208 protein-coding genes, 2 tRNA genes, 3 pseudogenes and 1 riboswitch (1 of these 214 running past the window's edge) are annotated in these 227639 nt (G+C 58.8%); of the genes and pseudogenes, 100 read left to right on the forward strand and 113 right to left on the reverse strand.

Annotated features, from left to right (window positions below; all coding sequences use genetic code 11):
- Positions 1-124, forward strand: a pseudogene (locus tag FDG13_RS12800) (IS1595 family transposase); the annotation flags it as partial.
- Between the two features lie 4 nt (positions 125-128).
- Here the strand turns inward: FDG13_RS12800 and FDG13_RS12805 are convergent.
- From FDG13_RS12805 to FDG13_RS12835, 7 genes and pseudogenes are all read right to left on the reverse strand, one after another.
- Positions 129-542 (reverse strand): annotated as a pseudogene (locus tag FDG13_RS12805) (polysaccharide deacetylase family protein); the annotation flags it as partial.
- Between the two features lie 28 nt (positions 543-570).
- Entirely contained in the window at positions 571-1680 is a 1110-nt protein-coding gene (locus FDG13_RS12810; protein ID WP_180128291.1) for an XrtA/PEP-CTERM system-associated ATPase, read from the reverse strand.
- 3 nt (positions 1681-1683) lie between these two features.
- Positions 1684-3210, reverse strand: coding sequence for a TIGR03016 family PEP-CTERM system-associated outer membrane protein (locus FDG13_RS12815; RefSeq protein WP_180128293.1), 1527 nt, complete (start codon positions 3208-3210; stop codon positions 1684-1686).
- A complete protein-coding gene (locus FDG13_RS12820; protein ID WP_180128295.1) occupies positions 3207-4130 on the reverse strand; it encodes an XrtA-associated tyrosine autokinase in 924 nt (307 codons plus the stop codon). The genes FDG13_RS12815 and FDG13_RS12820 overlap by 4 nt, the downstream gene beginning before the upstream one ends.
- Before the next feature lie 7 nt (positions 4131-4137).
- Complete coding sequence (locus FDG13_RS12825) at positions 4138-5703, reverse strand: XrtA system polysaccharide chain length determinant (RefSeq protein WP_180128297.1); 1566 nt, start codon at positions 5701-5703, stop codon at positions 4138-4140.
- An 81-nt stretch (positions 5704-5784) separates the two neighbouring features.
- Positions 5785-6387 (reverse strand): XrtA/PEP-CTERM system exopolysaccharide export protein, encoded by a 603-nt coding sequence (locus FDG13_RS12830; protein WP_370528231.1) that lies wholly within the window; start codon positions 6385-6387, stop codon positions 5785-5787.
- Positions 6388-6579: 192 nt separating this feature from the next.
- The gene (locus tag FDG13_RS12835; RefSeq protein WP_180128300.1) at positions 6580-7461 is read right to left on the reverse strand and encodes a ThiF family adenylyltransferase; all 882 of its coding nucleotides are present in this window, start codon (positions 7459-7461) and stop codon (positions 6580-6582) included.
- A 93-nt stretch (positions 7462-7554) separates the two neighbouring features.
- Between FDG13_RS12835 and FDG13_RS12840 the strand changes: the two genes are divergently transcribed.
- Positions 7555-8625 carry a nitroreductase family protein gene (locus FDG13_RS12840; RefSeq protein WP_180128302.1) on the forward strand — a complete coding sequence of 357 codons (1071 nt, stop codon included), beginning with the start codon at positions 7555-7557 and terminating at the stop codon, positions 8623-8625.
- Here the strand turns inward: FDG13_RS12840 and FDG13_RS12845 are convergent.
- Positions 8591-9436 carry an EamA family transporter gene (locus tag FDG13_RS12845; protein WP_180128304.1) on the reverse strand — a complete coding sequence of 282 codons (846 nt, stop codon included), beginning with the start codon at positions 9434-9436 and terminating at the stop codon, positions 8591-8593. The two genes, FDG13_RS12840 and FDG13_RS12845, sit on opposite strands and share 35 nt — an antisense overlap.
- Positions 9437-9752: 316 nt before the next feature.
- On the opposite strand from FDG13_RS12845, the gene FDG13_RS12850 reads away from it, so the two are divergent.
- Positions 9753-10736, forward strand: coding sequence for a PEP-CTERM sorting domain-containing protein (locus tag FDG13_RS12850; RefSeq protein ID WP_180128307.1), 984 nt, complete (start codon positions 9753-9755; stop codon positions 10734-10736).
- A gap of 170 nt (positions 10737-10906) precedes the next feature.
- On the opposite strand, the gene FDG13_RS12855 is transcribed toward FDG13_RS12850, so the two are convergent.
- The 6 genes from FDG13_RS12855 to FDG13_RS12880 form a co-directional block, all read right to left on the reverse strand.
- On the reverse strand, positions 10907-11869 hold the full coding sequence (locus FDG13_RS12855; protein ID WP_180128309.1) for a PIG-L deacetylase family protein: 963 nt from the start codon (positions 11867-11869) through the stop codon (positions 10907-10909).
- A complete protein-coding gene (locus FDG13_RS12860; protein ID WP_180128311.1) occupies positions 11862-13007 on the reverse strand; it encodes a glycosyltransferase in 1146 nt (381 codons plus the stop codon). Before FDG13_RS12860 ends, FDG13_RS12855 begins: the two co-directional genes overlap by 8 nt.
- Positions 13000-14400 carry an ABC transporter permease gene (locus tag FDG13_RS12865; RefSeq protein ID WP_180128313.1) on the reverse strand — a complete coding sequence of 467 codons (1401 nt, stop codon included), beginning with the start codon at positions 14398-14400 and terminating at the stop codon, positions 13000-13002. Before FDG13_RS12865 ends, FDG13_RS12860 begins: the two co-directional genes overlap by 8 nt.
- Positions 14397-15134, reverse strand: coding sequence for an ABC transporter ATP-binding protein (locus FDG13_RS12870; RefSeq protein ID WP_180128315.1), 738 nt, complete (start codon positions 15132-15134; stop codon positions 14397-14399). The genes FDG13_RS12865 and FDG13_RS12870 overlap by 4 nt, the downstream gene beginning before the upstream one ends.
- A gap of 109 nt (positions 15135-15243) precedes the next feature.
- On the reverse strand, positions 15244-16752 hold the full coding sequence (locus tag FDG13_RS12875) for a CoA-acylating methylmalonate-semialdehyde dehydrogenase (protein WP_180128316.1): 1509 nt from the start codon (positions 16750-16752) through the stop codon (positions 15244-15246).
- Between the two features lie 78 nt (positions 16753-16830).
- Positions 16831-18180, reverse strand: coding sequence for an aspartate aminotransferase family protein (locus FDG13_RS12880; protein WP_180128318.1), 1350 nt, complete (start codon positions 18178-18180; stop codon positions 16831-16833).
- Between the two features lie 125 nt (positions 18181-18305).
- Between FDG13_RS12880 and FDG13_RS12885 the strand changes: the two genes are divergently transcribed.
- Together FDG13_RS12885 and FDG13_RS12890 are read left to right on the forward strand one after the other, a co-directional pair.
- The gene (locus FDG13_RS12885; protein ID WP_180128320.1) at positions 18306-19259 is read left to right on the forward strand and encodes a LysR family transcriptional regulator; all 954 of its coding nucleotides are present in this window, start codon (positions 18306-18308) and stop codon (positions 19257-19259) included.
- A gap of 91 nt (positions 19260-19350) precedes the next feature.
- A complete protein-coding gene (locus FDG13_RS12890; protein ID WP_180128321.1) occupies positions 19351-20625 on the forward strand; it encodes an anion transporter in 1275 nt (424 codons plus the stop codon).
- 19 nt (positions 20626-20644) lie between these two features.
- Here FDG13_RS12890 and FDG13_RS12895 read toward each other — a convergent pair whose 3' ends face one another.
- Both FDG13_RS12895 and FDG13_RS12900 read right to left on the reverse strand, forming a co-directional pair.
- Entirely contained in the window at positions 20645-21028 is a 384-nt protein-coding gene (locus FDG13_RS12895; protein WP_180128323.1) for a hypothetical protein, read from the reverse strand.
- 78 nt (positions 21029-21106) lie between these two features.
- On the reverse strand, positions 21107-22435 hold the full coding sequence (locus FDG13_RS12900) for a D-amino acid dehydrogenase (RefSeq protein ID WP_180128325.1): 1329 nt from the start codon (positions 22433-22435) through the stop codon (positions 21107-21109).
- 90 nt (positions 22436-22525) lie between these two features.
- Between FDG13_RS12900 and FDG13_RS12905 the strand changes: the two genes are divergently transcribed.
- The gene (locus FDG13_RS12905) at positions 22526-23476 is read left to right on the forward strand and encodes a LysR family transcriptional regulator ArgP (protein WP_180128327.1); all 951 of its coding nucleotides are present in this window, start codon (positions 22526-22528) and stop codon (positions 23474-23476) included.
- A 37-nt stretch (positions 23477-23513) separates the two neighbouring features.
- Positions 23514-24131 (forward strand): TetR/AcrR family transcriptional regulator, encoded by a 618-nt coding sequence (locus FDG13_RS12910; RefSeq protein ID WP_078365156.1) that lies wholly within the window; start codon positions 23514-23516, stop codon positions 24129-24131.
- 48 nt (positions 24132-24179) lie between these two features.
- Here FDG13_RS12910 and FDG13_RS12915 read toward each other — a convergent pair whose 3' ends face one another.
- Complete coding sequence (locus tag FDG13_RS12915; RefSeq protein WP_180128329.1) at positions 24180-25139, reverse strand: YafY family protein; 960 nt, start codon at positions 25137-25139, stop codon at positions 24180-24182.
- A gap of 109 nt (positions 25140-25248) precedes the next feature.
- Between FDG13_RS12915 and FDG13_RS12920 the strand changes: the two genes are divergently transcribed.
- Positions 25249-25902: a LysE family translocator gene (locus tag FDG13_RS12920; RefSeq protein WP_255435244.1), complete on the forward strand. Its 654-nt coding sequence runs from the start codon at positions 25249-25251 to the stop codon at positions 25900-25902.
- 75 nt (positions 25903-25977) lie between these two features.
- Here FDG13_RS12920 and FDG13_RS12925 read toward each other — a convergent pair whose 3' ends face one another.
- Positions 25978-26397, reverse strand: a complete 420-nt coding sequence (locus FDG13_RS12925; protein ID WP_078365157.1) for a universal stress protein — start codon at positions 26395-26397, stop codon at positions 25978-25980.
- A gap of 240 nt (positions 26398-26637) precedes the next feature.
- On the opposite strand from FDG13_RS12925, the gene FDG13_RS12930 reads away from it, so the two are divergent.
- Positions 26638-28863: a PAS domain S-box protein gene (locus FDG13_RS12930; protein WP_180128331.1), complete on the forward strand. Its 2226-nt coding sequence runs from the start codon at positions 26638-26640 to the stop codon at positions 28861-28863.
- A gap of 13 nt (positions 28864-28876) precedes the next feature.
- Here FDG13_RS12930 and FDG13_RS12935 read toward each other — a convergent pair whose 3' ends face one another.
- From FDG13_RS12935 to dbpA, 4 genes are all read right to left on the reverse strand, one after another.
- The gene (locus FDG13_RS12935; RefSeq protein WP_180128333.1) at positions 28877-29743 is read right to left on the reverse strand and encodes a DMT family transporter; all 867 of its coding nucleotides are present in this window, start codon (positions 29741-29743) and stop codon (positions 28877-28879) included.
- Between the two features lie 43 nt (positions 29744-29786).
- On the reverse strand, positions 29787-30821 hold the full coding sequence (mgrA, locus tag FDG13_RS12940) for an L-glyceraldehyde 3-phosphate reductase (protein WP_180128335.1): 1035 nt from the start codon (positions 30819-30821) through the stop codon (positions 29787-29789).
- A 187-nt stretch (positions 30822-31008) separates the two neighbouring features.
- Positions 31009-31245 (reverse strand): hypothetical protein, encoded by a 237-nt coding sequence (locus FDG13_RS12945; RefSeq protein WP_180128337.1) that lies wholly within the window; start codon positions 31243-31245, stop codon positions 31009-31011.
- 581 nt (positions 31246-31826) lie between these two features.
- Positions 31827-33215, reverse strand: a complete 1389-nt coding sequence (gene dbpA, locus FDG13_RS12950; protein WP_180128339.1) for an ATP-dependent RNA helicase DbpA — start codon at positions 33213-33215, stop codon at positions 31827-31829.
- Between the two features lie 449 nt (positions 33216-33664).
- Between dbpA and FDG13_RS12955 the strand changes: the two genes are divergently transcribed.
- A complete protein-coding gene (locus tag FDG13_RS12955; protein WP_180128341.1) occupies positions 33665-35146 on the forward strand; it encodes a M48 family metalloprotease in 1482 nt (493 codons plus the stop codon).
- 71 nt (positions 35147-35217) lie between these two features.
- Here FDG13_RS12955 and FDG13_RS12960 read toward each other — a convergent pair whose 3' ends face one another.
- The gene (locus FDG13_RS12960; RefSeq protein ID WP_180128343.1) at positions 35218-35424 is read right to left on the reverse strand and encodes a putative motility protein; all 207 of its coding nucleotides are present in this window, start codon (positions 35422-35424) and stop codon (positions 35218-35220) included.
- A 127-nt stretch (positions 35425-35551) separates the two neighbouring features.
- Here FDG13_RS12960 and FDG13_RS12965 point away from each other — a divergent pair, with 127 nt between their 5' ends.
- The 3 genes from FDG13_RS12965 to FDG13_RS12975 all read left to right on the forward strand — a co-directional run bounded on the left by FDG13_RS12965 (position 35552) and on the right by FDG13_RS12975 (position 37933).
- Positions 35552-36706, forward strand: coding sequence for a carboxypeptidase family protein (locus FDG13_RS12965; RefSeq protein WP_180128345.1), 1155 nt, complete (start codon positions 35552-35554; stop codon positions 36704-36706).
- A 235-nt stretch (positions 36707-36941) separates the two neighbouring features.
- Positions 36942-37460: an antitoxin Xre/MbcA/ParS toxin-binding domain-containing protein gene (locus tag FDG13_RS12970; protein WP_180128347.1), complete on the forward strand. Its 519-nt coding sequence runs from the start codon at positions 36942-36944 to the stop codon at positions 37458-37460.
- Complete coding sequence (locus FDG13_RS12975; RefSeq protein WP_180128349.1) at positions 37457-37933, forward strand: RES family NAD+ phosphorylase; 477 nt, start codon at positions 37457-37459, stop codon at positions 37931-37933. Before FDG13_RS12970 ends, FDG13_RS12975 begins: the two co-directional genes overlap by 4 nt.
- A 163-nt stretch (positions 37934-38096) precedes the next feature.
- Here the strand turns inward: FDG13_RS12975 and oppF are convergent, their stop codons facing one another.
- From oppF to FDG13_RS13010, 7 genes and pseudogenes are all read right to left on the reverse strand, one after another.
- Positions 38097-39086, reverse strand: coding sequence for a murein tripeptide/oligopeptide ABC transporter ATP binding protein OppF (gene oppF / locus FDG13_RS12980; RefSeq protein ID WP_180128351.1), 990 nt, complete (start codon positions 39084-39086; stop codon positions 38097-38099).
- Complete coding sequence (locus tag FDG13_RS12985) at positions 39079-40071, reverse strand: oligopeptide/dipeptide ABC transporter ATP-binding protein (RefSeq protein ID WP_180128353.1); 993 nt, start codon at positions 40069-40071, stop codon at positions 39079-39081. Before FDG13_RS12985 ends, oppF begins: the two co-directional genes overlap by 8 nt.
- An 11-nt stretch (positions 40072-40082) precedes the next feature.
- A pseudogene (locus FDG13_RS12990) lies at positions 40083-40987 on the reverse strand (ABC transporter permease subunit); the annotation flags it as partial.
- Between the two features lie 22 nt (positions 40988-41009).
- The gene (gene oppB, locus FDG13_RS12995; RefSeq protein ID WP_180128358.1) at positions 41010-41930 is read right to left on the reverse strand and encodes an oligopeptide ABC transporter permease OppB; all 921 of its coding nucleotides are present in this window, start codon (positions 41928-41930) and stop codon (positions 41010-41012) included.
- Positions 41931-42041: 111 nt separating this feature from the next.
- The gene (locus tag FDG13_RS13000) at positions 42042-43655 is read right to left on the reverse strand and encodes a peptide ABC transporter substrate-binding protein (RefSeq protein ID WP_180128360.1); all 1614 of its coding nucleotides are present in this window, start codon (positions 43653-43655) and stop codon (positions 42042-42044) included.
- 49 nt (positions 43656-43704) lie between these two features.
- Positions 43705-45267: a glutamate--cysteine ligase gene (gene gshA / locus FDG13_RS13005; protein WP_180128362.1), complete on the reverse strand. Its 1563-nt coding sequence runs from the start codon at positions 45265-45267 to the stop codon at positions 43705-43707.
- Between the two features lie 275 nt (positions 45268-45542).
- Positions 45543-46139, reverse strand: coding sequence for an acetate uptake transporter (locus FDG13_RS13010; protein ID WP_218942723.1), 597 nt, complete (start codon positions 46137-46139; stop codon positions 45543-45545).
- A gap of 162 nt (positions 46140-46301) precedes the next feature.
- Between FDG13_RS13010 and FDG13_RS13015 the strand changes: the two genes are divergently transcribed.
- The 4 genes from FDG13_RS13015 (at position 46302) to FDG13_RS13030 (ending at position 49892) form a co-directional block, all read left to right on the forward strand.
- On the forward strand, positions 46302-47795 hold the full coding sequence (locus FDG13_RS13015; RefSeq protein ID WP_180128366.1) for an AMP nucleosidase: 1494 nt from the start codon (positions 46302-46304) through the stop codon (positions 47793-47795).
- A gap of 361 nt (positions 47796-48156) precedes the next feature.
- Positions 48157-48831 carry a CsgG/HfaB family protein gene (locus FDG13_RS13020; RefSeq protein ID WP_180128368.1) on the forward strand — a complete coding sequence of 225 codons (675 nt, stop codon included), beginning with the start codon at positions 48157-48159 and terminating at the stop codon, positions 48829-48831.
- A 29-nt stretch (positions 48832-48860) separates the two neighbouring features.
- Positions 48861-49217, forward strand: coding sequence for a DUF4810 domain-containing protein (locus FDG13_RS13025; protein ID WP_180128370.1), 357 nt, complete (start codon positions 48861-48863; stop codon positions 49215-49217).
- A gap of 9 nt (positions 49218-49226) precedes the next feature.
- Entirely contained in the window at positions 49227-49892 is a 666-nt protein-coding gene (locus FDG13_RS13030) for a DUF799 domain-containing protein (RefSeq protein WP_180128372.1), read from the forward strand.
- Between the two features lie 87 nt (positions 49893-49979).
- Here FDG13_RS13030 and purT read toward each other — a convergent pair whose 3' ends face one another.
- Entirely contained in the window at positions 49980-51206 is a 1227-nt protein-coding gene (gene purT / locus FDG13_RS13035) for a formate-dependent phosphoribosylglycinamide formyltransferase (protein WP_180128375.1), read from the reverse strand.
- Positions 51207-51292: 86 nt separating this feature from the next.
- Here purT and FDG13_RS13040 point away from each other — a divergent pair, with 86 nt between their 5' ends.
- Complete coding sequence (locus FDG13_RS13040) at positions 51293-52216, forward strand: ATP-binding cassette domain-containing protein (RefSeq protein WP_180128377.1); 924 nt, start codon at positions 51293-51295, stop codon at positions 52214-52216.
- Between the two features lie 145 nt (positions 52217-52361).
- Positions 52362-53183 (forward strand): ABC transporter permease, encoded by an 822-nt coding sequence (locus tag FDG13_RS13045; RefSeq protein WP_370528223.1) that lies wholly within the window; start codon positions 52362-52364, stop codon positions 53181-53183.
- 81 nt (positions 53184-53264) lie between these two features.
- Here FDG13_RS13045 and FDG13_RS13050 read toward each other — a convergent pair whose 3' ends face one another.
- From FDG13_RS13050 to FDG13_RS13070, 5 genes are all read right to left on the reverse strand, one after another.
- Complete coding sequence (locus FDG13_RS13050) at positions 53265-54242, reverse strand: dipeptidase (protein WP_180128381.1); 978 nt, start codon at positions 54240-54242, stop codon at positions 53265-53267.
- 106 nt (positions 54243-54348) lie between these two features.
- The gene (locus tag FDG13_RS13055) at positions 54349-54759 is read right to left on the reverse strand and encodes a flagellar protein FlaG (protein WP_180128383.1); all 411 of its coding nucleotides are present in this window, start codon (positions 54757-54759) and stop codon (positions 54349-54351) included.
- Positions 54760-54959: 200 nt separating this feature from the next.
- Complete coding sequence (locus FDG13_RS13060; RefSeq protein WP_180128384.1) at positions 54960-56060, reverse strand: phosphoserine transaminase; 1101 nt, start codon at positions 56058-56060, stop codon at positions 54960-54962.
- Complete coding sequence (locus tag FDG13_RS13065; RefSeq protein WP_255435246.1) at positions 56057-57310, reverse strand: RimK family alpha-L-glutamate ligase; 1254 nt, start codon at positions 57308-57310, stop codon at positions 56057-56059. The genes FDG13_RS13060 and FDG13_RS13065 overlap by 4 nt, the downstream gene beginning before the upstream one ends.
- A gap of 17 nt (positions 57311-57327) precedes the next feature.
- The gene (locus FDG13_RS13070) at positions 57328-58923 is read right to left on the reverse strand and encodes a GMC family oxidoreductase (protein WP_180128388.1); all 1596 of its coding nucleotides are present in this window, start codon (positions 58921-58923) and stop codon (positions 57328-57330) included.
- Between the two features lie 166 nt (positions 58924-59089).
- Between FDG13_RS13070 and FDG13_RS13075 the strand changes: the two genes are divergently transcribed.
- Positions 59090-60163, forward strand: coding sequence for a serine/threonine protein kinase (locus FDG13_RS13075; RefSeq protein ID WP_370528224.1), 1074 nt, complete (start codon positions 59090-59092; stop codon positions 60161-60163).
- Between the two features lie 30 nt (positions 60164-60193).
- Here the strand turns inward: FDG13_RS13075 and FDG13_RS13080 are convergent, their stop codons facing one another.
- Together FDG13_RS13080 and FDG13_RS13085 are read right to left on the reverse strand one after the other, a co-directional pair.
- Positions 60194-60625 (reverse strand): Hsp20/alpha crystallin family protein, encoded by a 432-nt coding sequence (locus tag FDG13_RS13080; RefSeq protein WP_180128390.1) that lies wholly within the window; start codon positions 60623-60625, stop codon positions 60194-60196.
- Positions 60626-60821: 196 nt separating this feature from the next.
- Entirely contained in the window at positions 60822-61265 is a 444-nt protein-coding gene (locus FDG13_RS13085) for an FKBP-type peptidyl-prolyl cis-trans isomerase (protein WP_180128392.1), read from the reverse strand.
- A gap of 107 nt (positions 61266-61372) precedes the next feature.
- On the opposite strand from FDG13_RS13085, the gene FDG13_RS13090 reads away from it, so the two are divergent.
- From FDG13_RS13090 to FDG13_RS13160, 15 genes are all read left to right on the forward strand, one after another.
- The gene (locus FDG13_RS13090) at positions 61373-61696 is read left to right on the forward strand and encodes a hypothetical protein (RefSeq protein ID WP_180128394.1); all 324 of its coding nucleotides are present in this window, start codon (positions 61373-61375) and stop codon (positions 61694-61696) included.
- A gap of 9 nt (positions 61697-61705) precedes the next feature.
- Positions 61706-62884, forward strand: coding sequence for a bifunctional aminoglycoside phosphotransferase/ATP-binding protein (locus FDG13_RS13095; RefSeq protein WP_180128396.1), 1179 nt, complete (start codon positions 61706-61708; stop codon positions 62882-62884).
- A gap of 115 nt (positions 62885-62999) precedes the next feature.
- A riboswitch (cobalamin riboswitch) is annotated at positions 63000-63236 on the forward strand.
- A gap of 226 nt (positions 63237-63462) precedes the next feature.
- Complete coding sequence (locus FDG13_RS13100; RefSeq protein ID WP_078365185.1) at positions 63463-64140, forward strand: energy-coupling factor ABC transporter permease; 678 nt, start codon at positions 63463-63465, stop codon at positions 64138-64140.
- 3 nt (positions 64141-64143) lie between these two features.
- Complete coding sequence (gene cobM / locus FDG13_RS13105) at positions 64144-64965, forward strand: precorrin-4 C(11)-methyltransferase (protein WP_180128398.1); 822 nt, start codon at positions 64144-64146, stop codon at positions 64963-64965.
- Positions 64962-65936: a sirohydrochlorin chelatase gene (locus tag FDG13_RS13110; protein ID WP_180128400.1), complete on the forward strand. Its 975-nt coding sequence runs from the start codon at positions 64962-64964 to the stop codon at positions 65934-65936. The genes cobM and FDG13_RS13110 overlap by 4 nt, the downstream gene beginning before the upstream one ends.
- Complete coding sequence (locus FDG13_RS13115) at positions 65933-66625, forward strand: precorrin-8X methylmutase (RefSeq protein WP_180128402.1); 693 nt, start codon at positions 65933-65935, stop codon at positions 66623-66625. The genes FDG13_RS13110 and FDG13_RS13115 overlap by 4 nt, the downstream gene beginning before the upstream one ends.
- Positions 66622-67719 (forward strand): cobalt-precorrin-5B (C(1))-methyltransferase, encoded by a 1098-nt coding sequence (locus tag FDG13_RS13120; RefSeq protein ID WP_180128404.1) that lies wholly within the window; start codon positions 66622-66624, stop codon positions 67717-67719. The genes FDG13_RS13115 and FDG13_RS13120 overlap by 4 nt, the downstream gene beginning before the upstream one ends.
- The gene (cbiE, locus tag FDG13_RS13125; protein ID WP_180128406.1) at positions 67716-69053 is read left to right on the forward strand and encodes a precorrin-6y C5,15-methyltransferase (decarboxylating) subunit CbiE; all 1338 of its coding nucleotides are present in this window, start codon (positions 67716-67718) and stop codon (positions 69051-69053) included. Before FDG13_RS13120 ends, cbiE begins: the two co-directional genes overlap by 4 nt.
- Positions 69046-69837 carry a precorrin-2 C(20)-methyltransferase gene (cobI, locus tag FDG13_RS13130; RefSeq protein ID WP_180128408.1) on the forward strand — a complete coding sequence of 264 codons (792 nt, stop codon included), beginning with the start codon at positions 69046-69048 and terminating at the stop codon, positions 69835-69837. The genes cbiE and cobI overlap by 8 nt, the downstream gene beginning before the upstream one ends.
- Positions 69834-70604, forward strand: coding sequence for a cobalamin biosynthesis central domain-containing protein (locus tag FDG13_RS13135; RefSeq protein ID WP_180128410.1), 771 nt, complete (start codon positions 69834-69836; stop codon positions 70602-70604). The genes cobI and FDG13_RS13135 overlap by 4 nt, the downstream gene beginning before the upstream one ends.
- Positions 70601-71026, forward strand: coding sequence for a cobalamin biosynthesis protein (locus FDG13_RS13140; protein WP_180128412.1), 426 nt, complete (start codon positions 70601-70603; stop codon positions 71024-71026). The genes FDG13_RS13135 and FDG13_RS13140 overlap by 4 nt, the downstream gene beginning before the upstream one ends.
- Positions 71007-72020, forward strand: coding sequence for a precorrin-3B C(17)-methyltransferase (gene cobJ / locus FDG13_RS13145; protein WP_255435247.1), 1014 nt, complete (start codon positions 71007-71009; stop codon positions 72018-72020). The genes FDG13_RS13140 and cobJ overlap by 20 nt, the downstream gene beginning before the upstream one ends.
- Positions 72017-72364 carry a ferredoxin gene (locus tag FDG13_RS13150; protein ID WP_180128415.1) on the forward strand — a complete coding sequence of 116 codons (348 nt, stop codon included), beginning with the start codon at positions 72017-72019 and terminating at the stop codon, positions 72362-72364. The genes cobJ and FDG13_RS13150 overlap by 4 nt, the downstream gene beginning before the upstream one ends.
- Positions 72357-73112 (forward strand): uroporphyrinogen-III C-methyltransferase, encoded by a 756-nt coding sequence (gene cobA / locus FDG13_RS13155; protein WP_180128417.1) that lies wholly within the window; start codon positions 72357-72359, stop codon positions 73110-73112. Before FDG13_RS13150 ends, cobA begins: the two co-directional genes overlap by 8 nt.
- Positions 73113-73210: 98 nt before the next feature.
- Entirely contained in the window at positions 73211-73948 is a 738-nt protein-coding gene (locus FDG13_RS13160; protein WP_180128419.1) for a Crp/Fnr family transcriptional regulator, read from the forward strand.
- A gap of 177 nt (positions 73949-74125) precedes the next feature.
- Here the strand turns inward: FDG13_RS13160 and FDG13_RS13165 are convergent, their stop codons facing one another.
- The 8 genes from FDG13_RS13165 to FDG13_RS13200 form a co-directional block, all read right to left on the reverse strand.
- The gene (locus tag FDG13_RS13165) at positions 74126-74911 is read right to left on the reverse strand and encodes a DUF3750 domain-containing protein (RefSeq protein WP_180128421.1); all 786 of its coding nucleotides are present in this window, start codon (positions 74909-74911) and stop codon (positions 74126-74128) included.
- A gap of 321 nt (positions 74912-75232) precedes the next feature.
- On the reverse strand, positions 75233-75871 hold the full coding sequence (locus tag FDG13_RS13170) for a hypothetical protein (protein WP_218942725.1): 639 nt from the start codon (positions 75869-75871) through the stop codon (positions 75233-75235).
- A 92-nt stretch (positions 75872-75963) separates the two neighbouring features.
- Entirely contained in the window at positions 75964-77121 is a 1158-nt protein-coding gene (locus FDG13_RS13175) for an AAA family ATPase (protein ID WP_180128425.1), read from the reverse strand.
- A gap of 277 nt (positions 77122-77398) precedes the next feature.
- Complete coding sequence (gene htpG / locus FDG13_RS13180) at positions 77399-79381, reverse strand: molecular chaperone HtpG (RefSeq protein ID WP_180128427.1); 1983 nt, start codon at positions 79379-79381, stop codon at positions 77399-77401.
- A 255-nt stretch (positions 79382-79636) separates the two neighbouring features.
- Positions 79637-81838, reverse strand: a complete 2202-nt coding sequence (locus tag FDG13_RS13185) for a TRAP transporter permease (RefSeq protein ID WP_180128429.1) — start codon at positions 81836-81838, stop codon at positions 79637-79639.
- A 76-nt stretch (positions 81839-81914) separates the two neighbouring features.
- The gene (locus FDG13_RS13190) at positions 81915-82868 is read right to left on the reverse strand and encodes a TAXI family TRAP transporter solute-binding subunit (RefSeq protein ID WP_180128431.1); all 954 of its coding nucleotides are present in this window, start codon (positions 82866-82868) and stop codon (positions 81915-81917) included.
- A 133-nt stretch (positions 82869-83001) separates the two neighbouring features.
- Complete coding sequence (locus tag FDG13_RS13195; RefSeq protein ID WP_180128433.1) at positions 83002-83901, reverse strand: D-amino acid aminotransferase; 900 nt, start codon at positions 83899-83901, stop codon at positions 83002-83004.
- 35 nt (positions 83902-83936) lie between these two features.
- Positions 83937-84869: a DMT family transporter gene (locus FDG13_RS13200; RefSeq protein ID WP_180128435.1), complete on the reverse strand. Its 933-nt coding sequence runs from the start codon at positions 84867-84869 to the stop codon at positions 83937-83939.
- A 119-nt stretch (positions 84870-84988) separates the two neighbouring features.
- Here FDG13_RS13200 and FDG13_RS13205 point away from each other — a divergent pair, with 119 nt between their 5' ends.
- From FDG13_RS13205 to FDG13_RS13215, 3 genes are all read left to right on the forward strand, one after another.
- Complete coding sequence (locus tag FDG13_RS13205) at positions 84989-85822, forward strand: helix-turn-helix domain-containing protein (RefSeq protein ID WP_180128437.1); 834 nt, start codon at positions 84989-84991, stop codon at positions 85820-85822.
- A 94-nt stretch (positions 85823-85916) separates the two neighbouring features.
- Positions 85917-86135 carry a glycine zipper 2TM domain-containing protein gene (locus FDG13_RS13210; RefSeq protein WP_078365210.1) on the forward strand — a complete coding sequence of 73 codons (219 nt, stop codon included), beginning with the start codon at positions 85917-85919 and terminating at the stop codon, positions 86133-86135.
- Positions 86136-86222: 87 nt separating this feature from the next.
- Entirely contained in the window at positions 86223-86696 is a 474-nt protein-coding gene (locus FDG13_RS13215; RefSeq protein WP_370528225.1) for a hypothetical protein, read from the forward strand.
- Positions 86697-87139: 443 nt separating this feature from the next.
- Here FDG13_RS13215 and FDG13_RS13220 read toward each other — a convergent pair whose 3' ends face one another.
- From FDG13_RS13220 to FDG13_RS13240, 5 genes are all read right to left on the reverse strand, one after another.
- On the reverse strand, positions 87140-87532 hold the full coding sequence (locus FDG13_RS13220) for a YkvA family protein (RefSeq protein ID WP_180128439.1): 393 nt from the start codon (positions 87530-87532) through the stop codon (positions 87140-87142).
- Between the two features lie 216 nt (positions 87533-87748).
- The gene (locus FDG13_RS13225) at positions 87749-91222 is read right to left on the reverse strand and encodes a DEAD/DEAH box helicase (RefSeq protein ID WP_180128441.1); all 3474 of its coding nucleotides are present in this window, start codon (positions 91220-91222) and stop codon (positions 87749-87751) included.
- Positions 91223-91280: 58 nt separating this feature from the next.
- The gene (lipA, locus tag FDG13_RS13230) at positions 91281-92282 is read right to left on the reverse strand and encodes a lipoyl synthase (RefSeq protein WP_180128443.1); all 1002 of its coding nucleotides are present in this window, start codon (positions 92280-92282) and stop codon (positions 91281-91283) included.
- A 60-nt stretch (positions 92283-92342) separates the two neighbouring features.
- Positions 92343-93029 carry a lipoyl(octanoyl) transferase LipB gene (gene lipB / locus FDG13_RS13235; protein ID WP_180128445.1) on the reverse strand — a complete coding sequence of 229 codons (687 nt, stop codon included), beginning with the start codon at positions 93027-93029 and terminating at the stop codon, positions 92343-92345.
- 2 nt (positions 93030-93031) lie between these two features.
- Positions 93032-93328 (reverse strand): YbeD family protein, encoded by a 297-nt coding sequence (locus FDG13_RS13240; protein ID WP_180128447.1) that lies wholly within the window; start codon positions 93326-93328, stop codon positions 93032-93034.
- Between the two features lie 108 nt (positions 93329-93436).
- On the opposite strand from FDG13_RS13240, the gene FDG13_RS13245 reads away from it, so the two are divergent.
- The 9 genes from FDG13_RS13245 to FDG13_RS13285 all read left to right on the forward strand — a co-directional run bounded on the left by FDG13_RS13245 (position 93437) and on the right by FDG13_RS13285 (position 100637).
- Positions 93437-93946, forward strand: coding sequence for an ATP synthase subunit I (locus FDG13_RS13245; protein ID WP_180128449.1), 510 nt, complete (start codon positions 93437-93439; stop codon positions 93944-93946).
- Between the two features lie 14 nt (positions 93947-93960).
- Entirely contained in the window at positions 93961-94848 is an 888-nt protein-coding gene (gene atpB / locus FDG13_RS13250) for a F0F1 ATP synthase subunit A (protein WP_180128451.1), read from the forward strand.
- A 62-nt stretch (positions 94849-94910) separates the two neighbouring features.
- Complete coding sequence (atpE, locus tag FDG13_RS13255; RefSeq protein WP_180128455.1) at positions 94911-95159, forward strand: F0F1 ATP synthase subunit C; 249 nt, start codon at positions 94911-94913, stop codon at positions 95157-95159.
- A gap of 37 nt (positions 95160-95196) precedes the next feature.
- The gene (locus tag FDG13_RS13260) at positions 95197-95667 is read left to right on the forward strand and encodes a F0F1 ATP synthase subunit B (RefSeq protein ID WP_078365221.1); all 471 of its coding nucleotides are present in this window, start codon (positions 95197-95199) and stop codon (positions 95665-95667) included.
- Between the two features lie 9 nt (positions 95668-95676).
- Entirely contained in the window at positions 95677-96207 is a 531-nt protein-coding gene (locus tag FDG13_RS13265) for a F0F1 ATP synthase subunit delta (RefSeq protein WP_180128468.1), read from the forward strand.
- A 48-nt stretch (positions 96208-96255) separates the two neighbouring features.
- Complete coding sequence (gene atpA, locus FDG13_RS13270; RefSeq protein ID WP_078365223.1) at positions 96256-97809, forward strand: F0F1 ATP synthase subunit alpha; 1554 nt, start codon at positions 96256-96258, stop codon at positions 97807-97809.
- A gap of 31 nt (positions 97810-97840) precedes the next feature.
- Positions 97841-98737: a F0F1 ATP synthase subunit gamma gene (atpG, locus tag FDG13_RS13275; protein ID WP_078365224.1), complete on the forward strand. Its 897-nt coding sequence runs from the start codon at positions 97841-97843 to the stop codon at positions 98735-98737.
- A gap of 43 nt (positions 98738-98780) precedes the next feature.
- On the forward strand, positions 98781-100208 hold the full coding sequence (gene atpD, locus FDG13_RS13280) for a F0F1 ATP synthase subunit beta (RefSeq protein WP_180128570.1): 1428 nt from the start codon (positions 98781-98783) through the stop codon (positions 100206-100208).
- A gap of 12 nt (positions 100209-100220) precedes the next feature.
- Complete coding sequence (locus FDG13_RS13285) at positions 100221-100637, forward strand: F0F1 ATP synthase subunit epsilon (RefSeq protein ID WP_180128578.1); 417 nt, start codon at positions 100221-100223, stop codon at positions 100635-100637.
- A 57-nt stretch (positions 100638-100694) separates the two neighbouring features.
- Here the strand turns inward: FDG13_RS13285 and FDG13_RS13290 are convergent, their stop codons facing one another.
- From FDG13_RS13290 to FDG13_RS13300, 3 genes are read right to left on the reverse strand one after another with little or no spacing between them, the layout of a single operon-like run.
- Positions 100695-101216, reverse strand: a complete 522-nt coding sequence (locus FDG13_RS13290; RefSeq protein WP_180128582.1) for a TPM domain-containing protein — start codon at positions 101214-101216, stop codon at positions 100695-100697.
- Complete coding sequence (locus FDG13_RS13295) at positions 101216-102112, reverse strand: YgcG family protein (RefSeq protein WP_180128590.1); 897 nt, start codon at positions 102110-102112, stop codon at positions 101216-101218. Before FDG13_RS13295 ends, FDG13_RS13290 begins: the two co-directional genes overlap by 1 nt.
- A complete protein-coding gene (locus tag FDG13_RS13300; RefSeq protein WP_370528226.1) occupies positions 102109-102702 on the reverse strand; it encodes a LemA family protein in 594 nt (197 codons plus the stop codon). Before FDG13_RS13300 ends, FDG13_RS13295 begins: the two co-directional genes overlap by 4 nt.
- Before the next feature lie 158 nt (positions 102703-102860).
- Here FDG13_RS13300 and FDG13_RS13305 point away from each other — a divergent pair, with 158 nt between their 5' ends.
- From FDG13_RS13305 to FDG13_RS13320, 4 genes are all read left to right on the forward strand, one after another.
- Positions 102861-103310, forward strand: coding sequence for a nuclear transport factor 2 family protein (locus FDG13_RS13305; RefSeq protein ID WP_180128604.1), 450 nt, complete (start codon positions 102861-102863; stop codon positions 103308-103310).
- A gap of 38 nt (positions 103311-103348) precedes the next feature.
- Positions 103349-104335 (forward strand): YheT family hydrolase, encoded by a 987-nt coding sequence (locus tag FDG13_RS13310; protein ID WP_180128610.1) that lies wholly within the window; start codon positions 103349-103351, stop codon positions 104333-104335.
- Positions 104328-104867, forward strand: a complete 540-nt coding sequence (locus FDG13_RS13315) for a DUF2946 family protein (RefSeq protein WP_180128616.1) — start codon at positions 104328-104330, stop codon at positions 104865-104867. Before FDG13_RS13310 ends, FDG13_RS13315 begins: the two co-directional genes overlap by 8 nt.
- Before the next feature lie 292 nt (positions 104868-105159).
- Positions 105160-105235: transfer RNA gene (locus FDG13_RS13320), tRNA-Arg, on the forward strand.
- A gap of 149 nt (positions 105236-105384) precedes the next feature.
- Here FDG13_RS13320 and FDG13_RS13325 read toward each other — a convergent pair.
- The 4 genes from FDG13_RS13325 to FDG13_RS13340 are packed head-to-tail and all read right to left on the reverse strand — an operon-like array spanning position 105385 to position 111526.
- Complete coding sequence (locus FDG13_RS13325) at positions 105385-105789, reverse strand: hypothetical protein (RefSeq protein ID WP_180128619.1); 405 nt, start codon at positions 105787-105789, stop codon at positions 105385-105387.
- Between the two features lie 36 nt (positions 105790-105825).
- Positions 105826-108936, reverse strand: a complete 3111-nt coding sequence (locus tag FDG13_RS13330) for an efflux RND transporter permease subunit (protein WP_180128625.1) — start codon at positions 108934-108936, stop codon at positions 105826-105828.
- Positions 108933-110078 carry an efflux RND transporter periplasmic adaptor subunit gene (locus FDG13_RS13335; protein ID WP_255435248.1) on the reverse strand — a complete coding sequence of 382 codons (1146 nt, stop codon included), beginning with the start codon at positions 110076-110078 and terminating at the stop codon, positions 108933-108935. The genes FDG13_RS13330 and FDG13_RS13335 overlap by 4 nt, the downstream gene beginning before the upstream one ends.
- Before the next feature lie 14 nt (positions 110079-110092).
- A complete protein-coding gene (locus FDG13_RS13340) occupies positions 110093-111526 on the reverse strand; it encodes an efflux transporter outer membrane subunit (protein WP_180128628.1) in 1434 nt (477 codons plus the stop codon).
- A 307-nt stretch (positions 111527-111833) separates the two neighbouring features.
- Here FDG13_RS13340 and FDG13_RS13345 point away from each other — a divergent pair, with 307 nt between their 5' ends.
- The 6 genes from FDG13_RS13345 (at position 111834) to FDG13_RS13370 (ending at position 120853) form a co-directional block, all read left to right on the forward strand.
- A complete protein-coding gene (locus tag FDG13_RS13345; RefSeq protein ID WP_180128633.1) occupies positions 111834-112652 on the forward strand; it encodes a MipA/OmpV family protein in 819 nt (272 codons plus the stop codon).
- Positions 112649-113335: a response regulator transcription factor gene (locus tag FDG13_RS13350; protein WP_180128639.1), complete on the forward strand. Its 687-nt coding sequence runs from the start codon at positions 112649-112651 to the stop codon at positions 113333-113335. Before FDG13_RS13345 ends, FDG13_RS13350 begins: the two co-directional genes overlap by 4 nt.
- On the forward strand, positions 113304-114743 hold the full coding sequence (locus FDG13_RS13355; protein ID WP_180128643.1) for an ATP-binding protein: 1440 nt from the start codon (positions 113304-113306) through the stop codon (positions 114741-114743). The genes FDG13_RS13350 and FDG13_RS13355 overlap by 32 nt, the downstream gene beginning before the upstream one ends.
- A gap of 371 nt (positions 114744-115114) precedes the next feature.
- A complete protein-coding gene (locus FDG13_RS13360) occupies positions 115115-116320 on the forward strand; it encodes a diguanylate cyclase (protein ID WP_180128646.1) in 1206 nt (401 codons plus the stop codon).
- 994 nt (positions 116321-117314) lie between these two features.
- A complete protein-coding gene (locus FDG13_RS13365; RefSeq protein WP_180128649.1) occupies positions 117315-118652 on the forward strand; it encodes an IS1182 family transposase in 1338 nt (445 codons plus the stop codon).
- Positions 118653-118930: 278 nt separating this feature from the next.
- Complete coding sequence (locus tag FDG13_RS13370) at positions 118931-120853, forward strand: PAS domain S-box protein (RefSeq protein WP_180128653.1); 1923 nt, start codon at positions 118931-118933, stop codon at positions 120851-120853.
- 289 nt (positions 120854-121142) lie between these two features.
- On the opposite strand, the gene FDG13_RS13375 is transcribed toward FDG13_RS13370, so the two are convergent.
- The 12 genes from FDG13_RS13375 to FDG13_RS13430 form a co-directional block, all read right to left on the reverse strand.
- Positions 121143-122849 (reverse strand): methyl-accepting chemotaxis protein, encoded by a 1707-nt coding sequence (locus FDG13_RS13375; protein ID WP_180128657.1) that lies wholly within the window; start codon positions 122847-122849, stop codon positions 121143-121145.
- A gap of 1264 nt (positions 122850-124113) precedes the next feature.
- Positions 124114-124896 carry a carboxymuconolactone decarboxylase family protein gene (locus FDG13_RS13380; protein ID WP_218942728.1) on the reverse strand — a complete coding sequence of 261 codons (783 nt, stop codon included), beginning with the start codon at positions 124894-124896 and terminating at the stop codon, positions 124114-124116.
- Positions 124874-125419, reverse strand: a complete 546-nt coding sequence (locus FDG13_RS13385) for a cupin domain-containing protein (RefSeq protein ID WP_255435249.1) — start codon at positions 125417-125419, stop codon at positions 124874-124876. Before FDG13_RS13385 ends, FDG13_RS13380 begins: the two co-directional genes overlap by 23 nt.
- Positions 125420-125425: 6 nt before the next feature.
- On the reverse strand, positions 125426-126124 hold the full coding sequence (locus FDG13_RS13390; RefSeq protein ID WP_180128666.1) for a DUF4405 domain-containing protein: 699 nt from the start codon (positions 126122-126124) through the stop codon (positions 125426-125428).
- A complete protein-coding gene (locus FDG13_RS13395) occupies positions 126121-126657 on the reverse strand; it encodes a cytochrome P460 family protein (RefSeq protein ID WP_255435250.1) in 537 nt (178 codons plus the stop codon). The genes FDG13_RS13390 and FDG13_RS13395 overlap by 4 nt, the downstream gene beginning before the upstream one ends.
- 18 nt (positions 126658-126675) lie before the next feature.
- Positions 126676-127779: an MBL fold metallo-hydrolase gene (locus FDG13_RS13400; RefSeq protein WP_180128669.1), complete on the reverse strand. Its 1104-nt coding sequence runs from the start codon at positions 127777-127779 to the stop codon at positions 126676-126678.
- Positions 127776-128807, reverse strand: a complete 1032-nt coding sequence (locus FDG13_RS13405; RefSeq protein ID WP_255435251.1) for an alpha/beta hydrolase — start codon at positions 128805-128807, stop codon at positions 127776-127778. The genes FDG13_RS13400 and FDG13_RS13405 overlap by 4 nt, the downstream gene beginning before the upstream one ends.
- 38 nt (positions 128808-128845) lie before the next feature.
- Positions 128846-130066 carry an aldo/keto reductase gene (locus FDG13_RS13410; RefSeq protein ID WP_180128673.1) on the reverse strand — a complete coding sequence of 407 codons (1221 nt, stop codon included), beginning with the start codon at positions 130064-130066 and terminating at the stop codon, positions 128846-128848.
- Positions 130067-130104: 38 nt separating this feature from the next.
- Positions 130105-131505: an MFS transporter gene (locus FDG13_RS13415; RefSeq protein ID WP_180128676.1), complete on the reverse strand. Its 1401-nt coding sequence runs from the start codon at positions 131503-131505 to the stop codon at positions 130105-130107.
- Positions 131506-131512: 7 nt separating this feature from the next.
- Complete coding sequence (locus FDG13_RS13420; protein WP_180128680.1) at positions 131513-132364, reverse strand: aldo/keto reductase; 852 nt, start codon at positions 132362-132364, stop codon at positions 131513-131515.
- Between the two features lie 195 nt (positions 132365-132559).
- Positions 132560-133618, reverse strand: a complete 1059-nt coding sequence (locus FDG13_RS13425) for an alpha/beta fold hydrolase (protein ID WP_180128683.1) — start codon at positions 133616-133618, stop codon at positions 132560-132562.
- Positions 133619-133651: 33 nt separating this feature from the next.
- Positions 133652-134641 carry an alpha/beta hydrolase gene (locus FDG13_RS13430; RefSeq protein ID WP_255435280.1) on the reverse strand — a complete coding sequence of 330 codons (990 nt, stop codon included), beginning with the start codon at positions 134639-134641 and terminating at the stop codon, positions 133652-133654.
- A 241-nt stretch (positions 134642-134882) separates the two neighbouring features.
- On the opposite strand from FDG13_RS13430, the gene FDG13_RS13435 reads away from it, so the two are divergent.
- The gene (locus FDG13_RS13435; RefSeq protein WP_180128690.1) at positions 134883-135869 is read left to right on the forward strand and encodes a LysR family transcriptional regulator; all 987 of its coding nucleotides are present in this window, start codon (positions 134883-134885) and stop codon (positions 135867-135869) included.
- Positions 135870-136333: 464 nt separating this feature from the next.
- Here the strand turns inward: FDG13_RS13435 and FDG13_RS13440 are convergent, their stop codons facing one another.
- The 5 genes from FDG13_RS13440 to FDG13_RS13460 form a co-directional block, all read right to left on the reverse strand.
- A complete protein-coding gene (locus tag FDG13_RS13440; protein ID WP_180128693.1) occupies positions 136334-137530 on the reverse strand; it encodes an IS91 family transposase in 1197 nt (398 codons plus the stop codon).
- 13 nt (positions 137531-137543) lie between these two features.
- Positions 137544-138419, reverse strand: coding sequence for a site-specific integrase (locus tag FDG13_RS13445; protein ID WP_180128695.1), 876 nt, complete (start codon positions 138417-138419; stop codon positions 137544-137546).
- A 671-nt stretch (positions 138420-139090) separates the two neighbouring features.
- On the reverse strand, positions 139091-140407 hold the full coding sequence (locus tag FDG13_RS13450; RefSeq protein ID WP_180128698.1) for a type II toxin-antitoxin system HipA family toxin: 1317 nt from the start codon (positions 140405-140407) through the stop codon (positions 139091-139093).
- 377 nt (positions 140408-140784) lie between these two features.
- Positions 140785-141132 (reverse strand): hypothetical protein, encoded by a 348-nt coding sequence (locus FDG13_RS13455; protein WP_180128701.1) that lies wholly within the window; start codon positions 141130-141132, stop codon positions 140785-140787.
- 75 nt (positions 141133-141207) lie between these two features.
- Positions 141208-141408 carry a YqaE/Pmp3 family membrane protein gene (locus FDG13_RS13460; protein ID WP_180128704.1) on the reverse strand — a complete coding sequence of 67 codons (201 nt, stop codon included), beginning with the start codon at positions 141406-141408 and terminating at the stop codon, positions 141208-141210.
- 132 nt (positions 141409-141540) lie between these two features.
- Between FDG13_RS13460 and FDG13_RS13465 the strand changes: the two genes are divergently transcribed.
- Positions 141541-141747 (forward strand): helix-turn-helix domain-containing protein, encoded by a 207-nt coding sequence (locus FDG13_RS13465; RefSeq protein WP_370528232.1) that lies wholly within the window; start codon positions 141541-141543, stop codon positions 141745-141747.
- A gap of 233 nt (positions 141748-141980) precedes the next feature.
- Here FDG13_RS13465 and FDG13_RS13470 read toward each other — a convergent pair whose 3' ends face one another.
- The 5 genes from FDG13_RS13470 to FDG13_RS13490 form a co-directional block, all read right to left on the reverse strand.
- Entirely contained in the window at positions 141981-142571 is a 591-nt protein-coding gene (locus FDG13_RS13470) for a S1/P1 nuclease (protein WP_180129446.1), read from the reverse strand.
- Positions 142572-142775: 204 nt separating this feature from the next.
- Positions 142776-143777: a hypothetical protein gene (locus FDG13_RS13475; RefSeq protein WP_180128710.1), complete on the reverse strand. Its 1002-nt coding sequence runs from the start codon at positions 143775-143777 to the stop codon at positions 142776-142778.
- Between the two features lie 205 nt (positions 143778-143982).
- Positions 143983-144765 carry a hypothetical protein gene (locus FDG13_RS13480; RefSeq protein WP_180128712.1) on the reverse strand — a complete coding sequence of 261 codons (783 nt, stop codon included), beginning with the start codon at positions 144763-144765 and terminating at the stop codon, positions 143983-143985.
- A complete protein-coding gene (locus FDG13_RS13485; RefSeq protein WP_180128716.1) occupies positions 144762-147506 on the reverse strand; it encodes a tyrosine-type recombinase/integrase in 2745 nt (914 codons plus the stop codon). The genes FDG13_RS13480 and FDG13_RS13485 overlap by 4 nt, the downstream gene beginning before the upstream one ends.
- Positions 147503-149539, reverse strand: a complete 2037-nt coding sequence (locus FDG13_RS13490; protein WP_180128719.1) for a hypothetical protein — start codon at positions 149537-149539, stop codon at positions 147503-147505. The genes FDG13_RS13485 and FDG13_RS13490 overlap by 4 nt, the downstream gene beginning before the upstream one ends.
- Before the next feature lie 989 nt (positions 149540-150528).
- Between FDG13_RS13490 and FDG13_RS13495 the strand changes: the two genes are divergently transcribed.
- The 4 genes from FDG13_RS13495 to FDG13_RS13510 are packed head-to-tail and all read left to right on the forward strand — an operon-like array spanning position 150529 to position 153434.
- The gene (locus tag FDG13_RS13495) at positions 150529-150810 is read left to right on the forward strand and encodes a DnaJ domain-containing protein (RefSeq protein ID WP_180128724.1); all 282 of its coding nucleotides are present in this window, start codon (positions 150529-150531) and stop codon (positions 150808-150810) included.
- 26 nt (positions 150811-150836) lie between these two features.
- Entirely contained in the window at positions 150837-151421 is a 585-nt protein-coding gene (locus FDG13_RS13500; protein ID WP_180128728.1) for a hypothetical protein, read from the forward strand.
- A 1-nt stretch (position 151422) separates the two neighbouring features.
- Positions 151423-152166 carry a hypothetical protein gene (locus tag FDG13_RS13505; RefSeq protein ID WP_180128731.1) on the forward strand — a complete coding sequence of 248 codons (744 nt, stop codon included), beginning with the start codon at positions 151423-151425 and terminating at the stop codon, positions 152164-152166.
- Between the two features lie 35 nt (positions 152167-152201).
- A complete protein-coding gene (locus tag FDG13_RS13510; RefSeq protein ID WP_180128734.1) occupies positions 152202-153434 on the forward strand; it encodes a hypothetical protein in 1233 nt (410 codons plus the stop codon).
- Between the two features lie 24 nt (positions 153435-153458).
- On the opposite strand, the gene FDG13_RS13515 is transcribed toward FDG13_RS13510, so the two are convergent.
- Positions 153459-153842, reverse strand: a complete 384-nt coding sequence (locus FDG13_RS13515; protein ID WP_158081247.1) for a PilZ domain-containing protein — start codon at positions 153840-153842, stop codon at positions 153459-153461.
- Positions 153843-153961: 119 nt separating this feature from the next.
- Here FDG13_RS13515 and FDG13_RS13520 point away from each other — a divergent pair.
- A tRNA-Ser gene (locus tag FDG13_RS13520) sits at positions 153962-154051 on the forward strand.
- Between the two features lie 107 nt (positions 154052-154158).
- Here FDG13_RS13520 and FDG13_RS13525 read toward each other — a convergent pair.
- The 11 genes from FDG13_RS13525 to FDG13_RS13575 form a co-directional block, all read right to left on the reverse strand.
- Positions 154159-155025 (reverse strand): FAD-binding oxidoreductase, encoded by an 867-nt coding sequence (locus tag FDG13_RS13525; protein ID WP_180128737.1) that lies wholly within the window; start codon positions 155023-155025, stop codon positions 154159-154161.
- Between the two features lie 252 nt (positions 155026-155277).
- Entirely contained in the window at positions 155278-155859 is a 582-nt protein-coding gene (locus FDG13_RS13530; protein WP_180128741.1) for an electron transport complex protein RnfA, read from the reverse strand.
- 2 nt (positions 155860-155861) lie between these two features.
- Positions 155862-156521, reverse strand: coding sequence for an electron transport complex subunit RsxE (gene rsxE / locus FDG13_RS13535; RefSeq protein WP_180128745.1), 660 nt, complete (start codon positions 156519-156521; stop codon positions 155862-155864).
- Positions 156518-157219 (reverse strand): FMN-binding protein, encoded by a 702-nt coding sequence (locus FDG13_RS13540; protein ID WP_255435252.1) that lies wholly within the window; start codon positions 157217-157219, stop codon positions 156518-156520. Before FDG13_RS13540 ends, rsxE begins: the two co-directional genes overlap by 4 nt.
- A complete protein-coding gene (locus FDG13_RS13545; protein ID WP_180128748.1) occupies positions 157216-158361 on the reverse strand; it encodes an RnfABCDGE type electron transport complex subunit D in 1146 nt (381 codons plus the stop codon). The genes FDG13_RS13540 and FDG13_RS13545 overlap by 4 nt, the downstream gene beginning before the upstream one ends.
- Entirely contained in the window at positions 158358-159731 is a 1374-nt protein-coding gene (gene rsxC, locus FDG13_RS13550) for an electron transport complex subunit RsxC (RefSeq protein WP_180128751.1), read from the reverse strand. Before rsxC ends, FDG13_RS13545 begins: the two co-directional genes overlap by 4 nt.
- A gap of 20 nt (positions 159732-159751) precedes the next feature.
- Positions 159752-164713: a 2-oxoacid:acceptor oxidoreductase family protein gene (locus FDG13_RS13555; RefSeq protein WP_180128754.1), complete on the reverse strand. Its 4962-nt coding sequence runs from the start codon at positions 164711-164713 to the stop codon at positions 159752-159754.
- Between the two features lie 56 nt (positions 164714-164769).
- Positions 164770-165648, reverse strand: a complete 879-nt coding sequence (locus FDG13_RS13560; protein ID WP_218942729.1) for a (Fe-S)-binding protein — start codon at positions 165646-165648, stop codon at positions 164770-164772.
- 49 nt (positions 165649-165697) lie between these two features.
- Positions 165698-166699 (reverse strand): FAD:protein FMN transferase, encoded by a 1002-nt coding sequence (locus tag FDG13_RS13565; RefSeq protein ID WP_180128758.1) that lies wholly within the window; start codon positions 166697-166699, stop codon positions 165698-165700.
- Between the two features lie 203 nt (positions 166700-166902).
- Positions 166903-167523, reverse strand: a complete 621-nt coding sequence (locus FDG13_RS13570; RefSeq protein ID WP_180128761.1) for a MarC family protein — start codon at positions 167521-167523, stop codon at positions 166903-166905.
- A gap of 33 nt (positions 167524-167556) precedes the next feature.
- Positions 167557-168303, reverse strand: coding sequence for an SDR family oxidoreductase (locus tag FDG13_RS13575; RefSeq protein WP_180128766.1), 747 nt, complete (start codon positions 168301-168303; stop codon positions 167557-167559).
- Positions 168304-168383: 80 nt separating this feature from the next.
- On the opposite strand from FDG13_RS13575, the gene FDG13_RS13580 reads away from it, so the two are divergent.
- The gene (locus FDG13_RS13580; RefSeq protein WP_180128769.1) at positions 168384-169058 is read left to right on the forward strand and encodes a dienelactone hydrolase family protein; all 675 of its coding nucleotides are present in this window, start codon (positions 168384-168386) and stop codon (positions 169056-169058) included.
- Positions 169059-169099: 41 nt separating this feature from the next.
- Here the strand turns inward: FDG13_RS13580 and FDG13_RS13585 are convergent, their stop codons facing one another.
- Complete coding sequence (locus tag FDG13_RS13585) at positions 169100-169414, reverse strand: PsiF family protein (protein ID WP_180128772.1); 315 nt, start codon at positions 169412-169414, stop codon at positions 169100-169102.
- A 141-nt stretch (positions 169415-169555) separates the two neighbouring features.
- Here FDG13_RS13585 and argS point away from each other — a divergent pair, with 141 nt between their 5' ends.
- The 10 genes from argS to FDG13_RS13635 all read left to right on the forward strand — a co-directional run bounded on the left by argS (position 169556) and on the right by FDG13_RS13635 (position 179192).
- Entirely contained in the window at positions 169556-171253 is a 1698-nt protein-coding gene (gene argS, locus FDG13_RS13590; RefSeq protein WP_180128774.1) for an arginine--tRNA ligase, read from the forward strand.
- 33 nt (positions 171254-171286) lie between these two features.
- Positions 171287-171895 (forward strand): SPOR domain-containing protein, encoded by a 609-nt coding sequence (locus FDG13_RS13595; protein WP_180128778.1) that lies wholly within the window; start codon positions 171287-171289, stop codon positions 171893-171895.
- Between the two features lie 55 nt (positions 171896-171950).
- Positions 171951-172601 (forward strand): thiol:disulfide interchange protein DsbA/DsbL, encoded by a 651-nt coding sequence (locus FDG13_RS13600; RefSeq protein WP_180128781.1) that lies wholly within the window; start codon positions 171951-171953, stop codon positions 172599-172601.
- A gap of 104 nt (positions 172602-172705) precedes the next feature.
- Complete coding sequence (gene lptA / locus FDG13_RS13605) at positions 172706-173332, forward strand: lipopolysaccharide transport periplasmic protein LptA (RefSeq protein WP_180128786.1); 627 nt, start codon at positions 172706-172708, stop codon at positions 173330-173332.
- An 11-nt stretch (positions 173333-173343) separates the two neighbouring features.
- Positions 173344-174150, forward strand: coding sequence for an LPS export ABC transporter ATP-binding protein (gene lptB / locus FDG13_RS13610; protein WP_078366841.1), 807 nt, complete (start codon positions 173344-173346; stop codon positions 174148-174150).
- 138 nt (positions 174151-174288) lie between these two features.
- Positions 174289-175887 (forward strand): RNA polymerase factor sigma-54, encoded by a 1599-nt coding sequence (gene rpoN, locus FDG13_RS13615; RefSeq protein WP_180128790.1) that lies wholly within the window; start codon positions 174289-174291, stop codon positions 175885-175887.
- Between the two features lie 84 nt (positions 175888-175971).
- Positions 175972-177348 (forward strand): class I SAM-dependent RNA methyltransferase, encoded by a 1377-nt coding sequence (locus FDG13_RS13620; protein WP_180128797.1) that lies wholly within the window; start codon positions 175972-175974, stop codon positions 177346-177348.
- Complete coding sequence (locus FDG13_RS13625; RefSeq protein WP_180128800.1) at positions 177345-177797, forward strand: putative toxin-antitoxin system toxin component, PIN family; 453 nt, start codon at positions 177345-177347, stop codon at positions 177795-177797. Before FDG13_RS13620 ends, FDG13_RS13625 begins: the two co-directional genes overlap by 4 nt.
- A 277-nt stretch (positions 177798-178074) precedes the next feature.
- Positions 178075-178254, forward strand: coding sequence for a hypothetical protein (locus FDG13_RS13630; RefSeq protein WP_180128802.1), 180 nt, complete (start codon positions 178075-178077; stop codon positions 178252-178254).
- 134 nt (positions 178255-178388) lie between these two features.
- Positions 178389-179192, forward strand: a complete 804-nt coding sequence (locus FDG13_RS13635; RefSeq protein WP_180128806.1) for a YecA family protein — start codon at positions 178389-178391, stop codon at positions 179190-179192.
- Positions 179193-179242: 50 nt separating this feature from the next.
- Here FDG13_RS13635 and FDG13_RS13640 read toward each other — a convergent pair whose 3' ends face one another.
- From FDG13_RS13640 to ptsP, 5 genes are all read right to left on the reverse strand, one after another.
- A complete protein-coding gene (locus FDG13_RS13640; protein WP_180128810.1) occupies positions 179243-179965 on the reverse strand; it encodes an SDR family NAD(P)-dependent oxidoreductase in 723 nt (240 codons plus the stop codon).
- 37 nt (positions 179966-180002) lie between these two features.
- Complete coding sequence (locus FDG13_RS13645) at positions 180003-180491, reverse strand: nuclear transport factor 2 family protein (protein WP_180128814.1); 489 nt, start codon at positions 180489-180491, stop codon at positions 180003-180005.
- 108 nt (positions 180492-180599) lie between these two features.
- A complete protein-coding gene (locus FDG13_RS13650) occupies positions 180600-181379 on the reverse strand; it encodes a GntR family transcriptional regulator (protein WP_180129454.1) in 780 nt (259 codons plus the stop codon).
- Between the two features lie 256 nt (positions 181380-181635).
- Positions 181636-183120 (reverse strand): N-acetylglucosamine-specific PTS transporter subunit IIBC, encoded by a 1485-nt coding sequence (nagE, locus tag FDG13_RS13655; protein ID WP_180128816.1) that lies wholly within the window; start codon positions 183118-183120, stop codon positions 181636-181638.
- A 65-nt stretch (positions 183121-183185) separates the two neighbouring features.
- Complete coding sequence (ptsP, locus tag FDG13_RS13660) at positions 183186-185759, reverse strand: phosphoenolpyruvate--protein phosphotransferase (RefSeq protein WP_255435254.1); 2574 nt, start codon at positions 185757-185759, stop codon at positions 183186-183188.
- 261 nt (positions 185760-186020) lie between these two features.
- Here ptsP and nagA point away from each other — a divergent pair, with 261 nt between their 5' ends.
- Together nagA and nagB are read left to right on the forward strand one after the other, a co-directional pair.
- Positions 186021-187139 carry an N-acetylglucosamine-6-phosphate deacetylase gene (gene nagA / locus FDG13_RS13665; protein WP_180128821.1) on the forward strand — a complete coding sequence of 373 codons (1119 nt, stop codon included), beginning with the start codon at positions 186021-186023 and terminating at the stop codon, positions 187137-187139.
- Between the two features lie 13 nt (positions 187140-187152).
- The gene (gene nagB / locus FDG13_RS13670) at positions 187153-187923 is read left to right on the forward strand and encodes a glucosamine-6-phosphate deaminase (RefSeq protein WP_180128825.1); all 771 of its coding nucleotides are present in this window, start codon (positions 187153-187155) and stop codon (positions 187921-187923) included.
- Positions 187924-187954: 31 nt separating this feature from the next.
- Here nagB and FDG13_RS13675 read toward each other — a convergent pair whose 3' ends face one another.
- Both FDG13_RS13675 and FDG13_RS13680 read right to left on the reverse strand, forming a co-directional pair.
- Positions 187955-188587, reverse strand: coding sequence for a copper homeostasis protein CutC (locus tag FDG13_RS13675; RefSeq protein WP_180128829.1), 633 nt, complete (start codon positions 188585-188587; stop codon positions 187955-187957).
- Between the two features lie 32 nt (positions 188588-188619).
- Positions 188620-189885, reverse strand: a complete 1266-nt coding sequence (locus tag FDG13_RS13680; RefSeq protein WP_180128833.1) for a triacylglycerol lipase — start codon at positions 189883-189885, stop codon at positions 188620-188622.
- A 396-nt stretch (positions 189886-190281) separates the two neighbouring features.
- On the opposite strand from FDG13_RS13680, the gene FDG13_RS13685 reads away from it, so the two are divergent.
- From FDG13_RS13685 to FDG13_RS13695, 3 genes are all read left to right on the forward strand, one after another.
- On the forward strand, positions 190282-191409 hold the full coding sequence (locus FDG13_RS13685) for a type I restriction endonuclease (protein WP_180128836.1): 1128 nt from the start codon (positions 190282-190284) through the stop codon (positions 191407-191409).
- A gap of 160 nt (positions 191410-191569) precedes the next feature.
- Positions 191570-192085, forward strand: coding sequence for a GFA family protein (locus tag FDG13_RS13690; RefSeq protein WP_180128840.1), 516 nt, complete (start codon positions 191570-191572; stop codon positions 192083-192085).
- A gap of 288 nt (positions 192086-192373) precedes the next feature.
- Positions 192374-193585, forward strand: coding sequence for an MFS transporter (locus FDG13_RS13695; RefSeq protein WP_255435255.1), 1212 nt, complete (start codon positions 192374-192376; stop codon positions 193583-193585).
- A gap of 177 nt (positions 193586-193762) precedes the next feature.
- On the opposite strand, the gene FDG13_RS13700 is transcribed toward FDG13_RS13695, so the two are convergent.
- From FDG13_RS13700 to FDG13_RS13730, 7 genes are all read right to left on the reverse strand, one after another.
- Positions 193763-194800, reverse strand: coding sequence for a DctP family TRAP transporter solute-binding subunit (locus tag FDG13_RS13700; RefSeq protein ID WP_180129459.1), 1038 nt, complete (start codon positions 194798-194800; stop codon positions 193763-193765).
- A gap of 50 nt (positions 194801-194850) precedes the next feature.
- The gene (locus FDG13_RS13705) at positions 194851-196149 is read right to left on the reverse strand and encodes a TRAP transporter large permease (protein WP_180128847.1); all 1299 of its coding nucleotides are present in this window, start codon (positions 196147-196149) and stop codon (positions 194851-194853) included.
- Positions 196146-196673, reverse strand: coding sequence for a TRAP transporter small permease (locus FDG13_RS13710; RefSeq protein WP_180128851.1), 528 nt, complete (start codon positions 196671-196673; stop codon positions 196146-196148). Before FDG13_RS13710 ends, FDG13_RS13705 begins: the two co-directional genes overlap by 4 nt.
- Positions 196674-196882: 209 nt before the next feature.
- The gene (locus FDG13_RS13715) at positions 196883-197860 is read right to left on the reverse strand and encodes a pseudouridine synthase (protein WP_180128854.1); all 978 of its coding nucleotides are present in this window, start codon (positions 197858-197860) and stop codon (positions 196883-196885) included.
- A 70-nt stretch (positions 197861-197930) separates the two neighbouring features.
- Positions 197931-198404, reverse strand: a complete 474-nt coding sequence (locus FDG13_RS13720; protein ID WP_180128857.1) for an RES family NAD+ phosphorylase — start codon at positions 198402-198404, stop codon at positions 197931-197933.
- Positions 198404-198850: an antitoxin Xre-like helix-turn-helix domain-containing protein gene (locus tag FDG13_RS13725; RefSeq protein WP_180128861.1), complete on the reverse strand. Its 447-nt coding sequence runs from the start codon at positions 198848-198850 to the stop codon at positions 198404-198406. The genes FDG13_RS13720 and FDG13_RS13725 overlap by 1 nt, the downstream gene beginning before the upstream one ends.
- Before the next feature lie 66 nt (positions 198851-198916).
- The gene (locus FDG13_RS13730) at positions 198917-199624 is read right to left on the reverse strand and encodes a Crp/Fnr family transcriptional regulator (protein WP_180128863.1); all 708 of its coding nucleotides are present in this window, start codon (positions 199622-199624) and stop codon (positions 198917-198919) included.
- Positions 199625-199818: 194 nt separating this feature from the next.
- On the opposite strand from FDG13_RS13730, the gene FDG13_RS13735 reads away from it, so the two are divergent.
- From FDG13_RS13735 to FDG13_RS13765, 7 genes are all read left to right on the forward strand, one after another.
- A complete protein-coding gene (locus FDG13_RS13735; RefSeq protein ID WP_180128868.1) occupies positions 199819-201765 on the forward strand; it encodes a long-chain fatty acid--CoA ligase in 1947 nt (648 codons plus the stop codon).
- 32 nt (positions 201766-201797) lie between these two features.
- Positions 201798-202583, forward strand: a complete 786-nt coding sequence (locus tag FDG13_RS13740; protein WP_180128872.1) for an ABC transporter ATP-binding protein — start codon at positions 201798-201800, stop codon at positions 202581-202583.
- Positions 202584-202745: 162 nt separating this feature from the next.
- The gene (locus FDG13_RS13745; protein WP_180128874.1) at positions 202746-203675 is read left to right on the forward strand and encodes a branched-chain amino acid ABC transporter permease; all 930 of its coding nucleotides are present in this window, start codon (positions 202746-202748) and stop codon (positions 203673-203675) included.
- 76 nt (positions 203676-203751) lie between these two features.
- Complete coding sequence (locus FDG13_RS13750; RefSeq protein ID WP_180128877.1) at positions 203752-204828, forward strand: branched-chain amino acid ABC transporter permease; 1077 nt, start codon at positions 203752-203754, stop codon at positions 204826-204828.
- 84 nt (positions 204829-204912) lie between these two features.
- The gene (locus FDG13_RS13755; protein ID WP_370528233.1) at positions 204913-206223 is read left to right on the forward strand and encodes an ABC transporter substrate-binding protein; all 1311 of its coding nucleotides are present in this window, start codon (positions 204913-204915) and stop codon (positions 206221-206223) included.
- Between the two features lie 199 nt (positions 206224-206422).
- Positions 206423-207232: an ABC transporter ATP-binding protein gene (locus tag FDG13_RS13760; protein ID WP_180128884.1), complete on the forward strand. Its 810-nt coding sequence runs from the start codon at positions 206423-206425 to the stop codon at positions 207230-207232.
- A 142-nt stretch (positions 207233-207374) separates the two neighbouring features.
- Positions 207375-208631, forward strand: a complete 1257-nt coding sequence (locus FDG13_RS13765; protein ID WP_180128886.1) for a phenylacetate--CoA ligase family protein — start codon at positions 207375-207377, stop codon at positions 208629-208631.
- Positions 208632-208647: 16 nt separating this feature from the next.
- On the opposite strand, the gene FDG13_RS13770 is transcribed toward FDG13_RS13765, so the two are convergent.
- Positions 208648-208983, reverse strand: a complete 336-nt coding sequence (locus tag FDG13_RS13770) for a DUF1840 domain-containing protein (RefSeq protein ID WP_180128888.1) — start codon at positions 208981-208983, stop codon at positions 208648-208650.
- A 93-nt stretch (positions 208984-209076) separates the two neighbouring features.
- Between FDG13_RS13770 and FDG13_RS13775 the strand changes: the two genes are divergently transcribed.
- Positions 209077-210177, forward strand: a complete 1101-nt coding sequence (locus tag FDG13_RS13775) for an aminopeptidase (RefSeq protein WP_180128890.1) — start codon at positions 209077-209079, stop codon at positions 210175-210177.
- A 17-nt stretch (positions 210178-210194) separates the two neighbouring features.
- A complete protein-coding gene (locus FDG13_RS13780) occupies positions 210195-210518 on the forward strand; it encodes a polyhydroxyalkanoic acid system family protein (RefSeq protein ID WP_180128893.1) in 324 nt (107 codons plus the stop codon).
- A gap of 62 nt (positions 210519-210580) precedes the next feature.
- Here FDG13_RS13780 and FDG13_RS13785 read toward each other — a convergent pair whose 3' ends face one another.
- Positions 210581-210835: an acyl-CoA-binding protein gene (locus tag FDG13_RS13785; RefSeq protein WP_078364467.1), complete on the reverse strand. Its 255-nt coding sequence runs from the start codon at positions 210833-210835 to the stop codon at positions 210581-210583.
- Positions 210836-210983: 148 nt separating this feature from the next.
- On the opposite strand from FDG13_RS13785, the gene FDG13_RS13790 reads away from it, so the two are divergent.
- Positions 210984-212435: a wax ester/triacylglycerol synthase family O-acyltransferase gene (locus FDG13_RS13790; protein WP_180129463.1), complete on the forward strand. Its 1452-nt coding sequence runs from the start codon at positions 210984-210986 to the stop codon at positions 212433-212435.
- A gap of 75 nt (positions 212436-212510) precedes the next feature.
- Here the strand turns inward: FDG13_RS13790 and FDG13_RS13795 are convergent, their stop codons facing one another.
- Genes FDG13_RS13795 through FDG13_RS13810 form a run of 4 tightly spaced genes read right to left on the reverse strand, consistent with a single transcriptional unit; the run spans position 212511 to position 215856 of the window.
- Positions 212511-213284 (reverse strand): hypothetical protein, encoded by a 774-nt coding sequence (locus tag FDG13_RS13795; protein WP_180128896.1) that lies wholly within the window; start codon positions 213282-213284, stop codon positions 212511-212513.
- Positions 213285-213314: 30 nt separating this feature from the next.
- The gene (locus FDG13_RS13800; RefSeq protein ID WP_180128899.1) at positions 213315-213971 is read right to left on the reverse strand and encodes a TetR/AcrR family transcriptional regulator; all 657 of its coding nucleotides are present in this window, start codon (positions 213969-213971) and stop codon (positions 213315-213317) included.
- The gene (locus FDG13_RS13805) at positions 213965-215215 is read right to left on the reverse strand and encodes a patatin-like phospholipase family protein (protein WP_180128903.1); all 1251 of its coding nucleotides are present in this window, start codon (positions 215213-215215) and stop codon (positions 213965-213967) included. Before FDG13_RS13805 ends, FDG13_RS13800 begins: the two co-directional genes overlap by 7 nt.
- 26 nt (positions 215216-215241) lie before the next feature.
- Positions 215242-215856, reverse strand: a complete 615-nt coding sequence (locus FDG13_RS13810) for a phasin family protein (RefSeq protein WP_180128906.1) — start codon at positions 215854-215856, stop codon at positions 215242-215244.
- A 207-nt stretch (positions 215857-216063) separates the two neighbouring features.
- Here FDG13_RS13810 and FDG13_RS13815 point away from each other — a divergent pair, with 207 nt between their 5' ends.
- The 10 genes from FDG13_RS13815 to FDG13_RS13860 form a co-directional block, all read left to right on the forward strand.
- A complete protein-coding gene (locus tag FDG13_RS13815; RefSeq protein WP_180128909.1) occupies positions 216064-218049 on the forward strand; it encodes an SDR family oxidoreductase in 1986 nt (661 codons plus the stop codon).
- A 288-nt stretch (positions 218050-218337) separates the two neighbouring features.
- A complete protein-coding gene (locus tag FDG13_RS13820; RefSeq protein ID WP_180128912.1) occupies positions 218338-219192 on the forward strand; it encodes an SDR family oxidoreductase in 855 nt (284 codons plus the stop codon).
- A 12-nt stretch (positions 219193-219204) separates the two neighbouring features.
- The gene (locus FDG13_RS13825; protein ID WP_180128915.1) at positions 219205-220215 is read left to right on the forward strand and encodes a polysaccharide biosynthesis protein; all 1011 of its coding nucleotides are present in this window, start codon (positions 219205-219207) and stop codon (positions 220213-220215) included.
- Positions 220208-221332 (forward strand): non-hydrolyzing UDP-N-acetylglucosamine 2-epimerase, encoded by a 1125-nt coding sequence (gene wecB / locus FDG13_RS13830; protein ID WP_180128918.1) that lies wholly within the window; start codon positions 220208-220210, stop codon positions 221330-221332. Before FDG13_RS13825 ends, wecB begins: the two co-directional genes overlap by 8 nt.
- A 33-nt stretch (positions 221333-221365) precedes the next feature.
- Positions 221366-223294 (forward strand): FkbM family methyltransferase, encoded by a 1929-nt coding sequence (locus FDG13_RS13835; RefSeq protein WP_180128920.1) that lies wholly within the window; start codon positions 221366-221368, stop codon positions 223292-223294.
- 16 nt (positions 223295-223310) lie between these two features.
- The gene (locus FDG13_RS13840; RefSeq protein ID WP_180128921.1) at positions 223311-224096 is read left to right on the forward strand and encodes an ABC transporter permease; all 786 of its coding nucleotides are present in this window, start codon (positions 223311-223313) and stop codon (positions 224094-224096) included.
- A gap of 7 nt (positions 224097-224103) precedes the next feature.
- Positions 224104-225423, forward strand: a complete 1320-nt coding sequence (locus tag FDG13_RS13845) for a polysaccharide ABC transporter ATP-binding protein (RefSeq protein WP_180128926.1) — start codon at positions 224104-224106, stop codon at positions 225421-225423.
- 2 nt (positions 225424-225425) lie between these two features.
- Positions 225426-226685, forward strand: coding sequence for a glycosyltransferase family 4 protein (locus FDG13_RS13850; RefSeq protein WP_180128929.1), 1260 nt, complete (start codon positions 225426-225428; stop codon positions 226683-226685).
- On the forward strand, positions 226682-227095 hold the full coding sequence (locus FDG13_RS13855) for a hypothetical protein (protein WP_180128932.1): 414 nt from the start codon (positions 226682-226684) through the stop codon (positions 227093-227095). The genes FDG13_RS13850 and FDG13_RS13855 overlap by 4 nt, the downstream gene beginning before the upstream one ends.
- A gap of 15 nt (positions 227096-227110) precedes the next feature.
- On the forward strand, positions 227111-227639 hold the 5' portion of the coding sequence (locus FDG13_RS13860) for a glycosyltransferase family 2 protein (protein WP_180128935.1). 152 nt of this gene lie beyond the right edge of the window; the window shows 529 of its 681 coding nt (coding positions 1-529); it begins with the start codon at positions 227111-227113; the stop codon falls past the right edge of the window.

Consider the following 227639-nt stretch of genomic DNA (forward strand, 5'->3'; position numbering starts at 1 on the left):
GTACCTGGAAAACTACCTGGGCTGGCGGCGTATGCTTGAGCGCTATCACCAAAGCATCTCTCCTGGCGTTTGTCTGCAGGAAGCGCTGGGACGATATTCATCGCAACAGTTAATTCAGACATAGCCCTGTCATAGGCCCACAAATTGCCCTTGCCGATGGAAAAGCTCGGTGCCCGGTAACCCAGGATGCGCTGGCCCGACAGGTCTTCGAGCAGTTTTTTGGCGCTGTCGATGTCGCTGAGAAACTCCTGTGGTGACTGGTCGCTGGCGCGTTGGTGGCCGTAGCCGTGGCTGGCGAGTTCGTGCCCGTTGTCAACAATCTGCCGCACCAATTGGGGGTAACGCTCGGCGATCCAGCCCAGCGTGAAAAAGGTGGCATGGGTGTGGTGGCGCGCCAGCAACTCCAAGATGGTCAGGATGTTGCGCTCGACGCGGCATTCGCGGCTGTCCCACTCGGTACGGGCGATGTAAGGGGCAAATGCCGAGACCTGAAAATAGTCCTCGACATCAATCGTCATCGCGTTGGTCAAACCTGTTGGCATGCTATGGCCTCCGTGAGGGTGCTCGGGGTCAAGCCTCTTTGTCCGGCGCGCCACTGGCCGCTTTGACCAGCCGTTGCAACATCACCAGAATTTCCAGGTTGATGCGTTCCAGACGCAAGGCGCTGGCTTCCAGGCGACGCAACCGAATGTCGTATTGCTCGGCATTCAGGGTGGCGATCTGGCCCGAGATGGCCTGGCCTAGGCCAGCTGGAAGCTGTAGCTTGGCCAGGTCGGCATCGGAGGCGTTGGCCGAGGACAAATCAGAAATAAAGGAGTCAGTCCAGCCAGGTCCTTCGGGTGAGGAGATGGGCTTGGACATCGAGACCGATTCGTCGTTGATCTCGCTGACCACCTCGTTGACCTCTTCGACGCCAAAGCTCTCTTTGCTGGCCAGGTAGCCCGACAGCAACAGGCGGTCACACACCAGGTTGATGCGCCGTGGGATACCGTTGGTGGCCCTGAAGATGGCCTCGAAGGCCGCCGCATCAAAGGCGGGTCGCTCGGGCTTGGCACCCGCACATTTGAGGCGGTGTTCGATATACCCCTGTGTCTCCGCCAAGTCCAGCGGCCCAATGTGGCAGGTAGCCGTAACCCGCTGGCGCAATTGCTGCATGCCTGGGCTTTGCAGAATGGCGCGAAATTCAGGCTGGCCAATTAAAAAAGTCTGCAGCAGGGCTTGCTGGCCATATTGGAAGTTGGACAACATGCGCAGTTCTTCTACCGCCCGGTGGGTCAGGTTTTGCGCTTCATCCACAATCAGCAGGCAACGTTTGCCCTGGCTGGTGTGGTTGACCAAGAAGGCCTCCAGCGCCATCAATAAATCGGACTTGGAGACATCTTTGACCCGCACACCAAAGGCCGCGCCCACCATGCGCAAGGTGTCTTCGGCATCAAGCTGGGTGGTAACCAGGTTGGCGGCCACCACTTTGTCAGCATCCAGGCCATCGAGCAGGCCGCGCACCACGGTGGTCTTGCCGGCACCAATTTCACCAGTGATGACAATGAACCCCTCATTACGCATGACGCCGTACTCAAGGTAGGCCTTGGCGCGTCTGTGTTGTTTGCTAGCGTAATAGAAGCGTGGATCCGGGTTGATCTGGAAGGGTTCGCTGCTTAATCCGTAATAGGCTGCATACATGGGTTAAAACTGCACATTGAGGTTGCCAGTCACCGCGTTCTCGGTGTAGGGGGTGGTGGCGTTGTCAGACACCACTCGGCGCAGGCCTAGTGAGGCTGCTGTTCTTCTGCCAACTTTTCCGGAGAGATTGACATTGAATGACCGGAGTGTGGTTTCCTCGGCCGTTGTGGTGCCGGAGGTGTTTTGCCGCGATAGCGACAAGCCCAAGGAATAGTCCGGTGTCAAACGGTGGCTGTAGTTGATACTGAAGCCGTTCTGGACGACTGTGGCTCCGCTGGACAAGTTGTCCACGACGCTGGTGATGGTGTCCAGACGGTTGCTCTCGGTGCGCGACAGCAAAAAAGTAATAGTGTCACGGATCCCCAGCAGGGCCAAGGACAGGTTCTGGCTGCGTTGCACCGCTATCGCTGAAGTCAGAAAGCCTCCAATAACAGGGATATTGGCACTGAGACCATACAACTGCAGTAAAGCGTTGACCCTCTGGGCACGCTCTGTGGCTGAGAGTCCGCTGCCTTCCAGCTGGCTGTAAAACAAGTCATAGAGGTTGCCAACGATCCCCACACCATTTTGGTTGGGGGTGGTTGACACATCTTTGCTGTCGGAAAAACGCCAGACGGTGCGAGCACTGCGATGCTCAAAACTCACATTGTGGGTGTTGCCAAATGAACGTTTGCCGGTCAGTGCAGATAGGCTGGTTCTCTCGGACGGGAACCAGTTGATCCCCACGCTGCTGGTGCTGTAGTTTTGTTTGTCCAAGCTGGTGTAATTGTTCGATTCCTGGCCAGCATTGGCGGACAGCTTGACCTGGGGTGTGACCTCGTAGGTCAAACCCAGGCTATAGGTGTCGGCCTGGGTGGTACGTCCGGCGCTGTAACTGGCTTGCTGGCGCGACAGGTCTGCGGTCCAACCCAGGCTGCGAAAAGCCGACGCATTGCTGACCTTGACCACGCTGTTGGTGGTGGCGGTGTCGGAGGCGGCAGCACTGTCGCTGGAACTCACCGAGCGGCTGATACGTGCCTCGTAATTGGCCGCATTACCGAGCCGTCCCTTGACATAGGGCGAGAGGTTGTAGCTGGCCACCTCGGTCCGGTTGGCGTTAATGGCTGTGTTGTTGGTCGACTGGGTGCCAAAAGCAGAAATGGTCTGTTGCGAGATGTTGCCGCTGAAATCCAGGAAAGCCCAGTTGTCAACCGCTTCCCAGGTGCCAAAGGTGTTGAGTGCATTCTGGTTGCGACTGGCGGCCGTACCCTGGGCGTAATCGACGTGTGTCAGCGAGTAGTCAAAATAGGTCTTGAGCCTGGCACCATTGATGTCGACGTGGACGCCGGGGCTGACTTCGGTGATCTGATCAGACTTGGCGGCCGTACTGCTCAGCGCTACATTGTCAGTGACCGTTTCGTTCACTGACACACGTGCAGAGATGGACACCACCTGCGTAGCTGCACCCGGGCCGACGTCTTGAGCCCAGGCCACAGTCCCAGACAACATCAGCAACGTCGCAATAGGGTGCATGACGCGCTCGGTGTTCATGCTGCTTGCTCCCCCTGTTTATCGTGACCATACCCCCCTCCGTACCCATAGCTGTAGCCGTACCCGCTTTTGAACAAGGTACTTGCGCGATTCAACAGCAGCAGCTTGACAGGGCAGGCCTCAATGGTGGCCAACGCCTGTTTGACCTCGGATTGCAAGGTCTTGCCGGCATGCACCACCGTCACAATCTGCCCCATATGGGTGGCCAGCACACGGGCTTCGGTGGTGATCAGCAAAGGGGGAGAGTCAAAAATGATGATGCGGTCTGGGTAACGCGCTGCCATGTCTTCCAGCAGATTGACCATGGCATCACTGGCCAGTAGTTCTGTGGCACGTGGATGGGATGTCCCACTGGGCAAAATGGTCAATTTCTCGACGTTGGTTTTGAGCAAGACGGATGACATGTCCAGCTTGTCATCCAAGACCAGATCAAGCAGGCCCGGCCCATCGGGCAAGCCCAGCATGCGCATGACCGATGGGCGCGCCACATCGGCATCTACCAACATCACCGTGTTGTCCAGTTCCGTGGCGATGCTCATCGCCAGGTTGATTGAGGTGAAGCTTTTTCCTTCACCGGGCAAGGCGCTGGTCACCATGATCAGGTTGCCATTGGTTATGACGGAAGCACCTTTGCCCATCGCGTTTTTGATCAAAGGACGTTTGATCACACGGTATTGGTCTGCAATCTCTGAGCGTGCTGAACTGGGGTTGATAAATCCTGCTTTGGTCAGAGCGTCCAAGTCCAAGTCGACCCGCCGCGATGTGGCTACTGGCTCGGGAGGTTTTTGTGCAGCTGCGGGGGGGGCTGCCTCAGCCAGTGGAGATCTTGGTGTCGCTGCAGTGGATGTGCTTGGCATCTCCACACCCGCTTGCCGCAATTGTTCCAGCCGTCGGGCTGCCTGTTCAATCAAGCTACTCATAGGTCATTCATCCTGCTTGGTTGGACGTCAGGAACAGCGCAGCCATTCCGAGACCGAACACAACTACCAGGCCCCCGGTAGCGGCTAAAAATTTCACCAACTCAGACTTTCGCCGCTGTGCACTGCCATCATCGACCAGCAGGGATACCACCCCTAGCAAGGGCAAGCCCAAGGTTTCACTCATGGCGTTGGCATCGTAGAACACAGCTCGTATCTGGCCCAGCAGGAAGGTCACACCCAAGCCTGCTGCCAAGGCTGCCAGCAAGGCCAACGGCATCAGCAGCAGACGGTTGGGGGCGACGGGTTTGGGCGACGCACGTGGCGGGTCAATCAGTCGGAAATCTGCTACGCCGGTGACGTTGTCCAGATCCCCCGACATGGTGGCAGATTCACGCCGTGACACCAAGTCGTTGTAATTTTTCTTGTTGATCTCGTAGTCGCGGTTGAGTTGGGCAAACTCTGCCTCAATCTGCGGCGCGGTTTTCATGGCTTCGCGCGCCTTGGCATAACGTGCGTCATATTCAGCCACACGTGCCCTCAGAGAGGCAACCTGTACTTCTGAAGTAGCCATCACCCGACTCAGTTCCTGATAAGCCAGCGTATTGTTGGACGGCACAGCAGCGGGGTTCGCCAATGCAGCTTTGCGCAATTCCTGGATCTCCTTGCGTTTCTGCTCCTCCAGCTCCTTGATTAGGCGTTGGGCACTAACTACATCGGGATGTTGTTCTGTGAAGCGCTGCAACAAAGCGTCCAGATTTCGCTTTTGCGCATCAATACGCGAGTCAATTTCCGGCGTGGAAATCGAGGCGGACGCATCCGACATCAGGTTCTTGGAATTGGTAGCGCGTTCTGCATCCAATTGCCTTTTGGCAGCATCCCGAGCGTTTTCGGCTTCGCGTAACTCCAATCTGGCTTGTCGCAACTGCTCTGAAATGGCGCCCAACTGCCCAGCCATATCGCGCCCTTCGGTCGTCTGCAAGTCAATGTTGCGCAATCTGAATTCCTTGAGCCGCGCCTCAGCTTCTTCGAGCTTGGTCACATAGGTCTTGATTTGCTCTTCGATGAATTTTTTGGCGGTGTCTGAGTCCTGGCGCGAGCTGCCCATGCTGGACTCTACAAAGATCGACACCAAAGACTGCACCACTTTTTTTGCCTTTTCAGGATCTGTGTCCCGATAGGCCAAGGTGTAGATGTTGTCACGGCCCACATTCTTGATTTCCAATGTCTTTGACACCCGATCAATCAGCGCGTCCTGCTCGGCTTTGGATGCGTTGCCCAGGTCCAGATCTGCCATGCGGATCAATTTTTCGACATTGGGGCGGGTGATCAATGTGCGACTGAGCATCATCACCTGCTGCTCGACATTGGGTTGCACCGCCAGTCCCGACATCAAAGGCTTCAGAATAGACTGTGTATCCACATAAATGCGTGCACTGGCTTCGTACTTGTCAGGCACAGCCATCACCCCTATGACACCGACAACGGCCACCAACCAAGCTGCGATCAGACCGCGCCAGCGGTGTTTCCACATGCCCCGGGCTATGGCTGTTACCTGACTAATCAACTCATCCATAGGGGAAGTTCTTATAAATCAAAAGGACATGCAAAGCGAGGCCCACCAAGGCTCAAGCAGAGCCAAGGCGGAGAGGCAAAATCAGAACCAACCTTGAGGAATGATCAACACATCACCCGGTTTCATCTCGACATTGGCGGAGATGTCGCCACGTTTGATCAGGTCGTTCAGGCGTACTGAGTAACGCTTGTCACCTTCAGCGGCACGGGTGATGGAGGCGCCGTTGCCATCCGCAAAGTCAGTCAGACCGCCGACAGCAATCATCACGTCAAGCAGCGTCATCTTTTGCTTGTATGGGAGAGCCTGAGGCTTTGCCGCTTCGCCCACCACACGAATCTGCTCGCTGTAAGGGCCGATGAAACCCGTCACGATCACCGTCACCACCGGGTCCCGTACCAATTTGCTCAATGCTTTTTCCACATCGCGGGCGATTTCTGTGGATGTTTTGCCCTGCACCACCAGTTCATCCACCAGTGGCGTGGCCAATTTGCCGTCTGGACGAACTGGCACCGACATGGACAGTTCTGGGTTGCGCCAAACGCTGATGTTCAGGTTGTCCCCTGGGCCCACGATGTAGTTGTAATCCGGTGTGGCCGCTATGGAAGGTGCAGGCGGGTAGTTGCCACCGGTGGCACAGCCAGCCAGCCAGACTGCTGCCAAACCAGCGGCGGCGCAGCGCCCAATACGAGTCAAGATCGATGCGTTGGAAAAAAAGCTTTTCAAGATAAATCCCCTGGGTGAGGCCAATGCAAGACGCGAGAAGCAGTGAAGACCAATATTAAAGCAATATAACGCATTATTGATGCAAGTCCGCGTCAGAAAACATATCAGTTGTTGAGCTGTTTGTTATCTGAGGAACCCTCTCGGAGGAAGGTGTCAGCGCGTTGATTTACTTCCTTTTAGCACTGGTCTTATGAATTTGAGCAGCAACTGTTGCAGCGGATTGGCATTTCCAAACGGGCGCCAAGTGTGTTTGAGCTTTTGGTGGTAGGCGTCAAAATGCATGCCCCATGGGGCCGCCTTGATCTCTCCGCGTTTGAGCAGCACTTTGAGCACCGACACGCCCATCACCCCAGCGCACAGATCGCAGGCCATGATGGTAGAGGGCCCCCGCTTCTCAGAGAAGTTCACTGCTTCGGGCGCTACCAGATAGTCACGGTTCATCATGGCGGGTGACAAACCTGCAATGAAACGGGCGTATTGTTCCTGTTGCTCGTGTCCTTTCACCTTGAAATAGTCTTCAAAACTCATGCCTGTCGGACTGAAGTAAAGAAAAGCGACGCCCATGCCCAGCGGCGCAGCGGTCAAAGCGGGGATGCCTTTTTCTCGACATTTGGCAAACACCATGCGTCGCGCAGGCAGGGCAAAAAAGTCCAATCCGTCGACATACACATCCACATCCTGCAGAAAATCATCAATGTTCTCGGGTGTGACACCTTGTGGAAACAAACGCAAGCTGGTTTCGGGGTTGATGTCTTGGGCCAGCTTGGCCACAGTGTTAATTTTGGGTTGCCCCATGAAGGGCATGAAGGCACCAGCCTGACGATTCATGTTGTGAACATCAAAGTCGTCAAAGTCGGCGATGTTGAAGTTGGCCATGCCAAGTCGACACAACGTGAGAAGATGAGCGCCACCCACACCTCCCAGGCCGGCGATGGCCACTCGGCTTTGACGCAGCTTTTCCTGCTCATCCAGCGTCACCCATCCAATGTTGCGGGAAAAGGCGCGTCCGTATTCAAACTGAAAAGATGTTGGCATATATTTTTTTGTTTACGGTCTGTTGATGTCTCATTTTGCCCAGGTTGCCCCGCCGATCTAAGTACATTGTTCGTTAATTTATAGTTGGTGGCTATGAGCCGTGAGATTCTTACCCGCATTCTCGACTTGGCACGCTGGGCACCCAGCGGAGACAACACCCAACCGTGGCGTTTCGAAATTGTGGGCGACTTGCACATCCGAGTGCATGGCTTTGATACCCGTGACCATGTTTTGTACGACTACGACGGCCACCCCAGCCATATCGCGCATGGCGCATTATTGGAAACACTGCGCATTGCGGCGTCCAACTGGGGGCTGAAAGCCAGATGGTCTGCTTGCAGCACGGGCGATCACCGCACACCTGTCTATGAAGTGCATTTGGACAGTGATCCTGGACTGCAGCGTGACCCATTGTTTGACTGCATAGAAAGGCGGATGGTGCAGCGTCGGCCCATGCAAATCACGCCGTTGACACTGAATCAGCGTCAGGCACTGGCCTTGGCAGTGGGTGAAGGGTTTACCGTGCAATGGTTTGAGTCTGCTGCTCAGCGCCGACAAGTTGCAGCTCTGTTATGGCGCAGCGCCAGAATTCGCCTGATCTGCCCGGAAGCCTACCCGGTGCATAAAAGCATCATCGAATGGGGCTCGCGCTTCAGCAGGGACCGCATTCCTGAAGAGGCTGTTGGTGTTGACCCCCTGACCGCAAGACTAATGCAGTGGGTGATGCAGAGCTGGAGCCGAGTAGACTTTTTCAACCGTTACCTGACGGGGACGATTGCGCCACGGCTACAGCTTGATCTGTTGCCTGGCTTACTCTGTGCGGCACATGTGCTGGTGCGCCCCGTACAGCCCCCGACTCAACTGGAAGACTGGGTATGTCTGGGCATGGCGGTGCAGCGTCTTTGGCTTACTGCCACACAACAGAGCTTGCATTTGCAGCCTCAGATGACGCCGGTTATTTTCAGGTGGTATGCCCGCGCTGGGCGGCGGTTTTCGACTTTACCCAGCTTGTTTGATCAGTCACTCCGCTTGGCTGACGACTTTGAGCGCGTCACAAATTCTACGCAGACAGATTCTTTCGGATTCTTTGCCCGCGTCGGTGTCAGCCAGCCACCGGTCAGCCGTTCCATCAGGCTGGACGTGGCTGACTTGATGAAGGTTTGAACTGCAACAGTGTGGTGCCCACCACAATCAGCACAATGCCCACCCCGCGCAGCAGCGTGATGTGTTCGGCAAACACCACCACACCAGCCAGCACCGTGATGGCATTGGCCATGGCCAGTTGCAAAGGCACCACCACAGATGCCCGACCGCGCTGAAAAGCCGCCTGCAACAACACCAGTCCGGCCACATTGGCCAGCACGACAGCCAGCAGCAGGGGATTCAACAGCACTGCCCAGGTCAGAATCGATTGCTCTGGCCCTGCTGAGGCCACGGTCAGGGCCTTGGTCAGAATCGATCCCGCACCAAAACACAGGCCGACCACCAGCGCCAGCAATATCTCAGGCTGGCTAGAGCGCCGATTGGCCAGCAGCAGTGCGCCAGCCAACACAACCGTCACTCCCAGCAGCAAAGCTAAGCGCATGCCTGCAAAGGCTGTGACTTGGGTACCTTCGGCTTCCAGCGCCAGCGCCACCGCACCCAATACGGTCAACAGCACCCCGGCCCACTCTATCTGTGCCAGGCGTTCCTTGAGAAAAACCACGGCCAGAATCACCAGCAGCAGGTCACCCGCAGACATCAAGGGTTGCACCAGGCTGATGTCGCCCAGTGCCGTCGCTTGCACAAATAGCACCCAACCCAAGCTCGTTGCGACAAAGCCCAACACCCAGCGCCAGTCGGTCAGTAACGCTTTAGCGACGACCAGCGCTGGATCTACGCCAATCTTAGGCTGGCCTTCCGACGACATTTTCCACATGAAGTAGCCCAACTGGATCAGCAGCGTGGCGGCGAGTGTGGTCAGAACAACTAGCATGCAGGGCAATCCGATTCCAATGAAATATCAAAGAAGTGAGCTTCTTAACTATAGGCCAAATGACTTTGGAAGACGTACGCGTTCTTCAATGTGTGCCCTCCAACAACCATTCAATCCGATTTCAATGCGCTCTTTCTGTCGGAACTCTTTACAGCGGCTTCGGGAAAACAGAGTCAAAACCCAATAAATAGTCCTAACTTGTTGATTTGTATGAGGTTGTTGTTTCTGGCATGAACCATGCTTATGAATTGTGGCAAGTGCAAGATTGTCAGCACTGGCAATCAGATCCTCTTCACGAATCTCAGGAGTAATTGAAATGAAAAAATTTGCAAAAATGGCGGTTGCGACCGCAATTGCTGGCCTGGGCGTGGGCTCGGCATTTGCTTTCCCGGTTTTTGTGCCCGGCACAAACAGCATTGAGTTCCAAGCCTATGAAAACCATTATCGGTCCACTGCAGCTTGTGGTATTGGAAATGACTGCTTGCCTGCAGATGCGGCCAATGATCCGACGGGCTACCAAAGGGTTAATCCTGCATTAACCGGTGCATCTAGCGTGATTGCAGGCGATATTTTTGCGGGTACCGTCAAAGTGACAGGTGTGCTGCCCGGCGCTTTCCCGAATAACGTGCCTTCAGCGTCAATGGAGTTCACAGGCTACTTTGCGCAACAAGTTGACACTGTCACTGTGACTGATGCGTTTAACGCCATTATCAAGTTCAAGACGGTTGGTACAGATCCGTTTGGCGTTTTGACCGGTGATGAAATGTTCAAGTTGTACCTTGATACAACGCCTGATTACAACGCTGCAGCGGCAGGTACAACGTTTGCTCACATTTTGGCTGCGACCAATGGTGGATCCGATACAAGCTTTTGGGGCTCGCTGGGCATTGGTAAAGAAGGCTATGCCTACACGCTTGATGATTTGTCAATCGCAGGTAACGACGCAAATTTTGCTTCCAAATCTTATTTGGGTCTTGATCTGATTGGCAAGGGTTCGGCCTATAACGCAGGTGATTTGAAGAAAGTCAACGATGAAAGCGAAAGTTTGGCTGGCGGTGTAACTGGATCAGGTGCGCTGGTGTGTGATGCGGCTGATTTGGCGAATCCAGCTGTATCTTGTGTTGATTTCACTGGCAACGCAGATATTAAGAAAAACACCTACTACTCATTGGGTGCTCCGTTCTATTACAACGTGAATGACCCGTTGTTCCTGAATAAAATCCCAGAGCCAGGTTCTTTGGCCTTGATGGGTTTGGCTTTGGCTGGTTTTGGTGTGGTACGTCGCCGTAAATCTGCCTAATCAGGTCTGATTCGGGATATAAAAAAGGGTGCTTTAGCACCCTTTTTTTGCGTCAAAGTTCGGTAGTCTTGATGATGTGTAAAAAAGCGCCGAAAGCGCCGGTAGCCCTTGTCAGAGAAAGAACAATACATATCTCGGGTGTAGCTGAAATGAGATGCAGGGCATCATCTTCAATGAATTGGTGTGGGTGTCCAGTAACGCTCAAGCGCAGTTTTGGAGTGACTGATGGTTTTTGCATACGCTGACAGCGTATTTACGCCATCTTGTCGCGACGAAAAAAACTCTTTGAACTGGCTGTTATACAAGAGCATGGCATCCACCTTCTGCTGCAAGTAATCGTCAATTGGGATGACACAGGGATGTAGCAGTCGTTTGGGGGCCGTGGCCGCTTTCCGACGGTGGGTTGACATCAGACGCCACAGGTAATAGCTGACCACCGGTAGTGCAGATTTACGCACGATCCATGGTTTCAAGTTCCGCATCAAGGCAGTGTTGGCATATCCCATGGATGTCTGCCACCAGGCTTTGACATTCGGTATAGGGACCAGACTGGAGTCTCCAGGTAGCTGCGGGTATATGGCTATGTCGTTTAATCTGAAGCGAGTGGCATGGGGAATACAACAATAGGGCGTGTCTTCGTAATAAAGGAGCTTGCCGGTTTCAGCCCATGTATCGAACACATGGTGGGTCAGGATGTGGTCCACATGCCAGCCAACGCCAAGAGGGACATAAATCTGCTGAAAATCCAGTTCAGACAAAATCCCGAACAGTTTTTGGCGCAGTTCAGGAAGCCATTGCAAATCCTCTTCGACAGGTGGACGGAAAATGTTGCCAAGCTTTTGGTAGGGATTACGCCGAAATGTCACATCCAGTTCGCCCAGATTTCGGGATTCAAAGCCCAGTAGCTTTGCAGCATCAGCTTCTTCTTCGTACCGGCTTTCATTCAGCACCACGCCGCGTATCTTCACATCAGACAGGTAGCGCGTGAAGATGTTGATCACCAGCACTGGTCCTTGTGAAGATAAGCGCGCAATTTCACCACCACAGGAAAACACGGCGTCGTCCAGATGCGGAGAAACAAAAATAGCCCGGTAGAGGGTCTTTGTGAATGAGGGAGTGGGTGCGTCATCCATGCTGTTTTGATGCCAGGACGTCTTTGTAGGCCTTTTCCAAAGCATCTACCACCAATTCTGGTCGGTAGGCTTCGGATCGTTTTTTGCTTGCTTCGCCTTGCTGTGCACGGGTTGGTGTATCACTGGCCAGGTCGTTGAGACGATGGGTGAGGTCCGAGATGGACGCCGGATCGACAATGAACCCGTTGACCCCATGAACCACCATTTCGTCGGCCGCCACGATGGCACTGGTCACAATCACTGGGCGGCTAAAACACATGGCTTCCATGGCCACCAAAGGCTGTGCCTCTTGAAGTGATGGCAATACAAACACATCACATCCGGCGTAGTAGCGGACAAGTGTGCTGTGATCCAAAAAACCCAGGAACTGGACCTTGTCACTGATGTTCAGCTGTGCACACAAGCCCTCCAGTGTGGGGCCCTCTGGCCCACGACCAGCAATCCACAAGACCGCTGCAGGGTGCGTCTTGAGCAAAGCAGCAAACCCTTTGATCAAATAGCCGATGTTCTTCTCCGGACCCAGGCGCCCCGCATACAAAATGGTGAATCCTGGCGTTCGCTCAACGGGAACCACGTCTGCGTTGTCCGTAAAAACAACTGGGTTGGTGATGTAACGCACTGGCGTATGGACACCCTCGGCGCTGATTTGTTTGGCGAGGTTTTGCGATGGTGCAATGATCAGGTTAAAGCGGTTGTTGAAATTTACCATCATGCGCCGGATGAGTTCTCGAAACGGTCGCATTGGCAACGGCTGTGTCAACACCTCGGCGCTGAAATGGAAGGTGGATACCTGCGGTAGATTCATCGATTCGGCCACCTTACAAACTTGGCGCATCATGAATCCCACGTAATGGTGGTGCACGATGTCTGGCTTGGCGGCTTTGAAGATCTGCCGCAAGGTAGCTTGAGATGGCAGCCCCTGGTAAAAGCCGTAAGCCTTCAGCGTACGCACCCGGTAGATGGTGACACCTTCCCAGTGCTCAACCTCGGCCTCACCTGCTCGACGCGTGGTGATGACGGCCACTTGGTGGCCACGCCGCACCAGTTCGGGAGCGACCAATTTCACATGGGTGCCGACGCCGGTCATGGCCGGCAAGAAGTCGTCAGACACCATGCAGATGGACAAACGCTCAGACATGGCGCAGGGCATCCACGACTTTGAGTTGGGCAGCCCGATAGGCAGGCACCCAAGCCGACAAGATGGCAATACAGATCAAACCCAGCGTGGTGCCAACAATCATTTTGTATTCACCCCACACCGTCAGGGTCAGGGGTAAGGGCACCACACTGCCTGGTGCTGACCAGGTCAAGCCCATCTGGTTGACGATGCCCGACACGCCGAGCGCTAGAAAAACACCCAACAACGCGCCCGTCAGGCCCAGCAAGGCACCTTCGGTCACAAACAGCTGCCGGATACCGGCGCGGCGCAAGCCAATGGCACGTAATGTGCCGATTTCAACGGTGCGTTCAACCACGGCCGTGTTCATGGTGTTGCCAACGGTGAATAACACGATGGCCCCAATCAGCGCAAAAATGAAACCAAAAATGGTGTCGAACATCTGGATGGTCTGGACGAAAAACGGGTTCAAGGTCTTGAAGTCCAGTACCGCCAGGGGCTGAGTTTTTGAATACTTGGCCAGAATCGGCTTGATCCGTTCCAGTGCTTGTGGAATCTCCTCGGAGTGACTCAGTTGCAGGATGATGGAGCTGACTTTGGGGTCGGCATTGCCATAAATGAGCTGCTGCGCCTGGGCCAGGTGCATCATGATGTAAATTTCATCGAGTTCTTTGAATCCCTGCTCTTCGGCGCGTATCACCTTGAGGGATGCCACATTGGGAGCGCCTTTGGCGGTGCCTGCCAGCACTTCAATCCGCCCTGCATCCTGTCGGGTTGTGGTTTTGCTGGCTGATTGAGACTCCAGCGAACCGAGCTGTGCAATATCGTCGGGCAGCTTGTCCCCGTCGGACGGGGTTTCTGCTTCGGGGGTCGGGCAATTGGCAATCTTCAGAGCCTCACACAACAACAGTACACGCGCCACGCCCGTGCCCACAATGGCGGCGTCAGCGGCGGCGCCTTCCAGCGCAAAAGGGGGCGATCCGGTGCGCAAGTTGAAGTCATTCCAGCGCCGCATCTGATTGATGTCTTTGGCCACCAGTCCGTTGCCAACAATGGTGCGGGACACACCGGCCGCGTAATTGCCCGCGATGCCGCCAAACTGCAGGGTGGGTGTGATGACCTGAACCATGTCTTTCAACACCGCGTCGTTCTTGATGTCGGCAATGATTTGGGTGTAGTCCGCAATGGCGTAAGCCGTGGGGTTGCCGCTACCGTACAGGTAAAAGTCACGGTGCTGAATCTGCAGGTGCCCGCCACTTTGCACATATTCGGTGTGCATGGTGTAGTTGATGTTGGCGCTGTAACCCCCAAACAGCAGAATCGACGTCGACCCAATCGCCATCGCCAGCAAGGTGGCCAAAGACCGGCGCCGGTTGCGCAGCAGGTTGCGTACCGCCAATGACAAGGTCATCATGCTGATGCCTCCACGCCTTTGCGTTTGATGCCGCGGATACGACCGTCTTTGAGGAAGATGGTGTCATCGGCGGCGCTGATTACGTCCGAGTCATGTGAAGAAAAAATGAACGAAATCTTGAAGCGGTCCACCATGCGTCGCATCAGGCCCAGGATGGCGGCGCCGGTTTCGCTGTCGAGGTTGGCAGTGGGTTCATCGGCAATCACCAGCTTGGGTTTGCGCACCAGCGCCCGGGCAATGGCCACGCGCTGGCGCTGCCCGCCCGAGAGCTGGCCGGGCAGGTTGTGGGCCTTGTCGGCGAGGCCGACGGCTTCGAGCAGTTTGGGCACCCGGTCGGCGCGGGTCTTGGCCGAAGCACCCGTCAGCAGCAGCGGGTATTCGATGTTTTCGTAGGCACTCAGCACCGGCAGCAGGTTGAAGTTCTGGAAGATGAAACCGATGTTCTTGGCGCGAAAGTCAGAGAGCGCGTCGTCAGACAGTTCGCCCACCTTGCAACCGGCCACCATGACCTCACCCGAATCGGGTTTGTCGATACAACCAAACATGTTGAGCAGGGTGGTTTTTCCGCTACCCGAGGGGCCGAGTAACACGGTAAAGCAAGCGGGCCGCACCAGGATGTCGACACCCTTGATCACCGGCACACTCACCGAGTCCATGTGGTAGGTTTTTTCCACCCGGGTTAGCAAGGCCACCGGCCCCTGATACGGTGTGTTGTCTGGCTCTTTGTCGCTCATGTCTTGCCCTGCATCCTTCGGCTGCGTGAGCCAAGCTGTTGAAAGACCGCACCCGCAGGTGCCTGGCGCCAATTATTACCCTAACCAGCGCCAGTCAGGCAAGCAAGATTTAGCGGCTGCTCGGGAAACTGAACACCGTGCCTTCGCGCACCCCGGCGCTGGGCCAGCGCTGGGTGATGGTCTTGCGTTTGGTATAGAAACGCACGGCGTCAGGACCGTAGGCGTGTAAATCGCCAAACAGGCTGCGCTTCCAGCCGCCAAACGAGTGGTAGGCCACTGGCACCGGCAGCGGCACATTCACCCCCACCATGCCGACCTGGATGTTGTCGGTGAAGTAGCGGGCAGCTTCGCCGTCACGGGTGAAGATGCAGGTGCCGTTGCCGTACTCGTGGGCGTCGATCAGGTCCATGGCTTCTTGCAGGGTTTTTACACGTACCACGCCCAGCACCGGACCAAAAATTTCTTCCTGGTAAATGGTCATGCCGGGTTTGACGTTGTCAAACAAACACGGGCCCATAAAGTACCCGGCTGCATGGCCCGCCACCTGGACGCCACGGCCATCTACCAGCAGCGTCGCACCTTCTTTCACGCCCTGGTCCACATAGGCAGTCACTTTCTCGAAATGGGCCTTGGTGACCAGCGGACCCATGTCGCTGGACGCGTCAGTGCCGGGGCCAACCTTCATCTTGGCGATCTCGGTCTTCAGTCCTGCGATCACCGCCTCAGCCGTATCGTCGCCCACCGCCACCACGAGTGGAATCGCCATACAACGTTCACCACAGGAGCCAAAAGCCGCGCCCATGAGCGCGTTGACCGCATTGCCGATGTCGGCGTCGGGCATCAGCACAGCGTGGTTTTTGGCGCCGCCCAGCGCTTGCACCCGTTTGCCGTGTTTGCAGCCCTCAGAATAGATGTATTCGGCAATCGGGGTGGAACCCACAAAACTCACGGCTTTGACACGTGGGTCTTGCAGCAATGTGTCCACCGCTTCCTTGTCACCGTGAACCACGTTGAGCACACCCGGTGGCAGGCCAGCCTGCAACGCCAGTTCCGCCACGCGCAGGGTCGAGCTGGGGTCGCGCTCCGAGGGTTTGAGCACAAAGGTGTTGCCACAAGCCACCGCCATCGGCCACATCCACAGCGGCACCATGGCCGGAAAGTTGAACGGGGTGATGCCAGCGGTGACACCCAATGCCTGGAATTCGCTCCAGCTGTCGATCGCGGGGCCAACATTCTTGCTGTGTTCACCCTTGAGCAATTCGGGTGCGTAAGACGCGTACTCGACGTTTTCGATGCCGCGCTGCAATTCGCCAAACGCGTCGCTCAGCACCTTGCCGTGCTCAGCGGTGATCAGGGCGCAAAGTTCGTCGGCGTGTTGCTCCAGCAGTTCTTTGAGCTTGCTCATGACGCGAGCGCGTTTGAGTGGCGGTGTGTTGCGCCAGGCCGGAAAAGCCGCCTGCGCGCTGGTGATCGCCTGTTCCACTGTGAGTTTGTCGGCCAGCAACACCTGTTTTTCAACCTGACCGGTGGCGGGGTTGAACACGTCAGCGCTGCGGCTACCGCCTGAAACCAACTGGCCGTTGATCAGGTGTTGGATGGTGGGGAGAGTGGTGGTCATGTTGTGTCAAAAATAAGATAAAAACAGGCTGTAGCCCTTATTTTAAAAGGGATGGCAGCTATCAGAAATATAACGGTATCAAGCGGTGGCGTTGAGGCATTCACCCAGTGCGTTGACCAGGCTGTCGATCTGCTCGGGGGTGCTGATGAAGGGGGGGGCTAGTTGGATGGTGTCGCCACCATAACGCACATAAAAGCCCTTCTTGAGCATCGCCATCGCCACCTCGTAAGGCCGTTTGGCGGGTTCACCGGGCACCGCGCTGATGGTGAAGCCAGCGGCCAGGCCCAGGTTGCGGATGTCGGCCACATGTTTGGCGCTGCGCAGGCTGTGTACCGCGTTCTCAAAATGGGGCGCCAGCGCCTTGACGCGGTCAATCATGTTTTCGCGCACCAGGATGTCGAGTGTGGCCAGGCCCACCGCGCAGGGCACCGGGTGGGCCGAGTAGGTGTAGCCGTGGGCGAATTCGAGCATGTACTCTGGGCCACCCGCTGCCATGAAGGTGTCGTAAATCTCCTTGCTGGCCATCACCACGCCGAGTGGTTGCGCGCCGTTGGTGATCTGTTTGGCGGCGTTCAGGATGTCGGGCGTCACACCAAAATACTCGGCGCCCGTGTAGGCGCCCAGGCGGCCAAAGCCGGTGATCACTTCGTCAAAAATCAGCAAGATGTTGTTGGCGGTGCAGATCTCGCGCAGGCGCTTGAGGTAACCCTTGGGCGGCACCACCACACCGGCTGAGCCTGACATCGGCTCGACGATCACCGCCGCGATGTTAGACGCGTCATGCAGGGTGATCAGCTTGAGCAGGTCGTCGGCCAGATCAGCCCCCTGTTCCGGGCAACCCTTGAAAAACGAGCCAACGGGTGGCTGGGTGTGGGGCAGGTGGTCCGCCGCAATGCCTTGGCCAAAGGTCTTGCGGTTGCCGCCAATGCCGCCCACCGAAATGCCACCAAAGTTGACGCCGTGGTACCCCTTTTCGCGGCCAATCAGCAGGCTCTTGCTGCTCTGGCCCTTGGCGCGCCAGTAAGCGCGTGCCAGTTTCAGGGAGGTGTCAGCTGATTCCGAGCCGGAGCCGGTGAAAAACGCGTAGTCCAACCCGTCGGGTGTGAGCTCCCTGAGTTTGTTGGCCAGCGCAAACGACAGCGGGTGGCCAAACTGGAAGGCGGGTGAGTAGTCCAATGTGGCGAGTTGGTTGCGCGCGGCTTCCACAATCTCGGCGCGGCCATGGCCCAGGCCGGAGCACCACAGGCCCGACAAACCGTCAAAAATCTTGCGGCCGTCGCTGTCAAAGTAATAACAACCTTCGGCGCGGGTGATCATGCGCGGCGCCGCCTTGAAGTTGCGGTTGGCGGTGAACGGCATCCAGTGCGCGTCGAGCCATGCGGCGTCCAGTCGCGGTTGAGCCAGAGCTTTGCTATCGGTCAGGTCCATGGTGATTCCTTGTGGTGGTGCGTGTTTTGGTGCTTGGTGAGGCGTGGCAACAGAAACAAAGCAAGGATTGTGCGCAGTGCCTTACTCTTATGATTGCTTAACTATCACTGCTTGGTTGCAAATCTATGCAAGTAAATACCCGCGCCGCCCTGGGCCAGTTGAGCGACATGGACATCCGCCTGTTGCGGGTGTTCAAGACCGTGGTCGACTGCGGCGGCATGGCGGCGGCCGAGCTGGAGCTCAACATTGGCACCAGCACGGTCAGCCGCCACATCAAAGACCTGGAAACCCGCCTCGGCCTGACCCTGTGCCGCCGTGGCCGCGCCGGTTTTGCGCTGACGCCTGAGGGTGAGCAGATTTATGCCGAGACGCTGCGCCTGCTGGCTGGGGTGGATGCGTTTCGCAGTCGGGTCGATGAAATCCACCAGCGCATGGGCGGTGAGTTGCACCTGGCGGTGTTTGACAAAACCGCCAGCAACCCAGAGGCGTTTATTGGTGAAGCAATTGCGCTGTTTCAGGCCCAGGCACCGGGCGTCAGCCTGCACCTGCATGTGGCGCCGCTCAATGTGATCGAGCGCGGTGTGCTCGACGGCCAGTTCCAGGTGGGGGTGGTGCCGGGCCACCGCACTTCTGGCGCGCTGGTGTATGACGAGTTGTTCAGCGAGACCATGTATTTGTACTGTGGTCGTGCCCACCCGCTGTTTGCTGGCGGCGCGGCGCAACAGCCGGGCGACTGGGCGGCATTACACGCCTATGCATTTGCCGGGTTGGGATACCACTCGCCCAATATGGAGCTCGCGCAGAAGGTGCAGCTCACCCGCCAGGCCACCGGTTACGACCAAGAGTCGATTGCCACGCTGATCCTCTCGGGCCGTTACCTGGGCTTTTTGCCCGACCACTACGCCGAGAGTTTTGTGCGCCAGGGGCGGCTGCGGGCGGTTCAGCCCAGCGTGTTCAGCTACCGCTGCAGCTTTTTTGGCATCGTGCGGACCTCACCGCAGGCGGCGCGGGTCACGCGGGCGTTTCAAGCCTGCCTGCACCAGGCGCATGCGGCGGGTCGTGCTACGCTTGCAGCATGATGTTTTATAAGATTTATGCCTCTAGCCCTTATATAAAAAGGGCGAGTAGCTATCAAAAAAGCGTATTTTTTGCGCCCCAAGAGGCCACATCATGAGCCCGATCTTGCATGACCTGGAGGGCCTCAACAGTGCCATCGTGGCTATTTTTGTCACGGTCTACGTGGGCATGGTGCTCGGCGGCCTGCCACGGCTCAAGCTCAACCGCTCGGGCATTGCCTTGCTGGGGGCGATTGCGGTGATTGGCATCGGTGCCATCAGCACCGAAGAAGCGGCGCGGGTGGTGGACCTGCCGACCATGCTGTTGCTGTTTTCGTTCATGGTGCTGTCGGCGCAGATGCGTCTGGGTGGTTTTTACACCGCCGTGACACGCCGGGTGGCGGCCCTGCCACTCGGGCGCACCGGCTTGTTGGGCGCGATCATTGGCGTGTCGGGCGCGCTGTCGGCGATTTTTTCCAACGACATCATTTGCCTGGCGATGACACCGGTGGTGGTGCAGTTGTGTTTGCAGCGCGGTTTGGCGCCGGTGCCGTTTCTGGTCGGGCTGGCCTGTGCTGCCAACATCGGCTCAGCTGCCACCCTGATTGGCAACCCGCAGAACATGCTGATTGGCTCCCTGATGCACCTGCATTTTGGCGACTACCTGCGCCAGGCACTGCTGCCGGTGGGCCTGAGCCTGGGTGTGTTGTGGGCCTGGCTGGTGTGGGTGCCTGCGGCCAATACCGCGTCACCGGGTGTGGCGCCCAGCCTGGCACCGAGCCGGGTAGAGGTGGACCTGGACGCGGCTGACGTGTTTGCTTTTGACCGCTGGCAGACTGTCAAGGGCCTGCTGGTCGCCAGCGCGCTGATGTTGGTGTTTTTGTTCACCGATTGGCCGCGTGAAGTTGCCGCGCTGGTGGGTGCCGGGGTGTTGCTGATGAGCCGACGTTTCCACTCTTCCCATGTGATGGGTTTTGTGGACTGGGAATTGCTGGTGTTATTTGCTGGTCTGTTTGTGGTCAACCATGCTTTCGCCTCGACCGGATTGGCAACTGACGCGGTGGTCGCACTGGCCGCCCAAGGTGTGCACCTGAGCCACCCGGCGCCTCTGTTTGTGGCCGGGGTGGGATTGTCAAATCTGGTGTCTAACGTGCCCGCGGTGATGCTGCTGCTGCCACATCTGCAAGGCCAGCAGGCCGGGGTGACGCTGGCGCTGGTCAGCACCTTTGCTGGCAACCTGCTGCTGGTGGGCTCGATAGCCAACCTGATTATGGTGGACCTGGCACAAAAAGGCGGGGTAACCATCAACTGGCGCGACCACGCCCGCATTGGCCTGCCGGTGACGCTGCTCACACTGGGGGTGATTGCGCTGACGCTGCCCTTGTCCTGAGTTGGCGGACGGTGCAGGCTCAGTGGGTGGTGTGGGTGCTGCTGTGCTGCACCCGTTTTCCGTGTGGCAACTCATGTAAGCGTGTGAACATGTCGCGGCAATACCCCTGAATCTTCAGGCACTTGTTGATCTCGTCGACCGGCAGCGGGCCCGACACCACCACGATGTCGTTGGCCTTGTCCAGCGCCCCCGAGGCACGCAGTCGCCGACGGGTGTTGTTGGCCCAGGAGTGGATGCGGTTCGGGCTGCCATGTTCACGCAGGGCACCGGTGCTGGCCTCAAACGCAATTGCCACCGTGTCGGATTTCAGGCGCAGGCGGTGTTCCCCTGTGACCCGGCTGGCGGGCGAGCTCAGGTCATACAGGTGGTAGTTGCCTTCTTTGAGTTGGTATTGCAGCGTCATGGAACCTCCGGTCATGACGCGCATTTTGCGCAAGCCTTTGGGTTTCTAAAGCCCAAATAGGCTGGGAAAAACCCGCTATCAAGCAGTTTTTCGCGGAAAACCGTAGCAGTTGAAGGCCATCTCAGGCTGCTGACCGCAGATCAGCTCGGCCAGCGCCTTGCCTGAACCCGCGCCATGGGTCCAGCCCAAGGTGCCGTGACCGGCGTTGACCCACAACTTGCCCACCGGTGTTTTGCCGATGTAGGGGATGTTGGTGGGTGTAGCCGGGCGCAGACCAGCCCAATACGACGGGTCGCCACCTTCCTCGGGGGTACGGGTGTCACACACGCCGGGCATGACCTGCTCGATGCGGTTGGACAACATGCGGCAGCGTGCACGCGCCACCGGGGAGTCCAGCGTCAAGTCGTAGTCACCGACCTCGATGGTGCCGGCCACACGCAACTGGTTGCCCAGGCGGCTCATGGCGATTTTCTTGGCGTCATCAATCATCGAGACCTGGGGCGCCTGTTCCGGGCGCAGCAGCTTGAAGGTGGCGCTGTAACCCTTGCCCGGGTAGATCGGCAAGTCCACCCCCACCGTGCGCAGCAGCGGTGCGCTGTAGGCGCCGCAGGCCACCACCACATGGTCGGCTTTGATCTGGCGCGCTTTTTGTGCGCCTTTGTGACCTTTAGCCCCGGTGGATACTGGTTTGACAGTTACAGAATCAATAGCGCCGCCGGCGCTGTTGAGGGCCACGATGTCGTGGCTGTACAAAAACTCGGCACCCCGCGCCGCACACAGGGAGGCCAAAGCCTGGGTGAAGGTGCAGGCATCCCCCGACTCGTCGCTGGGGGTGTAGGTGCCACCCACAATCTGCTCGGCAAACGGTGTCAAAGCGGGTTCAATGCGCAGCAGCTCGGCGCGGTCCACCACCCGGCGGGCCACACCGTAGCGGGCCATCAGCGCGGCGGCTTCACCGGCGCTGTCAAAGGACTTCTGCTCGGTGTAGTAGTGGGCAATGCCTTTTTCCAGGCGTTGGTACTCGATGCCGGTGGTCTGCACCAGATCCTTGAACGCGGCGTGGCTGTAGGCGCCCAGGGAGACGAGTTGCTGCACATTGCGTTCAAAGGCACGGTCATGGCATTGGCTCAGGAACAGCAGACTCCAGCGCCATTGTTGCCAGCTTAGACGCGGGCGAAACAGCAGCGGCGCTTCCTTGCTGAGCATCCATTTCAGGGCTTTGATCGGGGTGTCCCGATTGGCCCAGGGCTCGCAATAACTGACCGAGATTTGTGCCGCATTGGCAAAACTGGCCTCCATCGAGGCGTCAGGCTGACGGTCGATGACGGTGACTTGGTGACCGCGTTCCAGCAGATGCCAGGCGGTGCTGATGCCGATGATGCCGGCGCCGAGGATAGTGATTTTCATGGGGCGCGAGTTTCTCCCAGTTCCATGGTCGCTTTTGGCAAGATTAAACTTATCCAGAATTCATTAGCAACCCTTATTCACTAATGCCCCATGAGTACTTTTGATCCTGCTGCCCTGGAATGCCTCGCGGCCATTGTGGAAGAGGGTGGTTTTGAGCGTGCGGCCGTGCGTTTGTCGATCACCCAGTCGGCGGTGTCGCAGCGTCTGCGTTCACTCGAGGTGCAGGTCGGCACCGTGCTGATTGTGCGCAGCCGCCCGCTCAAAGCTACCCAGGCCGGTCGTCTGCTGCTCAAACATGCAATGCAGATGCGCCTGCTGCGTGCCGATCTAGAGCGTGACCTCAAAGACCTCTCGCCCGGCGCGGCAGGTGCGGCGGGTGAAGACGAACGCATCTCGATTGCCATCAACGCCGACAGCATTGCCACCTGGACCCTGCCCGCGCTGAGCCCGCTGGCGCATCAGGGCCTGGGCCTGGAGATCATCACCGACGACCAGGATTTCACTTTTGAGTGGTTGCGTGAGGGGCGCGTGTTGGGTTGTGTGACGACCTTGCGTGCGGCCTTGCGCAGCTGCAAGGTGGAGCCACTGGGCTCCATGGCCTATGTGGCGGTGGCCGAGCCCGGTTTTGCCGCAGCCCGTTGCCCGCAGGGCCTGAGCCCCCACAATTTCAGCCGCCTGCCCTTCATCGCCTTCAACCGCAAGGACGACCTGCAGGCCGAGTTTGTCGCCAGCGCCTGTGGTCTGCGCCAGGTGTCGCTGAGTCAGATGTATGTGCCCAGCTCCGAGGGGCAGTTGCGTGCGGTGTTGGCGGGCTGGGGTGTCAGTGTCTTGCCCGAGCTGAAGGTGGCCGAGCACCTCAAAAACGGCAGCCTGGTCGACCTGATGCCCGGCCACCGCCTGCCGGTAGCGCTGTACTGGCATTGCTGGAACCTCAACTCGGCGGTGCTCGATGCGCTAACCCATGCCCTCAAAACCGCTGCTGGTGTGGCCCTGAGCCCACCCAAAGCAGAATCTAAACTCATCAGTAGCAAAAAAGTCTGACAGATCAAGATGTGAATTTGGCGGCTAAAATTCAGCCATGAGCGCCATCGACACCCCCAAAACCTCGTTCAAACAACGCATGCTGCAGGTGCGTGAAGACGCCATCGTGCATGCTGTCAACCGCCTGCTGGCCGAAAAAGGCTTTGACGCGATGACCGTGGACGAGGTGGCGGCCCAGGTCGGCATTGCCAAGGCCAGCCTCTACAAACACTTTCCCAGCAAGGAAGACCTGGCTGCGGCAGCGATGGTGCGGGTGATGCAGCGCGCCCAGGACTTCATCAGCAGCTTGCCACCCGAGGCCGACCCGCTCGAGAATCTGCGCGCGGTGGTGCGCTGGGTGCTGCAGGTCAAGCTGGCTGGTGACATGCCCACGCTGCCCAGCCAGAACTCCAGCCTGCGCGCCACCTTGATGGCCAACAACGATTACATGGACGGCCTGATGGAGGTCAGCGACCGTCTGGGCGCCTGGATCGAAGCAGCGCAAGCGGCGGGTCAGCTCAGCGCCAAGCTGCCAGCGATCGCGATTTTGTACACCTTCTTCGCCCGCGCCTGCGACTCGGTGGTGGAGTTTCTGCAGATGGGCGGGCTGTTCACCGACGAGCAGATCACCGAGCTGGTGCTGAGCACCTGTTTTGAGGGTCTGATTGCCCGTTAGCCCTTATGGATAGAGGGCTATAAGCTATTAATAAAGTAGCAACTTAGTCTAGGCCACTCGGAGTGCCACCTGACCCAGCAAACGCTGCGCGCACGCCTTGATGGCCTCCAGCAGCTCAGGCGGCTCAAGCACCTCAAAGTCAAACGAAACCCGCGCCAGTTGCCGGGCAAACCAGGGCAGGTCATCGGCCTGGCTGTACAGCATGACGGCATCTTCCAGCGGGCGGAACAGGCCAATGGCATCAAACAACTCGGTCTGCGCCGTGGCCAGGCTGGTCTTGAGCCGCACCACAATGGTATGGGTGCGGGGCATGGTGGCCAAGCCCAGCGCCAGGTGTCGAACGGCATCAAAGTCAAACGGGGCCAAAAAGCTGACGGTCAGGGGTGTCACTGACGCAATCCGATCAAGCCGGAACGAGCGCAAATCCCCGCGCAGATGGCAGTGGCCCACAGCGTACCAACGTCCGCTGCGCCAGGCCAGGCCGTAGCAGTCAAACTCCCGCTCGGTCACGTCCTGATTGGCGGCTTGGTAGCGCAGGCGCACCCGGCAACGTTCTTGGGCGGCTGCGCTCATCTCCAACAACGATTCACTGTGCATGCTGGCCACGGGTTGCGACAGCTCCAGCTGTACCACGCCCGACACCGCCCGCAGTTTGCCGCGCAACGCCGGTGGCATCACCCGTTCCAGCTTGGCCTGGGCACTGTGGGCCCCGTCCACCGTGTCAGCCAGTCCCAACTGCCGGGCAAACAGCAGCCCCACCGACACCGCCACCGCTTCCTTGTCAGTCAACATCAAGGGCGGCAGCTTGCTGCCAGGCATCAGCCGGTAAGCGCCATAGCGCCCGCGCACCGACTGCACCGGCACACCCATGTCTTGCAGCTTGACGATGTAGCGGCGCAGCGTGCGGCTGTCCACCCCGAGCTGGTGCGCCAACGCCGCACCGGGGAGTTCGTCGGCATTTTGTAAAAGCTCCAGCAGGGCCAGTACGCGGTTGGTGGGGGTGGACATAGGCATCAGTTTAGAACCTGAGCGCGCCCCATCAGGACACATTCTGTCCGCATGCCTGCCTAAAGTTCATGTCAAGCCGCCGCGTCTGGCGGCCAACAAGGACTGAACCATGGACAACCTGCTTTTGACCCACACCAGCCACCTCTGGCTGTTCAGCTTGATGGTGCTGGGCATCATCGCAGTGCCTGGCATGGACATGGCCTATGTGGTGGCCAGCGCGCTGGCGGGTGGGCGCAAGCTGGGCATGGCCGCGGTGGTGGGCATTGTGGGCGGCGGCATGCTGCATGTCGCCATGGCCACGCTGGGTTTAGGGCTGCTGCTGACGCTGTACCCGCTGGCGTTCACCGTGCTGCTGCTGGCTGGCTCGCTCTACATTGCCTGGATCGGTTGGTGTCTGTGGCGTGGGGCAGCGGCGCTGGGTGGCGTCGGCAGGGTGCCGCGGTTGACCGTGCAGCAAACCATGTGGCGCGGGGTCGTGTCTTGCCTGATGAATCCCAAGGCCTATGTGTTCATGGTGGCGGTGTTCCCGCAGTTTGTGCGGTCCGAATATGGTCCGCTGGGTGTGCAGGCGGTGTTGATGGGCCTGATCATCGCCAGCACGCAAATCCTCATCTACGGAAGCTTTGCCTGGGGTGCGGGCAGCATCGAACCGTGGTTGCGTCGTAACCCAGCAGCGCAAGTGGCCATCGGGCGCGGCGTGGGTGTGTTGCTGATGCTGGCAGCAGGGTGGACGGCATGGCATGGCACCCTGTCTGGGCGGTAAACACATAAAATAGACTTCAAGCCCTTGTCTATCAAGGGCTGAATGCTATGAAAAAAAGAATGCTCTGCGGCGCTCTCAGCGCACGATCAGCACCGGCACTTTGCAGCTCGCCAGCACCTCGGTGGCGACCGAACCCATCACCAGGTTGAGCAGTGCGCCATGGCCGTGCGAGCCCATCACCACCAGGTCAAACTTGCCCTCGGTGGCGGTTTTGGCGATCAGTTCGCTGGGGCGGCCGGTTTTCCAGACGAACTTCGGTGTGATGCCATGGCGTTGCAGGTATTTGGTGACCGGCGCCATCACCCGCAGGCCCTCTTCTTCATAATATTTGTTCACCAGTTCTTTGCCCAGCGCGGAGCGGGCTTGTGACGGCAAAACCACCTGGGCGGTCACGGCGGTGTAGTCGTTTTTGGGGGAAAACAGCTCGTGGGCAGCCAGGTAGGCCAGCATTTTTTTTGTGTAGGGGCTGCCGTCGACAGCCAGCAAAATCTTCATCAAGTGTCTCCTTGAACGGTGAACAACCAGTTTAACCATAGTGTGTGCTTGTTCATCTTGCTGACTATCCCCCAATCGGGGGATAGCCAGAAAACTCAATACCGGGTAAATTCTGCCGATATGTAACAAAACTCAAGTTCAAGGTTCAGCGTGTGATGTTGTCGACTTCTTTCTGCCACCGGGTTGGGTTCCCCGCGCAAGGGGCTCTCCCGGTGAGGGCAAGCCAGGGAAGTAACACGCGTGTTGGTTGATCTGTTCACCCAGTTGCTGGCGCAATTGGGACAGGATGAGCGTGCCGGGAGTGGGCATACACATGCCTTGGTCGCGTCACCTCAGCGCTTTCAGGCGCTTTTTGGACATGTGACGCAGATGGTCTGGCTCAAAGACCCGCAGGGCCGCTACCTGGCATGTAACCCCGCATTTGAGACCTTCTCCGGCTTGCCTGCGGCGCACCTGTGTGGCCGCACAAACGCCGACTTGTTACCCCCCGAAGACGCGCAGCGGTATCACCAGCTGGACCAGACCTGTCTGGCCGCCACACAACCGGTGGTGGCCGAGTGCTGGGCCAGCGCGGCGGGTGGTTCACGGCGCGCGTTGCTGGAGATCACCAAAGTGGTCTTGCGCAGTGCCGACGGTCGGGTCGATGGCATTCTGAGCATGGGCCGGGACATCACGGCGCGCTGGTACCAGACACAGTTTGAGCAATTGCGCAGCCAAATTCTTGAGCTGCTGGCCAATGGTGCTGAATTGCCGCACCTGCTGCAGGCGCTGGCGGACGGGCTGCGTGGCCTGCAGCCTGAGCAGGCCTGTTTGGTGGCGCTGGTGACTCCCGGCCACGGTTGTGGTCAGACCCTGAAGGTGGTGGCGTCAGCCGGTGTGTCTGCCGAGACACTGCGGCTGGTGGATGATCAGGATGTGGGCCCCGGTCAGGGCGCCTGTGCAGCGGCAGCAGCCAGCGGGCAGCGGGTGGTGATCCCCAACCTGGCGCTGCACCGCACGCTGATCCCCCAGGTGGGGCAGCGCATTTGCCAGGGAGCGTGCTGGGCACAACCGTTTTTGGCCTTGTCGGGCCAGGTTCTGGGGGTGCTGTCGGTCATGGTGGCCAAACCAGCGACGCCCAGTGCTGAAGACCTGGATCTGCTGGAGCAACTGGCCCGGCTGGCCGGGCTGGCGGTGGAACGGCATCAGGTGGCGCAACAGTTGCGCACCAACGAGGCCAGCTTTCGGGCGCTGGCTGAACACACGCCCGAGGCGGTGCTGGTGCACCGGGGTGGCACCATTTTGTATGTGAATCCGACCGCGCAGCGTTTGTTTGGCGCCAAGTCCAGCGCCGACTTGTTGGGCACCTCGACCCAAAAACGCATTGCACCAGCCTTTCTGGCACAGCAACTCGCACGCATGCAGGCGATCGAGTCGGCCCAGCCGATCGAACCCATGGTGGAGTCGCGCTTTGTCCGTCTCGATGGCAGTGAGTTTGATGTGGAGGTGCAGGGCACTGCCATGGTCTACGGTGGCGCCCCCGCCATCCATGTCTCGATCCGTGACATCTCCGAGCGCAAACTGGCCGAGGCCCAGTTGCGGGTGGCGGCCAGTGTGTTCAGCCATGCCATCGAGGGCATCATGATCACCGCGCCTGATGGCCGCATCATCGACGTCAATGCCGCTTTCACCCGCATCACCGGCTACAGCCGCGAGGAGGTGCGTGGCCAGACCCCCAGCATGCTCAACTCAGGGCGCAACACGCCGCTGTTTTACCAACAGCTGTGGCAATACCTGGTGCAACACGGCAGCTGGTCGGGCGAGTTGTGGAACCGCCGCAAAGACGGTGACGTCTATGCCCAGATGCTGCACATCAGCGCGGTGCATGACCAGCGTGGCCAGGTGATCCAGTATGTGGCGCTGTTTTCGGACATCACCGAACGCAAGGCCCATGAACGCCGACTCGACCAGTTGGCCCATTTTGATGCGCTCACAGGTCTGCCTAACCGTGCCTTGCACGCTGACCGTTTGCAACACGCCATGGCCCAGGCACAGCGCCGTCAACAAAAACTGGGTGTGGCGTTCATTGATCTGGACGGTTTCAAGGCGGTCAACGACAGCTACGGCCATGATGCCGGTGACCATCTGCTGATCACGCTGGCGCGGCGCATGCGACTGGCGCTGCGTGAGGTCGACACCTTGTCGCGCCTGGGTGGTGACGAGTTTGCCGCCGTGATTGTGGACCTGGCACAAGAGAGCGATTGCGACCCGCTGTTGCAGCGCCTGCTGCAGGCGGCCAACCAGCCAGTGCTGTATGGCACAGCGGTGTTGCAGGTGTCGGCCAGTGTCGGGGTGGCCTTTTACCCGCAGGCCAAGGAGGTGAGCCCGGAGCAGTTGCTGCGCCAGGCCGACATGGCGATGTACCGCGCCAAACAGTCTGGCAAAAACCAGTTTCAGACATCTGGGTTTGTGGATTCCCTGTTTTGAACGCCAGCGCGTTTTAGCGGGCTCGGGTTCCGAGCCAGGCAGCCAGCACAATCATCAGGGCGGCCAGGCCCACGTTCCAGGTCAGTGGCCGTGCGCTGACCACGGTCAGCATGGCGGTCGACAACAGGGGCGTCAGGTAACTCAGCACACCAATGTGGCGCGCATCACCCAGCTTGAGCGCCTTGTCCCACAGAAAAAACGCCGCCCCCATCGGCCCCAGGCCAATCACGGTGATCAGCAGCAGGTCCTGCGTGCTGAGTGCCACCGCAGGTTCCATCAGCGGGTGGCATAACAGCGACAGCAACCCCGACACCAACGCAAAACTGCCAATGGCAACGGTCGGAAAAGCCGCCACCCGTTTGGTCAGCAAGGAGTAGCTGGCCCAGATGAAGGCCGCTGCCAGCGCGGGCAGATAACCCCAGGCCCAGACCGAGCCGCCATCAGCGCTTGCACCCGTTGTGCCCGAGCCACCCAGAATCACCACCGCAGCACCGGCAAAGCCCAACAACGCAGCAAACACATGCATCGGCCGCAGCGCCATGCCCTGCAGCAGCAGCGGCGACAGCACCACCATCAACAACGGCCACAGGTAGTTCACCAGATTGGCCTGTACCGGTGGTGCGTGGCGCAAGGCCAGAAACAGCAGAAAGTGGTAACTGAACAGACCGTAAATGCCCAGCGCCAGGGTCGGCAATGGCACTTTCCAGCGCGCCAGTTTGAAGCCAGACAGAGGCAGTGCAATCAGGCTGCCAATCAGCAGGGACAGCCCGGTCAGCAAAAACGGCGGCACATGGCCCAGCGCCACGCCCAGCGTGGCCAGCGAGCTCCACAAGCCGATGGCGCCCAGTGCCAGCAGGCTGGCGCGTGCCGATGCCGTCATGCGCGCACGCGGGCCATCTGACGCGGCATGCGGAGGTGCCGCATCAGGCCGGTGTTGAGGAGCGTTGCCACAGGTTGATGCCCCCTTCGACCGCCTGCTGGTCGATGGCGGCCAGCTCGTCTGCCGAGAACGACAGGTTTTTCAGCGCACCGACCAGCTCGGTGATCTGCGCCGGTTTGCTGGCGCCGATCAGCGCCGAGGTGACCTTGCCATCGCGCAGCACCCAGGCCGTGGCCATCTGCGCCAGGCTCTGGCCACGCGCTTGAGCGATCTCGTTGAGGGCACGCACGTGTTTGAGGTTTTTTTCACTCAGGAAATCGGGTTTGAACGAGCCACCCCCGGGTCGGTTGATGCGCGCGTCGGTCGGCACACCGTTGAGGTATTTGTCGGTCAACAAGCCTTGAGCCAGCGCACTGAAGGCAATACAACCCATGCCCAGTTCACCCAGGGTGTCGAGCAGGTCTTCCTCGACCCAGCGGTTGAGTAGGCTGTAGGACGGTTGGTGGATCAGCGCGGACACGCCCATGCTTTTCAGAATGGCGTGGGCCTCACGCGTTTTGGCCGCTGAATAACTGCTGACGCCTACGTACAACGCCTTGCCCTGCTGCACCGCCGTGGCCAGTGCCCCCATGGTTTCTTCGAGCGGGGTGTGGGGGTCAAAGCGGTGGCTGTAGAAAATGTCGACATAGTCCAGCCCCATACGCTGCAGGCTCTGGTCCAGGCTGGCCAGCAGGTACTTGCGCGAGCCGCCGATGCCGTAAGGGCCAGGCCACATGTCGTACCCGGCCTTGCTGGAGATGACCAACTCGTCGCGATAGGGTTTGAAGTCGCGGCGCAGGTGGGCGCCAAAGTTGGTTTCGGCGCTGCCGTAGGGCGGGCCATAGTTATTGGCCAGGTCAAAGTGGGTGATGCCCGCATCAAACGCGGTGTGCAACATGTCACGCTGGGTCTGCAGCGGTGTGGCGTCGCCAAAGTTGTGCCACAGCCCCAGGGTGATGGCAGGGAGTTTGAGACCACTGTGACCGCAGCGGTGATAAGCCATGCTGTCATAACGGGTGGACGCGGCAAGGTAGCTCATGGAATGCCTCAAATTGATGAATAAAAAACGATTCTAGCCCTTGTTCAATAAGGGCTAGAAGCTATTAATTAAATAGTATTTGAGGGCGCCGACTATCGACTGACTGCGCGCCAGCGGATGGCATGGGTGGCTGCAGGAAACCTGCTGGGTGGGTCCTTGCGGCGCACCAGATGGCTGGTGTTGGTGCTCAGTTGAGCAGGTAGTCGTCCTGTTCGTCCAGGGCTTGTGCGTCGATCATCGCGTCATAGGCGGCGCGGCTGGCCAGTGCGGCCGAGGTCAAGGGGATCAGCGGTTTGTCCAGCGGGCGCAGCTTGTGGCGACGCAGGGCGCGCAGTTGGGGCGACTGCGCGATGGTCTGCAGCACGCGCTCGGGCTCCATCATCAGGCTGAACGGGTTCAGTGCTTCGGTGGTGGTGGTGGTCATGGGGTGCTCCTGCTTCTGCCAATCACGAATCACGAGATGTGATCCGTTGAAATGGAATGTATCCGTGCCGCTTCAAAACCTAAAGTCGGTATATGGCGCTGCCGAGTGTCAGAAGTTGCCTGACAAGATGTCAGTGACGTGAGGGTCGACGCGGGCGCCAGTGCATGGTTTTTTGATGTCGTGAATTGCCGCATTTTTTGGCAAATATTCACAAAAGATAGCGGTGCGCGCTGCGTATCAGCCGCTTGGGGCACCTGCCTCATACTGGGGTACCAGAAATCGGCGGTCACCCCAAGCGGCTGCTACGCCGACACCGTTGACAGGCGAACGGTGTAGAGAGGAATCCGAATCCGGTTCGAGCCTGGGCGCATGCAGACCAACATCTTTTGATTGGTCGAAGCGCTAGCGAGGCGTGGCCTCTGGGCGGGTGACGATTTGGCTACGCCGAAACTTCGTTTTCTGGTACCCCAGTATGAGGAACCCGCCCAGAGGTCATGCCTCGTGGGTGGGGCCTGATGCGTGGCGACCCGGCTGTCAAGCAAGCAGGCGCGTAGCGGATGAGGCTGCCTCAGGTTGCCAATTCAGAGCAACCGCACCTTCACACTTTTGCCCTTGACCTTGCCCGCATTGAGTTTCTGCATCGCTTCGAGCGCAATATCACGCTGCACCGCCACAAACGTAGTGAACTCGGTGACATTGATCTTGCCGATCTGCTCGCGGCTGTAACCGGCATCTGCGGTGAGGGCGCCCAGCACGTCACCGGGGCGGATTTTTTCCTTGCGCCCACCCAAAATCTGTAGCGTGATCATTGGCGGCAGCAAGGGTCCGCTGCCCTTGGGCGTGAGTTCGTCGAGCTTGTGCCAGACCGAGGGTTGATTCTGGTACTGCTCGATCTTGCCCACCGCCCCCATCTCGTACATGGCGGCCAGGCTCAGTGCCAGGCCGGTCTCACCCGCGCGGCCAGTGCGGCCGATGCGGTGCACATGCACCTCGGGGTCGGGCGTGATGTCGACATTGATCACGGCTTCAAGCTCCTTGATGTCGATGCCGCGCGAGGCCACATCGGTGGCCACCAAGATCGAGGTGCTGCGGTTGGCAAACTGCGCCAGCACCTGGTCGCGCTCACGCTGCTCCAGCTCGCCATACAGTGCCAGCGCGTTAAAACCCTGCTGTTGCAGATAAGTCACCAAATCTTTGCACTGTTGTTTGGTGTTGCAAAACGCCAGCGTGCTCACCGGGCGGAAGTGGTTCAGCAGCTTGGCCACCACCTCAAAGCGGGTCGGGCGCGTCACCTCATAAAAACGCTGTTCGATCAGGCTTTGTGTCTCAGGTGGCGCCACGGTGATGCGCTCGGGCGAACGCATGAACTGTTTGGCCAGTTTGTCGATGCCTTCCGGGTAGGTGGCTGAGAACAGCAAGGTCTGGCGCTCCGGCGGGCACTGTTTGGTGACGGTGGCAATGTCCTCGAAAAAGCCCATGTCCAACATGCGGTCGGCCTCGTCGAGCACCAGGGTGTTGAGCGCTTCCAGGTTCAGGTAACCACGTTCCAGGTGGTCCATCACACGGCCCGGTGTGCCGACGATGATGTGGGCACCGTTTTCCAGGCTGGCGCGTTGGCCGCGCAGCGCCACACCACCACAGAGCGTCACCACCTTGATGTTGTCCATCGCGCGCGCCAGGCGGCGAATTTCCACCGTGACCTGGTCGGCCAGTTCACGCGTCGGGCACAACACCAGCGATTGCACCGCAAAGCGGCGCGGGTTCAGCCGCTCCAGCAGGGCCAGGCCAAAGGCGGCGGTTTTGCCGCTGCCGGTTTGCGCCTGGGCAATCAGGTCCTTGCCCGCCAGTGCGGCAGGCAGGCTGGCCGCCTGGATCGGGGTCATGCTCAGGTAACCCAGCTGCGCCAGGTTTTCCAGTGTGGCCGGGTTCAGGGGCAGGGAATTGAACAGGGTGTTGTCGGATGCGGTCATGGGGGGATTATCGGTTCCGGGTGCCCGATTCATGTTTCTCATGCGATATGTGCTCGCGCTGCGTGGTAGCCGGTGGGGGCATCCCCCTCATACTGGGGTACCAGAAAACGAAGTTTCGGCGCAGCCAAATCGGGGCTACCCCCACCGGCTACCACGCTGAAAGCGTTGACAGACGCATTGTGTTGTTGGGTACCCGAACCCGGTTTTATCCAGATTGGATGGCCAATCAAGTTCACTCGATTCACCAAAATCGCCAGCCGGGCAGGCCCTTGGGGCGGCTGACGATTTCTGGTACCCCAGTATGAGGAAGCCGCCCCAAGGGCCTGCCTGGCGGGTCGTTCCAAAAAACGCTGTCTCCGGATGATGGCTTCACAAACGCATAAAAACACCCGTGATCATCGGGAAACCAGCTTGTGCAAAATACAAACAGTTCATTTCAGAAGGCCTCTATGCGCAACACCCTGATTCCCTTGATGCTCGCAACCGCACTGCTCACCGGCTGCGGCAGTGCGGTGCTCAACCCGGTCACGGGGCAAACCGAGCGCTCAGTGATGAGTGAGCAGGACGAGCTGGCCGAGGGTGCCAAGGCGCACCAGCAGGTGCTGCAGGAGTACGGTGTGGTCAAAGACCCCAAGGTGCAGGCCTATGTCAACAACCTGGGGCAACGCCTGGCCAAGCTGTCGCACCGGGACCAGCTGACCTGGCATTTCACCGTGCTCGACAGCCCCGAGATCAACGCTTTTGCATTGCCAGGTGGTTATGTCTATGTCACACGCGGCATCATGGCTTATTTGCAGACCGAAGCCGAGTTGGCCGGGGTCATGGGCCATGAGATTGGCCACGTCACGGCCCGCCACGGCGCCCAGCGCGCCACGCGCCAGCAGGATGCGGGCCTGGGTGTGTTGGCTGCCACGGTGTTGGGCGCGGTGCTGGAGAGTCAGGGTGTCAATGGTGCCGGGCGGCTGGCCAGCCAGGTGTCGCAAACCGCTGCGGCAGGGTATGTGGCCTCGTATGGGCGCGAGCAGGAATTACAAGCCGACGGCCTGGGCGCCGAGTACCTGGCGCGCAGCGCCTACGATCCGCGCAACATGGTCCGGGTGATTGGTGTGCTCAAAGACCAGGAGCGTTTTGCCGCGGACCAGGCCCGTGCCGCCGGTCGACCGGCACCGACGGGCAACAGCTGGCTGGCTTCGCACCCGAGCAACGACGCCCGGCTGCAACAGATCACCCAGCTGGCGACCCAGTACCAGGGCAGTTACAGCGACGAAGGGCGTGACCGCTATTTACAAGTGCTGCGTGGCCTGCCTTTTGGTGAGAGTGCCGAGCAGGGGCTCACGCGTGGCCCCAACTTCTACCACCCGGTGCTGGGGTTTGCGCTCACCGCCCCGGCGGGTTGGCAGATCCAGAACGAGGCCGAGCAACTGGCCGTGGTCAACGCCACCGGGGATGCCGCCCTGCTGGTCCAGGTGGCGCCGCCCACGGCTGGCAAAACCCACGAGGAGGTGATCCGCAAGCTGCTCCAGCCCAGTCAGGGCAAGGTGGAACGTTTGACCCTCAACGGCCTGCCGGCCACCCATTTTGTTGGCAGCCGCACCACGACCCAGGGCCAGAGCCAGCCGCTGGATGTCACTTTGGTCAGTGGTCCGCAAGACCGGCTGTATCTGTTGCGCCCGGCCGGTCAAAGTGCCGCCTTGCGTGCGGCCCAGGCCGCTTTGGCCCAGGCCCAAGGCAGTTTCCGGCCTTTGAGTTCGGCTGAGCGAACCGCCGCCCGCGCCTGGACGATCAAAAACGTGGCCTACCCGCGTGGTGGTTTTGCCGAACTGGCGCGTGTGTCACCGCTGCCCAGTGCGCAGCAGCAGCTTCGCCTGATCAACGGTTTTTATACCGGTGGTGAGCCCAAGCCGGGGCAGTGGGTCAAAGTGGTGGAGTAAGCAGGTAGCTATCGTAAAAATAGCTATCAGCTCTTTATCTATAAGGGCTAGAGGCCAATTTGATGGATAACTCAGGCAAACGCGTTGACCAGCGTGCCAATGGCGCCTGTGACGGCCAGCACCGGTGCCACAGCGGGCACAGACTGCAGCAGGGTTTGGGCGACCGAGCTGTCGGCGTCCAATGCCTTTTTGAGCACCAGCGCTGCAGCAACACCGGTGCCGACATTTTGGACCGCCTGGCTGGCGGCTTGTACAACGGATGAGCTGGTGATGTTCATGAATGTGTCTCCCACAAGGACAAGGCAAGTGCCTTAACGACTTATCGGCGCAAAACTCCGTCACTTGAGTGTTTCTGCCTCGTGTGGAATGTGTCGACTTCTAAAATCAAGTAATTTGAAGGGCTCTATGCATCCGCTCCACATTTCCACCAGTTTTGACGCTGGTGCCATTGAGGTTGTCAGCCTGGTCGACCCGCAAGATATCCAGCTCAAGATCCGCGCCGACAACGCCAGCGACTTCGCTCAGTGGTTTTATTTCTGCCTGCAAGGCGCCGCCGGTGTGCCGGTGCGGCTGAACTTTGTCAACGCAGGCCAGAGCGCCTACCCCAAAGGCTGGACGGATTACCGCGTGGTCGCTAGTTACGACCACCAGAACTGGTTCCGGCTCGACACCCACTTTGACGGCCAGGTGCTGAGCACCAGCTTCACCCCGGCGGGCAACAGCGTCTACCTGGCCTACTTCGAGCCGTATTCGTATGAACGGCATCTGGACCTGATCGGCTCGGCCGCCAACTCCGAACATGTGACCTTGGAGCGCCTGGGCGCCAGCGTGGATGGCCGCGACATGACCCTGCTGCAGCTCACCAACGCCCAGAGCCCGGTGCCGTTGGCACAACGCAAAAAGATCTGGCTGATCGCCCGCCAGCACCCCGGCGAGAGCATGGCCGAGTGGTTTGTCGAGGGTTTTCTGGAGCGCCTGCTCGACGAGGCCGACCCGGTCTCCCGCGTGCTGCTGGACCAGTGTGTGTTTTACGTTGTGCCCAACATGAACCCGGACGGCGCTGTGCGTGGCAACCTGCGCACCAACGCCGCCGGTGCCAACCTGAACCGTGAGTGGGCCACACCGAGCCTGGAGACTTCCCCCGAGGTGTATTGGGTGCGCCAGAAGATGCTGGGAGTCGGTGTGGACCTGAACCTGGACGCCCATGGTGACGAGGGCCTGCCCTACAACTTTGTGGTCGGCACCGAGGACACCCCCGGTTACAGCCCGCGTATCGCTGCGCTTGAAGAGGCTTTCAAGGCCAGTTGGTTAGCGGCCAGCCCGGACTTCCAGATCAAACACGGCTACCCGCGCGGCCGCCATGGCGAGGCCAATTTGACGCTGGCCACCAACTGGATCGGCCAGCAGTTTGGCTGCCTGGCTTTCACCATCGAGATGCCATTCAAGGACAACGCCAACTTGCCCGACCCGCAGGTCGGCTGGAACGGTGAACGCTCCAAACGCCTGGGCGCCAGTGTGTTGCAGCCGGTGCTGGCGGTGCTGGGTCAGCTGCGGGCCTGATCTGATCGTTCGGTTGTTATTGATTTAATAGCTGTTAGCCCTTGTTATATAAGGGCTACAGCCTGATTTGACCAATAACTCAGGCCAGCAAGCAGGCTACCTGCGTGCCCGCGCCCTCAGGCAGCAGGTGCGAAACACACAGCCTGGGGCGGATACACGGTAAATGCTTGCCACTGATACCCAGCGAATGCCCACATTGGTTGCAAATGCACCGACTGCATGATGTAATTGCATCATGATTACAGGTGAACCCTCATCCCTTCCGTCCGCCAAGGCCCGAAGCAAAGCTCGCTCAACAGTCTGGGGATATGTTGCCAGCGCTGGGTCTGAAAACGCCCCGCTTGCCCCCTTGGTAAGGGGAGACATCAAGTTTGGCAGATTCAGCAGTGAAGTCGCGCACAAAATTGTCAAGCGAGGCATCTCCAGCAAAGCCATTGACCCCTTGAGTGAAGTCCTTCGACTACCCAAAGGTGTGCTTGTTCAGTATCTGGATTTGGATCGGACGACCGCCAATCGCCGCGCGGCAAAAGGGCTACTCCTGCCCACCCATTCTGCGGAAGGCATGCTGCGCCTGCTTGAACTCGATGAAATGGCCGCTGACATCTTTGAGACGGAGGATGAGGCATCTCAATGGCTTCTCAAGCCGCATCCGATGTTGGACGGGGAAACGCCAATGCAAACCGCTGCATCTGCCTACGGCATGCAGCGCGTCAAAGACATCTTGGTGGCCATCAAATACGGCGGTGTTGTTTGACCACAGTCTGGCGAATCGGTTACTGTGAAAACCCTGCTCCGGCAGAGTCCGCGCTGCGTGCCACTTTGGGCTTGGGGGCCACCATGGGCAACGGTCGCTGGCACACCCAGGGCCCTCAGCAAGTTGTCTACGGTGCATCAACCCGCTCCCTGGCGCAACTGGAAAAGCGGGTTCACGTCAATGGCTCAAATCCTAAAAATCAGGCGCTGATGCGGCTTGAGCTACCCAAAGGCGTGACATTGCTCGATGTGAGTAGCCTGGGGCTACCTGCGAGCTGGCGCAGCGATGAAGCAACAACCCAGCGCATTGGGATGAACTGGTTGTCGGGTGTCTCCTGCCTGGGCCTTTGGGTTCCGTCTTTCGTTGAGCCAGAGGAAATGAACCTACTCATCAATCCGCTTCACCCGCAGTATCAAAAAGTCAAAGTGACCATTGAAAGAAATCCGTTCACATTCGACCCCCGCCTTTTCTGAGAACCTGCAGGGCCATCTGTTCCTGGTCCGCACTGGGGGAACCCCCTGCCATTCATGAAAAGGGTAGCAGCTACATCCCATAGGCCGGACAGTTGTTCTGCTACATAGTAAATAGCTTGTAGCCCTTGTAGTATAAAGGCTACAGCCTGATTTGATCGATAACTCAGGCCAGCAGGCAGGCCACCTGCGTGCCCGCGCCGCTGGTGTGCAACTCGGGTACGGTCTCGGCACATTGGGCCTGCGCCTTGGGGCAGCGGGTGCGAAACACACAGCCAGAGGGCGGGTTCATCGGTGAGGGCAAATCACCTTGCAACAGCTGAATTGCCTTGCCGCGCTCGAGCTCCGGGTCGGGGATCGGGATGGCCGAGAGCAGCGCCTGGGTGTAGGGGTGGCGCGGGTCGTTGTAGAGCGCGTTTTTCTCGGCAAACTCCATCGCCCGGCCCAGGTACATCACCATGATGCGGTGGCTGATGTGGCGCACCACCGCCAAATCGTGCGCGATGAAAATCAGCGCCAGCCCCAGCTCTTTTTGCAATTCCTTGAGCAGGTTGATGATCTGCGCCTGGATCGACACGTCCAGCGCCGACACCGGCTCGTCACAGACGATCAACTTGGGCGACAGGATCAGCGCCCGCGCGATGCCGATGCGCTGGCATTGGCCGCCCGAGAACTCGTGCGGGTAGCGGTTGATCTGCTGCGGTGTTAAGCCGACGCGTCCCATCATGGCGCGCACCTTTTCCATCACCTCGTCCTTGCTCATCTGCGGGTAATGAGTGCGCAGCGGCTCGGCAATGGTCTGCGCCACCGTCATGCGGGGGTCCAGGCTGGCCAGCGGGTCCTGGAAAATCATCTGGATGTCTTTGCGCACCGCCATCCAGGCACTTGGTGAGGCACCTTGCATCTCCTGGCCCATCCAGCGGATGCTGCCGGAGTTGGCGGGGTTGAGGTTCAGCAGGGCCCGCGCCAGCGTGGACTTGCCGCAGCCGGACTCACCCACCACGCCCAGGGTCTCCCCGGCATGTAAGTCAAACGAGATGCCGTTGACGGCCTTCAGGCTGCGCGGCGCTGACCACGGCCAGTCTTTCTTATCCTTGAAGTGGAACGCCACCTTGACGTCGCGTACCGACAGGATCGGGGTCTGTTGCTTATCCATGGGCGAGCTCCCGGCTGACGATGGCGCTGTCGCGGTGGCAGGCGCGCAAGTGGTGTGTGGCCGCTGGCATGGGCTGCAGAGTAGCCAGCTGGGTCTGGCACTGGGTGTCTGCCAGGCTGCAGCGTGGGCTGAACGGGCAACCCTTGGGCAGGTGCGCCATGTTGGGCGGCGCGCCGGGAATGGCCAGCAGCGATTCGTCGTCACGGTCCATGCGTGGCACGGCCTTGAGCAGGCCCAGCGTGTAGGGGTGGGTCGCAGTTTTGAAGAGTTCATGCGCGCTGCCTTGTTCCATGACACGCCCGCCATACATCACCACCACCTGGTCACACAGGCCGGCCACCACTCCCAGGTCGTGGGTGATCAGCACAATCGCGGTGCCAAAGTCGCGCTGCAAGTCGCGCAGCAGGGTCAGCATCTGGGCCTGCACCGTCACGTCGAGCGCGGTGGTGGGCTCGTCGGCAATCAGCACCTCGGGCTCACACAACAAAGCCATGGCGATCATCACGCGCTGGCGCATGCCGCCCGAGAACTCATGCGGGTACATGTTGATGCGTTTGGCTGCTTCGGGGATACGCACTGCGTCGAGCATACGCACCGAAGCCGCCTTGGCCGTGGCGCGGTCCTGCCCTTTGTGGAACTGCAGCACCTCGGTCATCTGCCGCTCCACCGTCAGGTAGGGGTTGAGCGATGTCATCGGGTCCTGAAAAATCATCGCCATGCGGTTGCCGCGGATCTGGTTCAACTCAGACGCGGGCAGGGTCAGCAGGTTTTTGCCCTGGTACAGCGCCTGGCCGCTGGCCTGGCCGTTACGTGCCAGCAGGCCCATCAGGGCCAGCACGGTCTGGCTTTTGCCCGAGCCGCTCTCGCCCACAATGCCGAGGGTCTGGCCCTTGTCGAGCGCAAAGTTGAGGCCATTGACGGCGTAGACGGTGCCGTCCTGGGTGGCAAACTGGACCGCCAGATCGGTCACTTCAAGGAGTTTCATGCAGTGGCCTCTTATCGGTCTTTGGGGTCCAGCGCGTCACGCAGGCCGTCCCCGATGTAGTTGAAACAGTACAGCGCAGCCGACAACATCAGCGACGGGAAAATCAGAATCCAGGGCGAGATTTCCATGACCTGGGTGCCGTCGTGGATCAGCACACCCCAGCTGGTCATGGGTTCCTGGATACCCAGACCCAGGAACGACAACACCGACTCGGTCAGGATCACGCCCGGCACAGTGACGGTGGTGTAGATCACCACAATGCCGAGCAAATTGGGCACGATGTGCTGGAAGATGATGCGCCGTGTGGGCACACCAATGGCGCGTGCCGCTTCCACAAACTCCTTGGAACGCAAGGAGAGTGTCTGGCCGCGCACCACCCGCGCCATGTCCATCCAGGAAAACACGGTGATGGTGATCACCACCAGGTAAAAGGCGCGCCCGAGCAGGGTCACCATCAGGATGGCGATCAGCAGGTAGGGCACGGCGTACATCATGTCGACCACCCGCATCATCACCGCATCGACTTTGCCACCCAGAAAACCGGCAGTGGCACCCCAGGCAATACCCAGGCTGACCGAGGTCAGTGTCGCCATCAGCCCGACCATCAGCGAGATGCGCCCACCCACCAGGCAGCGCACCAGCAGGTCACGACCCGATTCGTCGGTGCCGAACCAGTGCATGTTTTTGAGCATCGGCCCCTGGCTCATGGCGTCCCAGTCTGTGCTGTCAAAGGCATTGGGCAGCAACATCGGGCCAAAAATGCAGGCCAGCGTGATCAGGGCCAGCAGCACCAGGCTGAACACCGCAGCGCGGTTGCGCATGAATCGCACACGGGCGGCGTACCAGAGGCTGTGGCCCTGGATGTCGGCTTCCAGCGCCTGGCTCAGCGTTGCCACCAGGGCGTCGTTTTTGTTTTTGAAGATCATGGTGTGTGCGGCTCAGTAGCGAATCTTGGGGTCCAGCAGCGCATAGGCCAGGTCCACCAGCAGGTTAAACACCACGGTGACCACGGTGATCAGGACCACCAGGCCCAGCACCAGGGTGTAGTCGCGGTTGCCGGCGCCGTTGACAATGAGTTTGCCCAGGCCGGGCAGTGAAAACACCGACTCGGTTACCACCGCTGCGGTGATGCTTGAGATCGCCAGCGGCCCGATCAGCGAGACCACCGGCAGCAACGCCGGTTTCATCGCGTGGCGCAGCACCAAGGTAGACATCGGCAAACCCTTGGCTCGGGCGGTGCGGATGAAGTTGCTGCTGAGCACTTCGATCATGCTGCCGCGCATGACGCGCGCGATGGTGGCCACGTTGATGAACACCAGCAGCGCCATCGGCAAAACCATGTAGCGCGGTGAAAAGGCGTCCCAGCCACCCGAGGGGGCCAGCTTGAACCAGATCGCAAACACCAGAATCAGCATCGGCCCGATGACAAAGGAGGGGAACACACTGCCAATGCTGCTGAGCAGCATGGTGAAGTAGTCCACCACGCTGTTTTGCTTCAAAGCGGCCAGGGTGCCCAGCGCCACGCCCACAAACAAGGCGATCAACAAGGAGCCGCCGCCAATGGCTGCGGAGATTGGCAGGGCTTTGGCCACCAAGTCGTTGACGCTCCAGTCTTCATACCGGAACGAGGCGCCCAGGTCACCGTGCAACAGGCTGTTGAGGTAGAGCAGGTACTGCTTCCACAAGGGTTCATTCAAATGGTATTTGGCTTGCAAATTGGCCAACACCGCCTCGGATAACTTGTGTTCCGAGTCAAACGGCCCACCCGGGGTCAGGTGCAGCAGCAAATAACACAGGGTAATGACCGCCAGCAGCGTCGGAATCGCCGCGAGCAGGCGTCGCAGGGCATAGGTCCACATCAGCCAATCTCCAGTAACAGGGGGCCGGGTGGGTGCTTGTGACACACACCGGCCAGAAAATCGCCGCCAGTTGAGGTCTCAAGCTGGCGGCGGCAGAGGGGAAGCAAGCGTTTAGTGCTTGATGATGTAGAGGTCTTTGGCGCGGTAACGGTCCAGGCTGTTGGTGGCGGTGTAGCCACCCACATACGACTTGACCAGGCGCGGCACCGTGTACTGCAGCAGCGGCAGCATCGGGTAGTCGTCCATGATCATTTTGGCGGCCTCGGTCAGCAGCGCCTTGCGTTTGGCCGGGTCGGCGCTCTGATTGCCTTGGTCAATCAGGGCTTCGGCCTTGCGGTTGCAGTTCTTTTGCTGGTTTTGGTCAGAATCACACTGCACCAGGGTCAAGAAGGTGGTGGCGTCGTTGTAGTCGGCGATCCAGCCGTTGCGGGCGATCTGGTACTCACCGTCGTTGCGTTTTTTGATCAGCACCTTGAACTCCATGGCTTCGAGTTCCACATCCAGCCCGAGTTTGGATTTCCACTCCGAGGCGGCAAAAATCGCCATCTTCTTGTGGTAGTCGCTGGTGTTGTACGAGAACTTGAGCTTGGTACCAGCTGCCACGCCGGCTTCCGTCAGCAGCTTTTTGGCTTCAGCCAAACGTTTGTCCATCGGCCAGCTGGCCCAGTCATAGCTGGTGACATCGGCACCGTTGATGCCTTTGACCATCACGCCGTAGGCTGGGACCTGGCCGTCGGCGGTGACACGTTGTGCCAGGATGTCGCGGTCAATCGCCATCGAGAGGGCTTTGCGCACACGGATGTCTTTCAGCAGCGGGTCGGTGTTGAGGAACGAGTAATACCGCAGCCCCAGCATTGGTGAATTGCGGATCTCTTTGGGGAACTGGGCCTTGTACTTCTCGTAGGTGCCGGGGGGCAACTGGTAGACCATGTCGTTTTCGCCGGACTCAAACAGCTTGACGTCGGCGTTGCCATCTTCCACTGCCAGGTAGGTGTACTTGGTCAGCTGCACGTTTTTGGCATCCCAGTAGGTGGGGCTTTTGGTCAGCACAATCTTGCTGTTGACTTCCCAGCTGGTCAGGGTGAAGGCGCCGTTGCCGACGATGTTGGCGGGTTTGGTCCAGTCCTTGCCAAACTTTTCAACCGTGGCCTTGTGCACCGGGCCCAACTGCGTGTTGGTCAGCAGGTCGGGCATAAAAGCCACCGGGTACGGGGTCTTGATTTCCACCGTGTGTTTGTCCAGCGCCTTCACGCCCAGTTCGGTGGGTGGCAATTTGCCAGCCACGATGTCTTTGCCATGGAGAAAGAAGATGCCAAAAGAAGATGCATATTCCGAAGCGGTCTTGGGGTCCACAAAACGGCGCAGGGCATAAACAAAGTCGTCGCTGGTGACGGGGTCGCCGTTGGACCACTTGGCGTTCTGGCGCAGCTTGAAGACCCAGGTGGTGGGCTCGGTCTGTTTCCAGCTCTCGGCCACGCCGGGCACAATTTTGCCGGCGCCATCGGCTGCGGTGAGGCCTTCGAACAGTTCACGGATGACGTTGTTGGCCGGCACACCCTCGGCACGTGCCGGGTCCAGGGTGTCGGGCTCGGAACCGTTGTTGCGCACCATTTCCTGCTTGGCATGTAACTGAACGCCGGGCGGAACCGTGGCAGCAAAAGAGGCACCCCAAGTGATCAGCAGGGCGGCCGCCAGGCTGGTTTTGGCAAAACGGGAAGTCATCATGAAACAGCTCCTTAACCTTGAAGGTAAAGGAGCGATTTTAGGAGCCTGTTTAGGCGAAATACGCGGCCACAAAGTCCTCAAACGGTGTTTCGGTGCGGGCACCAATGTCTGCCTGCTCGGCCAGCGAGGTCTGCACACTGGCCCGAAAGCGCGCCTCAACCTCTTTGGGCAGGGGTGTGGACTGCAGGTTTTGGGTGTGGGTGCGGGACATCTCGACCGCAAAGTTGAAATAACTGCCGTGTTGCCGAATGGCTTCGACCACCTGGGCCGAGGGGGTCAGTTCCGGCTGGTCAATACGCTGGCGCAGGCGCTGCAGGGCCACGGCGTACTGCTGGCCGCCGTAGGTGGTGTCCAGCATCGCTGCAAATGGCAGCATCTCGTCAAACAACTCGTGCGCCAGCGTTTGCAAGGGCTGCTCGCGGTTGTGCACCAGCAGGTGCAGACCCGGCTGGCGGCCACGGGTGACCACACGGTGTTTGTTCTCGTCGTTTTCACCTTGTTCGCGGCTGGTGATCGGCGGGCTGTCGCGGAACAGGCACATCAGCAGCAGCGCGTCGGCAAACAGACTTTGTTCGGGTGTGATGCCGATGTCCACAAACGGGTTCAGGTCAAACAGCCGCATCTCCACATACTGCACACCGTAGGTCTGCAGCGCCAGCGCCGGGCGTTCCCCTTGGAGACCAATGCGTTTGGGGCGCATCGGTGCGTAAAACTCGGCCTCCAACTGCAACACGCAGTCGCTGAGCTGTTTCCAACGCTCACCGTCGCGCACACCCATCTCGGCGTAGTAGGGGTCGTGGGTGCGGATGGCTGCTTCCAGCCCTTGGGTGTACTCCGTCAGGGAGTTGAAGCCGATCGCGAGTTTGTCCTGGGCGTGGTTCTGGTAACCCAGGTCACTCATGCGCAGGCTGGTGGCGTAGGGGCCGTACAGGGTGCCCGGGCTCAGCTCGGTCAGGTCACTCGGGTGGCCTTGCAAAAACGACTTGCACAAGGCCGGCGAGGCGCCAAACAGGTAGGGAATCAGCCAGCCAAAACGCAAAAAGTTGCGGATCAGGCCGAAATAACGGCGGCTGATGAAGTCCTGCAGCGGCTCCTTGGACTGGCAGCAGTCCTGTAACACCGGCCAGAAGGCATCGGGCAGCGACCAGTTGTAGTGGGCGCCGGCAATGGTCTGCATGGCGCGGCCATAACGCAGGCCCAGGCCTTCGCGGTACACCTCTTTAAAACGTGCCGCGTTGGAGCGGCCGTAGTTGGCAATCGCGATGTCAGCGTCTTCGCCGATCTTGCAGGGCATGGAGCCCGCCCACAAAAATTCACCACCGAGCTGTTGCGCGCTGAAGCGGTGGATGTCCTTGAGAAAAGCCAGTGGGTAGGCCGGGTCGGTGGAGGGTGGGGTGATGAATTCGAGCAGCGCCTCGGCGTAGTCGGTGGTGATCCAGGGGTGTGTCAGCTTGGCACCCAGTGCCGCCGGGTGGGGTGTGCGCGCCAGTTGCCCGACGCGATCCACCCGCAGGCATTCACGCTCGTAACCACGCTGGATGCCGCGCAACAGATGGGCTTGGGCGGGTTCGGAAAACTGGCGGACTTGGTTGCAACAGGTGAATTTCAGCATGGGATTCTTGTGTGATCGGCAAAACGGCAGGCAGTATGGCAGTTTTTGCACCGGTTCGGAGCCTGCGCCCAACGCGTGGGCCTGGGGCACGCTGTCTGTCGTGGTGACTCTGTGTGACAGACATGGGGCCAGATGCCGACCTTGCAACCCTCTCTGAATCCCTTTGTCGCGGGGGCAGAACAGCTCAGCCCGTTCATGCTCGGCGGCCAGCACCTCAGCGCTGGCCTGGCCCCATCAGCCGTGGATGGCCCCGCAGGGTTTGACAAGGTCTGTGCTTATGCGCGTAACCAGGGCTTGCCAACGGGAAGCACATCGCGACCAAACACATCGGCAAACACAATGTGCGCCATGACGTACCAGGCGCTCAGTGCGGTCAGCATGAGTTCATAAGCGGCCACCACGGTCATTTCGGGGTAGCCAAAGTGCGCCAGATCAAGCAGTACAAAGCCGATCAGCAACAGGGTAAAAACGATGGCCAGGGCGCTGCTGATGCGCATGGCGCCGACCCACAGGATGGCAGTGAACAGTGTCCAGCCGACCATGAACCAGCCGATGTCGGTGGTGCTGGCCGGGTAGATGTCGAACTGGTTGCCCAGCAGCATCAGCACCAGCGAGATCCAGAAGGCGCCGTAACCGGTGAAAGCGCAATAACCAAAGTTGTTGCCGGTTTTCATCTCCTGCAGGCCGGCCACCATCTGCGCCAGACCGCCAAAAATCAGCCCGATCCAGATGACCGGCCCCAGCCCCATCCAACCCAGGTTGTGGAACTGGAGCACCATGGTGGCCAGTCCAAACCCTCCCAGACCAGCGACGGCAGGATTACCCAATTTTTGTTGTGTGACGCTGTTGTTACCCAATTTTTGCTCTGACATGCTGTTGTTTCTGTACATTGATAAGATAGTTGACCACCCCGGGAGCCGATGGCCCGCGAAATGGGAGGCGGATTCTATTGACCCAGATCGTCGTCCAGCATGATCTATCGCAGCATTGATGGATTTGTGCAAAAGTTCGACGACACAGCAGCCCCTGTCCTTATGCCTTACCTGCCAGAATTTATTGCCCCTTTGCGTTTCACCGACCCAGCCGCCGCGCTGGCCCAAGCGCAGCTGATTTACGACAACAGCATCGGACATTTGCGCCAGGCCATGCAACGTTATGTGGCGGGCGAGGAGATGCCCGGCCATGTACGCGCGTGTTACCCCTTTGTGCGGGTGCAGACCGAGACCATGGCACGCCAGGGCTCGGGTGCGGCGAAGCGGCTGAGCTACGGTTTTGTGTCTGGGGCCGGTCGTTTTGAGACCACGCTGAGCCGCCCCGACTTGTATGCCAAGTACTACCTGGAACAATTCACTCTGTTGCTCGACAACCACCAGGTGGAGCTCGAAGTGGGTACCAGCACCCAGCCGATTCCGGTGCACTTCTCATTTGCTGACAACGAACATGTAGAAGGCACGCTGACGGCGGAACGCCGCGCCCGCATGCGTGATGTGTTTGACCTGCCCGATCTGGCTGCCATGGATGACGGCATTGCCAACGGCACTTTCGAACCCAGCCGTGGTGAGCCGCAACCGCTGTCCCTGTTCACCGCGCCGCGCGTCGACTACTCGCTGCAGCGCCTGCGCCACTACACCGGCACCGCGCCCGAGCATTTCCAGAACTTTGTGTTGTTCACCAACTACCAGTTTTACATTGATGAATTTATTGCCCTAGGGCACGCTGCCATGGGGGATGCAGCTAGTGAATACATAGCATTTGTCGAGCCTGGCAATGTCGTGACCCGCCGAATTGCTGCGGATGGCGTCGCGCCACAGAGCACCGGCACACCACCGCCACGCTTGCCGCAAATGCCCGCCTATCACTTGGTGCGCGCCGACGGCAGTGGCATCAGCATGGTCAACATCGGCGTCGGCCCGGCCAATGCCAAAACCATCACCGACCACATCGCGGTGTTGCGCCCGCATGCCTGGATCATGCTCGGCCACTGCGCTGGCCTGCGCACCACCCAGCAACTCGGCGACTACGTGCTGGCTCACGGGTATGTGCGCGAGGACCATGTGCTTGACGAAGAGTTGCCGCTGTGGGTGCCAATTCCGGCGCTGGCAGAAATCCAGGTGGCGCTGGAGTCCGCGGTGTCTGAAGTCACCCGGCTCAAAGGTGCGGCGCTCAAAAGCATCATGCGCACCGGCACCGTGGCCTCGACCGACAACCGCAACTGGGAACTGCTGCCCGACAACGGCCCACAACGGCGCTTCAGCCAGAGCCGCGCCGTTGCCCTGGACATGGAGTCCGCCACCATTGCCGCCAATGGTTTTCGCTTCCGGGTGCCCTACGGCACGCTCTTGTGTGTGAGCGACAAACCGCTGCATGGCGAAATCAAACTGCCCGGGATGGCCAACCACTTCTACCGTGAGCGGGTGGACCAGCACCTGCGCATTGGCATGCGTGCGCTGGAGCTGTTGCGCGAACAGGGTGTGGACCAGCTCCACAGCCGCAAGCTGCGCAGTTTTGCCGAGGTGGCTTTTCAGTAAAAAGTGTTCTCAACCCTTATTTATAAAGGGCTGAGTGTTATTAAAAATAGAGCAGTCGTACTCAGGCTGCGCGTGATCTTTCTTTGATCGCCGCCAATTTGGCGGAATATCGCGCCACACCCATGCGGCGTTTTGTGAAATTTTTGGGTTTGCCAAACAGGCCGCGTCTGAATTTCGACGGGTGTTGCACCGCAGGCCACCCAGCACATGATCCATGACAACTTTTGGGCCAAAGTGTGATCAATCTGTCACCCGTCAACTGACTTCTGTAAATACCTTGTTACATTATTTTGCGCCCGCGTGGACGCATTGAGCAACCGCTCAATGTCCGCCGGGCGAAGTAACAAGGGGTTGGTTTGATATGAAGAGGTCGATTTATTTGTCATGGTGCATGGCCGCGGTTTTGTCACTCGCCGGTTGTGCACATCAAGAAGAATCCAGAACGATCGCCGTTCAGAAAGTGGAGTCTGCCGCTCAAACATACAGCGGCAAACGGACGCCCATCTCTGTCGGGAAATTTGACAACCGTTCGTCCTTCATGCGCGGTGTTTTTTCTGATAATGTGGACCGTTTAGGCGGTCAGGCCCAGACCATTTTGGTCACACATTTGCAGCAGAGTCGTCGTTTCAACGTGCTGGATCGCACCAACATGGCTGAAATCAAACAAGAAGCCGAACTCCAGAAAAAATCGCAGACCCTCAAGGGTGCCGAGTTTGTTGTCACCGGTGATGTGACGGAGTTTGGTCGCAAGGACGTGGGTGACAGGCAGTTGTTTGGTATTTTGGGACGCGGCAAAACACAAATTGCCTATGCCAAGGTCAACCTCAACATTGTCAATACGCTGACGTCAGAAGTGGTGTTCTCGTCGCAAGGCGCGGGTGAGTTCAGCTTGTCCGAGCGCGAAGTGATTGGTTTTGGGGGCACAGCCGGTTACGACTCCACACTCAATGGCAAGGTGCTTGATCTGGCGATTCGCGATGCGGTGAACAACCTGGTGTCTGGCATCGACAGCGGTGCCTGGCGCCCTGCGCTGTGATCGTTTGGCACTGACATCAAGGAAGAAATATGTTGACTATTCGATCAGGCGCCACAGCGGCGCTGCTGGCTTGCGCGTTTCTGGGCGGCTGTGCCACCCAACAGCAACCGCTTTACCAATGGCAGGGTTACCAAGGTAATGTGGATGCGTACTTTCGCACCGACAAACTGAGCACAGATGCGCAAACGCAGCGCATGGAAGAGGACTTGCAGAAGATCAAGGCCAGCGGCGGCGCAGTGCCACCGGGTTATTACGCTCACTTGGGCTTGTTGTATGGCCAGCAGGGCAAATTGGACCAATTTGCCACACAAGTACAAGCTGAGAAAAAACAGTTTCCTGAATCTGAAACATTCATGGACTTCTTGTTGCGCAATTTCAAGAAATAAGGAAGCCTCATGAACTGGATGAAATATCTCAAAGTGCTGGCCGCTGTCACTGGTATTGTGGTGATGACGGGATGCGCAACCCAAGCCCCGAAGTTTGATTACACCGCGTACAAGGAAAGTCGACCACGCTCCATTCTGGTTTTGCCCCCGGTGAACAACACGCCAGAAGTGCAGGCGTCGTACAGCGTTCTCTCCCATGCCACCCGTCCGCTGGCCGAGGCGGGTTACTACGTGATGCCAGTGACCTTGGTGGCCGAAGCCTTCAAGGAAAACGGCATGACACAACCGACGGACATGCACGCCACATCAGTTGAGAAACTGCGCCAGATCTTTGGTGCTGATGCGGCCCTGTACGTCACCATCAACAAGTACGGCACGGTGTATCAGGTGGTCAACAGTGCCACGGTCGTGACGGCGCAAGCCAAGTTGGTGGATTTGAAAACCGGCAAATTGTTGTGGACTGGCTCCGCCTCTGCCTCCAGCGAAGAAGGACAGAATCAGCAACAAGGTGGATTGGTCGGGTTGTTGATCACGGCCGTTGTCAAACAAGTGATGGCAACAGCGTTTGATCAAAGCCATCAAATTGCGGGTGTGGCCACCACGCGTTTGATGTCTGCGGGCATGGGCAACGGCCTGTTGTACGGCCCACGCTCCCCCAACTACGGCAAGGACTGAGCGTTTGGTCTTGTTTTGAGATCACTGTAAAAATAGCGCTCAGCCCTTTGATATAAAGGGCTGGATGCTATAAATTTGGTGGCGTTGTTACGCCACCCGTGGCTTCACCTTGGACGCCGCCAGCTTGGCGTTGGTGCGCGCCACTTCGACATCGGCGTCAAAAGCCAGCGCCACACCCATGCGGCGTTTGGTGAAACTCTCGGGTTTGCCAAACAGGCGCAGGTCGGTGTTGGGCACGCTCAGGGCGTCTGCCACACCGTCAAACACCACGCCCTGGGCGTCGACGCCACCGTAGATCACCGCGCTGGCGCCCGGGCAACGCAGGGCCGTGTTGACCGGCAGGCCCAGAATGGCGCGGGCGTGTAACTCAAATTCACTTTGCACCTGCGTGGTGAGCGTCACCAGGCCGGTGTCGTGCGGGCGTGGTGACACTTCGCTGAACCAGACCTGATCACCTTTAACAAACAGCTCCACCCCGAACAGGCCCAGGCCGGAAGACTGGCCGTCCAGCCCCACGCCCAGATCATCGGTGACGGCTTTGGCGATCTGCTGCGCTTTGGCCAGCGCTTGCGGGCTCATCGGGTGCGGCTGCCAGCTTTCCACATAGTCGCCATTGACCTGGATGTGGCCCACCGGTTCGCAAAAATGGGTGCCGATTTGGCCGTCTGCACCCTTGGCGCGCACGGTGAGCAGGGTGATCTCGTAGTCAAAGTCGATGAAACCTTCCACAATCACGCGGCCATGGCTGACGCGGCCACCGGCCATGGCGTGGTGCCAGGCCGGGGCCACATCCGCTTGGCCGCTGATCTTGCTCTGGCCTTTGCCGGAGCTGCTCATCACCGGCTTGACAATGCAGGGGTAACCAATGCCCGCATCAATGGCAGCCTGCAACTCGGCCAGCGAGTCGCAGAATTGGTAGGGGCTGGTCGGCAGGTCCAGGGTCTCGGCAGCCAGGCGTCGGATGCCTTCGCGGTCCATCGTCAGGCGGGTGGCACGGGCCGTGGGGATGACGCGCACGCTGCCGGTGGCTTCCAGCACTTCGAGCATCGGTGTGGCAATGGCCTCAATCTCGGGCACCACCAGGTCGGGCTTTTCTTCCTCGATCAAGGCGCGCAACATGGCTGGGTCACTCATGGTGATGGTGCGACTGTGGTGCGCCACCTGCTGGCCGGGTGCGTTGTCGTAGCGGTCGACCGCGATGGTCTCCACCCCCAGGCGCTGCAGCGCAATCAGCACCTCTTTGCCCAGTTCACCACTGCCCAGCAGCATAACTTTGGTGGCGTGGGAGGAGAGGGGCGTGCCGAGGGTGGTCATGGTGCTGCGCTGGGAGGCGTCCGGTGGTTGGGTTAAAAGACACGAGTTTATTTCAGGCCGGTGCAAGCTCGGTCACAATTTGGCCCATGAGTGAACCCATCTTTTCAGTACACGGTCTGGTCAAACGCTACGGCGAGGCCACCGTGGTCAACGACATGTCCTTTGCCATCGCGCCGGGTGAATGCCTGGGTGTGATCGGCCCCAATGGGGCGGGCAAAACCACCACCATCCGCATGTGCCTTGGCCTCACGGTGCCGGATGCGGGCAGCGTCACCGCGTTTGATTTGCAAATGCCGCGTGACGCGCTGGCCATCAAGGCGCAGCTCGGTGTGGTGAGCCAGATGGACACGCTGGACCCCGATTTCAGCTGCGCCGAGAACCTGTTGGTTTACGGCCGCTACTTTGGGCTCAAAGACAAACAGATCCGCGAGCGTATCCCCAGCCTGTTCGAATTTGCCAGCCTGACGGCCAAGGCCAACGCCAAACCCGGCGAGCTGTCGGGCGGCATGAAACGGCGCCTGAGCTTGGCGCGCGCGCTGGTCAACAACCCGCGCCTGCTGCTGCTGGACGAACCCACCACCGGGTTGGACCCGCAGGCGCGCCACCTGATGTGGGAGCGCCTGCAACTGCTGTTGCAGCAGGGCAAGTCGATTCTGTTGACCACCCATTTCATGGACGAGGCTGAGCGCCTGTGCAACCGCCTGCTGGTGGTGGACCACGGCAAAAAGATTGCCGAAGGCGCACCGCGCGACCTGATCCGCCAGCATCTGGAGCCCGATGTGGTCGAGGTGTTTGGCGCTGGCGCGCTGGCGCTGGTGGATGCGCCGCTCAAAGCCTTTGCCGCGCGGGTCGAGGTCAGTGGTGAAACCGTGTTTTTCTACACCGCCGATGCCAAGCCTTTGCTGGCCGCGCTGGCAGCCCATCCGCAGTTGCGCACCCTGCACCGCCCGGCCAATCTGGAGGACTTGTTCCTCAAGCTGACCGGCCGCCAAATCCGTGAGGACGCCTAGCTGGCATGGCAAAAGCCTACCAAACCGTGACAAGTGTCCATGCCAGTTTCCCTCACCCCGGCCCTCTCCCGCATCGGGAGAGGGTGAGAGCAGTCGCTAGGCGATTTTTATCTAGAGAACTATGACAACAAGAGCTACAACCCCAATGGCTATCAGGGCTGATGGCCAAAAAGCCCCTTCAATCTGGCGCGCACCCGAGCTCTCCATGCGCTGGTGGCCGGTGTTTCTGCGCAACCTGTTGGTCTGGCGCAAACTGGCGATTCCGAGCCTGGTCGGCAACATCGCCGAGCCGCTGATGTGGCTGCTGGCCTTTGGGTACGGCATGGGCGCCTTGATTGGCCAGGTCACCGTCGACGGGGTGCAGGTGCCTTACATCCTTTTCCTGGCCAGTGGCTCGATCTGCATGAGCGCCATGAATGCAGCCAGTTTCGAGGCGCTCTACTCCGCGTTTTCAAGGATGCATGTGCAAAAAACCTGGGACGGCATCATGAACGCGCCGGTCAACCTGGACAACATTGTGCTGGCCGAGATGTTGTGGGCTGCCTTCAAATCGCTGTTCACCGTGACCGCGATCCTGGCCGTGATGCTGGCCTTGGGCATCAGCTACAGCCCCAAGCTGGTGTTGGCCTGGCTGGTGCTGGCAGGGGTGGGCATCACCTTCAGCTGTGTGGCGCTGATCTTCAATGCGCTGGCCAAGGGGTATGACTTTTTCACTTACTACTTCACGCTGTTCCTGACGCCGATGATGTTCCTGAGTGGCATCTTTTTCCCGCTGGAACAGTTGCCGCCGCTGGTGCGAGTGGTGTCTCATTGGTTGCCGCTGACCAATGCGGTGGCGCTGGTGCGCCCGCTGTTCATGGACCAGTGGCCCATCGACTGGTTGCGCCCGCTGTTGGTGTTGGTGGGGTTCACGGTGGGTGGTTTCTGGATCGCGCTGGCGCTCACACGCAAGCGCTTTCAGGGTTAAGCGCCTGCTGTCACTTGCTCTGGTTGATATAGCTGCTGGCCCTTGATGTGCAAGGGCTAGAGGCCAATTGGATGCTGAAACTCAGAGGGGTGCCGCCGCCCAGACCTGGCCCGCCACCCGCAGCATATTGCCGCCCAATACCTGCTTGGCCTCTGCCTCGCTCATGCCCGCCGCGCGCAGGGCTTCGGGGAGCTGCTGCCAGGTGTCGATCGGCGCGTAGTGCATGCCGCTGATGGCCTGGCCATAACCGGCGCTTTTGGGCCACCAGTAGCTGGGGTCAAAGTCGCCCGGTGGCCTGTCATTGAGTTCTGGTTGAGAAAAACCGTTGTCCAGCCCAATGCCCACATGCGCGATGCCGACCAGGTTGGCCACATAGGCCGCATGCCGTGCCACATCCACGACACTGGGTTGCTCAACCCCCAGAAAACGTGACACACCTGACACACACACGACCCCGCCGGTGGCCGCGCAGGCGCGGATTTGTTCGTCGGTGATGTTGCGGCCATGGTCCACCAGGGCCAGCGGATTGGCGTGGCTGAAGACCACCGGCTGACTCGATGCCGCCATGATCTCCAGGCTGCAGGCCCGCCCGGTGTGGGAGCAGTCCATCAGCAGTCCGGCGGCATTCACAGCCTCGACCATCTGGCGACCCAGCGCAGTGAGGCCGCGTTTCTCGTCGTGGCAGCCATCGGCCACGCTGTTGTTGCGGTTGTAGGCAAAGTGGATCTGGCGCACCCCGAGGCGCGCGTAGAGCGCCACCATCTCGGGCTGCTCCAGAAGCGGCATGGCGCCTTCCAGGTCAAAACCGATGGCGATCTGGCCACCAGCCTGGGCGCGGGCGATGTCGGCCAGGTTGTTGACCTGTACATATTTGTCCGGGTGGGCCGCGATGGTGGCCCGGTAACCGGCGATCACCTGCAGGATCTGGCTCACCGGGTTCATGTCCATGCCGACGTTGACCGACACATAGTTCAGACCAAAGCTGCGTAACTGGTTGATCGGTGCAAAACTGGCCTGCGGATGCAAAGGCAGGCACATGTGGGCGTCCCAACGGGTCATGGTGTTCCAGCGAAGTGTGTGTGGGTGTTGGCTGGGTGCCAAGGGCGGCACCAGCCAATGTCTGTCGGGATGGTACGACAGAGCGCGCCTACAGGTGGGGTTGGGTTCAGGCCTGGCGGTTGAAGATCAGGCCGCGTTGGAACTGGTCCATGGCACGTGTCAGTGCCAAGGCTTCCTCGCTGGGGAACTGGCGGATCACCTCCTGGGTGGCGCGGTCGGTGAACTTGATGATGGAACGCCCGCTGGTCTGGTCCACGGAAAACTGCAACTCCGGTGCCAGCGTTTGCACGCGCTGTTTTAAATCCTCGGTGGCCCGTTGGATGTCTTCGTCCGACGCTTTGGGTCTGCTGGCAGATGCCTCGGTTTTGGCCCGGTTGTTGCCTGAGTTGCTGGTGCGCAGGTTGTCTGTTACAGCCTGGACCGGGCGTACCTCGGGCACCGGGCTGACGGGGGCACGTGTCACCGCTGCGCTTGCAACTGGGGATGGGCTGCTGGGGGTTGATGCAATCGGGTTCATGCTGCACTCCTGTTCTCAGTCGCAAGCGTCTGGGCGTGGGCCAGACGAGGATGGGCGCTTGACATGCCATCGGTGACCCGGTGGCAGTAGGCTGTATATGTATAACGGCTGTTGCGCCTGAAACTTGAGCGACCGGTGGTGCATGCCAAAAAGTGCCACTAGCCCAATTATTACAAGGGCCAACAGCTATCAAATCCGTATCACGACAGATGCTGGCGCCTGAAGTCCTGCATGAACTCGGTCAAGCGCTGCACCGCCGTCAGGCTCAGCGCGTTGTAGATCGAGGCGCGAATGCCCCCCACCGCGCGGTGCCCGGCCAGCCCGGAAAAACCGGCCAGTGCAGACTCGGCCAGGAAGGCCTGCTCCAGTGCCACACTGGGCAGGGTCATCGCCACATTCATCAGCGAGCGGTCTGGCACAGCCGCGCGGCCCCGGTAAAAACCCTCGCTGTCATCCAGCGCCTGGTACAGCAGCGCCGCTTTTTGCCGGTTGATCTGGTCCATGTTGGCAAGGCCACCGACCTCGTGTAACAGCCAGCGTGTCACCAGCAAGGTGACATAAATCGAGAACACCGGCGGTGTATTGAGGTTGGAATGGGCCTTGATCTGTTGTTTGTAGTCCAGAAACGCGGGCAGGTCGGTCGGTGCATCCTGCAGCAGGGCATCCTTCACCAGCACCACGGTGACCCCGGCTGGGCCGATGTTTTTCTGGGCGTGGGCGTAAATCAGGGCAAAACGCTCGGCCTCGCAGGGCCGGGACAAAAAGTCGGAGGACATGTCGCAGACGCGCGGTACATCTTCGCGGCCCAGAACCCGGTTGAACTGCAGACCCTCGACGGTTTCGTTGGAGACGTAGTGCAGGTAGGGCGCGTCAGCCGAGAAGGCCAGCTCGTCGTCAGCGGGCAGGCGCGAGAAACCGCAGCTCTGGCCTGACCACAGCACCTCGATGTCGCCCTGCAAACGCGCCTCGGGCAGCACCTTGCCGCTCCAGTAGCCAGTTTGCAAATACTGCGCAGGTGCTTGCTGGCCCCGCAGCAGGGTCATCGGCACCATCGAGAACTGCTGGGTGGCGCCGCCTTGCAGCAGCAGCACGTGGTAGCTGGCGTCCAGGCCCAGCAGGGCGCGGATGTTGTCTTCGGTTTCCTGGACGACTGCGGCAAACCAGTCAGAACGGTGGCTGATGCCCAGCACCGACAGGCCAACCTCGGGCACTTCCAGAATCGCTTGCTGCACCTGCAGCAACACCGACTCGGGCAAGGCGCCGGGACCGCCAGAAAAATTCAGGCTGTTCAAAGGTTTCATGCTTGTTCGACAGGTGTTGGTGCGTTGGTGGCGGTGTGATCAGCCATGCGCCGCAACAGCAGGTCGCGGAAAGCGTTTTTGACTTTGTGCATATGGATTTGTTTGTACGGGAACTGGGCCTCGGTGTCCATCGCATGGATCACCATGGCGTGGTCCACCTCAAAAATCAGCAGTTGCCCATCCACCGTTTCGGCGCAGTCGATACACAGGTAGTCGAGCGGGATGGCGCTGCTGATGGCCTGCAGCGCCGAATTGTGGCGCCGCTTGAAGGCCTCAAATCCCTCCATGAACGCCAGTTCCTCGGCGCGTTTCCAGGCTTCTTCGTACATCCCGGCATTGACGTAATGGATCATCCAGTTGCTGGACACGGCCATGTGGCAGGCGTAGGGCTGACCGTCGATCAGCGCCACCCGGATCTTGCGGAAGTAGCCGTCCGCATGGCTGTAGTTGATGAAGCGCGAGACAAAAAACTCGGCGTCAGGTTGCCCGGTCAGATAGTGGTTGATGTCCCCAGGCGTTTCGATCTTGGCCAGACCGTGGCCACCCTGCGAGCCCAGTGGCCGCAGGATGATGGGAAAGTCGCAGTCTGCAAAGACGGCATTGAGCTGGCTCGCGCCCGAGGCGATCGCTTGCATCTGGGCGCGTGAAGCGCGCAGGGTCGGCGGCATCAACACGCCCGGCTGGTGTTGCAGCAGGCTGCTGGCGGTGGCGCGGTCCACACAAGGGATGAACTGGGGCAGATTGAGCACCGGTTTGGGCCAGTGGGCCAACGCTTGCTCCAGAAAACGCAGATGCGCCCGGTTTTCGTCGCTGTCGCTCATCGCCACCAGCACGGCGTCGTGTTCGGGCAGCGGGGTTAACAGCGGCTCGTTGTGGCTCAGGTAGTAAAAAATTAGTTCGATGTCGCTGTCTTCGAGAAGGCATTCGAGTGGCGTGTTGGCGGCCAGATCACCGGGCTCCATCAGCATCAGCAGGCGGCAGCGTGTGGGTTGTTGGCGCGCCGCCAGGTGGTAAACACGTTGCAAGGACAAGGCCTGGGCCTGGGCCGTCAAGCCCAGTTCGCGCTGGCCCAGGGATTGCAGGACGAGGGACAGGGTCATCCATAAGGTGGCTGAGTCGGGCTGCGCCTGCGCTTGCGCCAGGGCGTGTTCTCCCACGGGTTGGAGGTCCATGCCCGCAATGCTCATGCGCAGGTAGGGGGCGAGTCCGAAGAAGGGGGTGTCTGCTGGGTCAGAGGAGAGGGGTGGCAAAACGGGCATGAGGCAAATCAGGGCAGCTGGTCAGCCCTGATCATATCGGCCGCCTTCTCGGCAATCATCATCACCGGTGCGTTGGTGTTGCCGCTGACGATGCTCGGCATGATGGAGGCGTCCACCACACGCAGGCCTTGCAGTCCATGCACACGCAGCTGCGCGTCCACCACGTCCATGTCGGTGTTGCCCATGCGGCAACTGCCGACCGGGTGGTAGATGGTGTCGGCGTAATCGCGGATCACCTGCTCGATCTGTTCGTCGGTCTGCGCGCTGGCGGTGGCTGGCAGCTCGCGCCCCTCAAAGCGGGCCAGTGCAGGTTGTTGCAGGATCTCGCGCATCAGCTTGAAACCGCGCACCAAGCGATCCATGTCGTCGCGGTGGCTCAGAAAGTCGGGGTCCACCAGCGGCAGGGCCAGCGGGTCTTTGCTGGCGAGCCGGATGCTGCCCGCGCTCTTGGGGCGCAGCAGGCACACATGGCAGGAGAAACCATGCCCCCAGCTCAGCGTGCGGCCGTGGTTGATGAGTTTGCCCACCACAAAGTGCAGTTGCAGATCGGGTGTGGCCTCTTGTGGCTGGCTCTTGATGAAGCCACCGGCCTCGGCAAAGTTGGTGGTCAACAGGCCGGTGCGGTGCTGGCGCCATTGCAGCATGCCTTGTCCTATCTTGATACCGCCACCCAGCGACAGGCCAAACAGCTCGGTGTTGTTGTGTACATGCACCACCTGCACGATGTCCGGGTGGTCATGCAGGTGCTGGCCCACACCGGGCAACTCGTGCAAGGGCGCGATGCCGGTGTCAACCAGGTGTTGGTGCGGCCCGATGCCCGAAAGCATCAGGATCTGTGGCGACTGGATGGCCCCGGCGCAGAGCAGCACCTCGCGCTGGCAGTTGAGTTGTTTGAGCTGGCCGTCCTGCATGAACTGCACACCCACGGCGCGTTTTTTCTCCAGCAGGATACGCGTCACCTGGGCGCCGGTGAACACCTGCACATTGGGGCGCGCCAGGGCCGGTGTCAGATAGGCCTTGGCGGCACTGCAACGCTCGCCGCCTTGGTGTGTGACCTGGTACAAACCCACACCTTCCTGGCTGGTCCCATTGAAGTCCGGGTTGATGGTGTGGCCCGCCTGGGCGGCGGCCTGCACAAAACGCAGGCCAAACGGGTTGGGGCTGTGTAAATCCATCACATGGAGCGGGCCGTCCCCACCATGCAGTTCGTCAGCCCCACGTTCGTTGCCCTCAGACTTCCTGAAGTAGGGCAACACATCCTGCCAGGCCCAGCCCGGGTTACCGAGTGCTGCCCAGTGGTCATAGTCCTCGCGCTGGCCACGGATGTAACACATGGCGTTGATCGAACTCGACCCACCCAGCACCTTGCCGCGCGGCTGGTAGCCAGAGCGCCCGTTCAGGCCGGGTTGGGGGGTGGTGTTGAGGCCCCAGCCCGCCAGGCTGAACTTGGCCAGCACCCCCAGGCCAGCCGGGCAGTGGATCAGCACGCTGCTGTCGGGTGGACCGGCCTCCAGCAGGGCCACGGTGGTGTTGGGGTCTTCCGACAGGCGTGCGGCCAGCACACACCCTGCCGAGCCGCCGCCGATGATGAGGTAGTCAAACATATGAGGTCTCCCGGCGCAACCAGAGTCTCTTAGCTATTCTGATGGGCTGGCCGTGGGCGCAGGTTAGCGCAAAAGCAACGGGGGGTTTAGAGGTGTCTGCCAAAGCGCGCGCAGGGCCGATTCTTTCGGGCATGATAGTGGGCTGAATAATAAGGGAGCGGGCATCGTGCAGGAACAATCACCGTCTGAGGGACATCCCTATCACGCTTTGACACCCGACCTGGTGCAGGACGCACTGGTCAGCATTGGCCTGTATGGGGACGGCCGACAGATGGCGCTGAGCTCTTACGAAAACCGGGTTTACCAGCTGCACCTGGACGATGGCAGCACCGTGGTGGCCAAGTTTTACCGCCCCGGACGCTGGAGCGAGGCGCAGATTCTGGAAGAACATGCGTTCTCTGCCGAGTTGATGGACGCAGAAATTCCGGTGGTGGGGCCGCTGGTGGTGCAGGGCCAGACGTTGCACCACTTTGGCGGGTTTTCCTTCAGCGTTTGCCCGAGCCGAGGCGGGCGCAGCCCCGAACTCGACGACCCCGATGTGCTGGAGTGGGTGGGGCGCTTTCTGGCGCGTATCCACACCGTGGGCGCGGCGCGGCCCTTTGTGGTGCGCCCGGCACTGGATATGCAGAGTTTTGGCACCGAACCACGTGCCTGGCTGCTCAGCCACGACAAAGTGCCGCTGGATGTGCAGTCTGCCTGGGAGAAGGCGTCCGCAGATGCACTCAATTTAATAGCTACTTTTCCTTTGGATGTAAGGGCTGCAAGCCAAAATGATTCAGAAGATGCGGCAGAGGACGCGCAGCCGAGCCACACCCTGCGCAGCCTGCGCTTACATGGTGACTGCCACCCCGGCAACATCCTCTGGACACCGCTGGACGCCCCGGCAGCCAGCTTGCCCGGCCCACATTTTGTGGATCTGGATGACGCCCGCATGGGGCTGGCGGTACAAGACCTGTGGATGTTGCTCAGTGGTGACCGCCAGCAACGCACTCGGCAACTCGGTGCGCTGGTTGACGGTTACGAACAATTCCGCAGTTTCGATCGGCGCGAGCTGGCGCTCATTGAACCCCTGCGCACCCTGCGCCTGATCCACTACAGCGCCTGGCTGGCGCGGCGCTGGGACGACCCGATTTTTGCCATCAACTTTCCGTGGTTTGGGTCGAGTGACTACTGGCAGGGTCAGGTGTTGATGCTGCAAGAGCAGATTGAGGCCATGCAGGAAGAGCCGCTGGTGGTGTAGCCAGCACCGGGTGGCGGCGGTGTGTTGCGCTTATTCGATATGGAGTTTTTGCGCCACATTGGCCGCCAGTTTCTTCGGCAGCGTCAGCATCAGCACACCGTTGTCGAACTTGGCTTTGGCCTGCGTCTGGTCGATGTCTTGCGGTAGCTGGAAGCTGCGTGACACCGCGCCAAAATAGCGTTCGCTGCGCAGCACGGTGTCGTTGTCACCGGTGCTGTCCTGCTGTTTCACCTCGGCTTCCAGCGTCACCATATTGCCGTCCAGCGAGACGTGGATGTCTTCTTTCGGTACACCCGGTATTTCGGCATGCACGGTGTAGGCGTCCTTGTTTTCCTTCACATCCACCTTGATCTGCGCGGCAGACCGCAGCGGGTCGCCGTGCAGGGGCCGGACGTAAAAAGCCGGGGCCAGGTCGCGGAAAAAGTCGTTCAAAAGAAAGCTGCGGTTGGTCAAAGCATTCATGTTGATCCTCCTTCAGGTTGGGACACTGGGTGAGCCCCTGGCGTTGTTACACCAGGGGTTGCCAGTACTGAAGATGAGGTGAACCGCGCGACTTTTCAAGCCCTGTGTGGGCTGCGCTGTGGGTGTTTTTGGTCTGGAAGCCGCCTGTCCTCGCCCCTGGACAGGCGCAGAGCCTGCGCTTGGCGTTGCGCGGGACTTATTTGCCCTTGATGCCCAGCAGTTCTACCTCAAACAGCAGCGTGGCGTTGGGTGGGATCACACCACCGGCGCCACGTGTGCCGTAGGCAATGGCGGCAGGGCAGGTGAGTTTGGCCTTGCCGCCGACCTTCATGCGTTGTACACCTTCGGTCCAGCAGGGGATCACGTTGCCCAAGGGGAATTCAATGGCCTGGTTTCGTTTGTACGAGCTGTCAAATTCGCGCCCGTCCGGGAAAGTGCCGCGGTAGTTGACCTTGACCACGTCGCTGGCCAGCGGGTTGGCGCCAGTGCCGTCTTTGAGGGATCGGTACACCAGTCCGCTGGTCGTGACAACGGCGCCGCTTTCTTTGGCAGCGGTCTCCAAGGTGGCATCAGCGGCCCAGACCACCGACAGGTTGACCAGCAGAGCGCAGGCTGCTGCGATGTGTAAAACAGTTTTCATGGGGAATTCCGTGGGGTAAAAGCAAAGGGTGGCCATTGTCGCTGCCGTCGGTTTCACCTGACCGGGTCTCTGGTATGGGCTGGTGTTGTGGACTTGAGACTGGCATCATGGCTGGCATGAATCCCAAGCTGCCACCGCTGATCCAAGCTTTGTTGGCGCCACAACCGTACTCAGGTGAGGTGGTGCGGGTGGATCTGGTCGAAACCCACATCTCCTGGGTGTTACTGGCGGGGGACTTCGCCTACAAGATCAAAAAACCGGTCAAGCTGGCGTTTCTGGACTTCAGCACCTTAGCGTTGCGTCAACAGGCCTGCCTGGACGAACTGCGTCTGAACCGGCGCCTGGCGCCAGACATTTACCTGGATGTGATTTCTCTGAACAACTCACCCCAAGTCCCACAGTGGGGCGGCACGGGGGACGTGTTGGATTAAGCCGTGCGCATGCGCCGTTTTGACGAAGCTGGTCGGCTGGACCACATATGTGCGCGCGGTGAGTTGCGCCCAGCCCACCTGTCCGACTTGGCGGGCAGACTGGTGGCCTTTCACGAGGCCGCCGCCAGTGCTACGCCCGACACCCGTTTTGGTGAGCCCGACCAGGTGATGGCGCCGATGCTGGACAACTTCACTGATTTGTCCACCATGCTCAAGCCGCCGCTTGACACCGACGCACTGGCCCGGTTGGCTCATCTGCAAACCTGGACACAGGCGCAATTCACGCAACTGGCGCCGCTGATGCACGCGCGAAAGCTTGGTGGCCGGGTGCGTGAATGCCATGGTGACTTGCACCTGGCGAATCTGGTGCTGATCAAGGGCTCGGTGCGCCTGTTTGACTGCCTGGAGTTCAACGAAGACCTGCGCTGGATCGACGTGGTCAGCGACATCGCATTCCCCTACATTGACCTGCTGGAGCACGGCCAGCCCGGCTTGGCCAACTGGCTGGTCAACGAGGTTTTGAGCCACAGCGGCGACTACCAGGGCGCGTTATTGCTGCGGTTTTATGCCGTTTACCGCTGTCTGGTGCGCGCCAAGGTGGCGGCCATCCGGGCTAAGCAGCTCCATGCCGACAGGACCGAGGTGCTGGCCGACATCAGCTTGGCCGAGCGCCTGGTGGCGCCACACCCGGTGCAACTGACCATCACGCACGGTCTGTCGGGCTGTGGCAAAACTTATTTGACCGACCAATGGCTGCAGCAAAACAACCATGCCCCGACGCTGCGCCTGCGGGCCGATGTGGAGCGCAAACGCCTGTTCAAGTTGGGGCGTTTGGCGCAGTCCAACTCAGGCATCAACGCGGGCATCTATGCGCCTGAGGTTCACGCCCAGGTCTATGCCCATCTGCGCGAGCTGGCGGTGAGTTTGCTGGCGGCGGGTTGGTCGGTGATCGTGGACGCCACCTTCCTCAAACGTGCTGACCGCGATGTGTTTCGCGCCCTGGCGGTTGACCAAAATGCGCGCTTTGCCATCCTGGCGCCGCAGGCCAGTCCCGAGCAATTGCGCGCACGGATTCTGGCGCGCAACGCCGCTGGCACCGATGCCTCTGAGGCGACGCTGGCCGTGCTAGCCCACCAGCAACACGAGTTGGGGTCCTTGACAGATGATGAGAGAGTCTTTGTGCTCTAGCCCTTGATATAAAAGGGCTGATAGCTATGGTTTAAAGAGTATCTCACGGGCTCGGCAGGTGCTTTTTCCACCAGCACCAACAGGCAAACAGATGTCATGTGTGTGTGAAATCTGTCGTTAGAATCATCCCGTTGGTGCTCGCGGCGTGGTTCACACGACGCAGTTCAACGGGAAGCAGGAGGGTCCAGGCTGACAACAGCCCACCTAACCTGCGCTGCCCCCGCAACGGTAAGTGGACGAATCGTCAAGATTCCGCTTCCATCACGGCCACTGAGTGTTTCACAGACGCTTGGGAAGGCGATGGAGGTTGCATCCACCAGCCCGGATACCGGCCAACAAGGTGGTCACACGCTTGCGTGTTGCCGTGATGCTCAAGCACTGTCGGGGACGATGGTGAGAGTTGTTTGCCGGATGTTCCTGCCATGATTTTCCGCCACTGCTGTGCACGCCTAAGTGTCCGCACCCACGGTGCAACCAGGCTGGTTGTCCTGCGTCCATGTCAGGAGGTACAGCCCGTTTAGCTGCTGTGTTTTTCGCGTTTGTCTGTTGTTCAATCCGTCGTTTTAAGGAGTTACTCCATGCACATCGAACCTGGCCTTGTTGAAGGCGCCAAAATTTTCCTCAGCTACGCCACCGCCGCCGGTGCCCTGGCGTATGCCGCCAAACTGGCCGTCAGCACCATCAAACGTGATGGCCTGACCGCTTTGGCACTGCGTTCGGCCATGGCCGTTGCTTTGGTGTTCTGCTTTTTTGAAGTGTTGCCACACCACCCGGTGGGTGTCTCCGAGGTGCACCTGATTTTGGGCACCACCTTGTTGCTGGTCTTTGGTGTGGCCCCTGCGGCCATTGGCTTGGCCGGTGGCCTGTTGGTCCAAGGTCTGTTTTTTGCACCGTTTGACCTGCCGCAGTACGGCATGAACGTCACCACCCTGCTGGTGCCGCTGTTTGCCACCGCTGCCCTGGCGCGCAAGATCATTCCTGAGAGCACTGCCTATGTGAACATTGGTTATGCCCAGGCCTTCAAGCTGTCGGTGGCTTACCAAGGTGGCATCGTGGTGTGGGTCGGCTTCTGGGCCTTGTATGGCCGGGGTGTGGGTGCTGAGAACCTGGCCAGTGTGGCCAGCTTTGGCGCAGCCTACATGACCATTGTGTTGGCCGAACCCCTGATCGACCTGGGTGTGTTGGCATTGGCCAAGATGATGCACCGCCTGCAAGGCTCGGTCGCTGTCGACAAACGCCTGTACAGCGCGGCCTGATCCATGGTGCAGCCCAAGCCCGGAACCGTTTGGTTTGTGGGGGCCGGTCCGGGTGACCCGGACCTGATCACCGTCAAGGGCCGCGGGCTGATTGAGCGCGCGGGCGCCATTTTGTTCGCTGGCTCCCTGGTTAGCGAAGCTGCCACCCGCTGGGCACCAGCGGATTGCGTCATTGTGGACAGCAAGGACATGACCTTGGAGGACATGTCGGCCTGGCTGATCACCCAGGCGGCGCGCTGCGAGACCGTGGTGCGCTTGCAAACCGGTGACCCCGGGCTGTATGGCGCCTTGATCGAGCTGGTGCAGCCGCTGGATGCCGCAGGTGTGCCGGTGCAGGTGGTGCCAGGGGTGTCCTCGGCCATGGCCTCTGCGGCAGCGGCAGTCGAGAGCCTGACCCTGCCCGAAGTCACCCAGACCGTGATTCTGACCCGCATGGAAGGGCGCACGCCCATGCCTGACGGCGAGTCGCTGCAAGAGCTGGCGGCGCACCACAGCACCTTGTGCATCTTCTTGAGCATCACCTTGATGGGGCAGGTCACCGCTGCGCTGCGCGCCGCGGGCTGGTCGCCTGATGCGCCCGTGGTGGTGGTCCACAAAGCCAGCTGGCCCGGTGAAGAAAAAATTGTGCGTGGCACCGTGGCCACCATCCAGGCCCTGTGCCGCGAGGCCAAGCTGGTCAGCCAGTCGATGATCATCGCCAGCCCGACACTGGGCGCCCGGCATTGGACCACCCTGGCCAAGTCCAAACTCTACGACGCCAGCTTCACCCACCGTTTCCGGCAGGCCAGCGTGCCTGCTTCTCAACTTACCCTGGATACCCCATGACCTCTGACACCATTTTGCTGGTGGGCCACGGCTCACGCGAGGCCTCCGGCAACGACGAAATCCTGGCTTTTGCCCAGCAGTGGCGCCAACGTCAGCCGAGCTGGTCGATCGAGGTCTGTTTTATTGAACTGGCCGACATCACGCTGGCGCAAGGTTTGGCCACCGCGGCCGCCAAGTCGGGCCGTGTGATTGTGGTGCCGCTGATCCTGAATGCGGCGGGCCACGTCAAGATGGACATCCCGCAAGCGATTGACGCAGCGCGTGTCCGGTTTCCACGGGTCCAGTTTTTGTACACCCCCGAGTTGACCGCTTGCGACCTGCTGTTGAAGGTGGTGCTGCGCCGCCTCAAAACCGCGATGAAGTCGCTGGACATGCCCGACCCCACCACCACCGGTGTGGTGCTGCTCGGGCGCGGCTCATCTGACCGCCATGCCAATGGCGAAATGGCGAAAATGGCGCGCTGGGTCATGGAAGAAACCGACCACCCGCTAGTGGATGTGGCCTTCACGGGCATCACCTACCCGCGTCTGGAAAAAGTGGTGCAACGCCAGCACCTGCTGGGCATGACGCAAGTGGCGGTGCTGCCGTATTACCTGTTCAATGGCACGCTGATGGAGCGCATCGGGCGCCAGGTGGCCAACCTCAAAACGCAGTACCCCACGGTGCGTTTTGCGCTGACCAACTATTTTGGTTTTGAGCCCGAGGTGTTTGAGGTGCTGGAGCAGCGTGTGAAAGATGCCCAACTGGGCCGCCCCGCCGCCATGATGGCCTGTGACGGCTGCAAGTTCCGCGAGTTTGCTGTTGAACATGGCCAAGGCGGTCATTTGCATGAGGACGGCACACACCACGACCACGGCCACCCGCACCCGCATGAACACGACCATCCTCATGAACATGAACATGAACATGAACATGAACATGAACATGAACACGGTCACCACCACCATCCCCATGTCGGAGCCCCGGCATGAGTTTGCCCACCCCCAATGTCATCACCGAACAACTCACCGCCGCCGGGCGCGCCATCGAGCACGATTCGTTTGCGGTGATCGACCGCGAAGCCGGTCCCCACAACTACGCGCCAGAACAGTGGCCGGTGGTGCGCCGCATGATCCACGCCAATGCCGACTTTGACTTCAACGGCTTGACCGAATTCCACCCCCAAGCGGTGAGCGCCGGTCTGACCGCGATTTTTTCGGGCAAGGCTCGCGTGGTGGCCGATGTCGAGATGATTTGTGTGGGCCTGTCGGCACCCCGGTTGGCGCACTTTGGTATCAGCACCCACCAGTTCATCAGCGACGCCGATGTGATCGAACTCGCCCAGGCACAGGGCACCACACGTGCGGTGCAGGCCATGCGCAAGGCGCACCGGCTGGGTCTGCTGGACGGCGCCATCATTGGCATTGGCAATGCACCCACCGCCTTGATCGAAGTGGTGCGGCTGATCCGTGAGGAGGGTGCGCGCCCCGCCTTGGTGGTGGGCATGCCGGTGGGGTTTGTCTCGGCGGCTGAGTCCAAGGATTTGATGGCCTTGCAGAGTGATGTGCCCTGGGTGGTGATCCGCGGTCGCAAGGGTGGCTCCACCTTGGTGGTGGCAGCTATCCATGCCTTGCTGGGCATGGCAGAGGCCAAGGCCAACAACAAGGACAGCGCTGCGTGATGGACAAAGAGGCGCCGCGTGGCACCCGCACTGGTTTCACCACCGGGGCGTGTTCAGCAGCGGCGGCCCGGGCGGCGGTCATCGGCCTGGTCACTGGTCAGGTGCCCGACAGTGTGGAGTGCCTGCTGCCCAATGGTGACTTGGTGACTTTTGCCGTGCACGATGGCCGCTGTGATGGGGCTTGTGCCCACGCCATGGTGATCAAGGACGCTGGCGATGACCCTGATTGCACCGACAAAGCCCACCTGACGGCCGATGTACGCTGGTGGGCTGAGTTGCCCGGTCAAGTTCGGCTGGCTGGTGGCGTCGGTGTCGGCCGGGTCACCATGCCCGGTTTGGGCCTGGAGGTGGGTGGCCCGGCCATCAACCCGGTGCCGCGCCGCAACATCGAGGCCAATGTGCGCCTGGCGGCTGGCGCCAGACTGGAGGAGGCGGGCCTGGAAGTGACAATTTCCGTGCCGCAAGGCCAGGAAATGGCCAAAAAAACCACCAACGCCCGCCTAGGCATTTTGGGAGGTATTTCCATTCTGGGCACCACCGGCATTGTCAAACCGTATTCGACTGCCGCCTACCGGGCCAGCGTGGTGCAGGGGGTGCATGTGGCGGGCACCTTGCCGCAGGGGGTGGTGGTGCTGACCACCGGTGGTCGCACCGAAAAGTTTGTCATGGAACAGCTGCCACATCTGCCCGAGGCCGCCTTTGTGCAGATGGGCGACTTTTTGCGTTACGCCATGAGTGCGGCGGTGAAGGCTGGTGTGAAACAGGTGGTGATTGGTGGCATGGTGGGCAAACTCACCAAAATCGCCCAGGGTGAAACCATCACCCATGCCGGGCGGGCTGACGTCGACACCGGGCTGCTGGCCGATCTGGCGGCAGAACTGGGTGTGGCACCCGAGGTGTGTGCCGACATCCGTGCCGCCAAAACCGCACGTTATGCCGGTGAACGTATGGATGAACTCGGCTTGGGCACGGTGTTCCACACCACCTTGGCGCAACGCGTGGTGCAGACCTTGCGTCTGACCTACCCCGATCAGTTTGATATTCAGGTGCTGGTGTGTGACTTTGATGGGCACAAGATTGCCCAGTACCCATGAACAAGGACGCCATGAAAAATTTGGACAAGTGCCGTGTGTTGGGCGTGCTGGACGATGGCGCGACCAGCCTGAGCCAGGCTGCGCTGACCCATCTGGCACAGGCGCAGTTGGTGATTGGAGGCACACGTACGCTGGAACTGCTGGCCGAGCACATCGCGCCGCAGGCCGAGCAGCGTGACCTGACCGGTGTGATGTCGCAGGTACCGGAATGGATTCGCGCTGCGCTCGATGAAGGCCTGCGCGTGGTGGTGTTGGCCACTGGCGACCCCTTGTGCCATGGCATTGCCGCTTACCTGGCCTCGCGCCTGTGTGTCGAGGTGATCGAGGTGCTTCCCAATGTCTCGACCCTGCAACTGGCCTGCGCCCGACTGTGTCTGCCCTGGCAGGACATGCGTTTTGTCTCGGTGCACAGCCGCGATGCCGGGGAGTGGGTGGCCGGATCACCACCCAGCCATGGGCTGTATGGTTTGCTGCGTGAACTGCGCCAACACGACCGCCTGGCGGTGTTGACCAGCCCGGCCAACTCACCCGATCGCATCGCCCGCATGCTGGTCACCGAAGGTCTGGACAAGGATTGGGAGATGGCGGTGGCCGAGCGCCTGTGCCAGCCGCAGGAGCGTGTGGTGAGCGGCTTCAGCATCGAAGCCGCCACGCGGATGAGCTTTGCCGAACTCAATGTGGTGCTGCTGTGGCGCAACACGCTGCGTGCGTCGCCGGTGTTGTTTGGCCTGCCGGACGCCAGTTTTGCCCAGCGTCACCCGGAAAAAGGCCTGATCACCAAAAACGAGGTGCGGGCTGTGTCCTTGGCGCGCCTGCAACTGCGTCAGAACAGCGTGGTCTGGGACATTGGTGCGGGCTCGGGCTCGGTCGGGCTGGAGGCGGCCCGCTTGTGCACGCAGGGCCATGTCTACGCGATTGAAAAAAATGCCGACGATTGCGCCAATGTGCTGCAGAACCGCCGCGCTTTGGGCATCAGCAACCACAGCCTGGTGCACGGCAAAGCGCCCGACGGCCTGGCCGACTGGGCCGACCCCGATGCGGTGTTCATCGGTGGTTCGGGCGGCGAGCTGGCCGCACTGATTGGCCTGGTGTTACAACGCCTGCGTCCAGGCGGCTGGCTGGTCATGAACTTTGTGACGCTGGAAAACATGGCCACGGCGGTTGAGGCGGTGAAACAACTCGCAGCCAACTGGGATGTGCTGCAGTTGCAGGCCTCGCGCAGCCAGCCTATTTTGCACATGCACCGCATGGCCGCAGAAAATCCGGTCTGGATCGTCTGTGCCCAGGCAGGATATGCCTCTATTACTTCTGAATTTGTAGCAACCCATGTCTAAAAACGGTACCCTTTTTGGTGTCTCACTTGGCCCCGGCGACCCCGGCCTGATCACACGCCGGGCCTGGGCCTTGCTCGAACGCCCTGATGCCATTTGGACCTACCCGGTGCGCAGCCTGCGCTCGGACAGTTATGCGCTTGACATCGCCCAGCGCGCTGGTTTGCCCTTGCCCACGCAGCATCTGCCGCTGCTGTTCCCAATGACGCACGATGCAGAGAAACTGGCGCGCCATTGGCTCAAGGCCGCTGAAACCGTGCGCGATTTGCTGGCCACCGGGCAGGATGTGCTGTTTCTGGTGGAAGGGGACGCCTCCACTTACGCCAGCTTCAGCTACCTGGCGCGGGTGCTGCGTGAGCTGGACCCAGCCGCGCAGGTGCAAGTTGTGGCGGGCGTGAGTTCGTTCAACGCAGTCTGTGCCACGGTGCAGGTGCCGCTCTCCGAGCAGGACGACACCATCGCCATCGTGCCCGCCGCTTATGGCATCCATGCGGTGGAAAAAATGCTCGACGACTTCGACACCCTGGTGCTGATGAAGGTGAAACCGCTGCTGGACGAGCTGGTCGATTTGCTGGAGCGACGTGGCCTGCTGGCCCACAGCTGCCTGGTGGAAAAAGCCGGTTCACCGTTGGAGCGGGTGGTGCGGGATGTGGCAAGCCTCAAAGGCACCCAGGTCAACTACCTGTCTTTGCTGCTGGTGAAAAATCCGGGCCGCGAAAAAGGCCCAATGGTGCGCGGTTGCCGCAAAAAAACCAGCACCGAACTGGCCGAGGAAGCTGCCCAATGAGTGAACTTACTACCTCCGCTGTGACCGAGCCAGTGCCACGTGTGGTGCTGATCGCCATCACCAAACACGGCGCACAACAAGCCGCGCTGCTGGCGCAGCAGTTGCCCGCCGCCCATGTGTGTGTCGCCGACAAGTTTGCCCCGCTGGTGGCGGGCGTGAGCAACCCGGTGCAGACCTACAGCGGCCCGTTTCGCGACGAAATAGCGCAGCTCTTTGCCAACTTTGACCAACTGGTGTTTTTTGTCTCACTCGGCGCGGTGGTGCGCCTGATCGCGCCACACCTCAAAAGCAAGGACGAAGACCCCGGTGTGATTGTGGTGGACGATGCCGGGCAGTTTGTCATTCCGGTGCTCTCTGGCCATATCGGTGGCGCCAATGCCATGGCAGAACAGGTGGCTGCGTTGCTGGGCGGCACTGCGGTGCTGACCACCGCGTCGGATGTGGGCAAGACCATCCCCGTCGATATTCTGGGGCGCGAGCTCGGCTGGCGCGTGGAGTCGCCCAAGATCAACATCACCCGCGTCTCTGCCGCCGTGGTCAACCAGGAGCCGGTGGCGCTGGTGCAAGAGGCGGGCAGCCCCCACTGGTGGACCCGCCCGACACCCTTGCCAGCCAACATCCAGCGCTTTTCCCGCTTTGAAGATGTTGATCTGGACCACTTCAAGGCGGTGTTGTGGATCACCCATGCCGAGGTGACCCCCGCACACTGGGCGCAACTGCATGAGCGGTTGGTGGTTTACCGACCGCCGCAGGGGCAGGGCGCATGAGTGTTGCGACATCGGGCGTCGCGATTGGCCTGGGCTGCGACCGGGGCACCCCCCTGACCACGGTGCTGCAGGCGCTGTATGACGCGCTGGCGCAGGCTGGTCTGAGCCGTGCCCAGGTGCGGGTGTTGGCCAGTATCGAGGCCAAGTCCGATGAGCTTGCTTTCCTCGAACTGGCCAAGGCAGGCGGCTGGCCGCTGCGTTTTTTCAGCGCGGCCGAACTGGCGGTGGTGCCGGTGCCCAACCCGTCCGAGACCGTCTTGCGTTACATGGGCACCCCCTCGGTGTCCGAGGCAGCGGCGCTGCTGGCCGCAGGCACCGATGCCAGCCACCTACTTGTCGAAAAATTCAAACACCAAGGCGTTGACGGAAAAAACGCCACCATTTCCATTGCAAGGATGACGCATGACCGAGATTGTTTCTGAAGCTTCTGTGACCACCCCCCCGCAAGGCAAGATCATGCTGGTGGGCATTGGCCCGGGCAGCTTCGCCCAGATGACCCATCGCGCGGTCGAAGCCATTGCCGAGGCCGATGTGGTGATTGGGTATGTCACCTACATCAAGCTGGTGGCCGATTTACTCGAGGGCAAAGAGGTCATCCGCAAAGGCATGACCGAGGAACTCGACCGCGCGGTGCATGCGCTGGAGAGCGCCCAGGCGGGCAAAAAGGTGGCGCTGATCTCCAGCGGCGACGCCGGGGTTTACGGCATGGCTGGCCCGACCTATGAGGTGCTGTTCCAGGCGGGTTGGACACCGGACAGCGGTGTGCCGGTGGAAATTGTGCCGGGCACCTCGGCCATCAATGCCTGCGCCTCGCTGGTGGGGGCGCCTCTGACGCATGACTTCTGCTCAATCTCTCTGTCGGATCTGCTGACACCCTGGCCGGTCATTGCCCGTCGGCTGGAGGCCGCCGCTGCGGCTGACTTTGTGGTGGCGCTGTACAACCCCAAGAGTGGGCGGCGCACCCAGCAGATCGAACAGGCGCAGTACCTGTTCTTGCGGCATCGCTCGCCCCAGACACCGGTGGCGGTGGTCAAGTCGGCCTACCGGCGCCGCCAGGCGATTGTGTTCACCACACTCGACAAGATGAGTGACTGCGAGATCGGCATGCTCAGCACCGTGTTGATCGGCAACAGCAACACCTTTGTGCGTGACGGTCTGATGGTCACCCCGCGTGGTTATGCCAACAAATACGATATGCAAGGCGATGGCAGCGCACGTGAGGGCGAAAAGCGGGGGCGCTCCCTGTCCACTGGCCTGCTTGGGTGGATGGCCAATTTGCACGCTGACTTTGCTGAAGGCATCAGTCTGACGCAACTGGCACAGCTTCACCATCTGCCCGCAGACTATCTGGAGCTGGTGCTCAGAACCCCGCTCGAAGAAGAAGAGACGCCTGGTGCTGACGAGGCCGAGGCATGACTGAGGTGATCAAACCCAAAATTGGCGAGTACAAACGCCATCTGCTGATTTGCACCGGCCCACGTTGTGCCCAGGACGGCGCCGCGCAGGCCTTGTTTGACAGCCTGGGTGACAAGTTCAAGGCCGCCGGGCTGAACGACGGTGCGTTGCGGGTCAAACGCAGCCGGGTCAGCTGTTTTGCCGCCTGCAAGGGCGGGCCGGTGATGTGTGTGCAGCCGGACGGCACCTGGTACTACAACGTGACACCCGACAATATGGATCGCATCATCGAACACCATTTGGTGGCGGGTCAGCCGGTGGCTGATCTGGTGTTCCATCAAGGTCCAGGAGACTGCCATGAGTGAGCAAACAGCGGCGCAAAGGCCAGGCTTTGTCTATATCGTCGGCGCCGGTCCTGGCCCGGCTGACCTGATGACCCTGCGTGCACTCAACCGCCTGCAGCGTGCTGATGTGGTGGTGCATGACCGGCTGATCACGCAAGAGGTGCTCGATCAGATTCCGGCCAGTGCCGAGCGGCTGTACGTGGGCAAGGCGCTGGGCAACCATTCGGTGCCACAAGACCAGATCAACGCCCTGCTGGTGCAACATGCCCAGGCTGGGCGCCAAGTGGTGCGGCTCAAAGGGGGCGACCCGTTTGTGTTTGGCCGCGGAGGGGAAGAAGTGCAGGCGCTGCAGGCCGCAGGGATCGGCTTTGAAGTCGTGCCGGGTGTGACAGCCGCCAGCGGCTGCTCGATGGCGGCAGGCATCCCGCTGACCCACCGCGATCTGGCGGGCAGCTGTGTCTTCCTGCCCGGCCATCTGGCCGATGACAACAGTGGTTATGACTGGAGCGCGTTGGCGCGTCCGGGGCAGACCCGGGTGTTTTACATGGGGGTGCAGCGCCTGCCGCACATCGCCCAGCAATTGATCTCGCATGGTCTGGCGCCGGACACCCCGGCTGCCGTGGTGCGCGACGGCACCCGGACCAGCCAGCGTATCTGGGCCACCGGCCTGAGCCGGCTGGTGACGCTGGCGCCGTCTTATGGCCCTCAGCCCGGGCTGGTGATCATTGGTGAAACGGTACAACTGAGCCCGCACTACAACCAGGTGTGAGGCCGGGCGCAGCAGCTGGCCCCAGGCGGCGCCTGCCCGGAGCGCTGGTTTCAGGCATGGGGGGTACATTAGGTGCTTCTCGTTTGATACCCAAGTGCATGACCAAACCCCTCCAACTCGCCGCGCCCGACCCCCGACAGAACCAGATTCTGGCGGCTCTGCCCAAAGCAGAATACGAACGCATCCTGCCCGACCTGGAACTGGTGGCCATGCCCCTGGGCTGGACCATGTCGGAGTCGGGCGACCATGTGCGCTACCTGCACTTTCCGGTCTCGGGCATCGTCTCGCTGATTTATGCGCTTGAGGACGGTTCCTCCAGCGAAATTGCGCTGGTGGGCAACGAAGGTCTGGTGGGTATTTCGATTTACATGGGTGGTGACAGCCTGCCCAGCAGCACCGAGGTGCAAAGCGCGGGCCAAGCCTACCGCCTCAGCCGCAAGCTCATGAAACAAGAGTTTGAGCAAGGTGGTCAGCTGCAACACCTGGCCCTGCTCTACACCCAGGCGCTGATTTGCCAGACCTCACAGATGGCGGTGTGTAACCGGCACCATTCGGTGGAGCAGCAGTTCAGCCGCTGGTTGCTGATGAGTTTTGACCGCTTACACAGCGACAAAATGATGATCACCCAGGAGCAGATTTCGCACCTGCTGGGTGTGCGCCGCGAGAGTGTGACCCAGACCGCAGGCAAGCTGCATAAAGAAGGGCTGATCACCAAGGCGCGTGGCAGCATCAGCGTGGTGGACCGCGACCAACTGGAGGCGCGTGCCTGCGAGTGTTACGCCGCTGTCAAAGAAGAGTGTGAGCGGCTGCTGCCCCCACCCAAGGCCAAGCACTGAGGTCGAACCAAGAGGTTTGCTCTGCAGCTATTTAATATATAGCTGCTCGCCCTTTTATAACAAGGGCTATAGGCACTTTTTGCCACTGACTGAGTCGTTGACTTGTCAGTTTGCGGCCTGCTGCCGGAGTCGTCGTGTGTGGCGCAGGTGGTGCCATACGCTCAGGCCGCTGCGGTATCAGTCATCCATTTTGCGGGTTGTGTCATCCATGCCAAGCCGACCGATGAACGGCAGGCGCAGCCCGGGGCTGTTGAAATCGATGCCAAAGTTCAAGGCCAACACATTGAACTCGAAACCTTCCTCCAGCCCCGCGCTGAGCCCCAACAGGCCAAACAACGAGGCTTGCACACCGCGCCCCGACGAGGACAGACCGAGTGCTTGGGTGAGCGGCCGGTAGTCCTTGCCAATGGCATTGGCCGGCAAGTCCAGCCCGAGTTCGGGCACTTCTCGGCCGATGTGGGCCAGGAACGTGTTGCTGTTGGGGCCGGGCCAAGCTTTGTAGCTGTTGGGGTAGGGGTAGCTGGTGATGGCGGACTGGACTTGGTCGATCAGAGATTCGACGCTGGGGCCACGTTGATCCACCAGCAACTTGGGCAGCGAGCCGTACCACAGACCATCTGGCAGCGCGTAATTCTGTTGAACCACGTTCCCGCCCGCCCAGCCAATGACGTCGTAGCGTGTGTAGCTGACTTCCCCCGCACGTTTGAAGATGATCCACGGATGTACCGCAAACAGGCCACGCCAGCCGTAGGTGGGCGCGGCATACACCTGGACGATGGCGATGTCGCGCCACTGCTGCGGGTCCGGCGCCAAACCGCTGGCATGGCGCGGCGTGGCCCGCCAGCCCTGGCCCTGGATGTTTTCACCCTGTATCGCTGCGCGCGCGAAACTGAGCCCGAACGACAAAGCCAGTGCCGCGACGGTCACCATCAAACTGGCTTTTAAGCCGTGTCTGGATGCCATGTGTGTGTGCTTCCTATGGGGTCATGTTGACGCATTCTCGCGTAGACCCACGGTCTTACGCCGTGGGCGGCACTGCCATGGGGTTTCTCTGCGGACAGTGGTGTCAGTCCGCCCGCGCCAGTGCCCCAACAAAAAGCCCCGCCAGTCTGCACGACTGCGGGGCTTTTTGCTTCATATTAAGTAGCTACTAGCCCTTTTTGAATAAGGGCTGGGGGTCAATTTCCTCTTGAACTTACACCAGCAAGGCATTGACGCGCTTGACGTAAGCAGCGGAGTCTTCTGGCAGGCCGAATTCTTGCAAAACTGCGAGATAAATCTCTGCTAGTGAGGCAGATCCGCCAACGCAGAAATCAAGGCTTGGTGGAATGCATCAAAGCTGGGCATAGTTCTGATGCGATCCACCTCAACCGGGTGCCCAATGAGCCAATCGCACAGCTGGTCGGCAGTGTGATGTTCACCCAGTGCAGTATCCAACAGTGCTTTTGCTGAGTTTTGCGAGTCATCGTTGCCAGATAGGTGCTCCAGCTTTTCATAGGAGCCCCCTCGGTTGCTGCTTGCGAGGCATAAAAGCCAGGCTTCGGACTTGGGTTTGGGTAACATGGGAACCCCCCGCGTGAAGCCAGCGTGCTTGAAGCCGTCACAGACTGATTGCCACTTGTCTTGCCAGATGCCGACATGACTGCTACGCGTGCCATCGGTGTCGCGGAAGAAAACTGCCACGACAAACTCGCCCAGCTGTACTGCAAGATCAAGGGCCATGCGTCCCAAGGTCATTGCATTGCCATAGAAATAGCTTGTTTCAACGCCCTTCTTTTTGCTCCGGGTTGGTTGAAGGCGCGCCGGTGTCGCTTTGGTCTCCTCGCACAGTCTGGTTTCACTGACGTATGCAAAGCTGTCGGGGTAATCGGCCAGCGAATAGTCAAGCAAGGGCTCCAAAAGCTGAATCAACAATTGGGTCATCGGGCCTTGTTTGAAGTCCGCACCGCCACACCGACCACGAGAGTTTTTGCACACCCCCAAGTCCGTAGGCCCCTCTCCGCTGAGTAGTATTTTCATAAGTCGTCGACTGTGAAAATTCCCGCCTGTCGGTCTAGTTCCAAGCATTCTTTGGTCAGATGTCGCAGGTCGGTGTCCACAAAGGCATCACCCGGTCCCATGGTGCTCAATTTGTCATTGATTCGCGGAATATCGAAGAAAGGACGGATGCGCGTTTCGCCCAATGGTGCTTTGTAGATGAACTGAACCGCTTTGCGCGCCACATCGTCCTCCAGATAATTCAGGATCAATGGGCTGTGTGTGGTTACCAGCAATTGGTGTGGTGACGCCACCAAGGTGTCTACCAAGGTCTCGATGATTTCCTGGTTGATCCCGTTTTCAATCTCATCAAGCAGAATCAAAGATTGCTCCGAGGCGGCTTGGGTCAAAACGGCCAGAATACGCAGTAACCCATCATTCATGTGTGCGGCATCCGTTTCCAGCTTTTGCTGTGAAAACTGCTCCACCACCGAGAGTTTCTTCCAACCGGAGCGTAGGGATGAGACCTTGAAATCCACCAAGCCGGGGTAGAAGTGACGTAGCTGTTCGACCAAGGCAGTATGCGTGGAGTCGGATAAAGTGGCCAGGAATGCGGAAAGCTTCTCTCCCCCTGCGCCAATGCCTTTCTCGGTGGATCGTGCACGCTTGCGTAGCAGTTGGGGAGACAGCAGTTCCAAGGACTTGATTTGCTGGATGGCGTTGCGGAACTCCAAAAGTTCTTCTGTCAATTCTGAGTCCTTCAGTGCAGACAGCAGTGATCCTTGGTAGGTAAAGGCAATACTTTGGCTAGCGCGATCCGAAACACTATATCGTTGCTTCACGACTCGAAATATCTCACTCTCGCCCAGCCTGATGATTTCTGTCGTGCAGAGTCGATGAGTAGGGTTAAATGCTCCGACCCAACTCAACGTATTTCCTGATTTGGTTTTGAAATCCACTGCAAAATTTACGTTTCTTTCTTTGCGCAGTTTGCAATTGAGGTCCGCCGTGCTCCAGCCACGCGCTTCCAACCACTCATCCACCCGACCAATCATTAACTGCGAGACGAAATCTACTGCCTGCAACACAGTGCTTTTGCCGGAGCCATTCATCCCTATCAGGCAGGTGAATTTCCCCATTCTCAGTTCAACTTCTCCCAGAGATTTGAAGTTGCGTGCGATGATTGATTCGATCATTGTTTTCTCCAGCAATGCGCTGAGCTTAGATTATCGCGAGCTGAGCTATTGATCTACGGGCGCCGTGTGAGCACGGGATCGTTTTTATGGGCACCAATCCGTCAGCCGTCACGCTGCGACGTAATGAATTCACAAAAAGCATCGCATGGTCAGTGCCGTGCTGTCTGAAAGCCCAACAAAAAGCCCCGCCAGTCTGTGCGACTGCGGGGCTCTTTGCTACTTATTATGCAGCTATTAGCCCTTATTAAACCAGGGCTAGAGGCTGATTTCTTATAAATTACACCAGCAAGGCATTGACCCGTTTGACGTAAGCGGCCGGGTCTTCTGGCAAGCCACCTTCGGCCAGCAAGGCCTGGTCGAACAGGATGTGGGCCAGGTCGTTGAAGTGCACCGAGCCTTCGAGCTTTTTCACCAGCGGGTGTTCGGCATTCACTTCCAGCACCGGCTTGACTTCAGGGGCGGTCTGGCCAGCCTGTTTGAGCATGCGTGCCAGTTGGGTGCTCATGCCGTGGTCTTGCACCACCAAGCAGGCCGGGCTGTCGACCAGGCGGGTGGTCACTCGCACGTCTTCAGCCTTGTCTTTGAGCGCTTCCTTGAGCTTGGCCAGCAGCGGTTTGAAGGCTTCGGCGGCTTCTTCGGCGGCTTTTTTCTCGGTCTCGTCTTGCAGCTTGCCCAGATCGACCGCGCCTTTGGCCACGCTTTGCAGCGGGGTGCCGTCAAACTCATTCACGTAGTTCAGCGCCCATTCGTCGACGCGGTCGGTCATCAACAGCACTTCGATGCCCTTTTTCTTGAACACTTCAAGTTGCGGGCTGTTTTTGGCGGCGGCCAGGGTGTCGGCGGTGATGTAGTAGATGGCCTCTTGGCCCTCTTTCATGCGTGCCTTGTAGTCGGCAAAACTGACGCTGGTGGTGTCAGACGTGGTGCTGGCAAAACGCAGCAGTTTGGCAATGCGGTCCTTGTTGCTGTAGTCCTCGCCCAGGCCTTCTTTGAGCACGGCGCCAAATTCTTTGTAGAACTTGGTGTATTTGCCGGCGTTTTTCTCGACTTCAGCCTTGTCTTCGGCGCTCAACACGTCGGTCACGCCGTCCGCAGAGGCTTCAGGTGCTTTGTCGTGTTTGGCCAGGTCTTCAAGCATGCCCAACACACGTTTGGTGCAGCCTTCGCGGATGGCTTTGACGTCGCGGCTTTCCTGCAGCAGCTCGCGGCTGACGTTCAGCGGCAGGTCGGAGGAGTCGACCACACCTTTGACAAAACGCAGGTAGGTGGGCAGCAGCGCCTCGGCGTCGTCCATGATGAAGACACGCTTGACATACAGCTTGACGCCCGCCGACTTGTCGCGGTTGTACAGGTCAAACGGTGCCTTGCCCGGGATGTAGAGCAGTTGGGTGTATTCGGTGCTGCCTTCCACGCGGTTGTGGGTATAGGCCAGCGGTGCATCCTGGTCGTGGCTGATCTGTTTGTAGAACTCGTTGTACTCGTCAGCCGTGATGTCTTTTTTGGCGCGCGCCCAGATGGCGTTGGCCTTGTTGACGGTTTCCCATTCACCGGTCTTGACCATACCGCCGGGTTGGCGGCCACCGTTTTCGTCCGACGGGTTGATCAGCTCGCCGTCTTTCCACTCTTCCTTTTCCATCAAGATGGGCAGGCTGATGTGGTCGGAGTATTTGTTGATGATGCTCTTGAGCTTCCAGGCTGACGCATAGTCCAGCGCGTCGTCGTTGAGGTGCAGGATCACGCTGGTGCCGCGTTCTGGCCGGGTGATGGTTTCCACCTCAAAATTGCCAGCACCACCGCTGATCCAGCGCACGCCTTCGGTTTCTTTCATGCCAGCGCGGCGCGATTCCACGGTGATCTTGTCGGCCACGATAAAGCCGGAGTAGAAACCCACGCCAAACTGGCCGATGAGTTGTGAATCGGTCTTTTGGTCGCCCGAGAGTTTGGAGACAAAGTCTTTGGTGCCGCTCTTGGCGATGGTGCCCAGGTGGTAGATGGCTTCCTGGGCGCTCATGCCGATGCCGTTGTCGGTGATGGTCAGCGTCTTGGCGTCTTTGTCAAACGACACACGCACTTCCAGATTGGGCGCGTTTTCGTACAAACCGCTGTCGTTGATGGCCTCAAAACGCAGCTTGTCGCAGGCGTCGGAGGCGTTGGAGATCAGCTCGCGCAGGAAAATTTCTTTGTTGGAGTACAGCGAATGCGTGACCAAGTGCAGCAGTTGCGCGACTTCGGCCTGGAAGGAAAGGGTTTGTTTGCTCATGGGTTGTCGGTGTTCTCAAAGCATTAAAAAAACCAGCGAGCCGAGGGCGGCTGGTACGCAAGCGAACCGGTAACTGGGGGTCAATCCCGGGAATTCAAGAGGCCAGGTGTGTTGTTTCTCTGGCCCCACAAGGACGAGAGCCGTTCGTCCCGAGTCGGTCCTTGAATGGGGACCGGCTCAGGGCGAACGGCTCGTCAGACACCGTCAGGCCGCAGTCGCCCTTGATCCGGGCTGCGGCGGCCTATGGCGTTGGGGCTAGGTGGCCAGTCCGCTGGCCTGTACAACACGCCAGCTTTTGAGCTGACGCAGCATCACCGGCACCACCATGGCCACGCCAATCGCGGTGGCAGTCAGGCTCGGCGCCACCATCAGCAACGCGGCGGCAATACACAGCGCCTGTTCCCAGCGTTTCATTTCCACCAGGCAGTATTTGGAAAACGCCATCGCCAGGAAGGTGATGCCCAGCACACAGCCGGTGAAGGTGATCGCAAAGTCAGCCCAGGTGAAGCCTTTGGCCACCAGAATCAGCGAGGGTGAGAACACAAACACAAACGGCACCAGCGCCTTGGCAATACCCAGGCGGAATGCGGTGTTGCCGGTCTTGAACGGGTCGCTGCCCGCCATGCCCGCCGCCGCATACGCTGCCAGTGCCACCGGTGGCGTGATGTCGGCCAACACACCGTAATAAAACACAAAGAAGTGCGCCACCAGCGGCTCCACACCGAGTTGCACCAGCGTGGGTGCGGCCACCGTCACCATGATGATGTAGTTGGCGGTGGTCGGGATGCCCGCACCCATCAAGATACAGACCGCTGCTGTCATCACCAGCGCGGCCAGCAGCGTGAGCGACTGGAACGCGATCAAGTAGCTCGGGATGACGCTGCCCAGGCCAGCGGCAATGGTTTGCGCCGCTCCGGTGATGATGAAGCTGATCTTGAAACCGACACCGGTGAGGGTGACCACACCAATCACAATGCCCACGGTGGCCGCTGCGGCACCCACGGCCAGCGCGTATTTGGCACCGGTCTCAAAGGCCTCCACCAGCACACTCGGGGCGATGCGGCCACGGATCTTGAGGCCGCGCATCAGGCCCACGGTAACCACCACGCTCACCGCAAAAATGCCCAGCTTGACCATCTCGTCCAGATGGGTGAAGGCAATCGCCGTCAGCGCCAGATGCAAGAGCACCATCAAGCCCCAGTTTTTGCCGGTGTTGCCTTGGACCGAGGTGGTCAGGCCCACAATGGCGCAGGAGGTGATGCCCACAAACGCCGCCAGGTACGGTGTACGCCCGCTCACCAAAATACTGATCAGCAGCACCAACGGGATCAGGGTGGGCCAGCGCATCTTCAGGCTCTGGCGCAGTTTGGGCATTTCTTCTTCGGTCAGGCCACGCAGGCCATAACGTTTGGCCTCAAAGTGCACCTGCATGAACACACCAAAAAAGTGCATGAAGGCCGGCACGATGGCGGCGGTGATGATGGTCTGGTAGGGCAGACCCAAAAACTCGATCATCAAAAACGCGGCGGCACCGAGCACTGGCGGTGTGATCTGGCCGCCTGTGGAGGCGGCGGCCTCGACGGCGCCGGCGAATTCGCGCTTGTACCCCACCCGGATCATTGCCGGAATGGTCAATGACCCGACCGTGACCGCATTGGCCACCGAGGAGCCCGACAACATGCCAAACATGGCCGAACCAAACACACTGACCTTGGCCGGGCCACCGGCGTAACGCCCGGCAATGCTCGACGCAATGTCCAGAAACAGCTGCCCCAGCCCGATGCGGGTGGCCATCACGCCAAACAGCACAAAGTGGAACACGTAGGTGGCCACCACGCCCACCGCCACACCATAGATGCCTTGGCTGGTCAGGTACTGGTGGTTGATGAACTGGCTCCAGTTCGAGCCCGCATGCTGCAGCAAGCCCGGGAAATACTGGCCAAACAAGGAATAGAAGGTGAAGCCCAGCGCAATCAGCGGCAGCGGCCAGCCCATGCTGCGTCGCGTGGCTTCGAGCAGCGCCACAAACAAAATGGTGCCAAACACCACGTCGTAGTTGTCCGGGTTGCCGACCCGGAACGCCAGGTCTTCAAAGGTGTAGGGGATGTAGAGCACCGCCACCGCCACCCCGATGGCCAGCAGCCAGTCGTACAGCGGGATGCCGCCGGGTGTGCCCAGGCTGTTGTGCACCTTGCGTTCACCCGCGTTTTTGCTACCGGCAAACACCAAAAAGATCAGTGCCAGCACAAAGGCCAGGTGCACGCCGCGGTGGGTGGTTTCGCGCAGCAGGCCAAAACCGGCGGTGTAGTAATGAAAGCAGCTCAGAAGAATCAGCAGCCACTTGATGAGCTGGGTGGCGGGGGGCACCGAGGGGCGAAAGCGCATCTCGGGGTCGAACTTTTCCTCCAGCGCCAGAAGCTGTTTGTCATCGGGCAGGACGGTGGGTATGGCACTCATGGGAAGTTTCTGGTTGGCTAAAAACGACAACGGGCGGAAGTGTTCCGCCCGTCGGGAATCACAACAAGGCGGGCGCTTACTTCAGCACACCGGCTTCTTTGTAGAACTTCTCGGCACCAGCGTGGTAGGGAATGCCCACACCTTGCACCGCGTTTTGCAGGGTGATGTATTTGCCTTTGGCATGACCTGCGGCCAGTGTCTTCTGGGCGGCATCGCTGTAGAGTGCCTTGGTGATCTGGTAGACGGTTTCGGTGTCGACCTTGTCACTGGTCACCAGCTGTGCACCCAGGGCCAGGGTTTTGACAGCAGCCACACCCTTGTAGGTGTCAGCCGGGATCGAATCCACCGCAAAGAAGCTGCTGGATTTGCGCAGGCTCTCGGCTTGTGGGCCGTCAATCGGCAGCAGTTCAATGCCAGAACCTGCCGAGGCCAGCTCGGCAATCGCACCGGCTGGTGCACCACCGGTGAAGAAGAAGGCGTCCAGTGCGCCGTCTTTCATCTTGTCACCCGCCTGGTTGGGCTTGATGTACTCGGGTTTGATGTCGGCCTCTTTGATGCCATAGGCGGCCAGCACCAGGCGGGCATTAATCAGGGTGCCGGAGCCGGGTTCGTCCAGCGCCACACGTTTGCCTTTCAGGTCGGCAATGCTCTTGAAGCCCGAGCCCTTTTTGACCACCACATGGATGCTCTCGGGGTACAGGTTGGCAATCATGCGCAGGCCTGCCACCTTGGGTTTGCCTTCAAAAATACCGGTGCCGGTCTGTGCCCAGGTGGCCACGTCAGACTGGCTGAAACCGGCTTCCATGGCACCACCCGCCACGCCGTTGACATTGGCCAGCGAGCCGTTGCTGGACTGTGCGGTGGCAATAATCTTGCCGGGTTGTGACACGGCGTTGGCAATCATGCCACCCACCGGGTAATAGGTGCCAGCGGTGCCGCCGGTGCCAATGCGGAAGAACTGCTGAGCGCTGGCGGTGCCAACCAGTGCGACGGACGCCAGGACGGCGGCGGCAAGGAATTTCAGTTTCATGCGTGTGAGCTCCTAAAGTTTGGAAAACCGCGCCAGGCCGAAAATTCAGCCGGCCCAACGACGTAACAAGTTTACGCTGTGCGCAACCGCTTTTACGGTGCCCACTGCTATCGAACTTGTACCGAAGCAGTTTTTATGCCAGGGGTGTCGCCAGTGCAGCAGCTTTGGCCTGCTGGTAGCCCGCAAACAGCTGGGCATAAACCGGCCCGGGTTGGCCGTTGCCCACCGGTTGTCCGTCGAGTTGGGTCACCGGCAGGACCTCTTTGGTGGCGGAGGACAGCAACACTTCGTCGGCAGCCAGCACCTCGGCTCGTGTGATGCGACGCAGCTCAAACGGGAGGCCTTGCTGCGCACAGAGCTCTTCAATCAGCCCGTAACGGATGCCCTCCAACACCAGGTTGTCCTTGGGGGTGCCCAGCAGCTGGCCGTTTTTCACCACCCAGACGTTGCAGGCGGCAGCTTCGCTCAAAAAGTCGTCGCGGAACATCACCGTCTCAATCGCGCCCACGTCATAACTGATCTGGCGCGCAAACACCGCACCGAGCAGGCTGGTGGCCTTGATGTGGGCCTTTTCCCAGCGGAAGTCGTCGGCCGTGACACAGGCCACACCTTGCTGGCGTTGTGCGTCGGTGGCTGGTTTCATCACATTGGTCATCACAAACACCGTGGGCGTGATGTCGGTTGGCATCACATGGTCACGCATGGCCACACCCCGGGTGATCTGGATGTAGATCAGTTGGTCGGTGTTTTTGGCACTAGCCCCGATGGATAAAGCGTAGTCAGCGATCAATTTATGGGCAATCTCGGCCCACTGCGCCCGTGTGCCCGGGTTCGGGATGCGCAACTCCTTGAGGCTGCGCTCCAGCCGCGCCATGTGTTGCTCAAAGCGGAACAGGTTACCGCTGTACACCGGCACCACCTCGTAGACACCGTCGCCAAAAATGAAGCCCCGGTCCATCACACTGATCTTGGCGTGGGGCAGGGTGGTGAATTCACCGTTGAGGTAACAGGGCAGCGCGGGCAAACTGGTCATGGCAGTGGTGTGGGTTGAAGGAAGGAGTCAGCAGTTTAAGCCCTGCTTTGCAGCCGACCTGGCCACCGGATGACACCACGCAGGCTCACGAGCATCACCCCGGCCATCACCAGCGCCGCACCCGCCACAAAACTGGCTTCGAGCGGTTCGTTCAATAACCACACACCAAAAGCCATGCCAAACAGCGGCGTCATGAAGGAGAACACCCCCAGCCGCGTCGCCAGGTAATGCCGCAGCAACCAGAACCAGGCCAGATAACTGGCAAACGACACAATGACCGAGTGGAACATCAGACTGGCCCACACCGTGGGTGTGAAGTGGATGGTGGTTTGTCCTGTCGCCAGCGCCGCCAGCATCAGCAACACAAACGCCCCCACCAGCTGGTACAGCAGGGTTTGGGAAGCCGATGCCGAGGACAGGCGCGAGCAGCGCACCACCACCGTGGTCGCCGCCCAGGACATACCGGCCAGCAGCGAGAGGGCATCCCCCAGCAGCATGTTGCTGCTCAGGGTCACACCGCCTGGCTGGCTGCGGCCAAAAAACGTCAGCACAATGCCGGCAAACGCCAAGCTGATACCCAACCACTGCAGCGCACTCAGCCGCTCGGCGGGTAACCTCAGGTGCAGGCCCAGCGCCGCAAAAATCGGCGCGGTATACAAAAACACCACAGCGTGTGATGCCGAGGTGTAGCGCAGGCCTTCACCCACCAGCAAAAACTCCAGCGCAAACAAGGCCCCCACCACCAGACCGGCGGGTAGGGTGCCGTTGGTGAGCGACATCGGTTCCTTGCGCCACCACATCAGCCCCGCCACCAGCAACGCCGCCACGCCCGAGCGCAAGGCAATCTGCATGATCGGCGCAATCTCGTGCGCGGTGGCTTTGAGCACCACCTGCTGCAGGCCCCACAACAGGCACAACAGCAGCATCAAGGACGAGGCGCGCGTATCAAGCGTTTGGCGTGTTGTCATCAAGGTATCCAGACAAAAAATCGAAGAGTTGCATGATAGGTGCGACGGATTTGATGGATATAGTGCCAATCCGACAAGTCATAGCACCCAGCAGCCAATCCACCAACCTCACGTCTGCCATGCCACCACCCACCCAGCGCCTGCATCTGCCACCATTTGCCTATGCGCTGCCGGCACCGATCTATTTCCGCAGCGCGGTCATGCCAGCGCAAGCCATCTATCCCAAACACCGCCATGCCTGGGGCGAGTTTGTGTATGCATACAGCGGTGTGATGGAGGTCAAGCTGGCGGACCACCACTACCTGGCGCCACCGCAGTACGGCATCTGGCTGCCGCCCGATGTGGAACATGTGGGCCTGAACCGCTGCGAGGCCTGTCACTGCTCGCTGTACGTGGCCAAGGAGCTGACCACGGCGCTGCCTGCCACCACCTGCGCCCTCACGGTCAGCCCGCTGGTGCGTGCGCTGCTGGACGAGTTGCGCCAGAACCCGCCCGCGTTACCACGCACCCCGGCGCAGGAGCGGCTGCTGCAGGTGCTGGTGGACCAGCTGGCGCAGGCACCGGTGGCGGGCAGTTACTTGCCTACCTCGGATGACCCGGTGCTGGCGCCGGTGTTACGCGCGCTGATGGCCCAGCCGGGTGACAACCGCAGCCTGCCTGAGCTGGCCAGCGCCTTTTTTACCACCGAACGCACGCTGCTGCGACGTTTTCAGCGTGAGCTGGGTTTGAGTTTTGCCGAGTGGCGCCAGCGCTTGCGGGTGGTCAGCGCCATGCCGCTGCTACAAGCTGGTTACACCGTGGAGTCCATCGCACTGGACCTGGGTTATGGCAGTGCGTCAGCGTTTATTGGCATGTTTCGTTGGTTGATGGGCATGACGCCGGACGAATACCGCAAAGTCGGCCCCCACACCCCAGCGCGTGGGCGCGCTGCTGCGGGTAAGCCAGGTGTGTAACTTGTGTCCAAATGCAAATGGGTGCCCAAGCGCAGATACGCGTTGATACATATCGGACACAGAGCCGGGGTCGTTTGCATGAACATCGGCTTCTATGAAAAACCAACTCAAACTCTTCTCTCTAAGCCTGGTTCTGGCCTCAACCCTGGCCCTGGGTGGCTGTGCCAACCTGTCACACCGTGACCGCAACGTGATCACCGGCGCGGGCATCGGTGCGGTGGCCGGTGCGGTGCTCACCGGCGGCAGTTCGGTCGGCACCGTGGGGGGCGCGGCAGTGGGTGGGGTCATTGGCAACACCATCCGACACAAGTAACGCAGGCGGGCATCACCCGCAACCCGGTTAGCATCCTGGCACCAACGCTGGCTGTGGCCAGCGTTTTCATTTGACAACGGCCTGCCAGTGACTGACTTACCCCTCAAAACCCAAGAACCCCGCCTGTGGCGCAGCGATGGCTGGACCGCCCAGGTCATCAAAAACGAAGACGACGACGGCTGGGCCGTCGCCATGACGCAAGACGGCCAGTCCGAACCCGCCCTGGTCGGCCCCTGGACCATGGGGCGTGACAAAAAGAACCCCAAGCCGCTGGACGGCAGCGCCTTCATCACCCTGGTCAAAACCGCCCGCGAATTTGTGAGCCGCAGCGAGCAGCAGTTGCACGCCACCCTGCACCAGAGCATCACCGTGGCGCACGACAGCGGGCGCATCACCGTGTGCCTGGACATCACGCCCGATGACGACAACCCGTCAGCGTTATTGAGCGCCAAAGATGAGTTGGACGAGCTGCTGGCCGAGGTGCGGGTGTCACCCGCCTTCAAACTCAACCGGGCCAGTGCGCTCAAGTGGGTGGAAGGTGGCTTTGCCAAGCCGGGGTAGCGGTTGGGTGCTCTTGGCGCCAGAGTCAGCGCGGGTGTGAAAGACCTGTGCCGAGCTGCTGACCCATCCGGTTAGTGGGTTTGTGCTCTGGGGAATATATGGAGAATGTGCCTCTGCCCCTTTACTAATAAGGGCTGATAGCTATGAATTAGATATCACATTTGAGCTGCTGGTATCCGTGGCGCCAGGCAGGCGGCGGGGTTGCCGTTCTCCGGCGTGCTCGCGGGTGGCGGCTTGGGAGGTAGGGTTTGCGTGTCTCGTGACCAGCAGTGGCGTGCTACCTGTCACATCACCCGAATGGCGCCTGCGCCCGTCAACTAGGCCTCGACTTCAGTGGGTTGGTATGTGTTGCGGGTGATGGGCGTCCGCAAAAAACTGGGAGCGGCTCTTCGCAGTGCGCTTTTGAACGACAACATTCGATCTAAACAGATACAAGACGTCCTCTAGACCCAATCTCGAAATGCCTTGTAGGTCAGCACCGAAGCGAGCAGCCATACGGCAATGACAAACGCCACACCGGCTCTGCTACGCGGTTTGTGGCCTTGCTCTTGCATCCACTCATCCGCCTGGCGGCGACATTCCTGCAAAACGTCGTGAGGCAGCAATATCACCGTGAGCCAAATAAGCACCGGCAACAACAGAACGTCGTCGACGTACCCAAGAACTGGAATGAAGTCCGGAATCAGATCAATTGGACTCAGCGCATAGGCCACCACAAAGCCGCCTAAGACCTTGGCATACCAAGGCGTCCTGGGGTTTTTCCCCGCGAACCATAGGGTCACGCCATCCCGCTTGACGCGCCGAGCCCAAGCCCTCAGCTTTTCACCAATCGCCATCTTCGGCTCCCTCAAAGCTCAAGATTCCGACCAACTCCACATTAGGCTACTCGCCATGGCCGCTCTTCCGGCGGAGCTGAGCGACCGACCGCAGGCCTACCACAACCGCTGCCAGCGCGGCGTTTCAAGTCGCTGCATCTCAATAACAGAGGTTACACACCAAATAAGCCCCTAGCTCTTATTGAAAAAGGGTAGATAGCTATCAAAATAGAAGAATCACCCCGCCAGCGGCTTGAGCAACTCCGCCAGATCACTCTCGCTGAACAGCGGTTCCTTGCGTCCGACCGAGCCGCTGTACATGCTGTCGGCGAGTGAGGCTTTGCGCTCTTGTAACGCCAGAATGCGTTCCTCGATGGTGCCTTGGGCCACCAGTTTCACCACCCAGACACTTTGGGTCTGGCCGATGCGGTGGGCGCGGTCGGTGGCCTGGGCTTCCACTGCCGGGTTCCACCACGGGTCATAGTGGATCACGGTGTCAGCTTGCGGCAGGTTCAGGCCGGTGCCGCCGGCTTTCAGGCTGATTAAAAACAGCGGCACCGCGCCGCTGGTGAACTGGTGGATGATCTCGTCGCGCTTCTGGCTTTGACCGGTGAGTTTGACCCACTTCAGATCCCGCTTTTTGAGTTCGGCCTCGATCAGGGTCAGCATGCTGGTGAACTGCGAGAACAGCAAAATGCGCCGCCCCTCGGCCAGCATCTCGGGCAGCAGTTCCATCAGTTGGTCGAGCTTGGCCGAGGTTTTGACTTTTTTGGCGACGTCGAGCTTGAGCAAATGCGGGTCGCAGCAGACCTGACGCAATTTCAGCAACGCATCCAGGATGGTGATTTGTGACTTGGCCAGGCCTTTGGTACTGAGCGCCTCGCGCACGGTTTTTTCCATGCCGAGGCGAATGGTTTCGTACAGGTCCGCCTGTTTGCCTGAGAGCTCGACGCGCATCACGGTCTCGACCTTGGGCGGCAGCTCATGTGCCACCAGCGCCTTGGTCCGGCGCAGCATGAACGGCGTGACCCGCGCGCGTAACTGTTGCAGTGCTTCGGGGTCGCCCTGTTTTTCGATCGGGTTGCGAAACAGCTCGGTAAAACGTTTCTGGCTGCCCAGAAACCCCGGCATCAAAAAGTGGAACAGGCTCCACAACTCGCCCAGGTTGTTTTCCATCGGGGTGCCTGAGAGGCAGAGCCGGTGCCGGGTGCTCAGTTCAGCCACCACCTGGGCGGCCTGGGTGGCGGCGTTTTTGATGTTCTGCGCCTCGTCCAGCACCACCAGGTGCCATTGGCCTTGCAGCCAACCTTCGCGGTCACGCGGCAGCAGCGAATAGGGCGCGATGACGATGTCGTGGTCATGTGTGCTGCCACTGACCTCGTGGCGGTCCGCACCGTGGATGACCAGGCAACGCAGGCCGGGGCAAAAACGCTCGGCCTCACGGCGCCAGTTGCCCATCAGGCTCACCGGTGCAATGATCAACGCGGGGGCAGTCAGGCGGCCCGCGTCTTTTTCGATCTGGATGTGGGCCAGGGTTTGCAGGGTTTTGCCCAGGCCCATGTCGTCGGCCAGGATGCCACCCAGGCCGTATTCGCGCAAGAACTGCAACCAGTTCACGCCCTGCTGCTGGTAGGGTCGCAGCGTGGCCTGCACACTGGCCGGGATGCTCACCTGCGGTAGCTCGGCGCGACCCTGAAGTTGCTGCACCAGCTCGCGCAGCTGTTGGGCGCCGTCCCACACCACCCCTTCGCCGAGTGCGGCGGTGGTGCGCATCGCGTCCAGGCGCGAGAGTTTGAGGCTCTCGCCCGTGAAGTCGTGGGTGTTGTCCCCCACCAACTCCAGCAGCGCACCGAGCCAGGGTTTGAGGTTGTCGGTGGGCAGGCGGATGAAGCCGCCGTCCGGTTTGGGCAGGTACACAAAAGGTGGCAGGTCGGGCAGGCCGGTGGTTGCATCACGCGGGCTCATCGCGGCGGTGTTAATCAGCGTGGGCAGCAGCGGCAGGATGTTGTGGCGCCGGCCGTTGATCTCCATGCCCAAACTCAGGTCAAACCAGGGCGAGGTGGCCTCGTCGTCGCCCTGCGCTTGTATGTCCACATCCAGGGCGCTGGCGTGGCTGATCCAGTGGTTCAAGCTCTCGTCGAGTGTGATCTCGAACCCTGCCTCGCGCAGCGGCGCGTAGTCGCTGTCGACCAACTGCAGCCAGCGCTGTTGTGATGTATTGCCGGGAATACCAAACCCACCGTGGCCCTGGCTGGCAAAACCCCAGTCGCGCAGGCGCACGATGGCTTCCAGCTCACTTTGGGGGTCGCGCTGCAGCATGACGCGGCCTTGCGGGCCGTCCACCAGCACGGTGTTGCCCTGGCCCACCCACCAGCCACGGTAACCGGCGTAGTCAAAACTCAGGTGCATCAGCATCAGGCCCTCAACACGCACCAGGTCTGGCGGCACTGCTTGCAGGTACAGGCAGGCTTTGGGGGTGATGCCCTTGAGAGTGGGCAGCTGCTCCAGCACCGGCGGCGGTGGCACCGGGCCCAGCTGGGCCATCAACTCAGGCTGGTACTTTTTGAGCGACTCGGCTTTGAGCGGCGGGGTTTTGAGTAACACCGCAATCTGGCCCAGGCTCATGCCCTGCAGGTCGACCAGGCCGCAGCGGCCATTCACACTGTCCAAGTAGAGCGGCGGGTTGTTCAGGCACAGCTTGGCCTGGCCGTCGCCGAGTTTGGCGCGCAGAGCCCAGCCCGCGCGGTGGTTGATGTTCTGGCCCACCTCAAACCACTCCCAGGTCAGGGTGAGTGGCTCGCCCCATACCACCGGTGTGCCAGGCTGGCTGGGTGGCACCAGCACAAACAGGCGGCCGGTGCTGGCGGCTTTTTCCAGAATCTGCAGACCGTATTTGCCCTCGGGCGTGATTTTGTTGCGGGCGCTGTAGCTGTAGTAGTACTGGACCGAGCTGCCCGGCATGGCGCGCATGAGTTGCAGCACGTCGTGGTCGGTGTCGCTGGCCTGGTCGTAAATCGGCTGGCCGCGCTCGGGCTGGAACTTCATCGCCTTGGCGCGTGACCAGCCTCCCACCACCTTGGGGTAGGCAATGACCACCTCCAGGCTCAGTTGCGGGCTGGGGCCTTGCGGGTTGAGGATGGACAGCAGGTACAAAAACTGCTCAGGCCGCTCTGCCGGGGCACCGGAGCGGCCGGGGTTGGGCGGCGTAGGCAGCGCATTGGTGGCATGGCTGGCGGTGCGGGCCAGTTCACCCAGCCAGCGGATCAGCTGGTTGTCGGACTCCAGTTGCTCGGCGGCTTGTTGGCGTGCTTGATCGGCTTGGCGCTGGGCTTCGCGTTGTTCGGGGGTTGCAGGTGGGCTGGGGTTGGCACGGTCACCCAACAGGTGTTTGCCTTGGTAGGCGGCCTTGATCATCAGCGCCACCGCGTGCTTGCACTCGTAACCTACCGGGCAGGTACAGTCGCTGTCCCAGCCACGCAGTTGACCGGTGACCGTGAGGCTGAGCTCCACTTCCACCTGGTAGGGCTCGCGCATGCTGCCCTGCACCTCGCCTTCTAGCAGCCAGCGGTGTTCTATGGGTGAGATCGTCAGGCTCAGCACCTTCTGGCCGCGGTACAGGTCCAGCGCGCGGGCATAGACAGCGCTGCTGCTGCGTTTGGCCAGCGAGGCCAAGTCCAGCCAAAGTCCAGATGGTGCGTCGTTATGAGGCATGAAATTGGCCTCTAGCCCTTATCTATAAAGGGCTAGCAGCTATACAAATAATATTATTTCAAACGCCGGTTTGTCCCATGGCGTGCCCGGCCTGCTGGTCTGCATGGTAGCTGGAGCGCACCATGGCGCCGACTGCGGCGTGGCTGAAGCCCATCTCGTACGCTTTGGCTTCGAACATCTTGAACACATCCGGATGCACGTAGCGTTTGACCGTCAGGTGGCTGGTGGAGGGCGCCAGGTACTGGCCAATGGTCAGCATGTTGATGCCGTGGTCACGCATGTCCTGCATGGTTTGCAGAATCTCGTCATCGGTTTCGCCCAGGCCGACCATGATGCCGCTTTTGGTGGGCACGTCCGGGTGCAACGCCTTGAACTTTTTGAGCAGGTTCAGACTGAACTGGTAGTCAGAACCGGGGCGGGCTTCCTTGTAGAGGCGCGGGATGGTTTCCAGATTGTGGTTCATCACGTCGGGCGGTGCGGCCTTCAAAATCTCCAGTGCGCGATCGTCGCGGCCCCGGAAGTCGGGCACCAGCACTTCGATCTGCGTTTGTGGCGATTTCTCGCGGATGGCCTCGATGCAGGCGACAAAGTGGCCCGCGCCACCGTCGCGCAGGTCGTCGCGGTCGACGCTGGTGATCACCACGTATTTGAGTTTGAGCTGGGCAATGGTGTTGGCCAGGTTGACGGGCTCATTCACATCGAGCGGGTCGGGGCGGCCATGGCCCACGTCGCAAAACGGGCAGCGCCGGGTGCATTTGTCACCCATGATCATGAAGGTGGCGGTGCCTTTGCCAAAACATTCACCGATGTTGGGGCAGCTGGCTTCCTCACACACGGTGACCAGTTTGTTGCTGCGCAACACGTCCTTGATTTCATAGAAGCGGGTGCTGGGTGAACCGGCTTTGACGCGAATCCACTCGGGTTTGCGCAAAATTTCGCCTTGCACCACCTTGACCGGGATGCGCGACAGCTTGGCAGCTGCTTTTTGTTTGGCGGTGGGGTCGTAGTTTTCGGCGGATTGGGCCACGCGCACGGTGGTGTCGTCAGTGGAGGTGCTCATGGTGTCTGTTGGGTGTGTGGTGGGGCAGGGCGTCGGGGTGGTCTGGCCGTTTGCGAAGACTCAGGGGGTCAGGTAACGGGCCAGCTGCTGCGCCAGCACGTCTGCCGCCTCTTGCCAGGGGACAAAAACGCCGATTGTAGAAAGGTCAACGGTTTGCAGTGCCTGGTAGCCGCAGGGGTTGATACGCAAGTAGGGTTCCAGGTCCATCGCCACATTGAGTGCCACGCCGTGGTAGGTGCAGTTGTGGCTGACCTTGATGCCCAGGGCGCCGATCTTGCCCAGTCCGGTGAAATCCGGTGTGTGGCTGGCACCGTGTTGTGGCCGCTGTAGCAATAGCGCGTGGGAGCGCGGGTCGTCCAGTCGCACGTAAATCCCGGGTGCGCCCGCCACCCGGTGGCCGGTCACACCAAAGTGCATCAGGGTGCGGATCACCGCCTCCTCGATGCGGTAGACGTATTCCTTGACGAAGTAGCCCGCACGTTTGAGGTCCAGCAAGGGGTAGGCCACCACCTGCCCCGGGCCGTGGTAGGTCACCTGGCCACCCCGGTTGGTCTGGATGACCGGGATATCGCCTGGGTTAAAGATATGCTCTTTTTTGCCTGCCAGCCCTTGTGTATAAACGGGAGGGTGCTCACAAATCCATAACGCGTCCGGCGTTGCCGCTGTTCGTTCGGCGGTAAAAGCCTGCATCGCGTCATAGGTGGGCAGGTAGTCCACACGGCCCAGAAACTGTGCGCTGAGAGCCACGGTCAAAGCACCACCTTGACCATTGGGTGGGTGGAGAGTGTGCGGTACAACTCGTCGAGCTGCTCGCGGCTGGTGGCGGTGATGGTGATGGTCACACCCAGGTACTTGTCACCTTTGCTGGGGCGCAGTTCGATGGTGCTGGCATCAAAGTTGGGATCAAAAGAGTGGGCGATGTGGCTGATGGCGGCCACCAGGCCGTCGGTTTTGATGCCCATCACCTTGATCGGGAACTGGCTAGGGTAGGTGATCAGTGAGGCTTGTTGCGCGTCGGGCGGGGTGGGTTCGTCGGAGTGGGTCATAGGGGTGTTTAGCAGTTCTGGCTTTTTTACCGGCTGGGTTTCTACCTATAATCAAAGGCTTGTCTGACAAAAGTCAAAAGTTCAGTCTGTAAAGTAACCGTAATGTAAATGGCGACAATAGCACCTTCGGGAGCACAGGGCTCTGAGTTCGATGGCGAGCCTCATGTTTTTGTTCCATTAACGCCTGAACAGGCGGCGGTTGTCCGGGCTGCCAATCCCTCGACCTCACCCTGGTGGGTGGTGGTTGGCCAAATTGTGATGGGTTTGTTGGCGGTGGGTCTGGCTTTGGTTTGGTTTGACGAAAGAGTTGCCAAATCTCTTGCATGTGGTGTGTTGGCGGTGGTGGTTCCTGCGGCCTTGTTTGCGCGTGGGTTGACCAGCCAGTTTGCCAGAGCCAATGTGGGGGCGGCAGTGATGAGCTTCTTTGTGTGGGAGCTGGTCAAGATAGTTGTGACGCTGGGCATTCTTTTTGCTGCCCATCGTCTGGTGGCAGATTTGAGCTGGCCGGCCATGCTGGTTGGTCTGGTGGTTGCCATCAAGGTGTATTGGTTGGCCTTGGCGTTCAGGCGTCCAGGCAAATCGATGCAAGTTTTAACGCCTCATGGCAAAAGTAACTGATTGAAGAGTGACTGATGGCTATTGAAGAACACGCTGCGCAAGGCCCAACGGCTGGTGAGTACATCGGCCACCATTTGACCCACCTCCAGTCCGCCAAACAATCGGGCGTGATTGACATGTCTGTGTTCAACCTGGACTCCATTTTTTGGGCGGTCTTGTTGGGTTGTCTGGGTTTGTTTGTGATGTGGCGGGTGGCCAAGTCGGTGACGGCTGGTGTGCCTGGGCGTATGCAGGCGGCCGTTGAGATTTTGCTGGAGATGGTTGACACCCAGGCCAAAGGCATCATCCACAACGCCGAATCGCGCAAATTTGTCGGTCCGTTGGCGTTGACCGTATTCATCTGGGTGTTTTTGATGAATTCCATGGACTTTTTGCCGGTGGATCTGATTCCATTGGCTTGGGAAATGATCTATGGCGCAGCAGGTGGTGATCCGCATCACGCCTACATGCGTGTCGTTCCTACTGCAGACTTGTCCACCACGCTGGCGATGTCTACCTCGGTGCTGCTGGTTTGCCTGTACTACAACATCAAGATCAAAGGTGCTGGCGGTTGGGCGCATGAACTGGTTACTGCACCGTTTGGCACCAGCAAAAATCCTCTGTATGCCATTCCGCTGGGTGTGTTGAACTTGGCGATGCAACTGATCGAATTCACTGCCAAAACCGTGTCACATGGCATGCGGTTGTTTGGCAATATGTATGCGGGCGAGCTGGTGTTCATGCTGATTGCGCTGATGGGTGCGGTCGGATTTGGCTCGGCCACAGGTATTGCTCTCTGGTTCGGTCATGTGCTGGCAGGCACCGGGTGGGCAATATTCCACATTTTGATCGTGGCGCTGCAAGCGTTCATTTTCATGATGTTGACTTTGGTGTATGTGGGCCAAGCGCACGACCATCACTAAAAAAGTGTCAGTAGTTTTTGTTACCTTTTTTCTTTTCAACTTGAATCCATAGGAGCTCTTAAATGGAAAACGTTCTCGGTTTTGTGGCACTGGCCGCTGGTTTGATCATTGGTCTGGGTGCTGTCGGCGCTTGTATCGGTATTGGCATCATGGGTAGCAAATACCTCGAAGCCGCCGCACGCCAACCCGAGCTGATGAACGAACTGCAAACCAAAATGTTCCTGCTGGCTGGTCTGATCGACGCCGCGTTCCTGATTGGTGTGGGTATTGCCATGATGTTTGCCTTCGCCAACCCGTTTGTGCTGAAGTAATCCCTTTCGCCTTTCATTGATCTAGAGAGGTGTTGTTGTGAGTATTAACGCAACATTCTTCGCGCAGATGGTGGTGTTTTTCCTGTTGGTGATGTTCACGATGAAACTCGTGTGGCCGCCGATAGCCAAGGCACTGGATGAACGCGCCCAGAAAATCGCAGAAGGCTTGGCTGCCGCCGACAAAGCCAAAGCCGAACTTTCATCTGCCAACCGGCGTGTGGAAGAAGAGTTGGTCAAGTCGCGCACCGAGACAGCGGGTCGTTTGGCGGATGCCGAACGCCGTGCTCTGAGCATCATCGAAGAAGCCAAGGCCAAAGCGGCAGAAGAAGGCAGCAAGATTGTTGCCGCTGCCAAAGCCGAGGCTGAGCAGCAGACGGTGAAGGCCCGCGAGGTACTGCGTGAGCAGGTTGCGGCACTGGCTGTCAAAGGTGCAGAGCAGATCTTGCGCAAGGAAGTCAACGCTGGCGTCCATGCTGACTTGCTGAACCGTTTGAAGACCGAGCTTTAAGAGAACAACATGGCTGAACTTGCCACTATTGCACGTCCTTACGCTGAGGCTTTGTTCGCAGCCTGTGGTGCTGAAGCCAAGACGGTACTGGGCTGGCTCAATGAGCTGGCCTGTGTTGCCGCTGAGCCGCAGTTGCTGCAGTTTGCAGACAGCCCGAAAGCGACCTCGGACCAGGTGTACGGCGTGATTTCTGGTGTCATGAAGACGGCTTTGGACGTGCATGCACAGAATTTCCTGCGTACGGTGATCGCAAATAACCGGCTGGCTTTTTTGCCCGAAATTGCGTCGCAGTTTCGTGTGCTGGCCAATGCCAAGAGCGGGACCAGTGATGCTGTTGTTTACAGTGCCTTCCCGATTGATGGCGCCGCCCTGGCTGAGACAGCCAAGGTGCTTGAGCAGCGGTTTGGGCGCAAGCTCAATCTGACGGTTGAGTTGCAGCCTGATCTGATTGGCGGCATCCGGGTTGTCTTAGGTGACGAAGTTCTTGACACATCGGTCAAGGCGCGTTTGGAACAAATGAAAGTGGCTTTAACGGCTTGAGGCTTTGCCGCAAACCGCCAGCCTATTTAATGAAAGAAGGAAAGAGTCATGCAACTCAATCCCGCAGAAATTTCTGAACTGATCAAGAGCCGTATTGAAGGTCTGTCTGCCAGCGCAGACATTCTCAATCAAGGGACGGTGGTGTCCGTGACCGACGGTATCGTCCGTATTCACGGTCTCTCGGATGCCATGCAAGGCGAAATGCTGGAATTCCCGGCCGACGCTGATGGTCAGCCCAGTTATGGCCTGGCGCTGAATCTGGAGCGTGACTCGGTGGGTGCCGTGGTGTTGGGTGCTTACGAGCACATTTCAGAAGGCGACACCGTCAAGTGCACGGGCCGTATTCTGGAAGTGCCGGTGGGTCCCGAACTCAAAGGCCGTGTGGTGAATGCTTTGGGCCAGCCGATTGATGGCAAGGGTCCGATCAACGCCAAGATGACCGATGTGATTGAAAAAGTGGCTCCGGGCGTGATTGCCCGTGAATCCGTCAGCCAACCCATGCAGACTGGCCTGAAGTCGATTGACTCCATGGTCCCTGTGGGGCGTGGTCAGCGTGAGTTGATCATTGGTGACCGTCAGACCGGCAAAACCGCTGTGGCGATTGACGCGATCATCAACCAGAAGGGTCAGAACATGACCTGCGTTTATGTCGCGATTGGCCAAAAGGCCTCCAGCGTCAAGAACGTGGTGCGTTCGCTGGAACAAGCTGGCGCCATGGAATACACCATTGTGGTGGCCGCGACCGCTTCCGAGTCTGCCGCCATGCAGTACGTGGCTGCTTACTCCGGTTGCACCATGGGTGAATACTTCCGTGACCGTGGTGAAGATGCGCTGATTGTTTATGACGATCTGTCCAAACAAGCCGTGGCTTACCGTCAGGTGTCTTTGTTGTTGCGCCGCCCACCAGGCCGTGAAGCCTACCCTGGCGACGTGTTTTACCTCCACAGCCGTTTGCTGGAGCGCGCCGCTCGTGTGAATGCCGACTACGTCGAAGCGTTCACCAAAGGCGCCGTCAAAGGTAAGACTGGTTCGTTGACCGCTTTGCCGATCATTGAAACCCAGGCAGGTGACGTGTCGGCCTTTGTGCCTACCAACGTGATTTCGATCACCGACGGCCAGATCTTCCTGGAAACGTCTTTGTTCAATGCCGGTATCCGTCCTGCGATCAACGCAGGTATTTCGGTGTCCCGCGTTGGTGGTGCTGCACAAACCAAGCTGATCAAGAACTTGTCCGGTGGTATCCGTACCGACTTGGCTCAGTACCGCGAACTGGCTGCGTTTGCCCAGTTTGCCTCTGACCTGGACGAAGCCACCCGCAAGCAGCTTGACCGTGGTGCCCGCGTGACCGAGTTGCTCAAGCAGGCTCAGTACAGCCCGCAACCCATTTCCATCATGGGTGCCACTTTGTTTGCGGTCAACAAGGGTTTCCTGGATGACATCGCGGTGAACAAGGTGTTGGCGTTCGAACATGGCTTGCATGCTTATCTGAAAGACAAACATGCTGCACTGCTGGCCAAGCTGGAAGCAGACCGCGCCATGGACAAGGATGCTGAGGCTGAACTCAACGCTGCCGTTGCTGCTTTCAAGAAGTCGTTTGCCTGAAGTCCCCTCGCAACTAGACTAGGAGACTGATATGGCAACTGGCAAGGAAATACGCGGCAAGATCAAAAACTTCGAAAGCACGAAGAAGATCACCAAGGCCATGGAGATGATTTCCGTCTCCAAGATGCGTAAAGCGCAGGAACGCATGCGTGCTGCCCGCCCCTACACTGAAAAAGTTCGCAACATCGCTGCCCATTTGGGCAGTGCCAACCCGGAGTATGTCCACCCGTTCATGAAGTCCAACAATGCCAAGGCAGTTGGCATGATTGTGGTGACCACCGACAAGGGTTTGTGTGGCGGCCTCAACACCAACGTATTGCGTGGTGTCACCAACAAACTGCGCGATGTGCAGAACGCTGGCATGACCACCCAGGCTGTGGCCGTTGGCAACAAGGGCCTGGGTTTTCTCAACCGCATCGGTGCCAAAGTGGTGGCGCATGTCACCCAACTGGGTGACCGGCCGCATTTGGAGCGTTTGATCGGGCCGGTCAAGGTGTTGCTGGATGCGTATGAGAGAGGCGAAGTCAGCGCGGTGTACCTGACCTACACCCGTTTCATCAACACGATGAAGCAGGAAGTGGTCATGGAGCAGCTGCTGCCTTTGTCGGCGGTGCAAATGAGTGAAGAGGCCCGCGTCAGCGAAGCCAAGTCGGGCACCAAACATGGCTGGGACTACATCTATGAACCCGATGCGCAGACGGTCATTGATGAGTTGATCGTGCGTTACGTGGAAGCGCTGGTGTTCCAGGCGGTTGCCGAAAACATGGCGTCTGAACACGCCGCTCGTATGGTCGCCATGAAGGCGGCTACCGATAACGCTGGCAATGTGATTGGTGAGTTGAAGCTGGTCTACAACAAGACCCGTCAGGCAGCCATCACCAAAGAGTTGTCAGAAATCGTCTCCGGCGCCGCCGCCATTGCTGCCTGATCAGGCAGTCAAGCAAGATTCAAATTTATTGGAGCAAAACCAAATGGCTCAAGAAACTACCAACACGAACGCACCTGTGCAAGGCAAGATCGTTCAGTGCATCGGCGCCGTGGTCGACGTGGAATTTCCACGCGCTCACATGCCCAACATTTATGACGCGCTCAAGCTTGAAGGCTCTGCGCTGACACTTGAAGTGCAACAGCAACTCGGTGACGGCATTGTGCGGACAATCGCCTTGGGTTCCAGCGACGGTTTGCGCCGTGGTCTGATGGTGTCCAACACCGGCAAGTCGATTCAAGTGCCCGTGGGTACAGCGACGCTGGGCCGCATCATGGACGTGCTCGGTAACCCGATTGACGAACGTGGCCCGGTGAATGCTTCCCTGCACATGTCGATCCACCGCAAAGCGCCGGTCTATGACGAACTGAGCCCATCACAAGAACTGCTGGAAACCGGCATCAAGGTGATTGACTTGGTTTGCCCGTTCGCCAAGGGCGGTAAGGTCGGTTTGTTCGGTGGTGCCGGCGTGGGCAAGACCGTGAACATGATGGAACTCATCAACAACATCGCCAAGGCACACAGCGGTTTGTCGGTGTTTGCCGGTGTGGGTGAACGTACCCGTGAAGGCAATGACTTCTACCATGAAATGGCCGATTCCGGCGTGGTGAACCTCGAGAAGCTCGAAGACTCCAAAGTGTCCATGGTCTACGGTCAGATGAATGAGCCCCCTGGCAACCGTCTGCGCGTGGCCTTGACCGGTCTGACCATCGCCGAGTCCTTCCGTGATGAAGGCCGTGACGTGTTGTTCTTTGTGGACAACATCTACCGCTACACCCTGGCCGGTACCGAAGTGTCCGCGCTCTTGGGTCGTATGCCTTCCGCCGTGGGTTACCAGCCGACACTGGCCGAAGAAATGGGCCGTTTGCAAGAGCGGATCACCTCGACCAAGGTAGGTTCCATCACCTCGATCCAGGCCGTTTACGTGCCTGCGGATGACTTGACCGACCCGTCGCCTGCCACCACCTTTGCCCACTTGGATTCCACCGTTGTGCTGAGCCGTGACATCGCGTCGCTCGGTATTTACCCCGCTGTGGACCCGCTGGACTCCACCAGCCGCCAGCTCGACCCGAACGTGGTGGGCCTGGACCACTACGAAACCGCTCGTGCGGTGCAAGGGACGCTGCAGCGTTACAAGGAATTGCGCGACATCATCGCCATCTTGGGTATGGACGAATTGGCACCCGAAGACAAGCTGACGGTGGCCCGTGCTCGCAAGATCCAGCGTTTCCTGTCGCAACCGTTCCATGTGGCTGAAGTGTTTACCGGCTCACCCGGCAAGTACGTCTCCTTGGCGGAAACCATCCGTGGCTTCAAGATGATTGTGGCTGGCGAGTGTGACCACCTGCCGGAACAGGCGTTCTACATGGTCGGTACCATCGACGAAGCGTTCGAAAAAGCCAAGAAGATCTAAGGCAGCTTCACCATGAACACCATCCACGTTGATGTGGTCAGTGCCGAAGAGTCCATCTTCTCGGGTGAAGCACGTTTTGTGGCTTTGCCCGGTGAAGCTGGTGAACTGGGCATTTATCCACGCCACACACCGCTGATCACCCGTGTCAAAGCGGGCTCGGTGCGTATCGAAATGGCTGACGGTTCCGAAGAGTTTGTCTTTGTGGCCGGTGGCATTCTGGAAGTCCAGCCTGACTGCGTGACCGTGCTGTCGGACACCGCCATCCGTGGCAAGGATCTGGACGACGAAAAGGCCAATGAAGCCAAACTGGCTGCCGAGGAAGCGGTTAAAAACGCCAGGACCGATCTGGACTTGGCCAAAGCCTCGTCCGAGCTGGCGGTCATGGCAGCCCAGATCAGCGCCTTGCGCAAGTACCGCAACAAAAAATAAACGGTACCGCCCCCTGAAAAAACCCCGCGATGCGGGGTTTTTTTATGGCCGGGTGGTTCAGCGCAGCGTGGGCATGTCGGGCAATTCGTTTGGGTTGTGCGCGTGGGCGGCGAGCGGGAAATGGGCCCGCAACAAGCCGGAGACCGCAGCCACAGTCTGTGTCAGTCCCGTTTCGAACTCACCCCGTTGGAAGTGAGCACGCATGCCGCTCAGCAGATGCTGCCAGGTGTCGGCCGACACTTTGTCATTGAGCCCCCGATCCGCCACGATCTCGATGGCGTGTTCAGCCAGAAGCAGATAGATCAGCACCCCGTTGTTGTGCTCGGTGTCCCAGACCCGCAGTTTGCCGAACTGGCTCAGCGCACGCTGGCGGATGATGTGTGGCAGGGCGTCGTTGCGCCAGAGGTAACTGAGCGGCAAGCCTGCTTCGACAAAAATCCGGATTTCACCGCTGTGTTGTGTTTCGCTGCGACGAACCGCTTGCGCCAGCTGTTCCAGCGCGGCAGGTGGCAGGGCCCGCTTAGCTGCGCCATCCGCCAGCCAGCGGTGTTTAAAAAGCCGTTTGAGTTGAACCCACATCACCAGTCTCCTGAGGCGCCGCCGCCGCCAAAGTCGCCACCGCCACCCGAGCTGAAGCCGCCGCCACCGCCGCTGCCAAAACCGCCCCCGAACCCACCGCCGCCAAAGCCGCCACCCCCCCCTCCAAACCCGCTGCGGCCACCCGTGGATACACCGGACAGCAGGGTGAACACCAGCGCAGCCACGGCAGCCAGTCCGGCGATCAGCAGGCTGCTGGTGAGTATCAAGGCGATGAACCCAGCCACACCGCCAGTCGCCAGAGAACCCAATCGTGATCCCAAAATACGTTTGGTAACGGCACCCACCACTGGCACCGCGATGAACATAAATATGCCTAAGTCCATCCAATTGAAACCATCGTCACCCGTTTGGCTGCCCGGCCCTGCCTGGGTGGGCAAGGGCAAGGCCTCGCCGGTGATCAGCGCCATCATCTGGTCGGTGGCAGCGTCCAGGCCGCCCGCGTAGTCACCCTGTTTAAAACGCGGCGTGATGGCCTGGTCAATGATGCGTTTGGCGGCCAGATCGGGAATGGCGCCTTCCAGAGTTTTGGCGACTTCGATGCGCACCCGCCGGTCGTTCAGCGCCACCACCAGCAACACACCGTCACCGATCTCTTTGCGACCGATTTTCCAGCTGTTGCCAACCCGGTTGGCATAGCTGGTGATGTCCTCGGGCTGGGTGGTCGGCACCAACAGCAGCACCAGTTGGGTCCCACGTGCCTGCTCAAAGGCCGTGAGTTTGGCCTCCAGCTGCTCACGCTGTGGGGCGCCCAGGGCGCCGCTTATGTCGACCACATGGCCCGTCAGTGGTGGCACGGCCTGTTGCGCCAGGGCCACCCCCAGTGTCAACAGCCACCCCAGCAAACCGGCGGAGAGACCCGCCAAAAGACGCTTCATTTTTTGTTGAAGTCAACCACCGGCGGGGCGCTTATCGCCGCTTCGTTCTGCACGGTGAAACCTTCCTTGGGGTGGTAACCAAACACCATGGCGGTCAGGTTGCTCGGGAAACTGCGGGCCAACACGTTGTACTGCTGCACCGCCTGGATGTAGCGGTTGCGTGCCACGGTGACACGATTCTCGGTGCCCTCCAATTGCACACGCAGGTCTTTGAAACCTTCGTTGGTCTTGAGGTTGGGGTACTGCTCTGACACGGCCATCAGGCGGCTCAAGGCCGTCCCGAGTTCACCCTGGGCGGCCTGGAATTTCTTGAAGGCCTCGGGATCGTTCAGCGTTTCGGGGGTCACCTGGATCGAAGTGGCTTTGGCGCGGGCTTCGATCACCTTGGTCAGGGTTTCTTGCTCAAACGCGGCTTCACCCTTGACGGTGGCGACAATATTGGGCACCAGGTCGGCGCGTCGCTGGTACTGGTTGAGCACCTCGCTCCAGGCGGACTTGGTCTGTTCGTCCAGACTCTGAAAATCGTTGTAGCCACAACCACCGAGCATCAGCGTGGCAGCAAGCACCAAGAACCAGCGTTTCATAGACATCTCCCAGCGAAAAAAAGACAACGGTAGCACAGGCATGCCTCGCCACTTCGTGGCGTTGGCGTGGAATTCAAGGCAGGTGTGTGTGTATTTGGCCAGTAGCGTTCACGTGGTGTCGAAAAGCAAAGGCAAAATCAGGCTCCATCTGAACAGGCCCCCACATGTCCAAAGCACCCCAAAAGCCCGCCGCCATCGGTGGCAGCGCTGACGAAACGGAAACCAGCTTCTACGAGGCGCTGCAAAGCGGCGACATTGAACGGCTGATGGCCTGCTGGGCCGATGAAGACGATGTGGTCTGCATCCACCCCGGCAGCCCGCGCCTGGTGGGTCTGGGTGCCGTGCGCGCCGCCTTTGAGATGGTGCTCAGCCACGGCGCGGTGCGGATCCAGGTGGAATCCCTGCGCAAGATCGAGTCGATGACCAGCGCGGTGCACAGTGTGCGTGAACGCCTCGACATCCTCACCAGTGAAGGCTCGGTGGAGGCCTTTGCCATCGCCACCAACGTGTATTTCAAGACAACCCAGGGTTGGCGCATGGTGGCCCACCATGTCAGCGCCGGTGGCTCACATGACTCTGAGGACATTTCTGACCCACCCCATGTTCTGCACTAAATTGGCCTCTAGCCCTTATCAATAAAGGACAAGTAGCTATGAACTACATAGCTCCCTGGTGGTTGCCAGGCGGGCAGGCGCAAACCATCTGGCCGGCTCTTCACGCGCGCCGCCAGCAGACCCAGGCTACGGCCAAGACCACACCTTACCGGCGTGAGCGCTGGACCACACCGGACGCCGATTTCATCGATCTGGACTGGTTGGACAGACCACCAGCGGGCACCTTGCTGGTGTTGTTCCACGGCCTGGAGGGGTCGTCCCGCAGCCATTACGCGCTGGCGTTTGCCGAGTATGCGCAGCAACAGGGCTTCAACTATGTGGTGCCGCACTTCCGGGGCTGCAGCGGCCAGATCAACCTGGCCCCACGCGCCTACCACTCGGGCGACTATGAGGAAATCGGCTGGGTGTTGCAGGCTTTGCGGCGCCGACACAGCGGGCGCATCCTGGCGGTGGGTGTGTCGCTGGGGGGCAACGCCTTGTTGCGCTGGGCAGAAGAAGCCGGGCAGAGCGCGGGCCAGGTGGTGGATGCGGTCGCCAGCATCTCCGCGCCGGTGGATCTGGCGGCCAGTGGCCGGGCCATCGGCCGCGGCTGGAACCGGCAGATCTACACCCGCATGTTCCTGGCCAGCATGAAACCCAAGGCGCTGCGCAAGTTGGCCCAGCACCCGGGCCTGTTCGATGCACAGGCGCTGCAGGCGGCCCAGGACCTGTATGCGTTTGACAACGTCTTCACCGCCCCGTTGCACGGCTTCAAAAACACCAACGATTACTGGGCGCGGGCCTCGGCCAAACCACAGCTAGCCAGCATCCAGGTGCCGACCCTGCTGGTGAACGCCCTGAACGACCCGTTTGTACCTGGCCACAGCCTGCCCCACCTGCGCAGTGTGGGCCACCACGTGACCTTGTGGCAGCCCCGCCATGGTGGCCATGTGGGTTTTGCCGCAGGCAAACCGCCCGGCCATCTGCGCAGCTTGCCCGAGCAAGTGGGCGGCTGGCTGGCACAACACGGAGCTCCCCATGGATGACATCGTCCACCAGGCCATGGCCAAGTGGCCCAACGTGCCCGACTGTTACGGCTGGCTGGGACTGGACGCGCGTGGCAACTGGTACCTGCGCGACGACCAGGCACAAGCCGCCGGTACGTTTGCCAGCAGCTTGCCGGGCAGCAAGGGTTCGCTGTTGCAACACGACAAACTGATCGACTTCATTGGTCGCAACTACAGCGCTGACAGTCTGGGTCGTTGGTTTTTCCAGAACGGGCCGCAGCGGGTGTTTGTGGAGCTGCAGATGGCACCGCTGGTCTGGCGGGTGCAGACCGACTTCTCGGTCAAGGACCACATCGGGCGTGATGCGTCTGTCCAGACGTGCTGGCTCGACGAACAAGGCCATCTGTTTTTGCAAACAGACACCGGGTTTGGCTTGGTGCACACCCAAGACATGGGCTTGGCGGCCGACGCAGTCGACCACGGTCTGTGGTTGCCCCAGGATGTGCTGAGCCAGGATGTGCCAGAGCGGTTCGGTTTTGTCCTTAGTCCCATGGCTATGCAAAATGTATAGCTGAATGCCCTTTTGAAATAAGGGCTTGAGGCCAAAATTATCTTGAATTCAGGGCGAAATGCTGTGACCACTTTCAGAACAGGACGGCTGACCAGGCACCTGGGGCCGAGGTGATCAGCTCAAACAGAACCGTATCAAAGCGTAGCTGTGCGGCCCAGGCCCGGAAAGCACCTACAATCCACGGTTCGCGTCAAGCATGCGGCTGTAGCTCAGTGGATAGAGTATTGGCCTCCGAAGCCTATAGTCATCCGGGCTCGCTGCGAAAATGTGAGTATTGGTCTTTTTTAGAGTTGCGGCTGTAGCTCAGTGGATAGAGTATTGGCCTCCGAAGCCAAGGGTCGTGGGTTCGATCCCCGCCAGCCGCACCATTCATAGGTTTGATGCTATCAAATTTGAGGCATCAAGTGGAATCTAGACCGGTGTCCAATAGTCAAACAGTAGTTTGACCTCGAAAAGGCCAATCGTCAGCTGTCTATTGCTTTAACCCACTGTGCCCTGGATGTGCCAAGGCTGTGCCTCAGGCAAGCATGATGAAACGGCAATTCAGGAAATATTGAGTATTGGTCTTGTGCCCTGGATCTTTGCACGAACAGCCGCCTTTTCTCATGCTTGCTGGTTTCGAAATCTGACTGATCAGATTTGTCCAAGTCTGCCAACCGAGGACTGCCCCCCCGAAACCGCCTAAAACCACTGCTGCGACAAGTCCGGGCCAGGAGCGGACGCTGGTGAGTGACAGCTTTTGAGCTGTAATTATCCGTACCAACAGCAAACCAAGTACCAGACCTTCACAGGCGTCATCTTTGAGTCCATAACTATCCGCCTCGGGCGTTCCGACCTTGATTAACCACACAAGTGCAGTTCCGCCTAGCACGAGCTGCCTGACGATCGTGCTGACCACGGAGCTATAGGTACTCGCGCTCATTGCAATGTCACTGAGCGCCAATACCGCTCGGCTTCTTTACAGAGGTGCATTCTCTGAGCCAACTGGCACGCCTATCTTTGCTGGACATGCTCCCATATCATGGACCGATGATATGGGAGGCAAGCGGCGGACACCCTTCCTGACCCACTGCAAGGCGTCGTCCAGATAGCTGTACACCACCGGGATGACGAGGAGACTCAAGAAGGTCGAGGTGATCAGCCCGCCGATCACGACGATCGCCATCGGCGCGCGGAAGCTCGGGTCGGCGCCCATACCAAGGGCGATCGGCATCATGCCGGCGCCCATGGCGATGGTCGTCATGACGATCGGGCGGACGCGCTTGCGGCACGCGTCGATGATCGCGTCCCAGCGATTCAGGCCTTGATCCCGGCGCGCGAGGATGATGTAGTCGATCAGCAGGATCGAGTTCTTCGTCGCGATGCCCATCAGCATGATCAATCCGATCATCGATGGCATCGACAGCGCTGATCCGGTGATGAACAGCGCCACGAACGCCCCCGGCACCGAGAGCAGGAGGGCGACCAGAATGGTCAGCGGTTGCACGAAGTCCTTCAGCAGCAAGACAAGTACCACGTAGATGCACAGAACGCCGGTCAGCATCGCCAAGGCGAAACCGGAAGCCAGTTCGCCCATCATCTCAGCGTCACCGCTTGAGGTCTGTGTCACGCCCAGCGGCAGTTTGCGCAGGCTGGGTAGGGCCAGGATGGCCTGTTCGACGTCACCCAGCTCGCGGCCATTCAACTCGATCTCGAAGTTGATGTTGCGTCTGCGGTCGTAGCGCGCAATCTCCGTCGGACCGCTACTGATCGCCAGCGTCGCGACGTTCTCCAGCGCCACGGGGCCGCGCGCACCGGGCACCGGCAGACGTTTGAGCGTCTCGAAGTCGTCGCGGGCGGCAGCGGAGAGCCTGACGACGACGGGTACCTGCCGCTCGCTCAGGTTCAGTCTGGCGAGTTCCTGATCGTTGTCGCCCATGGTCGCGACGCGCAGCGTTTCGGCGATCGCCTCCGAGGTGACGCCGAGGTCGGCCGCGCGTGCGAAATCGGGCCGCACGACCAGTTCGGGACGCACCAGGCCGGCGCTCGACGTGATCGCGCCGATACCGGGGATTGTGCGCAGTTCGCGCTCTACCTCATGCGCGTGCTGTGCAAGTACCCGACCGTCCTCGCCAGCAAGTACCAGGACATGGTTGTCGCTTGATCCGATCCCGATGCGTACACCGGGCAGGCTGCCAAGTGCATCGCGAAGCTGCTCTTCGATTCTCTGTTTCTTCACGCCGGGGCGGTCGTTGCGATGCGCTATGTTGATCGTCAATACGGCCGTGCGAACGTTCGCGCCGGTATCGGCTGACCCGATCGCCGTGTAGACCATCTTGACGTGTTCGTTCTTCTGCACGATGTTGCGCGCGCGCTCGGCGATCGCCAGCGTTTCGTGCAGCTTGCTGCCGGGCGGCAGTGTGAGTGTCACCTGCGTTCGGGCGTCGTCGTCCGGCGGCATGAAGCCGCCGGGAAGTGTCGTTGCGAGCAGCAGGCCACCAACCAGGAAAACGAGGGCTCCGGCGACGGTCAGGAAACGGTGGCTAAGACTCCAGCGCGCCCATGACAGATACACGCCTATCCATAGAAGTCCCGGTTCTTCAGGTCTCTTCGGCGAACGCAACATGTAGGCCGCCATCATCGGCGTCACCAAGCGCGCGACGACGAGTGAGAAGAACGCTGCAATTGCCGCCGTCCAGCCAAACTGCACGAAGAATTTGCCGACAGTACCGCTCATGAATGCCGTTGGCAGGAACACAGCAATCAGCGTGAAGGTCGTCGCGACGACTGCCAGACCGATCTCGTCGGCCGCCTCCACCGCCGCCTGCCACGGCGTCTTGCCCAACAGAAGGTGGCGCTCGATATTCTCGACCTCGACGATGGCGTCGTCGACCAGAATGCCGATGACCAATGACAGCGACAGCAGCGTCACCATATTGATCGTGAACCCCAGCAGATGGATAACCGCGAAGGTCGGTATCACCGAGAGCGGCAACGCGACCGCCGATACGAATGTAGCCCGCCAGTCGCGCAGAAACAGGAACACCACCAGTAAGGCAAGCACCGCCCCTTCGTAAAACAAGCCCATCGAGCCGTCGTAGCTCTCGACGACCGGATCGACGCGGTTGAAGGCTTCGGTGACCGAGATCGTCGGGTGCTTTTCTTTAAGCTGTTCAAGCGCAGCACGCACGCCTTCGGCGACATCGATCTCACCGGACCCGCGCATGCGCACAATCTCGAAGCCGACCACGGCCTTGCCGTCCAGAAGTGCGATCGATCGAGGCTCGGCCACCGTATCGGAGATTGACGCCACCTGATCAAGCCGGATGCTGCGGCCGTCGCTCAGCGTGAGCTCCAGCGCAGCCATCTCCTCCGCCGTCTGTACGGTGGCGAGGGTACGTACCGAATGTTCGCTGCCTCCGAAATCGGCACGGCCACCCGAGGCCTCCTGTTGTACCTGGCGCAACTGGCGCGAGATGTCGACCGCCGTCGCATTCAAGGCGAACAGACGCGCCGGATCAAGGTCGATACGCAGCTCGCGGGTGACGCCGCCAACCCTCTTGACCGCGCCGACGCCGGGAACGGCAAGCAAGGTTTTGCTGACCTCGTTATCGACGAACCACGACAATGCTTCGTCGTCCAGGCGCGACGAGGCGATCGTATAGGTAACGATCGGCTCGCCGGAGAACTCCATTTTTTTGATCACGGGATCGCGCAGCTCAGCCGGAAGGTCCGAACGGATACGGGCGATGGCATCGCGCACGTCGTCAATGGCTTCTTGCGTCGGTTTTTCGAGACGAAACTCGACCGTGATATCTACGTTGCTGTCAGTCAGGGTGCTCTGGATGTGCTTGACGCCCTGGACCGTTGCGAGCGAGTTCTCGATCTTGCGTGCGACTTCGCTTTCGAGCTGCACAGGCGAGGCGCCGGGCAGCGCAGCCATCACGCTGATCGTCGGTACTTCAACATCGGGAAGATCCTGAATTTTCATCGCCCGGAAGGCCAGCAGGCCCGCGAAGGTCAGCATGATGAAGAGCAGGATGGCTGGGGTCGGATTGCGGATCGACCAGGAGGAGATATTGAGTTTCATCGCGTTCCTCCTGCGGCCGAGGCCGAAGCCACGGCTGACACATCCGTGACGACGCGAACGAGATCGCCGTCGCCGATGAAACTCCCGCCGGAGGCGACCACGCGAGCTGACGCGTCGATGCCGCCGGTGATTTCGATGCGTGCTCCCGCGCGTCGTCCGACCGTCACCTTGGTCTGAATGACTCTGGAGTCCCGGTCAATACGTAGCACGTAGCTGAAACCGTCGCGCAACTGCACTGCGCTCAGCGGCAATGTCATGGCCTGCTCTGCGCCAAGGTCGAACTCGCCGCGCGCGAACATGCCGTCACGCGCCGGGGCGCCGGTCGGCAGGTCGACGTACACGAGGCCGTTGCGCGTCTGGAGATTGACCTTAGGGGCAAGCATTCGTAACTTGCCTTCTATCGTCTCGCCGCCAACCGGAATCAGGCGTGCGGCCTGACCCGGACGCAGCTTGGCGAGGTCGAATGCTGCGATCTCGGCACGCCATTCGAGTCGACCCCTGCGGATCAACCGGAACAGTTCCTGACCTGCGGGAAGCACCGCACCGACCGTGGCGCTACTGGCCGAGATGACGCCGTCGTCGGGGGCGTGCACCTGCGTCTGCGCCAGGCGCAGGCTCTGCGTTTTCTCGTCGGCCTGAGCCGCCTCCAGTTGCGCCCGGGCGGTGCGGTCGGCAGTGAGGTACTGCTGGATCTGTTGCGCCGAAATTGCGCCGGTCGTCTTGAGTTCGTCGGCGCGCTGCCTGTTGTCGATGGCTCCGGCGAGTGCCGCCTCGGCCTCGGCGACCCTGGCGCGGCTTCGTGCGAGTGCCGTCGTGACGGTGTCGGCAGCGAAAACGGCGAGTATCTGTCCGCGCCGGACACGATCTCCCACCTCGACCTTGACCTCGGTCAGGCGCAGGCCATCTGCCTCGGTGCCGATGCTGGCTTCCTGCCAGGCCATGATGTTCCCGTTGGCGGAGATCCTGATCGGCAGCAGTGCCGGTTCGAGCGTTGTGGCACTTACAGCCAATGCAGGTTTAGCGACTGCGGCGCTCTCTTCGCTTGCGGTTGTGGTTGTGGTTGTGGTTGTGGTGGCGCTGCGCATGGACAATACAAAGACGATGGCGATGATCGCCGCGATGGTGGCAGTGGTGATGACCAAGCGGGGTTTTCTCATTACTTCGTTCCTTGTCTTTCGGATGTGTTTGCAAGATTGCCGACGTCTGCATCGCGTGCAGCCTGCGTTTCTGTGGTGGACCAACCGCCACCCAGGGCGCGATACAAGGTGATCCAGGCGGTGATGCGCTCACGTCGGAGGTCGATGACGGCGCTTTGTGCGACGATCATGCTGCGACGCGCTTCTTCGAGTTCGAACAGGCTGACCATACCGGACTGGTAGCTCGCCTCGTTGGCTATGAACGAGCGCTCGAATCCCTCGGCAGCCGTCACAGCGTCCTGGCTGCGTTGCGTCGTGCTGTCCAGCCTAACGAGGGCGATCTCCACATCGCGTATCGCTTCACGCAGGCGCGCGGCATAGACGGTCGTGGCACTCGTGTAGCGAGCACGCGCCGCTTCCGCGTTGGCGCGGCGCGCCCCGCCGTCGAACAGCGGCAACGTGACCGTCACCGGCCCGATACTCCAGACGGTGCCGTTGGCACTGACCCCGCCGCTATTTATGCGCGTCGTCCCGATGTTTCCGACCAGCGCAATGCGCGGCCAACGCAGCGCCTGCACCTGGTCCGCGTCGGCGCTCGCTGCCACCACCTCACGCGCTGCTGCGTAGATATCGGGGCGCTGCGCAAGCACCTCCGCCGGCATCGCGGTGACGGCCAGTTCGATGGGCTCGGGTAGCTGCCCGGTTCGCGTGCCAAGGTCGCGGCGCAGTGCCGTCTCATCCTGTGCAGTCAGGGCATTCAAGGCCTTGATCAGCGAGTCGCACTGCGCCTGCCGCTGGATCAGCGTGACCCGGCCTTGTGCAGCGCTGGCAATGGCCAGGTCTGTCGCGGTCGGATTCTGGAAGCCGGCGTTCGCGGCCAGGCGGGTGATCTGTGCCGTCCGTGCGCGTGATCGGGCATCAATTTCAGTCTGTTGAACAAGCGCCTCACACGCCCGCAGTTCGACATAAGTCGTCGCCACTTCGGCGGCGACCGAGATCCGCGCGTCATGCCAGCCGGCCTGGCTGGACTCGAGCCGCGCTTGCGCGGAGTCGGCAGCGGCACGCCCGGCCCCGAAGAGATCGAGCTCCCAACCGAGCTGCAAGCCTGCCGAAGACTCGGTGCCAATCGAAGAACCAAGCTCTGATCGTCCCCGGCTTGCGCTGAGACTTGCATCAAGCGTAGGCATCAGCGCGGCTCCCCGTGCGACGCGCGCGGCCTGTGCATCGCTGATGCGCGCGGCGGCTTGCGCCAGTGTCGGACTGACCCGTTGCCCGGCCTCAACGAAACGCAGCATCAGCGGATCGTCGAACTGGGCCCACCATTGGCTCAGATCGGTAAGTTGCCCACCGTGCGGCAACGGTGCGTGCCATTGCGCGGTGACCGGCGCGTCAGCACTACCCGGCGTCGGTGCTGGCAGCGCCGACGCGCAGCCAGTCAGTAAAATGGTCGCCATGAGTTCGAACCCCGTTGTGAGCGCGGTCGTCAACCCTCCTACCCACCAATGCGCCCGGTAATCGGGTAGCACGTCAGCCCTCGCTGTGCGGTGCCGGCGGGATGCAAAATTTGCCGGAATGAAAGTGGTGGATAGATGCATGCGGTGCCCTCGTCTTGATCAGGCCGGGACTGTCTGGCAATTCGCCTTACCGAATACTTACCGATCGACGAGGTGATCAAAGGTGATTCGGAAAATGCTTGGTAAGTGTTCGGTAAGAAATCAGGTGCGACGATGGAACTCCTTCAACATCACCAGAGATGCACACATGCCACTACCACTTCCGTTATTTTTGATGTCCCATGGTTCTGCCTCGCGTATGGCGGTCGTTTCAGCGCTTGCCGTCGGACTATGCGCATCGGCGACCGCAGCGACCGCCGATGACAAGTCGTCTTCATCATCCTTCTCACTGGGACTTGGCGTCGTCAGTGAGCAGAAGCCGTATACCGGCATGGATCGGGACACCACTGCCTTACCATTGCTTCAGTATGAGAATAAGTACGTCCATATCTTTGGACCGCAGATTGGGCTCAAACTGCCCAGCCTCGACATCAGCAACTCTCAGAAACTCAACTTCAGCCTCGTTGGCAAATACGATGGAAGCGGTTACAAGGCCGATGACGCGCCCATTCTGACTGGCATGAGTGATCGCAAAGGCGGCATCTGGGCAGGTGCCGAAGTGGAATGGAAGAACGACCTAGCGGCCGTGAAAGCCGCGTGGCTTGCTGACACATCAGGCAACAGCAAGGGTCAAAAATTCAGTCTCGGCCTAGAGAAGACCTGGCGTTTTGGTGAGCATATGATGCTCACACCACGTGTAGAAGCGACCTGGTACGACAAGAAGTACGTCGACTACTATTTCGGTGTTCGTGACAGCGAAGCCAGCCAGAGTCGTCCAGCCTATGCTGGGAAGGCTGGCGTTGGTGCCGAGGTGGGCGTTCGTGGCATCTATATGTTCGATCAACGGCACTCTGTATTCCTGGATATTGCCGTGTCGAGCCTGCCAGAGGGGATCAAGGACAGTCCGCTGGTAGATAGCTCGACCGAAGATCGTTTACTTCTGGGATATACCTATCGCTTCCGATGAGTCGAATACTCCTGGTAGAGGACCATGACCGGCTGGCCCAGCTGATGTGCAAAGGGTTGGTGTCCGCCGGAATAGCCGTTGATGTGATTGACCGCATCGACACCGCATGGACGGCCATCCAGCAGATGCCCTACCAGGCCTTGGTCCTTGATCGGGGATTGCCGGATGGCGATGGGCTCGTCTTGCTGCAGAGGTTGCGTAAGGCCGGTAAGGGTGTGCCGTGTCTCGTGTTGACGGCACGCGACGCGTTGCATGACCGTATCGAGGGCCTCGAAGCGGGAGCCGACGATTACCTTGCCAAGCCGTTCGCCATGGACGAGATGGTGGCACGTGTGCGGTCACTATTGCGCCGTACTGTAGAGTTCCGCACGCTGGACCCCAGTCATGGCGATCTGACGTTACGTCCCGATGCCGGCGTTCTTTGCCGCGGGGACGAAAGCGTCACGCTCGCTCCGGCAGAGATCCACATCATGTTATTGCTGTTGCGCAAACAAGATGAGATCGTGCGTCGCAGCGCGCTGGAAGCCGCAGCCTGGGGGCTGAGCGAGGCGGTAACGCCGAACGCCTTGGACGTGGCCCTTCATCGGATCCGTCGAAAACTGCTCGTCATCGGGTCACGCCAACAGATTGTTAACGTGAGGGGACGCGGTTATGCTCTTCGTGAACATGACACTGCCCAATAGCCTGAGACTGAAGGTCCTGCTGGCCTATGTTGCGGGCATGATGCTGAGCATCACGCTGCTCGTGATTGTTGCCGTTGTGGTGCTCCAGAGCGATTTTCTGATCCGCATGGACTTGGCCGACGCCGTCGGTGATCTTGTGGATAACATCAAGTTCGATAGCAACGGCCGTCCGGTTGGGTTTGACGCTAGCCTGGACGATATGACTTGGCTATACGAAGGACCCCAACGCGAGACAGCTTATCGAATTCTGGACGAAACCGGCAAGGTCATGGTCGTATCGAGTGCTGGAGAAGGGTTTTGGCCGGTCGCAGGAGACCTTACTCGGTTGGCGCGGGGGACTTTCGATTTTGAGCACGATGGAATGACTATTTACGGGGCCACCGAAGCCATCGAACATGATGGAAAAACGTGGTATCTGCAGTTCGCAGCCAGCGCAAGGTTCATGGATCTCCTTCATAGTGTCGCCTTCCCACTTGTGGGATATGGCGTCACGGTGTTCGGTATTGTGACGTTTGTAGCTTTCGGTTTGTGTGCCTACGTTACCTTGCGCTACACCCTCAAACCTCTAGGCGATGTTTCGGATTCTGCGGCGGCAATCTCTCCACGCTCCCTTCACGCTCGCTTGCAGACCAAGGCCATTCCGACCGAGATTGAGCCTTTGGTCAACAGCTTCAACCGAGTTCTTGAGCGGCTGGAGCAGGGGTATCGCATCCAGCAGGAATTCCTCTCGACAGCGGCGCACGAGTTGAAAACGCCGCTCGCATTGATCCGCGCACAGATCGAATTGATCGACGATGGGGATAACCGCAAGTCATTGCTCAACGACGTTGAACACATGACGCGCCAGGTCCAGCAACTGTTGCTGCTGGCTGAAGCGAGCGAGGGACAGAACTACACTTTTACCGCGGTCGACGTACTGGAGGTGGCGACGGAGGCCGCCAGGTATCTGCAACGCATGGCGGATGCGGCGAGTGTTCGCCTAGTGACGCCCGGCAACGTTTCCGAGGTGCAATGGCAAGCCGATCGGGGGGCGCTCTTTACCTTGTTCAAGAATATGTTGGAGAACGCCATCCAGCATGCGCCCCGAGGTACGGAAGTTCTCGTGGAGGTAACCGCTGCAGAGGTCTCCGTACGTGATTGGGGGCCTGGGGTTAGTCTGGAGCAGCTCCAGCAGATATTCTCACGCTTCTGGCGTGGCGCTCATCGGCGCGATCACGGCGCCGGCCTCGGCTTGGCCATTTGCCAAGAGATTGCGCTGGCTCATGGATGGACGCTGTCTGCGTACAGGGCGGAGCCAGGCTTGAGACTTTGCTTGTCGCTTCCACACGAACAATCAGGGCAACTTGCGTGGTCACAACGGCAAGCTGTTGAGATAGCTTGTGAGTCCTCGCCACGTCATAGTGAATGAAGAGGCAGACGCGCGCGCCAGTTACAAACCGCATCACGTACTCAGATGCATGGTAGGGATTGCGGTGCTCGTCGAAGCAATAGAGGACACCGGCGGTTTCCTGAAGTTGAAACGACGCGCGATGCGCATACCGCTCGGAAGTACCGCAGGTCAATGTCGGCATACAAACAACGGGTCTACTCAGTTTGCTGCCGTAGAGAGCACCGCTTTTCCTGCGGCCCCGGGGTAGTGGTATCAATCCCCAAAGCGCAAGTGGCCTCGCAGTACCCGGAGATCGCCATCACTCAGGGCGATAATGGTATTGCCGTGCGGTTCGTTTAGCGTCTCGGTAGTGATGGGAATTGGCTGCCAAAGCCTGAGCCAGGAGTTTCATGCAAGGTTTGGATCCAAAAACTATCGTTTTCATTAGCGCAATCATGTCCGCAATGACGGTTCTGGTTCTTTATGGCGCTCACTTTGCATTTCACCGAGAAGTTGGTGGCATTCGCAGTTGGACCATTGCCTCCGTGTTGGTTTTCGTAGCATCGTGGTGCATAGTCCTTCGAGGACGAATTCCAGATTTCATCTCAATCGTTGTCGCCAACAACTGCTTGTTGGCTGGGTATTGGTTGATGATTCGCGGGACGCGAGAACTCAACGGCGATACGGGCGTGCCAATACACTGGTGGCGGGTTGGAGTTTATATTGGCTTCTGCACCGCTTGGTTGACCTTTTGGACGTATGCCGACCCTAACTTCATCGCCCGAGTTGTATTGGTTTCATGCATTGCTTGTGGCACCTACGCCTATCTTTGTTTATTGGCGTTCCGAACCGGGAGATCACCCCTCAATTTCCTGTTTGCAATCGGGATGTTCTTGGGCGTAGTAACCACGGCAGCGCGGATGGTTACTGGAATAGCGAGCTGGGGCAGTGCCTCGGAGGAAGCTCAATTGCCCAGTCCCAACGCCATCAACATCGTCTACCTTGGTGCTTATTCTCTGTTGTCCGTCCTGCACCCAGTCAGTTTCTTTCTGTTGGCTGCCCGCAAGCAGCGGTTTGTCCTTGTCAGCATGGCGAGCACAGACTTCCTGACCGGCGCCATGAATCGGCGAGGGCTAGTTGAAAAAGCCAACCCTTTAATTCAACTTGCCGAGCGCAAGGGGCATGACACATCCCTGATCATGATGGATTTGGACCACTTTAAGAAGATCAATGACTCTTTCGGACACGAAAGAGGAGACCAGGCTTTAAGGCATTTCAGTGAAGCCATCAGGGGCCTTATTCGCCAATCGGACCTATTTGCACGCATTGGAGGTGAAGAATTTGTTCTGCTTTTGCCTGAGACGAGGCAAGACAAGGCGATGGTCATTGCCAATCGTATCCATTCAATGCTGAATCGTTCACGTAGCGACGGCGTGCCCCCATATACGGCAAGCATTGGAGTCGCCACTGCCTTCGGCGGAGATTTCGCACGAGAGGCGACCAGCGAGACAATGTTAGAGCGACTGATAAAAATTGCCGATGATGCGGCTTACAAGGCCAAGAAAAACGGACGAAATCGGATTGAATTGGCGGAGGCATTCGGCATTCCGTCGTGAAATTTCCTCTGTGAAGTTGAGGAAATTGTTGCTGGCTGTACGCGGCTTGTCATTGTGCAAGTGCTACGTAATCCCGGACTATTCTTGACGACTACATTCAAAATTTCTCGAAGTACATGGCGACTCCGAAGTGAAAGTAGACGCTTTATATGTTTGTGTCCCTGGAGCCATAACCGTGCCGCTCTGGCACGGTTATGTTTCCGCGCGTCGTCATGGGCATCGAAGTTTTTCACTTGTCTCGATTTCCCACTGATTTGCTAGGCAAACTCAATGGATTGCAAGTTCAGGTGATGTCGGCAACACATTGGGACAATCTTTCGGGGCTGGTGTTTGCGGCACGCTTATGCTCTTCGCGGCACAGTTATGCATCCAACTCGACATCCGCGCGAGTCGACTGAGAATTTGTCAACGTCCGACTTGGCTGTGGCGGGTCCGTCGGGGGAACTGCGCTGAACCGCCCTCGATGCCAAACAATACTAGCCACAAGCGCCAGTAGCATCAGTGAGTAAGTTAGTCGAACGGAGTGCACCAGCGTGAAGGTATCAACAATCCAGGCGACGCCGGTCGCTGCGGCAACCGGTCCGGTCACACGCCACCACTTGAACGCAGTTTTCAGCGGAACTTCCAAGAGAAGGTCCATGCGTTTTAACGTGTGATGGAAGTGAATCCTGTCTTATGAACAAAGCAACTTTGGATCAAGATTTGACTCCCCGTACTCTTCAATAGTCGATTTATAGAAGAAATTCTAGTTATGCCAATCGCAACAGAAATTAAACGGCGATAAACCCTGCAAGGCCCAAGACTTGATGGCCAGTCTGAATGTCGGCTCCCCCTGCACAACTGACATCAGTTTCAAGCTAGAAGCTGTCTTCAAATTTTCGATCCCAATGCCTCAGACCGGTCATTTTGGCGCTATCGTTTGCCACCTAGGAGTCTGGGCGGCAGAAACCTCCTTCGGAGCTGAACCCTGGCACGAAGCCTGCTGAGCAAAGGCATGAGCACCAGCTATGTACCCTACCACCCTGAGCAACAACAACTTCTGCCGCCAGCCCTACAAGACTGGCTGCCCCAAGGCCACCTGGCCTACTTCATCAGTGACACCGTTGACAGTCTGAACCTGAGCACCTTTCATGCACGCTATGGAGCTGGCGGCGCGCGTAATCAGCCCTTTCACCCGGCCATGATGGTCAAAGTGTTGGTCTATGCGTATGCCACGGGCGTCTTCAGTTCACGCAAGATTGCCAGGAAATTGCATGAGGACGTGGCGTTTCGGGTGCTCGGTGCCGACAACTTCCCCGCCCACCGCACGATTCGGGACTTCCGTGCGCTGCACTTGGCCGAATTCACCGAACTGTTTGTCCAGGTCGTGCGCCTGGCGCGCGAGATGGGCTTGGTCAAGCTGGGCACCATCGCCGTGGATGGCACCAAGCTCAAAGCCAATGCCAGTCGCCACAAGGCCATGAGCTACGTGCGCATGCAGACAGCCGAAGTGCAGCTCAAAACGCAAATCACTGCGCTGGTGAAGAAGGCAGCCACTACCGACGAGGCTGAGAAGAACGAACCCGAGCTGGACATCCCCGCCGAGATCGAGCGCAGGCAAGCGCGCCTGAGTGCGATTGAGGCGGCCAAGGCCCGCTTGGAAGAGCGCCAGCGTTTAAGCGATGCGCAGCGCGGGCGCACCCCAGACGACGAACGCAAGCCCCGGGACAAAGACGGTAAACCCAAAGGTGGCAAGCCCTACCAACGCGACTTTGGTGTTCCTGCGCCCAAGGCCCAGGACAGCTTTACCGATCCCGAGGCACGCATCATGAAACGTGTCGGTGGCGGGTTTGATTACAGCTATAACGCGCAGACCGCAGTGGACGAGGCCGCCCACATCATCGTGGCCGCAGAGGTGGTCAACACCAGCTCGGATGTGCAGCAACTCCCGATGGTGTTGGCGGCCGTCAAGGCGCATACCCAATCGGATGCAGCACAGGTTCTGGCCGATGCGGGCTACCGCAGTGAGGCGGTGATGGTGGAGTTGGCTATCACCCACCCCAATACGCAACTGGTGATTGCCTTGGGCCGCGAGGGCAAAGTGCTGGCTAAACCACGGGATGTACAGCGCTACCCGCACACGCTGGCCATGGCCGCCAAGTTCGAAACAGAACAGGCAAAGATCGATTACCGCAAACGCAAGTGGATTGCCGAGCCACCCAACGGCTGGATCAAGAACGTTCTGGGGTTCAGGCAGTTCAGTATGCGGGGGTTGAAGAAGGTTCAAGCCGAGTTCAAGCTCGTTTGTTTGGCCCTGAATCTGCGCAGAATGGGTGCCATGCAGATGGGTTGAGGCAAAGTTGGGCCCAAGAACCCATCGTGAAAACACCGATGGAGCGGTCACGGGCAGGTCTTCAGTGCGCTCATCGTCGAAATTGGAGCACCCAGAGACAACTCGCCCGCCTGATCAAAGCGCCATGGACTCAAAAAATGTTCTGCCGCCCAGACTCCTAGGCCAGACTGACGGAAAACTCAACGCAAAATACAAAGTGAGGTGGCGCACCGATGCGGCCGCCAGTCGTGGAAAAGATCGACATTCATTTGTGTCGAAAGCACAACCAAGGGGTGATCATGACCGCCGCCGCACTTCCTGCCAATGAGAATGAGCGTATCGCTCTCCTCCATGCACTGGATTTGTTGGACTCCCCAGCGGAGCCCAGTTTTGACCGTATTACCAGACTGGTGGCTCGTACCCTGCGTGTGCCCATTGCCCTTGTATCCTTGGTGGATACCAATCGTCAATGGTTCAAGTCGCGGGTAGGTCTGGATGCACTTGAAACTCCGCGTGAGTTTGCTTTCTGCGCACACGCCATCTTGCAGGAAAGCCCGATGATCGTCGGGGATGCGACCAAAGATGATCGTTTTGCAGACAACCCGTTGGTCATTGGCGACCCGAGCATCCGGTTTTATGCAGGCGCGCCTATTGTCACCAGTGGAGGTTTGGTACTTGGCACACTGTGCGCTATCGATTCTCAACCGCGGGTTTTGATGCAGGATGAAATTGATACGCTGATTGATCTGGCTGATTTGGTCAGCAAGGAGATTCAGCAACGTGAGACCGCCTTGCTCGCACGTACCCATATGGAGCATGCGCAATCGGCTATCGAAGTGAGTGAATCGCATTTTCGATCCATCTTTGAGCGCGCCGCACTCGGCATTGCCCTTGTGGCACCCGATGGCGGGTGGATCAGCGTCAATCAGTCCCTGTGCGATATTGTGGGCTATAGCCAAACCGAATTGCTTGGACTAACTTTTCAGGATATTACCCATCCGCAGGACCTGGAAACCGATCTGAGTCTTCTGCAACAATTGGTTGAGAGCCAAATTGACCATTACCAGCTTGAAAAACGTTATTTTCGCAAGACCGGGGAAGTGGTGTGGATCAGCCTCAGCGTCACCAAACAATTGGCGGCCAACGGTGAGCTTGAATACTTTATTTCTTTCATCGAGGATATCCATGCTCGCAAGGAGGCGGAGGCTTCCCTGGCTACGCTGCGACGAGACCTTGAACACCGCGTTGAGGAACGCACGCATGAATTGCGCACCGCCAACGAGATGCTGTCTTACAGCATGGCGCAGCAGGTCAGTTACCAAAAGGCATTGATCAAACGCGAGGCCGAGCTAAGCGCGGTGATCGAGAACGCCAATGATGCCTACGTGTGCATGGACCAGGCGGGGGTGGTCAGTGACTGGAACCAACAGGCGCAGAATACTTTTGGCTGGTCCGCTGAAGAAGCGATTGGGCGTCGCCTGGAAGAGTTGATCATCCCGCCTCGCCTGCGTGAGGCGCACGTCGCTGGGATGAAGCGCTATCTGAGGTCCGGCGAGTCCAGGATGCTGAATCAGCGACTCGAACTGTCCGCCATGCGTCGTGATGGCAGTACCTTGCTAGTAGAGGTGCGTGTACGGGCACTCGATCTGGATGGACAGAAAATTTTCAGTGCATTCCTGCATGACATCACAGAACGCAAGCATCATGAAGAACAGAGGGAGCATGAAGCCCGGCACGATGCGTTAACGGGGCTTCCCAATCGCCGCGCCTTGTTTGAAATACTCCCACAGGCGATAGCCCGCTCGAACAGAAACCACACCCAGACTGCTTTGTTATTTCTTGATCTGGATGGTTTTAAAGCGGTCAATGACACGTGGGGACATGAAGCAGGTGACAGTTTATTGAAAGAGATTGCCAGCAGACTATCAAACTGTGTACGGGAAACTGATGCCGTGGCCCGGTTGGGCGGTGATGAATTTACTTTGATTCTGGAAGGGCTGTCGGGCCGTGAAGCAACTGTCTGGGTGGCAGAGAAATTATTGGAGACTATCTCAATACCTGTTCCGATTGGAGCAGCGTCAGCACAGGTTAGCGCGAGTATTGGCATTGCTTTGTATGTCCCTGATTCTGATATGTCACCAGACCAACTGGTTACTGCTGCAGACGCAGCGATGTATGAGGTCAAGCGTGCCAGCAAATCTGGTTACAGGTTTGGCAACTGAGCACCGACTCAATAGTTGGTAGACCACCAAGCGATGCTGGCGTGCAGGCCTGTGTGCAAAAGCAGCCACCAATTCGCGTTGCTAGGTGATGCAATGATCCTTGTTCAAGTGCAAGCCCTATAGATCGGCTGGGTTAGATTTCTGATCAACAGTTAAACCTTCCGTTGAGCATCCACAAAGCGGTCACTATTCCAGCATCAAGATAGAGACTTTCTGTCCATACACTCCTCAGTGCGAGCATCGGTAAAGGAATCACATTGCGGATGTCGTCGTTGGTCAGTAATCGCGGTTAAAAACTCTCCCACTCCTCATTACCCGCCTTGGCACCGCTGTCATGGGTCAGGCTTGCCGGTTTGGATGCGGCTTTGGCAGCCACCTTCTTGCTCGGTGCAGACGATTTGTGTGCGCTGATCACGGTTCTGGCATGTATTGCGGGTGCTGCATAACCTGCATCCTGCCCAGGCGTTAACTTGAACACCGCCACCGTACTCACCAGCTCCTGCGCCTGGCTCCTCAAACTGGATGCCGCTGCCGCCATCTCCTCCACCAAGGCCGCATTCTGCTGCGTTGCCTGGTCCATCTGCGTCACCGCTTCACCGACCTGGCTCACCCCTTGGCTTTGTTCGGTACTGGCCGCACTGATCTCTCCCATGAGGTCGGTCACCCGTTTGATCGAGGTCACGACTTCTGTCATGGTGGTACCGGCCTGATCGACCAGAGCCGTGCCTTGTTCGACCCGCTCCACACTGTTGTTGATCAAGATCTTGATTTCCTTGGCCGCTTCTGCACTGCGTCCGGCCAGGGAGCGCACTTCAGATGCCACCACCGCAAAACCACGGCCCTGTTCACCTGCACGGGCGGCTTCGACGGCCGCATTCAAGGCCAGGATGTTGGTCTGGAAGGCAATGCCGTCAATCACGCTGATGATGTCGCTGATCTTGCGGCTGGCTTCGTTGATGCCTTTCATGGTGTCCACCACCTGGGCGACCACTTCACCACCTTGCACCGCAACAGTCGATGCACTCAAGGCCAACTGGTTGGCCTGACGCGCGTTGTCGGCGTTTTGTTTGACGGTGGAAGACAGTTCTTCCATGGACGCAGCGGTTTCTTGCAGCGCACTGGCCTGGGATTCGGTGCGGCTGGAGAGGTCGTGGTTGCCTTGGGCAATCTCGGAGCTGGCGGTGGCGACTGATTCGGAGCCTTGGCGTACACGCTGGACCACACCAATCAGGCTGGCCTGCATGCGGGACAGGGCTTGTAACAGGTGGGCGATTTCGTCTTTGCCGTCCTGGGGCAGGGCCTGGCTCAGGTCACCTTCACCAAAACGTTGTGCGGCGGTACTGGCCATGTCGATGCCTTTTGCAATGCCGCGCGAGATGCTCCAGCTGGCGAAGACGGCGATGCCGATGCACAGGGCCAGCAACACACCACCGACCAGGTAGAGTTGGTTGAAGATGGCTTCGATGTCATCTTGGGATTTGCTGATGCTGGCGATTTGGCCGTCCACCAGAATTTGGGAAACACGGATGTACTCTGCCGTGGCGGGCACCAGCTTGTCGTGTACCAGCGTCTGGGTAGCGGTTTCGTCGCCAGACGCTTTCGTGGTGTACACCTGCTCGCGTACCGTTAGGTAGGATTTGCGTACGTCACCCATGGCTTCCACATGTTTCAGGGTGTCTTCGTCCTTGGCCAATTCCAGAAATTTCTTTTGTATCTCCGTGATGCTGGCGCTGGTGGCGGCCACATCCGCCTTGAAGAAATCAGCCATGGCTGGCCCGGGGGAGTATGCGATGGCCAATGCACGCACAGAGTTCTGGCGGGTGTTGGCTTGCCACCTTTCTGCCAGGTCCAGCAGCTGTGTTTCGGTTTCCATATGAGCTGTGGCCTGCGATACCTGGTGCATTCGCCACGCCGTGAAGCCGGACAAGACCAGAAAGGCGAGTGTGATGGCGGCAAAGCCAAGGGTGAGGCGGGTGGAGATTTTCAGGTGGTTCATGTGATATCTGTCAGGGTGGGAGGTTGCCACCATCATAGAACCGCAGGAAACAGCTGCGTGTGCAAAAGTGCACGGTATAAACCCTTCCTTGGATGTGTGACTTGGCTTGTTTGGCTCAGGCCTCAAGTGCCTGCGGGCACATGACCAGACTGCAACCGACCTGGGTCACCCGTCATCCAGAAGGGGGCGGCCGGGCGGCAAGGGTCAGGCCGAGGCGAATGGCCCGGAAAATATCAGATGTTTTGGGTTATGGTCCTTGTTGGATAAGCGTTAGTAGCCATCAAATAGATAGCTTTAGAGCGTTTCCCAGTCGGCATCGTTGCCCGGAGAGGTTGGCACTGCGGGCTTGCTCACTGATGCCGCCAGTGCGGTGGCGCTCGGGGCTGGGCGTGCTGGTCCGTCCAAGTGCTTTTTTGCGTTGGGGTGGGTTATTGCCGACAGCTTTTGCTGCGTAGGTGCCACCGCTGGCTGTACCCGCACTGGCGTCCGGTGGCCATCCCAGATAAGCAATTGCAATTGGCAATGAACCTGCGTGGTCTACAGGTCATTGGCAGAGGAGAGGTTAACAGTTACCGCAACGATGGTCAGAGATTTCTGGAATACGCATATCAACATAGGTGGCTGTTAACGCCGATATTGGAATGACAGGGTTCTGGTACTTGTGCCGGTGACGGAGTGACACACCTGTGATGTTCTGCAAACTGCAGCGGACACCGCGTTCAAGGGTGCTTTTGCCTATCAATCCCCAACCAGTACAGACGGCTAATTGGGTATCGGCGGCAACAAACTCTCCAATGGTGGTCGCTGAAACGGTTCTCTATTGAAGAATTTTGGTTTTTTTGGTCATTCATGGCCAATAGTCCAATGACTCCTGAAGTTGCACAACCTAAGTCAGTTTCAAGGCTCAATGCGGGTGCATACGACTGTCCAGTATCTGGCGATCTAGCTCAAGGCGGTACAACGGCCATTCACCGTGCTCGTCAAAGTGCACCATAGTGGGAAGCTCCAGTTTTAATACAGCCGACATTCGACTCACGCCCAGGGTATGGTCCGCATTGTCCAATGCAGCAACCACCAGGTCGATGACACTGCGCAGTTTGGGGCCTGCGCCGGTCCGGTGCATACATGAAGTGAGACGGCCGCGTCGGTATGGGAACGTCAGCTAGCACCTATTTGCAGGGTTGCAGCCTATATTCGCACTGTCCGGGTCCAGTTCTGTGCCAACACTTGCAGACATGCCACTGGGCGCTGACAGCCCGGGTGCTCAGCGGGACGCCGCCGCAAGGGCCTGCGTGAGCGCAACATCGGCACGTTGGGCGGCCGTTGCATCACCACGCTCAGCCAGCACCGCGACCAACTGACGCAACTGTGCAGCCGTCAGACCTGTCCGCATGCTGGCGGCCATGTGCGAGCGCAGTTGCGATTCCACGCCAGGCGTTGCGGCCAGTGCTCCGACCGTGGCTAACTCACGGCTTTGCCAGTCGAGGTTGTCGCGTTCGAAAATGTCGCCGAACAAATGGGTCTGCAGGAACTGGTTGATGGCGGGGGCAAAGTCCGTCACTGTGTTCTTGACCGGCCCGCCGGAAATTTTGGTCTGGTTGGCTGTGCCAACCGCGAGCAACTCGTCACCGGTGGGAATGGTTCGGCTTGGCTCGCGCCCCGGTGCGTCCTGAATGCCACGTTGTTTGCGCGCGTCCACCACCTTCAGCAACTCACCCAGCGCGTTGAGACTGCGCGGAAAACCGGCGTAGGCATAAAGATGTACCAGGATTTCCTTGGCTTCGCTGACGGTCAGGTCCGAGTCCAAACCCGCATGCAAAGCGGCGTTGAGCTTGGGCATGTCGCTCGCCGCCACAAAGGAGGCGATCAGCGGGATGGCTTGCTGCCTAGCGGAAAGCGTCTCTGAGCGGCTTGGTGTGGTCACGGCGAGCGGTTCCGGGTTGTTCTGAGCGGCGTAGGCAGGTGCGGTCACCAGGCCGAGACCCAGAACCATGGTGACTGCTGCCGCCCGAAAAAGGCGTTGCTTAGCGGGCGTTGTATTGTTCATCGGTCACTTTCTCCATCCAGGTTACAGATTTGCCATCAACGGAGCGACCCACAGCCAAGTGGGTCATTGCTGAGTTCGCCGTAGCACCGTGCCAATGTTTAACTTCGGGCGGGCACCACACGACATCGCCTTCGCGGATGACTTGCACGGGCTTTCCCCATTCCTGCGTCAGTCCGATACCCGATGTCACCACCAGCCGCTGCCCTGCCGGATGCGTGTGCCATGCAGTGCGCGAACCGGGATCGAATGTCACATAGGCACCGTACGCATTGACGTCCTCGTTGGCGGAAAACAAGGGGTCAACCCGCGCACGCCCGGTGAAGTAATCGGCCGATCCGTATATTGGCTTTTGTTCGCCTGCACGTGTGATGAGTTGGGCAGGGGGGCCTGATGCAACCGTTTGGCCAGCTTGGCCTTGGGGTTCGGCTGCGCTAGCAAATACAGCGACGGCACACAGGGTCATTCCCAATAAAAACGGTTTCTTCATAAGCACGAGTCCTTTCTGTAAAACTTGGTTGGTCATAGATGCTCAGTTGGCTGCGTTTTCGGTGACGCGTACACGCTTTGCGCGCTGCGTCCACAACACAAAGTAGTAGCTGACAGCCGCATAAAGCCCCGCTACTGCTGAGCAATGCAGAAAAAAACCTGCGGAGGATTCCCCAAAATCCCACCAGTCCGGGAGCGGCTGAAGGAAGAGCTTCGAGCCGATATTCAGGACGAACGAACTGCGAATGCCCTGGATCGTGATGGCCACGGCGGCGAGCCGCAGTACCCAGGTTCGTGCTGAACTTGCGGACTTGATTCCACTTACAGCGCGCGCCATGCCCATGAGCATGGTCCAACGCGTGCCAACGTGAGCGCCAAGGATGATGAGTCCCCAATAAGCGGCCAACGCGTGGATTTGCTTTACACGAAAGGAGTTGTTCAGTTCCAATGCGGTGAACAAGGCGTTGGAGACCATCACACTCGTCACCAGCAAGGTCAGCATGACTGTCGCCAAGCACACCACAACGGCCCTGTTGATGACACTGCGTGCATCCAGCGGGCCGTGTACCAGCCCTGCGTACCAGCGGCGATTGAACACGTTATGCACCACCAGCAGTACCAGCATGCCGGTCCCGGCCACCTCATGAAAGAGATTGTCCTGCCAGTAGTAAGGCAAGACCACGAGCATCAGCGCGGCCGCCGCCAGAACGATGCCCAATCGGGTCAGAAGATGGATCTTCATTTGCTCGGTGTCGCCGCCGGGTCGAAGCTGCGCAATTCGCTGAAGGTATACAGGAACTCGTCGTCCTTGCGCGGCTCATGACAGGACTGACAGCGCGCCGTGTTCTCACTCGGGTTGATGGACTTCTGGTCCGTCAGGAACCACTGGAACTGCCAGTCACCGGTCCGGCGACGTGCGTCGTAATCCTGCCCCCAACCCGCACCTTTTTGCATCACGAAGTAGCGCGAAAGCTTGCCGTCACGATGGTCGACCAGCACAAAGTGCGTTCCGTTCGGAAAAGGCTGACCCTTCTTGGCGGCATCAATCGCCTCGCGCGTGGTCAACATATGTTCCACCGCGTTGCCACGCCGTACCGTCGTGTAGTGGATCAGCTTGTCCAGGTCAGGAAACGTCACACGGTTGCCCTCTGCCAGCACATCGGTACTTAGCAAGGCCGTGCCGCCTGCCAAGACCAGCCAGACCGCGCTGGCCAGGCCAACGGCCGACTTTTGACACAGGGTTGACACCATGGATTTAAAAGAGAAGTGGGTCATGTGGATCCTTGGGTTGTGTCATCGTTGTGCGGTTTGTTGCCACCATCTGCTTCCCGGTGTGGGCGCAGACAGGCTCATGCGCTCGCCCATCATGGGTGTGCTAAGAGACAGGCCATTGGCGCCGGCCAGGTCTGCAATCTGCTCCATCGGGTCGTTCCAGGCATGCATGGCCAAATCAAACGTGCCGTTATGGATTGGAAAAAGCCATTTGCCATTCAGGTCGGCGAACGCCTTGAGAACCTGATCAGGCAGCATGTGAACGTACGCCCAGCGCTTGTCGTAAGCCCCCGTTTCGATGAAGGCCACGTCGAACGGGCCATACCGCTTGCCGATTTCCTTGAACCCGTCGAAGTAACCGCTGTCGCCGCTGAAGAACAGCTTGAAGTCCCGGCCAGCAATCACCCATGACGACCACAATGTGGAATCGGCATCGGTGAGACCGCGCCCCGAGAAATGTTGTGCCGGCGTCGCGATGAAGCGCACCCCCTCAATGGTGGTGCCATCCCACCAGTCGAACTCCTGCACCTTGCTGGCAGGCACGCCCCATGTGATGAGGGTTGCACCCACGCCCAATGGCGCAAGAAAGTGCTTCACCCGACCTTGAAGCGCTAGGATGGTCGCGTGGTCCAGATGGTCGTAGTGGTTATGCGAGATGATCACGCCCTCAAGGGGCGGCAGTTCATCGACCGCGATGGGTGGCGCGTCGAAGCGCTGTGGCCCGTACCATTGAACGGGCGAAGAGCGTTCGCTAAAGACCGGGTCGGTCAACCACAGCTTGTTGTTGAGTTTGAGGAGCAGGCTCGAATGTCCCAGCCGCCACACACTGTGGTCGGGCGCATCCAGAATGGCTTCCCGGGTCACCTTCAGCATCGGAACAATGCGGTCTGGCCTGGTGTTGGCCGACTTGTTGAACAGAAAGTCTGCCCATACCCGCACCCCATCAACAAAGCTGCGCTCGGCCCTTGGTACCACGTTGTGGAAGCGCCCATCCCGAAACTGGGGTGATTGCGGATAGGACGATGGCCGGGATGTGGTGGCGCAGGCCACGACAGCACTCACAACGGCGACAGCAATCACAAGGCCAAACGCCCACCGTCTACGCGGTACTTTGTTGGCGCTCATCGCTTCACCATGAATCGTTCCCAAAAGCGGGTAGCCTCCAGGACCCAGCCCTCGGCCGGTGTACCGGCGCCCGTGCCGAAACCGTGACCCAGGCCAGGGTATTTGTGATATTCAACCAGTGTTCCAGCCTTTCGCAGGGCTGCAACGCGTCGTTCCATGATCGCCGGTGGGGCAATGCCGTCATGTTCACCGACAACTACGAAGGTGGGTAGTTCATCCGACGAATAGTCGGAATGGCCGGTGTAAGCCATCACCACAGTGGCAGGCTTGGGCAGCGCTTTGCCGCCAAACGCGGCGACTCCGTGTGAACCAATGGAGGCTGCCATCCTGGCCCCGGCCGAACTGCCCCACACCGAATAGTCCTGGGTACCGACGCCAAGGGTGGCGGCATGCTCAAAAATGTACGAGATGGCCGCTGCCAGATCCTGTGTCGCAACCCCACCACCATAACCTGCACGGTATTTCAGGACAAAGGCGTTGTAACCCAGCTTGTTGATGTCAACCGCATAGGGAAACCCTTCATGCACCGAGCCGACATAGGCAAACCCGCCGCCGGGGGCAATGATGGCAAACGGCGCACCGGGTTTTCCGCGCAAAAAGAACAACCCGGCATGCCTTTTGGAGGGGGCCAATCGCTTTTGTTCCTCGGAATAGAAATCGAAAAACACGGTCCTTCCCTGCCCGACATCGTCAATCATCCGGTTCAAGGCGCTCACCACCACCTCGGGGACAACCTGGCTGTGGTAGGGCAACAGCGCGCCGATGTCGCTCAAGCGCATCTCGCCATCGTAGGGACGGTCATCCCAAGGCAGCAGCAAACGGGCGAAACCGGCAAACGCCGGATGGTTCAGAAGGTCCGAGATGCGGCTGCCAGTACTCAGCGGATTGGCTTGAACCCTTGACTCTTGTTGAGTTGCGCCGTTTCCTGGCATGCGTGCGTGCGCCTGCATATCGCTGTCGCCAGCCTCGGCCAAAGAGGCCGTTGAGGACAGCAACAGCGACAGACCTGCCGATTTCAGCGCCTGCATTGGAGTCTTCTTTTGGACCATTCGTCTTTTCCCGCTTCTCAGCGCTTCAGAGGTGCTTCCACCCCAGACATCAACATCACCGCCGGTGGCAGTCGCGCGCCTTGGATGTTGACGGCGGCCACTGCGGCGTTGAGTTGCCGGAGTTCATCGGCCGTGAACGAAATCGCTGCCGCACCCAGGTTTTCTTCCATGTGCGCCATATTGGTGGTACCCGGAATCGGCACAATCCACGGCTTTTGTGCCAGCAACCAGGCCAGTGCCAGTTGCGCGGGTGTGGCGTTCTTGCGCTCGGCCCAGTCCCGAACCACTTGGACCAAGGCCATGTTGGCAGGCAGAGCCTCGGGTGCAAAGCGCGGCACTACGGCACGGAAGTCCATCACAGGTGTCGACGCAAAGCGCGAATCGGCCTTGACCGAGCCGGTGAGAAAGCCCATGGCCAGCGGGCTCCAGCAAACAAAACCAATGCTCAGCTCCTCGCAGACGGGGAGCACTTGCGCCTCCGGCCCTCGCCACAGCATCGAGTACTCGTTCTGGATCACGGTCAGCGGCTGGACCGCATGCGCACGGCGGATCGTCTGCACGCCAGGTTCTGAGAGACCGAAGTGCAGCACCTTGCCCTCGGCGATCAGATCTTTCACGGCACCAGCCACGTCTTCAATCGGCACAGCCGGATCGACCCGATGCTGCACCAGCACGTCGATGCGGTCCGTTCTGAGGCGGCGCAATTGCGCTTCGACTACTTGCTTGATGTGTTCGGGTCGACTGTTCAGGCCACCCAAACGCTTGCCCGTCTTCTGATCGAGATCCATGCCGAATTTGGTTTCCAGGACGATCTTGTTACGTATGCCTTGCAGCGCCTCACCAACGATCTCCTCCGAGAGAAACGGTCCGTACACCTCGGCGGTGTCGATGAAATTGACACCCAGGTCCACAGCGCGTTGGATGAGCCGGACAGCCGCCGGGCGGTCAAATGTGCTGCTGTAGGAATCCGCGACCACACCGGGTGTGGCGCCTGGGCGCCACTGGCAACCCAGGCCGACTGGGAAAACCTCAAGCGTGCCCAGTTTGCGCCGTTGTCCTGCGGTTAGTCGACGCATCGCTGCATCGTCAGCTCCATTGGCGATGGATGCAGTTTGACTGGCACAGGCGGACAGCAGCCACGGCGCAATACCCAGAGTGGCGGCTGTTGCCAGCAACTGACGGCGCTGCAGGCCGCGCGGTTCTTGGTCAGAAGAGGTGGGGCTGTGGAAGATGGACATGGTAAAAACTCCTGGTTTGGGAAGTGGATGGCCCCGCTTTAGGCGGGGAGGTAGCGCGCTCGCGGACGGACGATGAAGAAAAGTACCAGCGCCAATGCGATGGCCAGCATGAGAGCGCTCGCCGTGAAGGTGCTGGCAATGTGATGCGCCAAGGATGCCGCAGCACCCAGATCGGCGTCGCCACCCGCAGCAAACACCACAACCAGAATGCTGAGCCCCAGTGACCCACCCACCTGGTGCGCAACATTGACGATTCCGGAGACTGCACCAGCGTCTTCACTGGCAACACCCTGAACAGCTGAAACTGTCAAAGGTCCCAATGCAAATCCCTGCCCGATACCAATCAGGACCATGGGCAATGCAATCCCCGTGACGTAAGGAGAAAGCTCAGACAGTCCGGCCATCCAGACCAGGCCCGCAATACAAAAGCTCAGACCGACCGCCAACAGCCTAGCGTTGCCAAACCTGCGCGTCAGGCGAGGCACCGACATAGCCGCAATGAAGTGGGGAATCGTTGTTGGCAGAAACGCCAGGCCAGCGTGCAAGGGCTTGTACAACAAGACCCCCTGCAGAAATTGCGTGGTGAAGAACCAGAAACCCACCATGCCGCCCAGAAACAGCATGCGGGCCGCATACGCTGCGTTGCGTTCGCGGTTGGTGAACAGATGCAGCGGCAGAATGGGTTGCAACGCTCGCGATTCATGGACCACGAAGAACACCAGCAGTGCCAAGCCGGACGCAACAGAGAGCCCCGTGGCTGTGTCGGCCCAACCGGATTCTGCCGAACGGACAATGCCAAACACCAGTGCGCCCATCCCCAGCGTCGAACTCACCGCACCTGCCAAATCGAGTCGCCCCGATTTCAATGGCGTCTCCACCAGGTAGCGCTTGGCGCCCAGGACCAGCGCAATGCCAATGGGCAGATTGATGAAGAAACCCACCCGCCAGGAGATCAGTTCGGCGACCAGACCACCCAGCACCAGGCCCAGACTTGCGCCTACGCCAGCCGCTGCGGCGTACAGCGCCAGCGCACGGGTGCGCTCATGGCCTTCCGCAAAATGGATGGACAGCAATGCCAGAGTGGATGGCGCAAGAATCGCCGCACCAATGCCCTGGAAAGCGCGCCCCAGTAGCAGCCAGGTCGGTGACGGCGCCAGACCAATGGCCATCGACGCAGCGGTAAAGAGTGTCAAACCGGCGATGAACATGCGCCTTCGCCCCAGGATGTCACCGGCGCGCGCGCCCAGCAACAGAAATCCGCCGAAGGTCAGGGTGTAGGCGTTCTGAACCCAGGACAGGGCTGCGTGCGAGAAACCCAGCTCGGCCTGGATGTTGGGCAAGCCAGTCAACACGATCGAGATGTCCACCACCAGCATGAGGTAGCTTGTCACGATGATGGCCAGCACAGCGGCCTGATGTGAAACGTGCGTCGTCTTCATGCACAACTCAGGTGGCGATGCGTCGCTCGCTCATCCACTTCACCATGGCTGGGTCGCGGTGCGAGAAGAAGCTGCTGGTGTTGGTGTCCAGTGTGGCGATGTGTGCCATTTCGGCATCGTCGAGTGCAAAGTCAAACACGGCCAGGTTCTCCGCCATGCGCTCCTTGCGCACGGTTTTGGCCAGTGCGGCAATACCACGCTGGATCAGCCAGCGCAGCACCACCTGCCCCACCGACTTGCCATGGCGCGCGCCGATGGACACCAGCACGTCGTTCTGAAACAGGTTGTTGCGCCCCTCGGCAAACGGTGCCCAGGCCTGCGCCTGCACGTCGATGGTTTTCATGAAAGGCTCGCTCTCCAGTTGCTGCAGGAATGGGTTCACCTCCACCTGATTGACCGCCGGGGCAACTTCGTTGAAGACTTTGATGTCCATCAGTCGGTCCGGGTGGAAGTTGCTGACACCAATGGCGCGCAGCTTGCCCTGACGGTAGGCCTCTTCCATGGCACGCCAGGACCCGTGCACATCACCAAAGGGCTGGTGGATCAGGTACAGGTCCAGGTAGTCGAGTTGCAGGCGGTGCAGCGACTTGTCGATGGCCTGCTGGGTGCGTTCAAAACCAGCATCCTGCACCCACAGTTTGGTTGTGACAAACAGCTCTTCGCGCGCCACACCGCTCTGGCGGATGCCCTTGCCGACGGCCTCTTCGTTCATGTACGAGGCAGCGGTGTCGATCAACCGGGAACCGGTCTGGATGGCATCAACCACGCTGCGTTCGCATTCCTGGGCGTCCGGAATCTGAAAGACACCAAATCCCAGGATAGGCATCTTGGTGCCGTTGTTCAAAGTCACTGTTTCCATGATCGTCTTCTGTTGTGTGTGTGTATGGGGTCGGACTGTAGACAGACAATTCACATCTGAATAGCTGCAAAATGATTGTTGGATTGACAATCAAAATATGACAATGATGCCGAGGAGGGCCGCTTGAAATGCAGTGTGACCGGCCTTTCCGGTGGGGCAATCCCCAAAAGTCATCGCGTTCGGACTCTGCCGTTTTCAGTCGAGGTGTTTCTCGGCCAGAAACTTTGACATCAGATCGGCGATTTCCACATTGTTGAGATCCGAGAACGGGAAGTGCGTGTTGCCGCGAATGCCGATCTCCGGCAGATGCACAACCTTCGCATCGCCACCGTGGCGATTGATGGCTTGCGCCCAGAGCTTGGCCATCGCGAGACGCACGCGCCAACCGTCCTGTCCTGAATTGGCGATGGGCTCCGAAGGGATGAAGTCTCCGTAATAAATGATGATCGGTATCTTGGTGAGCTTCATGAACTCGGAGGGAGGGATTCCGACCGGTTCCAGTGCACCGGCCGAACTCGCCATGCCCGGTGGCACTTCGCCTTGTGGAAACACAAAGCCGCTACCCGGCTCGTAGGCGACGATGGCGCGGATACGCGGATTCTTCATCGCCGCCAGCCAGCCCATGCCCCCGCTATGCGAATGCGTCACCAGAATTCCTGGGCCAATTTTGTCGAACAAGGCCGAAACCGCATCGCTGGTGACATTGAGATCAATCGGGCCGGTATCCGGCGTCATCGCCCGGAAGTATTGGTTGAGCGTCTCTTTGGATCGTGAGAACTGCACGCCGGGGAAATAGTCGGGCCAGATACCGACCCGAAAGGTGTTGAACCAGCGTTGTTCGTCCGGCGTGGCGCTGATCGCACCCCCCACCGTGCCGCGCCCCGCCGCGCCACGGCGTGGCTGGTCGATCAGGTAAGTGGCAAATTGACGCCGCAGATAAAGAGTCTGGTAGCCCTCGCGGCCATCGGCGGTTGTCTCCCAGGTTTTGCCGAACTGTCCAAAACCATGCCACATCACCAGCGGCAATGTTCTGGCCTTGACCGGCACCTGATAGAACACGCGTGCATGGTCACCATGCAGGGTTTGCCCGTCAGGGGTTTGAGTGACGGTGCCGCCAACGGCGAAACTGCCCTGTTCCTGAATCACGAGGGATTTGGCCTGGTCTGTCGAGGCCGCAATGGCCAGCGGTGAGGCCACGATGGAAGCAAATACCAGCGCGACGAGCAGTCGGCCAGGATGGCCTGAGATGGTCATGTTGTTTCTTTCAATGGGATTGGGCAGAACGCGTCAGAGCGACTTGCCGTAGAACTCGGTCAGCTTGCCCACCGCCTGGTTGACGTAAGCTGGCTTCCAGTAGGTTTCGATGTGGGTGGCGCCTTCGATCTTGAACAACTCCTTGCTCTTCGTTCCGGTGGCTTTGGCGAAGGCATCCTCGGTCATGTACAGGCTATCGGCCTTGCTGCCGGCAATCATCAACAAGGGTTTGTCGATCAGTTCGATTTGGTTGGTAGCGTCAAAGCGCATCAGGTCCAGCAAACTGCTGGTGGTGTATTTGAAGGTCGAGTTGGGATGCGCATGCGTTTTCCAGTAGTACTCGTAACCCTGCCGATACAGATCAAACGGCAACTTGGCGATCTGTTCATCGCTCAGGTTGGCGTCGCCAGAGTAGAGAACCTTGCCGCCAGCCGCCTCCTGGGCGCGGGCGTCTGAGGCCTGCTGCAAACGTGTCTGGATGGTGGTCAGTCCCGAGTCGACATAGCCGTTGCGGCGAACGCGCCCGGAGTTGAACATGCTCACTGTCGCAATCGACTTGAACCGCTTGTCGGTTTGCGCTGCGGCCAACGAATAACCGCCGCCGCCGCAGAGGCCGAGCAAACCAAGACGCGTGGCATCCACACCGGCATACTGAGTGATGAAGTCGGCCATGCCGTGGATGTCTTCGATACGATGGGTTGGCTTATCCACATTGCGCGGTGTGCCGCCGCTGGCACCCTGATAAGCTGCGTCGGCAGTGATGGCGATATAGCCCTGCTCGGCCAGACGCTGGGCATACAAACCTGCCACCTGCTCCTTCACACCACCATTGGGGTGGGCCACCACCACTGCCGGATATTTCTTACCTGCGTCATAGTTCGCAGGGGTGTAGACGTTGGCGGAAACATCAATGCCGTTGAGCTTGTAAGCCACGGCGCGGATGTTGACTTTGCCTTGGACGTTTTCGGTGATCGCACCGTCATAGGCCAGGGTGAATGGATTCTGTTTGTAGTCTGCGGCCATCGAGGCGCCAGAAAATGTACCCACGCTTGAGGCTAACAATACTGAATGTAAGACCGTGAATTTCATTTGAATCTCTCTTTCGGGGTGAAGGATGTGAGGCGGGACCGCGTCGTTTCATGGCTGGTGTGTACCGTTCGCATGGGATCCGACTGTATGCAGCCAACTCACATCTGAATAGCTGCAAAACCGTTGTTGAATTGACATCAAAAACGGGATAATGTTGCGCAGGAGATCCCATTCCATGGCCATCAATGAACTGCGCTCTGTGTCCACTTTCATTAAGGCCGCCGAGCTGGGTAGCCTGCGCAAGGCAGCGCTTGAACTGGACATTAGTCCGCAGGCCGCCAGCAAGGCCTTAGCGCAACTGGAGAAACATCTGGCAGTGCGGCTGTTTCATCGCACCACGCGGGTTATGTCTCTGACTGACGCGGGACAACGGTTGCTTGAAGAAATCCAGCCTGCCTTGCTCGGGGTGCAGCGTGCTCTGACCAAGGCCCGGGCGAACAAGGATGAGTTCTCCGGGCCACTGCGTATTGCCGGTCCGCGCACCACGTTCCAGCCCATCCTTTGGCCCTTGATCGAGACGTTTTGTGAGCTGTATCCCGGCATCCAGCCCGATGTTCTGCTGGAGGACCGCATCGGCAATTGGGTGGAAGACCGTATTGATGTGGGCTTTCGCCTAGGGCCGTCGCCGGACGAGGGGGTGATTGCGCGTCGGTTGTTTCCGCTGCAGTTGGTGATCTGTGGCGCGCCGGCTTACTTCGAGCGCTTCGGGGTACCCAACTCGCTGTCGGCCTTGTCGTCACATCGCTGCAGTGTGTTTCGCCATCCGGGCACCGGCAGACTCGCCCCGTGGCACGTGTTTCTGGGCGGTCAGCTGGTCGAACAGCCGGTGGTGCCGACCATCATCAGCAACGATGCGGATCTGGAATTGAACGCGGTGCTCTCCGGAAAGGTGCTGGGCCAGTTGGCAGGCGCCACGGCAGCGCCTTATATCCGAGCGGGCCAACTGGTTCCAGTCTTGCTGGAGCACATGCCAGACATCGCCAGTTACTTTGTGTACTTTGGCAGCCGGACATCACAACCGGCGCGCGCCAGAGCTTTCATTGACTTGGCGGTGGAGCGCCTCACGGACTGCCCGCAGTATGTGTTGACCAGCCAGGAATTGGCACACGCCCAGCGCCTGCTTCCCGGTTCAAGGCGTCCGGTCAAGATTCAGGCAAGCTGATGTCGTGTTGGTGGCCTGTGGGCTAAGCCACATAGCTGCCTTTCGATCCATAAGTGGCAATGGCCGCTTCGGAGCAGGCATATCGCAAACTTCTACGACCGGAACCGTTTAGGTTTGTAGGATGCCCGCCCGCAACCACTGACCGTCGAGACCCAGCCCAAGCTTGAGGGCGGGTGTCGTACAAACCTCGAGGGAGGAAACCGCGGGGAGTACCGCAGTTGTTGGAGTGAACTATGCAGCTATGGGGATTTGAAGAGCCGCAGTGTGGTTTGACATTGCGATCATGGCTTTGCTCCTGGCGGCCAGACCGCACAAGCCACGCGCACTGGCGCTGACTTGGCAGATTTGTTTGACACCGGTGGCGCGATCAGCCGAGGTTTCGCGGCACAAGGACGCACTTGTCCAGGCTGACTGCGGCGAGTGCCGAGTCGACCCATAGTTTGGCCGTCTCCAAGTCCTTGCGCTCATGAAGGACCCTGGGCGGTAGGTGGCGCACGAATGGCCTGTGCGCGCACAAACGTCTGGACGATGATCATCGGCGCGCCACAGTGCGTGCAAACGAATGTCGGTCGCACAGGCTCAGCTGGTTCGTCAGCACTGTTCGGATCGGCAGCTGCAGCAGGCGCCACCTGCAGCAGTTCACGAGCCAGAGCCAGTTTCTCCTTGCGCACATGGTTGGCGATCAGCCCATAGTGGCGAATGCGGTGAAAGCCACAGGGCAGAACGTGCAGCAGAAAGCGACGCATGAACTCGTCAGGCTGCAGCGTCATGGTCTTATGCCGCGTCTCTCCCTTGGCGCGGTAATCCTTCCAGCGAAACCTCACCCCCGCATCGTCCATTGACAACAGACGTGAGTTGGAGATGGCAACCCGGTGGGTGTAGCGTGACAAATAGGCCAGCACCGCAGTCGGACCGGCAAACGGACGCTTGGCATACACCACCCATTCGCACTTGCCCACTGGAGCCTGCCATTTGGCAAAGGTCTTGGCATCCGCTAACTCGGCGTATTCACCGAAGAACTGCAACTCACCCGCACGGTACGCAGCCCCCAACTCTTCCAGAAAACGCCTGCGAAACAACCTGGAGAGCACCCGCACCGGCAGAAAGAAGCCCGGCTTGCAGGCCACCCAGCGCTGGCCGTCAGGTGACAGGCCACCGCCCGGCACCATGCCATGCACATGGGGATGGTGCGTCAGCGCCGATCCCCATGTGTGCAGTACCAGGGTCGCTGCAATCTGTGCCCCCAAATGTCTGGGGTCTGCCGCGATGGTGAGCAGTGTTTCAGCGGCCACCTCAAACAACAGCCGATAAATCACCGCCTTGTTGTAATACGCCATGGCACTGATGGGTGCCGGTAAGGTGAAGACCACGTGGTAGTAGTCCACTGGCAGCAAATCCGCCTGACGATCTTGCAGCCAGCGCTTGGCCGCACGGGCCTGGCACTTGGGGCAGTGCCGGTTGCGACATGAGTTGTAGGCCACTTGGTCGTGCCCGCAGTCGTCGCAGTGCAACACGTGTCCCCCCAGTGCCGCGCTGCGGCACTGCTCGATGGCCGACATCACTTTGAGCTGGCCCAGGCTCAGGTGTCCCTGCTGGCTTTGACGCCAAGCAGGACCGTGAGTGCGGAAGATGTCGGCCACCTCCAAGGCGAGGTGCCCCACGGCGGTGATGTCCCTATGCGGGCTTGAGGGTCTCCAGTGGACTGATCACTTCGCGCAGGACATCGGTGGCGACCTGGACGTAGTGCGCGGTGGTGTCCAGACGCTGGTGGCCCAGTAAAACCTGAATCACACGAATGTCCACCTTCTGCTCGGGCAAGTGGGTGGCAAAGCTGTGGCGCAAGGTGTGCATGGACACCCGTTTGTCGATCTTGGCCATCGTGGCGGCGTCGTGGATGGCTCGGTTGAGTTGGCGCGTGCTCAAGCTTTGCAAAGGATCCAGACCCGGAAATAACCAGCCACCGTCAAGCATCTTGCCCTGGGCACGTGCCACGCGCCACCACACGCGCAGGCGTTCCAGCAGGACCGGCGAGAGCATGGCGTAACGATCCTTGAGACCTTTGCCTTGTTCCACGCGCAGCGTCATGCGCTTGCTGTCAATGTCGCCGACTTTGAGCGCCACGACTTCGCCCACCCGCAATCCCGTGCCGTAGGCCAGTGACAGCGCCGTCTGGTGCTTGATGTGTGCGACACAGGCGAGCAGACGGGTCATCTCTTCTTTACTCAAGATCACCGGTAGCTTGTGTGGCACGCGCACCGATTGCATCTTGGCCATGACCTCAGGGCGACCCAGTGTGACTGAGAAGAGGAAGTTCAAGCCCACGATGGTGGCGTTGAGTGTGATGGGGGAGGTACCCTGGTCGATCAGATGCAGTTGAAAACGGCGCAGGTCTTCGTCAGTCGCGGTGTCTGGCGATCTGCCCAGAAACTTGGCAAACTTGCGAACAGCGCGGATGTAGGCCTCTCGCGTCTTGGGCGCTAGTTTGCGCATTCGCATGTCTTCGATCATGCGTTGACGCAGTGCGGACCCGCTTGGTGTCGATGTTTCCATGGCTGTGCTCCTGTTGTGAACGAGGCCAATTGCCTCGCTTCAAAACATAGCCATAAATCCATTCTGCGCAAACCACCAACGCCTGGCCGAAGGGTACCGCGGTAGCGGTTTAGTCCACCGTTGCCAAAGCGGAAGTTGGCGTCTCTCGTATGGATTACATATACGGAGCGATAGCAGGCACTGCGCTGACGAATCTGATTGATCGCACTTTGCTTTCCAGTGCTGAAGAGTCTTCGTAAGACACCCTTTCAGTTTGCTGGCGGAATTGCATGCCACTGCCTGTCGGCTTTGGGATGCGAATCCTTGGCGGTTTTTCCATGCCAATGTCTGGCGGAATTAAGTTGCTAATCGGTGGCGGCTTCCACGCCAATACTCAGCACATGTTTGCATCATTGCGCCTGGTAAGCCATTGAAAGCGCAGCTTGCTTTTCAACAGGTCGTTTCAGCGGACGGCTTCGCCGCCCGCTGAGCTTTGTCGTTACAGCGCAAAACCATAGTATCTGGATGACTGCTGTCTGGAAATCCGACAGTCGGCTTTCAGCCTTGAAGAGTCACAGGCCTGAAGGTTGACAAGTTTTCCGGGCGGCCGACTGTTGAATCCAAGCTGCATTTCGGCTGTCCATCGTGCCTGTGTTGCCAAACTGCCCGGCATCACCGAATTGACTATCCCCCTATTCGTTGTATCCCTGTGCTTCATTGAACTTGCGCAGATGGGCACGCGTGCCCGCAAAGATGCTCTGGGCCATTGCCATCGGGAAGTCAGGCGGCAGCGCTTGTTCAACCGCCAGCAGGGCCGCATCTATGCGCTGCACCATCTCCAGCATGGCCGGCCAGGCATCTTGCACACCGCTGGTCAGGGCCAGGTGTTCCCAGTGCCTGCGCTGCACTTCATTGAGCCGGTAGTGGGCGGTTCTGGAGCGCACCGCCATCGACAGCTTGGCTTTCTTGTAGGCGATGTCATAAGGTCCGGTACCTATCAGCGGCCAGGCGGAGATCACGTCATACAGGGGTGTCATGCGGTAGCCTCCACCCGGCAGGTGAAAGAGCGAGAAGTTCTTGGCATGGCCGTCGATGGCACCCAATAACCAGAACAACAACTGGGCACACAGGAAGGTTCGGCCATCCTGCTGTGGTGACACCGAGCCTTTGAGTACCTCCAGGCAGGCCTGCATGCCTGGACCTCCCTTGGCTTCGTACTTGGTGTCACTGCCCACGCCCAAGGCCTGACACAGGTCCTCCTGGACCAGACGGGAGATCCAGGGACCCTCCTGCCATTGCCGGTCAAAGCGTTCGACCACCAGGACGCGTCTGTCACCAAAGTCGGCGATCTCACATCTCGCCACCGGCAGCTTGAGCTGGGACAGGATTTGGCTGCACAGCCATTCGTTCTCGACCGAGCGACGCAGATCAAGCTGGCGACCGGGGGTGACACCAATCGCGGGTTTGAGGATGTGGGTGGTGGGGGTGGCCCCAAGGGGGCGACACCATTGCTGACCGATGCGCAGCAGAGCCGTTTTCTCCTGAGCACCACCGATGGTCAGCCGATAGCCGGTATCGACCAGTGGATCTGGGGTTGAGGCATCACCGAGGCTGGCCAGATGTGCCTCAAGCTGGGAGCTGCTGAGTTCGTCGTAGCTCAGGTGGTCAACGGGAGCGGGCGTCTCACCGGGTGGCAGGAGTTGGAGCGCACCCACGCAGTCCCGGCCAATGGCTTGCAGCATGGCAAAGGTATCGGTCTGGGTAAGCTTCAGGCGGGTGCTCAGGCGCTGTCGGATGCCTTCACTGTCGGGCAGGAGGTTGTCGAAGTAGTTCTTGACCACTGCACCTTCGAGGGGTTTGTCTGCGGTGAGGGGCAGGGACAGGGAGATCGGGCGAGCCTCGACGTGAGCCAGCCAGCTGGGGGCATAGTCAAAGAGGTGGTATCCGTCGCGACGCACGTGCCAGGTGCCAACCGGTTGGTCGTTGATCCAGGCGACGAGTTCTCTCATGGGTGGGACATTAGGGTCTGCAGTGCAGTGGGGGATGACAGATTATTGGCTCTGGCTGATATTGGGCAAATATCGGGGATAGGTGATATTTCGCAGAGGGTGATGGTCAGAGCGCTGCACTTGACTGGGGCTGTTGCAGTTTGCCAAACATCGGGGTCAAGCAGTGCAGTTGGCCAAAGCGAGGTCGTCATGTAAAGCGGTTGGGCACGTTCGACCAATATTCGTTGGCACAGTTGGAACGGTTGACCTCCCGTCTTTGGCTAAGCTTGAGTTTTGAGTTTGGCCAGCAGATCCAGCACTTTCTGGAGTTGGGTGTCACTGCTGGCACAGGAGACGTGGCAACACCACCACGACTGCACGCTATGTGCCATTGAAGATCACAACGAGCGGGTCCATACCTCGCCGGCCTTGATGTATTTGCCAGTCATGCCCCTCTGGTCGAGGTCGCTTTCCTTAACCTTTCCTGTCATGAAATCACTTCTGCGCATTTTGGCTTGCATGTCATAGCTACATGCATAGGCATCCCCAACCCGATTGCACTTCAAATTGGAAACGTGAACTTCGACGGGTTTCCATCCGCTGATGGCATTGCTCAACTCCAAAGACTTCGTTGTTATTGCCGTCACGTCATCTTCGGTCGGTGGTTCACCGCCAAGGCATCCCGCAAGCAGCAGGAGCGCAATGAGGGCTGCAGAAGGGTGAATACGGATATTCCGGGTGTTCATGCGACTGATCTTCATTATTTTGATTTGTGTGTTGTCTGACATGGCTGGATGCCATGCCGATGTTCTTGGTGCCACCTAACGATTACTGACGGTTGCCAGTGCCTGCTCGATTTTTTTGTCGGTCTTGTACTGACTCAGTGCGTAAACCGCCCAGATGGCTGCGGGCAACCAACCAATCAGCGTCAGCTGAAGCACCAAGCAAATGACACCGGCAATTGGGCGACCTATGGTGAAGAACGCAATGAATGGCAGAAAAATGGCTAACAGCAAACGCATGGTTGTTTCCTAAGTAAAACGAAATGAATAGCAAACTCCGTAGATACAAATATAACAAATCGAGATGCTTGGGGAGTGTCTGCAAAACCATCTCTTCCACCATTCAAACCTGACAGCAAAGACCTGCGCGGTGTGTTGGCGTACCGCGTCCGATCACTGCGAGTGCGCAAGGAGTGGTCGCAGGAGCGGCTGGCGTTGGAGTGTGAGCTGGATCGGACCTACGTTTCAGCAGTGGAGCGAAGCCAGTGGAATATTTCACTGGGCAATATCGAACGATTGGCGGTAGCTCTTGATGTGGCGCCATGGGAGCTTCTTGTGCCGTTGACCGACGGGGAGTGATTCTGCTGCTGGTCAATTGCACAAATGGTTAGCAATATCCGTCGAGTCAGTTCCAAGCAAAAAAATCCCAGCAGTGTCAGTGCTGGGGTAAATCCCTTGAGGGCCGCGCTGAGGCAAAACGCAGGGGCTTTGGAGCCCAGGATCAGTCTAAGGTGTTTGTTTGAAGCGGATGTAAATGACAGGTAACTTTCAGAAAACCTCTGGAGCGATGCAAGCCCTCAAGCCATCTGGCGTCAGCGCAATACCCGATTGAGCAACTCCGCCAACCTTGCACCAGCCGTCACCAGCTGGTTCTCCATCACCGGCGTGAATGCCTGAATGTAATCCTGGCCCACAAACCGACACGGATAAAAGCCTTCACTGGCCACGATCTTGCAGGATGCTTGGGCCGCCTGTGCCGCGTTCCACGGTGCTGTCGAGTTCTTGAGGGTCTTGATCAGCAGACGCTGGCTCAGCGTGCCCGTGTCTTCCTGCAAGGTCTTGATCAGGCCGTTGTCCCAAAACGCATGCAGATTGCTGCCTTTTCCGAATGCCTGTATCTGGTAGCTGTTGCCGCCCCGGTCATCACCATACCCGGCATGCAAGGGTTGGTGCACATCCCCCACGAAGTGAACCAGGTACTTCAGTGCCAGAAGTCGTTTGTCATCGGAAGCTTTTGAAGCCAGCACCTCGGTTTGCTTCTCGACGGCTTCCACCGCACACTGGCCATCGGGACAATCGCGCTCACGCTGGTACACACAGGACTCCCTGGGGAAGTTCACATAGTGCCAGCGTGCGGTGCTGGGACTGCGGTGCTCATCGGCCCAGGATGAGATGGAGGCCAGTGTTTCTCAGGGCTCCAGTGCCAGTAGCCGTGACACCTCTGTCTTGGTCTGTGGTGTCAGTTGAGCCCAGGCCAGGTTGGCAATGACATGATGGCCTTGTACGCCCCAGGCCTGGACCTGGGAGGCACCGAGCTACAGACTCAGCCACAAGCCCAGACCCAGAAGGCGCACAAGCAGCTTCATACGCCTGAGAGATCGTCCTGCTTAGGCCTGAGCCTCAGGCGTCGCTACTGCCTGGACTTCGGGCTGGACTGGTGTCGGAGCAGGTGCGGATGCAGGGGCTGTTGTCGCAGCTGGTGCAGGGGTTGATGCTGGTGTTGGGGCCTTTGCCGGTGCTGCTGCCGGTTTCTTTGCCAGTGCCGGGCTCTTCTTGGTTGCCTTGATCGCCACCTTGACCAGCTTGTAGCTGCCCTGGGGACCGGCCACCAGTCGGCCCTCTTTGGTCAGGCGAGCCAGTGCTGCGGTCATGGAGCCCAAGGGGATGCCTGTGTCTTTGGCCACCACGGTCTGGATGATGTGCTCAAACTTGTCGGTGTTGAGAATCTTCACCAGATAGGCCAGGAGCTTGGCGGGGTTGCCTTGGAGTTCCTGGGTGGCAACTGCTGTGGTGCCGGCCTTGACCTTGGCGCCCTTGGCAATGGCTTTGATCGCGGGCTGGGTCACAGGCGCTTTGCTGGTCGGTTTGCCTGTTGGGGTCTTGGCTGCGGTCTTCTTGCCTTTGGCAAGCGGTGTAGCTGCTTTGGCGGTGGGTGCAGCGGTGGGTGCAGCTGTTGGCGCCGTGGTTGCCTTGGCCGTTTGTTTTCGGGTCGCTTTTTTCACCTTGACGGTGGTGGCGCTGAGGTCGACGGCTTTGGTGACAGTCTTCTTGGCAGCCTTCTTGGTGCCCGTGCTGGTTGGTACGCTGGCCGGCGCGCTCAGGGCGCGGGTCTCGCGCACGATGGGCAGGTCTTCTTCGGTCAGTTCACCGGCAATGCGATAGAGCTCGCGCAGTTCTTCTTCGATGCCCGACAGCCTCTTGGACAGACGGGCTGTGACTTGCCAGCTTTCGATGAGGGCAGCGTTGCCCAGGCTGTAGGGGTTGTTGAGGACGGCGGCGTTGGCGCGTTGGGCGTAGGCAGCGACTTCACTTTTCAACTTTTCGTCGGCATGGAATATGGCAGTACCGGCCTTTTGCAGGGCAGTGAGGGTGGAAGCAGAGATTGGCATGGGGAACTGATCCTTGGAGAAATGAGAGAAAAATAGTGAACAAGAAAGACGACTTCAAACGGGGTAGGACACCGGATGGATCAATAGAAGACGATCAGGGTCGCCGGTGTCCGGGCATCAGGTTTTGGTCCGACAGGGAACGGATTGTAGGAAGATGTAGGAAATAGCGTTTGTGCGGTAGGTGCGTTTACAGTTGAGGTCAGATTCAATCATCGTCAAATCGACACAACTCGAGGGCTTTGACAACACCATTTCGGTCAACGGTCAAGCGGACCGTTGCATTGGCCAACTGGGTAGCTGTGTCTCGTACCCGCTCAAGTTTCGACATAGCGTGTGGCAACCGTTGTGGGAGCCAATACAAACTTACGCGTCGATCTTTTATCTTTAGTTGACGCCTTGCTGATTTGGGTGGAGTAACAACAGCTTCTGCGTGGCCAACCATAACGACGTCAAACTGTATCGATACATCCTGCTGGATGGTGTGCCGTCTTGGTCCAATTGGAATTTGGACGCGCCTGGTGTGTCCGTCAGGACCTCTTAGCTCCGCAGCAGCATCATTGAATGCTAAGCGGCGGACTGGAGCAAGGTTTTGATCAACTGGTACCTGCTGTACCAGCTCAAAAAACTGATCCGGAGTCCAGCGTGCTGCTTGGTTCAAGATCTGTAAATAATGAAAGGCCTCAACCATTAGTTGATAGGCGTTTTGATTCTCTGGATTATTTTGAAGACTTGCAGTGGACAACATGTCACTGATTTCAGAGAAGAGCGATAGTTGTCGACTCGGCCTGATGCAGACCACGAGCCATTGCTTATGCTCACTCTGGCTGGAGTCCAGCAAAAAATGGATCCGATCATCAATAGACAAAGGCCTCAAGATCTGAAAAATTGCTGACCGAATTCGGGAGATGCGTGAGGACTCGGCATCAATCTCCCGGGGTCTGTCCGTCAAACCAACCAGAATTCTGAATATCTCTTTAGGTTGGTTCATTTTTTAGTCGCACCCATCATGCATTGCTGGTGACACCAGGTTGCCATGGTGAAAATTAGGCCATGGAATCCCGACATGCGCAGCATCGCGGCAGGTGTCGCAGCATTTTTTGTGATCGTTGATCTGGCCAACAAAAGATAGGTTGATGGCTGTCCGCGCCGGGGTGCAACCGCTTCGACGCGCAAAGGCACATTGATCACTGACTCAACTTGTAGCTTGGCCTGTTGAACTGCTGGGCTTACCAGGAGGTTGAGCAATGCATGCTTTGATTTGATGTCCACGCAATGTGAACGCAGCAGCAATGCGCTGCCGGGGAAGTTCGCCTGGTGTAACAGCTCAACGAGTGGCTTTGCAAACTCTGCCTGGGTCATATCCAATACAGAGCCACTTTTGCTATTTAGCCAAACCTTGGCAGCCCGATGATGCAACTGGTTTGGTGAACAGGCCCTATCCAATTGTGTTGACAACGTGAGCAGGAGTGGCTCGCACGCAAGCGCACATGCCAAATCGTGGCGTTGGAGCCCGTCGCGGACCCATTGCAATGCGTGATCTTTGTGGACATGCGGCGACAAAGGAACAGCCCTGTGGCCGCGAGCCTTCTGGTCCATCGTGTGGATTTGCTCCGCCGCACATTGACAAATCGTCAACAGGTCTTCAGCAGATATAGAGCAACGACTTTCGATGGCGCAAGAAGAGAAGCCGAGTTGAATATCTGACAAGGCCTTCCGTACTAGGTTGAATGGGATCCCATTTGGAGTGCTTTGAGTGGCTGCTATGAGCGGTACGGTTTTGAGGGAATACTGAGTCATCGCAAAGGCATGCAAATGCGCGCAATAGAAACCTCGTTTGCCCACTGATCGTTGCTTGGCCTTGCGAAGAGCCGAGCTTGTTGTACCTGTCCAATACGCCATCGCGCGAGATGTCACTTGGAGTTTTTGGCGCTGACGATCAATTGCCCGTCGTAACGCAAGATCTGGTTGATGGAAGTAATGGATAAGGGTAGTTGCTACGTTGTTGTGGCCCGTCTGAACCGACAGCTGCTGCACGCGTGACACGGAAGAATGCTCTTCGGTCTTGTCAAGCGCAGCCAAAATTCGGCCGGTGACCCAACTGTGCCGCAGGGTATGGAAGGAAACTCCATCGTCGCCCGTTACGGAGCGCAATAGCTGATTCAAAAGGCGAGCACATAAGCCAAACCGGTAGGTTCTGGCTGGGCTGTGTGGGTCACCAAATAGATAGCTGCAATCACTGTCGCCCTCGTTATGGCGCCGCAAGATCCAACGCTCGACGATCTCGACAAGTGCGGGATTTGTCCCTGTCATGATTCGCCGGGCTGCATCGCTTTTGCCTTGATGATCAGAGCGTGCGGGGGCGAAATGTACTATCAGTACGCCATCTTTGACGCTCACATCGCGAAGTCTCAAACTGTGTAACTCGCCAATTCTCAACGGTATTGCCGCAGCCAGCGCAACCATCACTTGGACCGATTGCACCACCCTGACGTCCGTTGAGACCCGCTGGCAACTAAGTAATAGTTGATCAGTTTCATGAGGCCAAATAACGTTGGCGGTGGGTTGGGATTTACGACTCGACTTAAACAATATTTTCGGTTGAGGATCAATCCCAAATGTCGCAATGCAGTACTGATGGCAAGACGCAATAGCAGGACCCTCAACATCCGTGGATAGTTGGTCAGTCAACTGGCAGAACAACTCCTCCCAATTTTTTGCAGTGAAGTCAAAGGGCGAAGAATCAATGACTGCCAATTGGTCCGAAATACAATTTGCCACGGCAGTGAAGTAGCGACCGATGGTTGTAACGGTTGGATTCTCAAGGCGGACACTCCCCGTGGTCAGCAAGAAATGAACCCATCCCAACAAAAACGCGTCGGTTGTGGTGCCTTGGCTGGTCAAAAGGTCAGTGACGATGGCCAGCTTGGATTGCACTTGCGCGCGCCACTTGTGATCAGTCACCCTGACGTCGCGGTTCGAACCTGATTGCGTCAGGATGCCCTTGATTTCACCCAGCAACTTTGCATTGCGAGCACCTTCAACTTCGGTATCAAGTAGCATGTCAAGTGCCGCGTCATGTGACGGACCAAGGTCATCAATGACAGGCGAGTCAATCTGCATGACTGGCATGGGACTTCCGTTTGCACGTTCCAAAACGCAATCCGATAGAAGACTGTATTGCAAATTTCCGGTAGCGAAAGCAAGAGTTTGCCGTGGGCATATCAGGTAGAGCCATGCGACGGCATCCTCAAACACTTTTTCCCAGAGTTCCTTGCGTTGCCATTTTTGGGCGTTGGGATAATGGTCAGAGAGGACCGAAGTGAAGGACTGAATCTCGTTGTCCCAGTTTGTGTCGTGGGGCACATCCCTGAGTGCAATGATCGTGCGGGAAGACAGGTACCGCCGCTGCAAATGATTGTCGTCTTCCGTCCACGATACATAGACCTCTTGGTCATGCCTTCTCGCTGACGTAGACAATTTAGTCATCGCGGTTAGGCTCGTTTTGGTCAGGAGACCATCACAGCACACCATGCAAGTTAAAAGCCGCAGTGGCTTGGACAGAGATCCGATCCATTTATCCATACCCGATACAAAACGTTCGAAGCGGGCCGCTGATTGTGGGGTTGCCATTGTTGGCATGATCATCAAGGACATGTCGCTCCCAATCAGCTCCAAGGCCCCTGTGCTGTGTACAAGAGTTTCTTTTTTGTCGGAACGTGCGTTGCTCATGCCCCCTCCTTTGAGAGGCCGGACAACGCTTTGATATCGGTATTGACCAATACGTCATCAATCGCTCGCGCCGTACGAGTCAAGTAGACATAAATCACATGTTCTGAGGTTGACTCATGATGCGATACGCCATTGGTGTGGTGGCGGAGCCAATCTTGGATGTCTTCAAACGGCAGTCCCAGTTGAGTGGCATGGTCGCCAATGAAGTGCCGCCCAAAGTCATGGTTCAATCCGGAAGCAGCGCCCTGGAAGAGATGATCGGCCGTCAGTAACTTGATTGCTCCATTCGTCCCCAACAAAAAGAGCATAGGTACTTGCTCGCCATCAAGTACTTGTTGGAGATAGTCAATTGACTTTTGGTGCATGCTCCGGTCAAGTCGATCAAATCGCCGTTTCAGCGCCTGGACGTGGGCGTGCCAGAGGCGTATCTGCCTCCGCAGCAACGTTGAGATGGGGATGGGAGTTACGCCTCGTGTGGGTCCAAGAGGTTTATCGGCGATCAAGCCAAATGCGGCGGAAGGGTGCCATGCCTGGGCAGAAAAATTGATTTTTTTGCGGTTCCTGCCACCAACGACGAGCTGGAAGAACAGTCCGACATATCTTGCGTAGGCGTTGTGGTGACTGACGACGCTCTTCAAGGTATATTTTTTTCCGGCCTTTTTAGATTCGAGGTCATTGGCTGCCTCGTCAAAGATTGACTGAATCCACGCAGACGATGGCGTGACCCTGGAGCCGACGTGAGTCGGTGCATATCCAGTTGTCGGCACGGCCTCCCCAAAGCCAACGTGCTGGTAATGCTTGTCGCACGCGGACCAAATATCCTGCTCTGACGGTGTGATGTAGTGCAGGTCCGACTTTGACACGAGCTGGAAGGACAATGTGGCAAAGGCAGCGAGATCACGTCGCTCAGTTGCATTGAGTGCCGCAGTTCCTCGTGAGGCTATAAAACGTGCAACCGATGCGCTGTGATGCACCTCAGGCAATTTGAGCTTCGCTCGGTTGGAGACCGCTTGAATTGTCAATGCGCTCAAACGCTGTAGACCGCCATTACTTACATAGGCCTCGTACAAGCTGTTCGCTAGCAAGATAGGCAATGGCCGTCGTAGCAAAAGTGTGCTGTTGACATGCTGTGCCGTGGCTGCTGTAGACAGGTCACCTAGCGCATGCGTGAGGTTGACGTAGATAAAGCCAGCTACAGGATCAATCCATGCCACCATGCTGTCGTGACCAGGACCGCGCGCAAATGGCACCTGCACCGAGATATCCCAAGGCAAGCCAATGCAATATGCAATGCAGAGGGCTAGCGCATCACCATCACCATGATCAACCCGGACAAGCAGTTGAGCCGCGGCCGTCCTGAGGTCTTGGATACTCAATTCGTTGTCTCGTCCAGCCGCTTGGCGCTCGACTGTCCGCAGTGAACTCAGACTGGCCTGGATGGTGGCGATTACCACGGCGTTGAGGCTAAATATAGATCTGTCACTGGCAGATGATTGGAGCTTGACTAGATTTATTGTTTTGGTGACTTGGCGCTGTTTAAGCTTTTCAGCGGCAGCGTTTAACAGGGTCTGGCTGATTACGCCATCGGCCAATTTAGACTGCAGTGACCGGATTTCATTTGCTGTTTTTTTGCTTATAGGCTTGCCTAGCATCAATGCAGTGCACAACGATAGGCCAATTGCGACCTGCAAGTCTCTGTTGTCAGCAAGGGGAGTGCAGGCGAGCAAACTCCATGCTGGGTATTGCACATGGAGTCCTAGCATTTGATGTTGTGCACCAACGAGGTCTAGACCCGCAAAGTCATTGCAGACTGTCTCAATATCTTTGCAAAAGGGGACGAACACATCCCCTACTGTAGGTAACGCAACCATTGCTGCGCGCAGTGCGGACAAAGCGTTGGTCATCACCATCTTGATCCCGGGCTGAGTCGGTGGGCAAGGTACCGCAGCGGTGAGCGTGATGAGCGCCGCAGCAAAACGATCAGATAAACGAGCATGCATAGGTTGGATGGATTGAGACAGGACGGCTGACATGGAGTACTCCTACTTTTCCAGATAAAGCGGTGCCCGATTTGCTATCGGACATGGGTCTTAGGCATACGACTTGGCGCGTCGCGGCCTAGACGACGTGCTGACAGATCGTTTTGCAGTGTTCTGGCAAAACGATCCTGGTGTTGCTGCAGCTAAAAGCTACAGTACGCAGCGGAAATATCCGTCGCCAATGTGTTGCTGTTGCGCGCGCATGGGACGCGGTGACGTCTATGTCTGCCTCAAACTGCCCAATCGGATTGGATGTCCAAGTCCGTCAGTTGGTCCATCGCAGAGCCGCCGTAGGCGTAGCTGTGATACAAATCTATCTGTTGAAGGCTGATCAGGGACCAGCTTCGCGGCGGTGTCGCGGCGATGTTGGTAGTTTGACGAGCTCCGTTCGGTCGGGCAAATGATGCTGGCCTCTTTGAGGCGGATGTCCATCAATGTTCAACTTGCGTGTTGCATGACCAAGGCAGTCAGTGCGGACAAGCCTGCGGCCGATGTTCTTGAACTTGTCCGGAGCCTGCGCCAGTCGAGCAGATTTGTTTGAAGCCCTGCAACCTAAAGAGGCCAGTGCATCGCACCTGTTCGTAGTCTCAGAGATCAGTTGGCTTGCTCAATGTCAGTTCGCCGAGGAAAAAAGAGACTGATGGGTCGCCAAATGATGCGGGCCTGATTGTCCGGAAAAGGAGGCCTATGGTCTAATGCAAGGCTGTCGTCGGTTTGGTGTTTTTGCTCGACTTGTGTGACTTTGATTTGTTAAGTGTCACAATTCAGCGTAATGAGACGTCACAGCTTAAAACCGATAGTTGGAGTAAAATCAACATGTTACGGAGATTGAAGACCTTTGTTGCTGATTAATTGCTGCACGTGCGCATCAATTTTCTGGCACTCCGAAGCCAAGGGTCGTGGGTTCGATCCCCGCCAGCCGCACCAAGCACCACCCCGGTGGATCGGGTCAGATCCCAAGCGCCCTTCAATCTACACGCCTCATGCAGCATAAAGACCATTACGCCGCTTTGGGCCTGCCCAGCTCGGCCTCACTTGCCGATATCAAGAAAGCTTTTCGCCAGCAGGCGTCCGTACATCACCCTGATCGCAACGACTCGCCCCAAGCTCCGGCGCGTTTTCGTGCGGTGCAGGAAGCGTATGAGGTGCTGTCTGACCCGGACCGGCGCCAAGCCTACGATGACAATCGCCAGCGCAACCTGCTCGACAGTCCCCTGGACACCGCACGTGCGATCTGGCTCGACTATTTTGGCCGCCTTGTTTGAGGCCGGCGTTTACTGAAGGTATTGCCATGAGCATGTCTGCTTTTTTTCGCGCGTTGCACAACGCCTACCAGGCCGAAATTGATGACCTGACCTCGGACTCCGAGGGCAAGGACGTGCTGCGCCAGCGCCTCCAGGAGAAGCGCAGTCAACTCGCCTTTTTGAGCCAGATGATGGAGACCGCGCCCGAAATGGTGGCCGTGGTTTTTCATGGCGGCTTCCAATTCAAAGTACCTGCTGTCATGGAGCAGTTGCTGACGCTGGAGTCCGACGAGTTCCCTGACTGGGACAGTCTGGCGGATGCCATCCAACTGACACCTTGGGCCAGTAAGCTGGCCGATGTGTTACTCAAGGAACCCATGGGTGACTGGTTCATGACGGTGGCTGCCACGCTGGAGTACCTGTACCAGCGTCCGTCGCCTCATCAGCATGATCCGGCCAACGACGAGGAGCAGGACGATCTGCCTGATCATGGCAGTCGTTCACAGACCCGTCATCTGGATCACGGTCACGACTTTGATGCAGACGATGACCACGCCCAAAAGACTGACCAAGAGCACGACGACGACAGTGGCGACTGGCTCGAAGGCCAAGGTTTTGACCGCAAGGAGTGACATGAAGCATTTGGCCCTGATTGAAAAGACCCAGTCCTTGATCGCCGCTGGCGACATCGTGGGCGCCGAGTCGGCGCTGGTTGAACTGGCCGATGCCCAAGGGGACGGCGCGCTGATGGAGGTGCTGGCCCAGCTGCCGCCCAAAGACGTGTTGGCGGTGATCCGTGAGTACGACAACTCCAAGTCATCCATCATCAACCTGATGCTCACGCCCGAGCAGTTTGCCCGCGCCGTGGTCATTGAAAAGCAGTACCGCGACCTGACGCGCGGCCATTTGCGCGGCATGATGAACTCGGTGATCTTTCGTGATGGCGCCGACCCGCTGGCGTTTTTGACTGCGATTGGTGACCTGGAAGGTGGCAGCGAGGCGCTGGCCGATTACTTTGAGGAAAAGTGGAGCCGTGTGGAGGCTTTCGCCCGTGCCGGTGTGTTTGACACCGTTGAAGATGACGGCGACATGGTCTCCGAAGACGACCTGCGCGCCAACGCCTGGGCACGCCCGCGTGTGGACCAGGACGAGGTGGCCGACCAGGACTGGATGCAGCTGGCCTGGCTGCTGCGCCACGAGTTGCCCGACCTGTTCATTGAAATGCTGGTGGTGTTGCGCGCCAAAGCACGTGCCTTTGAGCTGGGGCTGGACGCCGAAGACCTGCCCGAAGACGACGGCAAGGTCGAGACCCGTGACACCGACCTGGGCAAAGCCACCCCAGCGGCGCGCGAGTCAGACGAAGAGTCCGCCATCTAGCCTTGTGGGCCGGTCTTGTGCCAGCCCAGCCAAACATGCCAATCACTCCCCCTGTTCCTGAAAGCGCCCCCGGTACCGTCTCCTTGTATGACGGGCGTCCTTTTTTTGAGAAGGCGCTGTTGTACGGTGTCCAACATGGACTGATTGATGCCGTCAAGCTCGACGCCATCCGCGAGGAGGCGCCCAAAGGCATGGTGCAGATTGCGCGTTATTTTGGCAGCGAGTTCCTGCGCCCCGAGCTTGAAAAAGCGCGTGACCGCATCGTCAATCTGGTCAGCCTGCACCTGCAGTTGGCCAGCGAGGGTGACCTGCGTGTGGCGGCCACCTTGTTGCGTGACCACTCTTTCCTGTCGCGTTCCAAAGCGGGCTCGGACCTGCTCAAGGCGATGATCGTGATGCCGCAAAACACCCACTTCGGCATGAACGAACGTGGCGGTTTTTCGGACCGGCATATCCCGCAACTGGCGCGCTGGTCCTTGGCAAGTTTTGCCGAGGTTCAAGTCGAACTGGCGGCGCGTCAACGTGTGGCGCGGGTGGTGGACGCTGCTTTGTGGATGGCGGACCAGTTGGGGCTGGCCGCTGATGAGTTGCAAGACTACGAGCCCGATGCCGAGGCAGTGATCCGTACCGCTCTGCTGGTGGCCGCCACGCGGCGCAAGGAGCTGCCTGATTGGCCGGTGTTTGAAAAAATGATAGCAATGTTGCGCCGTAAGGAAAGGGCTGCAGTCGCTTTATCCTTGGTATTGCCAAAAAACTTGCCTGCCGAATACACCGAGGTGGTGGCCTCTGTGCGTGACAGTGTGGTGTCTGATTTGCCCAAACTGCTCGATGCACGTTTGGGCGTGCGCAAGCTGTTTGACCAGACGCCCGCATTCATGGGGCGCTACTTCTGGATTGAAGATGCCTTGAGTGAAGTGGGCCAACACGACCGTGCGCGTTCAGCGGCCTGGGACAAGCTGACCCAGGGTCATGGTGACGACGGCACCTTGCTGACCCTGTGTGTGTGTGTGGCGGCTGGCAGTCCGCCCAAAACCTTGTTGACCGACAAGTCAGCCGCCACCCTGATCCGCAAGATGCGCAAAAGTGGCTTTTTCCCGGAGAAGGCGACCCAATTTGTGCAGGAACACGCGCCGGAGCAGCATCAGGACGACTACACCCGGCTGTGGTTGGACTTTGTGGCCGAAGCGCAATCCATCCTGTTGAGTGACCACGACAGCAAGCTCAGTGACGCGTTGTCTTTGTTGCGGCGGGAATGTAACCTCGCCTGATCGTGCGCCGTTACTTGGCTTGGCTCAGGCCTGCCGACTGGAGAAAAGGTGGGACAGTTCGCGGTCCATCAAATCGGCGTCCCCGGTGTTGAGCTCCAGCAGGCGACGCAACAAGGTCAGGCTGGTCAGGTCAATGTGCTCACAGCGCATGCCGATGTGACAACCTTTCAAATGGGCCACCGTGCCTGCCATCTCAATCGTCTCACCGTCGTTGGACAGTGGCAACAACAGGCGGCACGGCGCCTGAAGCTGAACGTCTTCAGGCACATCGGTTTGCACCAAGGCGCCTTTGAGTGCCAGGTCCAGCAAGCTGACCTCCAGGGTTTTGCCAGGCAGGTGCAGTGTCACAGCCGCACTGAAGGGGATGCGCGAAAACAGGCGGTGACTTTCGGCAGGGAAGGCTTTCATGTGGTTTCCTTGAAGCATGGCAAGAGCCGGGGGTGTCGCACCGGGCAAATCATAAGGCAGGACCAAGTTGACAACTCTACAACGGAGTTGCCCGGCACCTCAAGCTACAATTCAGGCATGGAAGCTTGGCCGAGCGGTTTAAGGCACCGGTCTTGAAAACCGGCGATGTTTTACGACATCCGTGAGTTCGAATCTCACAGCTTCCGCCAAATCATATGCCCGAGCTGTTGAACTGAATCAGTTTTCTGCTTGGCCGCTTCTGAAGGACACATCAACCGTCCATCCCAGCCGATCACGCTTTGCCTGATCGGCTTTTTTAATACAAGACCTGGTTCCAGCGGCCGCTGTCAAGCAGGTGTTGGTACAGCGTGGGCCAGTCCCCGGTGTTGCCCACAATGCGTTCGAAGCTGTTCTCGACCTGGCCCAGCATGGCCTGTGGTCCGGCGATGAAGATGTGTGTTTGCGGGTCCTGCAGCATCTCTTTGAGCTCGCTGGCGTGCTGGTCCAAGGCGGCGCCCAAGGCCGGTGGTTCGTCAAAATGGGGTCGTGGGGTGAGCGCCTGAAACGCCTTGAAGGTGGCCTGGTCAAAATAGTTGGCCAGGTCAGCGTTCTCGGTGTTCATGTACAGCATTTCCAGGCCACTGCGGGCGCCATAAAACAGCCGGACCTTGCCTTCCCAGCCCCCTCGGGCGTCGTAGATTCGGCTGACAAGCCCCCGAAATGGGGCGATGCCGGTGCCCATGCCCACCATCAGCAGCGGTACGCGGCGATTGGCAGGAATGGAGAACGGGTGCCCAACCGGGCCGGAAAATGTCATCACATTGCCCATCGGCAGGTCACACAGGTAGTTGGAGGCGACACCGTCATAACGCTCGCCGCTGAAGTCGTCGAGGTAGGTGCAACGCCGCACCAGCAAGGAAAACTCGGTGCACTGTGCGTCAGTGTGGTCAATATGGGCCAAGGAGTACAGCCGTGTATGGTGGAGGTTGCCAAATTGACCGGGTGCCATGACCCGGATGCATTGGCCCACCCGAGCATCAAACCCGGCGTCGTCCGTTTCAAAAATCATGTGTCGCACGTCTTCTGGCGAGTCAGCGGGTGTGATGCGGCAGCTGCCGATCAACCTGGCTGAGTGCGTGGCGTTGCTGGTGTTGGTGGTGGTGTTGTGGTTTGTGATCTGCATGGGGCTCCATTCATCAAGGGAGTTGGGTGGGTCCAGAGATGGCATCGTCAGGGTTGGGCGAGCCGTTTGGCTGGTTGGTGCAGGGCTGAGCGCAAGAGCCACAACCGCCGCCACAGCCCCCCCCCGCTTCTTGGTAAGGGCCGCATTCAGGGTGTTGTTGTGCAAACCGACGTGCCACCGCCTGTACCGTGATCCACGCCGCCAGCAACAACAGCAACGCAGCAAAGCTGCTCAGAAAGTGTGTCAACATGCTTAGCCCCCGAGGCCGGCAAAACCCATGAACGACAGAGACAGGATGCCCGCCATCATCAACACCACGGCCGCACCCTGGGCGATGTCAGGCACTTCAACCAATTGGACCCGTTCTCGCAAGCCCGCCATCAAGACCAAAGCCAGGGTGAAACCGGCGCCACCTCCGATGGCAAAAGCCATCGACTGCAACAGGGTGTAGTCACGCGCAGTCTGGATCAGCGCCACGCCCAGCACCGCACAATTGGTGGTGATCAGCGGCAGGTAGATGCCCAACGCCCGAAACAACACCGGGCTGTGTTTCTTGAGCACCATCTCCACCAGCTGCACGGCCGAGGCAATGACAACGATATAGGCGATCAGGCGCAAAAACTCCAGGTGCATCACACCCAGCAACCAGTTCAGCCCATAGGCGCACAAGGCTGCAACCGCCATCACGAAGGTGGTGGCCACCCCCATCGGGAAAGCCGTGTCCAACTTGCCGGAAACCCCCAAAAAGGGACACAGACCGAGGAACATCGCCAGCACGAAGTTGTTGGCGAGCAGGGCACCTATGAAAATCTGGAAGCTTGATTCGTGTGCCATCGTCAGGCTCCTTGTGAGTTTGTGCTCGGCTTGGCCGAGACCTTTGGCTGGCGCTTTTTCCACCATGCAAACACCAGCAGCCACCCACCCAGTACAAAAAAGCCGCCCGGCGGCAAGACCATCACCACCCAAGGCTGAAAGCTGGCGCCGAACAGCGACACGCCAAACAAGGCGCCTGCACCCAAGATCTCGCGCACGGTGCCCAGCGCCAGCAAGCCGAGCGTGAACCCTGCACCCATGCCCAGGGCGTTGAGCATCGCGGTGGTGGGTGGGTTTTTGGACGCGTGCGCCTCGGCACGACCCAGAATGATGCAATTGACCACAATCAGCTGGATGAAAGCGCCCAGCGCATCGTAGAGGGTGAGACTGACGGCCTGGATGCCATAGTCGACCGCCGTCACAAAGGTGGCGATGATCACGATGTACGTGGCGATCCGGACTTCTTTGGGCACGATGTGGCGCAACATCGAGACCAGACCACAAGACGCGACCAGTACCAGCGTGGTGGCCAAGCCCATCGACAGTGCATTCATGGCAGATACCGTGACCGCCAGCGTGGGACACATGCCGAGCATCATGACAAAAACCGGGTTCTGCCGCCAGAGACCTTCGAGCAGGTTGTCCCATGAGGAGACCGTGTTGGGTGCGATGGGTGCGTTCATGGTGCCTTCTGAATCTGGTCGATTTTGGGAACAAGGCGCGGCAACAGCGCCTGTGCTGCGTCGTTGATGGCGCGGCCAACAGCACGGGAGGTGATGGTTGCGCCAGAGATGGCGTCCACCTGCCACGCTTGAGTTTTGGTGCCGTGTTTGACCGTTTTGACTTCGTTGGCCAAAGCCTTGAGTTCGCCGTTGAGCCTTGTGTCAAGTGACTTGAAGTTAGCCAGGAAGGCCGTGTCGGTGAGGATCTTGTCACCAATGCCGGGTGTCTCGCGCATGCTGATCACACCGATGCCAACCACACAGGCACAGGGTGGCGAGTACCCAAAGAGGATACGCACTGTGTCGGCATAACCTTTGGCCGAGCCTTCGGCGGCGATGCCCATCAGGCGCCCGGTGGTGTCATAGGCCGCATGAAAACGCAAAGCGCCGACCGGTGTGTCATCGCTGTTGGCGGGCTCAATGGCGCCGTTGGACAGGGCCAGGTAGGAGATGGTCTGATGGGCGCCAGGCAATACTTTGGAAATGGCGCGCTCCAGCGCGACCCGACGGTTGTCACGCACCGCAGACAGGCTGCCTTCGTAGGCGCTCACAATGATCAGGCCGCAAATGGCGGCGACCAACCCCAGGGTGAGCACCATGGCGCGGGTAGGTGTTTGCGCCACTGACGGGGGGATGGCCGGTGTGTGCGGTGTGTTCATGGCTTGGGTTTGTTTTTCAACAAGCGCTTTTTGGGTGTGACGGCATTGGCTTCCTCACGCGAGATGTACTCCGGGTGCAAGGGGTAGCTGGCACCGCGTTTGGGTTGCAGCAAACCGGATTTGCCAAACGGCGTCGGTTGGGTGATGCGCTCAATCAGCGGCGTGGCGGCATTGCTGATGAGGATGGCGTACATCACCCCTTCGGGCAAACCGCTGTAGTAGCGAATCACCACGGTCAACACACCAATCAAGGCACCGTAAACCCACATGCCGCGCGGTGTGACCGGTGATGTCGCCATGTCGGTGGCCATGTAAATTGCCCCCAGCATCAGACCACCGGAAAACATCATGAAAAACGGGTTGGGGTAACGCACCGGGTCCAGGCCATACAGCATCCAGGCGGTGAGGCCTGCGCTGCCCAGAATGGCAACCGGGATGCGCCAGTCCATGAACCGTCGCAGAGCCAGATAGGCACCACAGGCCAGGATCAGCAGGGGCGATGGCCCCACGGCCATGTGGCCAGCCAAAGACGAGAGCAAATCCTGCGGCAGCACCATCAGGCCGTCGAACTTCCATTTGGCCAGGGGGGTGGCTCCGCTGAGTCCGTCGATCTGCATGTTGTGCAACCAGGCCGTGGTATCCGGTGGTTGCATCATGGGCCAGGCCAGCGTACTTGGGATGAAGTTGACGAAACGACCGGGCAGGAACGACGGTGTGTAGCTGGCAATGGCCACGGGAAAGGCCGCCTGGACAAAAGCCCGTCCCACCAGCGCCGGGTTGAACACATTGAAGCCGATACCGCCAAACAGGGCCTTGCCCAGCGCGATGGCAACCACACCCGCCACACAACCCATCCATAGTGGGAAACCCGGCGGAAGCGTCAATGCCAGCAGCAAGCCTGTGATGACAGCAGACCAGTCAGACAATGAACCCGACTGGGTGCCGGTCTTGACAAACAAGCGCTCGGTGAACAGGCAGGCCGCTGTTACACACAACAGGGACGCCAGTGCCGAGACACCGTATTGGTAGACAAAAAAGGCACACACGGGCAGCAAGGAGCCGACCACGTTGCGCATGATCTGCTCCACGGTGCGTGGCGCCTTGATGTGCGGGGCACTGCGGATTTCGATAGCGGTACTCATAAGGCGCTCGCCTTTTCACGCAGCACCTGTTTGGCGATGCGAAATTGCTGGACTAGCGGGATGTTGGACGGGCACACATAGGTGCAGCAGCCGCACTCAAAACAGTCACCCAGGTGGTAACGCTGCCCCATCAATTCGTACTCACGTTTGGCGGCTAGCATGCCCAAGGCCGAGGGGTTGAGACCCATCGGGCACGATTCAACACACTCGCCGCATTTGATGCAGGGGAAGGTGCGGCGGCCATCGCGGTCGGCCATGTCCTCCGGATGAAAAACCAGGATGCCTGACACCCCCTTGGTGATGGGGGTGTCGAGTGAGGCCACGGCCTGCCCCATCATGGGGCCACCCAGCACCAGCTGGCAGGCGCTGGGCGCATGGCTGGACTGTTGTGCTGACGCCCCCGCCCATTCAAGAACAAAGGAGATGGGTGTGCCAAGTGGCACCCGGTAGTCCCCTGGTCGGCTGACGCCCGGCCCGGCGATGGTCACCACACGCTCGGTCAGCCCCTGACCGGCAGGCAGCAGCTGCCCCAGAGCCGCCAGGGTGCCGACATTGTTCATCACCATGCCCAGGGACACCGGCAGCGCACCAGAGGGAATCTCGACACCAAACAGTGCCATGAGCAACATCTTCTCGGAGCCTTGCGGGTACTTGGTCGGCACCGCTTCCACAAAAATGTTGTCAATGTGGGCAGCGTCGATCACCGACTGGATGGCCGCAACCGCATCCGGTTTGTTGTCCTCAACCCCAACGATGCCGCGCACCGCGCCCGTCGCGCGCATGGCCAGCTGCATCCCCAGGATCAGTTCGCGGGTGTTTTCCAGCATCACGCGGTGGTCACAGGTCAGGTACGGTTCACATTCACAACCGTTGACCACCAGCGTGTGGACTTTGGCCTGTTTGGGCACCATCAGCTTGGCGTGGGTCGGAAAGGCTGCACCGCCCAGGCCCACCAAGCCGCTGTCCCAGACGGCTTGCAGAATCTCCGGGCCATCCATGACGCTGGTGTCACGCGGCATGCCCCACAGATCCTCCTGCGTGGCTCCGGCATAAGGGCGGATGACAATCGACTCGGTCCAAGGTCCGCGTGCGCTGGGTCGCAGTTCAATGGCTTCCACCACACCGGTTGCCGGCGCGTGGTGTGGCACCGACAGCCAGTCCTCACCTTTGGCAATCGGCTGACCCCGCACCACCTCTTGCCCCACCTGAACAATGGGGCGAGGCGCTTTGCCAATGTGCTGCGACAGCGGGACCACCAGCTGGGGAGCAAAGGGCAGGCGGCGGATCGGCGTGTGGGCCGTGTGTTTGTTTTGCGGCGGATGGATGCCGCGCGCAAACGTCTCACCACGCAGGAAGTTGAGGAACTTCATAACTTGGGTGGTTCGGTCTGTCAGTTGTATTTGGCCGCGCGTGCCAACAATTTGTCGACGCCAGCTTCGGTCATGTCCCAGGCGGTACCCGGATGCAGACAGCCTGCCGTGCATTTTTCTGCGGCTTTGACCAAATCCTTGAATTTCGCGCCTTTGGGGTTGAGCACAACCACTTGTTTTTGGTCGTTGTAGGCAAATACCTTGGGTGCCAGGGAGGTGCATTCGTCGCAAGCCGTGCATTCAGGCGTGTCCACCCAGCATGCTTCATAACCACCGCCAGGAACGGGTGCGACGGTGGCATGGGTATCCAGCACTGGTGCAAGAGGGGCAGTTTGGCTGCCGGGGAGGGTCAGGCTGTTCGTGATCTTTTCTATCAACTCGGCGCGCACACGTTCGGTGACGGCCTGGGTATCCACCTCCGATGCGCGCCTGGACAAACCGGCGATGTCCTTGAGCTGTTGCCAGAAGTTCTGCCGCTCTTCACAGGCGAGCACCAGTTCCTTGGACACCAGCAGCCGCATCAGGTGGTTCTTGCTGTCTGTGGCCCAGATGTAGGGGAACTTGCCCTCGCGTTCGTCCTGCGGCAAAGCCAGCAAGTCAGCCAGCGGCAACATGGCGTCGTTCCAGGTTTCTGCAGGCGCTTTACGGAACTGCTTGCTGAAACGGCCTTCCGTCGCTGCAAAGTCGGCAAAGGTCACAGGCAGATCCATGCGCTGCTTCTGACCACTCTCGTCAAGGTATTCCAGCGAATAACTTGGCCAGTCAGACTCGATGGCAGGGTTGCCTTCCAAGCTGATGCTTTCCGAAAAAGTGATACCCGCGTCCGGGTCGAAGCGGAACAAGGGGTAGGCCCGGCTTTCCACCGCCAGCTTGCTTTGGGCCACACTCTTGTCATCACCCACCCCATGTTCAGGCGGGCAAACCGCATAGATGTTGAACAAAGCCGGTCGCCGCGAGTTGAGGCCGTCGATGTAGCCCTCCAGCAGGTGATTGACGTGGGCGATGGTGCTTTGCAACACGAAGGATGTGCGGTGTGCCATGGCGATGACACTCATCTCCTTGCGGATCTCGGTTTTGCCATGCATGGCTTTGCCGAAAGGCGCCATGTCAGACACCTGGCTGATGAAGCCTGAGGTGCAGGCCTGGCCACCGGTGTTCGAATACACCTGGGTGTCCACCACCAGCACCTTGATGGGTTTACCCGACATCATGGCCCGCGACAGATTCTGGAACCCGATGTCGTACATGGCGCCGTCACCACCCAGGCTCACGACGGGTGGGCACATATGCCACTCGTCATCGCTGAACTGGGGCCAGTCAAAACGTTTGAAGAAGTCGGCATCGCGCTCATGGATGTACTCGCCCTTGAGCTCCATATCGGCGATGCGCACCGCCTTGAAACCCTCGGCCATCTTCGCCATGTGCCCCTCAAACAGACCCATGGCCACCGAGGGTGAATCCTGGAACAGGTGTGATGTCCACGGAAACGGATAGGGGTGGTAGGGGTAGGTCGACCCCCAGACCGATGTGCACCCGGTGGAGTTGACCAGGCCCATGTCGGCGCGGCCTCGTTTGCTGGGGCCCTCGACGTAGCGCCAGCGCAGGTCCTTGAGTTTGTCCAGCAACTGAGCGGTGCGTTTGATCCAGGCTGGATCAAGCGGTTGTGAAGGTTTGTTGGCCGACAGGCTGGCCGCCAGGGTCGACAAAGTCAGGTCCTGGCTGCTGCTGGCATTGACGGCAGACACCACGGCGCTGGCGTCCGACAGATCAATTGCATCGGCCAGACGGTTACGCATGTGCTGTTCCAGACTCACAATGAGCAAGTCAAGTCGAGCCACGTAATCACGCACACGAGGCTGCATCAGTGCCGCAGCGGCAGAGGTGAACAGGTGAATCGCTGTCTTCTCGCCACACCCCAGGCAGGCGCCGTCGCCACAGTTCATCGAGTTGTAGTTGGCTTTGTCGAGCAGCAGGGTTTCCAGCGCGCCGATTTTTTCGTCCAGACTGTCAATGCGTCCATACTCCTTCGGTGTGGTCGGCAGGTCCAGCCAGAAATCCCAGTCCTGGCGCAGCGTCTTGATTGACGCCTCGGTCTGCGTCACCATCTTCAAAGCCTTGTCATCGCACACGGTGACACACAGGGCGCAGGACTTGCAAGTCAGTGGGTTGACGGTGATCGAGAACAGCCCACCGCTACCGGGTGCTTTCTTTTCCTTGTGTGACCAATAGGGTTTGGTGGCGGCAAACTGGAAGTTGCCAAGCTCTGTTTTTAGTAGCTTAAACTCCTTGCTCATATTGGGCTGCTCGTCTTCTGGGGCCTCTGCAATGGTGGCCTCGATGGCCTGGTCGATCAGCGGCCGAACAGCCACACCATCCCCCGTGATCAAAACACGCAGTTTTTTCTCCGCAACCCGAACCGCGCGCCGCAGGAAACGGGTCGGCGTGCCACCGGTCTCGATGCGCTGCAGTGCGGTGTTGAACACTTCGGCCACACTGTTGACCAGACCCGGAATGGCGCTGTCAGGGCAGACGGTGTAACACTTGCCGCAGGCGGTGCATTGGTCGGCGAGCCAGACCGGGTGCTCAAACCGGATGCCGGTCATGTCGCGGTAGATGCCGGTGGCTGCTGGCACCAGCGAGGCGCCGATGAAGGGGTCCACCAGGTTGTCGTTGCCCTTGCCGGTGGCATAAAAGTGGCCGGTCTGCTCCCAGAAGCGGTGCAAATCAGCCACAGGTGGCAATTGTTTGGCGTCGGCCACAGGTGTGCGCAGCAGCATGATCGGCAGCCCGGCGCTGGTCTTGGGCAGAGCCTTGTGGCTGGTGCCCAGAGGTTTGCTGGTGATCTCCCTGGTTTCGACATACCCCCGTTTGACCACGGTCAGGTTGTTTTGCACTACCCGGCCGCCTTTGCCACCGAACTTGGTTTCCAGCTGCTTTTCAATGGCGCGAAACAGGGTCTCTTCACTCAGCCCCGCGTTGGCACACACCGGTGAGGCTGCAAAAAAGGCGCCCTGGAAGGCGTTGCCCTGCATGCGCAGCATCAGCTCGGCGCTGCCAGCTTCTTCGCGGGCGATCTGGAACGCATCCAGGTAATAAACACGAATCTCCTGCTCCACAATCTGCTTTTGCGCCCACAGCGGGAACGCGCCCCAGGTGGCCTCACCCAGATTGCTCTGGATGATGAAGACGCCGCCTTTTTTGAGCCCAGTGAGAGGGTTGGAGTGGCCAAACACCGCCGGGTCGGGTGACAACACCACATCCAGGTGCACATATTCGCTGTTGACGCGAATCAGCTCCGGTGCAGCCGACAGGTAGTAGGTGGTGGGCTGGCCCTTCTTTTCCGAGCCGTACTTGGGGTTGGCCTTGATCTCGTAACCCAGCAGGTCAAACAGTGTCATGGCCAGGTTTTTGCCGGTGGTGATCGCGCCCCAGCCCCCAATCGAGTGCATCCGCACGGTGATGGCTCCCGGGGGCATCAGGTTCGGATTTTCCGAGCCACGCACTGAGAGTTCACTCAAACGAGGGTAGACCGCCTGCAAGGCTTCCTGGTGCAACTCATCCTTGGGGTTGAGCGGGTCGCGGGCGAAATCAACCGAGAGGTAGAAGAAAGGCCGACGTTGGCCCTGCGGCAACATGTTTTCGAACGCACCAATCAAGCCCTCAGGCTGCAGATCGCGTGAACCCAGACCGTAACAGCCGGAGTACAAGCGCGGCATTTCACCCGCAGCCAGGCTGGCATAACCGGGATAGGGCAGGGCGCCGTCCCTGGAACTGCTGCGTTCGGCCTCAGCCTGGCCGTTTTCCTGGCATTTGGAGAGGGTGGCGCGGACTTCGCGCATCAGTGGCAGATCTTCCGCCAGGGGCTGGTCGGTGCGCTCCAACACCGCAACGCCTTTTTTGCCGCGCAACACATGGCCCAACAGGTCGCCGGGGAAGGGGCGGAACATGCTCAGGTTGACCACCCCGACTTTGAGTTGGCGTGTGGTGCGCAGGTAGTCGGCCACTGCCTCGGCCTGCACGATCATGCTGCCCATGCCGAGGATCAGGTAGTCCGCATCATCACTTGTCCAGCCACTCACACGTTGGTAACTGCGGCCGGTGAGCTGCGCGTACTCGGCCATGCACTGGTCGGCCATGGCCGCGATGTGGTCGAAGAAATAGGGGCGCTGGCCTGCCACCGACTGCATGTAGGCGTCCTGGTTTTGGACCGAGCCTGACAGCATTGGTGCATCCACATCCCAGATGGCCGGTACACGGCGGCGTTGTGGGCCATACAGCATGGCCTGGGCGGGTGTGGGTGTGTCGATCAGGTCATCCGGTTTGCCAAGGAACTCCGCCACCAGCTCACGCTCGGGCAGACGTGCGGACTCAATCAGGTGGGTGGTCAGGAACCCATCCTGGCCGACGATGGCTGGGGTCAGCGAGAGTTCGGCCACCTTGCGTGCGATCAGATTGAGGTCGGCCGCCTCGGTGGCGTTTTTGGCCATCACCTGGATAAACCCAGTGTCGTCGATACAGTGGTAATCATCGTGCCCGGCATGCACGTTCAGGCTGGCCTTGGTGATGGCCCGGCAGCCCATGTTGAGCACATAGGGCAGGCGTTTACCCACCGTGGCGTAGAGCGACTCGTGCATGAACGCAATGCCCTGGCCTGATGAAAAGTTGGTGGCACGCAGCCCGGTCATCGACATGCCCGCAGTGACACCGGCCGCCGCGTGTTCGGACTCCGGCTCGACAAAAATCAGAGGGCGTTCTGAGATGTTGAGATGCCCTGAAGAAACCTCCTCGGCCCAGTACTCCCCCATCTGGGTAGAGGGTGTGATCGGGTAGGCCCCTGCTGCATCGGACGCCTCGCGTTCGACGTGGATGACTGCGGTGTTGCCGTCGACCGCGTCACGGATGCCTGGGTACTTCGCCGCAGGGCGATCTGAGTGGGCTGCGTGGGTGTCACGTTTCAAATAATCGAGGACCTTGTTGAGCATGGTGTGTTCCCGGTAAAAGGACGAATCCTTGTGAGTTTGAGCAGGTGGCGGCCGCGTCAGTGCTTGATGGGTAAGGCATCGTTGCGCAGGATCTTTTTCGCGGCGTGTCCTCGCGACCCATGATCTGGGTCGGCAAACCAAACGATGGCACCGGTTGGGCAACGGTCGGTCAGGTGTTGGGTGGCTTGGTCGTGCCAGTCGTCGTCGATCTCGACCAGGTTGTTGCGTAAAGTCAGCAGGCCGGGCGGCGCATCCGCCACACATTTGCCGCAGGCGGTGCAGGCGACCTCGCAGGCAGCTTGGGCAGCATCACCATCGGCCCGGTTACGGCAGGCGATCCAGAGTTTGTGGCTGAGTTCCTGAAGAGAGAACAGACCTTTGGGGCAGACAGCCACACAGTCATTACATGCTGTGCATTTGAGCGGGTCCACCACTGGCAGGCCATGCCGATCCAGGTGCAGGGCACCTTGTTTGCAGACATTGACACAATCGCCCAGCCCCAGGCAACCCCAGGCACATTCCTTGCCGCCTCCACTCACCACGGCCGCAGCGCGGCAGCTCGACAAACCCGCGTACCGCGCCCGGGTGTAGGCCACATGTTTGCCCCCGGCACAGGCTAGGCGCGCCACACGGCGCTCAACGTCGCCTGCATCCACGCCCAGCATCGTGGCAATCATGCCAAGCTGCGCTGCACTGCTCACCGTGCACTGTGCTGGAACAATCTCGCCAGCAATCACTTTCTCGGCAAAGTTGCGGCAACCCGCCAGACCACAGGCACCACAGTTGGATTTGGGCAGCAGGTTCTCCACCTCTTCAATCCGAGGGTCTTCATACACATACAGCCGACGATTCGCAAAAGCCAGCACACCCGCGAGCAACACCCCCAGCGTTGCCATGAAAAGCCCTGCGCTACCAATCGTGCCAATGAGTTCCAACGTCAGTCCTCCAGTCGGGTGTTCAACAACAGGTTCACCTGGGCGCCACTCAGGCAGACAACGCCGGGAAATTGGGTGTGACCTGGATGGCACCGTTTTTGTGGATCAGCAAGGCATCCACCTGTGGCAGTTGTTGGGCCAGTGCCAGTGCCTTGTTGGCCCCCATCACCATGAAGGCGGTTGACAGCCCGTCGGCCATCAAGCCGGTGGGCGCCAGCACCGTGGCGCTGGCCAAGGTGGTGGGGGAGTCTCCGGTCGCAGGATCAAAGATATGGTGATGGATGTGGTCCGGGCTGAAAAAGGTCTCGTAGTCGCCTGATGTGGCCAATTGGCGACCATCCAGCGCGGCCTTGGCGGCGAGTGCATCGGTGTGTCGCGGGTTCTTGATGCCCAGGACCCAGGGCAAGCCGGTCGTTTTGTGGCCCAGTGCACCAAATTCGCCGGTGTCGACCAGGGCGTGGCTGATCCCATGCGCACGCAAACTCGCCAGTGCCAGGTCAGCTGCATACCCCTGCGCCAGACCGTTGAGGGTGATGCCCATACCAGGCTGTGCCAGGCTGACTTGTTGTCCGCCTACGCTCAGACCTTGCCAGTTGACCAGGGCCTTGGCGCTCGCTACAGCCTCGGGTGTCGGCAGTTCGCCTAGCGCTTGCGCTTGTGTGAAAACCCGCCACAAGGGTTGCACGGTGATGTCAAACGCCCCTGCCGTCTGTTCGGAGATTTGTCGGGCATAAGTCAGCACCTTGACCAGATGGGGGTCAGGTTTCTCAATGCGCCCCAACAGATTCAGTTGGTAGACCTGGCTGTGTTCCTGATGCAGGCTCATCAAGGCATCCACCTGGCTGACCTGGGCCAAGGCCTCGGTGATGGCCGCTTGCGCTTGTGTGGCCTCGTCATGCCACAGCGCAATGCTCACGGTGGTGCCAAAAGCTTTGCCCGAGCCTGAATAGGGCCGCAGATTGGAGCGTGCGCCGTTGGGCGTGTCGAGACAGGCCAAGGCCGCCAATGAACCCAGACCCAATGAAGCCGAAAGCAAAGTACGTCGACGCATCCGCAACCCCCTTGTAGACATTTGTCCGAAGTAGCGGACATTTGCATACATTTTAAGTTTGTTACAGGTGTTTTCATACAAGTGTAAATCTTTCATTACACTTGTCAAAATCAACGTAAGTATTTGATTTAAAAGACTTGGTGGTGCGTTTTAGCCAAAAAAACGAAATTCCAGCCGTGTGTGATGGGCCTGCAGCCCCTGGGTCATTTTCCTAATATGGGAAACAGTTTCACCAGGCCGTCAGACATCACCTCCACCGCCAGCGCCGCCAGAATCAGGCCCATCAGCCGGGTCATGACATTGATGCCGGTCTTGCCCAGCCTGCGGGCAATCGGTTTTGCCAGAGAAAAACACAGCGCGGTGGCCAGGGCCACCACCACGCCGTAGCCCACCAGTGTGGTGAGTTGCAGCACACTTTTGGCCTTGTCGGCATAAATCACCACGGTGGACATGGTGGCTGGGCCGGTCAGCAGTGGAATGGTCAGTGGCACCACGGCAATGCTGGTACGGGCAGCCGCGTCCTGCATTTCCTCGGCGTTGGACTTGGCCTCGGCTGGTTGCGCGTTGAGCATGGCCAGCGAGGATGTCAGCAACAACATGCCCCCGCCGACCTGAAAGCTGGCCAGCGAGATGCCAAAAAACTTCAGAATCTGCAAGCCCATCAGCGCACTGACGGCAATCACCACAAAACAGCTGAAGGCAGAAATCAGGACCGTGCGCCGACGCTGCTCGTCATCAAAGTTCTGGGTGTAGTGGATAAAAAACGGCACGATGGCCAGCGGGTTGACGATGGCCAGCAGGGTGACGAGGGGTTTGAAATCCATGGTGTGTGGGTATTGCGGGTTTTGAATAAGTGCTTAACGTCCACCTGCCACGTCGAGCAAAGCGCCGGTGGTGTAACTGGACGCATCCGAGAGCAGCCAGACAATGGATTGGGCTATTTCCTGTGCTGTCCCTGGACGTTGCATCGGCACCGTGGATGCCAGCTGATGGGCGCGCTCGGGCTGGCCGCCTGAGGCGTGGATCTTTGTATCGATGATGCCGGGGCGCACCGCATTGACCCGGATACCCTCCTGCGCCAGCTCTCGCGCCAACCCGATGGTGAAGCTGTCGATGGCCCCTTTGCTGGCCGCGTAATCCACATACTGACCAGCACTGCCTAGACTGGCGGCGATGCTGGAGACATTCACGATGGCGCCGCCGCTGCCGCCAAAACGTGTGCTCATGCGTTGGATGGCCTCGCGGGCGCACACAAAACTGCCCAGCACATTGGTGTCAAACATGCGGCGCAGGCGCTGCACCGTGATGCTGTCGACCCGGCTGGCCACGTCCACCACCCCGGCGTTGTTCACCAGCGCTGTCAGTCGCCCGAGCTTGGCATCCACTTCCTTAAACATGGCGACCACTTGGTCTTCTTGGGCCACATCAGCCTGCACCGCGATGGCGGTGCCGCCGTTGGCTTGAATCTGCTGTACCACCGCGTGAGCCGCGTTGGTATCTCTGGTGTAGTTGACGGCCACAGCAAAACCGTGTTGTGCCGCCAGCAGCGCGGTGGCAGCGCCAATGCCGCGCGAACCACCTGTGATCAAGAGTATTTTTTGCATGCAGCCATCGTATTCGGTTTGCTGGGGCGCGTTTTGGCAAAACATGGAAAATGGCCGTTTCCCTGGATCGGAGAACGCCCATGACGTCTTTGCTTGAGTTGACCGCCGCCGACGGTTTTCAGTTTCCGGTGTACCAGGCCACACCAACGGGTCCGGTGCGCGGCGCCGTGGTGGTGTTGCAGGAGATTTTTGGTGTCAACCGCCATATCCGTTCAGTGACCGACGGCTTTGCTGCGCAGGGTTATCTGGCGCTGGCGCCGTCCACCTTTCACCGGGTTCGGCAGGGTGTGGACATGGGTTATTCACCTGAGGACATCGCAGCAGGTGTGGCCTTGAAGGCTCAGGTCGAAGGGCTTCCCGCGCCCGGTGTGTTGGCCGACATCCAGGCCACGGTGGACCATGCGGCTCGCCTGGTGCCCTCGGGCAAGGTCGCAGTGGTCGGGTATTGCTGGGGTGGTTTGTTGGCTTGGCGCGCAGCTTGTGCGCTGGACCACATCACGGCTGCGGTGCCGTATTACGGCGGCGGCATGACACAGCCGGTCGAGATCGCCAGGCGCCCTAAAGTGCCGGTGCTGGCACATTTTGCAGAGCACGACGCCTCGATTCCGCTGCAAGGTGTCGAAGCCTTTCGGTTGGCGCACCCCGAGGTGGCGCTGCATCTGTACAACGCCAGCCACGGTTTCAATTGTGACTGCCGATCTGCTTATAACGCCTCTGCGGCCTCGTTGGCGTTGGAGAGAACACTCTCTTTTTAGAGCAATCCCTGCGCCAGTGAGGTCTCGCGTCTGAAACGGGCTCAGCCCTTGTTGCTCAGGCAGTCCTTCATGAAGGCCTTGCGCTCATCGCCTTTGAGTGCCTTGTCACCGGCTTCCTTGTTGCAGGTTTTCATCTTCTCCTGCTGCGTTATTTTTTTGTCGGAGGTTGCTGCTGCAGGTTTGGCGCCCAGGCAATCTTTCATGAAGGCCTTGCGCTCATCGCCTTTGAGTGCCTTGTCACCGGCTTCTTTGTTGCAGCTTGTCATCTTGCTTTGCTGCGCGGTTTGGGCTTGCACCGAACCCAGGGATAACGCCAAGCCCAAGCCCAAACCCAGAATTGCCAATACTGTTTTCATCGGAACACCTTTCTTTGTTGCGGAAATGACCGTGGGCGATTCGACCACAGAAGCTTGGCCAAAACAACCAAGGTCTGTGTGACCCAGTGTGGTCCACGCGTCAAGGAAGAGGGAGCTTGGCCTGCCGCCTAAAATCAGCCCATGCTGACTGTCAAAACCGAACTCCTTGAAGCCCTGCGCCAAGCGCTGGAAGATCTTTTGCCCGGTGCGGGCGCGCGTGCCGCGTTTGAGTCGCCCAAAGTGGCGGCACATGGTGACCTGGCCACCACCGCCGCGATGCAACTGGCCAAACCCCTCAAACTCAACCCGCGCCAGTTGGCGGAAACCCTGTGTACCAGCTTGCGGGCCACGCCGCCCTACCAGACCTGGGTTGAGGCACTGGAGATTGCCGGCCCGGGCTTCATCAACATCAAGCTCAAACCGGCTGCCAAACAGCAGGTGGTGCGTGAGGTGCTGGCGCAGACCCAAAGCTACGGCACGCAGGTGTCCAATGGTCAACGGTTGTTGGTGGAGTTCGTCTCGGCCAACCCGACCGGCCCGCTGCATGTGGGACATGGCCGCCAGGCCGCGCTCGGTGATGCCATCTGCAACCTGTTCACCACCCAGGGCTACCAGGTGCACCGCGAGTTTTACTACAACGACGCCGGTGTCCAAATCCAGACCCTGGCCAACAGCACCCAGCTGCGCGCCAAAGGTTTCAAGCCCGGAGACGACTGCTGGCCGACCGACCCCGACAACCCCGCCAGCAAGGCCTTCTACAACGGCGACTACATCCAGGACATCGCCAACGACTTTTTGGCTAAAAAAACCGTTCAGGCCGACGACCGCACGTTTACCGCCAGTGGTGATGTGGATGACCTGGATTCGATTCGCCAGTTTGCCGTGGCCTATCTGCGCAACGAGCAGGACAAGGACCTGCAGGCTTTCAACCTCAAGTTTGACGAGTACTACCTGGAGTCCAGCCTGTACACCAGTGGCCGGGTTGAGGCCACGGTCAACAAACTGGTGGCCAACGGCAAGACCTATGAGCAAGACGGCGCCTTGTGGCTCAAAAGTACCGACTACGGTGACGACAAAGACCGCGTCATGCGCAAGAAAGACGGCAGCTACACCTACTTTGTGCCCGATGTGGCCTACCACATCGCCAAGTGGGAACGTGGTTACACCAAGGTGATCAACATCCAGGGCACCGACCACCACGGTACGATTGCCCGGGTGCGCGCCGGGCTGCAGGCGGCGGATGTGGGTATCCCGCAAGGTTATCCGGACTACGTGTTGCACACCATGGTGCGCGTTGTCAAGGGCGGTGAAGAGGTCAAGATCAGCAAACGCGCTGGCAGTTATGTGACCTTGCGCGACCTGATCGAGTGGACCAGCAAAGACGCAGTGCGCTTTTTCCTGTTGAGCCGCAAGCCCGATACCGAATACACCTTTGATGTTGATCTGGCCGTGGCCAAGAACAACGACAACCCGGTGTATTACGTGCAGTACGCCCATGCACGCATTTGCTCCGTGCTCGCAGGTTGGGGCGGTGACGAGACCACCCTGGCCGGTGTGGATTTGAGCCCGCTGGACAGCCCGCAGGCCCAGGCGCTGATGCTGTTGCTGGCCAAGTACCCGGCCATGCTCAGTGACGCCGCCAGCGGATTTGCCCCGCACGACGTGACCTTCTACTTGCGTGAATTGGCCGCCTGTTACCACAGCTACTACGACGCCGAGCGCATCCTGGTGGACGACGAAGCGGTCAAGCTGGCGCGGCTTGCCTTGGTGGCGGCCACCGCGCAGGTGCTGCACAACGGCCTGGCGGTGCTGGGTGTGGCTGCCCCGCGAAAAATGTGATCACGCAATAACAACAGGTAGCGAAAGCAAAACATGAAACAACAACGCGGCGGAACATTCCTGGGGTTTGTGCTGGGCTTGGTGGTTGGGCTGGGCGTGGCGCTGGCGGTGGCGGTGTATGTCACCAAAGTGCCGGTTCCGTTCCTGGACAAAGGCATGAATCGCCCCGCTGACCAGGACGCGGTCGAGCAGCAGAAAAACAAGGACTGGGACCCGAACGCCCCGCTGTATGGCAAGAACCCGGCTCGCCCGGCCTCGGTCGAGCAGATTGAGCCGGTGCCCGCCAAACCTGCCGCCTCGGATGCCGAGCCTGCCAAGCCTGCGGTCACCGCCGACCCCCTGGGTGACCTGGTCAAAGCCAAGTCGGCGGCCAAGGCTGCGGTATCTGGGTCGGCGGCTGCCGATCCTTTTGTGTATTTTGTGCAGGTGGGCGCCTACCGCACCCAGGAAGATGCCGAGAGCCAACGCGCCAAGCTGTCTTTGGCCGGACTGGAGACCAAGGTCAGTGAGCGTGAACAAGCCGGGCGCACCGTTTACCGGGTGCGTATGGGCCCGTTTGAGCGTCGTGACGAAGCCGAGGTCGCCAAAACCAAGCTGGAGGCCACCGGCCTGGAGGCCGCCATGGTGCGCGCAGCACGTTGAACTTTTTGGGGCGTGTGTTGCTCTGACTGCGTCACTGTTACAAGGAACGAAGCCCATGCCTCTCAAAAGACGCGATTTTTGTGCCGCTGCCACCCTGGCTGGCGCTGCCCTGACCACCACCCCGCTGTTGGCCCAGGCCAAAGTGCCCCAGGCGGGCGCCGACTATGCCAAGCTGCGCAAGCCCGCACCGGTGGACGCACCCGCTGGCAAGATTGAAGTGATCGAATTTTTCTGGTACAGCTGCCCACACTGCAACGCGTTTGAGCCGGTGCTCAACAGCTGGGCGCAACGTTTGCCCAAAGACGTGGCGTTCAAACGTGTGCCGGTGGCGTTTCAGGACAGCTACTTGCCACAACAGCGGCTTTTTTACGCCCTGGAGGCGATGGATCTAACCACCAAATTGCATGATCGCGTGTTTGCCGCCATCCATGTGGAGCGGCAAGACCTGTCAAAGCAAGCGGCCATCACCGACTGGATGGCCAAACAAGGTGTGGACAAGGCGCTCTTTACCAGCCACTTCAACTCCTTCACCACGGTGGCCAAGGCACGCCGTGCCAGCCAACTGATGGATGCCTACGAGGTCGAAGGGGTGCCTGCGCTCGGCGTGGCCGGGCGTTTTTACACCGACGGAGCCATGACCAAGGCCATGGACCGGGCGCTGCAGGTGGTGGATTTCCTGGTGGCCGAGGTCCGCGCGGGACGTTGAGCCCGGCGCTTGTTGAGCGCCACACGGGGGTTCGTTGCAGGTTGATGTCGATGGGCAGCAAGGCCGCTACAATGCATGCATAAACATGCAAGATTCGTGCCTTTATGAACAACTTCCTTTTGTCGCGCCTGGTCTCGGTCCTTTTGGTCCTGGTGGCTCCTGTCGCCTGGGGTGAAAAGGCGGACAAGGAAAAACCCATGAATGTGGAGTCTGACGCTTTGCGTTATGACGACGCACGTCAGGTCAGCGTGTTCACCGGCAAGGTGGTCCTGACCAAAGGTACCATCCTGATTCGCGGCGCACGGCTCGATGTGCGGCAAGACCCGGACGGTTTCCAGTACGGTGTGGTCACCGCCGAGCCCGGCAAACTGGCGTTTTTCCGCCAGAAGCGCGAGGGGGTGGATGAGTTCATCGAAGGCGAGGGCGAAACCATCGACTACGACGGTCGCCTGGACACCGTCAAGTTCATTTCCAAAGCCCAGTTGCGCCGTTACCGGGGTGCCACCCTGGCCGACGAGTTCAACGGTGGCCTGATCGTCTACAACAACGTCACCAGCGTGTTCACGCTGGATGGTGCACCTGCCGCTGGCAAAAACAGCAGCACCGGCCAGCCCGGCGCACCCGCCGGCCGGGTCAAGGCGATGCTGACGCCAACCCCGGACAATGCGTCGGCGCCAGCGTCGTCCACGCCTTTGCGCGACACCAACACCCTGGGTGGCAGCAAGCCATGACCCCCCTGGACATGGCCCCTGCTGCGCCAGCAACGGTCGCCGGTGACAGGCATCGCTCCTCGGACACGGGTGGACAAGACAGCTGCCTGCAAGCCCACCACCTGCAAAAGTCTTACGGCAGCCGCAAGGTGGTCAAGGATGTGTCGCTGTCGGTGCGCAAAGGTGAGGTGGTGGGGCTGCTCGGCCCCAACGGTGCGGGCAAGACCACCTCGTTTTACATGATTGTGGGTCTGGTGCGTGCCAGCGGTGGCGACATCACCATCGACGGCCAGTCGGTTGAACACATGCCGATCCACCGGCGCGCCCGTCTTGGGCTGGGTTACCTGCCCCAGGAGGCGTCGATTTTTCGCCGCCTCAATGTGGAGGACAACGTGCGTGCGGTGTTGGAGTTGCAGCTCGATGAGCGCGGCAAGGGCTTGAGCAACGACGAGATTGAAAAACGCCTGACTGCGCTGCTGCAAGATCTGCGGGTCGACCATTTGCGCCAGTCCAGCGCCTTGTCGCTTTCGGGGGGTGAACGCCGCCGGGTCGAGATTGCCCGGGCGCTGGCGACCAACCCGCGTTTTATCCTGCTGGATGAACCTTTTGCCGGTATCGACCCGATTGCGGTGATCGAGATCCAGCGCATCATCAGTTTCCTCAAAAACCGGGGCATCGGCGTGCTGATCACCGACCACAATGTGCGCGAAACCCTGGGTATTTGTGACCACGCCTACATCATCAGCGACGGCACCGTGCTGGCGCAGGGCACCCCCGCCGACATCGTCAACGACGCTGATGTCCGCCGGGTGTACCTCGGTGAACATTTCCGCATGTGAAGCTATGACCCCCACGCTTGTCACGATGTGTACTGCGCTGCCCCCCGAGGGGGCCGCGTTTTTCCTGCCGGGGCTGACCGCCAAGCGGTTCAGAAGGCTTGGGGCGGCCCGGCGCCAAAACATGACCCCTGATCAGTCATGAAACAAGGCCTGTCCCTCCGCGTCTCGCAGCATCTGGCGCTCACACCGCAGTTGCAGCAGTCGATCCGCCTGCTGCAGCTATCGACCCAGGAACTGAGCCAGGAAGTCGACCAGATGCTCGACGAAAACCCGTTCCTGGACCGCAATGTGGAAGAGGCCGAGCGGGAGTCCTTTGGCCTGGCGCAGGCCGACGCACCGGTCAGTGCGGCGGACCGTGAGGCCGAAGTTGCTACTTATTCAGCAGCGGAGTACCCAGACAATACAAGGGCCAAGGCCGAAAATGACCATGAAGAAGTCGGTGTGTCGTCTGACGACATCCCGAACTGGGACGGGGATGGCACCGTCAGCATGGCACCCGACGACGGTGAGTGGGGTGGTGAGGCCGCCGCCCGTGGCAACAACCTCAGCGGTGACGACGAGATGGATGCCACCGAGCTGGCGCGCAACCAAGAGTCGCTGCAGAGCTTTTTGCACCGCCAGGCGCTGGCGCTGCGCCTGGGGGCTGAGGACAGTGCCGCGCTGCGTTTCCTGATCGAGTCACTCAACGACGACGGTTATCTGGAAGACCCGCTCGACGAGTTGGCGCGTGGCCTGGCCGGTGAGGATGACCCGGAGCAGTTGGAGCAACTGGTGCACCACTTCACCGTGGCCCTGCGCCTGCTGCAAAGCCTGGAGCCGACTGGCGTGGGTGCCCGTGGTCTGGCCGAGTGCCTGAGCCTGCAGCTGCAAGCCCTGCAGCGCAACACCGATCTCAGCGATGAGTTCGACCCCGACGTGATCAAGGTCGCGCTGGCCATCTGCCGCCAGCCGATGGACCTGCTGGCCCGGCGCGACATCAAACACCTGATGCCCCTGTGTGGCGCCAGCGACCCCGCCGTGCGTGCCGCCATCACCCTGATCAGCCGCCTGGAGCCCAAACCCGGGCGGCGTTTTGTGGATGTGGAACGCAATGTGGTGGTGCCCGATGTGCTCGTGGTCAGGGTGGGCAATGGTGGCAACGCCAACTTCAGCGTGCGCCTGAACCCCGAGGTGATGCCGCGCCTGCGCGTGCACGACATTTACGCCAACGCGCTCAAAGGCCACAAGGCAGGCGGCAGCGAGGCATCCAGTGCGCTGGCCTTGCAGCAGCGTCTGCAAGAGGCGCGCTGGTTCATCAAAAACATCCAGCAGCGTTTCGACACCATCCTGCGTGTGTCCACCGCCATTGTGGAGCGGCAAAAAAGCTTCTTCATCCACGGCGAGCTGGCCATGCGCCCGCTGGTGCTGCGCGAAATTGCCGACGAGCTGGGCCTGCACGAGTCCACCATCAGCCGCGTCACCACTGCCAAATACATGGCCACGCCTTACGGCACTTTTGAGCTCAAATACTTCTTTGGCTCGGGCCTGGGCACCGAATCCGGCGGCAACGCCTCCAGCACCGCAGTGCGTGCGCTGATCAAGCAGTTTGTCGCCGCCGAGAGCCCCAAAAAGCCGCTGTCCGACAACCAGATCTCCGACATGCTCAAAGAGCAGGGCATCGAATGCGCCCGGCGCACCGTGGCCAAATACCGCGAAGGCCTGCGCATCGCCCCGGCCTCGCTGCGCAAGGAGCTGTGACATTTTTGGCGCCACCCTGCTGTGCCCTCGGGGCGGCATGGGGCGTGAAGCCATCCCCTCGACGACCCTGAGGAAAGAATACCTATGAACCAACTCCAACTGTTCCTGCCCTGCGCCGCTGGCGTGGAAGACTACCTGGCCACCGAGGTCTTGCGCATCACCGAGCTGCCGCCCGGCTGCATCACCAAACAACGTGGTGGTGTGGCGGTGCGTACCGGCTTTGCCCACGCCATGCTGCTCAATCTCTACAGCCGCCTGGCGCAGCGCGTGCTGGTGTTGCTGAGTTACACCGAATACCGCTCAGAGCAGGACCTTTACCGCGCCGCCAGCGAAGTCACCTGGGAGCGCTGGTTCACCCCGCGCGAAAGCATCAAGGTCGAGATCACCGCCCAGCACAGCCCACTCAACAGCCTGAACTTTGCAGCGCTCAAGATCAAGGACGCCGTCTGTGACCGTTTTCGCACGGTGGCCAATGGCGTGCGCCCGGACGTCAACACCCAGTGGCCCGATGTGCGCATCTACGCCCACCTGACCACCGACAGTTGCTCGTTGTACATCGACACCTCGGGTGAACCGCTGTTCAAACGCGGCTGGCGTGTGGATAAGGGCGACGCGCCTTTGAAGGAAACCCTGGCCGCCGCGATGATCGCCGCCAGCGGCTGGCTCGACGGTGAGGGTGACCTGCAGCCGCTGTACGACCCGTGTTGCGGCAGCGGCACGATCTTGATCGAAGCGGCGCAAATGGCCTGCAACATGCCCGCGGGTGGTCAGCGCCGTTTTGCCTTCGAGAAATATCTGCCGTTCCGCAAGGCTGACTGGGAAGCCATGAAGCAAGAGGCCTCAGACGCTGTGGTGATGCCCGACGCCGACCAAAAGCCCCTGCTGTTTGGCAGCGATGTGGCACACCGCATGGTCGACTTTGCCCAGCGCAATGCCGAGCGCGCCGGTGTCGCCCAGGTGATCGAGTTCCGGGGGGGTGACGCATTACAACGGATGCCGCCGATGGATGTGAGCCAGACCGGTGGTGGTGTGATGCTGCTGAACCCGCCGTATGGTGAACGGATTGAGGTCGCCGGTGTGGCCCGCAGTGGTCGCATGGAACGTGCCCCTTTGCATGCCAAACAGGCCTCTAACCCTTATAACGACAGGGTAGACAGCTACGAGGACGATAGTGGCGCAGACGAGGGCGGTGATTTGCAGCAGGGCCGTTTTGGCGCCCGTGAACTGCCCCAAACCGAGAACGGCGGTGAGTTCTTCAGCCAGCTCGCCACCCACTGGAAGAAAAATTACTCGGGCTGGACCGCCTGGATGCTCACGCCCGACCTCAAATTGCCCAGCAAGATGCGCCTGAAAGAATCCCGCCGCGTGCCGATGTGGAACGGCCCGATCGAGTGTCGTTTGTTCCGCTTTGACATGGTGGCCGGCTCCGCGCGTGAGCGCAGCCCCAAGCCCGCAGCGTGAGCCAAGGCGCTGAACCCCAACCGAGCCCGCATGGGCCAGCGGCCGCGCCAGTGGTGTTGGACACCAACATCGTGCTCGATCTGCTGCTGTTCCAGGACCCGGCAACCCTCACACTCAAGGCCGAGTTGGCGGGGAACCGCCTGCAATGGATCGCCACCGTGCCCATGCGCGACGAGCTGGCGCGGGTGCTGACCTATCCGTACATTGTCAAAAGCCTGCAGCACCATGGCATCAGCGCGACCGAGGTGCTGGCCGGGTTCGACGCCCAGGCACAGATCCACGTTGCGGCGCCACGCGCCAGTGCGGTCTGCAAAGATGCCGACGATCAGATCTTCATTGACCTTGCGGTGGACCATCAGGCTTGTCTGCTGAGCAAGGACAAAGCCGTGCTTTGTATGAAAAAAAGACTTCTAGCCCTTTCGGTCAAAGTGCTCAAAGCTATCGAATAAAGAGCGGCTGGGTCTGCCAGCCAGCTTGAACACCTGATAGACGCTGCGCACCGCAGCACACCATCAGCAGGGCTGAGCCAGTAGTTCCGCCCTGTGTGATGTCCAGCAGGGGCTATCACACATCCGCGCAGCGGCGGCACTTTCCTGAATTCACCTACGCTGTTCGCAAGGGTATTCTTTGATTTACGTCAATACATGATTCATCTGGATAAACTACTAGGGAAAACCCTCGGTCCACCTTCTCGTGGCTTAAGTTTTAACCTAGAAAGGTCTTTCCATGTCCGTTGCACACACCCTCAGCTTGCACCACGTTTCAAGCAGCACTTCGCCATCCATCACCACCGCCACGTCCGGCTTCTGGGCCCAACTGCGCGGCGCTGTCTGGAACTTCCTGGTATCCACGGGTCGCCATCGTGGCGCCCATGCCATGAAACACGGCTACTACAAATACATCTGATGTCCTGAGCCCTCGGGTCACCCGCTGGGTGGCCTGGGGCATGGTTTTTAGACACCAGCCAGCGCCATGTTGGCTGCGTGATGCACAGGTTACAAGGCAAAATCGGGCCATTCCGACTTTAAAACTTGAACACCATGCGCATCGAAGACCTGTCCGGTGAATCCGGCGAACCCTTGTCCGTTGAACAATTCGACGAACTCGACACCATCCTGGACGACCTGCGCACCCGCGACGACGAAATCCCGCAGTGGGAGTTTTGTGAAGGTTTCCTGGCCGCGCTGATCTGCTGCCGCCGGGTCATCTTGCCCTCCGAATACCTGCCGGTGCTGCTCGGGATTGAACCCGAAGGCGCCTGCGGCACCTCGGTGTTTGCCGACACCGCCCAGTTTGAACGTTTCATGGAACTCTGGACCCGGCGCTGGAACGAGGTCGCCACCGCGCTCAACATCCCGATTGAGGCGCTCGACGATGAGCGTGCCTACCAGCCCGAGGTGATGGACCTGCGCGGCGCGATTGCCGCGCTGAGCCCCGAGCAGCGCGCCGAGATGGGTGATGCACCGATCCCCTCCTTTGGCCAGATCTGGGCCATCGGCTTCATGTACGCAGTAGAGAACTGGCCCGAAGAGTGGGCAGCACCGCGTGACCGCGAGGCTGCCAAGGTGCTCGACGCCGCGCTGCAATGCATCGTCACCCTGACCGAAGACGACACTGGCGAGCCCACCGTGGGCGCGTTTGAGGAAGACGGCGAACCGACCATGAGTGAGCAGCGCCTCAACGACTTTGCCGACGCTTTGTGGGCGGTCTACGACCTGCGCGAAGTCTGGCGCCAATTTGGTCCACGTGTCGAGACCGTGCGCCGTGAGGAAACACCCGGCCGCAACGATGTCTGCTCGTGCGGCAGCGGCAAGAAGTACAAGAAGTGCTGCGGCGCCAACTAAGCCACTCTTGATTTGGTAGCTATCTGTCCTTTATCTATAAGGGCTATGGCTTACCAGGGCAGTTCTTCACCGTCGTAGCTGAAAAATCCGCCGGAGTCTTGCGGCGTCAGCTGCGCCAGGGTGGCCAGCAACTCGGCGGCGGCCACCTCGGGCTGGCGCACAGTGAGTCCGGTCTTGGCAAAGGGTTGCGACAGGGCGCTGTGCACCGTGCCCGGGTGCAGCGCCACACAAATGGCCTGCGGCGCACGTCGGCGCAGTTCAATCGCTGCGGTATGCACCAACTGGTTCAGCGCGGCCTTGCTGGCACGGTAGCTGTACCAGCCACCCAGCCGGTTGTCCCCAATGCTGCCCACCTTGGCCGACAGCGTGGCAAAACAAGCAGGCCCTTGGGCTGGCAGCAGCGGCAAAAAATGCTTCATCAACAGCGCAGGGCCAATGGCATTCACCGCAAAGGCCTGCGCCATCTGTGTGGCATCCAGCTGTGCCCAGCTTTTCTCGGGCTGGTGGGTCGCGGTGTGCAACATGCCGGTGGCGTCCACCACCAGTGCCAGCGTCAGCGATTGGTCGTGTATCAGGGCTTTGACGTGGCTGGCGGCGGCGGTGATGCTGGCTTCATCCAGCAAGTCCAGCGCCGGGTTGCTGCGGCGCGACAAACCCAGCACCCGCGCATAACGCGGGTCCGCCTGCAACTGCGCCAGCAGCGCAGAACCAATGCCGCCGCTGGCACCGATGACCAAGGAAAGTGCGCGGTAGCCCTTGTTGGTATTGGTCATGCTGCTATAAAAAATGTCATCTGGCCGCGCCTGAGATTCAGTGGTTTTTGGCCAGGTAACGCGCCAGATTGGCGCTGGCCTGCTGGCTGACTTGGCGCTGGAAAAACGGTGCCCAGCCCAGCATCCAGCCACCCAGGCCCAAAGCCTGGCGCGACCAGCGCCAGAAGTCAAAGGCATCGCGGTGGCTGTTTATCAGCCCTTCGGGGGTGAACGTGAACTGTGCGTCCACGATGTTGTGCACCAATCGTTGGCTGACGCTGAAGCGGTAATGCGCCTCCCAGTGTGCGCGGCCGGTGTTGGCATCGGCCTGCAACTGGCTGAAGTCCAGCCGCCAGTCCTGTCGCCCTTGGCCGCTGGCGGCAGCGCACAACATGTGCCACATGCCCGCAATCTCATGCTGCCCTTTGAGTGAAAACACCGGGTCGTCAAACGTGGCGTTCAGACTGTAACAGCTGCCCATGGCATCGGCGTCCAGGGCGGCAAAAGCGGTGTAAAAGCGCGTCAGGGTGTCTGAGTTGGTGGGCATGGTGGCGTGTGAGTGTTGAGGTTCAAGTCGTGCGAGTGTCTCTTGAACTGGCTGCACGAGACAATCATTTTTGAGCCACACGCGTCCTCGTGTTGGCTTGGGTGCCGATCAGCGCCTCAGTTCAACGACAAAATCGTAGTAGTCGCTGCGGCACCAGGTGTGGGTGATTTCGACTGCACGCCCGTCGTCGAGGTAGCCAACCCGAGTGATGAACAGAAGCGCCTGTCCGAGCGGGATCGAGAGGAGTTCGGCCTGCCGTGCCGTCGCGTTGGCGGCGCGGATGTGCTGCAGGGCGCGCACCGGCACCGAGTCGCGCGCCGAGAGGTAGGCATACAGCGAGTCCTCGACAGCCTCGGGATCCGGTACCACTGAAATTGGCAAGGCGCTGGCCTCGTAGGCCATCGGGGTTTCATCGGCCAGCCGCACACGCTCCAGCCGGGCTACGCGCGCACCGGGCGACAGTCCGAGTGCCACCATTTCTTCACTCATCGCGGCGTTGATGACGCGCCTTATCCAGCGCGAACGCGGCACAAACCCGCGCTGCTTGAGTTCTTCGGTGAAGTTGGTCAGGCGCGTCAGCGGCTGCTCAAGCATCGGTGCGATGTAATTGCCCGAGCCGTGGCGAGACACAATCAAGCCCTCGTCAACCAGCGCGGCAATGGCCTTGCGCGCCGTGACGCGTGAAATGCCCAGCCGATCAGCCAGCACACGCTCTGAGGGGAGCGCATCGTCCACGCTGAAGCGGCGCTCGCGGATCAGGCGCGCCAGCCCGTTGCGGACCTGCAGGTACAGGTGAGAAGACGCGGCTGAGTCGAGGCTGATCTCGGCGACCAGCGAATCGATGGGTTCGGCATGAGAACTGTCGGAAGCAAGGCTTGTTTCGGCCATATCAGTCGCACTGGTCGTATGTTTGAAGGGGCCCCAGAAGCTCGACACGGAAAACGCGTTGGCGTAGAGGCTGACCATAATACCACTGCCACAACAGCGCCTCGCCGTATGCGCCTGAGAGAGTGCGTCAATTCATTGGTAAAAGGGCTGGAAGAGAGCATTCTGGCCCCTGCTTGGTACGGACAACGGGGTGATACCAGTTGTCGAAAGCTGCCACGTCGCCCCAAGCCTGGAACGACGGGTTTGCAGCTTAGGCTTACACCAGCTTTTGCATGGCCGAGGCGACCAGTTCAGCTTTGGGCCCGATGATGATCTGCACGCTCTCGCTGTTGAGCCGGATGACGCCGCTGGCACCGGCACGCCGGGCGGCGGCTTCGTCCACTTTGGAGGTGTCTTTGAGCGTCAGGCGCAGGCGGCTGATGCAGGCATCGATGTTGGTGACGTTGGCTGCACCACCGATCAGGCTCAGGTAGGCCTGGGCAAGATGGTCAACCTCGCTGCCGCTGGAAGCGGGAGCGGGTGCCAGCGGTTTGACCTCTTGCGCCGGGGTTTCGGTGTCGTCTTCACGGCCTGGTGTCTTCAGGTGCATCTTGCGGATCACGAAAGAGAAAGAGAAGTAGTAGAGGGCGAAGAAAACCAAGCCCTGCAGAATCAGCATGTACCAGTTGATCGCCAGCGGGTTGCGTGCGGACAGCACCATGTCGACCAGGCCCGCGCTGAAGCCAAAACCGGCCATCCAGTGCATCTGTGCCGCGATGAAAACCGAGATACCGGTCAGCAAGGCGTGCATCACGTACAGCAAGGGGGCCACGAACATGAAGGCAAACTCGATTGGTTCGGTCACGCCGGTGAAGAAGGAGGCAAAACCGGCGGCCATCATCAGCGAGGCGACCCGCACCTTGTTTTCAGGCTTGGCGGCGTGGTAGATCGCCAGTCCGGCACCCGGCAGGCCGAACATCATGATCGGGAAGAAGCCGGCCTGGTACATGCCAGTCACGCCCAGGACGGACTTGCCTTCAGCCAGACCCTTGGCGCCAGCCAGGAAGTTCGGGATGTCGTTGATGCCAGCCACGTCGAACCAGAACACGCTGTTGAGCGCGTGGTGCAGACCGACAGGAATCAGCAGGCGGTTGAAGAAGCCGTAAATGCCGGCACCGAAGGAGCCGAGGCTGACGACGGATTCACCAAAATGCACCAGGCCGCCGTAAATGGCTGGCCAAATCGCCATCAGCGCGAACGAGACGAAGATCATCACCACCGAGGTGATGATCGGCACCAGTCGGCGTCCAGAGAAGAAGGCGAGTGCCTTGTTCAGTTCGACGCCACTGAATCGGTTGTACAGCTCGGCGGCAATCACGCCGCAGAGGATGCCGATGAACTGGTTCTCGATCTTCTTGAAGGCGACCGGAACCTGCTCCAGCGGGATCGACTGGATCTGCGCGACAACACTCGGCTTGAGCAGCGTCGTCACCACCAGATACCCCACCAGCCCGGCCAATGCGGCCGCGCCGTCCTTGTCCTTGGACATGCCGTAAGCGACGCCGATGGCGAAGAGAATCGCCATCTTGTCGATGATCGCCGCACCCGCCTGGATCAGAAACGCGGCGACAGCGCTATCCGACCCCCAGCCGTTCGGATCCAGCCAGTAGCCGATACCCATCATGATCGCCGCCGCTGGCAATACTGCCACCGGCACCATCAGCGCCCGCCCAATGCGTTGCATGTACCCTAGAACACTCATTTTGATTCCTTCTCAGAAATTGACGAAACAACGACTCACCACCGACTTACCTCACTGCCCGGCAGTCATGCCTTGGCAGCATCCAACCACGGCCAAACCTGTCTGACATACGCGCGAATGGCCTCGGCGGATGTCAGTTGCAACACCGCCTGCGCGACCGACTGGCACTCGGCCAGATTCAGTTGGCGCACCACGGACTTGATCTCTGGAATCACTGCGGGGCTCACGGAGAGCTCTGTGGCGCCGAGCCCGATCAGCAAGGGCACGGCCATCGGGTCTGACGCCATCGCGCCGCATACGCCCAGCCATCGGCCACTGCCGGCAGCCCCTTGGGCTGCGAGCGCCAACAGTCGCAACACGGACGGGTGCAGGGCATCCACACGTGCGGCCAGCGCCGGGTTGGTGCGGTCCATACACAAGGCGTACTGAGTCAGATCGTTGCTGCCGACCGAGAAAAAATCCGCTTCCTGCGCCAGTTGATCGGCGAGCACGGCGGCGGCTGGTGTCTCGATCATCACGCCGAGCTCAACACGCTCGGAGACTCCCATCTCCGCTGCCAGGCGATCCAGCACAACACGTGTTGCCACGAGTTCAGCCAGGTCGGTCACCATCGGCAGCATGATCTTCACGGCCGAGCGAGGCTGCACGGCCAGGATCGCACGCAGTTGTTCGGTGAGCAGCGCTTCACGCGCCAGGCTCAGGCGAATACCGCGCTGGCCAAGTGCCGGGTTGTCTTCCTGCGGCATCGGGATGTAGGGCAAAGATTTGTCGGCCCCCACATCCAATGTGCGAATGATGGCGCTGCGCCCCTCCAGCGCGTCGATCACCGCCTGGTAAGCGGCGCGCTGTTCGTCCTGCGTGGGTGCGGTCTGGCGATCCAGGAATAACAACTCGGTACGCAGCAGGCCAACGGACTCGGCGCCGAGTGTCACGGCCTTGGCTGCGTCGGTGGCCGTTGCGATGTTTGCGGCAATTTCAATACGGACGCCGTCGATGGTGACGGCTGGTTCGTGGGCACGGGCCAACATCTGGGCTTGTACTTCCTGGCGTTGGCTGATTTCCGTCAGCGCGGAGACAAGGCGCTCTGGGCTCGGCGCGGTGTCGAGCAGGCCGTTGTTGGCATCCACAATCACCTGGACGCCTGCGGGCACACCCGTCAGGCGTGGCCCGGTGGCGACCAGCGTGGGAATGCCCCGGGCACGGGCGAGTATGGCCACATGTGAGGTGGGTCCACCTTGCGCCGTGACGATGGCTGCCACCCCGGCTTGTTCCAGCGCGGTGAAGTCTGAGGGCAACAGATCGTCGGCCAGCACCACCGCATCGCGGGCAAACAGCGGCGCGGCCCCATCGTCACCGGCCAGCTTGCGCAGCACCTGGCGCTCAATGTCGCGCAGGTCGCTGGCGCGCCCGGCGAGCAGGGGACTGTTGCTTGCCACCAGGATCCGGCATTGGGTTTCTATGGCGGTCTGCCAGGCAAAAGCGGCGCTTTTCCCGGCGGCGATCAGCGTGTTGGATGCAGCCAGCAATTCGGGGTCTTCGACCAGGACACGGTGGGCGGCAAAAATCTCGGCTTGCTCAACAAGCTGGCGCTGCTCGGCATCGGCGACGGCGGTTGCCAGTTCAGCCCCAAGCGCCTGCAGCGCTGCGGTCAGAGCGCGCTGTTCAACGATCTCGCCGTCACCCTGTTCCTTGACAGCACGGATCGCATGTTCAAAACGAGCGGTCAGCCCCATGGCCAGCCCCGGCGAGGCAATCACACCGGCGAACTGGGTCGGTGGCAGGTCATTTCCTGCGCCTAGTTGGGTGAACGTTGTGTGTGTCGGAGCCACGGATGCTGCAACACTGACCGTTTCGAGCGCTGTGATGGCCGCCTCGATGGCATCACCCGCCTGGTGGCCGGTGGCGCGCAGCTCCACTTCCTCACCCTCAGCAACCGACAGTCCCATCATCGCCGTTGCGCTGCGCGCATTGGCGCTGGCGCCGCGCACACGCACCTCAACCGCTGCGGCAAAGGGTTTCAGCGCATTGGCCAGCAGTGCACACGGCCGCGCATGCAATCCGCCGCCATGGCGCACCACAGCCCAGCCATTGGCCGTTTCAACGTCATCGGCTTCGACGGGAGCATTGGCAGGCAGGGCGGCGTCTGTGTTGGTGGCAACCAGTGTCAAGAGCGGGTCCCCCATGGAGATGCTGCTGTGTTCGGCGCGTGAGCTGATGTGAAAGTCGTCACCGTTCTCAATGACCAGGATCACAACCGTCGGTTTGTTTTTGCGCCTGAGCAAATCGATGTCGAACTCGATCAAGGGCTGCCCGGCACGCACCACGTCACCTTGCGCCACGTGTGTGGTAAATCCCTCTCCTTTGAGCAACACGGTATCGACGCCAATATGCAGCAGAATCCGTGCGCCGTTGTCTGCCTCCAGAAAGCAAGCGTGTCGCGACGAGTGCAGCTGCGTGATGCGCCCCGCGCAAGGTGCACTCAACACGCCTTGCCCCGCGTTATGCACCGGGTCAATGGCGATGCCGTCGCCCATCATGCGACCAGCAAAGACAGGGTCTGAAACGTTCTCGATTGCGACAACACGACCACTGGTAAACGCCAACAAATTCAGTTGCGGGAAGCCCATCAAAGTCTCCATCAATTCTCCAGACACCGTCGCCGAACAGCGGGGCTCAGGCACGGCACACGCCGACATGTGTTTATATTAAAACCAGTGTAGTACCAGTTAAATCTGACTGTCAACAGTTTGTCTTGTTGTGAATGGCTTATTTTTCTTTGAAAACAAGTGCTTTGGCGTTGACTGCACCCTCTGAGACGTATGGCGGTCACGGTTGTGGCCACTTGACCTGGTGCCATTGTGGTTCTATAGTGGCATTATCTGAATGAGGAACCCACTTTCATGTCGATATCTCTCACCGGCTGCATCCTGACGCCTGACGGCTGGGTTCGCGGCACGCTCTCTTTTGACGAGCGCATTGCGACCCTTGTCGGGGAAAACGCCGCCGCCCCGCAGCCTGACGACGCCCTGATCCTGCCCGGATTCATTGATTTACATGTGCATGGTGGTGGTGGTGCCGACGTGATGGATGGCAACGGTGCCGTCGACACGGTGGCCCGTTTGCACGCCCGCCACGGCACCACCAGCTTGCTGGCAACAACAATGACCGCACCGCGCGACAGCATCGAACAGGCACTCACCGATGTTGGTCGGGCGATGCGCCAACGCGCTCCTGGTACCGCTCGTATTCTTGGTGTTCACCTGGAGGGGCCGTTCATCAACGCCAGCCGACTGGGGGCGCAACCCAGCGAAGCACGTACCGGCACGATTGAAGAACTCAGCGCCTTACACGCGCTGGCCCCCATCCGCGTGCTGACCCTGGCGCCCGAAATCTCGGGGCACCTCGACTTCATCCGTCAGCTGAAGATTGTCGGCATCATTGCGCAAATCGGCCACAGCAACGGCAGTTACGAAGAGGGGGTGGCTGCGCTCGACGCAGGCGCAGGTGGCTTCACGCACCTGTTCAATGCCATGAGCGAGTTTCACCACCGCAAACCGGGCATGGTGGGCGCCGCACTGGCACATGCCGAGTTTGCCGAGATCATCCCCGACCTGTTGCACGTGCACCCGGGTGCCATCCGCGCCGCACGCCGGGCGATTCCCAAGCTGTATTGCGTGACCGATTCAACCTCTGGCGCTGGCATGCCCGATGGTGAGTACCACCTTGGCTCGCAGTGCGTGACCAAGTGCCTGGGCGGTGTCAGGTTGGCCGATGGCACACTGGCTGGCAGCGTGCTGACCATGGATCAGGCCTTCCGCAACCTGGTGTCGATTGGTATCCCCGCGCATGAAGCGGCGCGCCATGTTTCTACCCATCCGGCGGACTATCTTGGCGAAACCGAACGCGGCCGCCTGCTGCCCGGCGCCTACGCTGACATTGTTGTGATGTCGCCCGAACTGCAACTCACCCAGGTCTTTGTTGAAGGCGAGCCCATCGAGCGGTCGCTGGCATCTCACTGAATAGGAATAGTCGATGGAAATCATCATCCAAGCCACCCCCGAAAGCGCCACCAGCGTTGCCGCGCGCATTGTTGCCCGCCTGCTGCGTGAAAAACCCAACGCGGTTCTCGGGCTGGCCACGGGCAGCACACCGCTGCTGTTGTATCGCGCATTGATTGACATGAAGCTGGACTGGCGCCGTGTGACCACGTTCAACCTGGACGAATACATCGGCCTGCCACAAGACCACCCGCAGTCGTACCACAGCTTCATGTGGGAGAACCTGTTCCGGCACATCAACATCCCCAAGGACAATGTGAACATCCCGGACGGCAACGCCAGTGACATTCCTGGGTGCTGTGCGGCCTACGAGCAGCGCATCCGTGATGCCGGTGGCATTGACCTGCAGATATTGGGGATTGGCACCGATGGCCACATCGGCTTCAACGAACCCACATCGTCACTGGCCTCGCGTACACGCATCAAGACGCTGACACCGCAAACCCGCAAAGACAACGCACGCTTCTTTGGCAGCGAGGCCGAGGTGCCGGGCCACGTCATCACGATGGGCATTGGCACCATCATGGAGGCGCGGCAAAACCTGATGCTGGCCTTCGGCAACAACAAGGCGCGCGCCATTGCCGAAGCGGTGGAAGGGCCGATCACGACCATCAACCCGGCCTCCATCCTGCAGATGCACCCGGACGCCAAGGTCTGCCTCGACGCCGAAGCCGCAGCCCAATTAAAGCGGGCCGAGTACTACCGCTGGGTCTACGACAACAAGCCGGATTGGCAGCATCTGTGACGCCGACATATTCCGTCTCCAAATCGAAAAATCACACGATGTTTTTGCCGTGCAACTCTGTCACGCCGGTGTAGTTGGCCAACTGGCGCCGGTTGTCCGGTAACAGTTTGCCGGCCGCGACGATCTCGATTCGCCGCCCCGGCAGCGCATGCATGGCCTTGAGGGCGTCGCGGCCTTCCCAGGCCGTTGCTTGCCCGCCAGATGTCAACACGCGGGTGATGCCGTGGAGGGTGTTGAGTTGCTTGAACGACGCCTGTACGTCCGTTGAATAGTCAATGGCCTTGTGAAAGGTCACAGCCAGCGGTAACGCGGCGCGAACCAGGCGCTCGGTGTTGTGCATGTCAATCTCGCCGTCCTGGGTCAAAAGTCCAAAAACGACGCCAGCTACACCGGCTTGTTGGCAGCTTTTGATGTCGCGTTCCATCTGATCAAGCTCCGCCTCGGTGTACACAAAATCGCCACCACGCGGGCGGATCATGGCCACCACCGGAATCGACAGGCCCTGCACACACCGCTGCACCAGCTCGTGCGATGGCGTCAGGCCGTCTTGATCCAGCGCTGCGCACAACTCGATACGGTGCGCGCCGCGCTGTTGGGCGGTGATCGCCGCCTCGAACGACTCAACACAAGCCTCAAAGAGCAGAGAAGGAAGATGCGTTGCCATGCTTGTTTGGTTTTTGTTTGTGGGTGACTGGCTCAGACCAGCCATAACAACAACTGCCGCGTCACCAGCGGGCTGCTGAGCAACTGCATGTGGTGGGTGTTGTACAGCACCATCTGGTGTGACGGCGCAAACACCAGGCAACGCGCCGGGTCGTCATGCTGGCCCAAGGCGCTGGGCAGCGGCACCAGGCCGTCGCCCAGCAGGCGGTCGGCCAGGCTGCCGCGTTTGGCGGCGGTGGTGGCCGCCACCGCATAACAGGCGATGTGTTCGGGCAGCGGCACTGGCTGGCGGCGGTCGGGTTGGCGGCGAAAGCGGTCATGGCCCTGCCAGTCCACATCCAGCAGGTGGCCGTAGCGCAGGTCGGTTACGCCCGCGCTGCGCAATTGGCCCAACTTGGCAAACGGGCGGCTGTAGGGTGTGCTGCCCAGCAGCTCGTCGACCCAGTTGCCCGCGCGCTCCAGCGGCGCGCCGTGGTGTGGTGTGCCCAGGAACACGATGCTTTTGACCAGTTCGGGCCATGTCAGTCCGGCCTGGCTCGCATAAAACAGCGCACTGCGGATCAGCAGACCGCCCATGCTGTGCGCCAGCACGGTGATCTGGTTCAGCGCCGTGGGCCCGCGCGCAACCAGTGCTTCGAGCTGGTTGGCCAGCGCATGGCCGTTTTGCGACACATGCAGGCCGCTGTTGTAACGCAGGTACACCGGGGTGTAGCCCAGTGCACTGGCCAGGCTGCTGGCGTGGTTGAGACTGTGGCCCTGGCGCAGGGTGGTCCACTGCAGGTCGTTCATACACAGGCCGTGGATCACCAGCAGCAGCTTCGGCTCTGTGCGGGTGAGCGCCAGGTTGGATGTCAAATTGGCCTCTAGCCCTTGTATATCCTGGGTTGATTGCTCTGGTAAACGCAGCGTCATCGGCAACGCCAGCGGGTTGCCACTGGCAGCCAGGCGGTCACCCATCACACCATTCAGGGCCGCGATCACCGCAAGGCGTTCGGGTGATTCGTCGTTTTGGTCTTCCACGTCCTGCAGCAGCGGCTCCAGGCGCCGCAGGGCCGCCTGGACGCCGCGTCCGACCAGCGCGGTGGCTGCATGGATGCCCTGGTAAACCAATGCGGTCAGGCCGGTGGTGTGCGCGGGCGTGGCCCCATGTGAGGCCCCCAGCGTGCGCCAGACCGACTGGTGCACCCCCTCGGTGATGCCCGCAATGGCGTGGGTGGCTTGTGTTGCCAGCAATGCCGCCGCACGCAAATCAGAGGCGCGTAAATGCCGGGACTTTTTGGCAGGGCGTGGTGTGACCATATGCCATTGTGGCAAAGGCAGGGGTATGTGATTAGGCGGAGATACCAGGGATGGCTCAGTGTGTCGGTTGGCTGAACGCCCTCAATGCCGTCATATTGTCGGGTTTCGCATTTGTCCGTTGCGCCCGTACCACCGTGTCAAATAAGCTGCTTCGTTCCAGTCGAGTCCAAAGGGTTACGGGGCTATAGTGTTTGCAACGAAGCACCCTGCGTATCTGATCAAGCAAGCAATTCAACTGGGATGAATGGAACCGGAAATTCGCTCAAAACACATAGTTTCGTGTTCAGGCTAGTTATCTTTAACCTTGATTTTGGCATATGCGAAAACGTAATCTGAGTTTCTTTTGATGTGGTTATTGGTTTATTTTTCAATCAAGCTAACTAAGGTGGAGGAATGATGGATTTCATTGATCAGCTACGAGTTCTCGGTGCACGTATCGCAACTACAAAAGACATAATTCAAACGGAAGAAGCGACAAAAAATGCAATGATTATGCCGTTTATTCAAATACTTGGGTACAACGTATTTGATCCGCTTGAAGTGACGCCAGAATTAATAGCTGATATTGGAACAAAAAAGGGAGAAAAGGTTGATTATGCAATTTTGAGAGATGGAAAACCCATCATTCTTTTTGAATGCAAGAAAAGTGGTGGCGATTTAAGCATCAATCATGCAGCACAATTGTTTAGATATTTCCATGTGACTGAAGCCAGATTTGGTGTTTTGACGAATGGGCTCACCTATCGTTTCTTCACAGATCTTGAACAGCCTAACAAGATGGATGAGAAACCATTTTTTGAATTCAACATCTTAGACTTCAAAGAGCGTGACGTTGAAGAGCTCAAAAAGTTTGCGAAAGCAGCTTTTGATCTCGACACGATCCTTACCACAGCCAATGAACTGAAGTACACCCGTGTCATTCAGTCAAAATTGGCTGAATGGATGATAAATCCGAGTGAAGAGTTTGTCAGGTTGGTTTCAGCCGAGTTGGTTGGAGCAAAAAGATTTACGCCACAAGTCAAAGATCAATTTACTTCTGTTGCAAAACGGGCATTTGAACAGCTCATTGGCGAGAAGATAAATGAACGACTGAAAGGAGCCATGGCACCAGAATCAGTCACCATTGCAGAACGTGTTCCTCAGTTATCTCAACAAGTCAATGTCGAAAATGTAAACGTGATTCCTATTGCACCAGAATCGACGATTGTTACTTCGGCGGAAGAGTTGGAGGCATTTCATACGATTCGTGCCATCCTTCGCGGGACAGTTCCCGCCAAACGAGTATTTATGCGTGATGCACAGAGCTATTGCGCCATTTTGTTGGATGACAATAACAGAAAGGCAGTCTGTCGTCTACGCTTTAACAATACTCAAAAGCTCAAGCTTGGCATTTTTAATGATCAGAAGGATGAGTTAATATATGATCTTGAGTCCATTGAAGATATATTCAATTATTCAGAACAAATTAAAGTTACCGTTCATTCTTATCTCACACCTTCCGGGAATAAAGGGTGTGAGGCCTAAACAGACTGCCAGTGGAACCTTGGCTGACGGACTTGCGGTTTTCTCGCCACTCTTGGGTATCGCGTTGTTCACTTTGACTGATCGGGCGTATGTCGACCTCATCAACGCAGCCCGTGCCTGACAAGATCGACATCCGTAGGTGCCAACATCCCAAACCACCATGATCACCACCACCCTGTTCCCCCTCGAAGGCGGCTGCGATTGCCGTGCCGTGCGGTATCGCCTGGAGACGGCGCCGCTGTTTGTGCATTGTTGCCACTGTCGCTGGTGCCAGCGCGAGTCGGGCGCCGCGTTTGCGCTCAACGCGATGATCGAAGCAGATCGGGTCACCAACTTGGGTGTTGAACCCGAGCTGGTGCACACCCCGTCCAACAGCGGCTTGGGGCAAAAAATTGCACGCTGCCCGAGCTGTCGTGTGGCGCTCTGGAGCCACTACGCAGGTGCCGGGCCCGTGCTCATGTTTGTGCGTGTTGGCACGTTGGACCAGCCCGACGTGTTGCCGCCAGACATCCACATCTTTACCCAGTCCAAACAGCTCTGGCTGGTCCTTGGTGACGCTGTGCCCGCCATGCCCGAGTACTACGACCGCGAGCAGCACTGGCCGCCCGAGAGCCTGGCGCGTTGGCTGGACGTTCTGCCTGCTGTTCAGGCCTACCGGGCTTCGTTGAAACGTTGAGGTTTGGGGCCACGCGCCAGCGGCGTTGACGAAGGCGCTTCACCTGATGTCGTCCAATTGAGTGGCTGCAATAACTATTCAAGTTGTAGCTGTCTGTCCTTATTAGAAAAGGGCTTGAGGCCAATTTGTTGCGCAAGTAGCGCGGGTGCCAGCCACCTCCCAGCGCAAGTTCATTTGAACCAAGCTGGCGCACGGTTTAGCAAGCCCACGCCGCCATAATGAGATGACCTAGAGTCTCGTTTAACAGCGCAGGTTCCGAGTCCATCGCATCACTTTTCGCCGGCGCACATGCTCAAAAAGTCCATCACAAACTACAAAGCAGTTCCTCCTCTGGTGTGGAAGGTCTTGCTCACGCAGTTTTTGATGAACTCGTCGCACTTCATGACCGTATCGCTGCTGGCGGTGTACATGGTCAACACGCTCAAGTTCGGTGCTTGGGAGGTGGCCACGGTGATGACGGCCAACCTCATTTCTGCCCAAGTGCTGCCGTTTTTGTTTGGGCTGATGGCAGACAAGTATGGCTTTCGGCTTTTTATGGCGGGTGGGCTGTTGCTGCGTGCATTGGGGCTGCTTGGTTTTGTTTTTGGACAGGGCTGGCTCGAGTTGGCGGCGATGGCCTTGGTCATGGGGGTTGGTGTGGCCATGTATGAATCGTCGGTGTACCCGTTCTTTTCCAAACAACCCTTGCCGATTGCCACCCGCGCCTTTGTCTTGAACAACCAGATGTTGAACATGGGTGTGGTGGTGGGGCCGCTGCTGTCGGGTGTGCTGTTGATGTATGACGTGCGGCTGGCGTTTGTGGTGAGCAGTTTTTTGTTTGGTTGTCTGGGGTTATGGGTGTTTGCACAAAAAAACATCGATGCCTCTTTGACCCAAGGGACGGTTGTGCTTGTGAGTCTGAAGCGGGTGTTGAACGACCGCCGGTTTTTCTTCTTTCTGCTGGCGGTGGTGCCGTGGTACTTTTTGTTCGCCCAACTGTATGTGTCGTTCCCGATTTACCTGAGCCAGATCGCCGGTGACGCGGCGGTGCCCAAGATGTTTTTGGTGAATGGTTTGGTGGGCCTGGTGTTTATGGTGGTCACCATGACCGTGATGGAAACGGCTGCACCGCGCACTGTTTTGCCACGGGTGTATGTGATGGCGGTGGTCTTTTTCTTTGCGGCGCCGCTGTTGCCCACGGCCTGGTGGTTTCTGGTCTTTGTCGGGTGTTACACGATGGTGGAGACCTTGATCCTCCCAGCGATTGAAACCCTGGTGACCGAGCTGGCGCCGGATGGCAGCCAAAGCACCTTCTTCGGGGCGCTCAGCGTGGCCTCGGCCATAGGTGGTTCGCTGGGTTATTTTGCTGGCAGCTGGATGACACTCAACATGGATGGCCACACCATGTGGTCGATTTTCTCGGGTGTGGCTGCGCTTGGGGCCGCCTTGTCTTTCTGGTTTGTCAAAACCCAAAGTGGCTTGCGGCTCGGCTCAAAACAGTTACCCCAATCAACTATTTAAATAGTAGCTGCTAGCCCTTATTCCAAAAGGGCTAGAGGGCAATTTTTTGCATAAAAAAGCTGGCAACCGAACCATGCCGTTACTGTTGCCCAGGCTGCAACAACAAACGGGCTGCCCAAAAACAAATGGGCGACAGCCCAAGCCATCGCCCACTGAAGTGGCTGTGTTGTCCGTGTTTTATTTCTTGCGTGCCGCAATCGCCTTTTCGGCGCTGGTCACCAGATCGGCGCCAATGGTGGTTTTCCACTTGTTGTAGACCGGGCGGGTGGCGGCCACAAAGGCGTCGCGCTCGGCCGGGCTGAGTTGGGTCACGGTCACGCCCAGGCCAGTAATTTCTTTGAGCAGCGGCTGGCCAGGTTCGACCAGGCCTTTGCGGGCGATTTCGATCTCTTGTTTACCCGCATCGATGGCGGCTTCACGCACGATGACTTTGTCCGCCGGTGTCCAGCTGTTCCAGATTTCCTTGTTGACCACAAAAATCAGCGGGTCGGCCACGTAGCCCCACATCGTGATGTTTTTCTGGCTGACGTTGTGCAGTTTGGCTGCAGTGAAGATCGACAGCGGGTTTTCCTGGCCGTCCACCGCACCGCTGGCAAAGGCGGGTTGAGCGTCGGCCCAGCTCATCTGGGTGGGGTTGGCGCCCAGCGCGGTGAAGGTGTCCAGAAACAGCGGTGAGCCCACCACACGGATCTTCAGGCCCTTGAGGTCGGCAGGGGTACGCACGACACGTTTGGAATTGCTGAGTTCACGGTAACCGTTTTCGCCCCAGGCCAGTGGCACCACGCCGGCTTTGTAGAGGGTGGTAAACACTCTATCGCCCACCTCACCCTGGGTGAGTGCGTCCACGGCCGCGTAGTCGGGCATCAGGAAGGGCATGGAGAACAGGTTGAGCTGTTTGACCTGGGGTGACCAGTTGATGGTGGAGCCCACCGCCATGTCGATCACGCCCTGACGCAGCGCGCTGAATTCACGCGTCTGGTCACCCTGGATCAGCGAGACGCCGGGATAGAGCTTGATGTTGATGCGGCCTTTGGTGCGTTCCTTGACCAGGTCGGCCCAGATCTGGCCACCCTTGCCCCAGGGGAAGGCCGTGCCCAGCACCAGCGACATGCGGTACTCCGACTTGTACGACGACTGGGCCATGGCCGTGCTTGACATCGCGCCCAGCGCCGCCGCAGCGGCCACCAAACCCAGCAAGCTTCTACGCAGTTTCAACATTGTCTATCTCCTATTGTTAAAAAAATGAACCGACTCTCAAACCCAACTCAATAACCCAGTCTTGTGGGCAGCCACAGCGCCACCGACGGGAAGATGATCACCAGCAGCAACACACACAGCAGCGCCATCAACAGCCAGACCACCCAGCGCACGGTTTCTTCCATGCGCACCCCGGCGATGCGGCAGGTCACCATCAGGTTCACCGCAATCGGTGGGGTGAACTGGCCCAGTGCCACCATCAGTGTCAGCAGCACACCAAACCACACTGGGTCCCAGTGGTAGAAGTTCACGATGGGCAGCAACAGCGGCACAAAGATCAAAAAGATCGAGATCCCGTCCAGAAACATGCCCACGGCCACCAGCATCAGCATCAGCAGGGCCAGCACACCGTATTCGCCCAGCCCCGAGTTCACAATCGCCTGGGTGACCGGGTCAATGATGCCCAGGGTGGACAAAGAATAAGCAAAAATGCCCGCCAGCGACACCACCAGCAGGATGATGGCGGACAGCTCGCCCGACTCTCGCAAGATCTCGAACAGGTCGCGCACTTTGATCGTGCGGTAAATCACCATGCCCACGAACAAGCCGTAAAACACCGCCACCACGGCCGCCTCGGTCGGGGTGAACCAGCCCGCACGCATGCCGCCCAAAATCAGCAGCGGCGCGGCCAGGCCCCAGGATGCCTCGCGCAGGCTGGCCCAGAACGGTGGGCGTGGCAACTGCGCCTCTTGCTGGCCCATGCCATGTTGGCGCGACAGCCAGACTGCCGGCACCATCAGCGCCAGCCCCACCAGCAGGCCGGGCACCATGCCTGCGGCAAAAATGGCGGGCACCGACACCCCCGGCACCAGCACCGAATACACGATGAACGCAATCGACGGCGGGATCAGGATGTCGATGGCTGATGCCGCCCCCACCACACTGGCCGAGAACGCAGGCACGTACCCGGCGCGGGTCATGGCGGCAATCATCACCCCACCCACCGCCGCAGCGGTGGCCGGGCCAGATCCCGAAATACCGCCCATCAGCATGGCCACCGCAATCACCACCAGCGGCAACATGCCCGGGCCACGCCCGACGATGGCAATCGCAAAGTTGACCAGGCGCAGCGCCACACCTGAGCGGTCAAAAATCGCGCCCACCAGCACAAACATCGGAATCGCCAGCAGCGGGTATTTGCCCAGCCCGGCGTAAAAATTCTGCGGCACCGCCAGCAGGCCAAACCACTGGGAATCCAAATTGGCCAGCGCAATCGCTGCCGCACCGGCCAGGCCCAGCGCCGCTCCAATCGGCACACCCAGCAGCATCATGCCCAGAAACACCACAAACAACAGGGTGGCGATCATGGCTGTTTGCCCCGGCGAATGAACAGGCCCAAGGCGCGCAGCGCAATGGCCAAGGAAAGCACCGGCAACCAGACCGTGTACCACCACTGCGGTACCCCAATGCCGGGCGAGGTTTCGCCGTATTGGAAGTCGTCGTACACCGTGCGCACACTCAACACCGCCAGCAGCGTGAACAACACACACACCATCAGTGCGCCAAACCGTGCCAGCGCACGCTGGCGCGCCGGTGAGCCACTGTCGGCAAAAAACTCGATGCGGATCTGCCGGTTGCGCGCCACCGAGGCCGAGCCCGCCACCAGCGCCAGCACAATCATCAGGAACACCGAGAACTCCTCGGTCCAGGCAAAGGACTCGTTGGTGAAGTAGCGCACCAGCACATTGCTGAAGGTGATCAGCGCCAGCAGCGCCATCACGATGACCGTGAGCCAGTCTTCGATCTTGAGCGGGACGCGGGTTTTTTCTTCCGGCTGGCTGGGGTCATGGACCTCAAGGGGCAGGTGGCTTGGCTCGTGGGGCAAGTGCATGGTCAAAAGGGGGTTGGTGCTCAAAGGCCCAGGCATGACAACACCAGGCGTTCAGTGTGCGGGTTGGCCATGTCATGTCTGTTTTTTGAAGAGGTTCAGGGCGTTCTTGGGCTGTTGCCGTGTGCAACAGTGCTGGCGCGAGACGGCAGAGGCCCCATTGGGCGGCCAGTCATGTCCGTCACATCACCCAGGTCCGGCACTTGCCGGGTTCAAAACTGCTCGTGTGGTGCCAGGTAACGCCATTGCCCAACGGGCAGGTTCCCCAGCATCACGCGGCCAATACGCACGCGTTTTAAACCAACCACTTTCAGGCCAACCTGCTCGCACATGCGCCGGATCTGGCGCTTTTTGCCCTCGGTCAGGACGAAGCGAAGCTGTTCTGGATTTTGCCACTCAACCAGCGCCGGTTTGAGTTTTTGGCCATCCAGACTCAGGCCATGGCGCAACAAGGCCAGTTTGGCTGCGGGAAACACCGACTGCACATCGGTGCTGATGGGGTCGTCATCGTCGATGCGGCTGAGTTGCTGAGTGGCGCCAGCTGCTTGCGGCGCGCGTGCAACCGGGCGCGCTGCGTAGGTGGCAGCGGCCGAGTTGGCAGCAGCGGTGTTCTCGACCCCGGTGTAGATCACCCGCACCAGGTATTCCTTTTCCATGGTGGCGTCTTCACCAATCAGCTGGCGCGCCACCCGCCCGTCTTGGGTGAGCACCAAGAGGCCGGTGGAGTCGATGTCGAGCCGCCCGGCGGGCACCAGGCTTTTGAGCTGGCTCGGGTGGAAGAAAAAGCGGGCGTTGTCATCAACCCAGCGGTTTTGCGGCTGCACCAGGGTGATAGCGGGTTGGTGGCCGTCTTCGGCCTGGCCACTCACCAGACCCAGCGGTTTGTTGATCAGCACCGTGACCTGTTTGGCTTGTGCGCCTTTGGCCTGTTTGTCGATTTCGATCTTGACGTCGGGACTGACCTGCATGCCCATCTCGGCCACCTGGCCGTTGACCTTGACCCAGCCTTTGCTGATCCAGTCATCGGCCTCACGGCGTGATGCCAGGCCGAGTTCGGCCATGCGTTTGTTCAGCCGCAAGGTGCCGTTGGCACCAAAAGCTGCGGTGTTGTTTTGCCCGGCAGGAATAGGCGCCTTGGGGGCAGGGGGGGCGGCACGGCGGAACACGGGGGGCTGTTGAGGTGTGGTCATGGTATGAAATGTGTAGCTATGAATGCTTGTTATATAAGGGCTTGAGGCGTATTTGTCTTGTAAACAAGGGTTAGCTGCGTAGCAGCCGTCTATCTGTCTCCAGCGGCTCTGGCGGGCCGATGGTGATGCGCTGGAAATCCGGATGCAGCGGGTTGATCAAAAAATTGCTCTCGGCGGGTACCACCGCACTGGGCACCACCAGCACCGCGCTGCGCAGCTCACGCAGCCACTGCGCACCGATGGACTGTAAGGCCACGCGGGCGTTGGGTGTGCGCCAGTCAGGCGGCAGGTCGGCTGGCAACAGGGTGTGGATGGAGACATGGGTCGGTAGGTGCGCCGGGATCAGCACATAGTGGGCGCGTAACGGGTCGTCTTGCACCAACATCTCCAGCAGCGCCAGCGAGCGGCTCTGGGCGGTGTAGACAACCGACTGCCCGAGCCGGTTCCAGCGACCGCCAAACAGGCGAGCACCTTCCCCCGAAAACGCACCGTCGACAAATCGCCGTGTGGTGATGCGCCAGACCGTCTGCCCGATTTCCAGCATCAGGCAAACACACCGTGTTCAATGCGGCCCAGCGCGCTCAGCACGGCGGCCGAGCCTGGCTCGGTATCCAGCAGCGCCAGCGGGGTGCTGCCAGACAGCGAGGCATTCGGGCTTTTTAACCAGTCCAGCGCGGCGCGTTGGTCCTCAAACACCTCCACCGACCGCTGCACCACCTGCGCCAGGCGCACCAGCTTGCCTGACTCGTCCCGGCTCAGCACACCTTCCTTCTTGCGCCGTGCCAGCGTGCGCTCCGGAATGTCCAGCGCACGAGCGAGTTCGGCCTGGCCAATGCCGACCACACGCAGCGCAGCGTCCACCGCGCTGGCCGGAATGCCCTGGCGCACTAGGCCCACCCACTCCAGCACCGACTGCGGCAGCCCGCGCAGCACCGGCTCACCGCCCAGCACCGTGGCGGCAGACAGGTTAGTCAAACTTGCAACCCCCATGACATCTCTCCAAAAATTGCCATATGGCATTGATTGTATGCAAATATGGCAGATTTGACAGGTTCATCAGAACATCCCGCTGCGCAGCGCCTGCAGGTTCACCACCCGCAGGCCGCCGTATTCAACGGCAATGGCGCCCTCGGCGGCCAGGGTGGTCAGGGCCTGGTTGACACGCTGGCGCGACAGGCCGACCAGGTAGGCCAGCTCTTGCTGGGTGATGCGCAGCACCGTGCCCAGGCCCGGGTAGAGCACCGGGTTGAACAGCGCGGCCAGGCTGCGCGCCACGCGGATGTTGGGGTTGCTCATGCGGTCGATCTCGCGCGCGGCAATGAACTGGCCCAGGCGCTCGTTGAGCTGTTTCATGACAAAGCGGTTGAAGCCGAGCGAGTGGTCCAGCAGCCAGTGGAAGGTGTCCACATGCAGGCCGGCCACCAGGCTTTTGCGCAGCGCCTGGATGTTGTAGCGGTAGGCCTCGCGTTTGAGGGCGGTGCCCTCACCAAACCAGCCGCCGGGTGGCACGCCGGTGAAAGTCATGGTCTGGCCGTCGATGTTGTCGGCGCTCATTTTCAAGAGGCCATCGACCAGGCCAAACCAGTAGGTCACCGGGCGCCCGGTGCGGCAGATGAGTTCACCGGCCAGGGTCTCGGCGATCTTGAGGTCCTGCACCGCACGTTCACGCTCCTCGGGCAGCAGCAGCTTAAGCCAGGGGATCACCTCTAGCTCGGAGGCGGTCAGGGGGCGGCGGCGTTGCAGCAGTGGGGCATCAGCGGTCATAAACGATCTGTGTGGGTGACAAGGCGGTGTCTGCGGGGGCCGTTTGAACAGGGAAAACACCTATCGGTAAAACGCTGAATTGTCGTCCAAACGACAAACAAGCGTCAAAGTGAGTCCTATCATTACAGCCAATGCAGCCTGCCCCCGGCGCTCACGGGCAGAGCCAAAAAAGGCCATAGAGACAAGGTACCGAGATGCAAACGACGTTCCCTCAACTGTTGCTCAAACACGCCAGCCTGCGGCCCTCTGATACCGCCATGCGCGAGAAGGAGTACGGCATCTGGCAGGCCACCAGCTGGGCCGACATGGCGCAACTGGTCGAACACCTGGCGTGTGGCCTGCACCAGGCGGGCTTGCGCCAGCACCAGCACATGATCGTGATCGGCGCCAACCGCCCGCGCCTGTACGCCACCATGCTGGCGGTGCAGTCGCTCGGTGCGGTGCCGATTGCGCTGTACCAGGACGCGGCGGCGATGGAGTGTGTGTTCCCGATCAACAACGCCGAGGTGAGTTTTGCTTTTGCCGAAGACCAGGAGCAAGTTGACAAGCTGCTGGAGATCCGCGAGCACTGCCCGCAGCTCCAACACCTCTGGTATGACGACCCGCGTGGCCTGCGCAATTACGACGAACCGGGCCTGGCCGCGCTCGATGAGCTGATTGCGGCTGGCAAAGCCTTTGCGGCCATCCACACCGATTTTTTCAAGAGTGAAGTGGCCAAGGTCCGGCCCAACGATGTGGCGGCGATGTTTTTCACCAGCGGCACCACCGGCAACCCCAAGGGTGTGGTGCACACCCACGACACCTTGCTGAACCGGGCACGCGCCGGGGCCGACTTTGACAAACTGACCCACCACGAAGACGTGTTGGCCTACCTGCCACCGGCCTGGATCGGGCAAAACATCTTCAGCTACGCCCAGTGGCTCAGTTGCGGTTATGTGGTGAACTGCCCCGAGTCGGCTGCCACGGTGACGATTGACCTCAAAGAAATTGGTCCGACCTATTACTTTGCGCCACCGCGTGTGTTTGAAGGCCTGCTCACCAGCGTGATGATCCGCATGGAAGACGCGGGTGCCTTCAAACGCAAGATGTTCCAGTTTTTCATGGATTTGGCCAAACGCGTCGGGCCGACGCTGATGGACGGCAAATCGGTGGGTGCGGGCGACCGGCTGCTCTACGCGCTGGGTGATGTGCTGGTGTATGGCCCCTTGCGCAACAACCTGGGTTTCAGCCGGGTGCGCGTCGCCTACACCGCAGGTGAGGCGATTGGGCCGGATCTGTTCAGCTTTTACCGCTCGATTGGCATCAACCTCAAGCAGCTCTACGGCTCCACCGAAACTGCCGTGTTTGTCTGCCTGCAGCCCGACCACGAGGCGCGCGCCGACACCGTGGGTGTGCCGTGTGCCGGGGTCGAGATCAAGGTGGCCGACAACGGCGAGATTCTGGTCAAGTCGCCAGGCTTGCTCAAAGGTTATTTCAAAAACCCCGAAGCCACGGCCGAGGTGTTGACCCCGGACGGCTGGTACCACACCAGCGACGCCGGGTTTCTGGACGCTCACGGCCACCTCAAGATCATCGACCGGGTCAAGGACGTGGGCCGCATCCAGGGCGGCGTCAACGACGGCGCGATGTTTGCGCCCAAGTACGTCGAAAACAAGCTCAAGTTCTTTCAGCACATCAAAGAAGTGGTGGCCTATGGCGACGGACGCGACAAGGTCTGCGTCATGATCAACATCGACTTTGATGCGGTGGGCAACTGGGCCGAGCGGCGCAACCTGCCCTACGCCGGTTACACCGACCTGGCGCAAAAGCCCGAGGTCTACCAGCTGGTCAAGGAGTGTGTGGAGAAGGTCAACGCCGATTTGAGTGTGGACGCCCTGCTGGCGGGCAGCCAGGTCAGCCGTTTCCTGGTCTTGCACAAGGAGCTCGACGCCGACGACGGTGAGCTGACCCGCACCAACAAGGTCCGCCGGGGCTTCATTGCCGAGAAATACGACGTGTTGATCGACGCGCTCTACGGCGGCAAAACCAGCCAGTTCATTGAAACCCAGGTCAAGTTTGAAGACGGCCGCACCGGCAAGGTCAGCGCCACCTTACGCATCGACGATGCCAAGACCTTTGCCCCCGTCAAGGCTGCGGCCTGAGCCGCTGGCCTCACCCGACATAAAGCTAACCTATGGCAAGCAAACACATCGGCGACGTCATTCTGGACGTCAAGAACATCTCTCTGAGTTTTGGTGGTGTCAAGGCGCTGACCGACATCAGCTTCAACGTGCGCGAGCATGAGGTGCGCGCGATCATCGGCCCCAATGGTGCGGGTAAAAGTTCGATGCTCAACTGCGTCAACGGCGTTTACCGCCCTCAGCAGGGTGCGATCACGTTCAGAGGCCAGACCTTCAGCCACATGGACAGCTACCAGGTGGCCAGCATGGGCATCGGGCGCACCTTCCAGAACCTGGCGCTGTTCAAGGGCATGAGTGTGATCGACAACATCATGACCGGGCGCAACCTCAAGATCAAAAGCAATTTGTTCCTGCAGGCGCTGCGCATCGGCCCGGCCCAGCGCGAAGAGGAAAAACACCGCGAGTTTGTCGAACACATCATCGACTTTCTCGAAATCCAGGCGTTCCGCAAAACCCCGGTCGGCCAGCTGCCCTACGGCCTGCAAAAACGCGTCGATCTGGGCCGCGCGCTGGCGATGGAGCCGCAACTGCTGCTGCTGGACGAACCCATGGCCGGCATGAACGTCGAGGAAAAGCAGGACATGAGCCGTTTTGTGCTCGACGTGAACGAGGAGTTCGGCACCACCATCGTGCTGATCGAACACGACATGGGTGTGGTGATGGACATCAGCGACCGCGTGGTGGTGCTGGACTACGGCAAGAAGATCGGCGACGGCACGCCGGATGAAGTGCGCAGCAATGAAGAGGTCATCAGCGCTTATTTGGGTACCGGGCATTAACCATGCAGCACACAAACACGGAAGCAAATATGAAGCCTATGCGCCACCACCACACGAAGCCAGAGATGCCGTGGAACCGGCTTCGCCGGGCCACTGGCATCGCCCCCTTGAGGGGGGAGGCGGCTACGCGAAGCGAGCACGCAACGGGGGGGAGCTAGGACCATGGCATTTTTTCTTGAAACTCTTTTGGGTGGCCTGATGGCCGGCATGTTGTATTCGCTGGTCGCATTGGGTTTTGTATTGATCTACAAGGCCTCGGGCGTTTTCAACTTTGCGCAGGGCGCGATGGTGTTATTTGCCGCGCTGGCGATGGCACGTTTTTCGGAGTGGGCCGGGGTCTGGTTGGGTGGCGATCAGCTGTTTCTGGCCAACCTGATCGGGTTTGTCGGTGCGGGTGGGGTGATGTTTATCGTGGCCTGGTTGATCGAGCGGCTGGCCTTGCGCCATCTGGTGAACCAGGAAGGCACCACGCTGCTGATGGCCACGCTGGGCATCGCTTACTTTCTCGAAGGCCTGGGCCAGACCCTGTTTGGCGGCAGCATCTACAAGATCGACATCGGCATGCCCAAAGACCCGGTGTTCTGGCTGGAGTCGGTGTTTCAGGGCGGCATCCTGATCAACAAGGAAGACCTCTACGCCGCGCTGATTGCCGCCGTGCTGGTGGCCGCACTGAGCCTGTTTTTCCAAAAAACCGTGACTGGCCGGGCCTTGCGCGCGGTGGCCGATGACCACCAGGCCGCGCAGAGCATTGGCATTCCGCTCAATCACATTTGGGTCATTGTCTGGTGTGTGGCCGGGGTGGTGGCGCTGGTGGCCGGGATGATCTGGGGCAGCAAGCTGGGCGTGCAATTCTCATTGGCCACGGTGGCACTGCGCGCCTTGCCGGTGGTGATTCTGGGCGGCTTGACCTCGGTGCCGGGCGCCATCATCGGCGGTTTGATCATTGGTGTGGGTGAGAAGTTGTCCGAGGTGTATCTGGGTCCGTATGTGGGCGGTGGCATCGAGATCTGGTTTGCCTACGTGCTGGCGCTGGGCTTTTTGCTGATCCGCCCGCAGGGCTTGTTTGGTGAAAAGATCATTGACCGGGTCTAACTTCTATAGCAATAAGCCCTTGATCAATAAGGGCTAGAAGCCATTTTCTTAAATAAAACCTAGGACCGAGACCAGCATGTTTTACCGCGAAAACGGCCAATTCAAAACCAGCTACCGCGCTGACCAGCAGATCCTGCCGATCTCGCAGGACCGCTTCGCCATGGCCCTCATCCTGCTGTTGGCATTTGTGGTGGTGCCGCTGCTGGCCAGCGACTACTACTTTCGCGCCATCCTGATCCCGTTTGTGATCATGGCACTCGCTGCCCTGGGCGTGAACATCCTGGTGGGTTACTGCGGCCAGATTTCGCTGGGTTCGGGCGCCTTCATGGCGGTGGGCGCTTATGGCGCGTACAACTTTTTTGTGCGTATTCCGGGCCTGCCGCTCATTCCTGCGCTGATTCTGGGCGGCTTGTGTGCCACGGTGTTTGGCATCCTGTTTGGGCTGCCTAGCCTGCGCGTCAAGGGTCTGTACCTGGCGGTGGCCACGCTGGCGGCGCAGTTTTTTGCCGACTGGATGTTTCTGCGCATCAAGTGGTTCACGCTCGATGCACCGTCGGGCTCGGTGTCGGTGTCGAGCCTGCAGGTGTTTGGTCTGCCGATTGACAGCGCAGTGAGCAAATACCTGTTTTGCCTGAGTGTGCTGGCGGTGTTGGCACTGTTGGCGAAAAACCTGGTGCGCTCAGCGATTGGCCGCGAGTGGATGGCGATCCGCGACATGGACGTGGCCGCTGCGGTGATAGGCATTCGCCCGATGTACGCCAAGCTCACCGCGTTTGCCGTCAGCTCCTTCATCGTCGGTGTGGCGGGCGCCTTGTGGGCGTTTGTTTACCTGAGCTCCTGGGAGCCAGCGGCGTTCTCGGTCGAGGTGTCGTTCCGGCTGCTGTTCATGGTGATCATTGGTGGCCTGGGCTCCATCCTGGGCGCGTTTTTTGGCGCGGCCTTCATCGTGGTGCTGCCAATTTTTCTGAACCAGTTTTTGCCGTTGGTGCTGGGGCTGGTGGGCATCGAGATCTCGACGGCGGGTATTGCCCATGCCGAGCTGATGATTTTTGGCGCCCTGATCGTCTGGTTTTTGATTGTGGAGCCGCATGGGCTGGCCAAGTTGTGGGCCACGGGCAAACAAAAGCTGCGGCTGTGGCCGTTTCCGCATTGAGTGTGATTCGTGTGTTTGGGTGGGTTTTTGGGGTGATGGGTCTATCAAATTATTCAGGAGACAAGCATGAAAGTTCGCAATGTGATGTTGGCCGTGGCTGCGCTGGCGGCGGGTCTGTCCGGGTTTTCTAGCAGTGCCTTTGCGCAGGCCAAGGAGCAGTTTTTCCCGTTGCTGGCCTACCGCACCGGGCCCTATGCGCCCAACGGCACACCCTGGGCCAATGGCAAGCAGGACTATTTGAAGATGATCAACGCCCGTGACGGTGGCATCAACGGGGTGAAGATCACGTTTGAGGAATGTGAAACCGGCTATGCCACCGACCGGGGGGTAGAGTGTTACGAGCGCCTGAAAACCCGCCCGGGTGTGACCATTTTTGACCCGCAGGCCACTGGCATCACCTTTGCGCTGACCGAAAAAGTGCCCACCGACAAGATCCCGCTGATCACCCTGGGCTACGGCCTGTCGGTGGCGCAGGACGGCATGGCCTTCAAGTGGAACTTCCCCCTGATGGGCAGCTACTGGACCGGGGCCGACATCCTGATCCAGCACCTGGGCAAGAAGGAAGGTGGGCTGGACAAACTCAAGGGCAAAAAGATCACCCTGGTCTACCACGACTCACCGTTTGGCAAGGAACCTATCCCGCTGCTGCAGGAGCGCGCCCGCATGCATGGGTTCGATTTGCAACTGCTGCCGGTGACGGCGCCTGGTGTCGATCAAAAAGCCACCTGGCTGCAGGTGCGCCAAAGTCGCCCCGACTATGTGCTGCTGTGGGGCTGGGGTGTCATGAATTCCACCGCGCTCAAAGAAGCACAAGCCACCGGTTACCCGCGTGACAAGATGTACGGCGTGTGGTGGGCCGGTGCCGAGCCCGATGTCAAGGACGTGGGTGAAGGCGCCAAGGGTTACAACGCGCTGGCGCTCAACACCTCGGGTCAGGACCCCAAGGTGATCCAGGACATCCTGAAACACGTGCACGCCAAAGGCCAGGGCAGCGGCCCGAAGGACGAGGTGGGCCAGGTGCTCTATACCCGGGGCGCCATCATCTCGATGCTCAGTGTGGAAGCCGTGCGCCGTGCCCAGGAGCGTTTTGGCAAGGGCAAGGTCATGACTGGTGAGCAGGTGCGCTGGGGCATGGAAAACCTGGTGCTGGACCAGAAACGGCTCGATGCGCTGGGCTTCACGGGGGTGATGCAGCCCTTGTCCACCTCGTGTGCGGACCACATGGGTTCGTTCTCGGCGCGGGTTCAGACCTGGAATGGCAGCAAGTGGAGCTTCAGTTCCGACTTCATCCAGGCTGACGAGCAGATCCTCAAACCCATGATCAAGGCCGGTGCCGACAAGTACCTGGCCGACAAGAAGATGACGCGGCGGGCGGGCGCCGATTGTCAAAGTTAGGCACACCCCCCGGCTTGCCCACTTCGTGTGGCCGCTTTCCCCCTTGCAGGGGGCAACACCTGCGGCCCGGCTGAGCCGGTTCCGCGGTGTTTCTGGCTACGGCGGGTTGTTGCGTTTGAGGTAAAGCTGGCGGCTCTTGGGAGCCGCCAGATGAGAAGGTCACTCGCTGATCTTTTCATCTGGTCAACAAGGCGGATTTATGGAACCCACAAACATTGTTCTCAACGTCAATGGCATCGAGGTCATTTACAACCATGTCATCCTGGTGCTCAAGGGGGTGTCGCTGAATGTGCCTGAGGGCAAGATCGTGGCGATCCTGGGGGGCAACGGGGCGGGTAAAACCACCACGTTGCGTGCCATCTCGAACCTGCTGCGCGGGGAGCGGGGTGAGGTCACCAAGGGGTCGATCGAGTTGCGTGGTGAACGCATCGACAACCTCTCACCGGCCGATCTGGTGCAGCGCGGGGTGGTACAGGTGATGGAAGGGCGCCACTGTTTTGCCCACCTGAGCATCGAGGAAAACCTGCTCACCGGCAGCTACACCCGCAAGGACAAAGGCGAGATCGCCGCCAACCTGGACAAGGTCTACACCTATTTCCCGCGCCTCAAAACCCGGCGCACCAGCCAGGCCGCCTACACCTCGGGTGGGGAGCAGCAGATGTGTGCGATTGGCCGCGCGCTCATGACCAACCCCAGCATGGTGCTGCTCGATGAGCCATCTATGGGCCTGGCGCCGCAGATTGTGGAAGAGGTGTTCAACATCGTCAAAGACCTCAATACCCGTGAAAAGGTCACCTTTTTGCTGGCTGAGCAGAACACCAACATGGCGCTCAAGTACGCCGATTACGGCTACATCATGGAAAGTGGTCGGGTCGTGATGGACGGCGCCGCCAGTGAGCTGGCCAACAACGAGGATGTGAAAGAGTTTTACCTGGGCATGGGCGGCGGCGAGCGCAAGAGTTTCAAGGATGTCAAAAGTTACAAGCGGCGTAAACGCTGGTTGGCTTAAGAACACCCCCCGGCTTGCTCACTTCGTGTAGCCGCTTTCCCCCTTGCAGGGGGCAACACCAGTGGCCCGGCAAAGCCGGTTCCACGGTGTTTCTGGCTTGGCAATACCTCTGTAGCGTTGATTGACATTTGGAGAATGGACGATGACCGACTTTTTTGACGCACTGGAAACCCGCAATCCGGCTGACCGCGAAGCGGATTTGCTCCAGATGCTGCCGCTCCAGGTGGCACATGCCAAACTGGCCTCACCCGCCCTGGCCGAGATCCTCCAGGACGTGGACCCGGCGCAGGTCAGCAGCCGTGCCGCGCTGGCCAGGCTGCCGGTCACGCGCAAACACGAGTTGCTGGAGAAACAGCTTAAAAGTCGTAGCGCCCAAGGCAATGTTTTCGGGGGCTTCAGTGTTGAAGGGTTTGGACTCCGGATGCCAAGGGTATTTGCCAGCCCGGGGCCGATTTACGAGCCAGAGGGCACGGCCCGTGACTACTGGCGCATGGCGCGCGCCATGTTTGCGGCGGGGTTTCGGCCTGGCGAGCTGATCCACAACAGCTTCAGCTACCACTTTGTGCCTGCGGGTTCGATGATGGAAACCGGCGCCCATGCGCTGGGCTGCACCGTGTTTCCGGGCGGCACCGGCCAGACCGAGCAGCAGGTGTTGGCCATGGCCGACCTACAACCGGCTGGCTACATCGGCACACCCAGTTTCCTGAAAATCATCTTGGAGAAAGCGCTGGAGATGGGGGTGGCCCTGCCGAGTGTCACCAAGGCGATGTTTGGCGGCGAGGCCTACCCGCCGTCCCTGCGCGACTGGTTCGGCGCCCACGGGGTGGCGGGGTACCAGTGTTATGCCACGGCAGATGTTGGCTCCATCGCGTATGAAACGACTGCCCGCGACGGCCTGGTGCTGGACGAAGGTGTGCTGCTGGAGATTGTCCGCCCCGGCACTGGCGACCCGGTGGCAGACGGGGAGGTCGGCGAGGTGGTGGTCACCACCTTGAACCCGACCTACCCGCTGATCCGTTTTGGCACCGGTGATTTGTCGGCCGTGTTGCCGGGCAGCTGCCCCACCGGGCGCAGCAACACCCGCATCAAAGGCTGGATGGGCCGTGCCGACCAGACCACCAAGATCCGTGGCATGTTTGTCCACCCCGGTCAGGTCGATCAGATCGCCAAACGCTTCCCCGAGGTGACACGTGCGCGCCTGGTCGTCACGGGTGAGATGGCCAACGACGTCATGACCCTGAAGGTCGAGACGGCTTGCAGCGGCCCCGACAACCTGTCGAACAAGCTGCTTGATGCCATGCGCGATGTGACCAAGTTGCGCGGCCAAGTCGAGCTGCTGCCGCCCGGCAGCTTGCCTAACGACGGCAAGGTGATCGAAGACGCGCGCAGCTACAAGTGAGCCTCAGCGCCGAAGCTCACACACCCCAGGTGATGACCTCGTTGGCCTTTTGGCACTCGCGGATCATCTCCATCAGCGGTAACGCGCGTTGGCGCAGGCCCACGGTGTTGGTTTCTGCCACCGGGACGTGGTCCACCTTGGCCTGAGCCAGTGCCTCGGCGCGGGCGGCGTTTTCGTTGGCAATCGCCTCCTCCAGCGCGGCCAGCGCATGTGGCATTTGCTCGGGCAGCAGGATGCCCTTGGTGCTGGGGTCTGATGCGCTGTGTTTGCCAATGATCTGCAGCACCTGTTCCCCATTGGGCTGCAACATAATGACATTCCCGGTGACTTTGGATTTGAATTGGTAGAGCATGTGGTCTCCTTGTGTGTCAATGGATCTGACTAACAGCCATGGTAGTCCTTTGCGGTGCGGGGGCGCAAGACCTTGGCCGTGGCTGGGGGCGCTATGAACCGACCCTGGCGCGCTGTGTGTGGCCTGTTGCTGTGTTTGTGGCTCAGCGGCTGTGCCGACACCCGTTATTACGCCCAGTCCGTGGGTGGGCACCTCAAGTTGATGGCCGCAGCCCGGCCGCTGGACGACTGGCTACTGGACACCCAAACCCCTGACGCTTTGCGCCAACGCCTGCGTCTGGCGCAGGCATTACGTGATTTCTCGGTGCGTGAGTTGAACCTGCCCGACAACGCCAGCTACCGGCGTTTTGCCGATCTGCAGCGCCCTTATGTGGTGTGGAATGTGGTGGCGGCACCGGTGTTGTCTTTGGAACTCAAAACCTGGTGTGTGCCGGTGGCGGGCTGTGTGGGGTACAGGGGGTATTTTGACGAAGGTGATGCCCAGGCGCTGGCGTCCGAGCTGCGCGCCCAGGGGCTGGAGACCCAGGTCTACGGTGTGCCCGCGTATTCGACCCTGGGCTGGATGAACTGGCTCGGTGGCGACCCGCTGCTCAACACCTTCGTCACTTTGCCCGATGGTGAACTAGCGCGCCTGATGTTCCATGAACTCGCGCACCAGGTGCTGTTTGTGGCAGATGACACACCTTTTAACGAGTCCTTCGCCACCGCAGTGGAGCGGCTGGGGGGTGAGGCCTGGTTGGCCAGCCAGGCCAGCCCGCAGGCGCGGCAGGCTTTTGCCGTGTACGACCAACGCCGCCAGGAGTTCCGCGCGTTGACCCGCAGCACGCGCGAGCGCCTGGCCCAGATTTACAAGAAAAATGGTGCTCCAGACCATGATGCAAAAGGGCTGATAGCTATGAAAAGTGAAGTTTTTGAGGACTTCAGAGCCCGCTACGTCGCCCTCAAACAGAGCTGGGGCGGTTACGCTGGTTATGACAGCTGGGTGGCCCAGGCCAACAACGCCAGCTTTGGCGCACAAGCCGCTTATGATGAGCTGGTGCCTGCGTTTGAGGCCCTGTTTGCCCGCGAAGCGCGCAACTGGCCCCGGTTTTTTGCAGCGGTCCAGGCGCTGGCCGAGTTGCCAGCCGATCAACGCCGGGCGCAGCTGCAGGCGCTGGAGACCGCCATCCGTCAAGCCCAAGCCTTACCCAATTGAACCCACTTTGAGACACCATGGCTGATCTACACATCGTTCGCGAACACACCCTGGGCTTGACCAAAGCCCGCAAAATTGCCTTCCAATGGGCCGAGCAGGCCGAGACCGAATTTGGCATGGCCTGCGCCTACAGCGAGGGCGACACAGCCGATGAGGTGGCTTTCTCGCGCTCAGGCGTCAAAGGCACACTGGAGGTGGACGCTAACCGTTTTGAGTTACGTGCCCAGCTGGGTTTTCTGGTGGGGGCGTTCAAACACCGGATTGAAGCCGAGATTGTGAAAAACCTCGACAGCCTGCTGGCCGCGCCCGTCAAAAAACGCAGCAGCAAAAAGGCGGTCTGAACCCGCCAGCCGCGTCCCGCAGGCACGCGGGGCACGGAGCTGTTTGATGTCTGGCAGCTGGGTCAGCTCAGCGACTCGATCAGGTCCACATACTGTTGCATGGCCTGCGCGCTATCGGTGCCTTTGAGCTGGTTCCAGGCATCCCATTTGGCGCGACCCACCATGTCGGTAAAACCAGGCCGTTTTTCGGCGTTGTCGCCCGTGCTGGCCTGCTTGTACAAGGCGTAGAGCTTGAGCAGGGTCATGTTGTCGGGGCGTTCGCTCAAGTTTTTGGAGTTGGCAACGGCGGCTTCAAATTTCTTTTGCAGATCAGACATGGCGTGGGTCTCTGGGAGGCGGTTGTAAGGGCTTGAGCAGGGGGAAACCAGACTATCTTACGGGGCGTTTTGCTACCAGAATAGAGACAGCCCCCCAAACCCCTTTGCCACCGTGACCATTCACTCCATTCCCTACCGCGTTGAGCGCATGAGCAAGGTCGACACCGCCTGGCTGCGCATGGACAGCCCTTGCAACCTGATGATGATCATGGGGGTCTGGATCCTCAAACCCGGCTTGCAGTACCCGCAGGTGTGTGAGCGCCTGGCCGACCGGCTGCTGAAGTACCCGCGCTTTTCACAACGGGTGCAACTGGACGCCACCGGTGCCAACTGGGTCACCGACACCCGCTTTGACATCCACCGCCATGTGCGCCTGGAGAAGCTGCCCGCCTCGGCCAGAAAACACCCGCAGCAGGCCTTGCAGGCCCGGCTGGCCGAGCTGGCGATGCAGCCGCTGGACATGCGTTACCCGCTGTGGGAGTACCGGTTGATCGAGCATTTTGACGGTGGCTCGGCGCTGATCGTGCGCATCCACCACTGCATTGCCGACGGGCTGGCGTTGATCTCGGTGATCCAGTCGATGGTGGACGGTGGTCTGGAACCCCCCACACGGTCGTCCAAACCGGCGCCGCTGTCGGGTCTGGATGCGGCCGAGGAATGGATGAGCCATGCCCTGATCGAGCCGCTGACGGTGGCCGCTGTCAAGGCGCTGGAGGTGGCGGGTGAGAGTGCGGTACAGGCTTTTGAGGCGGTAGGTGACCCACGCCATGTGCTGGAGAAATGGCTGGCCATGGGGCTGCACAAAAGCCGGGAAGGCTCGTCCGATGCCGCACGCCTGGCCTACCAGGTGCTGCGCGACGGTGCCGCGCTGGCCCTGATGGCCGACGATTCCCCAACCCGCCTCAAAGGTACGCCTGGCCAGTCCAAACGGGTGGCCTGGTGCCAACCGATCCCGCTTGATGAGGTGCGTGCGGTGGGCAAGGCGCTGCACTGCTCGATCAACGATGTGCTGCTGTCCTGCGTGGCGGGTGCCATTGGCCAGTATCTCAAGGGCCACGGTGACGCAGTGGACGGCCAGGAGATCCGCGCCATGGTGCCGGTCAACCTGCGCCCGATGACCCAGGCCTACAAGCTGGGCAACAAGTTTGGCCTGGCGCCGGTGGTGTTGCCGATTGGCCTGGACAACCCCATCGAGCGGGTGTTCGAGGTGCGCCGTCGCATGGGTGAACTCAAGGGCAGTTTGCAGCCACTGCTGGCGTTTGCGCTGCTGGCGGTGGCGGGTATTCTGGTGAAACCGGTGCAGGACGCGATGCTGAGCCTGTTTTCCAGAAAAACCACCGCGGTGATGACCAATGTGCCGGGGCCGCGCGAGAAGCTCACGTTTTGCGGCGCCACGCTGGAGCAGGCGCTTTTCTGGGTGCCGCAGTCGGGCACCGTGGGGCTGGGTGTGTCGATCCTGAGTTATGGCGGGGGGGTGCAGTTTGGTGTGATCACTGACAGCAGCCTGTGCCCCGATCCGCAGGCCATCATCGACCAGTTTGCGCCGGAGTTTGACAAGCTCAAATGGCTCACATTGATGCTGCCCTGGGGTGAGGAATAGCTATCTAATCAATAGCTATCATCCCTTGTTGAATAAGGGCTAGAGGCATAAAACACTCTTGAGTTCTGGGCGCGATCAGTCCGCCAGCTGTGAGCGGGCCATTTCCACATCCAGCCGCTCTGTGGCGTCCAGGGGCTGGAGCTGGGCGGCCTGCTGGTACAGGCGGTTGGCCTCGTCCATCTTGTCCTCACCTTCGAGCATCAGCATGGCGTTGGCGTATTCGAGCATGCCGTAGGCCGACTCGGCGTGTAGCTTGAGTGCCTGATCAAACAACTGCAGTCCGGTGTCCTTGTTGGCACCGTAGGCCATGGCCCCAATCAGTGAGCCGACCTTGTCGATCACCTCGGCGTGAAAACTGCCCAGGGCTACATGGGCATCGGCGTGCTGTGGCGCATGGCGGATCACGTATTCCAGATCGGTCTTGACCTTGGTGCCCAGCCCCTGGGCCAGGGCCTTGGCCACGCTGATGCCCTGGCTGTAGCGGCTCAAGGCGTAGGCGCGCCAGTAGCGTGCGTTGAGTGTGTCGGTGCTGTCTTCGGCCAACTCACCGGCTTGGTCAGCCACCTTCAGGAACAGGTCCAGACGGCGCACCTCGTGTTTTTCAAGGTAGCTGGCATACACGCAGGTGGCTTTGCTGGCCACGCTCAGGCCTGCAGCGCCCAGGCTGAACCCCAGGTTGGCGGCCTGTTGAAAGTCACCGTTGTGGAAATGGGCCCAGGCTTGCAACACCGAGGGGTCTTGCGGCAGGGGTTCCAGGTCACCGGCGTGTAATCTGGCCCATTTCTCTTTGACGCTGGCGGCGTCAAAGTGGTAGTCGCCAGCGTAAGGGAAAGCGGTCCATTTGGCCATGTCTGTCTCCTCTAACCTGTTTTTTTGTTTCTATTCCTTATTGTAGGCATCCGACAATTTCAGCAGATGCGCTCTTTGGCCAGTCTCCAGGTAAGGCGTCATCAGGTTCAACACATGCTGGGCACCCCGCAGCAAAGCCGTCTGGGCATTGCTGGGCTCCAGCGCATGGCGCGGGTCGCGCACATATTCAAAACTCAGCCAGTAAGTCAGCACCACCACCATGCTGGTGGCGGTGACCTCCATCTCGCGTGAATCGATCTGCAAGGCACCGTTACGGCGCATGCCGTCGAGCAAGGCTTTCACCGCACGTGTCTTGTTTTTCAGGATGGCCTGAAAATGGGTCTCCAGGCGGCGGTTTTTGCTGAGCAGGTCGTTGAGGTCACGGTACAAAAAGCGGTACTGCCAGATCAGCTCAAACAGGGTGTGCAAAAAAAACCAGGCGTCTTCGATGTTGCGCACCTCGTCACCAGCGCCCAGCAGCTCGTTGAGGTTGTGCTCAAAACGGTCAAACAACGCGTTGATGAGTTCGTCTTTGGCCGGGTAGTGGTAGTACAGGTTGCCGGGGCTGATGTTGAGCTCGTTGGAGATCAGCGTGGTCGACACGTTGGGCTCACCAAAACGGTTGAACAGCAGCAGGGTGACCTCCAGGATGCGCTCCGCTGTGCGCCGGGGTGCCTTTTTCACCATGTGTTTTTGGCCTGCAATTCGGCGGTCTGCACCACCTGGTTCAGGTTGTCCATCAGGTAGTGCAGCTTGGTCAGCGCTTGGCCCACGCGGGCTGCAGGTCGCTTCGGGTAAGCCAGGTGGCGGTGTTCGTCGTCCAGCGCGGCATGGTTCAGGCTGATGCCGTGGTAGGCCAGCTTGGTCGCCAGTTTGGTCTGGCGCGAGCGCAGCAACTGCCGCGTTTGCTGGTAGGCGTGTTCGGCCAGGTGGCGGCGCTGGCTGTAGCTGAAGGTGTTGGCCAGGTAAAGCTCGGGGTCGCGGTGGTTGGGCTCGATCAGCACGATGTCGGTATTGGGGTAGGCCTGCTCATAACTTTTCAGGCCCAGCAGCAGGCGCGAGTGGATGAGTGAGCGAAAGGTCTGGCTCAACACCGCAGGCAGGCCACCATCGGCAATGTGGGGAATCGGCTCAGGGGCCGCCCAGGGGGTGGCTGACTCGTTGGTGCGCAAGGGGTCCGAGGCATCAAACGGCACCAGCGGGTTCAGGCACAACATCAGGTCCACACCTTCGTCCAGCGCAATCGAGGCGTGCATGGTCTTGGTCAGTGCACCATCAACAAAATGCTGGCCCTCAATCTCCACCGGCGGAAACAGCCCAGGTAAGGCCGCGCTGGCCTGCACCGCCTTGGAGATCGGGACATGGTCCCAGCCCGCGCGGCCAAACGCGATGGCGCTGGTGCTGTCGAGGTGGGTGGCCACCAGCGTCAGGCGGTTTTTGAGCTGGCGAAAGTCGTTGCTGCGCCCGGGGCGCGAGAACAGCTTGGTAAGTTCCACATCAATCTGCGCGTTGGAAAAAATACCGGTGGGCAGGCCCGGGCTCAGGCGCTCCAGTGCACGCATGAGTGACTTGCGCCCCAGCGTGCCGTGCCAAACGCCTTGGAGCATCAGCTCTGGCAGCAGCAGAGAGCGCGAGAAAAATTCGGAGAAAGCGGGTTTGAGCAGCCAGGCCGGATCGAACGCCTCGGTCTGGTGTTGCCGGTCTTCGATGAAGAGGCCAAACAATTGCAACGGTGTGATGCCATTGGCCAGCCCGGCAGCAATGAAGCCACCGGCGGACACCCCCACATAGTGCTGCAGGCGGTTGAAGTGGATGCCTCTGAGTGACTCTTGCAAGGCGCACAGGGCACCAATTTCATAAATGGCCCCCAATGGCCCGCCACCCGCCAACGCCAAAGCTATCCTGGGCGAGGGCGGAGTGGGCTTCTTCATGGGTCGTCAGTTTACGACCGGTCGTGCTATTTTGAGTCAGGGTTTACCTGAGCAGCAGGGGCCTCTTTGGCCACGGGGGCGGTCGCTTTGCGTGGTGCGGCTCTCTTGGCAGCCGGTTTTGCCACAGCTTTGACGGCCGGTGCGGCGGGTGCTTTGGCCGCAGCTTTGGCGGGGGCCTTGGGGGTGAGTTTTTGCACGCTGGCGTTGAGCGCGTCGATGCGGGCAATCAGCGCGTTGATGTCTTTGGCGGAGGGCACACCCATCTTGTTGAGTACCTTGGCCACGCGGTCTTCAAAAATGCTTTCCAGCTTGTCCCACTGGCCCGAGGCTTTGCTCGAGATGTCGGTGGCCATGCTGGTCATCTTCTGGGTGGCTTCGTTGATCTTGTCCTCGGCAGCGGACTGGGTCTTGCGCTGGAAGTTCACACCTTCTTTCACCAGGGCTTCAAAAGCCTTGGTGCCTTCGGTCTGGGCTTTGGTGAATGCGCCCAGACCGGCTTGCCAGATTTGTTGTGCCGAGTCCTTGACCGAGTTGCTCAAAAGTTTGCCGGACTTTTTGGCTGTGGCCTTCTTTCCAGCAGCTGCTTTTTTAGGTGCAGCGGGTTTTTTGACGGAGGTGGTTTTGCTGAGTTTGGTGACCATGAAGTGCTCCAGTTAAAACAAAGAAAAAGGTAAAGATAGTGCTTGGCTGTGTCCAGCTTGCATGGGCGCCACTGTAGGCCGCTATAACGCCAAGGTGTAGGTGACACTTCCTAATTTGAGCCACCTAAACCGCCGGGGCTCGGGTTTACGTGAAAGCCAAGCGGCGCGTTTTCAGACCAGAATGACAAGCTCATTCTGGAGATGTGTATGCGGTATTTTGTGACCGGAGCAACGGGGCTAATTGGCAAGCGGCTGGTGAAAAAACTGCTGCAGCGCAAGGGCTCGGTGGTGTACTTTTTGATCCGTCAGGCCAGCGCAGACAAGGTGGCTGCCTTGCGTGAATTTTGTGGTGTCAGCGCGGCGCGGTTGGTGCCGATGTGGGGCGACCTGACCGCCAAAAAGCTGGGGCTGTCTGGTGCAGACATTCAGCAACTCAAAGGGCAGGTCGACCATGTGTACCACTTGGCCGCTGTGTATGACCTGGAGGCCGATGCCGACAGCCAGGTGACAGTGAACATTGACGGCACACGCAACGTGGTGGCGCTGGCCAAGGCCATTGACGCCGGGCACTTCCATCATGTGTCGTCGATTGCCGCGGCCGGGCTCTATGAGGGCATGTTCCGCGAAGACATGTTTGTCGAGGCCGAGAACTACGAGCACCCGTATTTCATGAGCAAACACGAGAGTGAAAAGATCGTGCGCCAGGAATGCAAGCTGCCCTGGTCGGTGTACCGCCCCGCGATGGTGGTGGGCGACAGCAGCACCGGCGAGATGGACAAAATTGACGGGCCGTATTACTTCTTCAAGCTGATCCAGCGCATGCGCCAGTTGTTGCCTCCCTGGATGCCGACCATTGGCCTGGAGGGTGGACGCATCAACATCGTGCCGGTGGATTTTGTGGTGGATGCGCTGGCAACCATCAGCCACCAGAAAGAGATCACCCACAAGTGTTACCACCTGGTTGACCCGGTGGGGTACCGCGTGGGGGATGTGCTGGACATCTTCAGCCGCGCAGCACACGCGCCCAAGATGAGCCTGTTTGTCAACGCCGCCCTGCTGGGGTTCATTCCCCGCAGCGTGACCAAGGGCCTGATGGCGTTGGCCCCGGTGCGCAGGGTGCGCAACGCCATCATGAGCGACCTGGGCCTGCCCGAGGACATGCTGAGCTTTGTCAACTACCCGACCCGATTTGACTGCCGCGAGACACTGGCCGCGCTCAAAGGCACCGGGGTGGTGTGCCCCAACCTCAAAGACTACGCCTGGCGCCTTTGGGACTACTGGGAACGGCACCTGGATCCGGAGCTGCACATCGACCACAGCCTGCGCGGCACCGTGGCTGGCAAGGTGGTGTTGGTGACTGGCGGGTCTTCAGGCATTGGATTGGCTGCAGCCCACAAGTTTGCTGAGGCAGGTGCTATTACTTTGATATGTGGTCGAGATCAGGACAAACTTGATGTGGCGTGTGCCGAGGCCCGTGGCAGGGGCTACACCTTCTTTGCCTACGCGGTGGACATTGCCGACCAGCCGGGCTGCGAGGCCTTTGTCCAGCAGGTGACCCATGACCACGGGGGTGTTGACTTCCTGATCAACAACGCCGGGCGCTCCATTCGCCGAGCCATCGAGTCAAGCTACGACCGCTTTCACGACTACGAGCGCACCATGCAGCTCAACTACTTTGGCAGCCTGCGTGTCACCACTGGGTTTTTGCCCGGCATGGTGGACAAACACAAAGGCCATGTGGTCAACATCAGCAGCATCGGTGTGTTGACCAATGCACCGCGCTTTTCTGCCTATGTGGCCAGTAAGGCGGCGCTGGACGCCTGGACACGTTGTGCCAGCAGCGAGTTTGCCGACCAGGGGGTGACCTTCACCACCATCAACATGCCACTGGTGCGCACACCGATGATTGCCCCCACCGGCATCTACAACAATGTGCCGACGCTGGCCCCCGAAGAGGCCGCCGACATGATCGCCCAGGCCTGCATCTTCAAACCAGTGCGTGTGGCGACCCGACTGGGCATCTTTGGCCAGGTGTTGCACGCCTTGGTGCCGCGTGTGGCGCAAATTGTGATGAACACCACGTTCAGGATGTTCCCGGATTCATCTGCGGCCAAGGGTGACAAGGCCGCCAAGCCCAAGTTGTCTGCCGAGGCAGTTGCCCTGCAGCAGATGATGCAGGGGATCCATTTTTAAGAGAGGGACGTGAACCCGTCGTCTGCGTGAAATCAACATTGACGTCAAATCCCGCAAGCGCTTTTTATGCGGCTGTTTCATTGAGTCATTCGTCCGTTGCGGTGTTTTCGTGGCGATTACAATGCCCTCAGCGGAGGTTCAAATAACAACATTGCTAGCAAGCATCCTGAATGTGTGAGTTCAGGTAGGTTCATTGCTAAAAAATACTGCCACAACATGTGATTTCAGCGCCATAGGTGGCAATAGTCAGCCCAAACCTTGCCTGAACTTGCACCAAGAAAATAGTTTATGAAAGTTCTGGTTATCGGGGTGACTGGCATGCTGGGAAATGCCATGTTTCGGGTCTTGTCTGAGGACAAGCAATTATCTGTTCATGGCTCTGCGCGTAATGTTGGCAATCTTCATCACGTGCTGAAACCCTTTGCAAGTCGTATTCTCTCTGGCGTTGATGTTGAAAATCACGACTCTTTAGTCCAAGCTTTCGCAGTGTTGCGTCCCGATGTCGTCGTGAACTGTGTCGGATTGGTCAAACAGTTGGCTGATGCGAACGATCCCCTGCTGGCGGTTCCCATCAACACGCTGTTGCCGCACCGTCTCGCCGCGCTTTGTCAGGTTGCTGGAGCGCGACTTGTCCATATCAGCACAGACTGTGTGTTTTCTGGTGCCAAAGGCAATTATCAGGAAGATGATTTCCCTGATGCATATGACCTCTATGGTCGCTCCAAGTTGTTGGGTGAAGTGGACTACCCGCATGCCATCACTCTGCGTACGTCGATCATCGGCCATGAGTTGACGGGAAAGCGAAGTTTGGTGAACTGGTTTCTCTCTCAGCAAGGCGCAGTGCGGGGTTTTACCCGTGCTATTTTTTCTGGATTGCCTACTGTTGAGTTAGCAACTGTCGTTCGGGACGTAGTGTTGCCACACCATGAGTTGCATGGGCTCTATCACGTATCAGCAGAACCCATTAACAAGTTTAATCTGCTGAAATTGGTGGCAGGGGTCTATGGCAAAACCATTGAGATCAATGCGTCGGAAGATTTGATTATTGATAGGTCATTGAATTCGGATCGTTTTAGGAAGGCAACGGGCTACCAGCCACCTGACTGGCCTGTGCTCATTCAACGCATGTATGAATTTCAATAAGCAGGAGTAGAAGTGTTTACAGAAAAAGTTTTAATGATTACGGGTGGTACGGGTTCTTTTGGAAACGCTGTACTTCAGAGATTTCTCAATACCGATATCAAAGAAATCCGCATTTTTAGTCGCGATGAAAAAAAACAAGAAGACATGCGGATTGCGTTGAATAATCCAAAACTCAAGTTCTACATAGGCGATGTTCGGAACTACGACAGCATCAACGAAGCAATGAAAGGCGTGAATTACGTCTTTCATGCTGCGGCACTAAAACAAGTGCCTTCATGTGAGTTCTATCCCATGGAAGCGGTCCGGACCAATGTGCTAGGTACGGAGAATGTCATGAATGCAGCTATTGCCAACCACGTGGAACGTGTTGTCGTATTGAGTACAGACAAGGCGGTTTACCCCATCAATGCCATGGGGATATCCAAAGCAATGATGGAAAAGCTCATGATTGCCAAAGCACGTATGCGTTCTCAGGGCGAGACTGTGATTTGTGCCACCCGCTATGGCAATGTCATGGCATCGCGCGGTTCTGTTATTCCCCTATTCATCAGCCAAATCAAAGAAGACAAGCAACTGACGATCACCGATCCAGCGATGACTCGCTTTCTTATGTCACTGGAAGAGTCAGTTGATTTGGTCGTATATGCATTTGAGAATGGTCAGCAGGGGGATATCTTTGTCCAAAAGGCACCTGCTTCGACCATTGAGGTATTGGCGCAAGCTTTACAGTCGCTATTCCAAAAGAAAGAAAATATTCGCGTTATTGGTACACGCCATGGTGAAAAGTTGTACGAATCACTGGTGGCGCGAGAAGAGCTTGCCAGGGCAGAAGACATGGGAAATTATTACAGAATTCCCGCTGACAATCGAGATTTGAATTATGCAAAATTCGTTGTCGAAGGTGAATTGGGAATTGCGAGTTTTGATGACTATACATCCCACAATACCGTACGACTCGATGTTGACGATGTTAAAAACTTATTGTTGAAACTTGACTATATCCAGGAGCAACTCAATGCTTAAGGTTATGACTATCGTTGGTACTCGACCTGAGCTCATTAAAATGTCGAGGGTGATTGCTGAGTTTGATTTGCACACGAAGCATATACTGGTTCACACTGGTCAAAACTTCGACTACGAATTGAACCAAGTTTTCTTCGATGATCTTGGTATCAGGAAACCAGATTATTTTCTCGCGGCTGTGGGCAATAACGCAGCTCAGACCATTGGGCGCGTGATCGAAAAGGCTGATGAGGTCTTGGAAAAAGAGCAACCCGACGCCTTGTTGCTTTATGGGGACACCAATTCCTGCCTTTCAGTCATTGCGGCGAAACGGCGAAAGATCCCAGTTTTTCACATGGAAGCAGGCAATCGCTGTTTCGATCAGCGTGTGCCAGAAGAGCTTAACCGCAAAGTGCTGGATCATCTCAGTGACATCAACTTGGTGTTGACCGAGCACGCTCGTCGTTACCTGTTGGATGAGGGAATTCCACCTGATCGCATTATCAAGTCGGGCTCTCACATGCAGGAGGTGCTTGAGTACTTCGAACCCAAGATTGTGGATTCACAGATTCTCAAAAAGCTTGGGCTGAAATCAAAGAGCTACTTTGTTGTCAGTGCGCATCGTGAAGAGAACGTCGATACGCCTGCCAACTTGCAAGATTTGCTGAACACCTTGCAGGCACTGGTCAAGACCTATGAAATGCCGGTTATTGTTTCCACCCATCCTCGGACTCGTCAGCGGCTGGAAGCGCTGCGGTTAGATGCTCTGGATTCGCGGATCCAATTCCTCAAGCCATTCGGATTTTTTGATTACATCAAACTGCAGATGGAAGCGTTTTGCATCCTGTCCGACAGCGGCACAATTACCGAAGAGGCTTCGCTGCTGGGCTTGACTGCGGTGACAATCCGCAACGCACACGAGCGCCCTGAGGGTATGGACCAGGGTACGTTGATCATGAGTGGTTTGAAGTCAGAGCGAGTTCTGGATGCTGTCCGTATTGTCACCAGTCAAGATCGGGCGGGTGCTATGCGTTCTGTGGTCCCGGACTATGAAGGCGGACTGGTATCAAAAAAAGTGCTACGGATTGTTTTGAGTTACGTTGACTTTGTGAATAGTGTTGTCTGGTCTAAACAGTAACCCATAAATCACATTGAAATTTGAAGGATCAAAATGGGATATCTTCTGGAAAAGTATAACGCAGAATATTTTTTGCGTAAAGATGTAGATGGTAACTCGCTGCCATATGGCGTGGAAGGAATTGAATCGTTTCTGAAAGGTGAATTGCGAGAGCATGACTATGAAATTCTAAGCAGGATAAATTTTAAAGGAGCAAATGTTATTGAGTTTGGTTTTGGTCGCGGCGAAACCATAAAATATATTTGGGAGCAAGGTGCTAATAGTTACACAGGAGTAGACTTCTCCTCAGCAGCTTGCAACATCGCAAGTGAATTCTTAGCAAAATTTTCAATAAGTGGACCTAAAATTCTGTGTTCTGATGCGGTCCAGTTTGCTCGAGAACTTTCGAGCCAGAATGACTTTGGGGTTAAGCTTCCGATTGATGTTGTAGTGATGCTTGATTTTGTTGAGCACATTCCACGTATGGAGCTCAAAGAGGTTTTGCATTTACTACTACCAGCTTTGTCAAAAAATGCAGTGATTGTAATTAATACACCTGATTTTCAATTTGACAATGATGTGATAGCTGATGGACTAAATGTAGATGGCGTGGATTCTTCAGATTCGTTCGAAGAAACAAAGGGCATGCATTGCAATCGTTACACTTTGCAAAGTCTACAGAGTTTCTTTTCTGAACTTGGCTATCTCCCGATATCCCGGGGACATTATTTTACTCTAAAAGAATGCAATGAAAATATATGGCGAGGGGATTCTAGTTATCGAAAAAGCTGGGACGAGGCCCGTGCACGAGGTGTTCCGCTGCGGGGTGATTGGGTGGCGGAAAGATTCGAGGTGGCTTATGAGGTTGAGCATGTTGCGCGGCTACACCAGTTTGAAGAAGGAACTTTAGATGGTATTTCAATATATGTAACGCCTTCATATCTTGAATATTATAATAATGGTGAATACGATGAGTTTTTGATTAAATTTATTGCTAGACACAACCTCGCAGGAAAAGTTATTTTTGATTTGGGTGCATTTGTTGGTGTTAACAGCATGCAATTTGCGCGCTTAGTTGGAGCAGAGGGCACCATTTGTGCCTTTGAGCCGAATCCATACAACTCTGATCGTCTTAAACAAAATATCTCAGAAAATCCGGAGTTGAGTAATCGTATTAAGGTTTTTCCGTTTGCAATTTCTGATAAAAATGGAAATGGCACTTTCAAAGTGCATCGCAATGTCGACGATGGTATTAGTAGTGCATCTTATATGCAAGGCGCGCATACAACTTTGTCTGAGGATCGGTTGTTGAGCTTGGGCTTTTCTGATGTAAATGTAAGCATGGTGACGCTTGATGATTTTGTTAAAAATACAAAGTATATTCCTGCTTGCTTGAAAATTGATATTGAGGGTGCTGAGCATTTGGCATTGGCTGGCGCGGTAAATACTCTTGCGCAGTATCGCCCGGTATTGCTCATTGAGCTGCATTCAATCTATTGTGCTGTTGCGACTATTAACATCCTAATGCCATTGGGATATACGAGTGAGTTTTTGCACATTGAGCCGGACGGGCGCTGCTTTATTGGAGCGACAGCTGCCAACTTACACGGTGAACCCCCTGGTATGTTTCTGCAGTCTCAAAAGAGTATGGTTGACGCGAATTTGATAAGGATGGAGCTTGAAGCAAGCAATATCAAACTTCGTGAAAGCATGGAGGTCAATAAGTTGCTAGCTGCAAATCTAAAGCAGCAAGAAGATCGCAATGGGATGCTCGATTCCAATCTAAAGCAAAAAGTGGAGCAAATCGAGGTGCTTAACTGTAATCTGCAAAAACAGGTAGAGCGGAATAATTCACTTGATGTCGATCTGAAGCAACAGATGGTTCAGAATGATATTTTGAAAACCAATCTGACTCGTTATCAAATGTTTCCGCCAATAAGATTGGCTCGTAGATTGCGACGAATGTTGAAGTCGAATGTTTAATTGCCAAAAGAAAATAATGGATTATTTTAACAGATTTAGATATTTCACTATATTTTTTAATTTAGTTCAGTCTGATTTTAAGCGTAGATATCTGGGGACTTACTTCGGTGTTTTTTGGGCATTTGCAGCTCCTTTGGCAACAATAGGAGTTTTGCTGTTTGTTTTTAATGTGGGGTTTCGCTCGGGTCCTATTAATGGTGTTAGATTTGATTTATGGTTGGTGCCCGGGCTTATTGTTTGGTTTTATATTAGTGATGCTGTTATTTCAGGTTGCAATTCAATAGTCGAGTATAGTTTTTTGGTCAAAAAAATTCAATTTTCCACTGAGCTTTTGCCGATAGTAAAAGTGTGTTCATCGTTGTATGTGCACTTGGTTAGTGTCATTTTATTGTTTGGTTTGTATATTTATCAGGGGCAGTACCCAAGTTTTTTTTGGTTTCAAATTTTGTATTATCTTTTGGCTTTGATTGTTTTTGTTTTGGCAATTTCAATGATTGGTTCAGTTGTTCAGGTGTTTTTTCGAGATTTTCAGGGCGTGATCGCAATTCTTATGCAAATAGGATTGTGGGGTACTCCTGTTCTTTGGGATGCCAAAATATTGCCGGATCGGTTGGCGCCTTTGATTTATCTAAATCCGGCTAGCTATATTGTTCAGGGTTATCGAGATTCACTAATTTTTGACATTTGGTTTTACCAGAGACCAAATCAGACCATATATTTCTGGACGATTACCTTGATTCTTCTGGGTGCAGGATTTTTTCTATTTAATCGTTCAAAGCGAGATTTTGCAGATGTTCTGTGATTCAAAAATGAATAAAGTGATTGAAGTTCAGAGTCTTTCAAAATCCTATAAGTTATACAGTTCAAAAACAGATCGGGGTTTGGATTTATTCCTTCCATTTGGCAAGTCTCGCCATAAAGATTTTCACGCTTTAAAGGATATTAACTTCACAGTTAATGAGGGCGAGAGTATCGGTATTATTGGTCGCAATGGGTCAGGCAAGTCAACATTGCTGAAAATTCTCTCTGGTGTTCTAACGCAGACGACGGGCGATGTTCATGTGTCTGGAAAAGTGGCTTCCTTGCTAGAACTGGGTGCAGGTTTCAATCCTGAGCTTACTGGACGTGAAAATATCTATTTTAACGGTGCTTTGATGGGATGCAACAAAGCACAAATGCATCAACGAATCACCGAAATAATTAGTTTTGCCGATATTGGTGATTTCATTGACCAACCAGTGAAAGTTTACTCAAGTGGAATGTTTGTTCGGTTGGCTTTTGCTGCCTCTGTGCATGTTGATCCAGACATTCTAATTATTGACGAGGCTCTTGCTGTCGGAGATGTTCGCTTCCAAAAGAAGTGCGTGGATTTCATGAAGAAATTCAAGGAAAGTGGAAAAACGATATTGTTTGTTAGCCATGATATTTTTACGGTTAAATCGTTTTGTAATCGGCTTATCTTAATAAACGATGGCAAGTTGGAGGCAATTGGAAATCCTGATGATGTCGCTAATCGTTATTATCAACTCATGTTTCCCAAGGCGGAAAAAGCAAGCTTACTAAGTGAAAATAAAGCACCAATGCTCACTTTGGATAATTCTTCCTTGCAAGAAAAATATCGGCTTGAAATTGAATTTGATTTAGATAGTTCGCAATGGGGGCACGGTGCTGCCTGGATTAATCGAATGCGTGTTGGAGGCATTCGAGAACCTAATATTTTTAACTGGGATGATAGTATTGAAATTGAGATGGTTTGCCAGTGGAATTCAGATGAAATTCTGAGGATATGCACTGAGCATAGTGTTTTGCCAAATATGTTGATGGGGTTTAGATTTGAAAATGCTCAAGGTTGGGTAATAGCAAATTTCGCAAGCTCTATGCTTGAAGATGATGCATTTCAATTTGATCTTGAACACAATAGCGAATGCATAATTCGTTGCAGAATTTCACCAATGAAACTTGCGGCTGGTCACTACTTCATTACTCCAAGTTTAGCTATCGGAACACAAGATCAGCTATTTCCAGTTAAGGAATACACCAACCTGATTCACTTGTATTGTGATACTTCAACTGCAGTTCTTGGCCAAATGCGGCTCGACTATTCAATTGAGTTGCTAGAGTTGGTGTGATTATGGAGTATATTAAAAATGATGCCAATTTAATCAGGGTTTTGCAGGTAAATGGCTACCAATCCCCAGGTCGTCGTTTCAATGGTCTTTCGCTTAAATCAGATTTAGCTGCATTTGGAGTTTTATCTAAACATCTGGTGTGGGAGCAGGATCGTCCGGAGGATGACGTTGTAACTCTGCAAGACCTGACAGTTCGTAAAATCAACAGATTTAGTCGTGGCATCGAGAAGATGCTTTCCTTGCAGTCCCAGCTATATACCAATGGCATGCATATCAGGCGCATGCCGGAATTTCAAAAAGCAGATATTATTCACTATCACATCATCCACTCAGGCTTTCTGAGTATGCAGTCTCTTCCTGCTCTGACTGCGCGTAAGCCATCGGTATGGACATTGCACGATCCGTGGGCAATGACCGGGCATTGTATTCATCCCTTTGAATGTCAGCGCTGGAAGACGGGTTGCGGTAAATGTCCTGATCTAAACACCGATTTCAAGATAGCTGTGGATACAACTGCTATCAATTTCCGTCTTAAGCAGCACGCCTATCGCAAGTCAAACTTCGAGGTAATAGTTGCTTCGACTTGGATGGAGAACATGGTTAAGCAATCACCGCTGTTTGAAGGCGTACAAGTACACAAAGTTCCATTTGGCTTAGACCTTGATTTTTTTAAAGCGAGGGATCAAGCTCAGGCCAAGGCGAGTCTGGGCATTGAGCCGGGACGACTCGTGCTTTGCTTTCGCTCAGTCTTGAATGATTTCAAAGGTTTGCAATACGTCATTGAGGCGTTGGATCGCTTGCAGGTTGACGTGCCTATCTGCCTGCTCACGTTGAATGATAGGGGGCGAGTCGACAAGTTCAAAGATCGCTTTCAAGTCGTTGAACTGGGGTGGACCAATGATGATGAAGTTATGCGGAATGTCTATGACGCCACAGACCTGTTTCTAATGCCGTCACTGGCCGATTCATTTGGCCTGATGGCAGTAGAAGCCATGGCCTTCGGAAAGCCAACCGTGTGTTTTGAAGGAACCGCACTGCCGGAAGTGATCTTCACGCCACATGCGGGCGTTGCTGTACCGTCAAGAGACTCCTCTGCACTGGTCAATGCCATCGAGCGATTGATTCGCAACCCCGAAGAGCGTTTGCACCGGGGTCTGATGTCCCGGCAACTAGCCGAGCGGCACTACGATATTCGGAGTCAGGCGGCACAAATAGCAGGGGTCTACCAGAACGTCATAGCGAATCATGGCGTTAGGCGATGAGCGTCACCGCAGACGCAGAAGACGGGAATTGTCATAAGGCAACAATGAAAATTGCACATATATTAATGCTGATGTTATTTGCGGTTGGGATGGGGCTAGGGCAGTTATTGCTTAAGTTTTCTGCAAAGCGACAATCGACAACCATAGATGGCAGCTTGCTCTTTCGGTTGACTTCATTGTTGAGTGATTGGCCCTTCTTATTGGGGGCCACTTTGTATGGTTTGCTGCTGGTTTATTGGATATGGTTACTTACTTTTCTACCACTTTCGCGAGCTTACCCATTTACCTTCTTAAGCCTTGTGGTTGCTGCGATAGGTGGTTTTCTATTCTTTCAAGAACCCTTGACTTTTCGTTTCGTTGCAGGCATGGCGATCATTGGCGTAGGTCTTGTAGTGCTTAGCACCGGATAAAAAGGGAAATGTAAAATGAATATAAGTACGGTGTGGGTTGTCATCGCTGCATACAACGAGGAATGCGTTATCGGGGAAACCGTTAAGAATGTTCTCGCTCACCTTGATAACGTAATCGTGGTAGATGATTGTTCAGTAGATGATACGAAACGGAATGCATTAAATGCGGGTGCACATGTTTTGCGTCATCCGATTAATCTTGGCCAAGGTGGGGCGTTGCAGACTGGAATTGAATATGCCTTAAAATGCGGTGCTGAATATATCGTAACTTTTGATGCAGATGGACAGCATAGTGCGGCAGAAATATTACCTATGCTACTAGCTTTACAAGAAAGTCGATCAGACATAGCTCTCGGTAGTCGGTTTCTTGGTAAAACTCTAAACTTACCTTGGCAACGTCGGTGGGTGTTAAAGCTCGCAATTATATTTACCCGTTTGACTGGTGGAATCAAGCTTACCGATGTCCATAACGGTTTTCGTATCATGTCCCGTTCTTTTTGCATGCACTTTCAGTTTAGGCAAAACAGAATGGCACATGCATCAG

Origin of the sequence: Rhodoferax sp. BLA1 (genome assembly GCF_013416775.1) — a bacterium.
Classification (GTDB): domain Bacteria; phylum Pseudomonadota; class Gammaproteobacteria; order Burkholderiales; family Burkholderiaceae_C; genus Rhodoferax.

Excerpts from the sequence above, each read along its gene's own strand:
- FDG13_RS13030 (WP_180128372.1), top strand. The coding sequence starts at position 49,227 with ATGAACTGGATGAAATATCTCAAAGTGCTGGCCGCTGTCACTGGTATT.
- FDG13_RS13285 (WP_180128578.1), top strand. The coding sequence starts at position 100,221 with ATGAACACCATCCACGTTGATGTGGTCAGTGCCGAAGAGTCCATCTTC.
- FDG13_RS13240 (WP_180128447.1), bottom strand. The coding sequence starts at position 93,328 with ATGACCCACTCCGACGAACCCACCCCGCCCGACGCGCAACAAGCCTCA.
- FDG13_RS13210 (WP_078365210.1), top strand. The coding sequence starts at position 85,917 with ATGAAAAACCAACTCAAACTCTTCTCTCTAAGCCTGGTTCTGGCCTCA.
- rsxC (WP_180128751.1), bottom strand. The coding sequence starts at position 159,731 with ATGAAGTTCCTCAACTTCCTGCGTGGTGAGACGTTTGCGCGCGGCATC.
- FDG13_RS13080 (WP_180128390.1), bottom strand. The coding sequence starts at position 60,625 with ATGAATGCTTTGACCAACCGCAGCTTTCTTTTGAACGACTTTTTCCGC.
- FDG13_RS13855 (WP_180128932.1), top strand. The coding sequence starts at position 226,682 with ATGAGCGTCACCGCAGACGCAGAAGACGGGAATTGTCATAAGGCAACA.
- FDG13_RS12815 (WP_180128293.1), bottom strand. The coding sequence starts at position 3,210 with ATGAACACCGAGCGCGTCATGCACCCTATTGCGACGTTGCTGATGTTG.
- FDG13_RS13185 (WP_180128429.1), bottom strand. The coding sequence starts at position 81,838 with ATGAGTGCCATACCCACCGTCCTGCCCGATGACAAACAGCTTCTGGCG.
- FDG13_RS12985 (WP_180128353.1), bottom strand. The coding sequence starts at position 40,071 with ATGAAACTCCTTGAAGTGACCGATCTGGCGGTCCAGTTTGCCACCCAG.
- FDG13_RS13490 (WP_180128719.1), bottom strand. The coding sequence starts at position 149,539 with ATGTCAGCCGTCCTGTCTCAATCCATCCAACCTATGCATGCTCGTTTA.
- FDG13_RS13160 (WP_180128419.1), top strand. The coding sequence starts at position 73,211 with ATGACCAAACCCCTCCAACTCGCCGCGCCCGACCCCCGACAGAACCAG.
- FDG13_RS13505 (WP_180128731.1), top strand. The coding sequence starts at position 151,423 with ATGAAGCATTTGGCCCTGATTGAAAAGACCCAGTCCTTGATCGCCGCT.
- FDG13_RS13195 (WP_180128433.1), bottom strand. The coding sequence starts at position 83,901 with ATGACCAGTTTGCCCGCGCTGCCCTGTTACCTCAACGGTGAATTCACC.
- FDG13_RS13395 (WP_255435250.1), bottom strand. The coding sequence starts at position 126,657 with ATGACCCACTTCTCTTTTAAATCCATGGTGTCAACCCTGTGTCAAAAG.
- FDG13_RS13845 (WP_180128926.1), top strand. The coding sequence starts at position 224,104 with ATGAATAAAGTGATTGAAGTTCAGAGTCTTTCAAAATCCTATAAGTTA.
- FDG13_RS13650 (WP_180129454.1), bottom strand. The coding sequence starts at position 181,379 with ATGGCCGAAACAAGCCTTGCTTCCGACAGTTCTCATGCCGAACCCATC.
- FDG13_RS13020 (WP_180128368.1), top strand. The coding sequence starts at position 48,157 with ATGAAGAGGTCGATTTATTTGTCATGGTGCATGGCCGCGGTTTTGTCA.
- FDG13_RS12845 (WP_180128304.1), bottom strand. The coding sequence starts at position 9,436 with ATGCTAGTTGTTCTGACCACACTCGCCGCCACGCTGCTGATCCAGTTG.
- FDG13_RS13135 (WP_180128410.1), top strand. The coding sequence starts at position 69,834 with ATGAGTGAACTTACTACCTCCGCTGTGACCGAGCCAGTGCCACGTGTG.
- cbiE (WP_180128406.1), top strand. The coding sequence starts at position 67,716 with ATGAACAAGGACGCCATGAAAAATTTGGACAAGTGCCGTGTGTTGGGC.
- FDG13_RS13225 (WP_180128441.1), bottom strand. The coding sequence starts at position 91,222 with ATGCCTCATAACGACGCACCATCTGGACTTTGGCTGGACTTGGCCTCG.
- FDG13_RS13585 (WP_180128772.1), bottom strand. The coding sequence starts at position 169,414 with ATGAAAACAGTATTGGCAATTCTGGGTTTGGGCTTGGGCTTGGCGTTA.
- FDG13_RS13450 (WP_180128698.1), bottom strand. The coding sequence starts at position 140,407 with ATGAGAGAACTCGTCGCCTGGATCAACGACCAACCGGTTGGCACCTGG.
- FDG13_RS13720 (WP_180128857.1), bottom strand. The coding sequence starts at position 198,404 with ATGCTGGAAATCGGGCAGACGGTCTGGCGCATCACCACACGGCGATTT.
- FDG13_RS13050 (WP_180128381.1), bottom strand. The coding sequence starts at position 54,242 with ATGACCCGTTGGGACGCCCACATGTGCCTGCCTTTGCATCCGCAGGCC.
- FDG13_RS13575 (WP_180128766.1), bottom strand. The coding sequence starts at position 168,303 with ATGCAAAAAATACTCTTGATCACAGGTGGTTCGCGCGGCATTGGCGCT.
- FDG13_RS12955 (WP_180128341.1), top strand. The coding sequence starts at position 33,665 with ATGCGCAACACCCTGATTCCCTTGATGCTCGCAACCGCACTGCTCACC.
- FDG13_RS13740 (WP_180128872.1), top strand. The coding sequence starts at position 201,798 with ATGGCAAGCAAACACATCGGCGACGTCATTCTGGACGTCAAGAACATC.
- FDG13_RS13220 (WP_180128439.1), bottom strand. The coding sequence starts at position 87,532 with ATGGCGATTGGTGAAAAGCTGAGGGCTTGGGCTCGGCGCGTCAAGCGG.
- FDG13_RS13685 (WP_180128836.1), top strand. The coding sequence starts at position 190,282 with ATGGATTTCATTGATCAGCTACGAGTTCTCGGTGCACGTATCGCAACT.
- gshA (WP_180128362.1), bottom strand. The coding sequence starts at position 45,267 with ATGCTGAAATTCACCTGTTGCAACCAAGTCCGCCAGTTTTCCGAACCC.
- FDG13_RS12970 (WP_180128347.1), top strand. The coding sequence starts at position 36,942 with ATGATTACAGGTGAACCCTCATCCCTTCCGTCCGCCAAGGCCCGAAGC.
- cobI (WP_180128408.1), top strand. The coding sequence starts at position 69,046 with ATGTCTAAAAACGGTACCCTTTTTGGTGTCTCACTTGGCCCCGGCGAC.
- FDG13_RS13595 (WP_180128778.1), top strand. The coding sequence starts at position 171,287 with ATGAAACAACAACGCGGCGGAACATTCCTGGGGTTTGTGCTGGGCTTG.
- FDG13_RS12915 (WP_180128329.1), bottom strand. The coding sequence starts at position 25,139 with ATGTCCACCCCCACCAACCGCGTACTGGCCCTGCTGGAGCTTTTACAA.
- FDG13_RS12920 (WP_255435244.1), top strand. The coding sequence starts at position 25,249 with ATGGACAACCTGCTTTTGACCCACACCAGCCACCTCTGGCTGTTCAGC.
- FDG13_RS12850 (WP_180128307.1), top strand. The coding sequence starts at position 9,753 with ATGAAAAAATTTGCAAAAATGGCGGTTGCGACCGCAATTGCTGGCCTG.
- FDG13_RS13690 (WP_180128840.1), top strand. The coding sequence starts at position 191,570 with ATGATCACCACCACCCTGTTCCCCCTCGAAGGCGGCTGCGATTGCCGT.
- FDG13_RS13475 (WP_180128710.1), bottom strand. The coding sequence starts at position 143,777 with ATGCCAATCTCTGCTTCCACCCTCACTGCCCTGCAAAAGGCCGGTACT.
- FDG13_RS13040 (WP_180128377.1), top strand. The coding sequence starts at position 51,293 with ATGAGTGAACCCATCTTTTCAGTACACGGTCTGGTCAAACGCTACGGC.
- FDG13_RS13680 (WP_180128833.1), bottom strand. The coding sequence starts at position 189,885 with ATGGTCACACCACGCCCTGCCAAAAAGTCCCGGCATTTACGCGCCTCT.
- FDG13_RS12825 (WP_180128297.1), bottom strand. The coding sequence starts at position 5,703 with ATGGATGAGTTGATTAGTCAGGTAACAGCCATAGCCCGGGGCATGTGG.
- FDG13_RS13790 (WP_180129463.1), top strand. The coding sequence starts at position 210,984 with ATGAGCAAGGTCGACACCGCCTGGCTGCGCATGGACAGCCCTTGCAAC.
- purT (WP_180128375.1), bottom strand. The coding sequence starts at position 51,206 with ATGACCACCCTCGGCACGCCCCTCTCCTCCCACGCCACCAAAGTTATG.
- FDG13_RS13015 (WP_180128366.1), top strand. The coding sequence starts at position 46,302 with ATGCCTTACCTGCCAGAATTTATTGCCCCTTTGCGTTTCACCGACCCA.
- FDG13_RS13095 (WP_180128396.1), top strand. The coding sequence starts at position 61,706 with ATGCGCCGTTTTGACGAAGCTGGTCGGCTGGACCACATATGTGCGCGC.
- FDG13_RS13010 (WP_218942723.1), bottom strand. The coding sequence starts at position 46,139 with ATGTCAGAGCAAAAATTGGGTAACAACAGCGTCACACAACAAAAATTG.
- rsxE (WP_180128745.1), bottom strand. The coding sequence starts at position 156,521 with ATGAACGCACCCATCGCACCCAACACGGTCTCCTCATGGGACAACCTG.
- atpG (WP_078365224.1), top strand. The coding sequence starts at position 97,841 with ATGGCAACTGGCAAGGAAATACGCGGCAAGATCAAAAACTTCGAAAGC.
- FDG13_RS13175 (WP_180128425.1), bottom strand. The coding sequence starts at position 77,121 with ATGATCGAATCAATCATCGCACGCAACTTCAAATCTCTGGGAGAAGTT.
- FDG13_RS13000 (WP_180128360.1), bottom strand. The coding sequence starts at position 43,655 with ATGATGACTTCCCGTTTTGCCAAAACCAGCCTGGCGGCCGCCCTGCTG.
- FDG13_RS12860 (WP_180128311.1), bottom strand. The coding sequence starts at position 13,007 with ATGTCTGAGCGTTTGTCCATCTGCATGGTGTCTGACGACTTCTTGCCG.
- FDG13_RS13265 (WP_180128468.1), top strand. The coding sequence starts at position 95,677 with ATGGCTGAACTTGCCACTATTGCACGTCCTTACGCTGAGGCTTTGTTC.
- FDG13_RS12865 (WP_180128313.1), bottom strand. The coding sequence starts at position 14,400 with ATGATGACCTTGTCATTGGCGGTACGCAACCTGCTGCGCAACCGGCGC.
- ptsP (WP_255435254.1), bottom strand. The coding sequence starts at position 185,759 with ATGGAGACTTTGATGGGCTTCCCGCAACTGAATTTGTTGGCGTTTACC.
- FDG13_RS13290 (WP_180128582.1), bottom strand. The coding sequence starts at position 101,216 with ATGTGGGTTCAACTCAAACGGCTTTTTAAACACCGCTGGCTGGCGGAT.
- FDG13_RS13415 (WP_180128676.1), bottom strand. The coding sequence starts at position 131,505 with ATGAAGACGACGCACGTTTCACATCAGGCCGCTGTGCTGGCCATCATC.
- FDG13_RS13315 (WP_180128616.1), top strand. The coding sequence starts at position 104,328 with ATGGATGACATCGTCCACCAGGCCATGGCCAAGTGGCCCAACGTGCCC.
- FDG13_RS13055 (WP_180128383.1), bottom strand. The coding sequence starts at position 54,759 with ATGAACCCGATTGCATCAACCCCCAGCAGCCCATCCCCAGTTGCAAGC.
- FDG13_RS13205 (WP_180128437.1), top strand. The coding sequence starts at position 84,989 with ATGCCACCACCCACCCAGCGCCTGCATCTGCCACCATTTGCCTATGCG.
- atpA (WP_078365223.1), top strand. The coding sequence starts at position 96,256 with ATGCAACTCAATCCCGCAGAAATTTCTGAACTGATCAAGAGCCGTATT.
- FDG13_RS13630 (WP_180128802.1), top strand. The coding sequence starts at position 178,075 with ATGTCCGTTGCACACACCCTCAGCTTGCACCACGTTTCAAGCAGCACT.
- FDG13_RS13300 (WP_370528226.1), bottom strand. The coding sequence starts at position 102,702 with ATGTCTATGAAACGCTGGTTCTTGGTGCTTGCTGCCACGCTGATGCTC.
- FDG13_RS13770 (WP_180128888.1), bottom strand. The coding sequence starts at position 208,983 with ATGCTCTACCAATTCAAATCCAAAGTCACCGGGAATGTCATTATGTTG.
- FDG13_RS13420 (WP_180128680.1), bottom strand. The coding sequence starts at position 132,364 with ATGGAAACAGTGACTTTGAACAACGGCACCAAGATGCCTATCCTGGGA.
- FDG13_RS13025 (WP_180128370.1), top strand. The coding sequence starts at position 48,861 with ATGTTGACTATTCGATCAGGCGCCACAGCGGCGCTGCTGGCTTGCGCG.
- wecB (WP_180128918.1), top strand. The coding sequence starts at position 220,208 with ATGCTTAAGGTTATGACTATCGTTGGTACTCGACCTGAGCTCATTAAA.
- FDG13_RS13815 (WP_180128909.1), top strand. The coding sequence starts at position 216,064 with ATGCGGTATTTTGTGACCGGAGCAACGGGGCTAATTGGCAAGCGGCTG.
- FDG13_RS13150 (WP_180128415.1), top strand. The coding sequence starts at position 72,017 with ATGACTGAGGTGATCAAACCCAAAATTGGCGAGTACAAACGCCATCTG.
- FDG13_RS13370 (WP_180128653.1), top strand. The coding sequence starts at position 118,931 with ATGACCGCCGCCGCACTTCCTGCCAATGAGAATGAGCGTATCGCTCTC.
- FDG13_RS13110 (WP_180128400.1), top strand. The coding sequence starts at position 64,962 with ATGACCTCTGACACCATTTTGCTGGTGGGCCACGGCTCACGCGAGGCC.
- FDG13_RS13515 (WP_158081247.1), bottom strand. The coding sequence starts at position 153,842 with ATGAAAGCCTTCCCTGCCGAAAGTCACCGCCTGTTTTCGCGCATCCCC.
- FDG13_RS13410 (WP_180128673.1), bottom strand. The coding sequence starts at position 130,066 with ATGTCCATCTTCCACAGCCCCACCTCTTCTGACCAAGAACCGCGCGGC.
- nagE (WP_180128816.1), bottom strand. The coding sequence starts at position 183,120 with ATGAGTGTTCTAGGGTACATGCAACGCATTGGGCGGGCGCTGATGGTG.
- FDG13_RS13705 (WP_180128847.1), bottom strand. The coding sequence starts at position 196,149 with ATGATCGCCACCCTGTTGTTTGTGGTGTTTCTGGGCATGATGCTGCTG.
- nagA (WP_180128821.1), top strand. The coding sequence starts at position 186,021 with ATGTCGATATCTCTCACCGGCTGCATCCTGACGCCTGACGGCTGGGTT.
- cobJ (WP_255435247.1), top strand. The coding sequence starts at position 71,007 with ATGACCGAGATTGTTTCTGAAGCTTCTGTGACCACCCCCCCGCAAGGC.
- FDG13_RS13445 (WP_180128695.1), bottom strand. The coding sequence starts at position 138,419 with ATGGAAACATCGACACCAAGCGGGTCCGCACTGCGTCAACGCATGATC.
- dbpA (WP_180128339.1), bottom strand. The coding sequence starts at position 33,215 with ATGACCGCATCCGACAACACCCTGTTCAATTCCCTGCCCCTGAACCCG.
- FDG13_RS12900 (WP_180128325.1), bottom strand. The coding sequence starts at position 22,435 with ATGAAAATCACTATCCTCGGCGCCGGCATCATCGGCATCAGCACCGCC.
- FDG13_RS13635 (WP_180128806.1), top strand. The coding sequence starts at position 178,389 with ATGCGCATCGAAGACCTGTCCGGTGAATCCGGCGAACCCTTGTCCGTT.
- FDG13_RS13340 (WP_180128628.1), bottom strand. The coding sequence starts at position 111,526 with ATGGCGACCATTTTACTGACTGGCTGCGCGTCGGCGCTGCCAGCACCG.
- FDG13_RS13375 (WP_180128657.1), bottom strand. The coding sequence starts at position 122,849 with ATGAACCACCTGAAAATCTCCACCCGCCTCACCCTTGGCTTTGCCGCC.
- FDG13_RS13565 (WP_180128758.1), bottom strand. The coding sequence starts at position 166,699 with ATGCGTCGACGTACTTTGCTTTCGGCTTCATTGGGTCTGGGTTCATTG.
- FDG13_RS13530 (WP_180128741.1), bottom strand. The coding sequence starts at position 155,859 with ATGGCACACGAATCAAGCTTCCAGATTTTCATAGGTGCCCTGCTCGCC.
- FDG13_RS13850 (WP_180128929.1), top strand. The coding sequence starts at position 225,426 with ATGGAGTATATTAAAAATGATGCCAATTTAATCAGGGTTTTGCAGGTA.
- FDG13_RS12910 (WP_078365156.1), top strand. The coding sequence starts at position 23,514 with ATGAGCGCCATCGACACCCCCAAAACCTCGTTCAAACAACGCATGCTG.
- FDG13_RS13360 (WP_180128646.1), top strand. The coding sequence starts at position 115,115 with ATGCAAGGTTTGGATCCAAAAACTATCGTTTTCATTAGCGCAATCATG.
- FDG13_RS13835 (WP_180128920.1), top strand. The coding sequence starts at position 221,366 with ATGGGATATCTTCTGGAAAAGTATAACGCAGAATATTTTTTGCGTAAA.
- FDG13_RS13780 (WP_180128893.1), top strand. The coding sequence starts at position 210,195 with ATGGCTGATCTACACATCGTTCGCGAACACACCCTGGGCTTGACCAAA.
- FDG13_RS13545 (WP_180128748.1), bottom strand. The coding sequence starts at position 158,361 with ATGAGTACCGCTATCGAAATCCGCAGTGCCCCGCACATCAAGGCGCCA.
- FDG13_RS13745 (WP_180128874.1), top strand. The coding sequence starts at position 202,746 with ATGGCATTTTTTCTTGAAACTCTTTTGGGTGGCCTGATGGCCGGCATG.
- FDG13_RS13730 (WP_180128863.1), bottom strand. The coding sequence starts at position 199,624 with ATGACCGCTGATGCCCCACTGCTGCAACGCCGCCGCCCCCTGACCGCC.
- FDG13_RS13540 (WP_255435252.1), bottom strand. The coding sequence starts at position 157,219 with ATGAACACACCGCACACACCGGCCATCCCCCCGTCAGTGGCGCAAACA.
- FDG13_RS13510 (WP_180128734.1), top strand. The coding sequence starts at position 152,202 with ATGCCAATCACTCCCCCTGTTCCTGAAAGCGCCCCCGGTACCGTCTCC.
- lptB (WP_078366841.1), top strand. The coding sequence starts at position 173,344 with ATGGCCCCTGCTGCGCCAGCAACGGTCGCCGGTGACAGGCATCGCTCC.
- FDG13_RS13115 (WP_180128402.1), top strand. The coding sequence starts at position 65,933 with ATGAGTTTGCCCACCCCCAATGTCATCACCGAACAACTCACCGCCGCC.
- argS (WP_180128774.1), top strand. The coding sequence starts at position 169,556 with ATGCTGACTGTCAAAACCGAACTCCTTGAAGCCCTGCGCCAAGCGCTG.
- nagB (WP_180128825.1), top strand. The coding sequence starts at position 187,153 with ATGGAAATCATCATCCAAGCCACCCCCGAAAGCGCCACCAGCGTTGCC.
- FDG13_RS13100 (WP_078365185.1), top strand. The coding sequence starts at position 63,463 with ATGCACATCGAACCTGGCCTTGTTGAAGGCGCCAAAATTTTCCTCAGC.
- FDG13_RS12870 (WP_180128315.1), bottom strand. The coding sequence starts at position 15,134 with ATGAGCGACAAAGAGCCAGACAACACACCGTATCAGGGGCCGGTGGCC.
- FDG13_RS12835 (WP_180128300.1), bottom strand. The coding sequence starts at position 7,461 with ATGCCAACATCTTTTCAGTTTGAATACGGACGCGCCTTTTCCCGCAAC.
- FDG13_RS13350 (WP_180128639.1), top strand. The coding sequence starts at position 112,649 with ATGAGTCGAATACTCCTGGTAGAGGACCATGACCGGCTGGCCCAGCTG.
- FDG13_RS13785 (WP_078364467.1), bottom strand. The coding sequence starts at position 210,835 with ATGTCTGATCTGCAAAAGAAATTTGAAGCCGCCGTTGCCAACTCCAAA.
- FDG13_RS13500 (WP_180128728.1), top strand. The coding sequence starts at position 150,837 with ATGAGCATGTCTGCTTTTTTTCGCGCGTTGCACAACGCCTACCAGGCC.
- FDG13_RS13675 (WP_180128829.1), bottom strand. The coding sequence starts at position 188,587 with ATGGCAACGCATCTTCCTTCTCTGCTCTTTGAGGCTTGTGTTGAGTCG.
- FDG13_RS12890 (WP_180128321.1), top strand. The coding sequence starts at position 19,351 with ATGAGCCCGATCTTGCATGACCTGGAGGGCCTCAACAGTGCCATCGTG.
- FDG13_RS12810 (WP_180128291.1), bottom strand. The coding sequence starts at position 1,680 with ATGTATGCAGCCTATTACGGATTAAGCAGCGAACCCTTCCAGATCAAC.
- FDG13_RS12960 (WP_180128343.1), bottom strand. The coding sequence starts at position 35,424 with ATGAACATCACCAGCTCATCCGTTGTACAAGCCGCCAGCCAGGCGGTC.
- FDG13_RS13765 (WP_180128886.1), top strand. The coding sequence starts at position 207,375 with ATGACCGACTTTTTTGACGCACTGGAAACCCGCAATCCGGCTGACCGC.
- FDG13_RS13725 (WP_180128861.1), bottom strand. The coding sequence starts at position 198,850 with ATGGGGGTTGCAAGTTTGACTAACCTGTCTGCCGCCACGGTGCTGGGC.
- FDG13_RS12820 (WP_180128295.1), bottom strand. The coding sequence starts at position 4,130 with ATGAGTAGCTTGATTGAACAGGCAGCCCGACGGCTGGAACAATTGCGG.
- FDG13_RS13380 (WP_218942728.1), bottom strand. The coding sequence starts at position 124,896 with ATGAACAATACAACGCCCGCTAAGCAACGCCTTTTTCGGGCGGCAGCA.
- htpG (WP_180128427.1), bottom strand. The coding sequence starts at position 79,381 with ATGAGCAAACAAACCCTTTCCTTCCAGGCCGAAGTCGCGCAACTGCTG.
- FDG13_RS13305 (WP_180128604.1), top strand. The coding sequence starts at position 102,861 with ATGTCCAAAGCACCCCAAAAGCCCGCCGCCATCGGTGGCAGCGCTGAC.
- FDG13_RS13580 (WP_180128769.1), top strand. The coding sequence starts at position 168,384 with ATGACGTCTTTGCTTGAGTTGACCGCCGCCGACGGTTTTCAGTTTCCG.
- FDG13_RS13820 (WP_180128912.1), top strand. The coding sequence starts at position 218,338 with ATGAAAGTTCTGGTTATCGGGGTGACTGGCATGCTGGGAAATGCCATG.
- FDG13_RS13645 (WP_180128814.1), bottom strand. The coding sequence starts at position 180,491 with ATGCCCACCAACTCAGACACCCTGACGCGCTTTTACACCGCTTTTGCC.
- FDG13_RS13600 (WP_180128781.1), top strand. The coding sequence starts at position 171,951 with ATGCCTCTCAAAAGACGCGATTTTTGTGCCGCTGCCACCCTGGCTGGC.
- FDG13_RS12875 (WP_180128316.1), bottom strand. The coding sequence starts at position 16,752 with ATGACCACCACTCTCCCCACCATCCAACACCTGATCAACGGCCAGTTG.
- FDG13_RS13310 (WP_180128610.1), top strand. The coding sequence starts at position 103,349 with ATGAACTACATAGCTCCCTGGTGGTTGCCAGGCGGGCAGGCGCAAACC.
- FDG13_RS13640 (WP_180128810.1), bottom strand. The coding sequence starts at position 179,965 with ATGACCAATACCAACAAGGGCTACCGCGCACTTTCCTTGGTCATCGGT.
- FDG13_RS13755 (WP_370528233.1), top strand. The coding sequence starts at position 204,913 with ATGTTGGCCGTGGCTGCGCTGGCGGCGGGTCTGTCCGGGTTTTCTAGC.
- FDG13_RS13165 (WP_180128421.1), bottom strand. The coding sequence starts at position 74,911 with ATGGCATCCAGACACGGCTTAAAAGCCAGTTTGATGGTGACCGTCGCG.
- FDG13_RS13840 (WP_180128921.1), top strand. The coding sequence starts at position 223,311 with ATGGATTATTTTAACAGATTTAGATATTTCACTATATTTTTTAATTTA.
- FDG13_RS13245 (WP_180128449.1), top strand. The coding sequence starts at position 93,437 with ATGGCGACAATAGCACCTTCGGGAGCACAGGGCTCTGAGTTCGATGGC.
- FDG13_RS13760 (WP_180128884.1), top strand. The coding sequence starts at position 206,423 with ATGGAACCCACAAACATTGTTCTCAACGTCAATGGCATCGAGGTCATT.
- atpB (WP_180128451.1), top strand. The coding sequence starts at position 93,961 with ATGGCTATTGAAGAACACGCTGCGCAAGGCCCAACGGCTGGTGAGTAC.
- FDG13_RS13800 (WP_180128899.1), bottom strand. The coding sequence starts at position 213,971 with ATGGTGAAAAAGGCACCCCGGCGCACAGCGGAGCGCATCCTGGAGGTC.
- rpoN (WP_180128790.1), top strand. The coding sequence starts at position 174,289 with ATGAAACAAGGCCTGTCCCTCCGCGTCTCGCAGCATCTGGCGCTCACA.
- cobA (WP_180128417.1), top strand. The coding sequence starts at position 72,357 with ATGAGTGAGCAAACAGCGGCGCAAAGGCCAGGCTTTGTCTATATCGTC.
- FDG13_RS13045 (WP_370528223.1), top strand. The coding sequence starts at position 52,362 with ATGGCTATCAGGGCTGATGGCCAAAAAGCCCCTTCAATCTGGCGCGCA.
- FDG13_RS13795 (WP_180128896.1), bottom strand. The coding sequence starts at position 213,284 with ATGGCCAAATGGACCGCTTTCCCTTACGCTGGCGACTACCACTTTGAC.
- FDG13_RS13525 (WP_180128737.1), bottom strand. The coding sequence starts at position 155,025 with ATGCAGATCACAAACCACAACACCACCACCAACACCAGCAACGCCACG.
- lptA (WP_180128786.1), top strand. The coding sequence starts at position 172,706 with ATGAACAACTTCCTTTTGTCGCGCCTGGTCTCGGTCCTTTTGGTCCTG.
- FDG13_RS13085 (WP_180128392.1), bottom strand. The coding sequence starts at position 61,265 with ATGAAAACTGTTTTACACATCGCAGCAGCCTGCGCTCTGCTGGTCAAC.
- FDG13_RS13620 (WP_180128797.1), top strand. The coding sequence starts at position 175,972 with ATGAACCAACTCCAACTGTTCCTGCCCTGCGCCGCTGGCGTGGAAGAC.
- FDG13_RS12855 (WP_180128309.1), bottom strand. The coding sequence starts at position 11,869 with ATGGATGACGCACCCACTCCCTCATTCACAAAGACCCTCTACCGGGCT.
- FDG13_RS13805 (WP_180128903.1), bottom strand. The coding sequence starts at position 215,215 with ATGAAGAAGCCCACTCCGCCCTCGCCCAGGATAGCTTTGGCGTTGGCG.
- FDG13_RS13480 (WP_180128712.1), bottom strand. The coding sequence starts at position 144,765 with ATGAACCAACCTAAAGAGATATTCAGAATTCTGGTTGGTTTGACGGAC.
- FDG13_RS13170 (WP_218942725.1), bottom strand. The coding sequence starts at position 75,871 with ATGACCCAATTGTTGATTCAGCTTTTGGAGCCCTTGCTTGACTATTCG.
- FDG13_RS13400 (WP_180128669.1), bottom strand. The coding sequence starts at position 127,779 with ATGAGCGCCAACAAAGTACCGCGTAGACGGTGGGCGTTTGGCCTTGTG.
- cobM (WP_180128398.1), top strand. The coding sequence starts at position 64,144 with ATGGTGCAGCCCAAGCCCGGAACCGTTTGGTTTGTGGGGGCCGGTCCG.
- FDG13_RS13325 (WP_180128619.1), bottom strand. The coding sequence starts at position 105,789 with ATGAGCGCGAGTACCTATAGCTCCGTGGTCAGCACGATCGTCAGGCAG.
- FDG13_RS13735 (WP_180128868.1), top strand. The coding sequence starts at position 199,819 with ATGCAAACGACGTTCCCTCAACTGTTGCTCAAACACGCCAGCCTGCGG.
- FDG13_RS13295 (WP_180128590.1), bottom strand. The coding sequence starts at position 102,112 with ATGAAGCGTCTTTTGGCGGGTCTCTCCGCCGGTTTGCTGGGGTGGCTG.
- FDG13_RS13455 (WP_180128701.1), bottom strand. The coding sequence starts at position 141,132 with ATGAACACCCGGAATATCCGTATTCACCCTTCTGCAGCCCTCATTGCG.
- FDG13_RS13405 (WP_255435251.1), bottom strand. The coding sequence starts at position 128,807 with ATGCAGGCGCTGAAATCGGCAGGTCTGTCGCTGTTGCTGTCCTCAACG.
- atpD (WP_180128570.1), top strand. The coding sequence starts at position 98,781 with ATGGCTCAAGAAACTACCAACACGAACGCACCTGTGCAAGGCAAGATC.
- FDG13_RS12895 (WP_180128323.1), bottom strand. The coding sequence starts at position 21,028 with ATGACGCTGCAATACCAACTCAAAGAAGGCAACTACCACCTGTATGAC.
- FDG13_RS13070 (WP_180128388.1), bottom strand. The coding sequence starts at position 58,923 with ATGTTTGACTACCTCATCATCGGCGGCGGCTCGGCAGGGTGTGTGCTG.
- FDG13_RS13200 (WP_180128435.1), bottom strand. The coding sequence starts at position 84,869 with ATGACAACACGCCAAACGCTTGATACGCGCGCCTCGTCCTTGATGCTG.
- FDG13_RS13555 (WP_180128754.1), bottom strand. The coding sequence starts at position 164,713 with ATGCTCAACAAGGTCCTCGATTATTTGAAACGTGACACCCACGCAGCC.
- lipA (WP_180128443.1), bottom strand. The coding sequence starts at position 92,282 with ATGAGCACCTCCACTGACGACACCACCGTGCGCGTGGCCCAATCCGCC.
- FDG13_RS13385 (WP_255435249.1), bottom strand. The coding sequence starts at position 125,419 with ATGACCAACCAAGTTTTACAGAAAGGACTCGTGCTTATGAAGAAACCG.
- FDG13_RS13715 (WP_180128854.1), bottom strand. The coding sequence starts at position 197,860 with ATGACCACACCTCAACAGCCCCCCGTGTTCCGCCGTGCCGCCCCCCCT.
- FDG13_RS13060 (WP_180128384.1), bottom strand. The coding sequence starts at position 56,060 with ATGAAACCTTTGAACAGCCTGAATTTTTCTGGCGGTCCCGGCGCCTTG.
- FDG13_RS13330 (WP_180128625.1), bottom strand. The coding sequence starts at position 108,936 with ATGAAACTCAATATCTCCTCCTGGTCGATCCGCAATCCGACCCCAGCC.
- FDG13_RS13775 (WP_180128890.1), top strand. The coding sequence starts at position 209,077 with ATGAACCGACCCTGGCGCGCTGTGTGTGGCCTGTTGCTGTGTTTGTGG.
- FDG13_RS13710 (WP_180128851.1), bottom strand. The coding sequence starts at position 196,673 with ATGCACTTGCCCCACGAGCCAAGCCACCTGCCCCTTGAGGTCCATGAC.
- FDG13_RS12905 (WP_180128327.1), top strand. The coding sequence starts at position 22,526 with ATGAGTACTTTTGATCCTGCTGCCCTGGAATGCCTCGCGGCCATTGTG.
- FDG13_RS13345 (WP_180128633.1), top strand. The coding sequence starts at position 111,834 with ATGCCACTACCACTTCCGTTATTTTTGATGTCCCATGGTTCTGCCTCG.
- FDG13_RS12945 (WP_180128337.1), bottom strand. The coding sequence starts at position 31,245 with ATGACCACCACCACCACCGAAGCACTGAACCCGTTCAGCCTGATGATG.
- FDG13_RS13570 (WP_180128761.1), bottom strand. The coding sequence starts at position 167,523 with ATGGATTTCAAACCCCTCGTCACCCTGCTGGCCATCGTCAACCCGCTG.
- FDG13_RS13365 (WP_180128649.1), top strand. The coding sequence starts at position 117,315 with ATGAGCACCAGCTATGTACCCTACCACCCTGAGCAACAACAACTTCTG.
- FDG13_RS12935 (WP_180128333.1), bottom strand. The coding sequence starts at position 29,743 with ATGACGGCATCGGCACGCGCCAGCCTGCTGGCACTGGGCGCCATCGGC.
- FDG13_RS12880 (WP_180128318.1), bottom strand. The coding sequence starts at position 18,180 with ATGGACCTGACCGATAGCAAAGCTCTGGCTCAACCGCGACTGGACGCC.
- FDG13_RS13430 (WP_255435280.1), bottom strand. The coding sequence starts at position 134,641 with ATGGCCGCAGACTACAAACAGAATCCATTCACCCTGGCCTATGACGGT.
- FDG13_RS12965 (WP_180128345.1), top strand. The coding sequence starts at position 35,552 with ATGCATCCGCTCCACATTTCCACCAGTTTTGACGCTGGTGCCATTGAG.
- FDG13_RS13090 (WP_180128394.1), top strand. The coding sequence starts at position 61,373 with ATGGCTGGCATGAATCCCAAGCTGCCACCGCTGATCCAAGCTTTGTTG.
- FDG13_RS13495 (WP_180128724.1), top strand. The coding sequence starts at position 150,529 with ATGCAGCATAAAGACCATTACGCCGCTTTGGGCCTGCCCAGCTCGGCC.
- FDG13_RS13140 (WP_180128412.1), top strand. The coding sequence starts at position 70,601 with ATGAGTGTTGCGACATCGGGCGTCGCGATTGGCCTGGGCTGCGACCGG.
- FDG13_RS13810 (WP_180128906.1), bottom strand. The coding sequence starts at position 215,856 with ATGGTCACCAAACTCAGCAAAACCACCTCCGTCAAAAAACCCGCTGCA.
- FDG13_RS12885 (WP_180128320.1), top strand. The coding sequence starts at position 18,306 with ATGCAAGTAAATACCCGCGCCGCCCTGGGCCAGTTGAGCGACATGGAC.
- mgrA (WP_180128335.1), bottom strand. The coding sequence starts at position 30,821 with ATGAGCTACCTTGCCGCGTCCACCCGTTATGACAGCATGGCTTATCAC.
- FDG13_RS13390 (WP_180128666.1), bottom strand. The coding sequence starts at position 126,124 with ATGAAGATCCATCTTCTGACCCGATTGGGCATCGTTCTGGCGGCGGCC.
- FDG13_RS12840 (WP_180128302.1), top strand. The coding sequence starts at position 7,555 with ATGAGCCGTGAGATTCTTACCCGCATTCTCGACTTGGCACGCTGGGCA.
- FDG13_RS13750 (WP_180128877.1), top strand. The coding sequence starts at position 203,752 with ATGTTTTACCGCGAAAACGGCCAATTCAAAACCAGCTACCGCGCTGAC.
- FDG13_RS13695 (WP_255435255.1), top strand. The coding sequence starts at position 192,374 with ATGCTCAAAAAGTCCATCACAAACTACAAAGCAGTTCCTCCTCTGGTG.
- FDG13_RS13355 (WP_180128643.1), top strand. The coding sequence starts at position 113,304 with ATGCTCTTCGTGAACATGACACTGCCCAATAGCCTGAGACTGAAGGTC.
- FDG13_RS13435 (WP_180128690.1), top strand. The coding sequence starts at position 134,883 with ATGGCCATCAATGAACTGCGCTCTGTGTCCACTTTCATTAAGGCCGCC.
- atpE (WP_180128455.1), top strand. The coding sequence starts at position 94,911 with ATGGAAAACGTTCTCGGTTTTGTGGCACTGGCCGCTGGTTTGATCATT.
- oppF (WP_180128351.1), bottom strand. The coding sequence starts at position 39,086 with ATGGATAAGCAACAGACCCCGATCCTGTCGGTACGCGACGTCAAGGTG.
- FDG13_RS13425 (WP_180128683.1), bottom strand. The coding sequence starts at position 133,618 with ATGACCATCTCAGGCCATCCTGGCCGACTGCTCGTCGCGCTGGTATTT.
- FDG13_RS13460 (WP_180128704.1), bottom strand. The coding sequence starts at position 141,408 with ATGCGTTTGCTGTTAGCCATTTTTCTGCCATTCATTGCGTTCTTCACC.
- FDG13_RS13485 (WP_180128716.1), bottom strand. The coding sequence starts at position 147,506 with ATGAGCAACGCACGTTCCGACAAAAAAGAAACTCTTGTACACAGCACA.
- oppB (WP_180128358.1), bottom strand. The coding sequence starts at position 41,930 with ATGTGGACCTATGCCCTGCGACGCCTGCTCGCGGCGATTCCGACGCTG.
- FDG13_RS12925 (WP_078365157.1), bottom strand. The coding sequence starts at position 26,397 with ATGAAGATTTTGCTGGCTGTCGACGGCAGCCCCTACACAAAAAAAATG.
- FDG13_RS13190 (WP_180128431.1), bottom strand. The coding sequence starts at position 82,868 with ATGAAACTGAAATTCCTTGCCGCCGCCGTCCTGGCGTCCGTCGCACTG.